At 63.7% G+C, this 230,686-nt stretch carries 185 protein-coding genes, 1 tRNA gene and 5 pseudogenes (2 of these 191 running past the window's edge); 98 read left to right on the forward strand and 93 right to left on the reverse strand.

What is annotated here, in order from left to right:
• Positions 1 to 879 carry the 3' portion of an alpha/beta fold hydrolase gene (locus AC6JAM_RS19485; RefSeq protein WP_497935983.1) on the forward strand. It extends 417 nt beyond the left edge of the window, so only the last 879 of its 1,296 coding nucleotides appear in the window; its start codon lies off the left edge, out of view; the stop codon is at positions 877 to 879.
• Here the strand turns inward: AC6JAM_RS19485 and AC6JAM_RS19490 are convergent.
• Both AC6JAM_RS19490 and AC6JAM_RS19495 read right to left on the reverse strand, forming a co-directional pair.
• Positions 865 to 2,271 (reverse strand): MFS transporter, encoded by a 1,407-nt coding sequence (locus AC6JAM_RS19490; RefSeq protein WP_018771994.1) that lies wholly within the window; start codon positions 2,269 to 2,271, stop codon positions 865 to 867. The two genes, AC6JAM_RS19485 and AC6JAM_RS19490, sit on opposite strands and share 15 nt — an antisense overlap.
• 128 nt (positions 2,272 to 2,399) lie before the next feature.
• Positions 2,400 to 3,428 (reverse strand): TerC family protein, encoded by a 1,029-nt coding sequence (locus AC6JAM_RS19495; protein WP_018771995.1) that lies wholly within the window; start codon positions 3,426 to 3,428, stop codon positions 2,400 to 2,402.
• A 337-nt stretch (positions 3,429 to 3,765) separates the two neighbouring features.
• Between AC6JAM_RS19495 and AC6JAM_RS19500 the strand changes: the two genes are divergently transcribed.
• On the forward strand, positions 3,766 to 5,091 hold the full coding sequence (locus AC6JAM_RS19500) for an ABC transporter substrate-binding protein (protein ID WP_026266194.1): 1,326 nt from the start codon (positions 3,766 to 3,768) through the stop codon (positions 5,089 to 5,091).
• A gap of 97 nt (positions 5,092 to 5,188) precedes the next feature.
• On the opposite strand, the gene uvrB is transcribed toward AC6JAM_RS19500, so the two are convergent.
• Together uvrB and coaE are read right to left on the reverse strand one after the other, a co-directional pair.
• A complete protein-coding gene (uvrB, locus tag AC6JAM_RS19505) occupies positions 5,189 to 7,288 on the reverse strand; it encodes an excinuclease ABC subunit UvrB (protein ID WP_142073049.1) in 2,100 nt (699 codons plus the stop codon).
• 80 nt (positions 7,289 to 7,368) lie between these two features.
• Positions 7,369 to 8,583, reverse strand: coding sequence for a dephospho-CoA kinase (gene coaE / locus AC6JAM_RS19510; protein ID WP_144599696.1), 1,215 nt, complete (start codon positions 8,581 to 8,583; stop codon positions 7,369 to 7,371).
• 88 nt (positions 8,584 to 8,671) lie between these two features.
• Here coaE and AC6JAM_RS19515 point away from each other — a divergent pair, with 88 nt between their 5' ends.
• Both AC6JAM_RS19515 and AC6JAM_RS19520 read left to right on the forward strand, forming a co-directional pair.
• A complete protein-coding gene (locus tag AC6JAM_RS19515) occupies positions 8,672 to 9,361 on the forward strand; it encodes an IMPACT family protein (RefSeq protein WP_497935592.1) in 690 nt (229 codons plus the stop codon).
• Positions 9,345 to 9,845, forward strand: a complete 501-nt coding sequence (locus tag AC6JAM_RS19520) for a GNAT family N-acetyltransferase (RefSeq protein ID WP_018772000.1) — start codon at positions 9,345 to 9,347, stop codon at positions 9,843 to 9,845. The genes AC6JAM_RS19515 and AC6JAM_RS19520 overlap by 17 nt, the downstream gene beginning before the upstream one ends.
• A 126-nt stretch (positions 9,846 to 9,971) precedes the next feature.
• Here the strand turns inward: AC6JAM_RS19520 and rpsA are convergent, their stop codons facing one another.
• From rpsA to polA, 3 genes are all read right to left on the reverse strand, one after another.
• On the reverse strand, positions 9,972 to 11,447 hold the full coding sequence (gene rpsA / locus AC6JAM_RS19525; protein ID WP_018770974.1) for a 30S ribosomal protein S1: 1,476 nt from the start codon (positions 11,445 to 11,447) through the stop codon (positions 9,972 to 9,974).
• Between the two features lie 277 nt (positions 11,448 to 11,724).
• Complete coding sequence (locus AC6JAM_RS19530; RefSeq protein WP_018770975.1) at positions 11,725 to 13,023, reverse strand: GNAT family N-acetyltransferase; 1,299 nt, start codon at positions 13,021 to 13,023, stop codon at positions 11,725 to 11,727.
• A gap of 50 nt (positions 13,024 to 13,073) precedes the next feature.
• On the reverse strand, positions 13,074 to 15,716 hold the full coding sequence (gene polA, locus AC6JAM_RS19535) for a DNA polymerase I (protein ID WP_043425302.1): 2,643 nt from the start codon (positions 15,714 to 15,716) through the stop codon (positions 13,074 to 13,076).
• Positions 15,717 to 15,933: 217 nt separating this feature from the next.
• Here polA and AC6JAM_RS19540 point away from each other — a divergent pair, with 217 nt between their 5' ends.
• Positions 15,934 to 16,398, forward strand: coding sequence for a hotdog fold thioesterase (locus AC6JAM_RS19540; RefSeq protein WP_026266023.1), 465 nt, complete (start codon positions 15,934 to 15,936; stop codon positions 16,396 to 16,398).
• A 10-nt stretch (positions 16,399 to 16,408) separates the two neighbouring features.
• On the opposite strand, the gene AC6JAM_RS19545 is transcribed toward AC6JAM_RS19540, so the two are convergent.
• From AC6JAM_RS19545 to AC6JAM_RS19570, 6 genes are all read right to left on the reverse strand, one after another.
• Entirely contained in the window at positions 16,409 to 16,969 is a 561-nt protein-coding gene (locus AC6JAM_RS19545) for a dihydrofolate reductase family protein (protein ID WP_268003110.1), read from the reverse strand.
• Between the two features lie 89 nt (positions 16,970 to 17,058).
• Positions 17,059 to 17,280, reverse strand: a complete 222-nt coding sequence (locus AC6JAM_RS19550) for a hypothetical protein (RefSeq protein WP_018770979.1) — start codon at positions 17,278 to 17,280, stop codon at positions 17,059 to 17,061.
• Positions 17,277 to 18,524, reverse strand: a complete 1,248-nt coding sequence (locus AC6JAM_RS19555; protein WP_018770980.1) for an inorganic phosphate transporter — start codon at positions 18,522 to 18,524, stop codon at positions 17,277 to 17,279. Before AC6JAM_RS19555 ends, AC6JAM_RS19550 begins: the two co-directional genes overlap by 4 nt.
• A gap of 153 nt (positions 18,525 to 18,677) precedes the next feature.
• Positions 18,678 to 19,184: an HAD domain-containing protein gene (locus AC6JAM_RS19560; RefSeq protein WP_056390203.1), complete on the reverse strand. Its 507-nt coding sequence runs from the start codon at positions 19,182 to 19,184 to the stop codon at positions 18,678 to 18,680.
• An 18-nt stretch (positions 19,185 to 19,202) separates the two neighbouring features.
• Positions 19,203 to 19,907 carry a hypothetical protein gene (locus AC6JAM_RS19565; RefSeq protein WP_268003109.1) on the reverse strand — a complete coding sequence of 235 codons (705 nt, stop codon included), beginning with the start codon at positions 19,905 to 19,907 and terminating at the stop codon, positions 19,203 to 19,205.
• A gap of 98 nt (positions 19,908 to 20,005) precedes the next feature.
• Positions 20,006 to 20,437 (reverse strand): VOC family protein, encoded by a 432-nt coding sequence (locus AC6JAM_RS19570; protein WP_134165377.1) that lies wholly within the window; start codon positions 20,435 to 20,437, stop codon positions 20,006 to 20,008.
• Positions 20,438 to 20,649: 212 nt separating this feature from the next.
• On the opposite strand from AC6JAM_RS19570, the gene AC6JAM_RS19575 reads away from it, so the two are divergent.
• Positions 20,650 to 21,270 (forward strand): L-threonylcarbamoyladenylate synthase, encoded by a 621-nt coding sequence (locus AC6JAM_RS19575; protein WP_134165378.1) that lies wholly within the window; start codon positions 20,650 to 20,652, stop codon positions 21,268 to 21,270.
• A 123-nt stretch (positions 21,271 to 21,393) separates the two neighbouring features.
• Here AC6JAM_RS19575 and ligD read toward each other — a convergent pair whose 3' ends face one another.
• Entirely contained in the window at positions 21,394 to 22,431 is a 1,038-nt protein-coding gene (ligD, locus tag AC6JAM_RS19580; RefSeq protein WP_497935593.1) for a non-homologous end-joining DNA ligase, read from the reverse strand.
• Positions 22,432 to 22,498: 67 nt separating this feature from the next.
• Between ligD and AC6JAM_RS19585 the strand changes: the two genes are divergently transcribed.
• On the forward strand, positions 22,499 to 23,176 hold the full coding sequence (locus AC6JAM_RS19585) for an alpha/beta hydrolase family protein (RefSeq protein WP_056390198.1): 678 nt from the start codon (positions 22,499 to 22,501) through the stop codon (positions 23,174 to 23,176).
• Positions 23,177 to 23,181: 5 nt separating this feature from the next.
• On the opposite strand, the gene AC6JAM_RS19590 is transcribed toward AC6JAM_RS19585, so the two are convergent.
• The 9 genes from AC6JAM_RS19590 to AC6JAM_RS19630 form a co-directional block, all read right to left on the reverse strand.
• Positions 23,182 to 23,328 carry a hypothetical protein gene (locus AC6JAM_RS19590; protein ID WP_186447710.1) on the reverse strand — a complete coding sequence of 49 codons (147 nt, stop codon included), beginning with the start codon at positions 23,326 to 23,328 and terminating at the stop codon, positions 23,182 to 23,184.
• Between the two features lie 150 nt (positions 23,329 to 23,478).
• The gene (hrpB, locus tag AC6JAM_RS19595) at positions 23,479 to 26,100 is read right to left on the reverse strand and encodes an ATP-dependent helicase HrpB (protein WP_497935595.1); all 2,622 of its coding nucleotides are present in this window, start codon (positions 26,098 to 26,100) and stop codon (positions 23,479 to 23,481) included.
• A gap of 42 nt (positions 26,101 to 26,142) precedes the next feature.
• Positions 26,143 to 26,751: a hypothetical protein gene (locus AC6JAM_RS19600; protein ID WP_497935597.1), complete on the reverse strand. Its 609-nt coding sequence runs from the start codon at positions 26,749 to 26,751 to the stop codon at positions 26,143 to 26,145.
• Entirely contained in the window at positions 26,741 to 27,043 is a 303-nt protein-coding gene (locus AC6JAM_RS19605; RefSeq protein WP_056390189.1) for a hypothetical protein, read from the reverse strand. Before AC6JAM_RS19605 ends, AC6JAM_RS19600 begins: the two co-directional genes overlap by 11 nt.
• 137 nt (positions 27,044 to 27,180) lie before the next feature.
• Positions 27,181 to 27,696: a flavin reductase family protein gene (locus AC6JAM_RS19610; protein ID WP_018770991.1), complete on the reverse strand. Its 516-nt coding sequence runs from the start codon at positions 27,694 to 27,696 to the stop codon at positions 27,181 to 27,183.
• A 210-nt stretch (positions 27,697 to 27,906) separates the two neighbouring features.
• Complete coding sequence (locus AC6JAM_RS19615) at positions 27,907 to 28,845, reverse strand: 5'-3' exonuclease (RefSeq protein WP_134165385.1); 939 nt, start codon at positions 28,843 to 28,845, stop codon at positions 27,907 to 27,909.
• Positions 28,846 to 28,906: 61 nt separating this feature from the next.
• A complete protein-coding gene (locus tag AC6JAM_RS19620) occupies positions 28,907 to 29,524 on the reverse strand; it encodes a dihydrofolate reductase family protein (protein WP_377204693.1) in 618 nt (205 codons plus the stop codon).
• Between the two features lie 74 nt (positions 29,525 to 29,598).
• Positions 29,599 to 31,599, reverse strand: coding sequence for a vWA domain-containing protein (locus AC6JAM_RS19625; protein WP_497935599.1), 2,001 nt, complete (start codon positions 31,597 to 31,599; stop codon positions 29,599 to 29,601).
• A 14-nt stretch (positions 31,600 to 31,613) separates the two neighbouring features.
• Entirely contained in the window at positions 31,614 to 33,002 is a 1,389-nt protein-coding gene (locus AC6JAM_RS19630) for a sigma 54-interacting transcriptional regulator (RefSeq protein ID WP_018770995.1), read from the reverse strand.
• 159 nt (positions 33,003 to 33,161) lie between these two features.
• On the opposite strand from AC6JAM_RS19630, the gene AC6JAM_RS19635 reads away from it, so the two are divergent.
• Positions 33,162 to 33,794, forward strand: coding sequence for an MSMEG_4193 family putative phosphomutase (locus AC6JAM_RS19635; protein ID WP_142073092.1), 633 nt, complete (start codon positions 33,162 to 33,164; stop codon positions 33,792 to 33,794).
• Between the two features lie 25 nt (positions 33,795 to 33,819).
• On the forward strand, positions 33,820 to 34,554 hold the full coding sequence (locus tag AC6JAM_RS19640; protein ID WP_268003105.1) for an SCO1664 family protein: 735 nt from the start codon (positions 33,820 to 33,822) through the stop codon (positions 34,552 to 34,554).
• Between the two features lie 36 nt (positions 34,555 to 34,590).
• Here the strand turns inward: AC6JAM_RS19640 and AC6JAM_RS19645 are convergent, their stop codons facing one another.
• Entirely contained in the window at positions 34,591 to 35,331 is a 741-nt protein-coding gene (locus AC6JAM_RS19645) for an SGNH/GDSL hydrolase family protein (RefSeq protein ID WP_018770998.1), read from the reverse strand.
• A 226-nt stretch (positions 35,332 to 35,557) separates the two neighbouring features.
• Between AC6JAM_RS19645 and AC6JAM_RS19650 the strand changes: the two genes are divergently transcribed.
• Positions 35,558 to 36,358 (forward strand): MBL fold metallo-hydrolase, encoded by an 801-nt coding sequence (locus tag AC6JAM_RS19650; RefSeq protein ID WP_497935603.1) that lies wholly within the window; start codon positions 35,558 to 35,560, stop codon positions 36,356 to 36,358.
• Positions 36,359 to 36,405: 47 nt separating this feature from the next.
• Here AC6JAM_RS19650 and AC6JAM_RS19655 read toward each other — a convergent pair whose 3' ends face one another.
• The gene (locus AC6JAM_RS19655; protein ID WP_497935604.1) at positions 36,406 to 37,230 is read right to left on the reverse strand and encodes a DUF1206 domain-containing protein; all 825 of its coding nucleotides are present in this window, start codon (positions 37,228 to 37,230) and stop codon (positions 36,406 to 36,408) included.
• A gap of 184 nt (positions 37,231 to 37,414) precedes the next feature.
• Here AC6JAM_RS19655 and AC6JAM_RS19660 point away from each other — a divergent pair, with 184 nt between their 5' ends.
• The 5 genes from AC6JAM_RS19660 (at position 37,415) to AC6JAM_RS19680 (ending at position 43,266) form a co-directional block, all read left to right on the forward strand.
• On the forward strand, positions 37,415 to 40,015 hold the full coding sequence (locus AC6JAM_RS19660) for an excinuclease ABC subunit UvrA (RefSeq protein WP_497935984.1): 2,601 nt from the start codon (positions 37,415 to 37,417) through the stop codon (positions 40,013 to 40,015).
• A gap of 27 nt (positions 40,016 to 40,042) precedes the next feature.
• On the forward strand, positions 40,043 to 40,888 hold the full coding sequence (locus AC6JAM_RS19665; protein WP_497935605.1) for an SDR family NAD(P)-dependent oxidoreductase: 846 nt from the start codon (positions 40,043 to 40,045) through the stop codon (positions 40,886 to 40,888).
• A gap of 127 nt (positions 40,889 to 41,015) precedes the next feature.
• Positions 41,016 to 41,315: a hypothetical protein gene (locus AC6JAM_RS19670; protein WP_043425306.1), complete on the forward strand. Its 300-nt coding sequence runs from the start codon at positions 41,016 to 41,018 to the stop codon at positions 41,313 to 41,315.
• Between the two features lie 266 nt (positions 41,316 to 41,581).
• Positions 41,582 to 43,015: a flotillin family protein gene (locus AC6JAM_RS19675; protein ID WP_497935606.1), complete on the forward strand. Its 1,434-nt coding sequence runs from the start codon at positions 41,582 to 41,584 to the stop codon at positions 43,013 to 43,015.
• An 8-nt stretch (positions 43,016 to 43,023) separates the two neighbouring features.
• On the forward strand, positions 43,024 to 43,266 hold the full coding sequence (locus AC6JAM_RS19680; protein ID WP_056390165.1) for an NfeD C-terminal domain-containing protein: 243 nt from the start codon (positions 43,024 to 43,026) through the stop codon (positions 43,264 to 43,266).
• A gap of 32 nt (positions 43,267 to 43,298) precedes the next feature.
• Here AC6JAM_RS19680 and AC6JAM_RS19685 read toward each other — a convergent pair whose 3' ends face one another.
• From AC6JAM_RS19685 to AC6JAM_RS19700, 4 genes are all read right to left on the reverse strand, one after another.
• Positions 43,299 to 44,330 carry an aldo/keto reductase gene (locus AC6JAM_RS19685; RefSeq protein ID WP_497935608.1) on the reverse strand — a complete coding sequence of 344 codons (1,032 nt, stop codon included), beginning with the start codon at positions 44,328 to 44,330 and terminating at the stop codon, positions 43,299 to 43,301.
• A 15-nt stretch (positions 44,331 to 44,345) separates the two neighbouring features.
• Entirely contained in the window at positions 44,346 to 45,239 is an 894-nt protein-coding gene (locus tag AC6JAM_RS19690; protein ID WP_134165392.1) for an SMP-30/gluconolactonase/LRE family protein, read from the reverse strand.
• 99 nt (positions 45,240 to 45,338) lie between these two features.
• On the reverse strand, positions 45,339 to 47,474 hold the full coding sequence (locus AC6JAM_RS19695; RefSeq protein WP_497935610.1) for a bifunctional polysaccharide deacetylase/glycosyltransferase family 2 protein: 2,136 nt from the start codon (positions 47,472 to 47,474) through the stop codon (positions 45,339 to 45,341).
• A gap of 43 nt (positions 47,475 to 47,517) precedes the next feature.
• Positions 47,518 to 48,093, reverse strand: a complete 576-nt coding sequence (locus AC6JAM_RS19700) for a ribosomal eL19 family protein (RefSeq protein WP_497935611.1) — start codon at positions 48,091 to 48,093, stop codon at positions 47,518 to 47,520.
• Between the two features lie 273 nt (positions 48,094 to 48,366).
• On the opposite strand from AC6JAM_RS19700, the gene AC6JAM_RS19705 reads away from it, so the two are divergent.
• Both AC6JAM_RS19705 and AC6JAM_RS19710 read left to right on the forward strand, forming a co-directional pair.
• Entirely contained in the window at positions 48,367 to 50,439 is a 2,073-nt protein-coding gene (locus AC6JAM_RS19705; RefSeq protein ID WP_497935612.1) for an acyltransferase family protein, read from the forward strand.
• Between the two features lie 201 nt (positions 50,440 to 50,640).
• Positions 50,641 to 51,807 carry a cytochrome P450 gene (locus AC6JAM_RS19710; protein ID WP_497935614.1) on the forward strand — a complete coding sequence of 389 codons (1,167 nt, stop codon included), beginning with the start codon at positions 50,641 to 50,643 and terminating at the stop codon, positions 51,805 to 51,807.
• Between the two features lie 75 nt (positions 51,808 to 51,882).
• Here the strand turns inward: AC6JAM_RS19710 and AC6JAM_RS19715 are convergent, their stop codons facing one another.
• Positions 51,883 to 52,635: a lytic transglycosylase domain-containing protein gene (locus tag AC6JAM_RS19715; RefSeq protein ID WP_018771012.1), complete on the reverse strand. Its 753-nt coding sequence runs from the start codon at positions 52,633 to 52,635 to the stop codon at positions 51,883 to 51,885.
• Between the two features lie 121 nt (positions 52,636 to 52,756).
• Here AC6JAM_RS19715 and AC6JAM_RS19720 point away from each other — a divergent pair, with 121 nt between their 5' ends.
• The 5 genes from AC6JAM_RS19720 (at position 52,757) to AC6JAM_RS19740 (ending at position 58,147) form a co-directional block, all read left to right on the forward strand.
• Positions 52,757 to 53,272, forward strand: coding sequence for a hypothetical protein (locus tag AC6JAM_RS19720; RefSeq protein WP_018771013.1), 516 nt, complete (start codon positions 52,757 to 52,759; stop codon positions 53,270 to 53,272).
• 1,108 nt (positions 53,273 to 54,380) lie between these two features.
• Positions 54,381 to 55,433, forward strand: coding sequence for a biotin synthase BioB (bioB, locus tag AC6JAM_RS19725; protein ID WP_497935616.1), 1,053 nt, complete (start codon positions 54,381 to 54,383; stop codon positions 55,431 to 55,433).
• Positions 55,430 to 55,663 carry a biotin synthase auxiliary protein BsaP gene (bsaP, locus tag AC6JAM_RS19730; protein WP_223995005.1) on the forward strand — a complete coding sequence of 78 codons (234 nt, stop codon included), beginning with the start codon at positions 55,430 to 55,432 and terminating at the stop codon, positions 55,661 to 55,663. Before bioB ends, bsaP begins: the two co-directional genes overlap by 4 nt.
• Before the next feature lie 619 nt (positions 55,664 to 56,282).
• Positions 56,283 to 57,353: a zinc-dependent alcohol dehydrogenase gene (locus AC6JAM_RS19735; protein WP_497935617.1), complete on the forward strand. Its 1,071-nt coding sequence runs from the start codon at positions 56,283 to 56,285 to the stop codon at positions 57,351 to 57,353.
• Positions 57,350 to 58,147 (forward strand): sugar phosphate isomerase/epimerase family protein, encoded by a 798-nt coding sequence (locus AC6JAM_RS19740; protein WP_497935619.1) that lies wholly within the window; start codon positions 57,350 to 57,352, stop codon positions 58,145 to 58,147. The genes AC6JAM_RS19735 and AC6JAM_RS19740 overlap by 4 nt, the downstream gene beginning before the upstream one ends.
• An 82-nt stretch (positions 58,148 to 58,229) precedes the next feature.
• On the opposite strand, the gene AC6JAM_RS19745 is transcribed toward AC6JAM_RS19740, so the two are convergent.
• Entirely contained in the window at positions 58,230 to 58,712 is a 483-nt protein-coding gene (locus AC6JAM_RS19745) for a hypothetical protein (protein ID WP_134165401.1), read from the reverse strand.
• A gap of 229 nt (positions 58,713 to 58,941) precedes the next feature.
• Here AC6JAM_RS19745 and AC6JAM_RS19750 point away from each other — a divergent pair, with 229 nt between their 5' ends.
• A complete protein-coding gene (locus AC6JAM_RS19750) occupies positions 58,942 to 59,820 on the forward strand; it encodes a CPBP family intramembrane glutamic endopeptidase (RefSeq protein WP_497935620.1) in 879 nt (292 codons plus the stop codon).
• On the opposite strand, the gene selB is transcribed toward AC6JAM_RS19750, so the two are convergent.
• The 3 genes from selB to AC6JAM_RS19765 form a co-directional block, all read right to left on the reverse strand.
• On the reverse strand, positions 59,817 to 61,613 hold the full coding sequence (selB, locus tag AC6JAM_RS19755; protein WP_497935622.1) for a selenocysteine-specific translation elongation factor: 1,797 nt from the start codon (positions 61,611 to 61,613) through the stop codon (positions 59,817 to 59,819). The genes AC6JAM_RS19750 and selB overlap by 4 nt on opposite strands.
• 3 nt (positions 61,614 to 61,616) lie before the next feature.
• Positions 61,617 to 62,948 carry an L-seryl-tRNA(Sec) selenium transferase gene (selA, locus tag AC6JAM_RS19760; protein ID WP_134165404.1) on the reverse strand — a complete coding sequence of 444 codons (1,332 nt, stop codon included), beginning with the start codon at positions 62,946 to 62,948 and terminating at the stop codon, positions 61,617 to 61,619.
• A gap of 36 nt (positions 62,949 to 62,984) precedes the next feature.
• A tRNA-Sec gene (locus AC6JAM_RS19765) sits at positions 62,985 to 63,079 on the reverse strand.
• An 89-nt stretch (positions 63,080 to 63,168) separates the two neighbouring features.
• Between AC6JAM_RS19765 and selD the strand changes: the two genes are divergently transcribed.
• The gene (selD, locus tag AC6JAM_RS19770) at positions 63,169 to 64,149 is read left to right on the forward strand and encodes a selenide, water dikinase SelD (RefSeq protein WP_134165433.1); all 981 of its coding nucleotides are present in this window, start codon (positions 63,169 to 63,171) and stop codon (positions 64,147 to 64,149) included.
• A 15-nt stretch (positions 64,150 to 64,164) separates the two neighbouring features.
• Here selD and nrfD read toward each other — a convergent pair whose 3' ends face one another.
• The 3 genes from nrfD to fdh are packed head-to-tail and all read right to left on the reverse strand — an operon-like array spanning position 64,165 to position 69,590.
• Positions 64,165 to 65,256 carry an NrfD/PsrC family molybdoenzyme membrane anchor subunit gene (gene nrfD, locus AC6JAM_RS19775; protein WP_056390125.1) on the reverse strand — a complete coding sequence of 364 codons (1,092 nt, stop codon included), beginning with the start codon at positions 65,254 to 65,256 and terminating at the stop codon, positions 64,165 to 64,167.
• A complete protein-coding gene (locus AC6JAM_RS19780; RefSeq protein ID WP_018771024.1) occupies positions 65,253 to 66,263 on the reverse strand; it encodes a 4Fe-4S dicluster domain-containing protein in 1,011 nt (336 codons plus the stop codon). Before AC6JAM_RS19780 ends, nrfD begins: the two co-directional genes overlap by 4 nt.
• Positions 66,264 to 69,590, reverse strand: coding sequence for a formate dehydrogenase (fdh, locus tag AC6JAM_RS19785; protein WP_081620233.1), 3,327 nt, complete (start codon positions 69,588 to 69,590; stop codon positions 66,264 to 66,266).
• A gap of 260 nt (positions 69,591 to 69,850) precedes the next feature.
• On the opposite strand from fdh, the gene AC6JAM_RS19790 reads away from it, so the two are divergent.
• From AC6JAM_RS19790 to fdhA, 4 genes are all read left to right on the forward strand, one after another.
• Positions 69,851 to 70,303, forward strand: coding sequence for a rhodanese-like domain-containing protein (locus tag AC6JAM_RS19790; protein WP_018771027.1), 453 nt, complete (start codon positions 69,851 to 69,853; stop codon positions 70,301 to 70,303).
• Positions 70,304 to 70,621: 318 nt separating this feature from the next.
• Positions 70,622 to 71,923 (forward strand): aromatic ring-hydroxylating oxygenase subunit alpha, encoded by a 1,302-nt coding sequence (locus AC6JAM_RS19795; RefSeq protein WP_018771028.1) that lies wholly within the window; start codon positions 70,622 to 70,624, stop codon positions 71,921 to 71,923.
• Positions 71,920 to 73,326: a ferredoxin reductase gene (locus AC6JAM_RS19800; RefSeq protein WP_497935624.1), complete on the forward strand. Its 1,407-nt coding sequence runs from the start codon at positions 71,920 to 71,922 to the stop codon at positions 73,324 to 73,326. Before AC6JAM_RS19795 ends, AC6JAM_RS19800 begins: the two co-directional genes overlap by 4 nt.
• Before the next feature lie 142 nt (positions 73,327 to 73,468).
• Positions 73,469 to 74,683, forward strand: a complete 1,215-nt coding sequence (fdhA, locus tag AC6JAM_RS19805; protein ID WP_018771030.1) for a formaldehyde dehydrogenase, glutathione-independent — start codon at positions 73,469 to 73,471, stop codon at positions 74,681 to 74,683.
• A gap of 120 nt (positions 74,684 to 74,803) precedes the next feature.
• On the opposite strand, the gene AC6JAM_RS19810 is transcribed toward fdhA, so the two are convergent.
• From AC6JAM_RS19810 to AC6JAM_RS19835, 6 genes are all read right to left on the reverse strand, one after another.
• Complete coding sequence (locus tag AC6JAM_RS19810) at positions 74,804 to 75,373, reverse strand: sulfocyanin-like copper-binding protein (RefSeq protein WP_497935625.1); 570 nt, start codon at positions 75,371 to 75,373, stop codon at positions 74,804 to 74,806.
• The gene (locus AC6JAM_RS19815; protein WP_018771032.1) at positions 75,370 to 75,621 is read right to left on the reverse strand and encodes an SHOCT domain-containing protein; all 252 of its coding nucleotides are present in this window, start codon (positions 75,619 to 75,621) and stop codon (positions 75,370 to 75,372) included. Before AC6JAM_RS19815 ends, AC6JAM_RS19810 begins: the two co-directional genes overlap by 4 nt.
• A gap of 202 nt (positions 75,622 to 75,823) precedes the next feature.
• Positions 75,824 to 76,111, reverse strand: coding sequence for a hypothetical protein (locus tag AC6JAM_RS19820; protein WP_497935627.1), 288 nt, complete (start codon positions 76,109 to 76,111; stop codon positions 75,824 to 75,826).
• A gap of 342 nt (positions 76,112 to 76,453) precedes the next feature.
• Positions 76,454 to 76,726, reverse strand: coding sequence for a hypothetical protein (locus AC6JAM_RS19825; RefSeq protein WP_497935628.1), 273 nt, complete (start codon positions 76,724 to 76,726; stop codon positions 76,454 to 76,456).
• Between the two features lie 339 nt (positions 76,727 to 77,065).
• Positions 77,066 to 79,207, reverse strand: a complete 2,142-nt coding sequence (locus AC6JAM_RS19830) for an amylo-alpha-1,6-glucosidase (RefSeq protein ID WP_018771051.1) — start codon at positions 79,205 to 79,207, stop codon at positions 77,066 to 77,068.
• A gap of 62 nt (positions 79,208 to 79,269) precedes the next feature.
• Positions 79,270 to 79,404 carry a hypothetical protein gene (locus tag AC6JAM_RS19835; RefSeq protein WP_261377330.1) on the reverse strand — a complete coding sequence of 45 codons (135 nt, stop codon included), beginning with the start codon at positions 79,402 to 79,404 and terminating at the stop codon, positions 79,270 to 79,272.
• Positions 79,405 to 79,564: 160 nt separating this feature from the next.
• Between AC6JAM_RS19835 and AC6JAM_RS19840 the strand changes: the two genes are divergently transcribed.
• Positions 79,565 to 79,780, forward strand: a complete 216-nt coding sequence (locus tag AC6JAM_RS19840; protein WP_018771053.1) for a death domain-containing protein — start codon at positions 79,565 to 79,567, stop codon at positions 79,778 to 79,780.
• Between the two features lie 226 nt (positions 79,781 to 80,006).
• Here the strand turns inward: AC6JAM_RS19840 and AC6JAM_RS19845 are convergent, their stop codons facing one another.
• On the reverse strand, positions 80,007 to 81,521 hold the full coding sequence (locus AC6JAM_RS19845; protein WP_018771054.1) for an MGDG synthase family glycosyltransferase: 1,515 nt from the start codon (positions 81,519 to 81,521) through the stop codon (positions 80,007 to 80,009).
• Positions 81,522 to 82,047: 526 nt separating this feature from the next.
• Here AC6JAM_RS19845 and AC6JAM_RS19850 point away from each other — a divergent pair.
• Positions 82,048 to 82,482, forward strand: a complete 435-nt coding sequence (locus AC6JAM_RS19850) for an SOS response-associated peptidase (RefSeq protein ID WP_223994984.1) — start codon at positions 82,048 to 82,050, stop codon at positions 82,480 to 82,482.
• A gap of 289 nt (positions 82,483 to 82,771) precedes the next feature.
• Here AC6JAM_RS19850 and AC6JAM_RS19855 read toward each other — a convergent pair whose 3' ends face one another.
• Entirely contained in the window at positions 82,772 to 84,112 is a 1,341-nt protein-coding gene (locus AC6JAM_RS19855) for a DUF2254 domain-containing protein (protein WP_478221808.1), read from the reverse strand.
• Between the two features lie 876 nt (positions 84,113 to 84,988).
• The gene (locus AC6JAM_RS19860) at positions 84,989 to 85,558 is read right to left on the reverse strand and encodes a TetR/AcrR family transcriptional regulator (protein ID WP_056390089.1); all 570 of its coding nucleotides are present in this window, start codon (positions 85,556 to 85,558) and stop codon (positions 84,989 to 84,991) included.
• 118 nt (positions 85,559 to 85,676) lie between these two features.
• Between AC6JAM_RS19860 and AC6JAM_RS19865 the strand changes: the two genes are divergently transcribed.
• From AC6JAM_RS19865 to AC6JAM_RS19960, 20 genes are all read left to right on the forward strand, one after another.
• Positions 85,677 to 86,885 carry an MFS transporter gene (locus AC6JAM_RS19865; protein ID WP_497935636.1) on the forward strand — a complete coding sequence of 403 codons (1,209 nt, stop codon included), beginning with the start codon at positions 85,677 to 85,679 and terminating at the stop codon, positions 86,883 to 86,885.
• Positions 86,886 to 87,812: 927 nt separating this feature from the next.
• Positions 87,813 to 88,856 (forward strand): LacI family DNA-binding transcriptional regulator, encoded by a 1,044-nt coding sequence (locus AC6JAM_RS19870; RefSeq protein ID WP_268003076.1) that lies wholly within the window; start codon positions 87,813 to 87,815, stop codon positions 88,854 to 88,856.
• Positions 88,853 to 89,833: an ABC transporter permease gene (locus AC6JAM_RS19875; protein WP_268003075.1), complete on the forward strand. Its 981-nt coding sequence runs from the start codon at positions 88,853 to 88,855 to the stop codon at positions 89,831 to 89,833. Before AC6JAM_RS19870 ends, AC6JAM_RS19875 begins: the two co-directional genes overlap by 4 nt.
• Before the next feature lie 7 nt (positions 89,834 to 89,840).
• Positions 89,841 to 90,821, forward strand: a complete 981-nt coding sequence (locus AC6JAM_RS19880) for a carbohydrate ABC transporter permease (protein WP_268003074.1) — start codon at positions 89,841 to 89,843, stop codon at positions 90,819 to 90,821.
• Positions 90,822 to 90,902: 81 nt separating this feature from the next.
• On the forward strand, positions 90,903 to 92,513 hold the full coding sequence (locus AC6JAM_RS19885) for an ABC transporter substrate-binding protein (protein WP_478221810.1): 1,611 nt from the start codon (positions 90,903 to 90,905) through the stop codon (positions 92,511 to 92,513).
• Between the two features lie 93 nt (positions 92,514 to 92,606).
• Entirely contained in the window at positions 92,607 to 94,100 is a 1,494-nt protein-coding gene (locus AC6JAM_RS19890; protein ID WP_268003071.1) for a glycoside hydrolase family 32 protein, read from the forward strand.
• Positions 94,101 to 94,103: 3 nt separating this feature from the next.
• Entirely contained in the window at positions 94,104 to 95,039 is a 936-nt protein-coding gene (locus tag AC6JAM_RS19895) for a carbohydrate kinase family protein (RefSeq protein ID WP_268003070.1), read from the forward strand.
• Positions 95,040 to 95,474: 435 nt separating this feature from the next.
• Complete coding sequence (locus tag AC6JAM_RS19900; protein ID WP_268003069.1) at positions 95,475 to 96,983, forward strand: glycoside hydrolase family 32 protein; 1,509 nt, start codon at positions 95,475 to 95,477, stop codon at positions 96,981 to 96,983.
• A complete protein-coding gene (locus AC6JAM_RS19905; protein WP_497935640.1) occupies positions 96,983 to 97,981 on the forward strand; it encodes an aldo/keto reductase family protein in 999 nt (332 codons plus the stop codon). The genes AC6JAM_RS19900 and AC6JAM_RS19905 overlap by 1 nt, the downstream gene beginning before the upstream one ends.
• A 156-nt stretch (positions 97,982 to 98,137) precedes the next feature.
• A complete protein-coding gene (locus tag AC6JAM_RS19910) occupies positions 98,138 to 99,208 on the forward strand; it encodes a LacI family DNA-binding transcriptional regulator (RefSeq protein ID WP_497935641.1) in 1,071 nt (356 codons plus the stop codon).
• A gap of 79 nt (positions 99,209 to 99,287) precedes the next feature.
• Positions 99,288 to 100,961: an ABC transporter substrate-binding protein gene (locus AC6JAM_RS19915; RefSeq protein WP_497935643.1), complete on the forward strand. Its 1,674-nt coding sequence runs from the start codon at positions 99,288 to 99,290 to the stop codon at positions 100,959 to 100,961.
• A 182-nt stretch (positions 100,962 to 101,143) separates the two neighbouring features.
• Positions 101,144 to 102,121 carry an ABC transporter permease gene (locus tag AC6JAM_RS19920; RefSeq protein WP_056390057.1) on the forward strand — a complete coding sequence of 326 codons (978 nt, stop codon included), beginning with the start codon at positions 101,144 to 101,146 and terminating at the stop codon, positions 102,119 to 102,121.
• Positions 102,122 to 102,153: 32 nt separating this feature from the next.
• Positions 102,154 to 103,080 (forward strand): ABC transporter permease, encoded by a 927-nt coding sequence (locus AC6JAM_RS19925; protein WP_018763807.1) that lies wholly within the window; start codon positions 102,154 to 102,156, stop codon positions 103,078 to 103,080.
• Entirely contained in the window at positions 103,077 to 104,030 is a 954-nt protein-coding gene (locus AC6JAM_RS19930; RefSeq protein ID WP_056390055.1) for an ABC transporter ATP-binding protein, read from the forward strand. Before AC6JAM_RS19925 ends, AC6JAM_RS19930 begins: the two co-directional genes overlap by 4 nt.
• Entirely contained in the window at positions 104,027 to 105,100 is a 1,074-nt protein-coding gene (locus AC6JAM_RS19935; RefSeq protein WP_497935645.1) for an ABC transporter ATP-binding protein, read from the forward strand. Before AC6JAM_RS19930 ends, AC6JAM_RS19935 begins: the two co-directional genes overlap by 4 nt.
• 75 nt (positions 105,101 to 105,175) lie before the next feature.
• The gene (locus AC6JAM_RS19940; protein WP_497935647.1) at positions 105,176 to 106,771 is read left to right on the forward strand and encodes a glycoside hydrolase family 32 protein; all 1,596 of its coding nucleotides are present in this window, start codon (positions 105,176 to 105,178) and stop codon (positions 106,769 to 106,771) included.
• 34 nt (positions 106,772 to 106,805) lie between these two features.
• On the forward strand, positions 106,806 to 107,777 hold the full coding sequence (locus AC6JAM_RS19945) for a PfkB family carbohydrate kinase (RefSeq protein WP_497935648.1): 972 nt from the start codon (positions 106,806 to 106,808) through the stop codon (positions 107,775 to 107,777).
• 64 nt (positions 107,778 to 107,841) lie between these two features.
• Positions 107,842 to 109,302 (forward strand): extracellular solute-binding protein, encoded by a 1,461-nt coding sequence (locus AC6JAM_RS19950; protein ID WP_497935650.1) that lies wholly within the window; start codon positions 107,842 to 107,844, stop codon positions 109,300 to 109,302.
• Positions 109,299 to 110,228 (forward strand): carbohydrate ABC transporter permease, encoded by a 930-nt coding sequence (locus AC6JAM_RS19955; RefSeq protein ID WP_497935652.1) that lies wholly within the window; start codon positions 109,299 to 109,301, stop codon positions 110,226 to 110,228. The genes AC6JAM_RS19950 and AC6JAM_RS19955 overlap by 4 nt, the downstream gene beginning before the upstream one ends.
• Before the next feature lie 8 nt (positions 110,229 to 110,236).
• The gene (locus AC6JAM_RS19960) at positions 110,237 to 111,139 is read left to right on the forward strand and encodes a carbohydrate ABC transporter permease (RefSeq protein ID WP_497935654.1); all 903 of its coding nucleotides are present in this window, start codon (positions 110,237 to 110,239) and stop codon (positions 111,137 to 111,139) included.
• A 948-nt stretch (positions 111,140 to 112,087) separates the two neighbouring features.
• Here AC6JAM_RS19960 and AC6JAM_RS19965 read toward each other — a convergent pair.
• Positions 112,088 to 112,213, reverse strand: a complete 126-nt coding sequence (locus AC6JAM_RS19965; RefSeq protein WP_497935656.1) for a hypothetical protein — start codon at positions 112,211 to 112,213, stop codon at positions 112,088 to 112,090.
• Positions 112,214 to 112,601: 388 nt separating this feature from the next.
• Between AC6JAM_RS19965 and AC6JAM_RS19970 the strand changes: the two genes are divergently transcribed.
• From AC6JAM_RS19970 to AC6JAM_RS19990, 5 genes are all read left to right on the forward strand, one after another.
• The gene (locus AC6JAM_RS19970; protein ID WP_497935658.1) at positions 112,602 to 113,801 is read left to right on the forward strand and encodes an MFS transporter; all 1,200 of its coding nucleotides are present in this window, start codon (positions 112,602 to 112,604) and stop codon (positions 113,799 to 113,801) included.
• 134 nt (positions 113,802 to 113,935) lie between these two features.
• Positions 113,936 to 116,302, forward strand: coding sequence for a glycoside hydrolase family 3 C-terminal domain-containing protein (locus AC6JAM_RS19975; RefSeq protein ID WP_497935986.1), 2,367 nt, complete (start codon positions 113,936 to 113,938; stop codon positions 116,300 to 116,302).
• 3 nt (positions 116,303 to 116,305) lie between these two features.
• Positions 116,306 to 116,935: a TetR/AcrR family transcriptional regulator gene (locus AC6JAM_RS19980; RefSeq protein ID WP_497935659.1), complete on the forward strand. Its 630-nt coding sequence runs from the start codon at positions 116,306 to 116,308 to the stop codon at positions 116,933 to 116,935.
• 84 nt (positions 116,936 to 117,019) lie between these two features.
• Positions 117,020 to 118,288 (forward strand): MFS transporter, encoded by a 1,269-nt coding sequence (locus AC6JAM_RS19985; protein WP_497935660.1) that lies wholly within the window; start codon positions 117,020 to 117,022, stop codon positions 118,286 to 118,288.
• Between the two features lies 1 nt (position 118,289).
• Positions 118,290 to 118,502 carry a TetR family transcriptional regulator C-terminal domain-containing protein gene (locus AC6JAM_RS19990; RefSeq protein WP_497935662.1) on the forward strand — a complete coding sequence of 71 codons (213 nt, stop codon included), beginning with the start codon at positions 118,290 to 118,292 and terminating at the stop codon, positions 118,500 to 118,502.
• Positions 118,503 to 118,789: 287 nt separating this feature from the next.
• Here the strand turns inward: AC6JAM_RS19990 and AC6JAM_RS19995 are convergent.
• Positions 118,790 to 118,996 (reverse strand): annotated as a pseudogene (locus tag AC6JAM_RS19995) (TetR/AcrR family transcriptional regulator); the annotation flags it as partial.
• A 133-nt stretch (positions 118,997 to 119,129) separates the two neighbouring features.
• Between AC6JAM_RS19995 and AC6JAM_RS20000 the strand changes: the two are divergent.
• The 5 genes from AC6JAM_RS20000 to AC6JAM_RS20020 all read left to right on the forward strand — a co-directional run bounded on the left by AC6JAM_RS20000 (position 119,130) and on the right by AC6JAM_RS20020 (position 126,181).
• Positions 119,130 to 119,759 (forward strand): TetR/AcrR family transcriptional regulator, encoded by a 630-nt coding sequence (locus AC6JAM_RS20000; protein WP_497935663.1) that lies wholly within the window; start codon positions 119,130 to 119,132, stop codon positions 119,757 to 119,759.
• Positions 119,760 to 120,032: 273 nt separating this feature from the next.
• Positions 120,033 to 121,514 (forward strand): APC family permease, encoded by a 1,482-nt coding sequence (locus AC6JAM_RS20005; RefSeq protein ID WP_497935664.1) that lies wholly within the window; start codon positions 120,033 to 120,035, stop codon positions 121,512 to 121,514.
• A 181-nt stretch (positions 121,515 to 121,695) separates the two neighbouring features.
• Positions 121,696 to 122,844, forward strand: a complete 1,149-nt coding sequence (locus AC6JAM_RS20010; RefSeq protein WP_497935665.1) for an aromatic ring-hydroxylating oxygenase subunit alpha — start codon at positions 121,696 to 121,698, stop codon at positions 122,842 to 122,844.
• Positions 122,845 to 123,054: 210 nt separating this feature from the next.
• The gene (locus tag AC6JAM_RS20015; RefSeq protein WP_497935667.1) at positions 123,055 to 124,461 is read left to right on the forward strand and encodes an aldehyde dehydrogenase family protein; all 1,407 of its coding nucleotides are present in this window, start codon (positions 123,055 to 123,057) and stop codon (positions 124,459 to 124,461) included.
• 40 nt (positions 124,462 to 124,501) lie between these two features.
• On the forward strand, positions 124,502 to 126,181 hold the full coding sequence (locus tag AC6JAM_RS20020) for an amidohydrolase (protein WP_497935668.1): 1,680 nt from the start codon (positions 124,502 to 124,504) through the stop codon (positions 126,179 to 126,181).
• Between the two features lie 1,168 nt (positions 126,182 to 127,349).
• Here AC6JAM_RS20020 and AC6JAM_RS20025 read toward each other — a convergent pair.
• A complete protein-coding gene (locus tag AC6JAM_RS20025) occupies positions 127,350 to 128,579 on the reverse strand; it encodes a cytochrome P450 (RefSeq protein WP_497935670.1) in 1,230 nt (409 codons plus the stop codon).
• Positions 128,580 to 128,604: 25 nt separating this feature from the next.
• Positions 128,605 to 129,570 (reverse strand): PDR/VanB family oxidoreductase, encoded by a 966-nt coding sequence (locus AC6JAM_RS20030; RefSeq protein ID WP_497935672.1) that lies wholly within the window; start codon positions 129,568 to 129,570, stop codon positions 128,605 to 128,607.
• A 317-nt stretch (positions 129,571 to 129,887) separates the two neighbouring features.
• Between AC6JAM_RS20030 and AC6JAM_RS20035 the strand changes: the two genes are divergently transcribed.
• From AC6JAM_RS20035 to AC6JAM_RS20090, 12 genes are all read left to right on the forward strand, one after another.
• Positions 129,888 to 130,193: a hypothetical protein gene (locus AC6JAM_RS20035; protein ID WP_497935673.1), complete on the forward strand. Its 306-nt coding sequence runs from the start codon at positions 129,888 to 129,890 to the stop codon at positions 130,191 to 130,193.
• On the forward strand, positions 130,190 to 131,473 hold the full coding sequence (locus AC6JAM_RS20040) for a pyridoxal phosphate-dependent aminotransferase (RefSeq protein ID WP_497935675.1): 1,284 nt from the start codon (positions 130,190 to 130,192) through the stop codon (positions 131,471 to 131,473). Before AC6JAM_RS20035 ends, AC6JAM_RS20040 begins: the two co-directional genes overlap by 4 nt.
• Before the next feature lie 83 nt (positions 131,474 to 131,556).
• Positions 131,557 to 132,558, forward strand: coding sequence for an agmatinase (gene speB, locus AC6JAM_RS20045; RefSeq protein WP_497935676.1), 1,002 nt, complete (start codon positions 131,557 to 131,559; stop codon positions 132,556 to 132,558).
• Positions 132,559 to 132,587: 29 nt separating this feature from the next.
• Positions 132,588 to 133,445, forward strand: a complete 858-nt coding sequence (locus AC6JAM_RS20050; protein WP_497935677.1) for an HpcH/HpaI aldolase/citrate lyase family protein — start codon at positions 132,588 to 132,590, stop codon at positions 133,443 to 133,445.
• Positions 133,442 to 134,440, forward strand: coding sequence for a hotdog family protein (locus AC6JAM_RS20055; RefSeq protein ID WP_497935679.1), 999 nt, complete (start codon positions 133,442 to 133,444; stop codon positions 134,438 to 134,440). Before AC6JAM_RS20050 ends, AC6JAM_RS20055 begins: the two co-directional genes overlap by 4 nt.
• A complete protein-coding gene (locus AC6JAM_RS20060; RefSeq protein WP_497935680.1) occupies positions 134,437 to 135,633 on the forward strand; it encodes a CaiB/BaiF CoA transferase family protein in 1,197 nt (398 codons plus the stop codon). The genes AC6JAM_RS20055 and AC6JAM_RS20060 overlap by 4 nt, the downstream gene beginning before the upstream one ends.
• Positions 135,630 to 136,436 carry a maleylpyruvate isomerase family mycothiol-dependent enzyme gene (locus AC6JAM_RS20065; protein ID WP_497935682.1) on the forward strand — a complete coding sequence of 269 codons (807 nt, stop codon included), beginning with the start codon at positions 135,630 to 135,632 and terminating at the stop codon, positions 136,434 to 136,436. The genes AC6JAM_RS20060 and AC6JAM_RS20065 overlap by 4 nt, the downstream gene beginning before the upstream one ends.
• A gap of 35 nt (positions 136,437 to 136,471) precedes the next feature.
• On the forward strand, positions 136,472 to 137,269 hold the full coding sequence (locus tag AC6JAM_RS20070) for an SDR family oxidoreductase (RefSeq protein WP_497935684.1): 798 nt from the start codon (positions 136,472 to 136,474) through the stop codon (positions 137,267 to 137,269).
• Positions 137,270 to 137,338: 69 nt separating this feature from the next.
• Positions 137,339 to 138,781, forward strand: a complete 1,443-nt coding sequence (locus AC6JAM_RS20075; protein ID WP_497935685.1) for an NAD-dependent succinate-semialdehyde dehydrogenase — start codon at positions 137,339 to 137,341, stop codon at positions 138,779 to 138,781.
• 26 nt (positions 138,782 to 138,807) lie between these two features.
• Entirely contained in the window at positions 138,808 to 140,175 is a 1,368-nt protein-coding gene (gabT, locus tag AC6JAM_RS20080) for a 4-aminobutyrate--2-oxoglutarate transaminase (protein WP_497935686.1), read from the forward strand.
• Positions 140,172 to 141,674, forward strand: coding sequence for an aldehyde dehydrogenase family protein (locus AC6JAM_RS20085; protein WP_497935687.1), 1,503 nt, complete (start codon positions 140,172 to 140,174; stop codon positions 141,672 to 141,674). Before gabT ends, AC6JAM_RS20085 begins: the two co-directional genes overlap by 4 nt.
• 174 nt (positions 141,675 to 141,848) lie before the next feature.
• Entirely contained in the window at positions 141,849 to 142,775 is a 927-nt protein-coding gene (locus AC6JAM_RS20090; RefSeq protein WP_497935688.1) for an Lrp/AsnC family transcriptional regulator, read from the forward strand.
• A gap of 485 nt (positions 142,776 to 143,260) precedes the next feature.
• Here the strand turns inward: AC6JAM_RS20090 and AC6JAM_RS20095 are convergent, their stop codons facing one another.
• Together AC6JAM_RS20095 and AC6JAM_RS20100 are read right to left on the reverse strand one after the other, a co-directional pair.
• On the reverse strand, positions 143,261 to 146,092 hold the full coding sequence (locus tag AC6JAM_RS20095) for an FAD-binding and (Fe-S)-binding domain-containing protein (protein WP_497935689.1): 2,832 nt from the start codon (positions 146,090 to 146,092) through the stop codon (positions 143,261 to 143,263).
• 66 nt (positions 146,093 to 146,158) lie between these two features.
• Entirely contained in the window at positions 146,159 to 147,520 is a 1,362-nt protein-coding gene (locus AC6JAM_RS20100) for an MFS transporter (protein ID WP_497935691.1), read from the reverse strand.
• 175 nt (positions 147,521 to 147,695) lie between these two features.
• Here AC6JAM_RS20100 and AC6JAM_RS20105 point away from each other — a divergent pair, with 175 nt between their 5' ends.
• On the forward strand, positions 147,696 to 148,430 hold the full coding sequence (locus AC6JAM_RS20105; RefSeq protein WP_497935693.1) for a GntR family transcriptional regulator: 735 nt from the start codon (positions 147,696 to 147,698) through the stop codon (positions 148,428 to 148,430).
• Positions 148,431 to 148,802: 372 nt separating this feature from the next.
• On the opposite strand, the gene AC6JAM_RS20110 is transcribed toward AC6JAM_RS20105, so the two are convergent.
• On the reverse strand, positions 148,803 to 149,714 hold the full coding sequence (locus tag AC6JAM_RS20110; RefSeq protein WP_497935694.1) for an IS110 family RNA-guided transposase: 912 nt from the start codon (positions 149,712 to 149,714) through the stop codon (positions 148,803 to 148,805).
• 333 nt (positions 149,715 to 150,047) lie between these two features.
• Between AC6JAM_RS20110 and AC6JAM_RS20115 the strand changes: the two genes are divergently transcribed.
• The gene (locus AC6JAM_RS20115; protein WP_497935696.1) at positions 150,048 to 150,482 is read left to right on the forward strand and encodes an IS110 family transposase; all 435 of its coding nucleotides are present in this window, start codon (positions 150,048 to 150,050) and stop codon (positions 150,480 to 150,482) included.
• 265 nt (positions 150,483 to 150,747) lie between these two features.
• Here AC6JAM_RS20115 and AC6JAM_RS20120 read toward each other — a convergent pair whose 3' ends face one another.
• Positions 150,748 to 151,695: a LysR family transcriptional regulator gene (locus AC6JAM_RS20120; RefSeq protein ID WP_497935697.1), complete on the reverse strand. Its 948-nt coding sequence runs from the start codon at positions 151,693 to 151,695 to the stop codon at positions 150,748 to 150,750.
• A 223-nt stretch (positions 151,696 to 151,918) separates the two neighbouring features.
• Between AC6JAM_RS20120 and AC6JAM_RS20125 the strand changes: the two genes are divergently transcribed.
• Both AC6JAM_RS20125 and AC6JAM_RS20130 read left to right on the forward strand, forming a co-directional pair.
• Positions 151,919 to 153,175: an aminotransferase family protein gene (locus AC6JAM_RS20125; protein WP_497935698.1), complete on the forward strand. Its 1,257-nt coding sequence runs from the start codon at positions 151,919 to 151,921 to the stop codon at positions 153,173 to 153,175.
• Between the two features lie 479 nt (positions 153,176 to 153,654).
• Positions 153,655 to 155,135: pseudogene (locus AC6JAM_RS20130) on the forward strand (aldehyde dehydrogenase family protein).
• A gap of 547 nt (positions 155,136 to 155,682) precedes the next feature.
• Here AC6JAM_RS20130 and AC6JAM_RS20135 read toward each other — a convergent pair.
• Positions 155,683 to 155,949, reverse strand: a complete 267-nt coding sequence (locus AC6JAM_RS20135; protein WP_497935699.1) for a metal-sensitive transcriptional regulator — start codon at positions 155,947 to 155,949, stop codon at positions 155,683 to 155,685.
• 364 nt (positions 155,950 to 156,313) lie between these two features.
• On the opposite strand from AC6JAM_RS20135, the gene AC6JAM_RS20140 reads away from it, so the two are divergent.
• On the forward strand, positions 156,314 to 157,087 hold the full coding sequence (locus AC6JAM_RS20140; protein ID WP_497935701.1) for an MBL fold metallo-hydrolase: 774 nt from the start codon (positions 156,314 to 156,316) through the stop codon (positions 157,085 to 157,087).
• Between the two features lie 181 nt (positions 157,088 to 157,268).
• A complete protein-coding gene (locus AC6JAM_RS20145) occupies positions 157,269 to 157,676 on the forward strand; it encodes an ester cyclase (protein ID WP_497935703.1) in 408 nt (135 codons plus the stop codon).
• Between the two features lie 580 nt (positions 157,677 to 158,256).
• Here the strand turns inward: AC6JAM_RS20145 and AC6JAM_RS20150 are convergent.
• Positions 158,257 to 159,030, reverse strand: coding sequence for an IclR family transcriptional regulator (locus AC6JAM_RS20150; protein ID WP_497935704.1), 774 nt, complete (start codon positions 159,028 to 159,030; stop codon positions 158,257 to 158,259).
• An 85-nt stretch (positions 159,031 to 159,115) separates the two neighbouring features.
• Here AC6JAM_RS20150 and AC6JAM_RS20155 point away from each other — a divergent pair, with 85 nt between their 5' ends.
• The 3 genes from AC6JAM_RS20155 to dmpG are packed head-to-tail and all read left to right on the forward strand — an operon-like array spanning position 159,116 to position 161,897.
• Positions 159,116 to 159,910 (forward strand): 2-keto-4-pentenoate hydratase, encoded by a 795-nt coding sequence (locus tag AC6JAM_RS20155; RefSeq protein WP_497935706.1) that lies wholly within the window; start codon positions 159,116 to 159,118, stop codon positions 159,908 to 159,910.
• A gap of 17 nt (positions 159,911 to 159,927) precedes the next feature.
• Entirely contained in the window at positions 159,928 to 160,878 is a 951-nt protein-coding gene (locus tag AC6JAM_RS20160) for an acetaldehyde dehydrogenase (acetylating) (RefSeq protein WP_497935707.1), read from the forward strand.
• Positions 160,875 to 161,897 carry a 4-hydroxy-2-oxovalerate aldolase gene (gene dmpG / locus AC6JAM_RS20165; protein WP_497935708.1) on the forward strand — a complete coding sequence of 341 codons (1,023 nt, stop codon included), beginning with the start codon at positions 160,875 to 160,877 and terminating at the stop codon, positions 161,895 to 161,897. Before AC6JAM_RS20160 ends, dmpG begins: the two co-directional genes overlap by 4 nt.
• Before the next feature lie 660 nt (positions 161,898 to 162,557).
• On the opposite strand, the pseudogene AC6JAM_RS20170 reads toward dmpG, so the two are convergent.
• Positions 162,558 to 162,881: pseudogene (locus AC6JAM_RS20170) on the reverse strand (IS1634 family transposase); the annotation flags it as partial.
• Between the two features lie 16 nt (positions 162,882 to 162,897).
• Between AC6JAM_RS20170 and AC6JAM_RS20175 the strand changes: the two are divergent.
• Positions 162,898 to 163,050: a hypothetical protein gene (locus AC6JAM_RS20175; protein ID WP_497935993.1), complete on the forward strand. Its 153-nt coding sequence runs from the start codon at positions 162,898 to 162,900 to the stop codon at positions 163,048 to 163,050.
• A gap of 1,532 nt (positions 163,051 to 164,582) precedes the next feature.
• On the opposite strand, the gene AC6JAM_RS20180 is transcribed toward AC6JAM_RS20175, so the two are convergent.
• On the reverse strand, positions 164,583 to 165,977 hold the full coding sequence (locus AC6JAM_RS20180; RefSeq protein ID WP_497935709.1) for a glutamine synthetase family protein: 1,395 nt from the start codon (positions 165,975 to 165,977) through the stop codon (positions 164,583 to 164,585).
• A gap of 269 nt (positions 165,978 to 166,246) precedes the next feature.
• On the opposite strand from AC6JAM_RS20180, the gene AC6JAM_RS20185 reads away from it, so the two are divergent.
• Together AC6JAM_RS20185 and AC6JAM_RS20190 are read left to right on the forward strand one after the other, a co-directional pair.
• Positions 166,247 to 167,062, forward strand: a complete 816-nt coding sequence (locus AC6JAM_RS20185) for an IclR family transcriptional regulator (protein WP_497935711.1) — start codon at positions 166,247 to 166,249, stop codon at positions 167,060 to 167,062.
• Positions 167,063 to 167,103: 41 nt separating this feature from the next.
• On the forward strand, positions 167,104 to 167,898 hold the full coding sequence (locus AC6JAM_RS20190) for a FadR/GntR family transcriptional regulator (protein ID WP_497935712.1): 795 nt from the start codon (positions 167,104 to 167,106) through the stop codon (positions 167,896 to 167,898).
• Between the two features lie 1,138 nt (positions 167,899 to 169,036).
• Here AC6JAM_RS20190 and AC6JAM_RS20195 read toward each other — a convergent pair.
• The 11 genes from AC6JAM_RS20195 to AC6JAM_RS20245 form a co-directional block, all read right to left on the reverse strand.
• Positions 169,037 to 170,512: an APC family permease gene (locus AC6JAM_RS20195; protein ID WP_497935713.1), complete on the reverse strand. Its 1,476-nt coding sequence runs from the start codon at positions 170,510 to 170,512 to the stop codon at positions 169,037 to 169,039.
• A 263-nt stretch (positions 170,513 to 170,775) separates the two neighbouring features.
• Positions 170,776 to 172,383 carry an amidohydrolase gene (locus tag AC6JAM_RS20200; RefSeq protein WP_497935715.1) on the reverse strand — a complete coding sequence of 536 codons (1,608 nt, stop codon included), beginning with the start codon at positions 172,381 to 172,383 and terminating at the stop codon, positions 170,776 to 170,778.
• A 198-nt stretch (positions 172,384 to 172,581) separates the two neighbouring features.
• Positions 172,582 to 173,484: an SDR family NAD(P)-dependent oxidoreductase gene (locus AC6JAM_RS20205; protein WP_497935717.1), complete on the reverse strand. Its 903-nt coding sequence runs from the start codon at positions 173,482 to 173,484 to the stop codon at positions 172,582 to 172,584.
• On the reverse strand, positions 173,477 to 173,806 hold the full coding sequence (locus AC6JAM_RS20210) for a bifunctional 3-phenylpropionate/cinnamic acid dioxygenase ferredoxin subunit (protein ID WP_497935718.1): 330 nt from the start codon (positions 173,804 to 173,806) through the stop codon (positions 173,477 to 173,479). The genes AC6JAM_RS20205 and AC6JAM_RS20210 overlap by 8 nt, the downstream gene beginning before the upstream one ends.
• Positions 173,803 to 174,633, reverse strand: a complete 831-nt coding sequence (locus AC6JAM_RS20215) for a VOC family protein (RefSeq protein WP_497935719.1) — start codon at positions 174,631 to 174,633, stop codon at positions 173,803 to 173,805. The genes AC6JAM_RS20210 and AC6JAM_RS20215 overlap by 4 nt, the downstream gene beginning before the upstream one ends.
• Positions 174,634 to 174,656: 23 nt before the next feature.
• Positions 174,657 to 175,868 (reverse strand): NAD(P)/FAD-dependent oxidoreductase, encoded by a 1,212-nt coding sequence (locus AC6JAM_RS20220; protein ID WP_497935720.1) that lies wholly within the window; start codon positions 175,866 to 175,868, stop codon positions 174,657 to 174,659.
• Entirely contained in the window at positions 175,868 to 176,407 is a 540-nt protein-coding gene (locus AC6JAM_RS20225; protein ID WP_497935721.1) for a 3-phenylpropionate/cinnamic acid dioxygenase subunit beta, read from the reverse strand. Before AC6JAM_RS20225 ends, AC6JAM_RS20220 begins: the two co-directional genes overlap by 1 nt.
• The gene (locus AC6JAM_RS20230) at positions 176,404 to 177,654 is read right to left on the reverse strand and encodes an aromatic ring-hydroxylating oxygenase subunit alpha (protein ID WP_497935723.1); all 1,251 of its coding nucleotides are present in this window, start codon (positions 177,652 to 177,654) and stop codon (positions 176,404 to 176,406) included. Before AC6JAM_RS20230 ends, AC6JAM_RS20225 begins: the two co-directional genes overlap by 4 nt.
• Before the next feature lie 131 nt (positions 177,655 to 177,785).
• A complete protein-coding gene (locus tag AC6JAM_RS20235) occupies positions 177,786 to 178,517 on the reverse strand; it encodes a type 1 glutamine amidotransferase (protein WP_497935724.1) in 732 nt (243 codons plus the stop codon).
• Complete coding sequence (locus AC6JAM_RS20240; RefSeq protein WP_497935726.1) at positions 178,514 to 179,278, reverse strand: gamma-glutamyl-gamma-aminobutyrate hydrolase family protein; 765 nt, start codon at positions 179,276 to 179,278, stop codon at positions 178,514 to 178,516. The genes AC6JAM_RS20235 and AC6JAM_RS20240 overlap by 4 nt, the downstream gene beginning before the upstream one ends.
• Positions 179,275 to 180,207, reverse strand: a complete 933-nt coding sequence (locus tag AC6JAM_RS20245) for an alpha/beta fold hydrolase (RefSeq protein ID WP_497935727.1) — start codon at positions 180,205 to 180,207, stop codon at positions 179,275 to 179,277. The genes AC6JAM_RS20240 and AC6JAM_RS20245 overlap by 4 nt, the downstream gene beginning before the upstream one ends.
• Positions 180,208 to 180,567: 360 nt before the next feature.
• Between AC6JAM_RS20245 and AC6JAM_RS20250 the strand changes: the two genes are divergently transcribed.
• From AC6JAM_RS20250 to AC6JAM_RS20260, 3 genes are all read left to right on the forward strand, one after another.
• Positions 180,568 to 181,047 carry a hypothetical protein gene (locus AC6JAM_RS20250; protein WP_497935728.1) on the forward strand — a complete coding sequence of 160 codons (480 nt, stop codon included), beginning with the start codon at positions 180,568 to 180,570 and terminating at the stop codon, positions 181,045 to 181,047.
• 237 nt (positions 181,048 to 181,284) lie between these two features.
• Entirely contained in the window at positions 181,285 to 182,226 is a 942-nt protein-coding gene (locus tag AC6JAM_RS20255) for an AraC-like ligand-binding domain-containing protein (RefSeq protein WP_497935730.1), read from the forward strand.
• A gap of 160 nt (positions 182,227 to 182,386) precedes the next feature.
• Positions 182,387 to 183,466, forward strand: a complete 1,080-nt coding sequence (locus AC6JAM_RS20260) for a carbon-nitrogen hydrolase family protein (RefSeq protein WP_497935731.1) — start codon at positions 182,387 to 182,389, stop codon at positions 183,464 to 183,466.
• An 875-nt stretch (positions 183,467 to 184,341) separates the two neighbouring features.
• On the opposite strand, the pseudogene AC6JAM_RS20265 reads toward AC6JAM_RS20260, so the two are convergent.
• Together AC6JAM_RS20265 and AC6JAM_RS20270 are read right to left on the reverse strand one after the other, a co-directional pair.
• Positions 184,342 to 184,867 (reverse strand): annotated as a pseudogene (locus AC6JAM_RS20265) (glycine dehydrogenase (aminomethyl-transferring)); the annotation flags it as partial.
• A gap of 502 nt (positions 184,868 to 185,369) precedes the next feature.
• Positions 185,370 to 185,963 carry a lytic transglycosylase domain-containing protein gene (locus AC6JAM_RS20270; RefSeq protein WP_497935732.1) on the reverse strand — a complete coding sequence of 198 codons (594 nt, stop codon included), beginning with the start codon at positions 185,961 to 185,963 and terminating at the stop codon, positions 185,370 to 185,372.
• Positions 185,964 to 186,434: 471 nt separating this feature from the next.
• Between AC6JAM_RS20270 and AC6JAM_RS20275 the strand changes: the two genes are divergently transcribed.
• A complete protein-coding gene (locus tag AC6JAM_RS20275) occupies positions 186,435 to 186,746 on the forward strand; it encodes a transposase (protein WP_497935733.1) in 312 nt (103 codons plus the stop codon).
• Between the two features lie 395 nt (positions 186,747 to 187,141).
• Here the strand turns inward: AC6JAM_RS20275 and AC6JAM_RS20280 are convergent, their stop codons facing one another.
• From AC6JAM_RS20280 to AC6JAM_RS20295, 4 genes are all read right to left on the reverse strand, one after another.
• Positions 187,142 to 187,276 carry a hypothetical protein gene (locus AC6JAM_RS20280; protein WP_497935734.1) on the reverse strand — a complete coding sequence of 45 codons (135 nt, stop codon included), beginning with the start codon at positions 187,274 to 187,276 and terminating at the stop codon, positions 187,142 to 187,144.
• A gap of 149 nt (positions 187,277 to 187,425) precedes the next feature.
• Entirely contained in the window at positions 187,426 to 188,952 is a 1,527-nt protein-coding gene (locus tag AC6JAM_RS20285; RefSeq protein ID WP_497935735.1) for a glycoside hydrolase family 32 protein, read from the reverse strand.
• Positions 188,953 to 189,149: 197 nt separating this feature from the next.
• On the reverse strand, positions 189,150 to 190,196 hold the full coding sequence (locus AC6JAM_RS20290; RefSeq protein WP_497935736.1) for a LacI family DNA-binding transcriptional regulator: 1,047 nt from the start codon (positions 190,194 to 190,196) through the stop codon (positions 189,150 to 189,152).
• A 21-nt stretch (positions 190,197 to 190,217) separates the two neighbouring features.
• The gene (locus AC6JAM_RS20295) at positions 190,218 to 191,450 is read right to left on the reverse strand and encodes a Gfo/Idh/MocA family protein (protein WP_497935737.1); all 1,233 of its coding nucleotides are present in this window, start codon (positions 191,448 to 191,450) and stop codon (positions 190,218 to 190,220) included.
• A 154-nt stretch (positions 191,451 to 191,604) separates the two neighbouring features.
• On the opposite strand from AC6JAM_RS20295, the gene AC6JAM_RS20300 reads away from it, so the two are divergent.
• The 6 genes from AC6JAM_RS20300 to AC6JAM_RS20325 all read left to right on the forward strand — a co-directional run bounded on the left by AC6JAM_RS20300 (position 191,605) and on the right by AC6JAM_RS20325 (position 200,815).
• On the forward strand, positions 191,605 to 192,549 hold the full coding sequence (locus tag AC6JAM_RS20300) for a carbohydrate ABC transporter permease (protein WP_497935738.1): 945 nt from the start codon (positions 191,605 to 191,607) through the stop codon (positions 192,547 to 192,549).
• An 11-nt stretch (positions 192,550 to 192,560) separates the two neighbouring features.
• Positions 192,561 to 193,463: a carbohydrate ABC transporter permease gene (locus AC6JAM_RS20305; RefSeq protein WP_497935739.1), complete on the forward strand. Its 903-nt coding sequence runs from the start codon at positions 192,561 to 192,563 to the stop codon at positions 193,461 to 193,463.
• Positions 193,464 to 193,507: 44 nt separating this feature from the next.
• Complete coding sequence (locus tag AC6JAM_RS20310; RefSeq protein WP_497935741.1) at positions 193,508 to 194,848, forward strand: ABC transporter substrate-binding protein; 1,341 nt, start codon at positions 193,508 to 193,510, stop codon at positions 194,846 to 194,848.
• 95 nt (positions 194,849 to 194,943) lie between these two features.
• Positions 194,944 to 197,136 (forward strand): alpha-galactosidase, encoded by a 2,193-nt coding sequence (locus AC6JAM_RS20315; RefSeq protein ID WP_497935743.1) that lies wholly within the window; start codon positions 194,944 to 194,946, stop codon positions 197,134 to 197,136.
• A 470-nt stretch (positions 197,137 to 197,606) separates the two neighbouring features.
• Complete coding sequence (locus AC6JAM_RS20320; RefSeq protein ID WP_497935745.1) at positions 197,607 to 197,882, forward strand: hypothetical protein; 276 nt, start codon at positions 197,607 to 197,609, stop codon at positions 197,880 to 197,882.
• Positions 197,883 to 199,780: 1,898 nt separating this feature from the next.
• Positions 199,781 to 200,815 (forward strand): DUF4192 domain-containing protein, encoded by a 1,035-nt coding sequence (locus AC6JAM_RS20325; protein ID WP_497935746.1) that lies wholly within the window; start codon positions 199,781 to 199,783, stop codon positions 200,813 to 200,815.
• 216 nt (positions 200,816 to 201,031) lie between these two features.
• Here AC6JAM_RS20325 and AC6JAM_RS20330 read toward each other — a convergent pair whose 3' ends face one another.
• From AC6JAM_RS20330 to AC6JAM_RS20365, 8 genes and pseudogenes are all read right to left on the reverse strand, one after another.
• Positions 201,032 to 201,919, reverse strand: coding sequence for a carboxylesterase family protein (locus AC6JAM_RS20330; protein WP_497935747.1), 888 nt, complete (start codon positions 201,917 to 201,919; stop codon positions 201,032 to 201,034).
• Positions 201,849 to 202,540 (reverse strand): annotated as a pseudogene (locus AC6JAM_RS20335) (carboxylesterase family protein). Before AC6JAM_RS20335 ends, AC6JAM_RS20330 begins: the two are co-directional and overlap by 71 nt.
• Before the next feature lie 93 nt (positions 202,541 to 202,633).
• Entirely contained in the window at positions 202,634 to 203,602 is a 969-nt protein-coding gene (locus AC6JAM_RS20340) for a fumarylacetoacetate hydrolase family protein (RefSeq protein ID WP_497935749.1), read from the reverse strand.
• 11 nt (positions 203,603 to 203,613) lie between these two features.
• On the reverse strand, positions 203,614 to 204,687 hold the full coding sequence (locus AC6JAM_RS20345; RefSeq protein ID WP_497935752.1) for an amidohydrolase family protein: 1,074 nt from the start codon (positions 204,685 to 204,687) through the stop codon (positions 203,614 to 203,616).
• The gene (locus AC6JAM_RS20350; RefSeq protein WP_497935754.1) at positions 204,684 to 205,808 is read right to left on the reverse strand and encodes an FAD-dependent oxidoreductase; all 1,125 of its coding nucleotides are present in this window, start codon (positions 205,806 to 205,808) and stop codon (positions 204,684 to 204,686) included. Before AC6JAM_RS20350 ends, AC6JAM_RS20345 begins: the two co-directional genes overlap by 4 nt.
• A gap of 74 nt (positions 205,809 to 205,882) precedes the next feature.
• Positions 205,883 to 206,926, reverse strand: coding sequence for a cyclase family protein (locus tag AC6JAM_RS20355; protein ID WP_497935756.1), 1,044 nt, complete (start codon positions 206,924 to 206,926; stop codon positions 205,883 to 205,885).
• Positions 206,923 to 207,867: a fumarylacetoacetate hydrolase family protein gene (locus AC6JAM_RS20360; RefSeq protein WP_497935757.1), complete on the reverse strand. Its 945-nt coding sequence runs from the start codon at positions 207,865 to 207,867 to the stop codon at positions 206,923 to 206,925. The genes AC6JAM_RS20355 and AC6JAM_RS20360 overlap by 4 nt, the downstream gene beginning before the upstream one ends.
• A 6-nt stretch (positions 207,868 to 207,873) precedes the next feature.
• Positions 207,874 to 208,893, reverse strand: a complete 1,020-nt coding sequence (locus AC6JAM_RS20365) for a VOC family protein (RefSeq protein ID WP_497935759.1) — start codon at positions 208,891 to 208,893, stop codon at positions 207,874 to 207,876.
• A 132-nt stretch (positions 208,894 to 209,025) separates the two neighbouring features.
• Here AC6JAM_RS20365 and AC6JAM_RS20370 point away from each other — a divergent pair, with 132 nt between their 5' ends.
• Positions 209,026 to 209,982 (forward strand): LysR family transcriptional regulator, encoded by a 957-nt coding sequence (locus AC6JAM_RS20370; RefSeq protein WP_497935761.1) that lies wholly within the window; start codon positions 209,026 to 209,028, stop codon positions 209,980 to 209,982.
• Positions 209,983 to 210,304: 322 nt separating this feature from the next.
• Positions 210,305 to 211,855 (forward strand): MDR family MFS transporter, encoded by a 1,551-nt coding sequence (locus AC6JAM_RS20375; RefSeq protein WP_497935763.1) that lies wholly within the window; start codon positions 210,305 to 210,307, stop codon positions 211,853 to 211,855.
• Positions 211,856 to 212,347: 492 nt separating this feature from the next.
• On the opposite strand, the gene AC6JAM_RS20380 is transcribed toward AC6JAM_RS20375, so the two are convergent.
• Complete coding sequence (locus tag AC6JAM_RS20380) at positions 212,348 to 213,610, reverse strand: ROK family protein (RefSeq protein WP_497935765.1); 1,263 nt, start codon at positions 213,608 to 213,610, stop codon at positions 212,348 to 212,350.
• 206 nt (positions 213,611 to 213,816) lie between these two features.
• Between AC6JAM_RS20380 and AC6JAM_RS20385 the strand changes: the two genes are divergently transcribed.
• Positions 213,817 to 215,055, forward strand: a complete 1,239-nt coding sequence (locus tag AC6JAM_RS20385) for an IS256 family transposase (RefSeq protein ID WP_497935988.1) — start codon at positions 213,817 to 213,819, stop codon at positions 215,053 to 215,055.
• Between the two features lie 370 nt (positions 215,056 to 215,425).
• Here AC6JAM_RS20385 and AC6JAM_RS20390 read toward each other — a convergent pair whose 3' ends face one another.
• From AC6JAM_RS20390 to AC6JAM_RS20430, 9 genes are all read right to left on the reverse strand, one after another.
• Positions 215,426 to 216,424 carry an alpha/beta hydrolase gene (locus AC6JAM_RS20390; RefSeq protein ID WP_497935766.1) on the reverse strand — a complete coding sequence of 333 codons (999 nt, stop codon included), beginning with the start codon at positions 216,422 to 216,424 and terminating at the stop codon, positions 215,426 to 215,428.
• A gap of 75 nt (positions 216,425 to 216,499) precedes the next feature.
• Entirely contained in the window at positions 216,500 to 219,670 is a 3,171-nt protein-coding gene (locus AC6JAM_RS20395) for a glycosyl hydrolase (protein WP_497935768.1), read from the reverse strand.
• 169 nt (positions 219,671 to 219,839) lie between these two features.
• Complete coding sequence (locus tag AC6JAM_RS20400; protein WP_497935769.1) at positions 219,840 to 220,703, reverse strand: ATP-binding cassette domain-containing protein; 864 nt, start codon at positions 220,701 to 220,703, stop codon at positions 219,840 to 219,842.
• Positions 220,700 to 222,544, reverse strand: coding sequence for a dipeptide/oligopeptide/nickel ABC transporter permease/ATP-binding protein (locus AC6JAM_RS20405; RefSeq protein ID WP_497935770.1), 1,845 nt, complete (start codon positions 222,542 to 222,544; stop codon positions 220,700 to 220,702). The genes AC6JAM_RS20400 and AC6JAM_RS20405 overlap by 4 nt, the downstream gene beginning before the upstream one ends.
• Positions 222,541 to 223,548: an ABC transporter permease gene (locus AC6JAM_RS20410; RefSeq protein WP_497935771.1), complete on the reverse strand. Its 1,008-nt coding sequence runs from the start codon at positions 223,546 to 223,548 to the stop codon at positions 222,541 to 222,543. The genes AC6JAM_RS20405 and AC6JAM_RS20410 overlap by 4 nt, the downstream gene beginning before the upstream one ends.
• A 7-nt stretch (positions 223,549 to 223,555) precedes the next feature.
• Positions 223,556 to 225,082, reverse strand: coding sequence for an ABC transporter substrate-binding protein (locus AC6JAM_RS20415; protein WP_497935772.1), 1,527 nt, complete (start codon positions 225,080 to 225,082; stop codon positions 223,556 to 223,558).
• Between the two features lie 92 nt (positions 225,083 to 225,174).
• Positions 225,175 to 226,497: a C-glycoside deglycosidase beta subunit domain-containing protein gene (locus AC6JAM_RS20420; protein ID WP_497935773.1), complete on the reverse strand. Its 1,323-nt coding sequence runs from the start codon at positions 226,495 to 226,497 to the stop codon at positions 225,175 to 225,177.
• 4 nt (positions 226,498 to 226,501) lie between these two features.
• A complete protein-coding gene (locus tag AC6JAM_RS20425) occupies positions 226,502 to 227,671 on the reverse strand; it encodes a GMC oxidoreductase (RefSeq protein WP_497935774.1) in 1,170 nt (389 codons plus the stop codon).
• Between the two features lie 557 nt (positions 227,672 to 228,228).
• Positions 228,229 to 229,482 (reverse strand): ROK family transcriptional regulator, encoded by a 1,254-nt coding sequence (locus AC6JAM_RS20430; protein ID WP_497935776.1) that lies wholly within the window; start codon positions 229,480 to 229,482, stop codon positions 228,229 to 228,231.
• An 84-nt stretch (positions 229,483 to 229,566) separates the two neighbouring features.
• On the opposite strand from AC6JAM_RS20430, the gene AC6JAM_RS20435 reads away from it, so the two are divergent.
• Positions 229,567 to 230,686 carry the 5' portion of a glycoside hydrolase family 3 protein gene (locus AC6JAM_RS20435; RefSeq protein ID WP_497935777.1) on the forward strand. The gene runs 749 nt beyond the window's last position, so the window shows 1,120 of its 1,869 coding nt (coding positions 1-1,120); its start codon is at positions 229,567 to 229,569; the stop codon falls past the right edge of the window.

Here is a 230,686-nt window from a genome sequence, read left to right on the forward strand (position 1 = left end):
CCCTGGACCATTTACGGCCAGAGCTATGGGGGATTCTGTGCGCTCACGTACCTGTCCTTCGCACCTGCGGGCCTGCGCGAGGTGCTGGTAACCGGCGGCCTTGCCCCGCTCACCGGTTCCGCGGACGACGTGTACCGGGCCACGTACCAGCGGGTTGCGGCCCGCAACGACGAGTACTTCCGCTGGTATCCCGAGGACAGGAACGTTGTGGAGCGGATTGCCCGCCACCTGCGCTCCACGCCGGAGTTCCTGCCCGACGGCGGCCCCCTCACCGTGGAGCGGTTCCAGATGGCGGGGGCGTTCCTGGGCGGCAACACGCGCGTGGACAGCCTCCACTACCTGCTCGAGGACGCCTTTGTGGACACGGCGGCCGGACCGCGCCTGTCCGACGCGTTCCTGGAGCAGCTCCAAGGCGTCATCTCCCGCCGGTCCAACCCGCTGTACGCGCTGATGCACGAATCCATCTATGGCCAGGGCCAGGCCACCGATTGGTCAGCGTGGCGGATGCTCGGCGAAAACCCCTGGTTCCGGCCGGATGCCGACCCGCTGCTGCTCACCGGGGAGATGGTGTATCCGTGGTACTTCGAGCAGGACCCTGCCCTCCGGCCACTGCGGGAAGTGGCGGAACTGCTGGCCGGCAAACAGGACTGGAAGCCGCTGTACGACGCGCGGGTACTGGCCCGCAATACTGTTCCCGTGGCTGCGGCAGTCTACTCGGACGACATCTACGTGGACCGGGAGCTTTCGCTGCGGACCGCCGCTGCGGTGCGCGGGCTGCAGGTCTGGGAGACGGCGGACTTCCATCACGACGGAATCGCCGACGACGGTGAGCGGATTTTTGCCCGCTTGCTGGGCATGGTGCGGTCAGGCGGCCGCTGACCGGCGGTGTGACAGGCGCGTGGCCACCGCTGCGGCCAGGACGGCCGCCCCGATGGTCCCGCCCAGAAGGTTCAGGCCCAGGTAGCCGGCAACACCCAGGACAAGTCCCGACACCGCGCCGCCCAGAGCCCCCGCGGCCCCCATCAGCATGTCGGAGACACCCTGGACCGCCACCCGGGCTTCCTGCCCCACGCTTTCCGCCAGGAGCGTGGAGCCGGAAATCGTGGCCGCAGACCAGCCCATGCCCAGCAGGACCAGCCCGGTGGCCACCGCGGCGGTTGAGGACTGGCCGAACCCGGCAACGGCCACCGCCGCGATCAGCAGCGTGAAGCCGATCATGATGGTCTCCATCCTGCCCGCCCTGTCGGTCAGCCAGCCCATGACCGGGGAGAGCGCAAACATCCCGGCGATGTGAAGTGAGATGGTGAAGCCTATGATGACCAGCACGTCCCCCTCGGCAACGTGCCCGGCGTGCGGACCGGGTCCCTCCACGAGGTGCTGGAGGTGCAGCGGCGTCATCGACATCACGCCGACCATCACCGCGTGGGCTGCCACGACGCCCGTCACCGCCAGCAGTGCTGTCCGCGATCCACGGATGGCACGAAGCCCCCGGCTGAGCGAACCCGGGGAGGCAGCTGCGGCGGCCGCGGAGACAGTGGGTGGGGCGTCCATGGGAGGGGCTTGCGAGGGGGCGGCGGCAGCGACCCCGGTTCGCGCTGCCGCTGACGGCGGAACGGCTCCACCAGGGCCGGCGGCCGCACGTTGGCGTGCCAGCAGCAAGGGGTCGGGGCGAAGGCCTGCGAACAGGATTACAGTGGCAATGAGGAGCCCGGCCCCGGAAATCACAAAAGGACCAGCAACCGGAGGCAGGCCCAATGCTGCCCCCACGGCTGTGCCCGGCTGGATCAGGTTGGGTCCGGCAACGGCGCCGACAGTCACGGCCCAGACCACGGTGGACAGCGCACGCCCGCGGTGTTCGGCAGGAGCGAGATCGACGGCGGCAAACCTTGCCTGCAGGCTCGCGGCCGTGCCCACCCCTATGCCTGCCGATCCAAGCAGCAGCAGGACGAAGAGTCCGGAGACAACGGCCAGCACCATCAGCACGGCGCCTGCCAAAGCGGCCGAGAGACCGGCCACCTGCCCGGCCCGGCGTCCGCGCCGTTCCGCCAGCGATGCCAGCGGCAGTGCCGCGGCCGCGGCCCCGAGGGTCATCACCGTGGCAACGGCACCCGCCCAGGCGCTGGAACCGGAGAGTTCCACGGCCAGGATTGAGCCTATGGAGACGGTTGATCCCGTCCCAAGTCCACTGAATACCTGGGCCACGCTCAAGAGCACAACAGTGCGCCGCTGCACGTGGCGCACGTCCTGCTCCATCACAAGTGTGCGGGCCATGTTCAGAGCATAGTCCCGGCGCGGCGCACGCCACAGGGGTTTTTGCCCGCTGCCTCAGGAAGGGTTAAATGCCGGATCCCGGCCGCGCGTGCGGCCGGGATCCGGCGGATTGGAGCGGGCGGGGGCGCCTAGTCGACGTCGCTGTGGCTCCTGCGGACGTCTTCCTCAAGCCGGGGATCCATCTTGGCAGCCTGCGCCTTGGAGCTGACCAGGCTGGCGACCACGGCGATGATGATGGTGCCCACAATGACGGCAAGGGAGACGAACGTGGGAATCTCCGGCGCCCATTCGATGTGGTGTCCACCGTTGATGAAGGGCAGCTCGTTCACGTGCATGGCGTGCAGGACCAGCTTGACGCCGATGAACGCGAGGATGAAGGACAGTGCGTGCTTCAGGTAGATGAGCCGGTTCATCAGGCCACCGAGCAGGAAGTACAGCTGCCGCAGTCCCATGAGGGCGAAAAGGTTGGCCGTGAAGACAATGAAAGGGCTCTGGGTCAGGCCGAAGATGGCGGGAATGGAGTCAACCGCGAACAGCAGGTCCGTGAGGCCGATGGTGATGAAGACGATCACCATGGGGGTGAACACCTTCTTGCCGTTCACCGTGGTCCGCAGCTTGCCGCCGTCGAACTTCTCGGACATGGGGATGACCTTGCGGATCCTGGCAATCAGCGGGTTTTCCCGGTCTTCTTCCTCTTCGCCCTCGTCCTGGGCCTGCTTCCAGGCCGTCCACAGCAGGAATGCGCCAAAGATGTAGAACACCCAGCTGAACTGTTCGATGACGATGGCGCCCAGCATGATGAAGATGCCTCGCAGGACCAGCGCGATGATGATGCCCACCATCAGCACTTCCTGCTGGTACTTCCGGGGCACGGAGAACCTGGCCATGATGATGATGAACACGAACAGGTTGTCGATGCTGAGGCTGTATTCGGTGACCCAGCCGGCCACGAACTGGCTGCCGAACTCGGCACCCGTGAAAGCGAACATGGCACCGGCAAAGGCCAGGGCGAGGCTGACATAGAAGGCTACCCACAGACCGGCTTCCTTCATGGACGGCTCGTGCGGCCGCCGGACCACCAGGAGGAGATCGATCAGGAGAATCAGGCCAAGGACGACAAATGAGCCGACCTCGAACCAAACAGGCAAATCAAGCACAGGGAAGCCTTTCGCAGGGTACACAAAAATGGTGTAAGTCTCTCCGGCCTGCCTGTGCACTTGGTGCTGATGCGGCGGCCCGCTACGCCCGGCAGGGCAACTGTGCCCTGCGTGTTGACGATCGTAGCGCTTGGGATACTCCCCTACGTGCCATTAACTGTACCCCAGGGGGCTGACCGGCGCGCCCCGGGACGCGGGCGCACGTCGCTGGATAACGTTTTCCCCCAAACCGTTGACGGCCGCCGGCACGCTTGCAATAATCACGTCCAGGCGGGAAAGCGGTTTCTCGCTTCGACCCGGCGTCCCGGCGTCATTCCCAGAAAATCAAGGTTGGTCAATGAAGACTCCTCATCGCACTGGCGTGGTGGCCAAGGCCCTTGCCACCGCCGCCGCGCTGGCCATGCTGGCCAGCGGCTGTTCGTCCTCCCCCTCTTCATCGTCGGGCGACGGCGGAAACGTCACCATCCGCTTCACCTGGTGGGGCAACGACCTGCGGAACAAGCAGACGCAGCAGGTGATCGATGCATTCCAGGCTTCGCATCCCAACATCACCGTCAAGGCTGAGCCCGGGGTGTGGAGCAGCTACTGGGACAAGCTGGCCACCACCACGGCCGCCAACGATTCACCGGACGTGATCCAGATGGACCAGGCATACATCGCCGAGTACGGCGGCCGGGGCGCGCTGCTGGACCTGTCCAAGCAGGGCAACGTCGACACGTCCAAGATTGACCAGGACGCCCTGAAGTCCGGCCAGGTGAGCGGCAAGCAGTACGGCCTGAGCACCGGGCAGAACGCCAAGGCCGTGATGATCAACACCAAGATGTTCCAGGACTACGGGGTTCCCATCCCGGATGACAAAACCTGGACCTGGGACGACTACGCCCGGACCGCCGCCCAGATCGCGGCGGCTGCGGGCAAGGCCGGCCAGACCAACTACGGCAGCTCCTACTCCCTGACCGACTCCGACCTGAACACCTGGGCCATGCAGCACGGCGAGTCGCTGTACTCGGCGGATGGCGGCCTCGGCTTTGACGAGGGCACGGCAGCGTCCTTCTTCCAGAACGTGTTGAACCTGCGTAACAAGGGCGCCGCCCCACCGGCCAACATTGCCACCGAGGACATCAGCGCCCCCGTGGAACAAACCCTGTTCGCCACCGGCAAGACGGCCATGTCGTGGTGGTGGACCAACCAGGTGAATGCGCTCCAGTCCGCACTGAAGACCGAGGTGAAGATCCTGCGGGCACCCAGCTCCACCGGCAGCGCCAAGGACAACGGCATGTCCTACAAGCCGTCCATGTTCTGGTCAGTTTCCTCGCGCAGCAAGCACCCCAAGGAAGCCGCAGAAGTGGTCAACTACATGCTCAACAACCTGGATGCGGCCAAGACCATCCTGACTGAACGCGGCTTCCCCACCAACTCCGAGGTCCAGACGGCGATCGACCCGCTGCTGACCCCTGCGGACAAGGCCGCTGCCGCGTTCCTGAAGGACATCAAGCCGGACCTGAAGAGCGGTCCGCCGGTACCTCCCACCGGTTCCTCCGGCGTGCAGGCGCTTATCCAGCGGTACAGCACTGATGTCCTGTTCGACCGGAAATCCCCTTCGGATGCAGCGAAGGGCCTGATGCAGGAAGCAAAGGGAATGATCGACTCCGCCAGGAAGTAAGGCAACAGCACCACAGCAGAGAAAGCGCGACGGCGGGCACCCGGGGTGGGTGCCCGCCGTTTCCGGTCATGGCTGCGGCTGCCTGGAAAAGCAGCGCCTAGGCGTGGCCGGCCGCCTGCATCTGCCGCAGCTCCTTCTTCAGGTCGCTGACTTCGTCGCGGATGCGGGCCGCCACCTCGAACTGCAGTTCAGCCGCAGCGCCGTGCATCTGTTCCGTCAGCTGCTCGATCAGGCCCACCAGGTCCTCGGCCGGTGCAGCGGCCAGCCCGTCCGCACGCACCTGCGCTGCGCCCTTGGCGCCCGACTTGCTGCGCTTGGCACCCTTGGCCAGCCGGTTGTTGTTCAACAGTTCCTGGGTGTCGGCGTCCTCGCGGGCCAGCTGGTCCGTGATGTCCGCGATCTTCTTGCGCAGCGGTTGCGGGTCAACGCCGTGTTCCTTGTTGTAGGCCACCTGGATGGCGCGCCGCCGGTTGGTTTCGTCGATGGCGTTGGCCATGGAGTCAGTGATCCGGTCCGCGTACATGTGCACCTGGCCCGACACGTTGCGGGCGGCACGGCCTATGGTCTGGATGAGCGACGTTGAGGAGCGCAGGAAGCCTTCCTTGTCTGCGTCCAGGATACTTACCAGGGAGACCTCCGGCAGGTCCAGTCCTTCACGGAGCAGGTTAATGCCCACCAGGACGTCGAAGCTGCCGAGGCGCAGCTCCCGCAGGAGTTCAACGCGCCGCAGCGTGTCAACGTCGGAGTGGAGGTACTCCACCCTGATGCCGTGCCCCAGGAGGTAGTCCGTCAGGTCTTCGGCCATGCGCTTGGTAAGCGTAGTGACCAGGACCCGCTCATCCTTCTCCACCCGGGTGCGGATCTCGCCCAGCAGGTCATCGATCTGGCCCTTGGTTGGTTTGACGATCACTTCGGGGTCGATCAGCCCGGTGGGGCGGATGATCTGCTGGACGAAGCCGTCGGCCTTGCCAAGTTCGTACTTGCCGGGAGTGGCGGAAAGGTAGACGGTCTGGCCGATCCGTTCCAGGAACTCATCCCACTTGAGGGGCCGGTTGTCCATGGCGGAGGGCAGCCGGAAGCCGTGGTCCACCAGGGTCCGCTTCCGGGACATGTCGCCTTCGTACATGGCACCGATCTGCGGGATGGTCACGTGGGATTCATCCACCACCAGCAGGAAGTCGTCCGGGAAGTAGTCCAGCAGGCAGTGCGGCGCAGATCCGCCGGGGCGGCCGTCGATGTGCCGCGAGTAATTCTCGATGCCGTTGCAGAAGCCCATCTGCTGCATCATTTCGAGGTCGTAGGTGGTCCGCATGCGGAGGCGCTGCGCCTCCACCAGCTTGTTCTGGCCCTCCAGGACCGCCAGCCGCTCCGCGAGCTCGGCCTCGATGGTCTTGATGGCGCGGCTCATCCGCTCCGGCCCGGCCACGTAGTGCGACGCGGGGAAGACGTACATCTCCGTCTCCTCCCGGATGACATCGCCCGTCACCGGATGGAGGGTGTAGATGTTTTCCACTTCATCCCCGAAGAACTCGATCCGCAGCGCCAGTTCCTCGTACATGGGGATGATCTCGACGGTGTCGCCCCGTACCCGGAACGTGCCGCGGTGGAAGTCCATGTCGTTCCGGGCATACTGCATGGACACGAACTTGCGCAGCAGTGCATCCCGGTTCATCTCCTGGCCCTTGCGCAGCGTGACCATCCCTGCGATGTATTCCTCCGGCGTTCCCAGGCCGTAGATGCAGGACACGGTGGCCACCACGATGACGTCACGGCGGGTCAGGAGGGCATTGGTGGCGGAGTGGCGCAGCCGTTCGACTTCCTCATTGATGGAGGAGTCCTTTTCGATGAACGTGTCCGTCTGCGGGACGTAGGCTTCGGGCTGGTAGTAGTCGTAATAGGAAACGAAGTATTCCACCGCGTTATTGGGCAGGAGTTCGCGGAACTCGTTGGCCAGCTGGGCGGCGAGGGTCTTGTTCTGCACCATTACCAGGGTGGGGCGCTGCACCTGTTCGATGAGCCAGGCAGTGGTGGCGCTCTTACCGGTACCCGTGGCACCGAGCAGCACCACGTCCTTCTCGCCGTTGTTGATCCGCTCCGTCAGCTCCGCGATGGCCGCCGGCTGGTCGCCCGCGGGCTTGAATTCGCTGATGACCTCAAAGGGCGCTACAACACGGTTGATCTCCTGCGCAAGGCTCATGGATCTAATCTACAACCGGGCACCGACACTGGGCGGTCCCGTCCGTTACAGGCGAACAGCCGCCCGTCCAAGGACCTGCCTCAGGACGCGTACGACGGCGGCACCCACCCTGTTGCCTCGGCCCAGGCGGACATGCGCGGCCAGGCAACGTCGGTGAACCAGGGCTCCTTGGCGTCCGCGTAGGCCCTGGTGGTGGCGGAGTCCGCGAAGCGTCCTGCCAGGTCCGCCTTGTGCGCTTCGTAAAGCCGGACCGCGGAGGGGTCAGTCCGCAGCCAGTCGCGGAACATCAGCGCGTAACGCCACCCGGCCGAGCCGGCGGCCCGGACATGGACGTTCACGGCCCGGCACGGGTCCGCGTTGGCGTGGAACCGCTTCTGCCATTCGGCATGATCAGGGGCGTTGGGCTTCGGGGTGTCCGATTCGGCTCCCCGTACTGCCGGGAAGCCGGCAGCCGCCAGGAGCGGCGCGATCCTGTCTGCGGTTTCCAGGTCCGGCACCGCCACTTGCAGGTCGATGACGTCCTTGGCGGCCAGGCCGGGAACGGAGGTGGAGCCGATGTGGTCCACGGTCAGGATGAGGCCGGGCGCAGCCGCTTCCAGCCGGGCCGCGATCCGGGCCGCCTGCCGTGCCCATTCCTTCCGGTGCGGCTCCAGCACCGGTCCCCCCTTCCGCGGTGCGCGGGTCCCGGCCGCCAGGTTGCGCGCAAACGGCACCAGCCGCCGGTCCCAGAGCCTGTCTACCTGCTCAAGCAGGTGCAGGATGGTGCCGGAGTTGTCCAGGACGACGTCGGCAGCGGCCAGCCGTGCCTCCCGGGTGGCCTGGGCGGCCATCCGCGCACGCGCCGCTTCGGCGGTCATGCCGCGCTGCTCCTGCATGCGTTGCATCCGCACCTCGTCCGGGGCGTCCACCACCAGCACCAGGTGGAAGGCGGCCCCCTGCCCCGTCTCCACCAGAAGGGGGATGTCCTGGACCACAATGGCGTCTTCCGGCGCCGCTGCCGTGATGGCGGCGGCGCGGGCGCGTACCAGGGGGTGGACGATGGCGTTCAGCGCAGCCAGGCGCTCCTGGTTGCCGAACACCGCCCCGCCGAGCCGTGCGCGGTCCAGCCGCCCGGCGCCGTCGAGCATGTCCGCGCCGAACTCCCCCACAATCCGCTCGAGGCCCTCGGTGCCGGGCTCAACCACCTCCCGTGCCAGCGCATCTGCGTCCACCAGCACGGCGCCACGTTCCTTCAGCCGCGCGGCCACCACCGATTTCCCTGAAGCGATCCCGCCCGTCAGCCCGATTTTCAGCACCCCGCCAGCCTACTAGTCCCCGGCCGCAGGTCCGCCGCCTGGAAGCAGGGAGGTGAGGCCGCCGGCGGGTGGGCCTAGACTGGGGCGGATGCAAGAGCAAGACAGCCGGTCAGGCACCTACACCACGCTGGCGGCCGGCCGGGACTTCCGGCACGAACTCGAGATCAAGCGCTCCCGATTCATCACGGTCCTGCGGAGGGCCGGCACGGAGGCTGCGGCCCGTGACCTGGTGGCGGACCTCCGCCGGGAATTCCACGACGCGCGCCACCATTGCTCGGTGTTTGTCCTTGGGCCGGACCGCACCATCCAGCGCTCCAGCGACGACGGCGAACCTGCCGGGACTGCAGGCATCCCCATGCTCGAAGCCCTGCTGAAGAGGGAGACCGCACCCGGGGTGACCGACCTCAGTGACACCAGTGCCGTCGTCGTGCGTTATTTCGGCGGCGTCCTGCTCGGCGCCGGTGGGCTGGTCCGGGCCTACTCCGAGTCGGTTTCGGCAGCCCTGGACCTGGCGCCCCTGGTCCGCCGCAGCAGGCTGCGGATCTGTTCCACGGCGGTACCGCACGCCGCCGCAGGGCGGCTGGAGAACGACCTGCGTGCCACCGGCGCCGTCATGGCGGAGACCAGCTACCAGGACCGGCACACGGTGCTGCGGATTGCCGTGCCGGACCACGCAGCCGCCATAGCTGCCGCAACTGACCGCGTCCTGCAGCTGACGGCAGGGTCTGCCACGCTCACGCCCGGTGGAACGGAATGGGTGGATGAAGCCATCACCTGAAGTGACCCTGGTGGACGTCGATGAAGCCGTAGCGGACCAGCTGCTCCAGCTGGCCAAGCGCGACGCCTCCCCGGATGAAGTGGCTCCCCCACTGGGCGGCCCCGGCTGGAACCTGGAGCGCACCGCCTGGTTCTACAGCTACCATCACGCTGCGGCCGCCGGGTTGGGAGGCCCCGCAGCGGAAAAGTCCTGGGCCGTCTTCAGCGGCAGCCGGATTGCCGGCTCCGTGCGCCTCAAACGGAACGCTGGTGCCGACGTGCCTTCCGCGGAAACCGGGATCTGGCTTGGCCGGAGCTTCCGTTCGCGCGGGATCGGCACCGCCGCCCTGGACCTGGTCCTGGCGGAGGCCCGCCGGGCCGGCCTGAGGCGCGTCACCGCGCGTACCCTGGCTGGGAACCACCGCGCCCAGCGGCTGCTCGCGGCAGCCGGGGCGGCACTGACCTCTGACGGCGAAGGGACGGTCCTCGCCGTCGTCGACCTGTAGGCCCGGCTGACCGCAACGCCCCATGCGTTGTCTGGCAGCTGCCAGCCAGCTGTCGCGTTAAAGCACAACGGGCCCCCGCTTTCGCGGGGGCCCCTTGCGTCAGCCCGGAATCCGGGCCGGCGGCAATTAGTTGCCGGTCAGCTTCTCGCGCAGGGCAGCAAGTGCCTCGTCCGAAGCCAGGGTGCCGGCACCGGTGTCGGTGGCAGCAGGCTCGGAGGAGTAGCTGGTGGCGCCGGAATCGCCGTCACCGGACGTTGCGGCAGCAGCGTCGTCAGCAGCGTGCTGGGCAACCTGCTTCTTGTGGGCTTCCCAACGGGCCTGGGCGTCAGCGTACTGCTGCTCCCAAGCGGCGCGCTGGGTCTCGTAGCCTTCGAGCCATTCGTTGGACTCGGGGTCGAAGCCCTCGGGGTACTTGTAGTTGCCCTCTTCGTCGTACTCTGCGGCCATGCCGTACAGAGCCGGATCGAATTCGGTGCTGTCGGCGTCGACGCCCTCGTTGGCCTGCTTGAGGGACAGCGAGATGCGGCGGCGTTCCAGGTCGATGTCGATGACCTTGACGAACAGTTCGTCGCCAACGGAGACAACCTGCTCGGCCAGCTCCACGTGGCGCACGGCCAGCTCGGAGATGTGGACCAGGCCTTCGATGCCGTCTTCGACGCGGACGAACGCACCGAACGGAACCAGCTTGGTGACCTTACCCGGGACAACCTGGCCCAGGGCGTGGGTGCGGGCGAAGGTCTGCCACGGGTCTTCCTGCGTAGCCTTGAGCGACAGGGAGACGCGCTCGCGGTCCAGGTCGACCTCGAGGACCTCGACGGTGACTTCCTGGCCTACCTCGACAACCTCGGACGGGTGGTCGATGTGCTTCCAGGACAGCTCGGAAACGTGGACCAGGCCGTCTACGCCGCCCAGGTCCACGAAGGCACCGAAGTTGACGATGGAGGAAACAACGCCGGGACGGACCTGGCCCTTTTCCAGCTTGTTGAGGAAGGTGGAGCGGACCTCGGACTGGGTCTGCTCCAGCCATGCACGGCGGGACAGGACCACGTTGTTGCGGTTCTTGTCCAGCTCGATGATCTTGGCTTCGATCTGCTGGCCGATGTACGGAGCCAGGTCGCGCACGCGGCGCATCTCGACGAGGGATGCGGGCAGGAAGCCGCGCAGGCCGATGTCGAGGATAAGACCACCCTTGACAACCTCGATGACGGTACCGGTGACGACACCGTCTTCTTCCTTGACCTTCTCGATGTCGCCCCAGGCACGCTCGTACTGAGCGCGCTTCTTGGAGAGGATCAGGCGGCCTTCTTTGTCTTCCTTGGTGAGCACCAGGGCTTCGACCTGATCGCCAACGGAGACGACGTCTCCGGGGTCAACGTCGTGCTTGATGGAAAGCTCGCGGGAGGGGATGACACCTTCGGTCTTGTAACCGATGTCGAGCAGAACTTCGTCGCGGTCGACCTTGACGACGGTACCTTCGACGAGGTCTCCGTCGTTGAAGTACTTGATGGTCGCGTCGACTGCTGCGAGGAAGTCCTCAGCGGTACCGATGTCGTTAATGGCGACTACGGGGGTACCGGGCTTCTCGGTGGAGGTGATGGTCATGTAGTAGGGGCTCCGTTGTGGATAGTTAGTCGGTCAGGCAAACCGGCGCGCCCGCGTTATGGAACGCAGGCGCGATTCGCGGTGAATCCGACGGATCCTCCGGGTCATCCTGATTTTGTGGATTGCTTTCAATGCGCCCCGCGAGGGGACGCAAGTGCGTACACGTGGTACACGCCCGTTTATTCTAGTCGCTGCCCGCAATTCGGGTCAAAGCGGGCAGGCGCAGTACGCCGGTGGCGCGTTCACCCAGGACCGGACCCCATGCAGTCAACCGACCTCAGAAGTGGGTGAGGCAGTGCGTCGCCCGTTCGACGGCGAACATCTGCATGGCCGTCAACGCCGAACCTGCCGTGTGCTCCCGGATTTTGCCGGCTGCCGCCAGCGTAACCGGACTGACCCCGCCGACGTAGATGGACGACAGGGCGGACACATCGAGGGTCAGGTCCGCCTCCGCGGATTCCGGCAGGCGCTCGACGGCGGCCTGGCCGCCGTCGGACGAAAGGGCGTAGGTTCCAGCCGTGAGGCCGAGCGGGTCCAGGACTTTCAGCGCCAGGCGGCCTGCTGTTGGGTACTGCCGCCCGGAGAGTGCCTTGGGGACATCGAGGATGCGCAGCCAGAGCATGTCCCGGCTGTCCGAGGAGTCGATGCAGCGGGGATCGTCCAGGGCCCAGGCCAGGGGGTCGTCCAACGGGGCTTCCATCCAGGACACGCGGTCCACCAAATCGATGGCACCAAGGAACTGCCAGAGTTCCAGGTAGGCATCGTTGCTGCCGGCCAGCAGGTCCACTACTTCCACGGTGTAGGGCTCGGTGTCCCAGCCGAGGAACTTGTAGGAAACGTAGCCGTCAATGTCGCCGCCCGGGCCGTAGTGGAGCGCCACCTTGATGGCGGGGTCCTCCTTGCCGTCGCGGCCGAGCTCGCCCGACGCAAGCAGCCGATACCAGTCCTGCCGGCCTACGGACCCCGGAGTCAGCCGGTGCACCTGGTCGAAGACTTCAGGAGCCAGCTGCAGCAGGGCCTTGGGGTCGGCGACCTCCACGGTGCCGGTGGCCTGGTGCCGCAGGCTGAACCGCGCAGTGGTGTCCACCTTGGCAGTGCGTTCAAAGCTGGCCACGCCGTAGCCGAACCGGCCATAGATGGTTCCCTCTGATGCGGTCAGCGCCGCGACCGCCACCCCGTCGTCCTTCGCGAGCTGCAGGTCCTCGCTCATCATCCGCCGCAACAGCCCCCGCCGCCGGTGCGAGGTGCGGACGGTAACGGCGGTGACCAGGTGGGCTTCCACCAGGCGCCCGAAGCCTACGTTGAGGGTATTGCGCATGGTGCCGAAGGTGGCCACCGGCACGTCCGCGGGCAGCGACGAGGGCGCTACCGGGCCCGTTTGGTAGGCGCCGGTGAGGACGCGCCGGTCTGCCTCATACGTTTCGAGCGTCTTCGCGACGTGTTCCGGGGTGCGGGTGGATTCGTGGAAGCCGAAGGATACGGCGCGGCTCCAGGTTTCCGCCTGGGCGTAACCGTCTTTGCCCCTGGATACAGCACCAAAGCGCCGGATTTCGTAGTTTCCACTCAGATCAGCCACGCACCTGAGCCTAGCCAAGACCTCCGGCGCCTGGCCAGCATCAACACACGTTAGTGCCCGGCGTCGTACCAGCTGGGTCCGACGCCGATCTGGACTTCCAGGGGCACGCTCAGGTCCGCGGCTGCCGCCATCTGCTCGGTCACCAGTTTCTCCACGGCGGTTCGCTCCCCGGCAGCGACTTCCAGGACCAGTTCGTCATGGACCTGGAGCAGCATCCGCGATTTCAGGCCCTGCGCCTGCAGTTCGGCATGGACACCCAGCATGGCGCGCTTGATGATGTCCGCCGCCGAACCCTGGATGGGGCTGTTGAGCGCGATGCGCTCGGCGTTCTCGCGCAGCTGGCGATCGGTGCTGGTCAGGTCCGGCAGGTACCGCCGGCGCCCCTCAATGGTGGCGGTGTAGCCGTCAACCCGGGCCTGGTCCACCACTCCCCGGAGGTAGTCGCGGACGGCGCCGAAGCGGTCGAAGTAATCCTTCATCAGGGTCCGTGCCTCATCAACGGAAATCTCCAGCTGCTTGGACAGGCCGAAGGACGTCAAACCATAGGCAAGCCCGTAGGACATGGCCTTCACCTTGGAGCGCATGGCGCTGGTGACCTGGTCCGTGGGGACGTGGAAGATGTTGGAGCCGACGAAGCGGTGCAGGTCCTCGCCGTCCCTGTACGCCTGGATCAGGCCCGCATCCCCCGAAAGATGCGCCATGATGCGCATCTCGATCTGGGAGTAGTCGGCGGACAACAGGCATTCGTAGCCATCGCTGACCACGAAGATGCCACGGACGCGCCGGCCTTCCTCGCTGCGGATGGGGATGTTCTGCAGGTTGGGGTTGTTGGACGAGATCCGGCCGGTGGCGGCCACGTTCTGGGCGTAGGTGGTGTGGATCCGGCCGTCCTCCGCCACGGACTTCTTCAACGATTCGAGCATCTGGCGCAGCTTGGCCGCCTCGCGGTGCGCCATGAGCTGCACCAGGAACTCGTGCCCTGTCTTTTCCAGGAGGTTCTTCAGGGAAGCGGCGTCCGTGGTGTAACCGGACTTGATCTTCTTGGTCTTGGGGAGCTGCAGTTCGTCGAACAGGACGGTCTGCAGCTGCTTGGGCGAGCCCAGGTTGACCTCGTGGCCGATGGCAGCGAAGGCCTGTTCCTGCGCCTGGTCGATCACCCGCGCGAGGTCGGCAAGCTGTTCATCCATCTTGTCCATGTCGATGGCGATGCCGGCGAGTTCCATGTCGGCGAGGACCCGGCTGACCGGCAGTTCCAGGGTGGACAGCAGTTCCTCCGCCTTGCGCTCCTTGAGCTCGTCCTCGAAGTAGCGGCTCAGGGCCAGCACGACGGCGCCGGCCTGGACCAGGGCGTCGGCGGCTGCGGTGTCGTCGCCGTCGAACGACAGTTCCAGCTGCCCGGCCTTGGCCGTGGCGGCGGGGATTCCCACGTTGAGGTGGTGCTGGGCGAGTTCGGCGAGTTCATAGGTGCGGCGGTCCGGCTGGATGAGGTAGCCCGAGATGGAGGTGTCGTCCACCACGCCCTCCAGCTCCAGGCCGCGGGCAGTGAGTGCCTTGAGCGCGGCCTTGAAGCCGTGCATCACCTTGGGTGCTTCGGGGTCGCGCAGCCATCCGGCCAGTACATTTTCGGTTTCGGCGTCCTGGCCGGCGAGGTCGACGTAGACGGCGGCGTCGCCGCGCACGATGGCCAGCGCGGCGGCGTCCTCGCCAATGCGGCCGGGCACGAGGTCCACAGCGAGGGCGGTCCGCTGGCCGGCGCCTGCGGCCAGGAAGGCGGCCAGTTCGGCGGCACCGGCAGGCGTGGTGTAGTGCGGTGTTTCGATGCTGTCGCGTTCGGCGGCGGGAGTGTCAGCGTCGCCGTAGAGGGCAAACAGCCGGCCGCGGATGGCCTTGAACTCCAGCTGGTCGAAGAGGTCCTCAATCGCGGCCTGGTCGGGGCGCGGCTGGTAGAGGTCGTCCAGGGTGACGGGGAGCTCAAGATCGGTGTGGAGCTGGTTCAGCCGGCGGTTGCGCTTCACGGCGTCGACGTTCTCCCGCAGGGCGTCGCCCACCTTGCCCCCGATGGAGTCAAGGTGCTCCAGGACGCCTTCCAGGCCGCCGTACAGGTTGATCCATTTCGCCGCGGTCTTGGGCCCGACGCCGGGCACGCCCGGCAGGTTGTCGGCCGTCTCCCCCACCAGGGCGGCAAGGTCCGAGTAGCGGGACGGGCTGACGAAGTATTTCGCTTCAATGGCCGCAGCGTCCATCCGCGGGATGTCGCTGACGCCCTTCCGCGGGTAGAGCACGAAGACGTTGTCCGTGATGAGCTGGAAGGCATCCCGGTCACCGGAGACCAGCAGGACTTCGAATCCGGCCTTTTCACCCATGGTGGCGAGCGTGGCCAGGATGTCGTCGGCCTCGTAGCCGGGCATTTTGATGGTCTTGATGCCCCACGCTTCCATGACCTGCGCGATGAGGTCGATCTGGCCGCTCATCTCGCGGGGGGTTTCGTTCCGGCCGCCCTTGTAGTCGCTGTACTCGGTCTTCCGGTGGGTGGATTCGTCCGAGACATCGAATGCCACCGCGATGTGGGTGGGCTGCTGCTCCTTGATGAGGTTGATCAGCATGGAGGTGAAGCCGTGGATGGCGTTGGTGTGCTGGCCGTTGGACGTGGAGAACTTGTCCGCGGGCAGGGCGAAGAAGGCGCGGAACGCCATGGAGTGGCCGTCAAGGACCAGCAGCCGGGGCTGGTCGGTGATGGGAATCACGGGCGCTTCCGTGGCTGAAACAGACCCACCGGCAGCGGGGGTGGCGGCCTTTGCAGAAGGCCTGGGCGTGGAGGACGAAAGCTGCGCGGCAGCCTCCTCAGCGATGGCCGAAGACGGGAAAGGGGCCGGTTTGGTTGTTTCACTCACAGGTGCCAGCCTAGTTGCCATGACAGACAATTTCACGCCGGGCGCTTTCGCCGAGGAGCTGGCGGCCGCCGGCATTCCCGACCACATGCACGGCTGGCTGGGCCGGTTTGGCGTTGGCGCCCTGGTGGTCAAAATGGGAATCCATTTCCTGGAGATGAGTCCGGAACGGACCGTTGCCACCATGCCGGTGGAGGGCAACACCCAGGTGGCAGGCATACTCCATGGCGGCGCGCACGTGGTGCTGGCCGAGACCCTGGGTTCGTTCTCCGCGGGGATGCACGCCGGTCCCGGCCGGCATGCCGTCGGCATCGAGGTCAGTGCCACGCATCACCGGTCCATTGCGAAGGGCATGGTGACGGGCACCTGCACGGCGATCCATTTGGGGCGCACGCTTGCCACCCATGAAATCGTCATGACCGATGCCCAGGGACGGCGCCTGTCAACGGCACGGATCACCAACATGCTCCGGGACGACGCCGGCTGAGGTACGTGCGTCAGGACCGCGGGCCCGTTCGGCCGGGCAGCAGATAGCGCAGTTCCACGATCCCCCTGCCCATGGTGCGGGACGCAGCCAGCTCAAGCGGCGGCGTCGGTCCTTTTACCGGAAGCAGCCGCTTCCCGCTGCCCAGGACCACCGGGATGACGGAAAGGATGATGTCGTCCAGCAGTCCGGCATCCGCGAACTGGGCCGCCAGGTTGCCGCCGCCCACTACCCAGATGTTCCTGTCCCCGGCCGCGCGCTCGAAGTCGGCCATGAACTCCAGGACATCCCCGCGGACGAACGTGATGTCTGCGCCCTCCGGGGCACGGTATTCGTGGTGCGTGAAGACGTAGCTGGGTGTGTCCGTGTACGGCCACCTGCCGGGCTCGTGCTCCATCAGCCAGGCGCAGGTTTCCCCGCCCATGACGATGCAGCCCACTCCGGACATGAACTCGCCGTAACTGTCGGCCCCGCCTTCGAAACCGTCGAACTGCAGGAGCCAGTCCAGATCGTCGGTTGACGTGGCGATGAAGCCATCAAGGGACGCGGCCACAAAATATTGGATGCGCGGCATGGCCCCAGCCTAGCCAAGCGGCCCAGTCCAGCCAATGGCCCGGGCCATGCCCGGGCTGCGGCTCTCCGGGCTGCAGCTTCCGGGAATGGCTACTTGGAGAAGTACGGAATGATCAGGTACAGCCCCACCAGGACAGCCAGGCCGCACAGGCCGAAGCAAGCATAAGCGAACGAGCGCTTCATGGCCGGGGACGTCTGTTCGGCGTCAGCGGCGATGGCCGTCAGCCGGACGCCGAGCGAGTAAAGGGTCACCACTGTTGCGGCAGCAACCAGCGTGGCGCCGGCAACGGTCAGGAGTTCCAACCACTTCATCGCCGATTCTCCTTGGGGTTGTTGGCTTTGGCGTCGGCCTTGGCTTTAGCCTTGGCTTCGGCCCGGGCGCGGGCCATGGCCTTCTTCTTGGCGAACCGGACAGCCTGGCCGGCTTCCTCCACCTCGACGGCGTTCTGGTGGCTCACGGAGGACTTGCGTGAGTAGAAGAACATGAAGAGCACCGCGGCGCTGCCGGCAATCGCGGCAATGAGCACGCCCACGACGCCGGTCTTCACCAGCAGGGCGGTCAGGGCACCGACGATGCCGGCGGCAGGCAGGGTGAAGAGCCATCCCAGCGCGATCTTGCCCACCATGTTCCAGCGGACGGTGGTCCCGCGGCGTCCCATTCCGGAGCCGATGACGGAACCCGAGGCTACCTGCGTGGTGGAAAGGGCGAAGCCAAGGTGGGACGAGGCGAGGATGGCGGACGCAGTGCTGGTCTCGGCCGCGAAGCCCTGGGCGGGCTTGACTTCGGTCAGGCCGGAACCCATGGTGCGGATGATCCGCCAGCCGCCGGCATAAGTACCGATGGCGATGGCGAGGGCGCAGGCGGCGATCACCCAAAGCTGGGGACCGGACCCGGGCGCCTGGCTTCCGGCGGCGATCAGGACCAGCGTGATGATGCCCATGGTCTTCTGGGCGTCATTGGTTCCGTGTGCCAGGGCCACCAGGCTGGACGTGAAGACCTGCCCCGTGCGGAAGCCGCCGCGCTTCTGGGTGAGCTTGGTGCCCGTCTCGGGATCGTGGCGTGACGTGAGGGCGTAGGCAAGGCGCGTGCAGACGTAGGCGGCAAGGCCTGCGATCAGCGGTGCGAAGACCGCCGGAAGAATGACCTTCTGAAGGAGCGTCTCAAGGTTGACGGAGTTGAACCCTGCGCCGACGATGGCCGCGCCGATCAGTCCGCCGAACAGTGCGTGGGATGAGCTGGAGGGCAAACCCTTCAGCCATGTGACCATGTTCCACAGGACGGCCCCCATCAATCCGGCGAAGATGATCTCCGGCGTGATCTGGACGCCGCCGGACCCTTCGCGGATGATGCCGCCGGACACTGTCTTGGCCACCTCGGTGGAAAGGAAGGCGCCCACCAGGTTCAGGACGGCTGCCAGGGCCACGGCTGTCCTGGGCTTGATGGCACCGGTTGCGATGGGCGTTGCCATGGCGTTCGCGGTGTCGTGGAAGCCGTTCGTGAAGTCGAAAAATAGTGCCAGTGCGATGACCAGCGCCACCATGAAGGTGATATCCACCTGTTGCCCAATCTGCAGAGTCGACGTTCAGCAGTTTCTCTTACCCGGCTGCCTTGGACAGCATAGTTCACCAGTTGTTTGCTTTGGAATGACTTGCGGCGATGGCACAACCGGCGGGAAACCTTATCGATCGTACGCGTACCGGGCAGGAGGTCAAAACACGGGCCCGGCCAGGAAAGAGCGGAGCACGTCCAGCTCCGCGGGCGTGATTCCCTGCCGCGGATGGGGCGACACCGTGAGGATGCGCCTGCCCAGGAAGCGTGCCCATGATTGTGCTTCAGCCTCGAACGCCAGCTGGTCATCCACCCACGCCACCGAGTCGGGTCCGGTCTTCTCGACGTCGCCCTGGATGGCCCGGAGCTTCCACCAGACGGCCCCGCCTGCTGCCCCGTCCGCGGCAAGGTATGGCCAGCCGCTGCCCGCAAGTCCGACGGCGGGACACAGGTATTGGGGCGCCAGCTCCTCCCAGCTGGTAAGCCAGACACAACGCAGCCCGGGCGTCATGGCCAGGGAGTTGAGCCCCGATACGAGTTCTGCGGCGAAGGTGACGGGCAACAGCCCAGCGTCGGCGCGCTGCCAGGCGGACCCCCAGCCGGTGGTTCCCTCCGGGCCGAACGGGCAGACCACGCCGTCGACATCCAAATAAAGCGTCCGCCGCACGCTGCACCTGCAGGGGCTTCAGCCCTGGTGGAACTGCGGCGGCCTGGGACCTGCATCCAGCGGCGGCGCGATTCTGCCCTCAAGGGCCGCCACTGTGACGTCCGGCAGGACGATGAGCCCGTCCAGCTCACGCCGGGCCCGCTTGTAGGCAGACTGCCGTTCGGCCGGGGTAGCCGCATGGTTCTCGGCAATCATGAGCAGTTTCCGTGCCACGGCAAGCCGTTCGCGTTCGGGGCCGCTGAACTTGCTGTCCCTGATCCGTATGGCTTCGCGCTCGGCCACATCCAGGGCCACCACGAAGTTGTTCACGGCCTGCCGGTAGGCGTCAAGGCCGGCCACTGATGTCAGGTCTTCGGCAGAGGGTGGCCGCAGGCCGTCGGCTTCGCGTTTGGCGCGCAGGAAGGCGACCGTGAGGGGTTCCCGGACGTCCGTCATGAGGGGAAAGTCAATGAGCTTGCCCACGTCGAGCTCATAGTCAAGCCATCGCCGGTTGGTGGCATCGTGGGTGGCCATGAGCGACTTCACGTCGGCCACCGACGCCCTGTCAGCTTCGCGTGCCTGGTTCTGGAGTTTGTCCTGGTTCTGGAGTTTGTACAGTTCGACCCGGCGCCGGTACCGGCGCTCGCCGGCACGCCGCCAGCCGCCTGCCCAGCGGCCGGCCACCGCCATCAGTGGAAACACCATCCACCACTTGTCGTACAGGAACTCCATGAGGGGCCTCACGCATCAATCCTCCCAGCCCGGGGGCCCGGCCTCAAGGCGCAGGGGCAGATCCATGCAGGCTGGCCGGCCGGCACTCCCCCTCCACGTCCTCAGGGTCCTCAGGGTGCCGGCGTGGCCTGCGATGCGTTGACGTTGACCAGCCAGGCGACTCCGTACCGGTCGGTGCACATGCCGAAGATGTCACCCCACGGCGACTTTTCCATGGGGACAGTCACCGCGCCGCCATCGCCGCTGAGCTGCTCGTAGTAGCCGCGAAGCTCCACTTCATCATCGCCGCTGAGCGAGATGGAGATGGCGGAACCCGGGTGGTACTCCATGCTGTTGGGGGTATCAGCGCCCATGAGGACCAGGCCCTGGGTGGTGGTCAGCATGCCGTGCATGATCTTTTCCGCTTCCGCAGGATCCTCGCTGGCCTGGAAGTCACCAAAAGTGCTGAGTGTCAGCTCGCCGCCGAACACCTGCTGGTAGAAGTTCAGTGCCTCACGGGCATTGTCCCGGAAACTTATGTAGGGATTGAGGATTGTTGGCATGGCAGGTTCTCCTTCACAGGGGCCGGAACTGCTTCGGCCGGAACGCGGGCAGACAACATCCTGCCCTATCCGGCCGCCACCCGGTAGGGGAAGTCTCCCCTGTTCATCCCGTGTTCCGGGGTTTGAATGTCAGGGGACGAAACTGTTTCCGTGTCGAGGCATATCCCGCAGGAAAGGGTGCGGCGCGGGCCGCGGGAACGTAGGCTCGGGGCATGGCCCGATTCTTTGATGTGCATCCCCAGGACCCCCAGCCGCGCGCCATCGCGCAGGCAGTGAACATAATCCGCGACGGCGGCCTGATCGCCTACCCCACGGATTCCTGCTACGCGCTGGGGGCGCAGATGGGCAACCGGGAGGCGCTGGACCGGATCAGGAGCATCCGGCACCTGGACGACAAGCACCACTTCACGCTGGTCTGCCGCGATTTCGCGCAGCTGGGCCAGTTTGTGAACATCGGCAACGACGTGTTCCGCAGCATCAAGTCCGTTACCCCGGGCAGCTACACCTTCATCCTGCCCGCCACCAAGGAGGTTCCCAAGCGCCTGCTCCACCCCAAGAAGAAGACGGTGGGCGTGCGGATTCCGGACAACCGCGTGGTCCAGGCGCTGCTCGCCGAACTGGGCGAGCCGCTGCTGTCCAGCACGCTGCTGCTGCCGGACGAGGAAGAGCCGCTGACCGTGGGCTGGGAAATCAAGGAGCGGCTGGACCACCAGGTGGATGCCGTGATCGACGCCGGGGACTGCGGGGCAGAGCCCACCACCGTTATTGATTTCTCCAGCGGGGTGGCCGAGGTGGTCCGGCGTGGCATGGGCGACCCGTCCCGCTTCGAATAAACCTGCTTCGAAGTAACCCGGGCCGCACCTGCGGTCCCGGGGCACTTTGGCGGCGCCGCCGTCGTAATTTCCGACGGCGGCCGGCGTGTCCGTGCCAAAGTGCCCCGTTTTGGAGGGCGCGGGTCAGTCGTTGTTGGCGTCAGTCTGCTTTTTCGCCCGGCTGGGCTGGACCCGGGGCGGTTCGCCCGGCATCTTGGGGTAGTCCGGCGGGAAGGGCATCTCCCCCAGGCCGGCTTTGCAGTCGCGGTCCCACCATTCCAGCAGCGTGTCGATGGTCCCGGGCTTGGCGTTGAAGCCATCCCAGGGGTCTCCCACCGTCTTCAACCGTTCCGGAACCGTGAGGATGGTGAAGTTCTTTGGATCCGCGTGTTCCAGTTCCTCCCAGGTGATGGGGCAGGACACGGGGGCGTGCGGCAGGGCCCGCGGGCTGTAGGCGCCGGCGATGGTGCGGTCGCGGTTGGCCTGGTTGAAGTCCAGGAACACCCGTTGGCCGCGTTCTTCCTTCCACCACGCCGTGGTTACTTTGTCCGGGATCCGGCGCTCCACTTCCCGGGCAGCGGCGATGACCGCGTGCCGGACGTCCAGGAATTCGCGTGTTGGTTCGACGGGTGCGTAAACGTGCAGGCCGCGGTTGCCGGACGTTTTGATGAAGCAGGTGAGGCCTGCCTCGGCGAGGACGTCCTTCAGCACCAAGGCGGCGGGAACGGCGTCGTCGAAGTCCGTGCCCGGCTGCGGGTCAAGGTCGATCCGCAGCTGGTCCGGGTTGTCCGTGTTCTCCGCCCGGGAGGGCCAGGGGTGGAAGACCACGGTGTTCATCTGTACGGCCCAGACGGCAGCTGCCGGTTCGTCAAGGACCAGCTGGGGGTGAGACCTGGCGCTCGGATACACCACCTTGACGGACCTGATGAAGTCCGGCGTGCCTTTTGGCGGGTTCTTTGAGAAGAACATCTCGCCTTCGATGTTGTCCGAGTACCGCTGGAGGGACACGGGCCGGTCCCCGTTGGCGGCGATGAATGCCTCCCCCACGTCGCAGATGTACCTGGCGAGGTCCAGCTTGGTCAGGCCCAGGTCCGGCCAGAGGACGCGGCTGGGGCTGGAGATGCGCATTTCGCGCCCGCCGTTGGGACCCGGGACAGTGATGGTGGTCTGTTCGCTCGCCATGGGGACAACGTACACCCGGCCGCCGGCAGACACCGGCATATCCGCCGGCCTCCGGCATGATGGAGCCATGCCCTCATCCGATCAGCAGCTCATGGTCGCCGTCGGTGACGCCTCGTTTTCCGCCGTCTACGCCCGTCCCGGGAAGCCCACCGCCACTGTGGTGGTGGCGCATGGTGCCGGTGCCGGCAAGGACCATCCGTTCCTCCGCGGCTTCAGCGACGCCCTGAACGGGCTGGGCCTGGCCACCCTGCGCTTCAATTTCCCGTACCTGGAGGCAGGGCGGAAGTTCCCAGACCGCCCTCCGGCTGCCATCGCCGCCTGGCGGGCCGCCATGGACACAGCCCGCGCCCAGGCGGAGGCCAACGGCGGCAGCGGCCCCGTCTGGGCGGCGGGCAAGTCGTTCGGCGGCAGGATGGCGTCCATGGCCGTTGCCGACGGCATGGAGGCCACAGGCCTGGTGTACCTCGGCTACCCGCTGCATGCCCCCGGCAAGCCGGAGAAACTCCGGGATGAGCACCTGTACGGGATCACGGCGCCGATGCTGTTCCTGCAGGGAACGCGCGACACGTTTGCCACGCCCGACATCCTGGCGGGCGTCGTGGCCCGGATCGGATCCAACGCGGTCCTGCAGTGGGTGGAGGGCGGTGACCACTCCTTTGCCGTGGCGGGAAACAAGCGCCCCGCCGATGAGGTGGGTGCGTCGCTGGCGCTTCCGGTGGCGGAGTTCATCGCCGGGCACGGCTGACGCTGCTAGGCAGCGTCCTCGTGCCACCAGCCTTCCCAGGCGGCGGAGGTGAGCCGGCCTTCCGGGAACGTGCCGGTGTCGGTGTTGCGGGACCCGCTGGCCTCACTGCGTCGGCCGTCCAGCAGGAGGTTGAGGCTGTTCAAGAGAAACATGGTGTGTCCTTCCGTAGGGGAATGCGGACCACGTTGTCCGCGTACTTAAGAGCGTAGGGAAGGCATGTTTCAGCACGTCGACGCGACGTTTCGGCTGTGTATCGGAGTTCTCACGCAGCCTTCTCCGGCCGGAAAGAATCGGACGTGGTTTCAGTTCCGCTTGTTGGTCCGTGCCGTGGCGGGAGCCGACCAGGGGTCCTCCGGCCAGGGATGCCTGGGGTAGCGGCCCCGCATTTCGGCGCGCACCTGGGTATACGGGCCGGACCAGAACGATGTGAGGTCGCCGGTGACCGCCAGCGGCCTGCGGGCCGGGGACAGCAGGTGGAACAGGACCGGGACACGGCCGCCCGCCAGGCGCGGGGATTCAACCAGCCCGAAACACTCCTGCAGTTTCACCGCCACCACGGGCGCGGCGGAGTCCCCACCTGGTTCCGGGTAGTCGATCCTGACGCGGGAGCCGCTGGGGACCTCCAGGTTTTCCGGCGCAAGCTCGTCCAGCCGGGCCGCTTCGGGCCAGGGCAGCAGCCGGCGCAGGGGGTGGGCCAGGTCGATTGAGGTGACCGGTTTCCCGGCCGCCAGGTCTTCCAGCTCGGGCCCCAGCCACTCTTCCAGCCGCCCAAGCAACGCCCCGTCCGACACATCAGGCCACGGCGCCCCCACCTCGCGGTGCAGGAAGGCGAGGCGGCGCCGCAAGGAGGCCGCCGCCGTCGACCACGACAGGGCGGCAAGGCCGCTTGACCGCAGCGCGGCTTGCACGGCCCTCCTGCCCTGTTCGGCGGTGGGGCGCACGGGGGTTGCGGAGAGTACGACCGCTCCCAGCCGCCTGGTCCTGCGCGCGCTCAGCCGGCCGCCGCTGAATTCCGCGTCCACACTGTCGGACAGCAGGTGGGACGCCGCCGCTTCGGCAATGCCAAGGGTGATGGGGGCTGCGGCGCGGATCACGGCGCCCGTACCGGCCGCGTCCCTTCCCTCGGCGCGGGACACGTCGGCCACGGCCAGCCACTCGTGGCCTGACAGCGTGCTGCCTGCCGGCAGCCCTGCCCTGGTCCCGGACGTCAGCAGGTACTGTCCGGCGCCGTCGCTGCCGGGCACGCGGCGGGCCACGCGGTCGGGAAAGGCGAGCGCGACGACGGCGCCCGCAGCTTCGTTTCCAGCGGCAGGGATGGCGGGAGGGGCCGTGGCGCCGTCCTGTTGCCGACCCGCCAGGGCGCCCAGCCGCCTGGACTCGTCCGCCCAGCGCCTTCCGGCCGGGCCTGTGTCGGCTTTGAGCTGGGCCAGCAGGCGGGTCAGGTCCGCTCCGGGTGCGCGGTGGTCCCCGGAGAGCGCGGCTACCACCCCGGCGGCGAACCGGTGTCCGGTGGAGGTGCCGCCGTCGAGCAATGCCCGGGCAAGCCGTGGATCGGCGGGGATGCCGGCAAGGGCGCGGCCCGTTGCAGTCACGTGGCCGTCACCGGACACTGCGCCCAACTCCCGGAGCACCTCAACGGCGTCATCCATTGCCTGGCCGGGCGGTGCGTCCGGCAAGGCAATCCCCTTCCCCCGGGGCGCGCCCCAGCAGGCAAGGGTCAGGGCGGCGCCGGTCAGGTCCGCCACCTTGATTTCCGGCGTCACGTGGGCGGGAGCGGCACCATATGCGTGCTGCGAGTAGCAGCGGACCACCGTCCCCGGGCCTTGCCGTGCGGCACGCCCGGCCCGCTGGTCGGCTGACGCCCTGGAACAGGACACGGTAACCAGCCCGCTCATGCCGCGGCCTGCGTCCCGCCGCGGTTCCCGGGCCAGTCCGGAGTCTATGACCAGCCGGACGCCGGGCACTGTCAGGGAGGACTCGGCAAGATCGGTCGAGACGATGATCCGCGGGAGGTCCCCGGGACCACGCCCCGCCACTGCCCTGTCCTGCTCGGCTGTCCCCACCTGGCCGTGAAGTTCCAGCACGTCAACACTGCTGCCCAGCCGGCTGCGCAGGACCGCTGCAACGTGCGAGACCTCCCTGGCCCCTGGCAGGAATACGAGCGCGTCCACGGACCCGTCGGCCGCAACGGCACGTTCATGGGCGTCCGCGGCTGCCGTGGCCACATAATCCAGGAAGGTGCGCGCCACTCCCCTCGCGTCCAGCCGGGCGGCGGGCGCCGGGAGCCACTGCACGTCCAGTGGATGGTTGACGGAGGGGCAGTCGACGACGGGTGCGGGCCCGGCGCCCTCGTCATCCCCCAGCAGGGCTGCGAACCGGGGCGCGTCCAGGGTTGCGGACATGGCGACGACGGCGAGGTCGCCGCGCAGCGCACGGACCTCAGCGAGCATGCCGACCAGGAGGTCTGTTTCCAGTCCCCGCTCGTGCACTTCATCCAGGACGACGGCGGCAGTGCCCTCCAGCCCGGGATCTGCCAGCAGGCGTCGCAACAGGATGCCCGGGGTGACGAACTCAATCAGGGTGTCCGGGCCCGCCTGGCGTTCCCCGCGGACGGTGTAGCCCACGCGGCCGGCCATCCGGCTGCGATCGAGCGCAGAAAGGCGCCGGGCGGCGGCACGGGCGGCAACCCGCCGCGGCTGGGTGACGACAACGCGGCCCCGCCGGCCGTGAAGGTTCGCCAGCAGGGGCGGTACGAGGGTGGTTTTTCCCGTTCCCGGCGGTGCCTGCACAACGGCGGCACCCGGGATACCATCACTTCCCAGTGCCTCCCGCAAAGCGGAAAGGGATCCTTCGAAGGCGAGTCCGGCACCGATCGCGCGGAGGTCGAAGGCGTCGGCGGCGGGGCGGCCCTCAGGAGGATTCATCCATCCATTCTCCCTTGGCCGGGGAGCTGTTTGCCGCTGCGGTCAGGGCTTGCCCTGGCCTTTGCCCTTGCCTTTGGCTTCCTTCGCGGTGTCCTGATGCTCCGGCCCGGGGGCCTGCGGAGCGGAGTCTGCCGGGACCGGCGCCGGAGCGACGGCCGGAACGGCGGGTTCCACGGGAGCGGCTTGGTTCTGCCCGGTGCCGGCAAGGGCAGGGTCTGGCGAAACGGCGCCCGGCGCTGTGTCAGGGGATGCTGCCGCGGACGCTGCTGCCACCTGCGTGGCGAGATCTGTCCGGACCACCGACAGTGCATTCTCGATGCTCCGGTACCGCGATGCCGAAAGCCGGCCATTTGCTGCCGCATCGCCCAGGTCCTTCTCGAGGGCCTGCAGGGCAGCCAGCGCCCCATCCATCCTGTTCTCGGCGGCGGCCTGGCTGATACTCAGCACCCGGATCTGGAAACCGCGCAGGACGTTTTCGTCTGCATCCCCGGAACGGATGCCGGAGGCGCCGGCAACCAGCGCCGCCGCAACGACGGCGCAGCACAGGAGCATCAGGGCACGGACTCCGCGGCGACGCCGGGGTGCGGGATGCGGGGCGCGTTGCTCAGGAGTCAGCACCGGGTCCGCCGGTGCCTGCGCCTCAAGCGGCATGCCTGCCCCGCAGCGGGACTGCGGAGGCGGTCCGGACGGGGAGTACAGTCACGGAGGCGAGCTCCGCTGCCGGGGGTGCCACGGGAGCGCTCCGCCGCTGGGATCCTGGCCGGGCCAGGAGATGCCGGATGCCGATGCGCAGTCCGGTGGCGAACAACAGGCCGATCCCCACTCCGAGGAGCACGTGCCCGGCCAGATAGTGCTGCGCGGCTCCCGGGCCGCGTTCTGCCGCCACCGCCGCACCGCCAACGGTCAGCACCAGTGACAGGGCCGTACCGAAAATTGCGCCCATAGCTCCTGCTCCCATCCCATTTAATCAGCAAGCTTACTAGTAATGCTCAGCAAGCTTACTACTGGATGGAGCTAAAGCAAGGGCACGGAGGCGGGGTCCCGGGGCATCGGCAATGCCCGGTGGATTGGGCGCGCCAGTCAGCCGGCCGCTTCGAGCAGGCGCTCCGCGGGGGCGAGTCCTGCATACCGGCCCTTGAAGAACAGCAGGGGTTCGGCGTCGTTCCGGGCACTGAGGTGCCGCACGGCAGCCACCGCAATGGTGTGGTCGCCGCCGTCGTATTCTGCATGGAGTTCGCAGTCCAGCCAGGCGAGCGCGTCATCCAGCACCGGGTTCCCCAGGGGCGAGGATGCGTGGCTGACGCCGGCGAACTTGTCCGTCCCTGATCGCGCGAACTGGCCCGCGAGGTGCTGGTGTTCGGCCGGAAGGATGTTGATGGTGAAGGACCCGGCCCTTCTCAGTGCAGGCCAGGTGGTCGATGTCCGCGCCGGGCTGAAGGTGACCAGCGCCGGCTCCAACGAAAGGGATGCGAAGGACTGGCAGGTGAACCCGGTGGGCCCATCGGGGGTGGAACCCGTAATGATGGTCAGGCCGCTGGCAAACGTGCCGAAAATGTCCCGGAGCCGGCGCGGAGCAAGATCTGAAGTGACTGTCATGGAAATGGCCTCTCATCTGGATCGTTACCTCACCAAACCATCAGCAAATCGGCTCATTCAAGCCGCCTGAAACGCACCGACCCGCGGCGAAACGAATTGTCATGCCCGTACTTCCGGCGTCATCGGCGCGTGGCTTCAGGGACGCTGACGTGTCGTTGTTTGACGCAACAGAAGGACGTAACCAGCACTGGCCGGTCGGGACGGCCCCGGTTAAGGCCGCAGGTCCAGCGCGGCCAGCAGCCGGCGGACCGAGCCGCCCAGGTTCCACTCGACGCCCAGCTGCTCCAGTTCCGCGCGCCGGTCGCCCGTGACGGGCTGCAGGCGGGCGCCCGCCTGGTCCAGGGTGGGAAGCTCCAGGTTCCGCACCAGGCGTACGACGGCGGGGGCTGCTTCCAGGTACGCGGAGGCAGCGGAGAGCTTGGCCCGGACAGGTGCCGACACGCCCGTGCCCGGCTCGTCAGCAGCCGCCAGCAACCCTTCGAGGGTTCCGTACTTCAGCAGCAGCGACGCTGCCGTCTTCTCGCCGATGCCCGCCACTCCGGGCAGGCCGTCGGAGGCGTCTCCGCGGAGTGTGGCGTAGTCGGCATACTGCTGGGGCAGCACCTTGTATTTGGCCACCACGGTTTCTTCCGTGATGACTTCGAGGTTCTTCATGCCGCGGGCGGTGTAAATCACCCGGACACCCCGTTCGTCGTCGCACACCTGGAACAGGTCGCGGTCACCCGTGACCACGTCCACCGGGAAGCCGGCATGGCTCGCATAGGTGCCAACGACGTCGTCGGCCTCGTGGTGTGCCGCGCCCACAATGGCGATGCCGGCCAGCTCCAGCACGCGGCGGATCATCGGCAGCTGCGCCTGGAGGCCCTCCGGAACCACCTCGATGTCGGCGCCGCCGGAAACTGCCTCGGCCACCCGGTGGGCTTTGTAGGTGGGGATCAGGTCCACCCGCCACTGCGGCCGCCAGTCGTCGTCCCAGCAGGCCACCAGGTGGGTGGCGTGATAGTCGGTGCTGAGCCTGGCGATCATGTCCAGCAACCCGCGGACCGCGTTGACCGGCGTTCCGTCCGGGCGGCGGATGCTGTCCGGCAGGCCGTAAAAGGCGCGGAAGTACAGGGAGGCAGTATCGAGCAGCATGAGTCGCCGGGGCATACCTTGATCCTGACACGGAATCGGCCGCCGGGGCAGCAGCGGCTGGCAGTTGCCGAGGGTTTTACGGTTCGCCGGTGAGCGGCGGGCGGTCGATGACGCGGGGGATGTACTCGAGCAGCTGCAGGCGTCCGTCGAAAATCCTGCTGTCCACCATTTCCAGGGCGACGTCCGGATAGCCGTCATAGATGCGTTCACGTCCGGTACGTCCGGTGATCAGGGGGAAGACGACCAGCCGGAACCGGTCCACTAGACCCGCTGCCACCAGGGAACGGCAGAGGCTGAGGCTGCCGAGGGTGCTTAAGAGTTCGTCGTGGGTCCGCTTCATCTGCCGGACGGCCTCGACCGCGTCCCCGGCCACCAGTTCGGAGTTCGGCCAGCGGAGGGGTGCGGCCAGGCTGGAGGAGAACACCACTTTGGGAACGGCGGCAAGACCCGTCAGGGAGGTGCTTTCGTCCTGCGAATATCCCGTGCCCCCGGCGGCAGCATCTTCCGACATCCCCGACATGAGGCGGTAGGTGTTGGCCCCCATCAGGTAGGTACGGTCCCCTCCGGCCTCCTGCTGCAGCCAGGCCAGATATTCAGGACCTTCCAGGCCCCACCAGCCAGGCCATCCCTCGCCCGAGGCGAAGCCGTCCAAAGTGATGATCATGTCCACCATCAACTGGCTCATGGCGGCCATGGTATTCCCGCCCGCGAAGCCCGGCAAGGGACCAGTGACCCGGACTCACGGACCAGCCCGGACCGCAGAACCGGTCAGAACCAGTCGCCGTCGGCGTAGGCGCTGCGGACGTGCGCCCGGAGGTACTCCCCCACCACCGCGGCACCCAGGTCCCCCACCTCCGGCGCCACGACCCTGCCGTCAACGCGCTGCGCCATCCGCCGGATGAAGCGCTCCAGGCCGGGGTCGTTGCCCAGGCGGAAGAACGTGGTCTGGACGCCCGAACGGCCAAGCCGGTCCAGTTCGGCAACGGTGGCGCGGATGGTCCCGGCGTCCGGCGGCCAGTTGAACCAGGAGTCCCCGTCCGGCAGCAGGTGCGCCGTCGGTTCGCCGTCGGTGACCACCAGCAGCACGGGCTGCATGGAGGGGTGCCGGCGGAAAAAGCGCCCCGCCAGCAGCAGGCCGTGGTGCAGGTTGGTGCCCTGTTCGCGGAGGGCCGGCAGGGCCGTGAGTTCCCCGATGTCCATGGACTGCGCGTAGCGGCCGAACGTGATCAGCTGCAGCCTGTCGCCGCGGAACCGGGTGGAGACCAGGTGGTGCAGTGCCAGCGCGGTCCGCTTCATGGGAACCCACCGACCCTCGGCAGCCATGGAGAAGGAAACGTCCACCAGCAGGACAACGGCGGCCTGGGTACGGGCCTCGGTCTCGCTCACTTCGATGTCGCCGACGGCGAGCCGCAGTCCGCGGGCCGGATCGCCGCCGTCGGCCATGGTGCGCCGGATGGCGTTGGTCATGGTGCGGGTAACGTCCCAGGGCTCGGCGTCCCCGAACTCCCATTGGCGGCTGGAACCCGTTTGTTCCCCGGCGGCCCCGGCCACCCTGGTGTCACGGTTCCCCTGGCGCCCGGAGAGCTGCCTGGCGGTGTCCCGCAGCAGTGATTTCCCCAGTCTGCGCATTGCCTGCGGTGACAGCCGCAGGTCGCCGTCGGCACCGCGCCGCAGGTAGCCGCCGTCCTGCATGGCGCGCTCGATCTCGGCAAGCGTGCGCGCACTCACGGCTGCGTTCTCGCCCAGCTGACGGGCAAGGGCATCAAGGTCAAGGTCATCAAGCCGGGAGCCGTTGTAGGACTGGGACAGTTGCTCAGACAGTTCGTCAAGCTCGGCGATGTCCTGCAGGACACCTGTCCCGTCACCCAGCCCCAGGCCTTCCTGTCCTTCGAAGCGTTCCGATCCCGTCCAGTCCTCCCCGGGACGCAGCGCCTGCAGGGTGGCGTCGAGCTCGCTGAGCTGGGCCATCAGCTCAGGAGAGCCGAAGGCCTGGGCCGACAACCGCATCAGCTCCTCACGCTGTTCCGGGGACATGGACTGCAGGAGCCGCTGGGCTGCGGCGGCCCGCTGCGCCAGGGCATCCACCAGTTCCTCGACCGATTGCGGATTCTCCGGAAAGAACTGGCCGTGCCTGGCCATGAACTCCTGGAAATCGGCTTCCGTGTCCTCGCCCCGCCGGTGTTTGCCCAGCAGCTCATTGAGGTCCCGGAGCATTTCGTTGACTGCCTCGCGGTCCTCATCAGTGGCGCTTTCCAGAGCCTGCTTCATGCCGGCGAACCGCTGTTCCAGGACCTCCCGGCCCAGCAGGTCCTTGATCCGGTCGTACGCTTCCCTGGCCGCGCTTGACTGCCAGTCGTAGGACGCAAGCTCGTTGACGGCCGCCGCTGTGGAGGGCGGCAGGTTCTGCAGCTGCATCTCGCGGAAGGCGCGTTCGGTGTTGTCCATCATGGCGCCCCGTGCCAGCTGCTTGCGCTCCTCCAGGATGGCGGTGTCCAGGAGTTTCTTCACTTCATCCAGGGTGCCGTCCAGCCGGTGGCGGCTGAGCAGATCACGGCGCCGCTGCTGGACGCGCCGGGCGAGATCGTCCAGTCCGTCGCGGTTCCGGCCGCCGCGCCGCAGGAACTCCTGCAGGGCATGGCGGGGCGAGTAGCCTTCCATCACGTCCTGGGCGACGGCTTCGAGCGCCTCCGCCAGGTCAACCGGCGGGGCCAGCGGGTCCGGACCGCCGGTGTACCGGCCGTACCTTGCGGACCGCTTGTGGATGGCCATGGTGCCTCCCGTGCCTAGCCGTAAATGGTTTCCTCGTCGTCGGATTCCTTGGAGATCCGCCGTCCGAGGTACAGGCCTTCGAGCGCCAGTTCGACGGCGGCTGCCCGCTGCCCGTCATTCGTCGCACCCAGGCGCCGGCCGATTTCGTCATACAGGCCTGATCCGTTCAGGGCCGGGAGGTTGCCGAGGAACTCCTTCGCCGTGACCTGCTCCCCGGTGGTGACGGTCCGGTGGCCGTCCAGGGCAGCCACGAGCGGACCCATGTCCAGGCCCTGGAAGTGCGCCCTGACAGCTTCGGCGGTGGCGGTGCGCAGGAGGTGGTCCAGGACGCCCTGTTCGCGTCCTTCCTCGCCCGATTCGAACTCAAGCTTCCCGGTCAGGACTTCCACGGCGGGCTCCAGGTCAATGATCCGGGCCACGGCCTGGTCCTCGCCCCGCAGGCTTGACCTCCGCAGCGCGGCCGCGGCCACCGTCTCTGCCCCCGCGATGGCGAACCGGGCGGAGACGCCGGATGTTTGGTTGATGGCCGGAGACTGCCGCAGCGCCCGGGTATAGCGGGCCAGGATCTCCAGGATGAAGGGAGGAACGTCCGCCACCAGCCGGCCCTCCTGCCGGATGACCGAGACCTCGTCCTCCAGTTCAATTGGGTAATGGGTCCGGATCTCGGCGCCGAAGCGGTCCTTCAAAGGGGTGATGATCCGGCCCCGGTTGGTGTAATCCTCCGGGTTGGCGGACGCGACCACCAGCACGTCCAGCGGCAGCCGCAGGACGTAGCCGCGGATCTGGATGTCGCGTTCCTCCATGACGTTGAGCATCGCCACCTGGATGCGCTCGGCCAGGTCCGGCAGTTCGTTGATGGCGATGATGCCGCGGTTCGAGCGGGGAATGAGCCCGTAGTGGATGGTCTCGGGGTCTCCCAGGCGGCGGCCTTCGGCGACGCGCATCGGGTCCACGTCGCCAACCAGGTCGGCCACCGAGGTATCCGGCGTCGCGAGCTTTTCCACGTAGCGCTCGGACCGGTGACGCCAGGCGATCCGGAGCCGGTCCCCTTCGGTCAGGGCCCGGGCGCGGGACTGTTCGGTAATCGGTTCAAAGGGGTGTTCGTTCAGCTCCGAATCCTCGATCACCGGCGACCACTCGTCCAGCAACCCGGCCAGGGTACGGAGCAGGCGGGTTTTGCCTTGCCCCCGTTCACCCAGCAGGACAATGTCATGCCCCGCAATCAGGGCCCGCTCCAGCTGCGGAATCACGGTCCGGCCGAAGCCGTACAAACCCGGCCAGGGGTCGCGCCCCGCAGCCAGGGATGCGAGGAGATTGTCGCGGATCTCGTGGCGCAGGTCCTTGTGGACATGGCCTGCCGCACGCAGTTCACCAACGGTAAAGATATCGGGGCGATCAGTCACCCCTCTACGGTAGTCCCCGCCCTGCGGCTAATCGAGAGTTTCCTCCAGATTCCTCGAAGCAGCGTGACGATGCGGCGTGGCCGGCCATGGGAGCCAGCCGGCGTCCCGGCCCGTGCCGGCGGGGCGCAGGCAGGCAGCGGGGCGTTAGGCTGGTTGCTGATGACTGCTGAGAGTACGTTGATCCTCCTGGTGCGGCACGGCGAAACACCCACCACGGGTACTGTCCTGCCCGGCAGGGCCCCGGGACTGCACCTTTCCGAGCGCGGCCGTGCCCAGGCGGACGCTGTTGCCGAACGCCTTTCCGGCCTGCCCGTCCAGGCCATCTACTCCTCTCCCCTGGAGCGTGCAAAGGAAACCGCGGAACCTGCGGCGGCACGGACAAGCATGGCGGTGACGGAAGAACCCGGACTTCTGGAGTGCGACTTCGGTGACTGGACCGGCGCCGCGCTCGCCGGCCTTGCGGGCCTGCCGGAGTGGCAGACCGTCCAGCACAATCCGTCGGCCTTCCGGTTCCCCAACGGAGAGGGCTTTTCCGGGATGCAGGCCCGGATGGTCGGCACCCTGGAGAACCTTCGCGCAGCCCACCGGGGCGGCGTGGTGGTGTGCTTCTCCCACGCGGACCCCATCAAGGCGGCCGTGGCCCACGCCCTGGGCACCCATCTGGACCTTTTCCAGCGGATCATGATCAGCCCGGCGTCGGTCTCCGCGATTTCCTACGTGGACGGCCGGGCGCCGGCCGTGCTCACGGTGAATTCGACGTCGGAACCCCTGAGCGGGCTGAGGTCGCCGTGATGCCGCGCGGAGTGTCATCGGATGGATGGCCGCGGGACGCGGCCGCACGGGGCATGTGGTGTCCGGCCGGGAACTGACCCTCCTTAACGAGGGCCGCGTGGAACTGCTGGGCCGCATCATGAGCGGCAGCAACGCCACCTTCCTGGTGGAGGTTTCCTGCGCGGATGAGTCCGCCTGGGCGGTCTACAAGCCCGAAGCCGGGGAACGGCCGCTCGCGGATTTCGACGCCGGCCTGTACCGCCGGGAACGCGCAGCCTATCTGCTCAGCGAAGCACTGGGGTGGGGCATCGTTCCGCCAACAGTTGTCCGATCGGACGCGCCGCTTGGGGTGGGCTCCCTGCAGTGGTTCGTCGAAGGGGACCTCGAGGAGCACTACTTCACCCTCTACGCCGACTCGCCCGGGACCCACGCCGCGTTGGCCCGGATCGCCCTGTTCGACTACGTGGCAAACAATACGGACCGGAAGAGTGGGCACGTACTGCGCAGCACTGACGGCCACATCTGGGGAATCGACCACGGCCTGTGTTTCTCTGCCGCGTTCAAGCTGCGCACCGTGATCTGGGACTTCGCCGGCGACCCCATTCCGGACGACTTGCTTGAGGACATCAGTCCCCTGGCCACCACGGTGCCTGCCGATGTGGCCGGGCTCCTCGACCACGCCGAAGTGGCAGCCCTCCGGCGGCGCGTCCAGCGCCTGCTTCAGGACAAGGTACTTCCCGTTGACCACACGGGCATGCGCTACCCGTGGCCCTTGATCTGAGTCAGCTGCGCCGGGAAATCCCGGTCCGGCCGGCGCTCACTGGGCCTCCGGACGGCCTTGCGCTGCGGCCGCGGCCGGGGCCGCCTGCTCCAGGTAGGCGCCGATGTGCTCCAGCAGGTAATGCTGTCCCAGCACCGTGGGGTGGTCGCCGTCCGGGCCGATGAGGTCGTCAAAATCGTCGCTGATCCAGCCCTCGGCGATGGGGTCCACGAACTCCCCGCCTGCCTGCCGGGCAGCGGCCCTTAGCTGGTCGCTGATGTCCACGAGGGCGGGGTCCGGGGTTGCAGAGTACGACGGCGGCCCCACCACGATGATCTTCGCTTCCGGGGCAAGGGCTTCCGCACGGTCCATCGCGGCCAGGGCGGCGCCGCCAACGTCTGCGGGCGCAAAGCCAAGGTCATTCTCTGAACCGAAAAAGACCACGATGCCGGTGTCCGGTGTCACGAAGTCTTCGACCTCGGTGCCGAAAGTTCCGTCAAGATCACCTGTGCTGAGGTAGCCGCTGCCATTCTCGGCGGCGTTGACAACCTCCAGGCCGGCGCCCAGCGGGTCCTTGCGCATCAATGCCGGCCACGCCTGCTGCGGCGAAGTGCCGTGACCGGTGCTCAGCGAGTCCCCCACTACCACTACGCGGACCGGCGCGGCGGCGGCCGGGGGCTGGGTGGGGGCCGTACTCCCTGAGGTTATGGCCAGGACCAGGCCAACTGCTCCCGCCGCTATCACGCGGCCGGGATGCCGGTACACAGGATGTCCCTGAAGCAGCACGCCGTGGTGCATCGGTCCACCTCCTGCCAGCAAATCGTCGCGGGCCGGAGGCGGCTGCGCGCCGCCAATCCGTCCCCTGTCCGTATCCCATCGTAGGCAATGGTGGGAATACTGTAGGGCCAAGGTGACCAGGATCAAAGGATGCACAGCGACTGCACAGGAACTTTAGGGGCATTAGGTATCCCTGGGCTTGGGCCGCATCCGCCATATGCGGCTGCCTGCGGCTACTCTTTTACCCGTGCAGCAGCAAACCGCGGGGTGGGACCCCGCAACCAGACTTTCCGAGCAGGCACCCGGCGTGTATTTCGCTGAAGGGCCGGCGTCCAACTGGATAGTGGTGCGGGACGGCACGGGATTCATCCTCATTGACAGCGGATATCCCGATGACCGCCGCCATGTCATCGCGTCGCTGCGCCATCTGGGCCTGGAACCTGCGGACGCCCTTGCCCTGCTGGTCACGCACGGCCACGTGGACCATACCGGCTCCGCGGCATTCTTTTCCGAGTCCTTCGGGACCCCTGTCCTGTGCGCTCCCGCGGAGTTGGCGCATGTGCAGGGGAAGGAGAAGCACCAAGTCACCCTGGGCCAGGTCCTCAGGCGAGCGTGGCGGCCGCGTGTGTTCCGCTGGATGGTGCACGCCATCAGGGCCGGCGCGCTGGCGGCCAGGCCCGCGACGCAGGCGGAGGCCTGGGACGACGCCACACTCAAAGCCCTGCCGGGCAGCCCTGTTGCCATCTCCGTGCCCGGGCATACGCCCGGCAATGCAGCAATCCTTCTTCCGGCTGCGGGTGCCATCGCCGTTGGAGATTCGTTTGTCAGCGGCCACCCGATCAGCCGGACGTCCGGTCCGCAGATGCTGCACGCGATGTATCACTCAGACCGGGCCGCGGCGCTGGCCTCCGTGCGGACCCTGGCCGGCGTTGATGCCCCGGTTGTCCTGCCCGGCCACGGGCCGGCCCTGCGCATCCAGCTGGACGAAGCGGTAGCCGGCCTGGTCAGCCAGGCCGGCTCGGCAAGTCCGGGCGGGCGCCGTAAGTAAGGCCGCATCCGGGCATCCCGGTCCCGGAAGGGGCCCAGGGGCACAAGCTAGAACTTTCCGTACCGTGCCCGGGCCATGGAGTACACCCCGTAACAGATGAGCCCTGCGGCGATGGCGCCCAGCAGGAACACCCCATAAGGCTGCGAGCCCAGGGTCTTCAGCCCGCCGTCCAGGCCGGAGGACTTGGAAGGGTCGGCAGTTGCGGCCGCCACGATGATCAGCACGCCAACGACGGCGAGCACCACGCCTTTGGCTGCGTAACCGACTGTTCCGAGCCACTTGACGGCGGTCCGGGCGTTGCCCGGGTCCTGCAGGTCCTTCATGAACTTCCGGGTGATGCCGCGGTAGGCGTAATAGACGCCGGCGCCGATGATTGCCAGCCCCACCGCTATCACAAGAACCACGCCTGCGGGCGCTCCCATGAGCTTTGCCGTGAAGTCACTGGCGGACTGGCTGGAGTTCTTGCTGCCCCCGGAGGCGAAGACGGCGAAGGTGAAGGCAAGGAAACCGAAGACCACGGCCTTTCCCCCGGCGCTGGCGGCAGCCTTCAGCTTCTTCTTGGAGTCTGTCTCGGAGCGCGCCCCAATAAACGCCTCACTGAGCATCCACAGGGCAAGCGCAGCGCAGGTCACCGCCCCGACCCACAGCAGGATGCCGCCGCCGGGCTTGGAAGCCAGGGATCCGATCGCCCCGGACTGGTCGGCTTCACCACCCTGGCCCCGGTCCACCTGCAAGGCGATGGCTCCGATCAGGATGTGGACCAAACCGATGAAGACAAATCCGGCACGGGCCAGAATACGGACCGCGGGGCTGCGGCTCGCCGACGCGGCCTCGGATACTGCCTTGTTCGCTCCCTGCGACGCGTTGCCCATGGCCGGCCCTTCCTCAATATGTAGTTGGTCTTCTGTCCCCGGTCGGCGTCCCCCGCCTGCCTGCGTCACGGAATGCTTTAGTGTAAATCCGTCCGCGCTGTCCTGACAGGTCCCCTCAAGTTCCGGCCAGGCACGGTTGGCCACTACAGTCGAAGCGGTGCATGCCAAACAGAACGCTGAGCAACTGACCTCGCTGGACCTCCCGGGTTTTACGGCCGACCAGGCCGAAGACGGCTTCGTCCGGGTGCGGGGCGCCCGGGAGAACAACCTGCGCAACGTCAGCGTGGATGTGCCGCGGGATGCCATTGTGGCGTTCACTGGAGTATCGGGCTCCGGCAAGTCGTCCCTGGCCTTTGGCACGATCTACGCCGAGGCACAGCGCCGGTTCTTCGAGTCCGTCGCGCCATATGCCCGCCGGCTCATCCAGCAGGGCCACAACCCCAAGGTGGAGCAGATCACCGGGCTGCCGCCCGCCGTCGCCCTCCAGCAGCGCCGGGGCACAGCCACTTCCCGGTCCACGGCAGGGACCGTCACCACGCTCTCCAATTCGCTGCGCATGCTGTTCTCCCGCGCCGGCAGCTATCCCGCCGGAGCTCCCCCGTTGGACTCGGACGCTTTCTCCCCCAACACCGCGGCAGGCGCCTGCCCGGAATGCCATGGCCTTGGCACCGCCCACACCGTCACTGAAGCATCACTGGTTCCGGATCCGTCACTGAGCATCCGCGACGGCGCGATCGCCGCCTGGCCCGGCGCCTGGCAGGGCAAGAACCTGCGGGACATCCTGGCCCACCTGGGCTACGACGTCGACACCCCCTGGCGGGAACTGCCGAAAAAGGACCGCGACTGGATCCTGTTCACCGAGGAACAGCCCGTGGTGGAAGTGACGCCGCAGCGGGACCGCGTGGCCAAGCCGTACAAGGGCCGGTTCTGGAGCGCCCGGAGCTACGTGATGCACACACTGCTCGATTCCAAGAGCCCCGCCATGCGGGAGAAGGTGCTGCGCTTCATGGAAACCGGACCGTGCCCGCGGTGCGGCGGAACGGGGCTTCGGCCCGAGGCCCTTGCGGTGACCTTCGCCGGGCACACCATCGCCGGGCTCAATGCCGTGCCCATGACCGAACTGGCGGAGATCATCCGCCCCACCACCCTGCTGGCCACGGCAGGGACGGCATCGCGGAAGCAGTCATCCGAATCCAACGAAGTGGCCGTGGCCATCACCCGGGACCTGCTGCAGCGCATCAGTGTGCTGTTGGATCTTGGCCTGGGCTACCTGGCGCTGGGCCGGGCCACGCCAACGCTCTCGCCGGGCGAGATGCAGCGGCTCCGGATTGCCACCCAGCTCCGGTCCGGGCTGTTCGGGGTGATCTATGTGCTGGACGAACCGTCGGCCGGCCTGCACCCCGCCGACGCCGAACCCCTCCTGGCTGTGCTGGACCGGTTGAAATCATCCGGAAACTCCGTGTTCGTGGTGGAACACAACATGGATGTGGTCCGGCGTGCCGACTGGCTGGTGGATGTTGGTCCCCGGGCCGGCGAAGACGGCGGGCAGGTGCTCTACAGCGGGCCCGTTGAGGGCCTCGACGCCGTGGCAGGGTCGGTGACCCGGCCGTTCCTGTTCCCAAACGGTTCAGCAGGGTCAGTGGACGACGGCGGCGCCGCCGGGGGTGCGCCGCGGAAACCCTCCGGGTGGCTGGACCTGCGCGGCATCAACCGGCACAACCTGCGGAACCTGGACGTGGCCTTTCCGCTTGGTGTCCTGACAGCCGTCACCGGCGTATCCGGCTCGGGAAAGTCCACCCTGGTCAGCAAGGTCCTGGCGGACGTCGCCGGCACGTCCGGGCCAGCCGGCGACGACAACCTTGAACCAGGTGACGAGCCCGGCGCGGACCGTGACGAAGAGGGTGTGGGCAGTGTGGGGCGGGTGTCCGGGCTGGAGCGGATCGACCGCACGGTAAAGGTGGACCAGAAGCCGATCGGCCGCACGCCCCGCTCCAACCTGGCAACATATACAGGCCTCTTCGATGCCGTCCGCAAGGAGTTCGCTGCCACCGGCGCCGCCAGGAGCCGGGGTTTCGGGCCAGGACGTTTTTCCTTCAACGTGGCCGGCGGACGGTGTGAAACATGCCAGGGCGAGGGCTTCGTCGCGGTGGAGCTGCTCTTCCTCCCCGGCAGCTACGGTCCGTGCCCCGAATGCAACGGCTCGCGCTACAACCCCGAAACCCTGGAGGTCACCTACCAGGGCAGGACCATTGCGGACGTGCTGGGAATGACGGTCAATGCCGCCGCCGGTTTCCTGGTGGGGGTTCCCGCCGCCGCGCGGTCCCTGCAGACACTCCAGGAAGTAGGCCTGGGCTACCTTCGCCTGGGCCAGCCCGCCACCGAGCTGTCCGGGGGTGAGGCGCAGCGCATCAAGCTGGCCACCGAGCTGCAGCGCGCCCGCCGCGGCCACACGCTGTACCTGCTGGACGAGCCCACCACGGGACTGCATCCGGCCGATGTCGAACTCCTGATGGCGCAGCTCAACCGCCTGGTGGACGCCGGCAACACCGTGATCGTGGTGGAACACGCCATGGATGTGGTTGCGGCCGCGGACTGGGTGATGGACCTGGGACCGTCCGGAGGCGACGCCGGCGGGAAGCTCGTCGCCGCCGGCCACCCCGCCGCCGTCGCACGTTCAGCCAACAGCCGCACAGCGCCCTACCTGGCAGCCGCCCTCCGGGACCGGAAGGCCGGGGACGGAACGGTAGCGGGCAACGCCCTTGCCCCGGACCGCGCAGAGGCGTAGGACGGAGGAATGCGTTCCCGGCCGGCCATGCCCCCTCACACTGTGCTCCAAGGCAGGGTGGCGGTGGTGACCGGCTCCAGCCGCGGGCTGGGGTTTGCCATGGCCCGGGTGCTGGGCCTGCATGGCGCGGTGGTGGTGCTGGCATCCAGATCGGACGACGACGTTGCTGCGGCCGTCGGGCGTCTGCGCCTGGAAGGCATCGCGGCGGACGGAAGACGCTGCGACACCGGCGACCCGGCGGACGTTGACGCACTCCGCGACATGGCCCTCAGCCGTGGGACGCTGGACATCTGGGTCAACAACGCCGGCACGCCAGGGGTCTACGGACCGACGGCATCGACGCCCGTGGCTGACTTCACACGGGTGGTGCGGACCAACATCCTGGGCACTTTCCACGGTGCCAGGGCTGCCCTGCCGGTGTTCCTGGAGCAGGGCCATGGTGACCTTGTGAACCTCTACGGCCAGGGTGACCGCGGTCCCGTGGCGCTGCAGAACGCCTATGCATCAAGCAAGCGGTGGGTCCGCCAGTTTACGGAGACGCTTCGGCTGGAAACCAAAGGTACGGGGGTCCGGGTGCACGGCATGAATCCCGGCCTGGTGAAGACGGCCCTCCTGGGAAAGGTCGCGTCCCAGGCCGGGTACGAACAGCGTCTCGGTGCACTGCAGGTGGTGGTGGGCCTGTGGGGGCAGAGTGCCGACCAGGCCGCTCAGCCAATCGTGAAGCTGGTGACGTCCGACAAAGCGGAATACCGGTTCCTGACCACGAGGCGGCTGGTGACCCACGGGCTGCACAACGTCCTCGCCGGCCGCCTGCGGCGGACAAACAGGATGCCCCTGGAGGTCACCGTGGTGGACACAGACCTGGAGCCGTGACAGGGCCGCTCCCCCTCCCCGTTGCGCGCCCGCGCGCCGTCAGGGAACCGAGACCTTGCCAATACAGGCTTGTGACGCGGAACACACTATGCTCGACAGCACCATCGGGATCGCGGGAAGAGGCACCATGAGCATCGACACTGAGGTTGGGTCCATCCACAGCACCGGGGATGCAGCGCTGGTCACCGCGGCAGCGAATGCCATCACCACAGCCGTTGCCACCGCCATGCAAAGCGTCCTGGAACGTCACGCAGCCTACAATTGGGTCTGGACCGACGAAATCCGCTGCCGGGGGTGCGGAGCCAGCCTGCCAATACCGTACCTTTCCAGCACACGGGCCAATGCCGACCTCGTCTTCGAGGCCCACCGGTCCGCGGAAGTCGGAACCCTCCTGGCCACGGGTTCGGAGTCCCCGAACCGCCGCTGACCGGTCGCAGCGGCACCCACGGACCGGCACTCTCCTGCCGGACGCCTGGCCGCACCCTTCCGGCATCTGCCAGGCGCCGCCGTCGTACGCCCTTCATCGTTGCTGCAGGCAAATATCGGCCCGGCTCTGGACTCTTGACCGGGGCCCAACGAGACTGGCTACAACAGCTGGCCAGGCGCAGATTCCGAAGGGTCGGACAAATGGCCGGCTGCATTCATTGGGGTTTTACCGTGAAGCGATTTTCGCGGCATTGAAAGGACCTGGCCATGCCGGACTTTGCACCGTTCTTCCCGTTAATTTCCACTGTTTTGGGCGTACTTGTTGCCATTGCCTTCATTTGGGTGGCGACGAAGCTCATGTGGAAGGTGGCTGAACCCAACGAGGCCCTGATCATCTCCGGACTGACCCGGGGAACCCTTGAGACCCGGGCCGGAATGGACTTCAAGATTGTGACCGGCAAAGGCGCCCTGGTCCTTCCCGGCCTCCAGACGGTGCGGACCCTGTCGCTGACACTGAACGAAACCGAGCTCAAGGTTTCCTGCGTGACGTCACAGGGTATCCAGGTCATTGTGGAGGGCGTCGTCATTTACAAAATAGGTGACGCACCGCCGTTCATTGCAAATGCGGCCCGCCGTTTCCTGGGCCAGCAACCCAAAATGGAAAGCCAGGTCTACAACGTCTTTGAGGGCCACCTCCGCTCCATTATCGGCAGCATGACCATGGAGGAGATCATCCGCGAGCGGGACAAGCTTGGGTCCCAGGTCCGCAGCGCCAGCGGAGTGGAGATGGAGAAGCTGGGCCTGGTGGTGGACTCGCTGCAGATCAAGGACCTGCAGGACCCAACCGGCTACATCCAGAACATCGCCAAGCCGCATATTGCGCAGGTAAAGATGGAGGCCCGGATTGCCGAGGCCACCCGCAACCGGGAAGCGGCGGAGAAGGAGGCGGAGGCTGCGGCCCTGATCGCGGACGCGCAGAGCGTTTCGGCAATCCGGCAGTCCGTGGCGCAGGCCAACGCGGAACGCGCCAGGGCGAACGCAGCCCAGGCCGGGCCACTCGCAGAGGCCACGGCCCGGCAGCAGGTGGTGGTCCAGGAAACCGAAGTTGCCAAGCTTGAGGCGGACCGTGAGGAGCAGAAGCTGCAGACCAGTGTCCGCAAACCCGCTGATGCGAAGGCCTACGCCAAACGCACCGATGCTGAAGGCCAGAAGGCGGCGGACATCAGCGCCGCCGAGGCGCTGGCACGCCGCACCGAGCTCGAGGCGCAGGCGAACGCGCGGCGCACGGAACTCCAGGCCCAGGCAAATGCCACCGCAGCTGCCGCCGCAGCCGGAGCAACCAAGGTCACCGGCGAGGCTGAAGCCGCCGCCACCAGGGCCAAAGGCGACGCCGCGGCGTCCGCAATCAAGGCCAAGGCGCTGGCCGAAGCGGACGGCATCAAGGCCCGGGCCGAAGCGCTGGGCACCAACCAGGACGCCGTCATCTCCCAGCAGCTTGCCGAGAACATGCCCGCCATCATCGCCGCTGCAGCCGAGCCCTTCTCCCACGTAGGCAACATGACCGTCCTCAACGGCGGCGAAGGCGTCAACAAGATGCTGGGCGGCATCCTGGCACAGGCGGGCGACTACCTCCCTGTCCTGGCGTCAGCGCTCCGGAAGGGCGAAGACACCAAGCGTCCGCATAAGTCTGCCGGTGCTTAGGGCCGCACATGCGCAAGGACGTTGACCGGAGCCTGACGGGGAAGATCGGCCGGGTGACCGGGCGCATCGGCCCGGGCACCATCGGGGAAGTCATGCTGCCCTACCTCGGCGGCATCATGGCGTTCCACGCCCACCCGTTCGACAAAACCAGCGACTTCCCGGTGGGCAGCGAGGTGCTGGTGATCTACTACGAGCCGCCGCAAACGGTGTATGTGGACGAGCTGCCGGACGTGCTGAAGCACGCGGAGTAGGTCCTTTCACCGTGCCCTCGTTCGCGGTGTAGCTACCGCCCGCCCTCCATTTTCCGGCTGCGCTGTTCCTCAGCCATGGGTCCGTAGGGATAAACGCCGGCCTCTGGCTGGCTGGCCTGGGAAAGCCGGTCCACTTCATCGGCACTGAGCTGCAGTTCGGCGGCGGCGAGGTTGTCAGCGAGCTGTTCCGTGGTCCGCGCCCCCAGAATCACCGAGTTAACAGCCGGGCGGTCCGCCAGCCAGGCCAGGGCCACCTGGGACGGGCTCACGCCGTGGGCGTCGGCGATGTCCTGGACGGTGTCGATGACAGCCCACGTGCGCGGGTTCTCGTTGCGCGCCTGCCACGCCTCCATGCCGCGTTTGGGGTTTTCCCCGAGGCGGGTTGCACCGGTAGGCTGCTGGTCGCGCTTGTACTTGCCCGAGAGCCAGCCTCCGCCCAGGGGCGACCACGGCAGCAGGCCGATTCCTGCGTCGAGGGCTGCCGGAACGATCTCGAATTCGATGTCGCGGACCAGCAGGCTGTACTGGGGTTGCAGGCTGACGGGCGGGTTCCATCCCTGGTTGCGTGCAACGTGCACAGCCTTGGTCAGTTGCCAGCCAAGGAAGTTCGAGAAACCGTAGTAGGCGATTTTGCCGCGGCTCACAGCGTCGTCCAGGAAGCGGAGGGTTTCCTCCAGCGGGGTGATCGGGTCCCAAGCATGCATCTGGTACAGGTCGATCTGCTCCACGCCCAACCGGCGGAGGGAATCATCAAGGGCGCGGGTCAGGCGACGCCGTGAGGTTCCGACGTCGTTTGGTGCCGTCCCCATGGGAAAGCGCCCCTTCGTGGCGATCACCGCCCTGTCCCTCACGTCGGGGCGCTTGGCCAGCCAGCGGCCGATGACTTCTTCCGACACTCCCGCACTGTAGACGTCCGCGGTGTCGATGAAGTTGCCGCCCGCGTCGAAATAGCTGTCAAGGATGGCATGGGATGTCTCCTCCGTCGCCTCCGCGCCGAAGGTCATGGTTCCCAGCGCGTAACTGGTGACCACGGCGCCGCTGTGGCCAAGGGTTCGATGCTGCATGGCTTCTCCTCGTATTCAGTGGTTATGGGGCGGAAAGTGGCGGGCAGCCGCGTCCCTGGTGGTGGTACGGATCCGGTACAGGCTTGTGGTTGCCGTGATGTAGAGGTCCTGGCCGTCGGAACCGCCAAAGCACAGGTTCGAGACCGTCTCGGGCACTGGGAGGGTGTCCAGGAGTTCGAAGGACGGTGAGTAGACCCTTATGGACGGGCCGGCGGAGGTCCAGATCCTGCCTTCGACGTCCACCCTGAGGCCGTCGGCCGGGTGGCCGTCCTCAAGCTCGAGCGTCCCCGTCCTGGCGCTGCAGCGTCCCTCATGGACGTTGTACGTTGCGATCCGCAGCGGAACGCCATAGCGGGAACCGGCCGTATCCGCGACGTAAAGAACGGACTCGTCGGGCGAGAAGGCAAGCCCGTTGGGGTGCACCAGGTCGGTGATTTCGGCCGTCATCGATCCGGAATCCGGCTCGAAGCGGAAGACATGGCAGCCACCATATTCCTGCTCACCCTCGTGGCCTTCCCTTGTCCCCGGCAGAATTCCATAGGGCGGGTCCGTGAACCAGATGCTTCCATCGCGGGCGATGACCACGTCATTGGGTGAGTTCAGCCGGTGACCCTCGAAGGAATCCACCAGGCCCGTCACTATGCCTTCGCGGTCGCGCTCCACCCGGCGCTGCCCGTGGCTGCACTGGACCACGCTGCCGTCGGCGTCGAGGGTGCGGCCGTTGGTGAACTCGACGCCCACCGCGTAGTCCCGGGTGGCCCCGGTGGCGGGATTGAACTCGAGGATGCGGTTGTTCGGGATGTCGCTCCACCGCACGGTTTTCGAGGACGGCACCCACACGGGGCCCTCTGCCCAGACCGAACCCGTGAAAAGGCACTCGAGCCGGCCTGTGGTTAGTTCGTCAGCCAATGGAGCTCCTTTGCGTTCCAGGTACCTGCCGCCGGCTTGCCGGCAAGGGGACGGCGTCCCGGCCCGGGGGACCAGGGATCCCACAGGCCCGAACTTACCCTAGCCCTGGCGTTGGGTCTGCGGGACGCGCAGGCTGCCGTACCTTTCCATCCGGTGCCACCGAAGGTGCACTCCGGCCACTGCTGTGACGACGGCCTGGATGACCACCAGGTACATGAGCTGCCGGTAGACGAACTGCTGCAGGGGAAGCGTCCAGAGCGGGCCGAGCCGTTCCCTGTCGAGCCGGAACGCGTAAGCGGCCATAAGGAATTGAACCGCCAGGAACAGGAGCCACAGCACCCCGATCCGCAGGGGGTTAAGGAAGATCAGGCCGTACAGGGCAAAGACATCAACGACGGGCGCGAAGAGGGGAAGCAGTACCTGGAGGACAAACAGGTAGCCGAGCCCGCGCCGGCCGAGCTTCCCGGCCGCGCCTTTTTGCAGCACAGCCCCCCGGTGCTTCCACATAGCCTGCAGGGTGCCGTAGCACCAGCGGTACCGCTGGCGCCACAGGGCGCCGAGGGTTGCGGGCGCCTCCGTCCAGGCCCTGGCATCCTCCTGGTACACCACGCGCCAGCCGTCCCGGCACAGTGCCATGGTCAGGTCGGTGTCCTCAGCGAGCGTGTCATCGCTGACACCGCCGACGTTGCGGAGGGCCTCGATCCGGAAGGCCCCAATTGCCCCGGGAACGGTGGGCATGCATTCGGCGACGTCGAACAGCCTGCGGTCGAGGTTGAACCCGACAACATACTCGATGTGCTGCCACGCACCCAGGATGCCTCCCCGGTTGGCCACCTTGGTGTTGCCGGAGATCGCGCCCACGCGGGGGTCCGCGAAGGGCTGGATGAGGGCGCGGACTGTATTCGGTTCGAAAACGGTGTCACCGTCCACCATGACAACAAGGTCGTGGCCCGCGGCCTGGATTCCGGCGTTCAGGGCGGACGGTTTGCCGCCGTTCTCCTTGCGGATGACGGTCACGCCGGGCAGGCCGAGAGCCTCCACGATGTCGGCGGTCCCGTCGGTGGAGCCGTCGTCCACCACAATGACTTCCACCGGATGCGTGGAGGCAAGGATGGACCGGACCGCGGCTTCAATTCCGGCGGACTCGTTGTAGGCGGGGACAATCACCGTCACCGGTTCGATGACCGCCGGCCCCACCATCACGTCGACGCGGCGCCTGCCCCGACCAGGCGTGGGGAGGCGCCGCGCTGCGCGGCTGTGGCGGGCAGCGAAGAACATCACCAGGACGGCGCGCACGAAAGTCACGGCGCCGGCGGCAACGAGTCCCCACGAGATGGCCGTGACGACGAAGTCGCTGAGGCGGATGCCCCACACGAACGCAGAGCCGCGAACCTGTTCCACGCTGGATGCGGGGCGCATGCTGTCAATGCCCACCGCATCCCCGACCGTGGTGACGCGGTACCCCTGCTCCGAGAATCGGGAGAGGGCGGAGTCCAGCGCGGCGACGGACTGTTCCCTGTCGCCGCCGCCGTCATGCATGAGAACCACCTGCCCCTGCGGCCCGGACGGCGTGAGATTGTCCTCGATCGCTCCGGCGCCCGGCGTTTGCCAGTCCTTGCTGTCCATGCTGCTCAGCACGGTGAGGTATCCCTCATCCGCCAGCCCCCGCAGCGCGGACCACATGCTGTCCGTAATGGCCCCATTGCCAGCGGTGTAGGGCGGCCGCAGCAGGGACGCGGCCTGGCCGGTGACGCCCACAATCGCGTCCTGTCCGCCCTGCACCTCAAGTTCCCGGCGCCAGTCGGGAGCTGGGCCGAGGTCCGTGTGCGTCAGCGTGTGGACCCCCACTTCATGGCCTTCGGCCACGATGCGGCGCAAAAGATCCGGGTTGTCCACCGATGCGGAGCCCACGACGAAGAAGGTCGCATGGACATGGTGTTCCCGGAGGACGTCGAGGATGCGGGGCGTCCACAGGGGGTCAGGGCCGTCGTCGAACGTCAGGGCGACCGTCCAGTCCGGCGGCCTGACGGACGTTACGGTCCCGCCACGGGAATCCAGCACCGGGCCACCGTGGGAAACGGCATCCGGGACATTCCCGGCGGCCTGGTTCACGGGCACCTGGTCCACGCCGGCACCGCCCAGGTGGTGCAGGTATCCCTGCACCGCCAAAGCCAGCCCCAGCGCCATCAAGGTGGCCAGGAGGACGAACCAATGGGCCCTGACATTCGCGGGCACATTGCTCTTTGCGTTTCTGGTGCCCTTGTTCCGGAGGGTCATGTTACTGGCGGGAAGGGGCCGACGGCCGCATTGCCTGGCCCGGCGCAACACCGCTGGACCCCGGCGCAACACCGCTGGTACCCGGGGCCGTCCCGCTGGAGCCGGGGGCGGTTCCAGCGGCACCGGGAGCCGTCCCGCTCAGTCCGGGTTGAGTGGACGCAGCAGGAACCGGAGCAGCAACAGGGGCGGAAGTCGCGACGGCGGTACCGCCCACCGGGGGTGCGGCCGGTGCGGCGGCCAGGGCCACCGGCACTGCCGCCGGGGACTGCTCAACGGGCGGAGCGGCGGGGCCGGACAAGGCTGCGGCAGTGTGGGAATCAGCCGCTGGTGAAGACGGCGGAATTGACGGCTGGTCGTGGGGGCCTGCCGCGGCGGGAAGGGGCAGGAAGGGCGCGGAGACCCCGGAGCCGCCAATGAACGCGGCAAGCACCAGGACGACGTATCCGGCCACCAGCCCGAGAACCCCCAGGCCAATCAGCTGGACCCGCCGGAGGCGCCGTCCTGAGGCATCAACAAAAACGGGTCCGCGCGGGGAACCTGCGGGCAGCTGATCGGAAGTCTTCTCAGGGGCTTTCATCGAGCATCAACCTTAGGGGACCCGGATTGGCTACCACAAAACGCGGGCCCCCGGCCCCTGGCCAACGGCGGGGTGGAAATCCAGGGGCGGGCCGTCACCATTCCACCCCGGCGCCGGCAAAGGCGGGCACCACTTTGGCCGGTCAAAACGAAAACGGCGTTCGAGTGCCACAACCATGGCATTGGTGTCGGATAGAATCCCCTCTCGGCGAGTCCCACTCGCCTCGATACCCGCTAAAGGGCGGAGGTTGACAGCAGAATACAAGGGGAAGCAATGAGGCATGCCGCGGCTAAGGTCCGGGCGCACGGCACCAACGGCTCCGGGGCCAGACGGGACATCCAGGGCCTCCGCGCACTGGCCGTTGGGATCGTCGTTATCTACCATCTTCGGCCTGAAGCCCTCCCGGGCGGGTTCGTAGGAGTCGACGTGTTCTTCGTCGTCTCGGGCTTCCTCATCATCGGCTCCCTTGCCAGGGAAGCGTCAAAGAACGCGTCAATCTCCGTTCCCGAGTTCTACGCACGGCGCATCCGCCGCCTCTTTCCGGCGTCGGCCGTTGTTTTGGTTGCAGTCCTGGCCGGGGCAATCCTGCTGCTTGCCCAAAGCCGCTGGCAGAACATCTCCTCCGATGTCCTGTTCTCGCTGCTCCAGGTACAAAACTGGCATCAGGCCCTGTCCGCAGTCTCATACGCCGGCGCAACGCAGGAAGTGTCTCCCCTTCAGCACTTCTGGTCCCTTGCCGTCGAGGAGCAGTTCTACCTCGTCATCCCGTTCTTCTTCCTTGGCCTGATCTCCGCGGCGCTCGCCACAGGCAAGCCGCCCGGCCGCTTCATCGTCCCGGCGTTGTCCGTGACTGCCCTGGCGTCGTTCGTCTACAGCATCTACCTGAGCGACCATGAACACACCATCGCGTACTTTGCCACGACGACGAGGATCTGGGAACTCGCCGTCGGCGGGCTCGCCGCTCTCCTGCCGGCACTGCCGAAACCGTCCGGCCGGCTTGCAGCGGTCGGCGGGTGGCTGGGCGTCTCTGCCATCGTCGTCCCCGCTTTTCTCTTCAGTACTGACATTGCCTTCCCCGGCAGCATCGCCGCCATTCCAGTACTCGGGACCGCCATCCTCTTGCGCACTGGCCCTCCAGCAGCAGCCGTTCCGTGGTCCGCCTCCAGGTTCCTTGCCATCCGGCCCATGACGCTCGTCGGAGACGTGTCGTATTCCCTGTATCTGTGGCACTGGCCCGTCATCGTTTTCGCTGTCGCGCTGTTGGGCCGCACGCCACGCATCAGGGAAGCGCTGCTTCTCGCCCTGCTCAGTCTTGTCCTCGCGGTAGCCTCCTACCACCTGGTGGAACAGCGCTTCCGGCACCGCTCAGGGAATGCTGGCTGGAGCGTGTACCGCCGGACTTACGCGATGGCGCTGTGCGGCGCGATGGTGGTGTCCGTTGCAGCGTGGGCGCCGTGGCAGGTAATTGAGATTAAGCGCGCACAACTGTCGACCGAACTGTCGGACCACGATTACCCCGGCGCCCAGGCGTGGTCCACCCGCCCCGCGCCGGTACCTGCCGGCCTCCCCATCCGCCCTGATCCCTCGGTCGCCATGCAGGATGTACCTGCCACCAGCGCCGGCGCCTGCGGCGTTTATGACCCCGCAGTGGTGCCTGACACTGATTGCTGGTTCGGTTCGGTGGCACAGCAGGACGCGCCTGTTGTTGTGGTTGTCGGGGATTCACACGCCGGCCAGTTTGTTGACCCCCTCATTGCCGTATCCCGGAAGATCCCGCTGAGAATCCGCGCCCTGGTGCGGAACGGCTGCCCGTTTGCCTTGACTCCGCCGCGGTCCGAGACCACCCTCTACGCCAACTGTTCGAACCAAAATTCCATAACTGCCGAAAGAATCGCGGCAGGAAAACCGGACCTCGTCCTGGTTGCCGGGATGCGCGAGTCCGGTTACAGAAAGGCTCTTGGGTGGTCCTGGGCGCCGGATGCCCCGCTTGTCGAGGGTTATGTTCAGACCCTTTCCCGGCTGCGTGCTGCGGGACTGCGGGTCGCGGTCGTCGCGGACCTGCCGTATCCACAGGGCAACCCGGTGGAATGCATTCAAAAGTATGCCGACCACGGCGCTTGCGCCACGCCTGCCTCGGAGGCCCTTGCGGGCGGGGATGACGCGCTTGTTGGGGCGGCCCGCCGGGTTGGAGGCATTGAAATTGTTGACTTCTCCAGGCTCTTTTGCCGGGACGGCCTTTGCCCGGCTGTCATCGGGAACGTCTTGGTCTATCGGGACAACCACATGACCAATACCTTCGCGAAGTCACTGGGACCGGACCTCGCCGTCGCCTTACGCCTGGGGTAGGTGTCTGTTGCGGTTCCGGCAATCCCACAGACGGCGGCGGGGCCCGCTGACAGCCAGACTTCAATAGCGGCCAGGGATTTCGACGGCGGGACTGATGACCCAGGCGCAGGCTTTGGTTAGGATCAAGGTTCCACGCTCAGTCGTTTGAGGCCTTGGCGCCCGCCGTGCCCCCGGGAGCGCCAAGGAGGCAGAGAGGCCACCATGGACGTCACACAGGCTGCTGAATATCCGCTCGATCCCTTTACCCACTACGAACAAATGCGTGAAGCCGCTCCTGTCTTCCAGGACGGCCAATCGGGGAGCTGGCACGTGTTCCGGTATGACGATGTTCAGCGGGTGCTGTCCGAGCACGCTACGTTCTCATCCCGCATGGGCGGTGAAAATCCGTCCGGCTCCGGCCAGCTCTTCGCCTCAAGCCTCATCACCGCCGATCCCCCGAGGCACCGGCAGCTGCGCTCCCTGGTGACACAGGCTTTCACGCCAAAGGCCGTTGACGCGCTGGCTCCACGTATCGCCGGCCTCACGGACGAACTCCTGGAGGGGATCGCGGCCCGCGGGAGCGGCGACCTGATCAAGGAATTGGCGTACCCGCTGCCGGTCATCGTGATTTCCGAGCTCATGGGCATCCCGGCGGAGGACCGCGAGCGTTTCAAGCAATGGTCCGACGTGATTGTCAGCCAAACCCGCACTGGCCCGGCCAGCGACGGGCAGGACGCAACCGCCTCAGAGATGATCGAATACTTCCTGGCCCTCATCGACCAACGCAGGAGCCGCCCCGGCAGGGACCTGATCAGCAGCCTGCTGTCTGCCGAGATTGACGGCCAAAAGCTCACGGTCCCTGAACTGCTCGGCTTCTGCAGCCTGCTGCTCGTCGCCGGCAATGAGACCACCACCAACCTGATCGGCAACGCCGTTCTATGTTTGTCTGAGTCGCCGGGCTCTCTCGAGCGTGTCCTTAAGGAGCCGGCCCTGCTTCCCCAAACCCTCGAAGAGGTACTGCGGTTCCGGTCGCCGGTCCAGTCCATGTACCGGGTGACGGTGGCGGAGACGATTTTGGGCGATCAGCGAATCCCGGCCGGGGCACCGGTTGTTGCCTGGATCGGGTCCGCCAACCGCGACGGGCAGCAATTCGAGCGGCCGGCCGAGTTCGACATTGACCGCAACCCCAACCGTCATCTGGCGTTCGGCCACGGCATCCACTTTTGCCTCGGCGCGCCCCTTGCCCGGCTGGAGGCCAGGATTGCGCTGGAGGCACTGCTGGCCCGCTTGCCTGGGCTCTCCTTGGCTCATGAAGCGCAACTGGAGCGGATGGAAAGCACCATCGTTTACGGACTGAAGGCACTTCCCGTCAGGTGGCAGCCTGCCTGACGCACGGACGGCCGAGTCCACGGGGAGACCCCGTATGCACCTGAAGCCGGCACTGCGACCGCCAGCCGCCCGGCATCATTCGGGGGTGCCCGTTTCTGCGGCGTAAGCGGTCGCCTGGGCCCGCACCTGACGGATGTAGGCATCGGACTGGTTGTAGGAGTGGATGGCGTCTGCCCACCCCTGCGGGGTTGTGAGGTCCCGGCCGTGGGCGCACAAATATGTGGCCGCGCTGAGGGCGGCGTCGTCGATGTTGGACGGGTCCGCTGTTCCGTCCCCGTTCCCGTCCCTTCCTGCAAGCCGCCACGTGGAGGGAATGAACTGCATCGGCCCCACCGCGTGGTCCCACCGGGCGTCGTCGTCAAGGGCGCCGCCATCCGTATCCGCGATGGCGGCGAATCCATCGCCGTTAAGGCTTGGTCCCACGATGGGCCCGCTCGCATGGCCATTGCTGTCCAGGCGGCCGCCGCCATAGGTTCCATGGGCTGATTCGACGAAGCCGACAGCAGCCAGAGTATTCCAGCCGATTCGACACATCGGGGTGGCGTCATTGGCCGTGGCGGCGGCACCAACGTAGGCCCGCAGGGCCCGGGCAGGGATACCGGTCTGGGTGGAAGCCTCCAGCAGCCACTGGGCGTCCGGGCTGCGTGTTACGTTGACGGCGGTGTCGATGCCGGCGGGGCCGAGTGCGAAAGTTGCCCCTGCCCGCGGCGGTGCGGAAAAGGCCACCCGGGCGTCCGCGCCTGGCTGCCGGATGAGCCAGAAGGAGACAGCAGTGCTGATGCAAACGACAAACAGGCTGAAAACAACAAAGCGTTTTACACGGAGCACTGACTAATCAAACCATCAACCGCGAGGGCTGAATGACGAGCCGGTTCCCAACCCACCATGCAGCGCCCGGGAACATCGTCGGATCCATCTTCTTCAGCACGCAGTATCGGTACCATCAGGCATGGGCAGGAAGAACTACCTCATCGAAGGCGGCTCAGGAACCGGCAAGACCGCTGTCTGCGACGAGTTGCGCCGACGCGGTTATCACGCAATCAACGGTGACCGCGAACTGGCCTATCAAGGCGATCCTGAGACCGGTGAACCACTCGCCGGCATCACCGGCGTCTCCGTGCACCATCACCATCTCTGGAGGGTGGACGACGTGAAGGCCCTCACCGAAGACCGGCGGGAGGCGGTGACGTTCTTCTGCGGCGGATCCAGGAATCTCTCAAAGTTCATTGAGCTTTTTGACGCGGTGTTCGTTCTTGAGGTGGACCTCGAAACGCTTCGCCGGCGGCTTGATGCGCGCCCAAAGGACGAGTGGGGAGGGCGCCAGGCTGAACGGAAGCTCATAGAACGCCTTCACGGAACACGGGAAGAAATCCCGTCCGGTGCCATTGCGATCGACGCTACTGCACCACTCCAGAGCGTGGTGGATGACATCCTCCACAGGACCGGAACAGGTTCCGGGAGCTAAGCAGGCGGTTTACGAAACCTGCGCGCGATGGTTGTCTGCAAGGACGGCAAGGTCGCGGATCAGGCGCTGTACCTCATGTTCCCGCCTGCTGGAACGCGAGGTCTGTTGAACCGTGCTGGGTCTTGCCAAGGGCCCCACAGGTGGAGCGGGCACCGGCCGCGTCACCGTATGTTCGTCCTTGGCGGCCGGCGGATTGCTTGTGCTCATGCGGCCCCCCTTGGCCTGGTCAATTGGGGGACTGTCCCCCAAGTCGTAGCTGTACGGCCACTTTAGGAAGCCCTGCGGCCACGGGGAAGATATTTTGTCCACTACAGGGATTTATTGTTTCAATCTTGAGCTTGGCTTCATTGTCGGCTGTCGACCAAGAACCCCCACGGCCTCCCGCCGCGAAGGTGCTGCCAGTGACCGGACCATTGCCTTGAACCGCGGCCATGGCGACCATGGAAAGGTGGGAATGAAGGACAGGCAGCGTGGTCTTGCTTTCACCCTTTGCTTGCCGATTGTGGCCTGGGGAACCGCCGGCTGCGCGTATGAGTACAAAGAGACTGTGCAGAGTCCCATGGCGAGCCCGTCCCCAGTCGCAGATTCCCCTGCCCCCTACGTTGACCCGCTCGTCCTGGAGCGCGAGGTGGGAAACTATGCTGAGCTGGACCGGCTTCTTAAGGCAGTACCTGGGCCTGCGCTCCTTTTCGAGGAGGGACCCCTGGATGGCCCCGTCAGGGGGTTTGGCACGATGGCGAAGGTGCCGGCGGCTGGGCTGTACACCGTCACCGTAGCCTGCGTGGGTGGTTCCGGCGCTGTGGTCTCCGTGGGGCAGGAGCATCCCGGCGCCCCCTTTCAGCCGGTGGAGCTGTGCCTGAAGTGCGCAGGGGCCACGTCCAGGGTCCTCCCACTTGAGCAGGGGTACGTTTTTGCGCATCTGGTGCTGCCCGTTCCGGGCGATACGCCGTGGACAGGGGCGGGGGGCGGAGTACGTGTCACCGGTCCCGGCGCGTCATCGTTGGGCCCGTCACCGGATTCTTTGTTGGACTCCTCCAAAATCGAGTCGCCCAGGGAGAACTAGCGTCTGCTGTGAGGCATATTCCATGTAGACGCAAAGGACCAAGTAATGACCATCCAGGCAAACCTTCCCAGCGCCGGCAGCACCGGGACCACCGCGGGCGGAGGCTACGCAATCCTGGAAACCGCCCGCCGGCAGGTTCTCGGGGACGGCATCGGCCTGAACCAGGCCCAGCTCGAAGAGGTCCTCCGGCTCCCGGATGAGGCGCTTCCAAGCGCCCTTGAATTGGCCCACCAGGTACGGCTCCGCCACTGCGGGGAGGAAGTGGAGGTAGAGGGCATTATCTCCATCAAGACCGGCGGCTGCCCGGAGGACTGCCATTTCTGCAGCCAGTCCGGTCTCTTTGACTCCCCCGTCCGTGGCGTGTGGCTGGATATCCCGGAACTGGTCAAGGCCGCCAAGGAGACAGCCGCCACCGGGGCCACGGAGTTCTGCATCGTCGCTGCCGTCCGGGGGCCCGACATCAAGTTGATGAACCAGATCAAGTTCGCCATCGACCGCATCACCCAGGACGTGGACATCAACATCGCCTGCTCGCTGGGCATGCTGACGCAGCGCCAAGTGGACCAGCTCAAGGAGTGGGGGGTGCACCGCTACAACCACAACCTGGAAACGGCACGCAGCTACTTCCCCGAAGTCGTCACCACCCACACCTATGAGGAACGGCTGCAGACCTGCGCCATGGTCAAGGACGCCGGCATGGAACTGTGCTGCGGCGCCCTTATCGGAATGGGTGAAAGCCTGGAGCAGAGGGCTGAACTGGCCGCCCAGCTCGCAGCCCTGGAACCCCATGAAGTGCCGCTCAACTTCCTCAATCCCCGGCCTGGAACTCCGCTGGAGAACCAAGGCATCATGGACGGCAAGGACGCCCTCCGCGCCATCGCCGCCTTCCGCCTGGCCATGCCCCGCACCGTTCTTCGGTACGCCGGCGGCCGCGAACTCACCCTCGGCGACCTCGGCACCCGCGATGGCCTGCTCGGGGGCATCAACGCCGTCATCGTGGGCAACTACCTCACCACCCTCGGCCGCCCTGCCACCGCAGACCTGAACCTGCTCGTGGACCTCAACATGCCCATCAAGGAACTTCAGAAAACGCTGTGAAGAGAGCTTTTCCCTCCATGCATTCAGCCGCCGGGAACTTTTGCGGGCACTGCGGCGAGGCGTTCGACGGCGGCAACCACCCGCCGTCGAACGCCCACCAACGCTGCGGCGAACGCATGGCAATGGAACCGCCGCGGTACTGCGCCGCCTGCGGGCGCCGGATGAAAGTACAGGTGACGCCGCTTGGCTGGACAGCGGAGTGTTCCCGGCACGGCGTGGTGGTGGCCTGAGCCGGGGGCTTCGCCCACGTCTATTGACTATGGTGTGGCACCGCGCTATACCTCAACTAAGTCCAGCAGCAGGCCCCGCTTCAGCTCAGCCGGAGGCCGCTGTGACATCACCCCTATCCCCCACCCGCTGCAGGATCCTGCGCGTCAGCAGCCACCCCGGACCCCACCATGGCATGGGACCGCCCGTGGTGCGTCCGGGTACAGAGGCACCACGCCAATGACCCCGTTCTTTACGTGAACCAGCAAACCCCTGCTTCCTGAGGAAGTGCCGCAGTGGACACGATTCCGACAGTGCTCCTTGTCATCGGCGTTGCGTTCGCCTGGATCGGCCTGACCGTCCTCGTGATCGTCCATCTTCGCCGCCGAAGGAACGGATCCACCCTGGTGGCATCAGCGCCGTCTACCACGGTCCACCTTCATGCAAGGCCATGGCACAGCCGCATGCGCCGAAACCGTGCCGCTCCACACCCCCGGAGGGTAAGCCTGCGGCGGGCACGGGGCCGAGGCAATACCCCCCACATCTGATCACTGTCTCGAAAGCAGCGCCGCGCTGGACCCATGCATACTGAAAGCACCGCCATGGTCCCAGGCACCAAATCGCCATCAAGGAAGATAAGCCGTGTACCGCCTTCTTCGCTTTGCAGGCCCCGGCAAAGTAGAGATCATCGAGAGCCAGAGCGTTGCCCTCCAGCCCGGAGAGGTTCGGGTCCGCACCCTGTTTTCGGGTATCTCGGCCGGGACCGAGATGACCGCGTACCGGGGCACTAATCCCTACCTGACCTCCGTATGGAATCCCGGGATCCGCCTGTTCCAGCAGGATCTACGTGAACCGCGGCTTGGCTACCCCCTGGACGGGTGGGGATACTCGGAGGTCGGAGAGGTCGTGGAGGTTGCTGCCGTGCCCGACCCGGTCGATGAGGGGAAGGACGCCGGCCGGCCTGTCAAAGTCGGAGACACCGTCTGGGGCATTTGGGGGCACCAGTCCGAGGCTATCCTGCTGGCAAAAACCGTGGCCGGTCACCAACTGCCCGAGGGCATGGACCCGCTCGCTGCCGTATTTGTGCGGGTGGGAGCGATAGCCCTGAACGCCGTCCTGGCAGCTGACCTGGGGGTGGGTTCGACGGTTGCCATTTTTGGCCAGGGCGTCATCGGCCTGCTGGCCACCCGCTTCGCCGTTTTGAACGGCGCGACGGTGATCGCAGTTGACGGAATCAGGGTGCGCCAAAACAAGGCACTCGCTTGGGGTGCGGAGGAAGCCTTGGCGCCGGACCCGGATCCCACAGCCCGGATTCGCGAACTTACCGGCGGCATGGGGTGCGATTGCGCCATTGAACTCAGCGGGAACTACCGCGCCCTCCACGAGGCCACACGGGCCGTGGGTGCCGATGGCACAGTGGTTGCTGCCGGCTTTTACCAGGGCGGCGCGGCACCTCTCCGCCTGGGAGAAGAGTTCCACCACAACCGGGTCCAGATACTCGCCTCGCAAATCGGTTCGGTCCCAAACCGGCTGCGCACCCGGTGGAGCGTTCCCCGCCTGGAACAGACAGTGATCGCTTCGATCGCGTCCGGCGCCCTGGATGCAGCCTCCCTGGTGACCCACCGGTTCGACATCGCAGATGCTGCCAAGGCCTACGAGCTGTTGGATAACAATCCCGAGTCTGCCCTTCAGACAGTTTTGGAGTTCCGATGATCCCGCTCACCGTACAAGAGCAGCACCTGCCCGGTAGCTGCCTGGAGGAGAAATTTGAGAGAGCCGTTGCCTGGGGCTTCGACGGAATTGAGCTCCGCGCCCAAGGCGACCTGGGTTTCCAGAACCGTCTGTCCGAGCTTCGGCGCGCACGGCAGAACGGAGTGGTCATGCCCACCGTATGCGTGGACATGCTTCACTTCATCGGAGACTTTGACGAGGCCCTCCGTCGGGACGCCGTGGTTCAACTTCGATCCCAGCTAAGTGTCATGGCCGAGCTGGGGGGCCGGGGCGCCGTAACCCCGGCCTCGTACGGCATGTTTTCAAAACGCCTTCCCCCGTTCATTCCGCCGCGAACCCAGGAGGAGGACACGGCCGTGCTTGTTGATGTTCTCGGTCAACTTGGCGGGCACGCCGAGCGCGAAGGCGTAGAACTCTATCTGGAACCCTTGAACCGGTACGAAGACCACATGGTCAACACACTCGCCCAGGGCGTGGAACTGCTGCGGAAAGTCGGACTCGGTTCGGTCAAGCTTGCCGCAGACACCTATCACATGAACATTGAAGAAGCAGATCCCGCAGCGGCACTGGAGGCAGCGGGCGCTTTCGTCGGCCACGTCCAGGCCAGCGACTCCAATCGACTGGAACCGGGCGCCGGCCACATCGACTGGGCTCCGATCGGCGCCGCCCTCAAGGCCATGGGGTACCAGGGAACAGTGGCCCTCGAGTCCCGGCTTTCAGGTACCCCCGAACTGGTCCTGCCCCGGGTCCCGGAACTGCTCAGACGCTTCCTCTGAGACGCTGGCCTTCCGGGGGATAATCCATCGGTGGCCGGCGCCTTTGTAGAACGATGCTTTCCTGCCGCCGCTGAACGCCCTCCTACATCCGTCCTGAGGCAAGATCTGCGTCGACATTCGCATCCGCACCGCTCATGTCCTGCGAACTGTCCGAACGCACCGTCTCTTCTTTGGACGCCTGCATTGAGCGCCAGACTGCTGCCCCGGCTGCCAACGCTACGAGCCCTGCGATCCACCACCACATCCGGAAGGCCGGCTGCCGGGATCTCACCGGGCCGCGTCTCTTGGCTCGTGCGGCCGGTTTCGGGCCAACGCGCTTAAGCTGTCCCTGGACCCGTGGCGTCAGTGTCTCCACACCCCCGGCAAGCTCATCGGCCAACCGGCGCAACAGCGCCTGGAGGCGGGGAGAAGCGGTCTCGATGCCTGCATCCAGCCCGGCCACCGCCCGCTGAAGCGCAGCCTGCACACCAGGCGTGGCCCATTCCCTGCCTCTGGCCAGCTGGCCCATGAGGTTCTCGGAGAGATGATGGACCCGCTCGGTTTCAGTCATTGCTGCTCTGCGCATGGATGCCTCCTTGATGTAATGGATGACGACAGACTAGGGCGCGGAGAAGTGCCCAAACAGGGTCTTTGGAACCAAGACAGGTCTCCGGGGCGTCCCGGCGCTCCAGAGGTACAGGGTGCCATGACCAAAGCCCCTACTCCGCCATTGCCTGCGCTATCACGCTGGGAGTTGGGAGTAGCAGCTCCCGGGTCACCGGCGGGCGCGCGTTTGGTCAGGCAGGAGGGTCCCCATGACAACGCAACCACAGCCCGGAGTGCCGCTCGTTTCGGGCGCCGCCGGCAAGGGGTTCTCCTCGTTCACGAGGCGCTATCCCTTGCCTGTTTTCTACCTCCTCGCATTTTCCATCTCCTGGGGCGGAATGGCTGCCATTCTCAGTGCAGGGCACCTAACCGTAACCTGGGCCGCGGCGGCGCTCCCGGCAGGGCCCGCCGCAGCCGGCGTTTCCCTTACCGCCCTTCTATACGGCCGAACAGGGCTTCGGGAACTCGGGACCCGGCTGCGCCAATGGCGGGTGGGCACCCGGTGGTACCTTTTCGCCCTTCTTACTGGCCCGATCGTCATGGCTACGACGGCGGCCATGGTCTCGATGATGTTTCCGGGTTACTACGCGGGCACGACCACACTGGAGGGGACAGCGGCCATTATCCTGGGCGGCCTCCTGGTCGGGCTCGCGGTCGGCATCCTGGAAGAGCTTGGCTGGACGGGCTTTGCCCTGCCCAGACTCCGTAGGCGTTACGGCATTCTTTTGACTGGCCTCATCATGGCCCTGCTGTGGGGAACCTGGCACTACCCGATGTTCGCGGACAGCACTGACCCTTCAGGAGCTATACCAAACGCGGTTATCGTGGCGGTGTTCCTGTTTGCCTGGCTGCCCCCATTCCGGGTGCTGATGGTGTGGGTCTACGACCGGACAGGGAGCCTCCCGCTGGCGATGCTCATGCACGCGCCGCTTTCGGCAGGGGCGTTCATCAACTCTTTCATGGCATCAGGTACGGCGACCGGAATGGCGGTCCTGATGCCGGCACTGCTTTGGGGTGCTGCATTCTGGACGATTGTTGCGGTTGTCTTCCTCGTCAAAGCCCGTCGACTTCGGGACGCAAACCCTTAGCGCACCACCTTGCGGTGGCCTGCGTCCAACCGCTGGGTCCACCCCCGCGAATCGAGGTGTTCCAGCAGTGGAACCGCTATCCGGCGCGTCGTTCCGAGGGCTTGGCGCGCCTGGCTGGTGGTAAAGGGCTGCTCCAGGCCGGCGAGGGTTCGCATCGCAAGGGCCGGCGCCGTTGGCAGCAGCACCACGCCGTCACGCAGCCTCAGCAGGCGGCCCGAGCGTTCTGCAGCAGCCAGCTCCCGCGTGCCCAAACCCAGCGCGGCCAACTCCTCGGATTCCGGGGCCTGGAACGTATCCGAGGTGAGCCTGCGCTCCAGCTCGGCAATTGCCGGTTCGATGGGGCCAAGGTGGCCCCGGCTGCCGGGCAGCCGGATGTGGCCTGCGTCCTGTTCCAGGGCGGCCCCACGGATGACATGGGAAAGCAGCTTCTCGTCGGGCAGGCGAAGCAGGTTGCGGGCTGCCCCCATGGAAAGGCCCGGCGCCAAGGGATCGGATTCCTGCAGCGCCTGGACTGCGTTGCGAAGCTGGTGCTGCCAGGCCTCAAGGACAGGAGCGTGCACCCACCAGTCGTCGATGACCTGCACGCCGGACGGCCCTTCCGGGTCCTGCCCGGACAACAGCCCGAGCCGGCGCAGATGCTCCACCTGCACGGCTTTGCGGGCTGCCACCTCCCCCAGCACGTCACCCGCCGGGTCCATGCCTGCAAGCCGCTGGGCCCAGTGGGCGCCGTCTCCGCGCCGCCGCAAGGCCGGTGGATCGGCGTCGAGGATGCGTGCCCCGCCCAGCACAGAGCGGCTTCCGGGGTCGCGCAGCACCAGCCGGTCGCCCAGGACGAGAGGCAGGTGCCTGTCGAGGACGAGCCTGGCGTGGTCGGCGCCGAAAGGACGCAGCCTGGCCGGCACGGACGCGGTGCCAACATGGACCATGAGCTGCTCCGGCACATCCGTATACGCCACACCGGTGGTCCGTTGGATGCCCACGACGCCGGTGGTGGGCCAGGCATCGGGGGTGAGCAGCGCATCACCGCGCCGGATGTCCATGGCGGAAACGTCGCGCAGGTTGAGGGCCACACGGCTGACTGGCGCCACCGAGGTGTACGAGGTGTCGCGGCTTTGCAGGCCACGGACGACGACGGACCGGGAACCAAGGTGACCGAAGAGGCCCAGCCGGTCCCCCTGGACGATCGTTCCTGCGGCCAGCGTTCCGGTCACCACGGTGCCGGAACCGGTGATCGTGAACGACCGGTCCACCCACAGCCGGACCCGCCCATCTGTGGCGGGTTGGGGCACACTGGCCAGGACGCCGTCGAGCGCTGAACGCAGCTCAGCCAGGCCGGTGCCGTCGATGGCGGACACGGCAACGGCCGGGGCATCCCTCAGACCAGTCCCGGCCAGCTCCACCCGGGTGCGTGCCAGGACGTCCGCCACCCGCTGGCTGGACGCCCGGTCCGCGCGGCTGAGGACCACCACGCCGTGCTCGATGCCCAGCGCCGCCACGGCGTCCCGGTGGTCACTCGACTGGGCCTGCCAGCCTTCGTCGGCGGCGACGACGAAACACACCACCGGCGCGGGTCCGATGCCGGCAAGCATGTTGCCCAGGAAACGCTCGTGGCCGGGGACGTCGACGAACGCAACGTCCTGCCCGGACGGCAACGTGGTCCAGGCGTAACCCAGGTCGATGGTCAGCCCGCGGCGCCGTTCTTCTTCCCAGCGGTCCGGCTCCATGCCGGTAAGGGCGCGGACAAGGGTGCTCTTGCCGGAATCGACGTGACCGGCCGTGGCAACGACGTGCACGGTTCAGCCCGCCCTGCCTGCATCCGCAGCCTCGAGGGCTGCCAGCGCCTGCCGAATGGCCTCGAGAATCCGGTCGTCGTCCGCGGCGGGCACGCACCGCAGATCGATCAGGCAGGAACCGTCGTGGACGCGCGGAAGCACGGCGGGATCGCCGGTACGCAGGCGCCGCGCCAGTCCTTCGGGGAGCCGGAGCGCCCACCCGGGCAAGGCAAAACCGGGGGCGCCCCCGCCGCCCACCCTGCCGTCATGCGGCACCACCGCTGCCCCGAGTTCCTGGGCCAGCCGTTCCGTGCGGCGCCGCAATTGCCCGACGTCGGCGTGCAGCGCCTGTACGACGGGCGGCATTCCGCCGGCCACGGTCGCCTCCAAGGCAGCGAGGGCAAGTTTGTCGGCCCGGACGGCCCGGGCAAGCGGGTGGCGGGCCAACCGGGTGATGACCTCCTTGCGGCCCAGCAGCAGGCCCGCCTGGGGTCCGCCGAGAAGTTTGTCGCCGCTGGCGATGACGACGTCGGCCCCGGCCGCCAAAGCGGAGGCAACATCAGGTTCATCAGGGAGGTGCGGGTCGGGTGCCAGCAGTCCACTGCCAAGGTCGGCCACGAGCGGTACTCCGTGTGCCTGCGTCAGCGGGGCCAGTTCATGCAGCGGAACAGCGGAAGTGAAACCGTCTACCCGGAAGTTGCTCGGATGGACCTTCAGCACGCAGCCCGTATCGGGGCCGAGGGCCGCTGCGTAGTCGTGCAGGTGGGTCCGGTTGGTGGTGCCCACCTCGCGAAGCCTTGCCCCTGTCGATTCCATCAGGTCGGTGAGCCTGAAGCCTGCACCGATCTCAACGAGTTCGCCGCGGCTCACCACCACGTCCCGGCCGGCGGCCAGGGCTGTAGTGGCCAGTACCAGCGCCGCTGCTCCGTTGTTGACCACCAGTGCGTCCTCAGCGGCGGGACAGGCGGCGAGCAGTACCGCCCGGGCCCCGGCGCCACGGCGGGAGCGGTTTCCGTCAGCCAGGTCGAGTTCCACGTCAACGTAGCCGCTGGCTGCGATAACAGCTTCGACCGCGGCCGCGGAAAGGGGTGCCCGCCCCAGGTTGGTGTGGACGATGACCCCGGTGGCGTTCAGCACCGGGCGGAGGGTTGTTGCCTTGCGGTCAGCGACGGCGGCCAGCAGGACTGGCTCCACCTGGCCGGGAGGAAGGTCACCGCGCCGGGCCTGGTCCTGGATGTCCCGGACGAGTTCGCGGATCACACGCTCACTCAGCCGTGACCGGGCTTCGCGGACGGGCGGCAGTGCCAGCAGGTCGTCCGTGCGGGGAATCAGGCGGCGGGGATCGACGTGGTCCACAGCCCTCCTCATATCGCGGCATTCACTGCCGAAAGTTGGCGGTGGCGGACGGGAATCGAACCCGCCAGGCCGAGATGCTCAGCCGCACCGGTTTTGAAGACCGGGGGGCCCACCAGGACCCGGACGCCACCGCGCCTCAATATAGCAGGTCGATTCACGGGGGTACGCTAGGCGGGTGAATGAGGCCCAGACGTCAGTTCAGCAACTTGATGAGGGCGCCGTGGGCGCCCTTCGGCTCACCGACTACGCCCACGGAGGAGGCTGTGCCTGCAAGATCCCGCCGGGTGAGCTCGAAGATGCCGTCCGTGGCCTCATCGGCCAGCCGGGCGCAGAGGTGCTGGTTGGCCTGGACAGTGGCGACGACGCGGCGGCCGTCCTGGTGCGGGACGACCTCGCGGTTCTTACCACGGCGGATTTCTTCACTCCCGTTGTCAACGATGCCTTTGACTGGGGCCGGATCGCCGCCGCCAATGCGCTCTCGGATATCTACGCAATGGGCGGCCGGCCGGTCACGGCCATCAACCTGGTGGGCTGGCCCCGCGGCGTCCTGCCAATGGAGCTGATGACGGAGGTCCTCCGCGGCGGGCTTAGTGTGGCGTCGGAGGCCGGTTGCCCGGTGCTTGGCGGACACTCCATTGACGATCCGGAACCCAAGTACGGCATGGCCGTCACCGGCGTCGCGCACCCGGACCGGCTGCTGCGCAACGACGCCGCCCGGCCGGGCCTGCCCATCACGCTGACCAAGCCGATCGGCGTCGGGCTTCTCAACAACCGGCACAAAGCGACCGGTGAAGTGTTTGCCGAGGCGATAGCGACCATGGTGGGCCTCAATCGCGACGCGTCCGAGGCAGCGGTGGCCGCCGGCGTCCGGGCAGCAACGGACGTCACGGGTTTTGGCCTGCTTGGCCATCTTCACAAGATGGTCCGGGCATCGGAGGTGGGCGCAGTGATCGACCTGAATGCGGTACCGCTGATTGATGGAGCCCGCGAGGCACTGCGCGACGGCTTTGTCTCCGGCGGGACCCGGCGCAACCTCGACTGGGTGCGGCCGCACCTGCAGACCGCACCGGGCATCACCGAAGACGACCTGCTGCTGCTTGCCGATGCCCAGACTTCCGGCGGGCTGCTGGTGGTCGGCGAGCTGCCAGGGCACCCCGTCATCGGCCACACCACTGCCGGCCGGGGCATCAGGATCCGCTGATGCCTGGCGGCCAGGTCAGCTGGCGGTCGTGATCGCGTCGCCGGTTACGCCGGCTGCGCGGCGGGCTGCGAGCCGGGCCTTCTGCGGTTCGATGGTGTACCGCGGGTCCTTGGCAGAGGCCAGCCCCGCTTCGAAGATGCCAAACCGGGTCAGTGCAGAAGCGGCCAGCAACGCCACCCCCGAAGCGGCAGCTGCGACGCGGTTGCGGCCACCCAGCACGGTTCCCAGGCCGCCGGCGACTGCCAACCGCTCGCTCCACTTCAGCATGGTGCCTGCCTTGCCCTGATGAAGGGGCTCGGCTGCCACCGGATCCATCCGGCGCTCCATGATCTTCATGGCAAGCACGTCGCCCACGACGCCAAGCACCGCGAGTTTGCGGGCGGGACCGGTCTCGCGGGCCGGCGTGGTGACCATGGCGAGCCCGGCAGAAGCGAGGCACGCCGAACTGACGAAGACGAACGGCAGTTCCTCGTGCGCAGCGTTCCAGGTGGGGGTGGCGGTGTCGCCAAGCAGCACAGCTGTGTATGCCGCCAATGGTCCGGCGAACACCGCAGCCTCGACGCCCGCCGGTCCTTCCACGGCCTGCAGCACCCTGCGCAAGGGTCCCAGCGGCAGCCGGTTTCCGCTCATCCGGTCGATTTCGGCCACTGCGGCAACGCCCGCACCTGCGCTGAAGGCGCTGAGGATCCAGGAGCCCACGCTCATCGGCGAGGTCACTTTGAAGGTCCGCAGCATATGCAGGAAACGCTCCGGCCTGCCCAGGTCCTTCACCAACGCGACGGCGCCGGCACTCACGGCGGCCAAGGCACCCAGCCGGGCATTCCGGCGAAGTATCGGCCGTCCGGTCAACTGGCCGCCGAGGCCAAGCAGCGCCGAGCCTGCTGCCACGCCGCCCAGGAACAGGTAGATGGCAACGTCATCGCCCCACGGCGCGGGCTTTACGACGGGGCGGCCGTAGTAAGAGGTGAATTCAGGCTCCGGGACCATGGGCACTTCGCGGGAACCGTCCCCGTTGTCCCTGCGGCGGCGCAGGCCGGGTTTGCCGTCCTGCCGGCGGCGCCGGGCACGCTCCGCCGGCCGGAAGCTGTCGAATTCCGAAAGGGTCACGCCCGTCCTCCCAGGAAAGCCAATGCTGCAGCCGCGGCCATGCCCGCTACAGCCATGCCTGCCCGCCGGTACATCTGCGGCAGGTCGGCTGTGGGGACGCGCGGGTCCGGCGGGAGCCCGTACACCTCGGGCTCATCCAGCAGCAGGAAGACCGATCCCGTTCCACCGACGCCGTCGTTCTCGTTCGCACCGTAGAGCCGCGCTTCGGTGAGGCCTTGCGCGTGCAGGTGGGCCACCCGCTCCCGGGCTGTTTCCACCATGTCGTCGTGGTCGCCGAACTTGATGGACGTCGTCGGGCATGCCTTGGCGCACGCGGGCGTCTCATCGGCCACCAGCCTGTCGTAGCACAACGTGCACTTCTGGGCCACGCCCACGTTGGGGTCGGCGGGATGCTTTTCGTGCTGCTCGTCCCGCTGGCCGGCCACCTTCACCGTGCCATTGCTGCGGCGTTCGATCACGCCGAAGGGGCACCCGGCCACGCAGGTTCCGCAGCCGTTGCAGACGTCGTCCTGGACCACCACGGTGCCGAATTCGGTACGGAAAAGGGCCCCCGTGGGACAGACGTCAAGGCATCCGGCGTGGGTGCAGTGTTTGCAGACGTCGGAGGACATCAGCCACCGGAAGTCTGCCGTGTCCGGGGGCGTCGTGTCGGCCTCTGCCAGGTCGGTCGCTGCGGACCCTGCCGTGGCGGGAGGACCAATGCGGGGCATGCCCAAATTGACCAGGGCCCGCCCGGATTCCCGGGCCTCGGTAATGCGTTCCTGGCCTTGCTCAATGAACGCCACATGCCGCCAGGTGCTGGCGCCCAGGGATCCGGTGTTGTCGTAGGAAGACCCCAGCAACTCGAGGTTTCCGTCCTGCGGGTTGTGGTTCCATTCCTTGCAGGCAACTTCGCAGGCCTTGCAGCCGATGCAGATCGAGGTGTCGGTGAAGAATCCCTTGCGCGGATGGTTGTGTTCCCAGTGGGCATCGGCGGTGGGGTCGGTCGGTCCGGACAGCTGGCCCATCTAGTCCTCCGTTGTGGGATCGGTATGCGGGGCGGGTTTGTTGCCTTCCGCCGTCGGATTGGTGACGGCGCTGTTCCCCGTCTCGATGGTCACTCCTGCCTGGGCCTGGTACTCCGCAACCAGGGCAAGCAGTTCCTTCCCCCGCGGACGGCGGCCCGGACGGATATCGCACGAAGCCACCTTGGACTCCTGGATCTGGACGTTGGGGTCCAGGGTCACACCCAGCAGGTCGTTGGCCGCGTCACCACTGACCACGGCATTGCTGCCGACGCCCCAGTGGTAGGGCAGCCCAATTTGATGCACAGTGTGGCCGCCAACAGCCAGGGGCCTCATCCGGTCCGTGACAAGAACCTTCGCCTCGATGGCGGAGCGCGGCGAAATGATCGTGGCCCACCCGTACGGCTCAAGTCCGCGCTCGGCGGCCAGTTCAGGCGAGACCTCGCAGAACATCTCCGGCTGGAGCTCCGACAGGTATGGGAGCCAGCGGCTCATCCCACCCGCCGTATGGTGCTCCGTGAGCCGATATGTGGTGAAGACGAACGGGTAGACGTCTGCCCCGCTGGTGCCGGCGCTCGGTGCGCTGAGGTTGTCCGCGCGGGGGAACACCAGCCGCGCAGGACTTTGCTGCTGCGGATAAAGCGCGTTCGCCACCGGTGATTCCTGCGCCTCGTAATGGGTGGGAAGGGGTCCATCCATGAGGCCCTTCGGCGCGAACAACCAGCCTTTGCCGTCTGCCTGCATGATAAAGGGATCATCACCGCTGAGTGCGGCTGGACCACCGACAGAGGGATCGGGTTTGCTGCCAGGTGCCCGGTCAACCGGGAAGTCCGGCACGTCGTCTCCGACCCACTTACCCTGTTCCTGGTCCCACCAGATGTATTTCTTCCGCTCGCTCCACGGGTTGCCGGCCGGATCAGCCGACGCGCGGTTGTAGAGTATCCGGCGGTTGGCCGGCCATGCCCAGCCCCATTCCGGGGCCGCAGGCCCCTGTTCCTTGCCCGGCTTCCGGTTGGCGGCATGGTTGACACCGTCAGCGTACACGCCGGTGTAGATCCAGCAGCCGGCCGCCGTGGATCCGTCGGCGCGCAGTTCGGTGTATGCCGAGAGGGGCTTGCCCGCATCCGGGCCGTCCAGGTGGCGGCCGTTGATTTCCGCCAGCACGGCTTCACCATCAGGTTCGCCATGCCCGTCCGTGGGGTAGTCCCAAGTGAGGTCCAGCAGCGGACGGTCCCGTTCGTCCTGCGACCCGGCCAGTTTCTCCCGGATCCGCTGGCCCAGTTCGAAGAAGAACTGCAGCTCGCTCTGGCACTCCCCCGGCGGCGACACCGCCTGGTGCCGCCACTGCAGCAGGCGCTGGGTCTGGGTGAAAGAGCCGGCTTTCTCAACGTGGGTTGCGGCAGGCAGGAAGAACACTTCGGTCTCGATGTCCTCGGTGCGCAGCTCCCCGGATTCAATTTCCGGACCGTCTTTCCACCACGTGGCCGACTCGATGAGGTTCAAGTCACGCACCACCAGCCACTTCAAGTGCGACATGGCCAGGCGTTGCATCCGGCCGTGGGCCGAACCCACTGCAGGATTCTGGCCGAGAAGGAAGTAGCCCTCAACTTCATCCTCGAGCATGCCCATTACTGTCTCGTACGTTCCGTGGGCCCCCGTCAGTCTCGGGAGATAGTCGTAAGCCCAGTCGTTGTCCGCGTTGGCAGCCTCACCCCACCAGGCCTTTAGGAGGCTGATGGTGTAGGCGTCGGCATCAGCCCAAAAACCCTTCTGTTGCTTCGAGCCAATGACTGACAGGTACTCCTCAAGGCTGTCATGGCGTCCGGCGCTGGGCATGGGCAGGTACCCGGGCAGAAGGTTGAAAAGGGTGGGGATGTCCGTTGAGCCCTGGATGCTGGCATGGCCACGCAGGGCCATGATCCCGCCACCGGGGCGTCCGACGTTCCCGAGCAGAAGCTGCAGGATGGCGGCGGCCCGGATGAACTGAGCCCCAAGGGAGTGCTGGGTCCAGCCGACGGCGTAGGCGAAACACGTCGTGCGGTCGCGCCCGGAGTTTTCCGTGATGGAGCGCGCCAGGTACTCGAAGTCCGCGGCGTCGATCCCGCACATGTCCTGGACCATCTCCGGGGTGTAGCGGGCGTAGTGCCGCTTGACGATCTGGAAAACAGTCCGCGGGTCCTGGAGGGTGTCGTCGCGCTGCACTTCGGCGTGCTCCAAAGGTGGTCCGCCGCTGCCAAAGGCGTGGCCGGCGGCGCGGGCCGTGGCATCGGCTCCGTGTTCCGAACCTGGCCCGGGCTCATCGATGGCACCGTCCCCTTTTTCCGCATAGGCCCACGATGACGTGTCGTAGGCGCGCTTCTCCGGATCAAAGCCGGAGAACAGCCCACCCAGGTCCTCGGCGTCGCGGTAATCCTCATGGACCAGCGTGGCGGCGTTGGTGTACGCGCTGACGTACTCCTTGAACCACAGGTCATTGGTGAGGACATAGTTGATGAGCGCACCAAGGAGAACCACGTCGGAGCCTGCACGAATGGGAATGTGCTTATCCGACACTGCCGACGTCCGCGTGAACCTGGGGTCAACGTGGATGACCTTGGCTCCGCGGGCTTTAGCCTCCGCTACCCACTGGTATCCCACGGGATGGCACTCGGCCATGTTGGAACCCTGGATAACGATGCAATCGGCGTTGGCCATGTCCTGCAGTGACTGCGTTGCACCACCGCGTCCAAACGAGGCTCCCAAACTGGGAACCGTGGCGGAGTGTCATATGCGGGCCTGGTTCTCGGTCTGCACCGCCCCTGCAGCCGTGAAGAGCTTCTTGATCAGGTAGTTTTCTTCGTTGTCCAGGGTTGCGCCGCCCAGCGAAGCAATGCCCATGGTGCGGCGAAGCAGCCGGCCCTGGTCGTCCTCCTGCTGCCACGTCCTGCGGCGCGTTTCGATGAACCGGTCCGCCACCATCTCGACGGCCGTGGCCAAATCCAGGTGTTCCCACTCCCTGGAGCGCGGCGCACGGTAAAGCACCTTGGTCTGCCGGCCTGGTGAATTGACCAGTTGCTCGCTGGCAGAACCCTTGGGGCACAGGCGGCCGCGCGAGATGGGTGAGTCCGGATCGCCTTCGATCTGGATGACCTTTTCGTCCTTGACGTAGACACGCTGTCCGCAACCCACGGCGCAGTAGGGGCAGACGCTCTGGACAACGCGGTCAGCAGTAGCTGTGCGGGGGGCAATGGCCTGGGTCTTGGCCGACGTGACAGCGGGCCCACGGCCCAGCAGATCCCCCGTCGACAATTGACGGATGACCGGCCATTGAAGGAAACTTCGCGGTGCCATTTGTGGAGCATATCCCGAAGCGCCGCGAAAGCAACAGGACAGCGTTCGCGTGTCTTCCGCAGAAACTACGGCGCCGAAATTCAAGTAGTCCCCACAAAAGTCAAGGAGCACGACGACGGGACGCACCGCCGTCGTGCACCTTCCGCCGGTGCACTCCTCCCCCAGGCGGACGCAAAAAGACATTTGCCCCGGTCCGACCGTCCCCGCGTTCAGCTTCATGGTGGAACGATGGACGCATCAGAAGGTAAAGGGAGAAAATTTTGAACCAGTTTGATAACTCCGACGACGGCGCTGAAGGCGGCGAACGCGGTTCGGATGCGGGCGGCACCCCCGCGGCCCTTACGGTCGACCAGTTACTGGAAGAGAGCCGCAGCGTGCTCGTGCGTGTCCACCCTTCGGATCTTGAGCGGGAAATGGCAGCGGGCGCCCTTGTTGTTGACATTCGGCCGGTGGATCAGCGGGACCGGGACGGCGAACTTCCGGGAGCCGTCGTGATCGACCGCAACGTTCTTGAGTGGCGGCTCGATCCTTCCAGCGCCCACCGGCTCCCGATCGCTGACGACCCCGCCCGCCGCATCGTGGTTGTGTGCAACGAGGGCTACAGTTCCAGCCTCGCTGCGCACACCCTGCAGAGGCTGGGGCTGATCCGTGCCACCGACCTGATCGGCGGTTTCCAGGCGTGGGCGGCGTTGCGCAACCAAAGCAGTGAGTAACCGGCCCCGGGCCAGCGTCCAACCGGATTTCACACGCCTTAGCTGATGCGCGCCCGGGTCCAGTCAGCACGTTTTTTCGTAGTTTTTGGCGGCGTCAATTAATAGATTGACACCCTGCGTGGCACGAGTCACACTGTTGCATATGGTGATCGATGTTGCGTACAGCGCGAACAGGGACGTCCCCGACGGACGCATTGGTGCAGGTCGATCCTCCCCAACCTTTATGACTGCAAAGTTGCGGCAACGCCGGTTGCCGCCTCCAACTCTGTGGTCGCCACGAATCGCACACCAGCCAGCCCTCCCGGGAGGAAACCCAACATGACTGCTTCAGTGAACGTCCCCCTCAAGCGCGGAAAACTCGCTGCATCCCTGCCTGCCGAGCAACTGGCGGAAATCACCGAACTGTTCGAGTTCCGGCGCACGGGATATTCCCTCGATGCCCCCTTCTACACGGACCCGACGATCTTCAACATCGACATGGAGGCCATTTTCGGGCAGCACTGGATCTTTGCCGCCAGCACGGCCGAACTGCCGGAACCGGGCGACTACGTCACTGTCGACTACGGGCCCTATTCCCTGATCGTGCTGCGCAACGACGACGGCGGCGTGAACGTACTGCACAACGTGTGCCGGCACCGCGGCGCCCGCGTCCTGACGGAATCCACGGGATCAACGGGAAACCTGGTTTGCGGCTACCACTCCTGGACCTACTCGCCCAGCGGTGATTTGATCCACGCCTCGGCCCCGGGGGAAACGAAGTTCGACAAGAGCTGCTTCGGCCTCAAGCGCGCCCACGGCCGGGAGGTGGCAGGACTGATTTTCGTCTGCATTGCGGACGTGCCGCCGACGGACTTCGATGAAACCGCAAAGATCTTTGAGCCCTACCTCGCGCCCCACGATCTGTCGAAGACCAAAATTGCCTACCAGCAGAACATCATCGAAGAGGGCAACTGGAAGCTGGTCATGGAGAACAACCGGGAGTGCTACCACTGTGACGGCCACCCCGAACTCGCCTGCTCCCTCTTCCCCACCTGGGGCCTCACGGAGGGGCTGATCCCGACGCACCTTGAGGAAGTGTGGGACCGCAACAAGAACGCACAGTCATCGCTCGAGGAGCGCTGCCGCCGCTACGGCCTTCCCTACGAGGTGGTCGAGGAGCTCGACACGCGCATCGCGGGAATCCGCATCTCACGGGAATCGCTCGACGGCGAGGGCGAATCGTTCTCGCCCGACGGACGCAGGCTTTCCAAGAAACTGCTTGGCGACCTTCCGGACTTCCGCCTTGGCCGCTGCTCGATGCACCTGCAGCCCAACAGCTGGTTCCATTTCCTTGGGGACCACGTCATCACCTTCGGTGTCTTCCCCATCAACGAACACCAGTCGCTGGTGCGAACCACCTGGCTCGTGGCGGACGACGCGGAAGAAGGCGTCGACTACGACCTGGACAAGCTCACCTACACCTGGAAGCAGACAAACCTGCAGGACAAGGCGTTCGTGGAGCTGTGCCAGAAGGGTGCCGGCAGCCCTGCCTACCAGCCCGGCCCCTACATGAAGAGCGAATACCAGGTGGAGGCCTTCATCAACTGGTACGTTCAGCGCGTTCAGGAGCACTTGGCATGACGGAACTCCTTACTGAAACGGTAGTCCAGGAACCCCAACGCATCCGTGGCCTTGAGATGCCGTGGAACAGGGTAATGGGCAGCGCCGAGGCACCCGCCCGCGCTGCACGTGCTTTGGGTCCCTGGCATCCGCAGGAGTTCATGGCGGAATGTGTGGAGACCGTACCCGAGGCCGGGGGCATGATGACCTTCGTGTTCCGCCGCTGCGACGGCGCACCCCTGGCATTCAGGGCCGGCCAGTACGTGAATATCGCCTTTCCCGTTAACGGCGAGGACCAGGAACCCGTGGACCGCAGCTACTCAATCTCCAGCTCACCCACGGAACCCTGGTCCTTCAGCGTCACCGTTAAGCGCGATCCCGGCGGACTGGTTTCACCATGGGTGCATGACAACGTCAAACCCGGCACCGTCCTGGACATGCTGGGACCCGTGGGGGCATTCCACCTGCCCGATGCCGACCGGCGCGCACGGTACCTCTTCCTGGCTGCCGGCGCGGGCATCACTCCGATCATGTCGATGCTGCGGACCATCCACTCGCTGCCCGGTACGGCCAATGTGGTAGTGCTCTACCACGGAGCGGAAGCCGGCGGCTTTGCCTTCCACCGGGAACTGGCCTACATCGCGTCGGTGGACTCGCGCGTCAAGGTCTTCTACGCCCTTGGCGACCGCGGCCGGCCCGAGGAGTGGGATGGCTTCAGCGGAAGGCTGTCCTCGGCCATGATCGACGAGGTCGCTCCTGATGCCAACGGCCGCCAGGTGTACGCCTGCGGCCCGGAAGGTTACCTGAACACCGCCACCGAGCTGCTTAAGCAGGTCGGCGTCGACGACACCTCCATTTACATGGAGTTCTTCTCGGGGGATCGCCAGACACTCCTTGAATACCAGGCAGAAATCGCGCTCGCTTCGGACATCGCGGAGGAGATCGCCGAGGAAATCGCCGATTCCGCCGAGGACTATTTCGAAAGCCAGCCCAGCGCGTTCGGGCTCTACGAGCCTGGCTACGACGACGAGGGAACCTTGAAGGCCACGGGGCTGCCGCTGGAAACGGTCGACCCGGGCCCGGCGGCCGCCGAAGGCGGATCAGATGCGGAACCGGAGGCCGCGTCCCCCGACGCCTCGAGCTTTGACACTGTGGGAACGGGCAGCCTCACGTTGTCCTTCATGCGGACGGGCATCAATGTGCGGATCGGCCCGGACGAACACATCCTCGGAGTGGCCCAGCGTGCAGGCGTCCGGATCGGCGCGAACTGCAAGGAGGGTATGTGCGGCTCCTGCAAAGTCGTCAAGCTTTCCGGCGAGGTGGAGATGAACCACCAGGGCGGGATCCGGGCACGTGAGATCACTGCAGGCAAGTTCCTTCCCTGCTGTTCAACCGCGCTGACCGACATGGTTATCGACGCCTAGCCGCTCGGTCCGGCCCTCCCGGCACCTCAATCCACCCCCCTTGCTTCACGAAAACTGACAACTCTTGCCCCACGGAAGGTCTGATGCAGCCGGCGTCAGGCCTTCCGTGCCAATTCGAACACCAATCATAGGAGCCATGCCCATGTCAGCCAACAAAGCCGTTGCGTACAAGGCACCCGGGATTGTCGAAATCATCGATACCCCCTACCCCACCTTTGAACTGAAGGCCGGCCCCGGAGTCAATCCCGTCAACGTCGGCCGGAAGGTCCCGCACGGCGTCATCCTGCGCACCGTGAGCACCAACATCTGCGGGTCGGACCAGCACATGGTTCGCGGCCGCACGACCGCCCCGGCCGGCCTGGTCCTGGGTCACGAGATCACCGGGGAAGTCATCGAGACCGGGCCCGACGTCGAGTTCATCAAGGTCGGGGACATCGTCTCGGTCCCGTTCAACATCTCCTGCGGGCGCTGCCGGAACTGTAAGGAGCGCAAGACCGGGATCTGCCTGAACGTGAACCCGGACCGCCCAGGATCCGCTTACGGCTACGTCGACATGGGCGGCTGGGTCGGAGGGCAGGCGGAGTACGTCCTGGTCCCTTATGCCGACTGGAATCTGTTGCGGTTCCCCGACCGCGACCAGGCCCTGGAGAAGATCCTGGACCTGACCATGCTCTCCGACATCCTCCCCACCGGATTTCACGGCGCCGTCACGGCAGGTGTCGGCGTCGGGTCAACCGTCTATGTTGCCGGGGCCGGACCCGTAGGACTTGCCGCGGCGGCAAGCGCCCAGCTGCTGGGGGCCGCCGTGGTCATCGTAGGGGACCTCAATGAGGATCGTCTCGCCCAGGCCCGATCCTTTGGCTGCGAAACCGTCAACGTGGCCAACGGCGACCCGGCCGACCAGGTCGAGCAGATCCTCGGCGTTCGGGAGGTCGATGCCGGTATTGACGCAGTCGGTTTCGAGGCCCGGGGGCACGGGCATGGCGCCAAGGAGGCGCCGGCCACCGTGCTCAATTCGTTGATGGACCTCACCGCCGCCGGCGGGTCCGTGGGCATTCCCGGCCTTTACGTCACAGGAGACCCGGGCGCCGCGGACGAGGCGGCCCAGAAGGGTTCACTGTCCCTGTCCCTGGGCACTGGCTGGGCAAAGTCCCTCTCCTTCGCGACCGGCCAGTGCCCGGTGATGAAGTACAACCGGCAACTGATGATGGCGATTCTGCATGACAAGATCCAGATCGCCAAGGCGGTCAACGCCACAGCCATAGCGCTCGATGATGCACCGCGGGGGTACGCGGAATTCGATGCCGGAGCGGCCACAAAGTACGTCCTGGACCCGAACGGCTACCTCAGCAACTAGATCCGGGCAGGAAGCGGGCTGCCTGGGCAGGCTACCTCGTGAGGTCCGCCGGTTCGTCACCGGCGGACCTGCTCCCCCTGTCCGGTATCGCTCCCCGCCGCCTGCGGTTCTCCGGCCGGTTCAGGTGACGGTGAGCTCCGTGTACATCCCTGCCCAGTAGTGGCCCGGGAGATTACAGAACAGTTCATACCGCCCGGGCGGCAGGTCAAGCGTGACCCAGCCGCTCGTGGACGGCAGGATCCCCTCTCCTTCACCTTCGGCGCAGGCAGCGGAGGCCTCGCCCAGGCTGCCGGCCTCGTCGGCTCTTCCGTCCCGGCCCACGGGGCGCGTTCCTGCGCTCTGGGTGCCCGCCACGGGGACGACCAGCATTTCATGGGGAATGGTGCCGGCGTTGACGACCAGGAAGGACACTTGGCCGTGGGCCACGGTGGCCCGGTCCGCGGTCAGGCGCATGCTGCCGCGCATCATTCTGGGACCGGCCATCATGGTCCCGCCCCTGTCGATGGTGGTGACGTTCACGACGGTGCCGGCGAAACTCGGCGCCGCGCAGCGGGTGGTGCCGGGATTCCCTGCTCCGCCCGGATTCGGGCCACAGCCCAGCAGCGCGATCCCCGTCATGGACAACGCGGTCAGCAGTACTGTCGCGATAGCCCCGATCAGGATCTGCGTGCTGCGGGAGAGTGTCTTCACGGCCTGCGTCGGAGAGCAGCCCGGCGTTCATTCAGCTCGGTGGCGTCGATTTCCCCCCGCGCGAAACGTTCATTCAGGATCCGCTCAGCCTCATCATGAGCAGACCCGTAGTATCCCCCGTGCCCCTGGCGTCCGCCGCGGACCAGAAGAATCACGACCGTCACCACACCACCCCAGAACAGCAGCATCATCAGGGCCATGACAATCCAACCGCCCACACCCCAGTCGCCATACCATCCGTACATCATCCCCGGACCCGCCCCTTCAATCCCTGCCGTTCATTCCAGCTTTGCGCGGTCACCGACGGGCGAACAGAGCCATTAGTCACCTGGTTTCGGGCCTTCCCGAAGCCACGGGATTCCCAGGCGTCCCGCCCGTCGCGATGGCTCATTCCGCCGGATCGTCCATCTGTGCTGTGTTCAAACCAAGCCTTGAACAGCAGGCACTTTCTCATCTGGCTGACATGCAGAGCCGGTCAAGGGTCTCGTTCAGGGAGGACTCGATCTGGCTGTCCAGGAGGTCACGCCTGTTCCCGGTGGACGGGTCTTCGAGTTCGGTGGGCAGTGATGGCGTTGTGACTGTCATCGCCGCCTGGTAGCTCCCGTCAGCGCTGCTGACTGCTATGGTCCGGTATCCCCAGAATGAGCCCCTTCCTTCGTGCCGCGACTCCTTCGAGCATCCGTCCGCATGCTCCCACAGGCCCAGCCCGGAGGGGCCAAACCCGGGCATGGTGCTCACCCTGGAAGGGCTCCTGCCCTTGGATACCCTCCACGCCGTTACGGTGGGCAGGCAGGGTCGTTTCGGACGCTCGAAGCAGTGACAAACGCAACGGGAAGGGCGCGCACACTGAACGGAGTGCGCCATACATGGCACGCCTCTTCACTGGCAAAGCGGTTTCGGTGGAGATGCTGCGGGAAATGGAGACCAGCCCGGTTTCGCCCCGACGGACTGTGCCTGTGGGAGCAGGCTCTGCAGCCCTGCACAACTGAACAAAGACCTATTCTGACTGTCTTGGCACCGTCGAATCAAGGGGACAACAAAGCCTCGGACCAGCAATGGTCCGAGGCTCCCCAGATGCGCCTAACGATCGATGCGGACGCTGAGATCCAGGTGGATGTTCTCGGCCATGAGGCGGTCCTGAAGGTACTGGGTGAGGCTCGCATCGGTCGCGGTGTGCGGGCCTTTCGGCGCAGCCCCGCGGAACAGGGCCTGGGTGTTCGTTGACTTGATAACGTCCAGCGGCGTCCACCGGAGATGTCCGTCGGTCATCCGCTCGATGTCGGTGCGGAAGGTGCGCCGGTGGTCGTCTCGGACCGAGGCGCGCATAGTGAAGGGAATGAAAGCAGTGGGCAAGAGGGTCCTTTCGAACGAGGCAGCCAACCGTCGGCGCCTCACTGGGAACAAGCCCAAAACCAGCACTGGTATTCCCTCTAAGCCAGAATGAGGTGGGCGTCACTGACGGACGTCAAGGTCCCGCTTGTTGGGGGCAGGACCTTGAATGGGGACAGGGCCGGCGGCCGTGGCAGCTTTGAGACAGGATGCTGCCCTCTAACCGCCGCCGGCCCAGCCTTTCCCGGGCATCTGCGTGGGAGGGCTCCTGCGCCGATGATACCTGCGTGCCAAGAATCATTTGGGGCCCGGGCCTCGGCTGGAGCTGACACCGGAGCTTGAAAGACGACGCCGGCTGGACGCTTAGCTTTTGGCGTCGAGTCCGGCCTGCGAAATGAGCTCGCTCAGCCACGGCCGGTGTTCGCGGTGGAAAGTGATGCCCTCCGGCAGGCCCTGCACCGATGGGCCCGAGGGGGTGATGTCAATGGTGATCCGGCCCCCGGCAAGGGGCGCATTGGTAATGTGCAGATCCCCGTAGGATGCCGGCAGAGCAGGGTCCATCCAGAAGCCGCCCCGCGACACGTGGGCGTCGTACCGCATCAGGCTGGTGATCAGCATGATGGGTGTGGTGGCCGCCCACGCCTGGGGTGAGCAGGCCGTGGGGTACGGCACCGGTTCGGCCACCTGTTCCCGGCTGAATCCGCAGAACAGTTCCGGGAGCCGCCCGTCGGAGTAGTCCGCCGCTTCAAGCAGGGCCGTGGCGATCCGTTGCGCCTCCTCCACGAAGCCGTAGCGCATGAGGCCCGCCGCGATAATGGCATTGTCGTGGGGCCAAACAGACCCGTTGTGGTAGCTTGCCGGATTGTAGGCGCCCATGTTTGTGGCAAGGGTCCGCACGCCCCATCCACTGAACATTTCAGGCGACATCAGCCGCTCGGCCACCATCGGCACCTTGTCATCATCAATGATGCCGTGCCACAGGCACTGGCCCATGTTTGAGGCGCAGGCATCCACCGGGCGTTTCCTGCCGTCCAGCGCTACCGCGAAGTAGCCGCGTTCCGGCAGCCAAAACGCCTCGTTGAACCTCTTCTTCAGCGCCGCCGCCTCATCGGTGAGCTGCGCGGCCAAACCCGCGTCGCCGGCGTCGTACGCCATCCACGCCCGTGCCTGCAGCGCGGAGTACACCAGCGCCTGCACCTCGCAAAGGGCTATCGGCGGCTCGGCAAGGGTGCCGTCAGCGAAGTTGATACCGTCCCACGAGTCCTTCCACCCCTGGTTTAGCAGGCCGTGGTCATTGAGGCGGCAGTACTCGACGAAGCCGTCGCCGTCCTTATCGCCGTAGTTCCGAACCCAGTCCAGAGCGCGGTCCGCGTTGGGCAGCAGTGCCGCAATGGTTTCCTTCGCGAAACCCCACCGGCTGACGGAGGCCAAAGTCATCACGAACTGCGGAGTGGCGTCCACGCTGCCGTAATAGACCGACTTTCCGCCCAGAGCCAGCCCGGAAGATACCCCAAGCCGTACCTCGTGGAGGATCTTCCCGGGTTCCTCCTCACTCACCGGGTCCACCACGTTGCCCTGGCGGTCAGCCAGGGTCTGCAGGGTGCCAAGAGCCAGTGACGGATCCACAGGCAGGGCCATTTCTGAAGCCCACAGCGAGTCACGCCCAAAAAGGGTCATGAACCATGGCGCTCCTGCGGCCACCACAATCCGCTCCGGATACGCAGGGTCCTCGATCCGAAGTGCGCCGAGGTCGTCGTAGCTGCGCCGCAGCGTCCGTTCGATGGACCGGTTGGTCATCTGCAGCCTGGGTATCTTCGCGACCCATTCCTGGTGCCGCCGATCACTCTGTGAGGTGCCGTGCCGGACAGGGCGTGAAACGTCCTTTTGCCCGGCCGGTGCAACGCTTAGCCGCGTTGTCCAGTGGCCGTAAGCGGGCACCACCGCCTGGTACGTTAGTGCGCCGGCGGTGGCCACGGCCCCGCGTCCCCGCACCAGGACAGCCTTCCGCAGGTCCTGCCATGCCGCGCTGATAATCAGGGAATCACCGTCGGCTCCACGGACGACCTCCCAGCGCCGCTGGACCCTCGCCTCCTTCACCTCGAACAGGTCCGCGAAATCCGAATCGACGCCAACGGAGACGCTGCACTCCACAGGGTTTCCGGAGTAGTTGCGAATGGTGATTTCCTCTATCACGCCGTCAGCGACTTCCCGCAGGCGCTCCACGATCAGAGGGCTGTCCGCGTATCCGTCCCCGCGCGGAACGCGGCCGATGAACAGTGCCCGGTAGGGTTCTTTCGTTTCCGCGGCCAGCGGCTCAAGCGACTGGCCGTTCACTGTCATGCTCCACTCGGACAGGATCCGGGTGTCCTCGTGGAATACACCGTGGGGAAGTTCCGAATGGATGTCGCCGTTGGCGGCGGAGATGCAGAAACATGAGCCTTCCACCAGCGTTACGGTTCCCGCCCCCACCGGCCCCGCCGCTGTGTCCGCATTCCATCCAGCCATGTCCGCTCCTCTGACGGCTACGACCGTTCCCGGCGGAATAGACGATACGCCGCCGCCAGGGCTCATGAAAGGGCCATCGGCAGGAGTGGCAGGGCGTCATCCCGCACATCCTCGACAACGGACTGGAGCGACGTCGACCGCATGAAGACCTGGATGGAACTCCCCCGGACGGCATCGCCGGCGGGACGCGAGTTCATGGGGACGAGCCCCAGCCGTTTCAGACTGGTCCGGGTGAGGCTGGGGCATGTGGCTGTCCCGTGAGTATTGGAGGACTGCTGACTTCACACCCGTCTGCAGGACCTTGTGAATTGTCAATAAATGTTGACGCTGGCGATTTCCGTCAACTAATGTTGACGCATGGAGGTGGACCGGATGAAGACATTGGTTGCATCAATGGACGGCAAGGGCCCCGCTGACGCGTTGCGCGCGGTCGCTGAGCTGCAGAAGGAGGTTGGGCGCACCGAAGCGTCCCTGGTCAGGAAGGCCCGGCAGGCCGGCCTTTCTTGGGAAGCCATTGCCCTGTGCCTGGGCGTAAGCAAACAAGCCGTCCACCGCAAGTACGGGAAGCGCTAAGCGCTGCTCCTCAGTCTTTCTACCGGCTCGTCCCCGCCGGATGGAAGCAAACTTTGGCAGGACAGACAGGTGCCCCATCTCCCGCGCCGAAGAAAGTAGCCGTCCGAGGAAGTTTCCCACCACAATCAGCAAAGTCTTGTTGTGCCCGCTCCCCCGGCCCTTGCACCGGTGCTGGCCATCCCGAACCAACCCGACACAGCCGGAAACGAAGCCGGCTGTTCGCTGTTCAGCTTTTTGATTCGGGGTCGACTGCCTGGCTCTTTGCCGCTGCTGGCGACCGGGAGGGGCGGATGCGAGGCGGTGGCGAGGGCCCTTCGACACGGACGTGCAGCTCGTTGTCCCCGCGCAGAATGGCGCGGAGCAGCCGCCGCTCCTCCCATCTGAGCGACCTGAGCGCGTGACCGCGCCGCAGTAGCAGACCCCCGTTCGGGGTGGCGTACCACTTCTGCAGATCTCCCAGCTCCTCGGCTCGCAGCAGCGCGACCGTGCTGCCCGCCGCCGAATCGATCATGCTGACAAGCGACGAAGGTCCCGTCAGATCGGTCGAAACGACTCGCCGCTCGCTCTCGGCGAGGATTGTCTTTTGCGCTGCGCGTGTCACGACGAGGGGACGGGACGGGCCGTCCAACAGCCCGGTCAGCACGTCCGCCGCAGCGTCAGGGCGGCCCGTTCTCCGCGCCGCCGCCTGCATCCGCTGCAGGCGGCCCGGCTCCCGCAGCAGCTCGTCGATCTTCCAACCGATCGTCGCGGGAGTGTTGCAACGGACCGCCGCCCCCTGCTCCATCAGGTAATCCCCGTTGCGAACCTCCTGCCCCGGAATGGGATTCACAAGCACCATGGGCAGCCCTGCAGCCATGCACTCCGCCGCCGCCAGACCGCCCGGCTTGCCCACAAACAGGTCGGCGCGGCGCAGCAACTCGGGCATCTCCGCCGTGAAGCCGAGAACGCGGTAGCGGTCGCCAGCGGGCGCCACTAGCTGTTCGATACGCTGCCGCAGGGCATCGTTGCGTCCGCACAGAACCGTGGCCGTGAAGGATGAGCGCATGTGCAGCGTCTGCCGCACGACCGAGACGGCATAGTCTCCGCCAGTCGCGCCCGCCGAGATCAGCAGCATCGGGGGCTCGTTTACATCGCGCACAGGCGCTACATCCAGCTGGCTGGCGATCGGGATGCCCGTGGCCGCGACGCGGTCGGGGGGCAAACCCAGCGCTATCAGCTCCACCCTGCCCTCTTCCCTGGCCAGGAAGAGCGCATGGAACGCCCCCGTAAGCCATAGGCCCTGGAAGTCGTAGTCGGTCATGACGACGGCGGTCCGCGCGTCAATCACGCCGCGAAGGAGCAGCGACGCCAGCAGTTGGGCTGGCAGGAAGTGCGTGCACAGGATTGCGGTCGGCCGGAATCGCTTGATCGCACCGATCACCGGAAGAGCGTTTACCCGTGTCCAGGGATCAACTGGGACCCGGCGCCGGAACGGACGGTCGTTGATGTCGTAGCCCCACTCGACCAGCCAGGGCAAGTCCTTGACCAGGACGAAGTAACCCTTGCCCAGCAGTGAGCGGTAGAGCACGCTGCTCACCTGCAGCACGTCGAGCACCTGCACCTCAGCAATGTCGGCGCGCGCGGCACACGCCTGCCGCAGCGCCGCCGCGGCGCTGTTGTGCCCCGCTCCTACCCCTGCTGACAGGATAAGTACGCGCTCGCTCCCAGCGGCGTCGGGGCCTCGTGCCGAGGTTGTGCGCATGAAACGAGTCTAACCGGCCCGGCCCTATCACCACCGCCTGACCCAAGTAGTACTCGATCGGCATGGGATTGGTTCTCCTGTTGACGGCCCTGCAATCCTGGGCACCCTCAGGCTTTCCGGCAGGAGTAGTGTTGGAAGCACCGTCCATGACCTAGCCCTCTCACGTCTGCCACAACTTGAGCGATTGCTTTCTGCTTTCTGAACGTGTCTGTGAATCTCAAAAAGTCGTTATTTCTGGTGCTGAACCTATAGGCGAAGTGAGGTGCCCTCCACTAAGCGAAACAGCTACCTGACCTGTTCAACGCGTGACATATCCGAATATCAGTTAGGCCCTGGACAGAACCGCTGGGGCCTAACTGCTCCAATCAGGACTCACTCGCACCGAACGGCAGGTACGCCCGCAGCAGGCGGAACGATTCGGTCATGAACGGCCAGGGAGAGCCCGTATGCACTTCTGAAAGGTGGCACAAATATTGTTGGTTCGCTTCGACGCCTACTGACCACAGCCTTCAGGCACAATGGCGTCATGTGCGGCAGATACGTGATATCCAAGGCCACCGGCGACCTTCTGAGCTACTTTGATGCCAAAGAGGTAGAAGGTGACCCGCCTCCTCCGAGCTGGAATGTGGCGCCGACACAGAGCGTGCATATCGTGGCTGAGCGCCTGGACGAGGGCTCCATCGAGCGGCATCTGCTCGTGGCCCACTGGGGTCTGGTCCCCTCTTGGGCGAAAGACATCAAGATCGGCAAAAAGCTGATCAATGCCCGCAGTGAACTGGAGAAGCCGTCTTTCCGCAAAGCGGCGGTCAAACGAAGGGCAATCCTGCCAGCTGACGGATACTTTGAGTGGCAGAGCACCTGCTGGGCTCTGCCGGAGCCAACCCTGACACCCCGAGTTGTCAGCACGAGGGTAAACAGCGTCCGTAACAACGGACCTGAGCATATCGAGCCGGCCGAGTGATCGAGGCGTAGAGCACCACGATGCCGTTCCCGCATGCCCCGATGTGGCTTATGGCTGGCAGGCTTCGCGTCCCATGTAATTGTTTTGCATGGCGAAATTGGCCGGCATTGAAAGGTCAAGGATGCCTTCAAGGAGTAACAGTTCTATACGGGAAGGGCGCGCGCTCAGCGAACGGGGCGCGCCTTCTTCGTGCCCTCTGACCTTCCTGCGTTGAACTTGAAATAGCGTGGCACCAGGCCACTGGCTGCCTCCGCTCTCCGGCCGTCCCTGCGGCGGGAGGAGGATGGAGTTAAGAGGTGCCCGGAGGGCCGTCCGCCATGTCGAAGAGGTCAAGGACCGCTGCGCCCTCCTCCAGCAGGGGGTCGCGATCGGCTGGCTGCGCCACGAGCCGGGTTACGTCGCTCATAAGGGTCTGCACATACTGCCGAACGACGGCGCGGTGCGCGGCGTCTCCGAACCAGGCGAGATCACGGCACACCCGCAGCAACGCCCTGACGACGCGGGGTTCGTTCGATCCGTAACGCCGAACCTGTCCGAGGGCCAGATCGACGAGATAGGCGAAGTCGCGGGCCGGGATGTGGAGCCTGACCGTACCTTGGGCGTCTGTCACTGCTCGCGGGCCGTGCTGCCTGAGTGTAAGCGCGGCGAGGATCGTGCCCAGATGGTCGACCGCCTGGTTCGCCGTGTATGGGTCATTAATAGCTGGCGAGAGCGCCTTCGACGCGACGTCCGCGAGCTGTCGGATCCCGAACGCGACGTCCTGCTCCAGGGTCCGTTCGTAGCCGATGCGTACACTCTGCGCTAGTGCACGCCGAAGCGGGGCGGAAGCCTCGGGCACATACGGTCTCCCGCTGCCGTCAGCGACGTCCCATACCCAGGCGATGGGTGCTCCGGCAACCACGTGCCGGCCCACCATGGGCACCATCAGTGCCTTCAGGCCCCGCTCCGCGAGTGCACCGACGAATGGCCCGACATGGAAAGCCTGGACGTATCCCGATGCCGGTGCCGGCAGGGCGGTGGCACCCTGCGGCACGTCCGGCATGGGGATCCCAGGGTCGCCGGGGACGTATGACTGCTCGATCACCTTCAGCGTCGCCGTCTCGACGCCCTTCATGACTTGGTCCACCTGGATCGAATGCGATAGATGGTGGACGAAGAACACGAGCATCACCATGCTCACGAACAGCAGCATCAGCGCGCCGCTAACGGCGAGTCGGGGGTACTCCTCGATGCGTTGGCCGCCTGCGATGCCCACCGTGTAGAGCCCCGCCGTGCTGTACGCGAAGGTCGCGACGAAGGCGCTCAGGGTCAGCTGGTTGGGGATGTCGCGGAGGAAATTCCGCAGGAGCCGAGGGCTGAACTGCGTCGACGCGAGCTGCAGGGCCACCACGGTAAGTCCCAGGACGAGGGCGATGACCGTGACCATCGTGCTGGCGATGCTCACGAGCAGGTTCCGGGCGTCATCGGATGTCCCCTGGAAGAGGAGGACTGCAAGAGGCGACGTCTTGTCGATCTGCACAGCGGAAAGGCTCGCCCCCGCGATGAGCGCGAGCACGACGGCGCATGTCGGCATCGCCCACAGTGCGCTCGCCAGATACTCCCGAAGAGCCACACGCTTCACATGTGCCACTCTCTGCCGACGGTCCTCGGTCGTCAAGGGGCGCTGTGCTGAGTCCGGTCCACCGGAGGTCACTGGTCTTCGCAGGACGGAAGCCCATGGCATCCATGCCCTTGCTGGTCTCCTCAATACCGCCGCCGCCGAACCACCCGAGTTGTTTCTGCCACCCGTGTGCGACGAGTACACCGCGTCCGCTCCGCCCAGCTGCGTGGTGGGGTTGCAAGGCCCTGCGGGCGAATCCGACAGCGCTGGGGCGACGGTGAGGGGCCGGGTCTGCTGCTGATGCTGCTAGGCGCCCTCGGCTGCGATCCACGCCTGAACCTTGTCTAGATGCTCCCGCTCCTCACCGGTAACTGTCGCCTCGTCGATGTGAAGCGGGGCAGCGACCGCCAAGAGATGGATACCTGTGACGGCGCCACGATACGCCTGCCCGAGCCGCGAGGTGATTCCGGCGCCGAGATCACCACCATGCGCCGCGTACTGCTGGAGGCCGAGATGACGGTCATCAGGTGGTGCCAGAGTTTATGCGTTTGCTCGTCCAAAGTCGGTCGCTGGGGGGAGAAGCAAAGCCCAGGAAGGGCCGGAACTACCACCGTAACGGCGCGGTCCGGGTCGCCACCGAAGCGCGACGGCGTGGCCAGGCGCTGTGCCACTTCAACGAGCTCGAGGACACTGATTGGCCACCCATTGGTAAGAATGCTTACTCAATTCGGACGGGAGGGAAAATAGATTGTCTTCAGTGAAACTAGCCTGGGCGACATCATCCCGGGTCCGGGTCGGCATCTCCCCCAGAGATGGACGAGAAACAAGTCCGTGCCACCCCGACGGTGTTGGTGTGCATGGGTTCGCGAAACAAAGCTGTCAGTGTCCGCTGCGCCGGCCCGACGGTTAACCCCGGGGTGAGGTGTCGAGGACCAGGCGGGCGAGTTCCTTGGCGATCCGGACGGCGTCCGGGTGCTTGTCGAGTTGCGAGTTCGCGACCGCTCCGTCGTAGAGCAGGCAGATGCGGGCGGCGACATCGGCGGGGTCCCTAAAGCCTGCTTCTTCCGCCAACGCCAGGAGGGTGCCGGCGAGCCAGTCGCGGAAGGCACGCAAGGCCTTGGCTTCGACGCTGTCCGGGAGTGCCTCGGCATTGGCGTTGGCGAATGCGCAGCCCCTGTAGCCCGGGGCGAGAACTGCCTCCTCCAAGGCATCAAAGACGGCCAGCAGCTTATCAATCGGGTCCTCAAGGCCCAACTGATGGCGAGCGATCCGGTCGCGCCGCCGGTGGTCCCGGCCGGCAAGATAAGCGGCAACAACGTCGTCCTTGCCCGTGAAGTTGTAGAACAGCGATCCCTTTGCAACCCCGGCCTCTTCAATGAGCCGGTCAATACCGACGGTATGGACTCCCTCGGAATAGAACAGCTTGTCAGCCGCATCCAAGAGGCGTTGTCGTGCCGAAACCCGTGCAGAGGCCATACATCCACCATATCAGACAGATCGGTCTAAACAGCGCTTGACAGCTTTGTACAGATCTGTCTAACTGGAAGTGTTAGACCAATCTGTCTAAGGAGTTTCCACCCTGTTCCCCAAGAAAATGTCCGCGCGTCTCGCCTTCCCCGGGCTCGCCGCAGTATTCGCAGCGTTCTTTTTCGCTGCCGGTGCACCGACCCCACTCCTCTCGCTGCGCCAGCAGGAGTGGCACTTTTCAACTGGCACCCTTGGCATCGCTTTTTCCGCGTACGCCATAGGCCTGTTGGCGGCGCTGCTCGGGGCTGGTTCGCTGTCCGATCACGTGGGCCGTCGTCCCGTCATGCTCGCTGCTCTTGCTGCTGAACTCGCTGCGATGATTGGATTCGTACTCGCTCCAAGCATCACGTGGGTCATCGGTGCCCGCATCCTTCAAGGCATCGCCACGGGCCTGGCGACCAGCGCCTTCAGTGCTGCCATTACGGAGCAGGCACCTGCCCGATTCAAGAAGTTCGCCGGGGGCCTGGCTGCGGGTTCCGTTGCCGGCGGCCTGGGTGTCGGGGCGCTCGTGACCGGCGCTGCCGTTCAATTCACTTCCGACGCCAACACCGTGATATTTAGTGCCCTTACGGCAATCATGGCGCTGGGCCTTGTGTTCGTGGGCTTCACGTCCGAAACAACTCCGAAGTGGCCCGGCGCACTACGCTCCCTCATCCCCCGCATTGGCGTGCCCGCAGCGCTCCGCAGCGAGTTCGCTGCCGGCGTCCCGGTGCACGTCGCGGGCTGGATGTTCCCGGCCTTCTTCCTTGGACTCTCACCTGCGATCCTCCGCCTCCATTTCGCCCTGGACGGCGGACTGGTCGCAGGGTTCACCGCATTTCTAGGTCCTTTCGCCGCTGCCGTCTCAAGTTTCACCTTCAACCGGCACCCCGCCAGGCAGGCCACCATCATCGGTACGTCCCTCACGCTGATCGGGGTCATCGTGGTCCTCATCGGCGTGAATCAAACCTGGCTCGCCGCCGTCTGGATCGGTGCCGTACTCGGCGGGACCGGCTTCGGTGCCTCATTCGGGGGGCAGGTCCGCCTGATCGCCCCGCACATCCAGCCGCACCAGCGTGCCGGCGTCTTCTCCGGCATCTACACGGTCGCGTACTTGGCCTTCGGTCTTCCTGTCATCATCGCCGGGCAGCTTGTACCCATCCTCGGACCGGTACCGACCTTCCAGTGGTACGCAGCGGCCATCGTGGCCTTCGCCGTCCCGGCGGTCGTCATCCAACTGGTCCGCCAACGGCGCGATACCGCAAGCGCCCTCACCCCGGCAGCCCCCGCCGCCTGAAAAAGCAACCCCCAAGAACAATCACCACACAACAGGAGCATCAGTGAACCCGACACATCCAAGCAGCACAACGGCCATCCAAGCCCCGCCCGTGGCGTGCCGGGTTGAAGCGGTGGTCATCCCCTCGCCGACTTCTCCCGGGCCAAGGGCTTCTACGCGGGGCTGGGCTGGAGAATCGATGCAGACCTCGACGACGGCAATGGGTACCGCCTGATGCAACTGACCCCCGGGTCAGACGCCCTGTCCTCTTCGGCACCCAGGTCACCTCCGCCCAACCCGGCAGTCTCGACGGACTGCTCCTGGTGGTCGATGACACCGACGCCCGCCCGCACTGCCCTGATGGAGTACGGCGATGGACCGGGCGAGGTCTTCCAAGTCGCCAAACGGTAGCCTCGGCGGTGGTTTCCACATCAGCCTCGGCGGTGGTTTCCACATCAGCCTCGGCGGTGGTTTCCACATCGCAGACGAAGGACGGGCCCCAGGACAGATCCCGGCGGCCGATCGCATGCCTCCTACGCATCATTCCATGATTCGGAAGGCAACCGCTGGATCCTGCAGGAGATCACCACAAGAATCCCGGACGCATCAGCGCCACCGGTACCACGGACACAGCGGATCCCGCCGAACTACTCAAGGAGACCGCGGAGTGGAACATCTCCCTCCGGAGCCGCACTGGCGGATCACGAGCCGACCCCATGGAGGCGGCTTTCCTCTTTAGCGTGCAGGAACCTACCTTGTCCTCGCCGAACACGGCATCACCCGCCAGGACGACTCTTCATCGGCAAACCAACGCAAGCAACAGCGAATTCGTCTACCAGGCATCCACCGCAATCCCTTGACGGCTCAATATGGCGCAGGTTACAGTTTTACAGCAATCCAGTTATACGAATAACTGATACGAATAACGACCGGCCCAAGGAGGTGCCCATGGCACGACCCCGCTCACACTCAGGCCCAACCATGCACGACGTGGCGGCGGAAGCGGGTGTCTCGCAGGCAACTGTCTCCCTGGTCCTGAATTCGGCTTCCGGCTCACGCTTTTCGGACGACACACGAAAACGGGTGCAGGATGCCGTCCAGAAGCTCGGCTACCGCACTAACGCCCATGCCAAAACCTTGCGTGACGGCGTGTCTGGAATCATCGGATTCCTCGGGGATGCCGTGGCCACCGCTCCGTTCGCCGGAAAGATCATCGAAGGCGCACAGGAACGGGCATGGGAAGACGGCCTGCTCCTGCTTACCATGAACACCGGCGGAAACAAGGCCCTCGAGGCAGCGTCGCTGGACTCCATGCTCAGCTACAAGGTGGCTGGGGTGGTGTATGCGGGCATGTACCACCGCCGCCTGGACGTGCCTGAGGCGCTGATGGACGTCCCTTCCGTGGTGCTGAACTCCCAGGACCGAAGGGGCCGCCTGCACAGCGTGGCTCCCGACGAGGAATTGGGGGGCCTCACGGCTACCCGGCATCTGCTGGACGCCGGCCACACCCGGGTGGCGATGATCAACATCGAAACCCTGGAAAGCGAACTCCCCGCCGCCGTCGGACGCTTTCGAGGCTACACCCAGGCCATGAACGAAGCGGGGCATGGCGTTCAGCCGGAGCTGGTGCGCTTCGGCAGGGGCAACGAAGAGGATGGCTTCACCCACGCCATCGAGCTGCTTACGGCTGCGGAGCCGCCCACCGCCATCTTCTGCGCCAACGACCGTACCGCCTGGGGCGCCTACCAGGCCGCCCAGGAACTGCACCTTTCGATTCCGCGTGACCTATCCATCATCGGCTTCGACAACCAGGAAACCCTCGCCCCGCACCTGCGGCCCGGCCTCACCACCCTTGAGCTGCCGTTCGTGGAGATGGGACGCCGCGCCGTGGACCTCATCCTGCAAGGCGCCGAACCCGACGGCCAGGTGGAATTCATCACCTGCCCCCTGATCGAAAGAAACTCAGTGACTCATCCCAAGGAGAAGCCATGAGCCGCATCCTGGCTCGATCCACACCGGCAGCGCCGCCGGCTCCACCGGCTGGACCAACGCGCCGCACTCCCCTGCCACTGCGGCTGAAGAAAATCGCCCGGTCTTGGCAGTTATACGTATTACTAACCCCGGCCCTCATCTATATCGCGGTCTTCAAGTACTGGCCGATGTACGGAGTGCAGATCGCCTTCCGCAACTACAACCCGGTTGACGGCTTCACAGGAAGTCCGTGGGTGGGGCTCCAGCACTTCATCAGGTTCGTCAACTCATACCAGTTCGGCCAGGTTGTGGGGAATACCCTCTGGATCGCGGTCCTCGGCCTGGTGGTGGCCTTCCCCATCCCGATTGTCCTGGCCCTGCTGGTCAACCAGCTGCAGAGCGAACGGTTCAAGAAGTTCACGCAGACCGTGCTGTACTCGCCGGCGTTCATCTCCACGGTGGTGGTGGTGGGAATGATGTTCGTGCTGCTGTCTCCACGGTCGGGCCTGGTCAACAACGCCATCCAGCTGGCCGGCGGCGAGCCCATCTTCTTCATGGGTTCGGCCGAGTGGTTCCGGCCGATCTATGTGATCTCGGATGTCTGGCAGAACGCCGGATTCTCCATGATCGTCTACCTTGCTGCGCTCTCCGGCATCGACCCTGCGCTGCATGACGCAGCCAAGGTTGACGGCGCCTCCAAACTGCAGCGTATCCGGCACATCGACCTCCCGGGCATCATGCCCGTGGTCACGGTCCTGTTCATCCTGGCCATCGGCAATTTGCTCAACGTCGGTTTTGAGAAGGCCCTGCTGATGCAGACCAACCTGAACCTCCCGGCGTCGGAAATCATCCAGACCTACGTCTACCACGCAGGCCTGCAGCAGGCGCAGTTCAGCTACTCGGCCGCCATCGGCCTGTTCAATTCCGTCCTCAACCTCGTGCTGCTGCTGACCTTCAACTGGGTAGCACGCCGGGCCAACCAAGCAACCCTCTGGTGATGCCGCTATGACCCTCCATACCGAACCCCTGTCCACTCCGGCCCCTGCCAAACGAACCAGGCCTGGAACGAATGGGCCAGCCTCCGGGCGGCCCGTCCCTTTCCGCGAAAAGTGGGCGGACAAAGCCTTCAACATCACGGCCATCACCATCCTGACCCTGTCCATCATCGCGGTGGTCTATCCGCTGTACTTCATCGTCATCGCCTCCGTCAGCGACCCGAATGCCGTCTATGAAGGCAAAGTGTGGCTGGTCCCCTCCGGCGTGACGCTGGAAGGCTACCAGCGCATACTCGCCGACAGCCGGATCTGGAACGGCCTCGGCAACACCCTGGTGTACACCGTGCTGGGGACTGCCATCAGCGTGAGCACCATCCTGTGCGGCGCCTACGCCCTGTCCCGGAAAGACATGCCGGGCCGGAAGATCCTGATGCTGCTCTTTGTGGTCACCATGTTCTTCGACGGCGGCCTCATCACCAAATACCTGGTGGTCCGCGACCTGGGCATGCTGGACACGGTCTGGGCCGTTGTCCTGCCGGGCGCAGTGGGCGTATGGAACCTCATCATCGCCCGCTCGTTCTTCGAACACACCATCCCCGGTGAACTGCGCGAAGCCGCCCAAATGGACGGCGCCAACGACTTCACCTTCTTTTTCAGGATGGTCCTGCCACTGTCCAAGCCGCTCATCATGCTGATGATCATGGTCCACGTGGTGGCCCACTGGAACTCGTTCTTCGACGCCCTGATCTTCCTCAACGATGACACCAAGTACCCCCTGCAACTGGTCCTGCGGAACATCCTGATCCAGTCGGACGTCTCCTCCACCGGCACCACCGGCGCGGACATCCAGTCCTACGCTGCCGCCCAGCGGATCGCCGAACTGACCAAATACGCCATGATCGTGGTCTCCAGCCTCCCGCTGATGATCGCCCTGCCGTTCATGCAGAAGCACTTCACCAAGGGCACCATGATCGGTGCCGTCAAAAGCTGACACCCCGCAAAACCAATTCTCGACGCCGTTGCCCCGCACCGCCGTCGTACTCCTCCCCTCCACCCAAGCAAAGGAAAACCCATGGCAACCAGCCGTAAACTCGCCGTCGCCGGCGCCCTGATGGCAGGAACGATGCTGTTCACCGCCTGCTCAGGCAACTCCAAGGGCACTGCGGAGATCAAGGATTCCTCCGCGGACTTCGGCTTCCAACAGTCAGGACTGCCGATCGTCAAGGACACCCTGACACTCAAGTTCTCCGGAACTAAAACAGCACTTGCCCCCGACTACAACACCATGTCCCTGGTGCAGCAATGGGAAAAGGACACCAACGTCCACATCGAATGGCAGAACCTTCCCGAAACCGTGTTCAAGGAAAAGAAGAACCTCATCCTTGCCAGCGGCGACCTTCCTGACGCCTTCTTCAACAGCGGCCTGACCGACGCCGAAATCGCCACCTACTCGGCCAGCGGCACCCTCATCCCGCTGGAAGGACTGATCGAGACGAATGCCCCCAACCTCTCAAAGCTGCTCGCGGACAGGCCCGACATCAAGGCAGCCATCACCTCCTCCGACGGGCACATCTACTCCCTCCCCTCCATCGAGGAGCTCGGCCTGGTCCAGTTCCCCAACGAAATGGCCATCAACACCGCCTGGCTGGACAAGCTGGGCATCCCGATGCCCAAAACCGTCAACGAACTCCACGACGCCCTGCTGGCCTTCAAGAACCGCGACGCATCCGGCACCGGCAAGACGATCCCACTGAGCTTCATGCCTGGCTCATGGTGCGGGGACATCGTGGACCTGATCGCCGCACTCGGCGGCGTTCCGGACAACATGGACCACAGGATCGTCCAGGACGGCAAGGTTAGCTACACCGCCACCCAGGACGGTTACAAGAAGGCCCTCCAGACCCTGCACCAGTGGTACCAGGAAGGACTGATCGATCCGGAGTCCTTCTCCCAGGACGACAAGGCCTACCTGGCCAAGGGCAAAGCCGGAACGGAAAACCTCGGGTCATTCGTCTGGTGGGAGATCAAGGAAATGGTCGGTGCCGATCGCGCCTCCGACTACAAGCTGCTGCCGGTCCTGGAAGGAGTGGACGGCAAGCGGCGGGCCAGCCAGTCCAACAACCAGGAGATCGCGCGCGGCGCCTTCGCCGTGACGCGGGCGGACAAGTATCCCGCCGCGACCATCCGCTGGGCGGACCACCTCTACGAACCCATCCAGTCCGCCCAGGCCAACTGGGGACCCATCGGCGAAACCCTGCAAAAGGACCCCGCCACCGGGCTGCTCACCCAGATCCCGGCACCGGCGGGCACCAGCGAAGGCGAACGCCGGCAAAAGGTCGCCCCGGGCGGTCCCAAAGCCAACACCGCTGAAAACTTCAAGAACGTCGTAGCGCCCGAACCCCGCGCCGCCGAGCGTCAGAAGACGGTCCAGGAGAACTACAAGCCCTTCGCCGCCAACGACGGGTACCCGCCGGTCCCGCTGTCCAATGAGGAAATCCAGCAGATCAGCACCATCGAGTCCGACGCCGCCACCATCGTCAAGCAGTCAACGGCCAAATGGATCGTGTCCGGCGGCATTGAGAACGAATGGGACGGCTACGTCTCACAGCTTAAGAACATCGGAGTGGACAAGATGGTCGAGGTCTACCAGCAGGCCTACGACCGGTACAAGAGCAACTCCTAAGCCCCCGGCTTTCCCTCCCGGTGCCGGGCGCGGACTCCGCGCCCGGCACCCCAGCCTGCGCCGCCCCGGCCGGCGGCATCACGAAAGAGACCCATGAACACTGTCACGTCCACCCTTGAGACCTTCCGCCCGGCCATGCACTATACGGCCAGGGACACCTGGCTCAACGACCCAAACGGCCTGGTCTTCCACGAAGGCACCTACCACCTCTACTACCAGAACAACCCGTTCGGGAACGTCCACAGCAACATGTCCTGGGGACACGCAACATCCACAGACCTGGTGAACTGGGAAGAGCAGTCGGTGGCCATCCCATGCGATGACACTGAAGAGATCTTCTCCGGGAGCATCGTGGTGGACCACGGGAACACCTCCGGTTTCGGCAACGACGGCACGGCCCCGCTGGTAGCCATCTACACCAGCGCCTACAAGCCGGCCTCAGCCCACCCCGGCATCCAGGCACAGTCCCTCGCCTGGAGTACAGACGGCGGCTACTCATGGACCAAATACGCCGGCAACCCCGTACTCACGCGTGACTCCCCCGAGTTCCGTGACCCCAAGGTCTTCCGCTATGAAGGCCCCGCAGGCAGCTACTGGGTGATGGCCGCCGTCGAAGCCCACGACTACGCTGTCCTCCTCTACCGTTCCGACAACCTGAAGACCTGGGAGTACCTCAGCACCTTCGGGCCCGCGAACGGCACAGGAGGCATCTGGGAATGCCCGGATCTCTTCGAACTTCCCCTGGACGGCGACGCCGGGAACACCCGATGGGTCCTGACCGTGAACATGAACCCCGGCGGCCCCAACTGCGGGTCCGCAGGGCAGTACTTTGTGGGAGAGTTCGACGGCGTCACGTTCAGCTCCGAGACAACCCTCACCGAGGGGATGCAGGACCCTGAGCGCGTACCCGACTACCAGTGGCTGGACTGGGGCCGGGACTACTACGCAGCAGTCTCCTTCAGCAACGTCCCGGACGGCCGGCGGCTGATGATCGGCTGGATGAACAACTGGCAGTACGCCAACCACATCCCCACCTCGCCCTGGCGCAGCCCCATGAGCCTCGTCCGCGACGTCACCCTCACCTTCGTCAACGGACAGCCGCGGCTGGTCCAGCAACCCGCCGCCGAATACACCGCCAATTCGGTTCCCGTTCCCGCTCAGCAGCTGCAACTGGACGGGACGGTTGCGGTCGACGGCGGCACGGCCGTCCAGCAGATACAGGTCACCTTCACTCCGGGAACAGCGGAAGAATACGGCGTTGCGGTCAGGGGCGGCGAGGATGGTGGCGCTACCAGGATTGGCATCCGTCCGGTATCCGGCGAACTCCTTGTGGACCGCACCAACTCCGGCGACACTGGATTCCACGACGCCTTCCCCTCCGTCAGCACCGCACCAATCCAGCCGGGTCCCAATGGGACCTACTCCCTGCAGATCTTCATCGACCACTGCTCCGTTGAGATCTTTGCGCAGGACGGGCTCGTGACGCTGACCGAACTGATCTTCCCTGACCCCTCCGCGACCTCGCTGGCGCTCTACTCGACCGGCGGAACAGCCGCCGCTTCCCTGCAGCTGACGCCGCTCGCCTGAAACATGAACACCTGCACCAAACAACCGCACGGCCCTGACGTCCTTGTGGTCGGCGAGGCCCTGATAGACGTCGTCAACTCACCGGAAGGAGTCTCCGAACACCCGGGCGGCTCACCGGCAAACGTGGCCTACGGGCTGGGTCGCCTGGGGATCCAAACCAGCTTCCACACGTCGATTGGCCAAGATCCCCGGGGGCGCGCGATCGCCGCCCACCTGAACAGCGCCGGCGTCGAACTCTTGCCCGGTGCACACCGCGACAGCCCGACGGCCACCGCAACCGCCACTTTGTCCACCGATGGGTCCGCGTCCTACCACTTCGACATCAGCTGGGACCCTTCAAGGATCGCTCGGCACTTCCTGCCGCAAATCCTGCACGCGGGATCCCTCGCTTCCTTCCTGGCGCCCGGAGCATCGGTGGTGAGGGAACTCATTGCACAGGCTCACCGGCGGTGTCTTATCACCTACGACCCAAACATCAGGCCGGCTCTGCTGGGCTCCGTATGGGAGGCACGGTCGACGTTCGAGGATCTGGCGGCGTTTGCACAGGTCATCAAACTCAGCAATGAGGACGCCGCCTGGCTTTACCCAGAATTGACGGCAGAGGAGGCTGGCAAGCGAATCCTCCGCCTCGGGCCCGGGATGGTGGTCACCACACTGGGTGCAGACGGATCACTCCTGATGACTCCTCACGGCAGTGTGCACGTACCGGCATTCCCCTCACCGGTCGTCGACACCATCGGAGCAGGGGACTCATACATGGCCGCCCTCATTTACGGGCTCCTCGCGCGCGGAACACACGGACTGACGCCCCAGGCCCAGGAAAGACTCGGCCGAACTGCTGCCGCCGCAGCTGCAATCACGGTCAGCCGAAAAGGCGCAGCTCCGCCTACCGCCGGCGAACTGTCGGCATGGCTGCAGCAGGCCAGCATCCCCAGCTAATCTGCGCGCGGCGTGTGGGCCGGGAAATCGTCCCCGCCAGCATCATCCTCGCCCTCAGCCCCGTCATTGAACGAAACCCTCCATGTAGTGGGCGACGGCGGACGAGTTAAAAAACCTTTGACACCAACCAACTAACGCGGGTAACTTAGATCACGCAACAAGGTAACGCGAGTTACTACCGATAAGCGCAAACCACTAGCAGCCAACGTCCAGTTCAACGAAGACTTCTGGAGTATCCAATGGCGGACACCGCCTCCCAAAGCCGGGCACGGAACTACTCAGGCATTGCTTCGCCAGGCGCTCACCCCACGCGATGAACCTGAGAGCACCCCGACTCCTGCAATTGCAGCCAGTTGATTTCGCAGTGGTCCCTTTACGCCAACACACGCCCGCTCCACAGGTCCGAGGACCTCAGCCGGCCATGAAAAGAGAAGAATGAACAGCGTTACCACCACCGTTGAGACCTACAGGCCGGCAATGCACTTCGCCGCCAAAGACACGTGGCTCAACGATCCGAACGGGCTTGTCTTCCACGAGGGCACCTACCACCTGTACTACCAGAACAACCCCTTCGGAAACGTCCACGCCAACATGTCCTGGGGCCATGCGACTTCTACTGACCTGGTCAGCTGGACGGAGCAACCGGTAGCGATTCCCTGCGATGACGTCGAGGAAATCTACTCCGGCAGCATTGTGGTGGACGCCGAAAACACCAGCGGATTCGGCGCGGACGGTAAGGCTCCCCTAGTGGCCATCTACACCAGCGCGTACAAGCCGGGCTCCCTCCACGAGGGCACGCAGGCGCAGTCCCTCGCGTGGAGCACGGACGGCGGATACTCATGGACCAAATACGCCGGCAACCCGGTCCTGACCCGAAACTCGCCGGAATTCCGGGACCCCAAAGTCTTCCGCTACGACGGCCCTTCGGGCAGCTATTGGGTCATGGTGGCGGTGGAAGCCCATGATTTCACCGTCCTGCTCTACCGCTCACAGGACCTCAAGATCTGGGAATATCTCAGCACCTTCGGCCCGGCCAACGCCACCGGCGGGATCTGGGAATGCCCGGACCTCTTTGAGCTGCCCCTGGACGGTGACTCCTCAGCCATGAAATGGGTCCTGACCGTGAACATGAACCCCGGCGGCCCCAACTGCGGGTCCGCAGGGCAGTACTTTGTGGGAGAGTTCGACGGCGTCACGTTCAGCTCCGAGACAACCCTCACCGAGGGGATGCAGGACCCTGAGCGCGTACCCGACTACCAGTGGCTGGACTGGGGCCGGGACTACTACGCCGCGGTCTCGTTCAGCAACGTCCCGGATGGCCGGCGGCTGATGATCGGCTGGATGAACAACTGGCAGTATGCCAACCACATCCCCACCTCGCCCTGGCGCAGCCCCATGAGCCTGGTCCGGGACGTGTCCCTCGTTTCCGTGAACGGGCAACCCCGGCTCCTGCAGCACCCCGTACCGGAAGTGAGGGCAACTTCGACACCCGGTCCCGAGCAGCGGCTGGCACTGAACGGCCCCGCAACTGTTGAGGGCGGCACAGCAGTACAGCTTATTGACATCACCTTTTCCCCTGGGGACGCCGAGGAATTCGGCGTCGTGGTCAGAGGGCCAGCGGACGGCACGGTCGGGACACGGATCGGGATCCACCGCGGCAGCGGCGACCTGATCGTGGACCGCACCCACTCCGGCGACACCGACTTCCACGAAGCCTTCCCCTCTACCAGCCGCGCCCCCATTGCCGCAGCCAAGGACGGCAACTACACCCTGCAGATCTTTGTCGACCACTGCTCCGTGGAGGTCTTCGCGAACGATGGGCTCGTCTCGGTGACCGAACTGATCTTCCCGGATCCAGCCCAAACTTCCCTCACTCTCTACTCCACCGGCGGCACAGCCGACGCAGTGCTCCAACTCACCAACTTCGAAAAGGCTGATGCCTAATGGAATACCGCAAACTGGGAACCTCCGGCCTGTACATCAGTGAAATCGCCTACGGAAACTGGGTCACCCACGGCGAGCAGATCGACCAGGCCGCTGCGACGGAATGCGTCAAACAGGCACTGGAGTTGGGCATCACCACCTTCGACACTGCCGATGCCTATGCTGGAACCCGGGCGGAGGAAGCTTTGGGTGTGGCGCTCAAGGGAACACGCCGTGAGAGCGTGGAGATCTTTACCAAGGCCTACTTCCCCACCGGGGACGGCCGGAACGACCGCGGCCTGTCCCGCAAACACGTCATGGAGTCCATTAACTCCTCGCTGCGCCGGCTCCAGACTGACTACGTCGACCTGTACCAGGCGCACAGGTACGACTACGAGACTCCGCTGGAAGAGACCATGCATGCTTTTGCCGATATTGTCCGGGCGGGGAAAGCACACTATATAGGGGTGTCAGAGTGGACGACGGACGAGATACGAGCCGGTGTTGCCCTTGCCAAGGACCTTGGGGTCCAGCTCATCTCCAACCAGCCGCAGTATTCCATGCTGTGGCGCGTCATCGAGCAGGAGATCGTTCCCCTGAGCGAAGAACTGGGCATTGGCCAGATCTGCTGGTCCCCGCTCGCCCAGGGAGTCCTCACCGGCAAGTACACCCCCGGCGCGGCGCCCCCACACGGCTCCCGCTTCCGAGGCGACAACGGCGAGCTGAAGAATGACCACCGCTTTCTCAACGAGGACATCCTCACCCGCGTCCAGAAACTGAAGCCCCTGGCCGAAGAGACCGGACTGTCCATGGCAGCCTTCGCGGTCGCATGGGTACTGCAAAACCCCAACGTCTCGGCAGCCATCGTGGGAGCATCCCGGCCCGAGCAGCTCGTTGACAATGTCCGGGCCGCAGGAGTCAAACTCAACCAGGAAATGCTCCTGAGGATCGATGACATCCTCGGCCCCGTCATTGAAAGAAACCCAGGGAAGGTCGAGTCCTTCAAGAACCGCCCCTGACAGCAACGGCTGAAGAAACGTCTTGACACCGTTTAGTAACGCGGGTAACTTAGATCACAGCCCGAAAGTAACGCGAGTTACTATACATCGAGTCACCCAATTACTTCCGTATTAGCACGGGCAACCCCAGCTCAATGAAGACCTCTGGAGCATTCAATGGCGAAGACCACCTCACCCAACAAACCCGGCACTGCCCGGCAGCGTGGCGTCACCATGAATGACGTAGCCAAGCATGCCGGAGTATCCCGGACAGCTGTTTCATTCGTGCTGAACAACCGTGAAGACGCCAGCATCTCGGAGGAGACCCGGGTCCGCATCGCTGACGCGGTTCAGGCTTTGGGCTACCGTCCAAATGCCGGGGCCAGGGCGCTGGCATCCCAGCGCAGCGATTGGTACGGGATCGTCACCGAGATCGTCACCGCCCCCTTCGCCGTGGACATCATCAAGGGTGCCCAGGACCAGGCCTGGAGTGACGGCCGGTTCCTCCTGATCGCCCCGTCGGAACAGGGTGATGCGGCCGGCCCCAACCAGGGGAGGGAGGATGCCGCTGTGGAGAAGCTGCTGGAGCAGCGGGTGGAAGGCCTGCTGTACGCCGCAACACACCACCGCGGCGTCCACGTGCCCCGCAGCGCACACGAAGTACCCACGGTGCTCGTCAACTGCTTCGACCTGGACGGGAAGCTGCCCTCAATCGTCCCTGACGAACGCGCGGGCGGACGGGTCGCCGTCGAACGCCTCCTCAGGGCCGGCCACACCAAAATCGGTGTGATCAACCTGGACCCGCGCATCCCGGCAGCTGTTGGGCGTTTGCAGGGCGTCCGGGAGGCCTTGGCCGACGCCGGCCTGGAGCTTGATCCGGAGCTGGTGACGGCCGGATATGCGACGGCAGACGGCGGCTACGACGCTGCGTGTCAGATCCTTGACCGATACCCGGCCAAGGAAAGGCCCACCGCACTGTTTTGCCTCAATGACCGTATGGCCATGGGGGCTTACGACGCCATCAAGGAACGTGGCCTGGCCATCCCCGGTGACATCGCCGTGATCGGCTTCGACAACCAGGAACTCATCGCGGCCTACCTCAGGCCCAAGCTGACTACTGTTGCGTTGCCGTTCGAAAAGATGGGCGCTCTGGGAGTCCAGACGCTCGCCACCCTTACAGCCGGACAGCCGATCACTGCCAATCAGCAGTTGGTCGACTGTCCGCTGTTAGAACGCTCTTCGGTCTGACCGCGAAATCAACGTCGAAGAGCAAAACCCCAACCCACCCTTCACCTTGCTGATGAAGACAGGAAGAGATAACCCCATCATGACACAAACCAAGTTCCTCAAGTCCGCCCGCATTGCCGCGGCCGGACTGGCGGTAGGCGCGATGCTGCTGACCGGCTGCGCCGCCACCGGCAACAAGTCCGGCGGCACCGACCCCGCGGCCAACGCCAGCGCATTCCTCACCATTCCCCGTGAAGACATGGGAACGTTCGTGCAGAACTTCAACCCGTTCGCGCCGACCGTCAACCCCATGGTCCAGCAGTCCATTTACGAGTCCCTCCTGGTCTTCAACGCGGCCAAGGGGAATACGGTGCCGTGGCTGGCCACCGACTGGAAGGCCGCGGACGACGGAAAGTCCATCACCTTCACCCTGCGTGACGGGGTGAAGTGGTCCGACGGCCAGCCCTTCGTTGCCGACGACGTCGCGTACACCTTCGAGCTTCAGAAGAAGCTTAAGGGCGGCTACGAGTACCTCGACGGCGTCACGGCCCAAGGCAACAAGGTCACCTTCAACTTCAACAAGCCCTGGTCCCCCGCCCTGTACGACGTCGGCCAGCTCAGCATTCTGCCCAAGCACATCTGGTCCGCACTGGCCGATCCGGAAAAGGATGCCAACGCCAAACCGGTCGGCACCGGACCGTACACCGAGGTGGACAACTTCCAGGCGCAGTCCTTCGTGCTGAAGAAGAACCCCAACTACTGGCAGCCGGATAAGCAGAAGATTGCCGGCATCAAAATGCTCGCGTTCGCGGGGAACGACGGCGCCAACCTCGCCGCCGCCAACGGCGACGTGGACTGGGCGCCCCAGTACATCCCGAATATCGAAAAGACCTTCGTCTCGAAGGACAAGGACCACCGGCACTACTGGTTCCCTCCGACCGGTGCCATGATCAACTGGCAGCTCAACACCACCAAGGCGCCCTTCAACGATGTTGATGTCCGCAAGGCGCTGAGCATGGCCGTGGACCGGGACCAGGTCACCAAGATCGGCATGAGCGGCTACGCCCAGCCGGCCGACTGCACCGGCCTCTCCGGCAACTACGAGACCTGGAAGAACACCCAGGTTAAGGACAACTGCACGTGGACCAAGCACGACGTCCAGCAGGCAAACGACCTGCTGGACAAGGCGGGCTACCCCAAGGGCCCCGACGGCAAGCGCACGCTCAAGGACGGCAAACCGTTCGAGTTCAAGATTTCCGTGGGTGCTACCTCGTCCGACTGGCTCTCCGTGGCCAACGTGATCTCCCAGAACCTGGCAGAGGTCGGCGTAACCGCGAAGGTAGACTCCCCGGACTGGGCTGCCGTGGTGGCAGGGTACGAAAAGGGTGATTTCGACTCCGGCATCGTCTGGAGTGCCAACGATCCCAGCCCGTACAAGTACTTCAACACCACCATGGGCTCCGCATCGGTGAAGCCGGTGGGCACCAAGGCCTCCGACAACTACCACCGTTTCGGCGACCCCAAAGCCGATGCCCTGCTGAGCGACTTCGCCGCAGCCACGGACCAGTCCAAGCAAAAAGATATTGCCAACAAGCTGCAGGAAGAATACAACGACGTCGCACCACTGGTGCCGCTGTTCTCCGGCCCGGAATGGGGTGCGTACAACGACACCCGCTTCACCGGCTGGCCCACCCAGGACAACCCGTACGCCACCCTCTCTGTCCGCGCACCCTCCACGGTTCTCGTGGTGACCAGCCTGGAACCGCGCAAGTAGTCCCCACCGCCCTAACCTCGCTGCGCTTCGGCCAGGGAACCCAGGGCGGCGTGGGCCCATCCACCGCCGAGCTTGAGGTCCACCTGATCTCACGCCACCTATGCCCGACGGCCTGGCTTATGCCATCAGCCGGCCGTCGGGCGTACCCACAATCTTGACCACTCCCGAATTGGAGGGAAACCGTGCGCTTCATCCTGCGCCGACTGGGTTTCTACCTGATCGCCTTCTGGGCATCCATTACCCTGAATTTCCTGCTCCCCCGCTTCATGCCCGGGGACCCCGTATCACGCATGTTTGCCCGCTCCCAGGACAGAATGCAGCCCGAACAGCTCGAAGCCCTGCGCAAGCTGCTTGGCGTGGACGACCGGCCCATCTGGGAGCAGTACGCCGGCTACCTCCAGAACATCCTGACCGGACAGATGGGGGTATCGATTACACGCTTCCCCACCCCCGTCACCGAAGTCATCTCATCCCAAATCGGCTGGACCCTCCTGCTTGGCGGGACCGCGCTGGTGATTGCCGCCGTCGTGGGCAACCTGCTGGGCATCCTGGCAGCCTGGCGCCGCGGCAGCGCCCTCGACTCGGCTCTGCCCCCCGTGCTGGTCTTTATCGGATCGTTCCCCTACTTCTGGCTGGCAATGGGCGCCCTGTACCTGTTCGGCGTCGTGCTCGGCTGGTTCCCCATCCGCCACGCGTTCACCGACGGCCTGGAGCCGGCGTTCACTGCCGAGTTCATCGGTGACGTCGCCGCCCACCTCGTGCTACCGGCGCTGACCATCGTGCTGGTCTCCATCGGTGGCTGGATGTTGGGCATGCGGAACACCATGATTGCCACGAACTCCGAGGACTACATCACAATGGCCGAAGCCAAAGGCCTGCGCCCCGGACGGATCATGCTCCGCTACGCAGCCCGGAACGCGATGCTGCCCTCGGTGACCAGCTTCGGCATGGGCCTGGGCTTCGTCGTCGGCGGCGCCCTCCTGACCGAGGTCGTCTTCGCCTACCCCGGCGTCGGCTACCAGCTCCTCAACGCCGTCCAAGGCCTCGACTACCCGCTTATGCAGGGCCTGTTCCTGACCATCACCGCCGCCGTGCTGCTGGCGAACTTCCTGGTGGACATCCTCTACGTCCGCCTCGACCCCCGCGTGCGCAGCAACTGAGCAGTGCGTACCCAGTAACCAAGGGACCGACCATGACCAGCGTTATCCTCCAGCAGCCAACTGAAGCAAAAGCTGCCCGCAAAACCAACCGCGGTTTCATCCACGGACTCATCACCAACAAGAAGGCCATGACCGGCATGGCCATTATGCTCGTCTTCATCGTCCTGGCCCTGGCCGCGCCGGTACTGTTCCCGGACGACCCCTCCCGGATCACCGGGATGGCCTCACTGGAACCAGACAGCGAACACTGGCTCGGAACCACCGCCAAGGGCCAGGACGTGCTCGCCTTGACCATCCACGGCGCCCGAAGCTCCCTGCTCGTAGGGCTTACCGTCGGGTTCGCATCCACTTTCATCGGAATCCTCGTCGGCCTGGCATCAGCCTATTTCGGCAAATTCATCGACGAAGCACTGTCGCTGCTGACTAACGTCTTCCTCCTCCTTCCCGGCCTGCCGCTGCTTGTGATCCTGGCCGCCTTCCTGCCCCCAGGCCTGGGCACGGTCATCCTGGTCCTCACCGTCACGGGATGGGCCGGATCAGCGCGCGTACTCCGGGCACAGGCCCTGTCCATCCGATCCAAGGACTTCGTCGCTGCCGCCGTCGTCTCCGGAGAGCGCGCCGGCCGCATCATGTTCCGCGAAATCCTGCCGAACATGGCATCGATCGTGATGGGAACGCTGCTCGCCTGCGTCATCTACGGTATCGGGGCCCAGGCGGGCCTCGAATTCCTTGGACTGGGCGACGTCAGCACCGTCTCCTGGGGCAACAACCTCTTCTGGGCCGGAAACGAAGGCGCCCTGCTCACTGGAAGCTGGTGGGTCTTCATCCCCTCCGGCCTCTGCATCGCACTGGTCGCGTTCGCCCTGGCCCTCATCAACTACGCCGTTGACGAAGTAACCAACCCCCGTCTGCGGAAGATCCGCAAACCCGCCACCACCGAAAGGGGCGCCGCACAGTGACCGTCTCCCAAACCTCCTTCGGCTCCCATGAACCGGTCCTCGACGTCAAGAACCTCACCGTCAAGTACATCGGCGACTCCCGCTCGACCACGGCTGTGAACGACGTCTCCTTCAGCATCGGCGCCGGCGAGGTGTTCGGGCTGGCCGGCGAATCCGGTTGCGGAAAATCAACCATCGCCAACTCCATCATGCGGCTGCTCAAGGACCCGGCGAAGATCGCCGCCGGCAGCATCTCCTTCGGCGGCAAGGACGTGCTCGCCATGAACCAGGACGAGCTGCGCCGTTTCCGCTGGCAGGACGTCGCCATGGTGTTCCAGTCCGCCATGAACTCGCTGAACCCCGTGCTCACCGTCGGGGAACAGATGGCAGACATCTTCACCACCCACGCCGGCTACTCGCGCAAAGAATCCCTTCGACGCGCCGCACAGCTGCTGGAACTGGTCAGAATGGACCCCGCCCGCCTCAAGTCGTACCCGCATCAACTCTCCGGCGGCATGCGGCAACGCGCCGTCATCGCCATGGCTGTGGCCCTGAAGCCGTCACTGCTGATCCTTGACGAGCCCACCACCGCACTGGACGTGGTGGTGCAACAGGAGATCATGGCCCAGATCAAGGATCTCCAGCGCGAACTTGGCTTCTCCGTCCTCTTCATCACGCACGACATGTCCTTGATGGTGGAACTCTCCCACCGGATGGCCGTCATGTACGGCGGCCGGATCGTAGAGACCGCCAAAGCGCACGACATCTACACCGCCCCCGGGCACCCCTACACCCAAGCCCTCATGGGCGCGTTCCCGCCGCTCACCGGCCCGCGGATCCCGCTTAAGGGCCTGCCCGAAGGCGTGAAGTTCCGGAACATCCCGGACCTCGCCGAAATTGCGCCCGGCCACTTCGTGGCACCGTTTGATGCCGACGCCGAAGCCGCCGTCCTTGAAGGAGCAGCACAATGAGCCACGCCGTCCACTCCCCGACACGGCCGGATGTTTCGACCCTGACGCCGGCCCTGGAGGTGCGCGGACTGGGTAAGTCCTTCCACATCGGCGGCCTGTTCTCCAGCCAGGCGGTCCGGGCGCTCCACCGCGTCGACCTGACCATCGGCCGTGGAGAAATCGTGGCACTGGTCGGCGAATCGGGCTCAGGCAAGAGCACCCTGGCCCGCTGTGTCGCCCGGCTCGAAAAACCCAGCGAAGGGGCCATCCTGGTCGACGGCGTCGACGTCCTCAAACGTGACCGTTTCCAGGCCTCACGGGAGTTCCGGTCCCAGCTGCAAATGGTCTTCCAGGACCCCTTTGGCTCACTGAACCCCGCCCACCGAATCGAGCACTTCCTCCGCCGGTCCCTCACCGTCCACGGCAAAGGCGGCACCCGCCAGCGCGGTTCCGAAGAGCAGACCAGGCGCCGTCTAGAGGAGCTCATGACCACCGTCGGGCTTCAAGCCGACATGCTCGACTCCTACCCCCATGAGCTCTCCGGCGGGCAACGTCAACGGGTCGCGATCGCGCGAGCCCTGGCCGTGGAGCCAAACGTCATCCTCGCCGACGAGCCGACTTCCATGCTGGACGTTTCGGTCCGCATCGGCGTGCTGAACCTGATGCGGAAACTGCGCGATGAGCAGGGCATTTCCATGCTCTACATCACCCACGACCTCGCCTCCGCCCGGTACCTGGCGGACCGGACGGCAGTCATGTTCGCCGGCGAAATCGTGGAAGAAGGTGAATCACTGGACCTGCTCGCCAACCCGGCCCACCCCTACACCCAATTGCTCGTCTCAGCCGTCCCCGACCCGGCGCGGGCGGGATCCTACGACCCCATCCACCGCGCCCAGCTCCGGCAAGCCGTCATGGCTTCCGCCAGCTGCGCCTTTGAGAACGACCCGGAGCAGCGCTGCTCATCCGAGGAACCCGTCCGGCACCAGGTGGGCGACCCCCTCAACCGCCACTGGGTCCGCTGCCACCTCTACCGCCCGCGCGCCGGTGCCGGCGGCCATGCATTGGCGACAGAACCGGAGCCTGGAGACTGACGTTCCCGTTCCCACGTCCAAAACATCAACATTCACGCACTGGCAGCACCGACGCTGCCCGCCGAAAGGTAACTGATGGAAGATTCACCCGCCGTATCCCGGCGTGCCCTCCTGACCGGAAGCGGGGCCGTTGCCCTCACCGGATCGCTCGCACTCTCAACACCATTCGCCCAGTCAGCGGCAGCGGCACCCCCGAACGCCCCCGACAACGCACCGGCCAAGCCGCCCTACAAAGGACCAACCCGTATGCGCCCGACTTATCACTTCAGCGTCCCCGACAACTGGAAGAACGACCCCCAGCGGCCCATCTACATTGACGGCGAATACCACTACTACTACCTCTACAACGCCGATTACCTCCAGGGCGGCGGCGGCACATCGTGGCGCCGTGCCACCACCACCGACCACGTCTCGTTCCGCGACCGTGGCGTTGCCATCCCCAAGTTCAGCAACGATAACGGCGACTGCTGGTCAGGCTGTCTTGTCATCGACGAACGGAACACTGCCGGCTACGGTGAAAACGCCGTCATAGCCCTCGTGACGCAGGCGCCCCAGGGCCGCCAGGCCCAATACCTCTGGTACTCAACTGACCGTGGGCGCTCGTTCCAACCTGGTGGGGCGGCGCCGGTACTTCCAAACCCAGGCGTGCAGGACTTCCGCGACCCGAAAGTCATCTGGGACGCCGACCGCGGGCAGTGGTTCATGGTCAACGCCGAAGGGCAGAAGCTCGGCTTCTACACATCTGCCAACCTGCGTTCCTGGCGGCGGGTCGGCGAATTCGTCCGGACGGACCTGGGGTTGCTGGAGTGCCCGGACCTTTTCCGCATGACCGCCGACGACGGTACTTCGCACTGGATCCTGGGCACCAGCGCCAACGGCAAGGGCCGTGGACTGCCGGCAACATACGCCTACTGGACAGGAGCCTTCAACGGAATCACGTTTACTCCCGACCATGCCGAGCCGGAATGGCTGGACTACGGCTATGACTTCTACGGTGCAGTGACCTACCCCCATCACGACTCCTCCGGCGCGGAGGATGCCACCCTGCGCAGGGCGCTTGGCTGGGCGAACTTCTGGGACTACCCCCACAACACTCCCACCCTGGCGACCGACGCGTACAACGGTGATGACATGATCGTGCGCGACATCCGGCTCAAGAAGGCAGGCGGAAGCTACCACCTCGCCTCAACCCCCACCACCGGCCTGGCCAACCACATCAAACGCACCCACCACCTCGGGGACGTCAAGGTCACGGGAACCCAAGACCTCGATATCAGTTCACTGGCCTATGACCTGACCTGTGAGCTCGTATGGGACCCGGCGGCCCCTCCGTCCAACATCGGCCTTGAGCTCTGCCGTGCATCCGGTGGGGGCCGGCACGTCGCGGCCGGTGCATTCCTCCGCGGCCCCTTCGCCTACGTCAACAGGCGACCCACCATCAACCCCACTGGCGGGGAAAGCCAGACACCTATCGATCCATCGGCAGGGCGCCTCACACTCCGCCTCCTGGTGGACCGGACCAGCGTCGAAATGTTCGTCGGAGACGGACGGGTGGTGCACTCACACCGCGTTTTTCCCCTGGAAGGTGACAACAACATCCGGCTCTACGCCAACGATGGAACGGCCACCTTCAGTGACCTGACGATCAACGAGATCAACGCGACGACCTAGCCGCTCCCCCATCAACACTGTCCGAGAGACAAACATGGATTACCTCAAAGCAGCCTGCCCAGACCCCCAAAAGCCTTTTGACGCCGTCGTTGTCGGTGAAGCGTTGATCGATGTGGTCACCACCCCGAACAGCCAGGTTGAGCATCCTGGCGGATCGCCTGCCAATGTCGCCTATGGCCTCGGTCTCCTGGGGGTCACCACGGGCTTGCTCACGGCCATTGCACCCGATGAGCGGGGAAGAACTATAGAGAACCACCTCCACCGGGCAGGGGTGACACTTCTGCCAGGATCAAAATCCCTCACCCGCACCGCAACAGCGACCGCAACCCTCGGACCCGACGGATCCGCCGCATACGACTTCGACATCCGCTGGCAGCTGCCAAGAGCAACGCCTGCCTGTTTCCCCCAAATCCTGCACACCGGTTCCATCGCCACCTTCCTCAACCCCGGCGCCGGTGCGGTCAAAACCCTGCTCGAACAAGCCCACAAGCATTGCACCATCACCTACGATCCGAACATCAGGCCATCGCTGCTTGGCAGCCACGCCGAAGCGAAGGCAACCTTCGAAGCAATCGGCGCACTGACCGACGTCGTTAAACTCAGCGACGAGGACGCCCAGTGGCTCTACCCCGCGAAAACACTGGAAGAAACCGCTGAGCACATCCTCCGCCTCGGCGCCGGGCTGGCGGTGATAACCAAAGGTGCTGCCGGCTCCCAATTCACCTCGCCGTCCGCGAGCATCACCATTCCCGCCGTCAAAGCGACGGTGGCGGACACCATCGGCGCCGGCGACTCCTACATGGCCGCACTGATCCTGGGCCTGCTCACCCGCGGCACCGAGGGCTTTGCCCCCGCCGTCATGGAGCAGCTGGGACGCACCGCAGCCGCAGCAGCGGCCATCACCGTGCAGCGCGCCGGGGCTAACCCACCCACCCTTGACGAACTCACAGCTGCTGTCGAAGCACACGCCTCCGTACCACGGGCTTTCGCATGCGACCAGGCATAAACAAAACGACCCTGCGGGCAACAAAAGTAAAGGACGCCGTCTACCCTGTTAGGAGGAGCCAACAATGACGTCTGAAAAGACACCGGGGCACCAAGCCCCTGCGCATTCGCTGCGGTCCAGCAGCAGGTTTGCGCAACTCACCCGGCGTTCCATGCTGGGCCTGGGCGGGCTCGCCGTGGCGGGGGCCACTGTGGGGGCCTGGCCCCGAATTACCGGCGCTGACATTCCGGGCCGCGGCAGCAAGGCCCTGAACATCGCCATCCTGGGGACGGCAGCGGATGCGGCGGGACGCCAGGGCCTGATCCAGGCTTTCACCGCCGCCCATCCCGACATCCCGGTGCGGCTGCAGGCGATTCAGGGTGCGGACTGGAAGGACTTCTTTTCCAAGATCCTGACCATGGTGGCCGCGGGCACGCCCCCGGATGTGGTCTATGTCGCCACCGAAGGCGCCCAGTTGTTCGCCGACAAGCTGGCCGAGCCCCTGGATGGTTATGTCCGCCGGGACGCCGCGGCGATGAGCGACTACTTTAACGACGTTCATCCGAGCCTGCTGGAAGCCTTCATGTACCAGGGAAGCCTGTACCAGCTTCCCCTGGACTGGAACGCGGCGAACATGTACCTGAATACCGCCACCTTCGCGCAGGCCGGCATTGACCGGCCGAGGGACGACTGGACCAAGGACGACTTCAGCTCCACCCTAAGGGCCCTGCGGAAAGCCCGCCCCTCCGATTTCACCCCGTACTACTGGACCAACCGGCTTTTCGGCGGGGTGGTCCCGTGGCTTTACGCCAATGACACCAGCTTCCTGTCCGAAACGAAGGCGCCCGGCGGGGACTGGCTTTGGGACCGCTTCTACCCCAGCGACCCTGCCCGCGGCACCCGTGGCGGCGGGTACCAGTGGCTGGCCCCCAACGCCGAGGACGGGCGGGTGGTCGAGACCTTCGACTATCTGCGTGAACTGGTAGCCGAAGGACTCGGCGTGCGGCCGGAATCCGGGGGCGGCAACGCCCTGGTGGGCCTGTTCGGCAACAACCGCATCGGCACGACGCCGGCCGGTGGCTATTGGGCGCAGGGCCTGCACGAGGCCGGGATGACCGCCGATCAATTCGACGTGCAGTTTTTCCCGCGCTGGCGGACCCAGCGCCACCAGTTCGGCGCTGCCGGCTACGCGATCATGCGCACCGCGAAAGACAAGGACGCGGCCTGGGAATGGGTGAAGTTCTGCTCCAGCCGCGAAGCGATGCAGCTGGCCATTCCCAAACCGAACACCACCCCCACACGCCGTTCGATGGTCAACGAGTCCTTCTACGCCGCCACCGGGCCGCGGCACTGGAAAGTCTTCTACGAGACCTTGGACAGGTTCCCCACCTCCGGTCCGATCCCCGCCCCGCCGCAGCAGGCGGCCGTCGAAACTGCCCTGATGAAGAACGTCTCCACCGCGGTCAGCGGCAGCTCCGCCGATGTACGGGCAGCGATGGGCAACCTTCAACGCGACCTCGAACTGGCCCTGAGGAGGAATTCATGACCACCACGTCCGCCGTCCCGCGGCCAACAGTGAAGCCACCGGCCGTGCGCCGGTCCTTTGTCGAGCGGTGGCTGGCAAGGATTTTCCTTGCTCCGACGGTGATCGGGATGGCCCTTTTCACCTTCCTGCCGATCATTGCTTCGCTGGTCCTGGCTTTCTTCCGCTGGGACATCATTTCAGCACCGCAGTTCGTCGGGTTCGCCAATTTCGCCTCACTGGCACAGGACCCCACCGTCCGCGTGTCCTTCCTGAACACCATCGGATTCGTCATTGTGGCGGTAGTCCTTCAACTGGGCATCGCCCTTGGCCTGGCCTCCATGCTTCAGGCCAGGATGCCGTCCTGGCTGAGGGTATTCCTCCGTTCCACCTTCTTCTTTCCCCTGGTCCTGTCCGCCGCGTCGGTGTCCATCTTCATGCGGTACATGTTTAACGAACAATTCGGCGTGGTGAATTGGCTCCTGTCACTCGTCGGGATCCCCGCTGTGCCGTGGCTGACAAGCCCCGCCGCGTCCGCCGCCGTCGTCGTCCTGGTCTACGTGTGGCAGAACTTCGGGTTCTCTTTCCTGCTCTTCCTCGGCGCCCTCACCAATATCCCGAAAGAACTGCATGAAGCAGCGAACCTGGATGGTGCCACGGGCTGGAAACAGTTCAGCAACGTGACCCTTCCGCTGATCAGCCCCACGGTGCTCGTGGCGTCCGTCATGGCCATCATCAGCGCCCTGCAGGTCTTCGACCAGCCCTATGTCCTGACCAACGGCGGCCCCGGCGACTCCACCCGGACCGCCGTCATGGTCATCTTCGAATCCGCCTTCCAGCAACTGGAGTTCGGCAAAGCCTCCGCCATCGGCCTGGTACTCACCGTGCTGATCCTTGCCGTCACCGCCCTGCAATTCCGCCTTAGCCGCCGCTTCGTCTTCTACCAGTGAGGTCCGCCATGTCCAGCCAGACCCTGCACACCGGGACCGGCTTGCCTTCCGGTTGCACCGCCGAACCGCCCGCGACCCGTACGCCCCGCCGCTTGCCCTCAGCCAGCACTGTCGGCAGATACGCCGCCTTGGCCGTGGCAGCGGCGCTGACCCTCGGCCCTGTCCTGTGGACCTTGTCCACGTCGCTGCGAACGCCGTCGGAATCGTTCAACCTGCCGCCCTCCATCCTGCCCATCAACCCTGACGTCACGGCTTACCAGGAAGTGTTCAAGCAGATCAACGTCGGCCTCCTGGTCCTGAACAGCGCCCTGGTGACCGGCCTGATCGCACTTGGCCAGATGGCGTCGGCCACCCTGGCCGGCTACGCCTTCGCCCGCCTGGACTTCCGCGGTAAGAACGCCATCTTCTCGCTGGTGCTGGCCACCATGATGGTCCCGGTGCAGGTCACCATCGTCCCGGTGTTCATGCTGATCCGTGGAATGGGCCTGTCCGACACCCTGCTGGCCCTGATCCTGCCGGCCATTCCCACAGCATTCGGCACCTTCCTGATGCGCCAGTACTTCCTTGGCCTGCCGAACGACTTCGCCGAAGCAGCCGCCTTGGACGGTGCCGGGCCGTGGCGGATCTTCCGTTCGGTCTACGTCCCCCTGGCGGTCCCCGGCATGGCGATCGTCGGGATCCTCGCCTTCAACTTCCATTGGAACGAGTTCTTCCGGCCGCTGATCCTCACCATCAGCGAAGAGAATTTCACCCTTCCCCTCGGCCTGGTCACGCTCCAGGGCAACCTCGGCACCGGCAGCATCTCGGTGGTCCTCGCCGGCGTGATCCTGTCCATGCTGCCGGCACTGGTCGTGTTCATCTTCGGCCAACGAACCCTGCGAGAAGGCCTCACCGCCGGCGCCAGCAAGTAGCGGTGCTGTAGGAAAGAAACGCGTCCACGCAGTGGCTGTACCGGCCACTCTCAAGCTGGAAGTGCGGACATTGTCCGCACTCCCACTGCCTGTGAAATGGGCCCTGCAGGCTAAGCCGGCGTGGCCGCCCCGTGAGCCTCGGCGGTTTAGGTGGCTGGTGACACGACGCCCTCCAGTACTGACCTGTCGGAGAGAAACGGATCTCGCCCGTTGCCTCGAAGGACACCGGAACTACTGATGTGCTCAAGTCTTTGGACGTTTCATGGATTTCGGCCGCAGTCCCGTGTTCTGCCGGAGAGTCGCGGCGCTGCCGAAGCCGCAGTCTGCGGAAACCTGGTGGATGGACAGGTCGCGGATTTTCCAGCAGGCGCCTGGCGGCCTCGAGCCATCGGCTTCGGGTCCAGGCCGACGGCGTGGTCCCGGTTGCCCGGAAGGCGCGGACGAAGGTCCGGCGGCTCATGTGCCCTTGCGGCCAGGCGGTCGACATCGAGGAGCGCGGCGGCAGAAGGTGTTCGATGGATTGGGCTTGGCCGCCCTCCCGGCGGGGCCCCTTGCGTTCGGTCAATGAAGGTCAGTGGGTTCTCGCCAGCCCTTCAGCCCCGATTCCGTTGAAGAATTCGGGCAGCGGCGCGCGCTCACTCAGCCCGGCAGGTCCTTCATGGATTTCCCGGTACATGCGCTCGAAGAAAGTGTGGCATCCCTCGCCTGACCAGTCGGACTTTCGAGTCAGCAGCTTCAAGGAGAACGTAGACAGGCAAAGGCATGCGGTTGCAGTGCGTCAAAGAGGCCCTGGCCGTTACCGGTCGGTAGCCCCTAGACCAGCCTCATGCTGTTGTTCGCTATAGGTCCTCGAGTAATTGAACGCTTACTCCTCCGGCAACGACAGCGGATGGCATCCTTGGCCAAGGGCAAAAGGCCACTCGCACTGGAAGAGGCGGCCGAGCTGGCTCAGCCTGCCGCCGGCGGGGCACCGAAAGCGTCATGGAAATGGTTCAGGATATTGATGACGGTTCCGTCGGCCGAGGCCCGGTGAGTGAAGCCCGGGCCGACAGTCTTCTTTGGGCTGGTCGGCATCGAAGGGATGCTGGGAGGATTTCCTGCGCTTTTTAGGTTCCGGCGTGCTCAGCCCTTTGCTGCGAAGAAGAAGTCGGCCATCGTCGGGGTCAACGGTATCGGCAGCCGTCCGCATTGGAGGTGCCATCAACGGTGACAGGGCCCGCATCTAACCCAGCGGTTTGCAGTTCCTAATGCAACTCTGAACATAAAAGTAACGATTTGGTAAACAGACCGAGTACTCGGTCTGCTAGTGCTATTGTGGTACTCATCACTCCAGGATGTTGATGCAGGATGTCCCTCCAATTCACAGAAAGCGATGAGACCCATGGTTGTGTCTGATCCGGCCGCAGGAGCGACGTTGCCGTCGCCTGCCGCCTTTGCTCCCAAAGAAAAAGCAAAAGCAAGCGTGATCGCCACGATGGTGCTGGCCCGGCTTGGACTTTTGACGGCCCTTTCCGTGCCGATAGTGGCCGGCATGACACTAAAGATCCAAACCTTGGTGCCCGAGGCTGAAGTTGCCCCTACACTCGGCTTTGTCATTTCTATGGGCGCTTTCGCAGCCCTCCTCTTCGACCCGATCTTCGGCAGGCTGAGCGACCGGACCATTGGCCGTTTCGGCCGCCGCCGCCCATGGCTGGTCGCGGGAGCCGTGGGACTCCTGATAAGCCTGACCGTGATCGCCATGGCACCTAATGTCGTGGTTCTGGCCATCGGCTGGTTCTTCGCACAGGCTCTTGGTAATGCTGCAGTCGCCGCCCATACTGCATCCCTCGCAGACCAAATACCTCAGTGGCAGCGCGGGAAAGTCAGCGGCATGATCGGCATCGCCTCCCAAGCCGCGGGTTTAGGGGCCGCGTACTCGGCGAGTCTTCTCGGGCAAAACATGCTTTTTCTCTTCCTTGTTCCCGGCGTCCTTGGGCTGATCATGGTCATGGTCTTTGCATTCGTGCTGCCGGACCAGCCCATGGAACGCCGACCTGCATCGGAAGGGGGCCTGCGCACCGCTTTGAAGACCTTCTGGGTCAATCCGGTCAAGCATCCGGACTTTGCCTTCGCCTGGGTCTCACGCTTTCTTGTCGTCCTGGCTTTGTTCATGTTCGTCACGTTCCGTCTCCTGTACCTGCAGCAGGACCTGGGTCTTTCCAAACAGGATGCAGCAGGTGCTTTGGCGACCGGTGTCCTCATCTACACCCTCGCGCTGGTTACGGCAGGCCAAATCGCAGGATGGATCTCGGACCGGCTCGGGCGTCGAAAGGTCTTCATCTGGATCTCAGCCATCATTTTCGGGATTGGCACATGGATGCTGAGCGTGGCTGACTCCACGACCGGGTTCTATTGGGCGGAACTGGTCATCGGCACGGGATTCGGCATTTACATCGCCGTTGACCTTGCCCTCGTGATCGATGTCCTGCCCAACCCGGATGACACAGCGAAGGACCTGGGCGTCTTCAATATCGCCATGGCCGGCCCGCAGACACTTGCACCGGCAGTATCGGCCGCATTGCTCACCATGAGTGGAGGGAGCTACGACCTTTTGCTGACCGTAGCAGCCGTGATCGCCATTCTTGGTGCGCTGACCATCCTTCCGGTAAAGAAGGTCCGATGAGTCAACATCCCGCCCTCACAAGCACCCCCAGCGAGGAGACCCCAGCAATGCGCCAGGACAATGTCGGCGCAATCGAACAGGCAATTGCAGGTCTGGACCTTCCTGCCAAGGTGAAGCTCCTCTCTGGCGCAAGGATGTTCAGCTTGTACGATGAACCCGCGATCGGCCTGCGGGAGATCGTCATGTCCGATGGGCCGTCAGGGGTACGCGGCCCGCTGGTGGTCGGAGGGCGTGTCGCTTGCTTGCTGCCCAACGCAACGCTCATCGCCCAAAGCTGGGACCTGGACGTGATGCGCGAGGTCGGGCAAATCCTTGCGGACGAAGCAGAGGACCAACAAACCCATGTGGTCCTCGGACCCACGGTAAACCTCCACCGCACTCCTCTGGGCGGACGTCTGTTTGAATGCTTCAGCGAAGACCCTCTCCTTACCGGCCACCTCGGGGCAGCCTACGTGCAGTCCCTGCAGGAGCGGGGAATCGCTGCGACACCGAAACACTTCCTGGCAAACGAAGCCGAAACCGAGCGCACCACCGTGGACTCGGTGGTTCCGGAAGATGCCCTGCGGGAGTTGTATCTGCTTCCCTTCCAGATCATGGTGGAAGACGCCCGGCCCTGGACGATCATGGCCTCCTACAACAAGATCAACGGAACAACGGCCACCGAGCACGACGAGCTCCTGAACAAGGTCCTCAAAGAAGAATGGGGCTTCGACGGGCTGGTGATGTCCGATTGGCTCGCCACCAAAACAGCGGTGGAAAGCGCCAACGGCGGACTGGACCTCGTCATGCCCGGACCGGACACTCCCTGGAGGCGGTCTCTGGCTGCCGCCGTCCAGAAAGGCGCCGTCTCCGAGGACACTATCGATGACCACCTCCGACGGCTTCTCCGACTCGCATCTCGGGTGGGAGCCTTCGACGGCGGCCGCACCTGGACAAGGGATCTGCCGCGCCCTGACAGCCCGGAACGACGGGAACAGCTGCGCCGGCTCGCCGCCCGCAGCATGGCCGTCCTGGTCAACCGCGACAACACGCTTCCACTCCGCAAGGACTCCACGGAACGCGTGGTGGTCATCGGCCGCCATGCCATCGATACCGTGGCGCAAGGCGGCGGCTCAGCCATCGTGCGCCCGCCCCACGTCGTCAGCGCCGCCAAGGGGATAGCGCAGGCCCTCGGCGAGGACCGCGTAACTGTCGTCGATGGGGTACAGACCCGCACGCAATGGCTCGCAGCGAACCCGGAACTCCTCCGCGACCCGGAAACCGGGACAAAGGGTGCTCGCGCACGCATCTTCGACAAAGAAGGCAATCTGCTGGGCACCCGCCATCTTGAAGTCCCTGAACTTGAAGTCAGTGGGGATAGCTGGGCCTCCGGAGCGTCATCCATCGAACTGTCAGCCGAGCTGGTAATCGACAAGCCTGCAAGGATGATGATCGGCGCCCGCGGGGCCGGCAATTGGGACATAACCGCCCCCGGCTACCGTGAATCGGTACGAACTCCCTTCCACCACGGTCCCGGCGGCGGATTCTTTCGCCCCAAGAGCCACGCCGCACCACTGGACGTCGAACCGGGCGCCCGGATCACAGCGGCAACCGACGCGGAGGACGAGAACCGCCTCATCGGCCTGGTCGCGGAACCCGCGCTGAAAAACAGCGCCGCCGCCATCCGCGACGCCGTCGCAGCAGCCGCGGGCGCCGATGTGGCCGTCGTCGTCGTCGGTTTCACGCAAGAACAGGAAACCGAAGGCCAGGACAAGACCACCCTCGCCCTCCCTGGAGACCAGGACGCCCTCGTGGCTGCCGTGGCAGCCGTGGCGAAGCGGACCGTCGTGGTCCTGAACGCCGCCACGCCGGTTCTTATGCCCTGGATCGGCGAGGTGGACGCCGTGCTGTTTGCCGGGCTGCCGGGACAGGAAGCCGGCGACGCCATCGCCGCGGCACTGACCGGCGACATCGAACCAGCGGGACGCCTGGTAACCACCTTCCCCTCCCGGGACGGCCAAGGCCCGGCATGGTCAGTAACGCCCCGCAGCGGCACGCTCCCCTACTCGGAGGGAACACATGTGGGATACCGCGGATGGAGCACCTCCACGGAGCAGCCCCTGTTCTGGTTCGGACACGGCCTCGGCTACACCGAATGGGACTACACCGCGGCCGAGATCACGTCCATGAAGCGGGACGCCGTGAAGTCCGTACGCGTGACAGTCCGCAACGTCGGGACCCGCGCAGGAACAGAAACCGTGCAGGTGTACCGCTTCCCCGCGGACCCCTCCATTCCTCCACGGCTCATCGGTTGGGCGCAGCTTCACTTGGATCCCGGCGGGCAGGCAAGCATCGACGTCAGCTGCGATCCCCGCGCGCAATGGCTGTGGAACAGCACCGCCCACCGCTGGGACGACATCGCCGGAGGCCGGGTCGTCGTCGCGCGTGGCCTTGGCGATGTCAGACTGGAGCTGGCCCTCACAGGGCGCGAGGCCATGGCGGCCGGAACAAACAAGGAGTAAACCATGTCGTATCCAGCCGGATACCGGATAGAGCGGGAGCACCCCCGACGCCGCCGCGACGGCGAAACCGCAAGGCTGAAGGCAATCCAGGCCGCAATTGAGCTCTTCGCAGTGGGCGGCTACGGTGGAACGTCCATCGCCGATGTCGCAGCGAAGACGGGTCTCTCACAATCCGGCCTGCTCCATCATTTTCCGTCCAAAACGGCCTTGCTATCAGCGGTGCTGGAGCACCGTTCCAAAGAAGACGCAGACTTCCTTTTCGGCGGAGAGCAGGCTCCACTGGGGTGGGCAGCCTTTGACGCCCTGGTATCGCTGGTTGCGAGGAACTCCACCCGGCCCGACTGGGTAGGCCTTTTCGTGAGGCTCTCCGCCGAAGCCACCGAACCCGGACACCCCGCGCATCAATGGCTCCTGGACCACTACGCCAGCCTGCGCCAGTGGCTCGGCGAAGCATTGGAAGACGGAAAGGCCCACGGGAAGGTCGCACAAGACGCCCCCGTGGAGGCGATCGTCAACAACACCATCGCAGTCCTCGACGGCATGCAGCTGCAATGGCTCTGCGCCCCCGGAAGCTTCTCGATGGTGGCGCAGTTCAGAACGTTCATCGAAAGCATCAAGACCACCTGGGGCTAAAGGGCCGGCAGCAGGGAAGTTCCGCCTGATCCGCGGCCCCTCCCTTCTGTCGCCGTGCCCGGTTCAGGGAGAAAGTAAGAAGACATGGAAACTCCTGCCACACATCAAGTAAGGGTTGAAACGGACGCCCCGGACCGGCGTGCAAATCAGCGGCGCACCATCGGCATTCTGATCGCAGGACAGATCCTCGGCGGCCTGGGAATGGGCGCCTCGCTCTCGCTCGGCTCCCTTCTTGCCGTCCAGGTTTCCGGTTCGACGGCCTGGTCCGGAATGGCCGCCACGATGAATACGCTCGGGGCCGCCGCCTTTGCCATCCCCCTGGCCCGCGCGGCCGTAAAACGGGGACGGGGAGCCTCGCTCGCGGCCGGATCGGTGACCTCCGGATTCGGTGCAGCCATCGCCATCGCTTCAGCTGCGCTCTCTTCCTTCCCGGCCTTGCTCATTGGGCTCATCCTTCTCGGGGCGGGAACCGCTGTGAGTTTCCAAGCGCGCTTCGCTGCCACGGATCTGTCAACGCCAAAGACCCGTGGCAGCGACCTTTCCATCGTCGTATGGTCAACCACCATTGGTGCAGTTTCGGGCCCCAACCTCTTCGAACCCGGAGAGGCCTTCGGTGCAATGCTCCACTTGCCGACGCTGACGGGCGCATTCGCGTTCACAGTGGCAGCCCAATTACTTGCCGCCCTGGTCTTTTACGCGGGCCTCCGGGTAGCACCCCCGGTCAAGGGCCCCACGCCGCTAGGAGACAGCGGCGTCACCACCAAACCTGATTCCGGCTTCAAGATCCTTCGCAGCATTCCCGCCGCCCGTTACGCCGTGACGGTGGTGGCGCTCAGCCACGGCACCATGGTGGCACTCATGTCTATGACCCCGGTGCATCTGCATGACAACGGGGCAAGCCTTGCCGTTGTCGGCATGACCATCAGCCTCCACATTGCGGGCATGTTCGGCCTTTCGCCGCTGTTCGGATGGCTCTCAGACCACCTCGGCCGGATTCCCGTGCTGCTGATCGGACAAGCAATGCTGCTCGCTTCGTTGGTGTTCGCCTGGCTCGCCCCGCACACCATGGTGACTCCAAGCCTGATCCTCCTGGGCCTGGGCTGGTCCGCATCCATCGTTTCCGGTTCGGCTCTGGTGGGCGACTCCGTGTCAGCAGCCGAACGCGCCCCCCTGCAAGGTGTTTCAGACCTCCTCATGAACCTCACCGGAGCAACCTGCGGAGCCTTGGCAGGACCCACCCTCACCGCCGTCGGCTATTCCGGGCTTGGAACAGTAGCCATGGCGCTGGTCGGCGCAGTCACCGTATGGACCCTCCTGCGGACACTCCCGGCCCGCAGGGCTCCAGCCAACTGACATGACCACCGGCTCACGGGGCCAACCACGAACTTTGCACCCCGCCCTTACCGTCCTTCAGGGTTCGGAAGCGGTGGATGAATTAGAAGTGAATCGGCTGCACGCTCTCATCGATGGCCTGGCGCTTCATCTTGTTCGCCAGCCTTCGGAGACGCGCGCATCCTGGGCCGTGGAAACCCTGGATGCACACCTGCCGCAGCTCGGTGCCGTCTGATTGGGCCAGGGGCGCATTCGGGACCACGCTCCTGCTCATCTATCCCCTGTCCGCTAGTGGACCAGGAGGATAGCCATGGGGCGGCCAGGCGGGGGCTTGAGGTCAAGGAATAGCAGGGAGCGTATCCACTTCTTCCACTGTTTGGGCCACGGATGCCCCTTGGGGGCTTTTTAGGCGGGCGACGACGGCCAGCAGCTCGTTCACATCCGCCTGCCGGATCTCGGCGTTGCCGGACGGCCCGCTCTCCCACATGGCGTTGAAATATGGCCATTGCCCATGCACCGGGCCAGGTCCTCGGCTGCCAGGTGGTCCAGGCGCTCCAAGCTGGCGGTGATCAGGGCCTCCTTGTTGGGAAAGTGATACAGGAGGCCCCCCTCGGAGACTCCCGCCCGCGTCGCAACTGCATCCAGTGTCGCCGCACGCTCTCCGATGTCGATCAACAGTCCTTCAAATGCGTCTAGGACTGCGTCCCGCGCGACAGATTTTCTAGCCATTGCTTCCATGATGCATCCTCCTGGCTAGGTGTGTAGCAGCTGTAAGACTTCCTGCCGCGATAGTCTCAAACTGACGCCGGTAGGCCTCGGATGAACGCAACCCGTGCACGGGGCGTCGCAGAAAGTAGGGACAGTGCCAAAAATTGTGGATCACGACGCTCGAAGAGTCGAGTTGGCTCGAGCGGTATGGACCGTGGTGGGCCGGGACGGGGTTGGGGCTGCGTCAATCCGTGCCGTTGCGGCCGAAGCAGGCTGGACACACGGCGCGATCGCACATTACTTCAAACGCCGGGATGATCTTCTGCTCTTCGCCTACAGACTGGCGGTGGAGCGCGAACTGGGGAGCGCACCCACCGAGGATGAACAACCCGATCCCTTCGAACGCCTCGTGGGTTTGCTCTTGCGCAGCCTGCCTGTCGATGAGCGCTCGGCGCTGGATGTTCGGATCTGGCTCGGCTTCATGGGGCGGGTGGCAGATGAACCGGAACTGGCCCGGGCAGTACTCGGCGAACATGAGAACTACCACGTCAGTATCCGTGAGTTGGTAGGTCAGTGCGTAGCCGAATCATGCGCCCCTTCTGATCTCGATGTTGAAGCGGCCACAGAGTCGGCCGTTGTCTATGCAGACGGCCTTGGCATCGCCGCCTCCCTGGATCCCAATCGCTATGCCCCGGCCAAGCTCGAGCAGATGCTACGGACTTTTCTGCGCAGTTTGGGCCTTCACCCGATGCTCAACCAAACAAAGAAGACGGCTTCAAAATAACTGGTTTCTCAGGCCTAGGCCTTGTCTAGCTGAACAAATTCCAAGAATGCTGGCGTATATGTGACTTATCTGCAGTAGACATGATGCGCATCACATGATTACATTGCCTTGTCAGAAAACGGGATTGTGAGCAGCGCCATCCTGCTGCACCAGCTGCATCGTTCAGTTGGCTGTGGCTGCCGCTGCAGTTTCTCTTTGTCATCAACAGCCAGCTTCTTGCGTGCTTCGGGCTTCTAGTCCGGACCGTTGCCGGCTCCTCCCTGAAAGACTTCCATGACTTTAAAAACATCAGAGGACCAGAGCAAACATGGGTCTCCTCAAGATACGCAGCTTAAAAAGGGCGCGCTGGGTGTAGGTGGCATTACCTTCCTGGTGATGTCGGCCGCCGCTCCCCTGTCGTTGCTTGCCGGCTACGGACCAATTGGACTCCTGGTAGGAGGGGCGGGAGCGCCTGCCGGTTATTTGATGGCGGGTGCGGTCCTGGCCATATTTGCCATTGGCTACACGGCCATGTCCCGCCGGATCAATGTCGTTGGGACGTTCTATGCCTACATCCAGAAAGGCTTCGGGATTCGTGCAGGGCGTGGTGCAGCCGCCGGCGCACTCTTCGCCTACCTCGCGGTGCAGGTCGGCGGCGTGGGCGTCTTCGCCGTGTCGGCCCAGTCCACTCTTCAGGCATTTTTCGGGATTGAGGTCCATTGGACCGTGCCTGCCGTGGCAGTGATCGCCATCGTCTGGGCCATCGGTCGCCGCGGTATCGATGTGGGCGCCAGGTTGCTTGGTGTTCTGCTGGTGATTGAAAGTGGAATTTTGTTGCTGCTGGCCTTTGCAGTCGTCATTCAGGGCGGCGGTCCGGAAGGCTTGAGCTTTGAGGCGTTTACGCCCGCCAACGTGTTCTCCCCTGGAATGGCTGCGGCCTGCGTGGTGTGGTTCGGCGCCTTCATGGGCATAGAGTCCACCGCCATCTACCGGTCGGAGGCACGAAACCCAGTGAAAACTGTGACGCGGGCAACGTATCTGTCCATAGCGCTGCTGGCCTTGTTTTATGGCTTTGTCAGCTGGGCTCTGATCCAGGCCTTCGGGGCTGTCGGGGCGATGGAAGCTGCAGCTGTACACCCCGAGGACATGATGTTCATCGCGGCCGGATCGTTCCTGGGCGGCTGGGCCGATACTTCACTGCGTATTCTCATGCTCGCAAGCACCCTGACCTCCGGGCTGGCGTTCTACAACTCAATCAACCGCTATGGTCATTCTTTGGCGCTGGATGGAGTCATTCCGGCCAGATTCGCCAAGGTGCACCCCGTCCACCGCTCCCCCAAGGTCGGGAATCTACAGTCGCTCGTCACCCTGGTTGCCGTACTCGGTTTTGCTGTTGCCCAGCTGGACCCGTACGCGCAGATGACCGTATGGCTTAGTACCCCGGGTGTCATTGGCATTGTGGTCCTGCTCGCGGGTACTTCTGCCGCCGCGGCGTCCTACTTCGCCTTCGGTGAAGGAAAGGAAGCGCAGGGCCGGCTGGTCATCGCCGCCACCTCCGCCGTTGCAAGCCTGTTGTTCGCTTTTGTCGCCGCTTCGATGATGGTCAACGCGGAACTGATGACGGGCGTAACCGACGCAACCAACGTCATCCTGGCAGCCGCGCCCTTCGTCGTCATCCTCATTGCTGCGGCGTTAACCGGCCGCTTCGGACGGCGAAGCAAGAAACCGATCACTTCTTCCACCAGTCCGGACCCAGTGGCGTCCAGGGCAGAGTAGCCCCTTCCGGCCTGGTGACCGGCCGTGACTTTCGGGCCGGTCGCCAGGCCGCACTCAACTCCTCCAAAACCTTGACATCCAACGTTCGCTCGGGTTTTATTACACTATCTTATTTACGGTTTCGCGCCTTTGCTGGGGCAGCGCCGCCCACGTTGAAACTCACCAAATGGAGCATCTTCCCATGACGATCACCACTACTCCCGTGACTACCCCCGTCCTGCCGCCCAAGACAGGCTTGGGATTGCCCCGACAGGCCTACGTGTCCCAGGAGATCTTCGACCTGGAGATTGAAAAGTACTTCTTCACGACCTGGCAGTACGCCTGCCATGAATCCCAGGTGGCGGCGCCGGGACAATTCGTCAAGTACCGCCTGGGCCCGGCTGAGATCGTGATTATCCGGGGCCGTGACGGGAAACTTCGGGCCCTGCACAACACTTGCCGGCACCGCGGCGCCCAGATTGTTGCTGAGGAGTCCGGGACGTGCAAGCGGTCTATGACCTGCTCATACCACGGCTGGGCCTACGATCTCGACGGAACCCTTAGAGGGGCACCTAAGATGGGGCCCGGCTTTGACCCTGCGCAGTACCCCATGAAGAAGGCCGAAGTAGAGGTCTGGAACGGCGTCGTCTTCGTTCATGTTGGCGGCGGGAACCCCGCCCCTGTAGCGGAAGCACTTGCCGGTGTCGAGTGGAAGTACGCCGACATCGCCAAGTCCAAGGTCGCCAAGGTCGTCCAGTACGAGCTGAACACCAACTGGAAGGGCAGCTGGGAGAACGCACTGGAGTGCTACCACTGCGCCATCAACCACCCCGATCTGGCCAGAATCTTCGATGTGTCGGCGGATGGCGTCGAAGGGGAAGGCTTCGAAGGCGGTCAGGAGTACATCTTTATTGAAAACACCCTGCTTCCTGGCAGCATTTCTGTGACGCCTTCCGGCCAGATCGAAAGCAAGGTTGTCTACCAGACGAAGGACACCGGCGTGGACCGTGGATTCCTTCAGTGGCACCGGGCAGCGTTCGAGATGATCGCCAACCCGGAACACGTAGCGCTGATGACCTACACTCCGATGGCGCCCAACCGCAGCATTGTCACGCAGACTTTCCTCGTCCCGGAAGCAGCCGAACCTGGCGTCGACTTTGACCCGGACACACTTTTCAACATGCACATCGTGACCCGGGAAGAAGACAACGCGCTCTGCGAAAAGATTTACGCCGGCGTCAAGAACCTCGCCTACGAGCCGGGTCCTTTCAACGCCTCCCTTGAGCAGGAAAACTTCCGCTTCCTGGCCACCTACCGTTCCGTCATGGGCGACGCAATCATCGATGCCTAGCAGGAGCATCTGCCTGAGGTAGCCGGCGGCAACCAAGCCCGACCGCCGCCTCGTCAATCCACACGACGGTGAAGGTGCCAGGCACAACTTGCGACAGCAACGGCCGAAGGAAGAACGGGCGCGACGGCGAATCCGTCACGCCCGTTCGCGTCCACGCTGACATTCCACTCGATGCCCTCGACCAGCAACCAAACCATCAGGAGAACCAAAGTGATACAGCTCAAAAACATCATCAACGGGAAGTACGTGGACGCAGCGGCAAGCCTGCCCTTCTTCAACCCCGCCACCGGAGAACAAATCGGCCTCGCCCCCGACAGCGACAACACAGCCGTTGACGCCGCCTTCCAAGCCGCCGCAGTAGCCCACAAGAGCTACAAACGGACAACTCCGCGGACCCGGCAGGCACTGCTGCTGCAGTTGGCCGATCTTATCGAAGCAAATATCGACCGACTCCTGGAAGCCGAGGTCGCCTGCACCGGCAAACCGGTGGCCCTGACCCGGGACCTCGAAATCCTCCGGGGCGCGGACCAACTGCGCTTCTTCGCAGGGGCCTGCCGTGTCGTTTCCGGTACCGCTCAAACGGAATATGTCGAAGGGTTCTCTTCCACCATTCGCCGCGAACCCCTTGGTGCGGTGGCGCAGATCACGCCCTGGAACTACCCATTCATGATGGCTATGTGGAAGCTCGGACCGGCCCTCGCTGCCGGCAACACCGTAGTGCTGAAACCTGCAGACACCACCCCCTGGTCCACCGTGATCGTCGGCGAACTCGCCCAGCAAGTATACCCGGCAGGTGTCGTAAATATAGTCTGCGGCGGCCGCGAAACAGGGGCCGCGATGGTTGATCACGACATTCCCGAGATGGTCTCCATCACCGGATCCACCCGGGCCGGAGCTCAGGTCATGTCCGCTGCCTCCAAGACCCTAAAAGATGTCCACCTGGAACTCGGGGGCAAAGCCCCTGCCATCGTGTTCGCTGATTGCGACATCGACTCCACCGCACGGGACATTGCCTTAGCTGCCTTCTTCAACGCCGGACAGGACTGCGCCGCCCTGACCCGGGTCCTGGTGCATGAGGACATCCATTCCGAGTTCGCAGCAGCCCTCGCCGGCGCCGCGGCCGCCCTCAGGGTGGGCGGGGACAACGCGGACCTCGGTCCCCTCAACAGCGCCGCACAGCTGGACCGGGTCGAAGGCTTCCTGTCCCGGCTGCCTGCGAACGCCCGCATCCTGACAGGAGGAAAGCGCACGGGAACCGGCTATCACTTCGAGCCGACGGTCATCGACGGTGTTCTCCAAACCGATGAGGTAGTCCGTGAAGAAATCTTCGGGCCGGTGCTGACCGTGCAGTCCTTCACCACCGAAGAAGAAGCACTTGAACTGGCAAACGATACCCGGTACGCGCTGGCGTCCAGCGTGTGGTCCTCAAACCACGGCCTGGTGACCCGCGTCACCAACGAGCTCGACTTTGGGACAGTGTGGATCAACTGCCACCAGGTGATTCCCGCAGAGAACCCGCACGGAGGTTTCAAGCACTCCGGGACGGGCAAGGACCTGTCAGTGTTCGGGCTTGAGGACTACACCCGTATCAAGTCGGTCACCACGTCGCACCGGTGACGTTTGCCCTGATCAACTGAGATCCAGCCACGGGAGCACCATGCTTATCGACGCAATATTTACTAACGGCCGCATCCGAACCATGGATTCTGACCGTCCTGCCGCAAGACAAATTGGTGTCCTGCATGGTCGGATCGTTGGCCTAGACTCTGATCTTGACGGGGTCCAGGCGCGCCGGGTCATCGATTTGAAGGGCGCTCCCGTGCTGCCGGGTTTCAATGACGCTCACAACCATCTGTCCCTCACGGGAGCCAGGCTGGCGTCTCTGGACCTCCGCCACACCCACATCCCCACGACCGAGGCCCTTTACGATGCGGTAGCGCGTCGGGCTGCGGAACTGCCGCCGGACGCCTGGATTCGTGGGGCAGGCTATGATCAGAACTTTCTGGACGGGCATCCGACCGCAGAACGTCTTGACGCCGCCTCCGGCGGGCGGACCGTGATTCTTGAGCACGTCAGCGCGCACATGCTTACTGCAAGTACCCGGGCGTTTGAACTTGCCGGGTATCCTGGCCGGCTGGGCGTCCCTGACGTCGATGGCAGCTTTGTGGCCCGTACACCGGATGGCCGGGCCGAGGGACTCCTTCAGGAAACGGCCATGGCACTCATCTATGAACTGGTCCGGCCCCTGAAACTCCATGACATCCAGCACCATCTGCATTTGGCCAGCCAGCAGGCAGTCCGTTACGGACTGACCTCCGTAACGGAACCGGGCGTCGGTGACCACAGGATGCTGGGGAACTCACCGGTCGACTTCCATGCTTTCCAGCAGGCCATGGAAGACGGAATTCTTTATCCGCGTGTCACCCTCATGCCCTTCTGCTCGACTTTGCATGAACTGGCCGACGTGAAGGAACGCCGGTGGCTGGGGTTGGACCTGGGAGTACGGACGGGACTGGGCGACGACCGTTTGCGGATGGGACCCGTAAAGATCATGTCCGACGGGTCATTGATCGGACGGTCAGCGGCCATGCACCGCTGTTATCACGGAGAACCGGAGAACCACGGCCTGCTCCAGTTCGATCCGTCGGAGCTGAAGGCACTGATCGTCGGCGCCCATGAATCCGGATGGACAATAGCAGCGCATGCCATTGGCGACGCCGCAATCGATGACGTCATGGACGCGTTTGAAGCGGCACAGCTCCGTTCTCCCCGGCCGGGAGTGCGGCACAGGATTGAACATTTTGCCCTGGCAGGAGATAGCCAGGTAGCGCGCGCCGCCCGCCTCGGTCTCACGGCGGTCCCCCAAGGGGTCTTCATTTCCGATTTTGGTGATGGCATGATGGCTGCCGTTGAACCCGAACTGGCGCCATTTCTCTATCGAATGAAGTCACTGCTGACCGCCGGCATGGTCCTGCCGGGATCCTCCGATTCGCCGGTCTCCGATGGCAATCCCCTCGTATCGCTGCACGACATGGTGAACCGCCGCACCCGCTCCGGCGCCCTGATGGGGCCGGACGAGCGCCTAACGGTCCAGGAAGCCGTGCGTGCCTACACCTTTGGATCCGCCTACGCGGTGGGACAGGAATACACCAAGGGCATGATCCGTACAGGCCAACTCGCCGATTTTGTCGCGCTGTCTGATGACCTGTTTGCGGTACCGCATGAGAAGCTCCGGGACGTGGCAGTGACAGCCACCGTCATCGGTGGTGACGTGGTGTTTGACGACGGACTCTTGAACGAAGAGATCCCTCTGCCCGGCGCTTTCGTCAACAACTGACAAGCGGCTGCAGGTAAGACGGACCTGCCACAGCGGGGCGGGCATCCCGATGCCGCCGCGGTTCAGAGCTGACACCGCCCGATGAGTGTGCGGCAGGAAAAGGCCTGACTGCGCAGTCAGGGTCCAGGGGATCTCCCGATTTCCCGGCACAGTTCGCCATCCCTCAGCCGCATTGGAAGTACGCCCTACGCTGCTTATTGCCCCAGCCGTACGGCACCTTTCCAAAGGTTCAGCCTTGTCGTTCTCCGGAGTGGATGTTGAGGATAAGGGCATGAAGGTCCCCGGCCACTTGCCTGCGTGCCTGCATGCCTGTTCCAGGACGCTGGCTTTGGAGGCCTTCCTAGGGCGCTGAGCGCGTTTTTGCGGCACGGCGTCCGAAGATGGCGTGTGCATTGGTGTGCGGACAGGAGATCCAGTGTTTGCGAAAGGATCGAGGAAGATGTCGCCGCTCACATTCCCAGTCATTCAGGGTCCACCGCTGTGTTGATCCAAAGTGCACCGGACGTGAGACCGGATGCGGTTCCAACGGAAAGGCGCTTCATTGCTGTCTCTTTCGTGTTACGGGCCGGATTCCCTCCGGCGGGACGTGTCGCCGCTGTCGTGCTTGAAGCCGGTTTTTGGGTCCTTGCCGTCCCCCAGTCAACGGCAAAGGAAACGTGCAGTGCTTGACCAGTGAGGGGAAACCGCCGGTGGGTGGACGAAAGAGCGGGATGAGGTGTCCAACTTCTCGGAAGGTGCCGCGGCCTGCCACCTGCCCGTTTAGTGGTCTGGCGGCAGGGCTGATGACGGGTTTGCCGCTGGGCTGACCCTGTCTGGACCGGCCCAGCGGTTAGCCGTTCTATCCGGACACGCCGGTGTTTAAAACAGCCTTACCGTATGGGCGCGATCGTCCATGTCGGAAAGGAGGCGAGCGCCGGGATCGGATTTTTCCAGCTGCCATTCCACGGGGTGTCCGGAATACCCTGGCATGACTTCGCCCTTCCAGAGGTAGGCAACTGGCGCGCCATCGACATGGGTTGAAGACCACCACCCGGTGAAAGGGCAGAGGGTTCCGGTTGCGGCCGTCATCGCGACGCGGGTTCGGACTACAAGGCCCTCGCTTGTGTGTGTGGTCTGCATTCTCTTCATGTCCGTCTCCTGGACTGTCCACACCGGGGTATTTCTAAGGTCAGGACTGCTGTGTGACGCAGGGAAGGTGGGCCAGTCCGTTGACGAAGTTGGAGTGCAGCCGGACGGGGTCTCCGCTCACGGCCACATTGGGGAGGGCCTGAAACAGTTCTTTGAAGAAGATGCTGATTTCCAGGCGTGCCAATTGGGCGCCAAGGCAAAAGTGGGGTCCTCCTCCGCCGAAGGCAACGTGGGGGGAGGCGGATTCGCGTGCGAAGTCCAGCCGCTCGGGGTCCTCGAAGACAGTGGCGTCGCGATTGGCGGAGGTGTACCAGAGGATGACCTTGTCGCCTTCACGGATGGTCTGGCCGTGGAGTTCGACGTCTTTGGTGGCCGTCCGGCGAAAGTGCATTACCGGGGTCACCCAGCGGACCAGTTCCTCCACGGCTTTAGGGGCCAGGGCGTCAAAGTCGCTGGCCCAGGCCTTGCGCTGCTCCGGGTACAAAGACATCGCCAGAAAGCCCTGGCCGATACTGGTCGCCGTTGTTTCTATTCCCGCCGTCAGCAGCAGTGCCAGGAAAATGCCAACTTCCTCATTGCTCAGGCGTTGTCCGTCGACCTCGGCCTCGATGAGCTTCTTCAGCAGGCCGGCCTCCTCGGAAATGCCATCTTCAGCGGCGGTCGCGAGGCCGCTGGCGTAGTCGACAATCTGCTTCATGGTTTCGTAAGATTCGGCGGTGCCGTTGCCGGCCAGGGCGATACCGGTTCGACGGATCAACTCCGGGCGGTCCTCTGCCGGAACCCCCATAAGGTCGCAGATGATTTGGGCGGGAAAATCGCCCACGAGGTCTTCCACGAAATCGAACTCTGCCCGATCCTTGATCCGGCTGATGCACCGCTGTGCGTGCGCTTGAATCCGGGGTGCGAGCTGGCCGAGGGTCCGAGGGGTGAATACCCGGCTGACGATGGCCCGGTGCCGGGCGTGCTCGTCCCCTGTCATGTTCAGCATTCCCCCGTAGACGCGGGTCATTTCCAGAGGCATGTCGATCATTTCAGTTCCCAGGCCTGAGGAAAAGGTTTCCTGGTCCTTGCTGGCCGCCTGCACATCCTCATGCCGCACGAGGGACCAGAAACCGCGTCCACCTTCGGGGAACCATTCGGTGGGAGGTTCCGGGTGCCAGGACAGTGGCTGGTTCTTCCGCAGGTACTCCAACTCCTTCACGGCGGGCCCGTCAGCCCAGAGAGCAGGGTCGGCCAGTGTGAAGTCCAGGGTTTCGGGGGCAGTCGTCATTGTCTGTTTCGCCTTTCAGGGGCTGCTAGATGTCCAGGGTCAGCTTCGGGGTCTTGGAGCGGCCGACGCAGATCATCATGGTGTCGTTGCAGGCGCGCTCTTCTTCCGTCAGGATCTGGTCCCGGTGCAAGGGGATGCCCATCAGGACTCCCGTTTCGCATGATCCACAGAACCCTTCCTCACAGGAGAACGGGACATTGGGGACAACGCTGCGTACCACGTCGATCAGCCGCTGGTTGGCGCCCACGGTCAGGGTCTTGCCCGTAGCGGCAAGTTCGACTTCAAAGCTGTCGTCCCCCGCAGTGTCGATGGTTGCGTTTGGATCGGCGCCAAACCGCTCAAGGTGCAGATGGTCCTTGCCCAGGATTGCGGTGGTGAGCTCCTCGACCGCCCTCAGCATGGGTTCGGGCCCGCAGGTGTAGACGTGGGCATTGCCGGCGGCTTCAAGCGCGCCCTTGATGTCCGGGATGCCCCTGGTGTCGGCCGGAACAATGTCGATGCTGCCGCCTTCGAGAGCCTCGATCTCCGAAAGGTACGCCATCGTGTCAAGGCTCCGGCCTCCGTATACAAGGCGCCAAGGCTTGCCCGCAGCGGAAACCTGGCGTGCCATCGCCAGGATGGGTGTGATGCCGATTCCGCCGGCCAGGAAAAGGTAGGAGTCATGGTCGCCCAGGGGGAAGTGATTCCGTGGGCCCCGGATGGTCAGGACCGACCCGATTTCCAGGTCGGCGTGGATTTCCTTTGATCCGCCCCTGCCCTTCTCGTCCAGAAGGACGGAGACCACATATGTGGTTGCCGTTCCGGGATTACCGCAAAGAGAGTACTGGCGGACCGTGCCGGACGGCAGCACCACATCGATGTGGGCGCCGGGGCCCCAATAAGGGAGGTCGCTGCCGTCTTCCGAGGTCAGCTCGAGTTCCACAACGCCTGACGCAACCACAGTCTTGGCAGCCAGCCGTACCTTATGTTCCTGGGTCTGGGGAAGATTCATCAGTGCTTCAATCCTGTCTAGGGGGAAACCCCCGTGAATACGTGATGGAGTTAACAATACCCGGGGTCAAGGTGACATGCAACGAACAAAAGCCAAGTTTTCTTCCATGACCATGAACATGCATTTGGCCAGCGGGTCACGCGCGTACTGACGGATGGGCCGAGGCGTCGGCCCGCCGTTGACATCTTGCCGTTACGGCCACCTGCCGCTTGCGCTGAGCAGATACCTTGCTTTTATCTTCCTAGATGTACAAAAATCATGTAAGGAGGCAAACTTATGATCTAAATCCACAAATTGGCAGTTGGAAGGTCTGGAAAATGAGAAGGTCCCCTTTTGGAGCCAAACCGAAGTTCTCTGTTTGGGTAAGCGGGCCGGAGGCGTTGTCTGCGCGGCTTGTCAGGGTCGAGGACTGGGGTTCGATCCTTGGAGGCGAGGCCTACGTTGTCCAGCATGGACTGGTTATCCAGCAGGGCGTGGTGGAAACGGCCACAGCCGACGAATCCATCGCCTGGGTGGTGTCGAGCGGGACAGCGACCCGTCAGCTTGTCGAAAAGGCTGAGGACCATGAGCTATGGATTGCTCCGAACCACCTGCAGGATACCCAGACGGGAAGCACACCGTGAGGCCGGTGCTCCAGTCATCGAAGCTGGCGGACGTCCGTTACGAACTGCGGGGCGATGTCCCAAGAGCTGCAAGAGAACTGGAAGCCCGGGGTCATCGCATTCTCAACATGAATTTGGGTGATCCCGCCCCGTTTGGGTTCGCAGCACCGGAAGCAATAGTCCTGGACGTCATCCATCACCTGCCCCAGGCACAGGGATACAGCGAGTCCCAAGGCCTCTTCTCCGCGAGGACGGCCGTAGCGCAGCACTACCAGAACCGGGGCCTGCGAAACGTCCAGGTTGAAGACGTCTTTATCGGCAACGGCGTCAGCGAACTGATTCCCCTGACGCTCCAGGCCCTGCTCGAAAACGGTGACGAAGTCCTCGTCCCCTCCCCGGATTTCCCGTTATGGACTGCCGCCGTCGGTTTGGCCGGCGGCGTCCCGCGCCACTACCTCTGTGATCCCCGGCAGGGCTGGCATCCGGACCTGGCAGACATCGAAAACAAGATCAATCCCAAGACGCGTGCCATTGTCATCATCAACCCCAACAACCCCACAGGGGCGGTCTATCCCGAGCACATTCTGGTCGGCCTCGCGGCACTGGCGCGCAAGCACGACCTCGTTCTTTTCTCCGACGAAATCTACGAGAAGGTGATCTTCGAAGGTGATCATTTCCATACCGCCGCCTTCGCCGAGGATCTCTGCTGCGTCACCTTCAGCGGTCTGTCGAAGGCCTACCGCATGCCCGGGTACCGCTCGGGATGGTTCGTCATCACCGGGCCGCGGTCCGCCACGGCCTCATACCGGGAAGGCCTTGAACTGCTGGCATCACTGCGTCTGTGCCCCAACGTCCCCGCACAGCACGCCATCCAGACCGCACTCGGCGGTCACCAAAGCATCGAGGACCTGGTGGCACCGGCAGGCAGGCTCCGCATCCAAAGGGACCTCGCACACAAACTCCTGAACGATATCCCCGGCCTTAGCTGTTCACCGGCGAACGGAGCCATGTACCTCTTCGTCCGGATAGACCCGGAATACTACGACTTTGTCAGCGATGAGGCCTTCTCCGTGGACCTGCTCCATGACCAAAAGTTGCTCATCGCGCACGGCAGTGCCTTCAACTGGTTCGGCGAGCAATACTTCCGATTTGTTTTTCTTCCACCCGCCGCCGAAATCGAGGACGCCGCGCGCCGCATCCGTGCCTTCCTCCAAAACAAGCTCCGGGTACCTCACGACGCCGCGCCGACCCCGCCAACACAGAATCAACACACTGGGTATGAACAATTTTCAAGTTCTTAACCAGTTTCTTGACAGATAACCCAAGCACTGCCCTAATAATTGATTAAAGCCCTTCTTTTGACCTAAGCGACGGAGCAAGTTGTATGAGCTCGACTTTTCCCCTGATTCCCCGTATCGAGACCGGGTCTGTCACCGGTCAGCCTGATTTCACCAAGGTCCCCCGATTCGCGGGCCCTGCGACTTTCGCTTCTCTTCCCACCCCCGGCGAGGTGTCTGACATCGAAGTAGCGGTTGTGGGCGTGCCCTACGATGCGGGCGTCAGCTTCCGCCCCGGTGCCCGGTTCGGCCCCGCACATATCCGAAGCGCCTCCAAGCTTCTGCGGCCGTTCAATCCGGAAGCGGACACCTGGCCGTTCCAGAGCCAGCAGGTGGCCGACTTCGGGGATCTCGGCGTCAACCCCTTCAACATCGACGACGCCATCAGGTCCATAGAGATGGGGATGCGCGACGTTCTCGAACGGTCCAAGCGCTTCCTGGTGCTCGGTGGGGACCATAGCATCGCTTTGCCTGCGTTGCGGGCACTGCACGCAGTGCACGGACCGATCGCAGTAATCCACTTCGATGCGCATCTGGACACCTGGGATACCTACTTCAACGCCCCCGTCCTGCACGGCACACCGTTCCGCAGGGCCTCCGAAGAAGGCCTGTTGGACCAGGAAGCCTGCCTGCACATCGGGACCCGCGGCGGGCTCTACAGCCTCGGTGACATGGATGATGACAGGGCACTGGGATTTGCCACCGTCCGCTGCGAGGAAATCGAACTCGCCGGGGTCCAGGGTGCCGTGGAAAAACTCAGGGCACGTGTCGGAACACGGCCGGTGTACGCCAGCGTCGATATCGACGTCCTCGACCCCGCGTTCGCCCCCGGCACGGGCACCCCCGAATCCGGCGGCCTGACCAGCAGGGAACTGCTGACAATGCTGCGGGCGCTGAAGACCCTGAACGTCGTTGGAGCAGACATTGTGGAGGTCTCCCCCGCCTACGACCACGCAGATATCACCGGCATCGCCGCAGCACATGTCGGCTACGAGATCCTCTCAGCCATCGCCCCCGACACCGACCTGTCGGCGTTCCGCACCCGCTAGTTCACATCATGGAAAAGGAGAAGACAACGATGTCTCACGGGCGCAGCGTCCTGGCGGTACCAGGGTCATCCCAGAGGTTCCTGGACAAGGCGGCAACCTCAGCCGCCGACGTAATCATGATCGACTGGGAAGACGGGGTATCCGCGGCATTCAAACACACCAGCCGCGAGCTTACGCTGGCCTTTTTCAGTGGCCGGAGCCTCACCGCGATCACCGGTCAACGGAACGGGCCCCGCGCCTGGCTGAGGGTCAACTCCCCGGGCACGGACGAATTTGCCTGCGACGCGGCGGCGCTGGACCAATGGACAACAGCGGACTACCAGATCCCTGCCATCATCCCCATGGCCAGCACCGAAACCGTCAACACCGCCGCTGACCGGCTTCCACACATGCCCCTGATCGCCATGATCGAGACCGCCAAAGGCGTAGAACAGGCCTCCGAAATGGCAGCTGACCCGCGCGTCATCGGACTCATGTTCGGCGAGTATGACTACCTTGCGACGATGGCCACCAGCGGCTCGCTGCGCATCACCGACACAACGTGGGCTAAAGCGCGGCTGATCAACGCAGCCGCGGCCTCAGGCAAATGGGCTATCGCCGGCCCCAACGCGGACTTCAGCGACAACGACGCGCTTCAGCATCAGGCCGGCCGGGAAGCCGAGCTGGGCTTCGCCGGAAAGCTCTGCATCCACCCCTCGCAGATCGACACGGTAAATAAGGCCTTCGCACCCGCCCCGGCCTTCCTGCGCTGGGCCGAGGAACTGCTCGCCGAACTCGGCCACAGCCACCCCCTGGACGGGGCCTTCAACTTCCGGGGCCAGATGGTCGACGCCCCGGTCATCGACCGCGCACGGACGGCCGTCCGCATGGCAGGAGGCAGCCGATGAGCGTCCGGGAACCTTTCGCCGACGAACTGAGCATAGGCGTCCCCCTGCCCACGGCACCGGCTATCACCATTGATGCCGGAATTGCCGGCCAGTACCAGGCGATCACCGGCGACGCGATGCGCCTGCCCATGAGCGCGCCGCTGTCCCGGCAGGTGACCGGTATGGACCGGCTCGCCAACCCGGCACTGGTCCTGCAGGTCGCCATCGGACAGTCCACCGTAGCGACCCGCCGGGTCATCGCGAACCTCTTCTACCGCAATGTCCGGATTCTCCGCCAGGTCCCGGTGGGAACAACGCTTGAGACAACTGTTACCCCGAAAGCGGCGAAACTGGCCCGTCCGGGCGCCGGCGGGGAGCGGGCCAAAGTCCTCCTCGGCATGACAACCAGGGATGAAAACGGGAACGTCGTCGCCGACTTCGAACGCCTCGCCCTCATCCCGGTCCATGACCGGGTTTCCATGGCCGAAGCAGGCGAAACAGGCACCGCGGAGGACACCCTGGACCTTGCCCCGTACTCCGCGCTTCTGCCCCGGGGCTGGAACCTTGACGGACTGCCCCAAGGCGTCCTCCCCGAACCGGGAACGCCTGTTGTGGACCCTCTCACGGAGCCGGTCACCGAAGCCCAGACGCTCGTCCGGCTGACCCAAAACCTTGCTGCCGCCCACCGGGATTCCCGTCGCGGCCAGCAAGGCCAGCGGCTGGTGTACGGCGGACATACCGTCGGCCTGGCCCAGGCGTCGCTGACCCGCGTCGACCCCTCAATAGGGACCGTTCTGGGCTGGCATTCCTGCGACCACCTGGCCCCGGTCTACGAAAACGACCTCCTCAGCTTCACCGCCACCCTCGTGGACAGCATCGACCAACACCAGGGAAGCGTCGCCGCCTACCGGGTCGAGGCCTGCGCGATGCGACCCGGCACTGAACCCGTCACAGTACTTTCCTGGATGCCCGTCGTCTGGACCGCATCCAGGGCCAACACAGAAGGACAGTCATGACCGAAACACCAGGCCTTCTCGAAGGCATCCGCGTACTGTCGCTTGAACAGTACATCGCCGGCCCCTACTGCACCTCGATCCTTGCTGACGCAGGAGCTGAAGTCATCAAGATCGAACGCCCCGGCACGGGGGATCCCCGCCGCAGCTACGAACCGCGCAAAGGTACCGACAAGGACTACATCAGCGGCGGTTTCGCCTCCTATAACCGGGGCAAGAAGTCCATCACTCTTGACCTCGGTTCCCCCGATGACAAGGAACAGTTCTCCCAGCTCCTGGCCACAGCAGATGTGCTGGTCTCCAACGTCCGCCCCGGGGCCCTGGCCCGGCAGGGCTGGGACACGGCAGCGCTGCGTGATCAGTTCCCCCGATTGGTGATCTGTGAAATTACCGGCTTCGGAGTCTCCGGCGGACCGTACGCCACGTGGCCGGCCTTTGACTCAGTCATTCAGGCAATGAGCGGGCTGAGCAGCCTCATCGGCCCCTCCGCGGACGCCCCGCCAGGCCTGGCCCCGATGTCCACCATGGACCTCCTCGCCGGGATCTGGGGTGCCCTGGGCATCATGACCGGCCTCGCCGGGCGTGCCATCAGCGGGCAGGGCTGCCACGTCGATACTGCAATGTATGACGTCGGAGCAGCACTGCTGGAACGTCCATTGACGCTGCACGAATTCACCGGAGCGTTAGCAACCCGCGGAGCTGACGACTTCAGTCCTGTCGGAGCCTTCCGGGCCGCCGACGGAGGATGGATCTCCATCGTGATCCCCACCGACGAAATGTGGCTGCGCTGCTGCAACGCCATGGAACAGCCAGACCTTGCCGCCCATCCCGAACTGGACACGGTCCTCAAACGCGCCCGGAACATGAAGACCCACATCATCCCGGCGCTCGAGGAATGGGCAGCGGAACGCAACCTCTCCAGGGACGATGCGACGGCCAGCCTGCGGGAGGCAGGGCAACCAGCCGGGGCAGTGCAAACCATCCAGGACGTCCGCAACTGCCCCCAGCTGGCGCACCGGAACCTCTTCACTCCCCTTGAGGACCCCCGCGCCGCACACCAGGACGGCGGCCCGCTGCTCCTCCCCCGCACCCCCCTCGTCTTCAACGGCAAGGCAGCGCGCCCCGGCCCCGTACCGGACCTGGGCCAGCACAACACCGAACTCCTCCAGCCACTGCCCGAAGGAAGCCTGACATGACCGAGACCGCTGTTGCCGCCCTTGAACGGCTCAGCGACTACGTCCTGGCACTGGCCGAAAGAATCAGCCCGGAAGACTGGAACAAGCCCAGCGCCTGCCCCGGCTGGTCAGTGCACGACGTCATCATTCACCTCACCGCAACACTGCGTGAAGTCACCGAACCGGACACGCTTCCACAAGGTGTCAGCGGCGACATCGAAGCGACCAACGACCACCACGTAGAACACTTCCGGAACCAGACCCCCGCCCAAACCATGGAGAACTACCGCCGGGTGCTGCCCGCGGCCCTGTCAGAACTGCGGCAGATGCAAGCAACGGCAAGCCGTGACATCCTCATCGACTTCGACAACGCCGGCAAATACCCGGCACACCTGGTCGCCGACTCCCTGGTCTTCGACCACTACTGCCACCTGCGCCACGACCTGTCCGAACCGCGAGGACCACTGGAAAACGCAGTCATTCCCGCCATGCGGGAATTCCTGGAACCCTCCATCACATGGCTGATGGCCGGATTGCCCCAAATGTCGCCCAAAGCGCTGGCCGCCGTCCTGAACGAACCGGTCCGGATCTTCCTCAGCGGCCTCGGAGGAAGCTCCTGGGTCCTGAGCCGCACCCATGACGGACACGTCAAAGCCGAGCAAGGCGACGACAGGAAAGTCGCCGCCACCATCATCACCGACGCCGATGCTTTCATCCTCTGGGGAACCCGCCGCGTCACTCCCGCCGAAGCGGCCCCACTGCTGGCGGTCCGCGGAAACCGTGCCCTGGGCCGGAGGGTCCAGCAACACATCCACGTCTACTAGCCAGGCCCCAGGCCACCTCACGTTTGGAGAAATAAATGACACCCCGCACCGTAGTTATCACCGGCGGCTCATCAGGCATCGGCTTGGCGACCGTACAGAAATTCCTGGACAACGGCGACAACGTCATCGTCCTGGACCGGAATCCCTCAACCCAGGACGTTCAAACCATAACCGTGGACCTCGCGGACTCTGCTTCCATCACCGCCGCCGTGAACACTCTTCCGGAGGGCATCGACGTGCTGTGCAACGTTGCCGGCGTCGCCGGTACTGCCGGAGCACATACAGTACTGGCCGTGAACTTCCTGGGGATCCGGGAGCTCACTGAAAAGATCTCAGGAAAAATTGTCACCGGCGGCTCTGTGGTCAACGTAGCCTCCACCTCCGGCTGGTACTGGCGGGACCACCTCGGCGAGGTCGCTGCGCTCATCAAGGCCCCCGACGTGGAGACTGCCTTGAAGCAGCTGAATCTGGCAGAAACTGACGGTTACCTCGCCTACAACCGGGCCAAGGAGGCAGTGGTGGTCTGGACCATCCTGGCCTCCCAAAAGTACTTCGGACACCTTCGGGTCAACTCCGTCAGCCCCGGACCGGTCCAAACACCGCTGCTGGACTCCTTCTACGAATCCATGGGTGCCGAAGAGCTCGACCCCATCGTCAAGCGGTCCGGCCGGGCCGGCACCCCCGCTGAAATCGCCAATATCGCCTGGTTCCTCACCACCGCCGATTCCCACTGGATTAACGGCACAGACATCGTCGCTGACTTCGGCGCCGAAGCCTTCCTGTCCCTTGAGGACAAGATCCCCGGCATCGTCGCCGAACACCAGCCCGCCTGACCACATCTTCCAGCGAAGCCCTGGCTCCCCGTTTCGCGGGCCGGCGTCTTCACAATCAAAAGGAAAAGCATGCTCTCGTACTCTGGCCCGTCCGGGCTCTACATCAACGGCACCTTCCGCCCGGCCTCCGACGCCGCAGTCTTCCCGGTCGAAGACCCCGCAACCGGAAAAACCATCATCGACGTCGCCAACGCATCGGTCGCCGACGGCCTCGCCGCCGCCGCGGCAGCAGAGGCAGCACTCGGGCCGTGGGGAGAGAAATCCCCCCGTGAACGGGCAGAAATCCTCCGCTCAAGCTTCGAAATCCTGACCGCCCACCGCGATGAGCTCGCCGATCTCATCGTTGCCGAAAACGGGAAAACCCGCGCTGACGCACTAGCGGAAGCAGACTACGCCGCCGAATTCTTCCGCTGGTTCAGTGAAGAAGCCGTGCGCCTGCCCGGATCACTGCGCGAATCCCCCACGGGTGCCCGGCGCATCATGGAAATCTCCCAGCCAGTCGGCGTCGTCCTAGCCATCACGCCCTGGAACCTCCCCGCGGCCATGATCACCCGCAAGGTCGCACCCGCCCTCGCCGCAGGATGCACCGTCGTCGTCAAACCCTCCAACCAGACGCCGCTGACTGCGCTGCGGGTCGCTGAACTGCTGGGCCAGGCAGGCGTCCCGGCCGGGGTTGTGAACGTCATCCCCACCCGCCGGGACAAGGCAGTCATCGCCGAACTCATCGACAACAGCCCGGCGCGGATGCTTTCCTTCACTGGATCCACAGCCGTTGGCCGGCAGCTCCTGGCCCAGGCAAGCCACCGCGTCATGAACACAGGAATGGAACTGGGCGGCAACGCCCCGTTCATCGTGTTCGAGGATGCAGACGTCGACAAGGCCGTCGCCTCCGCGATGACGGCCAAGATGCGGCACAACGCGGAAGCGTGCACCGCCGCGAACCGCTTCTACGTCCACGACGCCGTCCGCGAAGAATTCACCGCAAAGTTCGCCGATGCCATGGGAGCGCTCCGCCTCGGACCCGGACAAGAACCGACCTCGGAAGTCGGCCCCATGGCCAGCAAAGCAGCCTTGGAAGGACTGGAGGAAGCCGTGGCGCAGGCACTAGACGCCGGAGCCCGCCGCATCACCGCCACCGATGTTCCCGACGGCACCGGCTACTACTTCCCGCCCACGGTACTCACCGACGTCGCACCCGACGCCGCAATCCTGGACCACGAACTCTTCGGGCCGGTCGCCCCAATCGTCGGATTCAGTGACGAAGAGCACGTCGTCGCGATGGCCAACGCCACCGAAATGGGCCTCGGGGCATACATCTTCAGTGCAGACCTTGCCCGCGCCCTGCGCGTCGCCGAACGCGTCCACGCAGGCATGATCGGTGTAAACACCGGAATCTTCTCCGACCCCGCAGCGCCGTTCGGCGGCGTACGCCAAAGCGGTATCGGCCGCGAAGGCGGCCACCACGGCATCCACGAATTCCTCGAAACCAAATACCTCGCGGTCCAGTGGTAACCACGGCCCAAGACAGGACAACAGAAGTGACTACACACCTCGGAGGCCCCGGCATCGAACAGGCCCGCCTCCTCCGGACAGAAATTCCGGGCCCCAAATCCAGGGAACTCCACGCCCGCCGAAGCGAAGCCGTCACCACCGCGATCCCGTCCGTCCTCCCGGTCTATGTCACAGCAGCGGGCGGCGGAATCCTCGTCGACGCCGACGGCAACCAGCTCATCGACCTGATCTCCGGCGTCGGTGTCTCCACCGTGGGCAACTCCAACCCCAAAGTGGTCGACGCAGTAGCCCGGCAAATCAACGCATTTACCCACACCGCCTTCTTCGTCACCCCCTACGAGGGCTACGTGGAAGTCTGCGAAAAGCTCAACAGCATCACTCCAGGAACCCACCCGAAACGCAGTGCCCTTTTCAACTCCGGTTCCGAAGCTGTCGAAAACGCTGTGAAGGTCGCCCGAAAAGCCACAGGACGCCAGGCGATCGTCGTGCTGGAGCACGCCTATCACGGCCGCACCAACCTCACGCTGGCCATGACCGCTAAAGCTGCGCCGTTTAAACTCGGGTTCGGGCCCCTGGCCAGCGAAATCCACCGTGTCCCGGCATCGTATCCCTACCGGGATGGCCTCAGCGGTGAAGAAGCAGCAGCCCAGGTGATCAGCGCCATCGAATCCCGTATCGGCGCCTCAGAGGTCGCTGGCATCGTTGTCGAACCTCTCCAAGGCGAGGGCGGGTTCATCGTTCCCGCCCCTGGATACCTCACTGCCCTGCAATCCTTCGCCCGCGCCAACGGCATCCTCCTCATCGCAGATGAAGTACAGAGCGGGTCCGGCCGCACAGGCCACTGGTTCGCCTCCGAACACGAACAGATCGTTCCGGACCTGGTCGCGATCGGAAAAGGTGTCGGCGGAGGCCTTCCGCTGTCCGCCGTGACCGGCCGCGCCGAACTCATGGACGCCGTGCAGCCAGGAGGGCTGGGCGGCACCTACGGCGGCAACCCGGCAGCCTGCGCCGCAGCTTTGGCCGCAATCAGGGAAATCGAAGAAGGCAACCTGTTGGAAGCGGCCAGGAAAATCGGGGAAACGGCAATAAGCCGCTTCCAGGCCGCCCAGAAGCAACAAGGGTCCCCAATCGGGGACATCCGTGGCCGTGGCGCCATGATCGCGATTGAACTGGTTGAACCGGGGACGAAGACACCCGCGGTCGAACTGGCGCGGACTGCCGCTCGCCTCTGCCATGAACAAGGCGTGCTCGTCCTGGTCACGGGCACCTTCGGCAACGTGATCCGGCTGCTCCCGCCGCTGGTCATTGAACAGGACCTCCTGCAGGAAGGCGTGGACGTGCTGATCGAAGCCCTCTCCGCCGCAAAAAAGGAACTGGAAGGAACACGAGCATGAACACTGGTCTCACTGCCCAACCCCAGACAGCAGCCCCCACCGCCGCCCAGGCCATCTTCGACTACCCCGTCGAAAACTTCATCGACGGGGCAGTACGGCCACCGAGCACCGGCCAGTACCTGAACATCATCGATCCGGGCACCGGTGAACCCATGGGGCTACTGGCAGAATCCGGCCGGGAAGACGCTGCAGCGGCCGTGCAGGCAGCCCAGGCAGCCTTCGCGGACGGACGCTGGTCCGAGCTGGACCCCGAAGACAGGGAACGCATCCTGTTCCGGCTCGCGGACCTCATCGATCGTGACGCGGAAATACTCACCGAGATCGAAGCGCGGGACACCGGTAAACCCCTGGCAGAAGCCCGGCTCGACATCGCAGAAGCAGCCGCAGTGGTGCGCTACTTCGCCGGCTGGTGCACCAAAGCCGCCGGCACCGTCGTCCCAGCCCCTCGGGAGTACTTTGCCACCACAACCCGGGAACCGCTGGGCGTCTGCGTAGCAATCACGCCCTGGAACTACCCGTTGCCCATCCTGACCTACAAAGTCGCGCCGGCGCTTGCCTTCGGCAACACCGTAGTAGCCAAGCCCTCCGAACTTGCCTCAGTCTCCAGCGTTTACCTCGCCGGCCTCGCACACGACGCAGGCCTACCCGCAGGAGTCTTCAATGTCGTCACCGGCGGACGCGCGGCAGGCGAAGCGCTCACCGCATCGGCCGACATCAATAAGATCGCCTTCACCGGATCCACGGCCACAGGGAAGGCCGTTCTGCGTGCAGCCGCAGAAACTCTTACCCCGGCAACTGTGGAGTTGGGCGGCAAAAGCGCCCAACTCGTCTTCGACGACGCCGACCTGGATGCAGCAGTAGAAGGGGTCATGGCCGGCATATGGACCAACGCAGGACAGGTCTGCATAGCAGGAAGCAGGGTCCTCGTACAGGAAAATATCAAGGACGACTTCATCGCAGCCCTGCAGGAGCGAACCGCGAAGCTGACTGTGGGACACTCGCTCACCGGCGGAACCGACATCGGCCCGGTCATCTCCGACGCGCAGCTCCACAAAGTCAACGCCTTCATTCACTCCGCCAAGAAAGCAGGCGCAACCGTAATCACCAGCGACCTGGAACTCCCCCGCCGCGGGTATTTCATCGCACCAACGATCATCGCCGACATCCCCGACGGGCATCCGGTCACCAGCGAAGAAGTATTCGGCCCCGTCCTCGCCGTGGACACCTTCACTAATGAACAAGACGCCATCACAAAAGCCAACGCCACCCAATACGGTCTCGCCGCCGGAATCTGGAGCCGGGACGTATCCCGCATCCACCGCCTCACCCGAAAGATCGAAGCGGGAACAGTCTGGGTCAACACCTATGGCGTCTTCCACCCCACGCTCCCCTTTGGCGGCATGAAAGCATCAGGTTTTGGTCGCGAACTCGGCCCCCAAGCCGTGGAGCACTACACCCAGTCAAAAACCTCCGTCATCCGGATTGGCACGTCAGCCTAAGGACAGCGGTGTGATCTGCGGGTGCAGGAGACTTAGGAATCTTCTGCACCCGCACTTCATTACTTGATATATTTTCACTGGAGCCTAATTTTATTGGACTATTCCAGGGAGACGACAGTGACAACAGCGCCAGCGCGAATACGGCCCGAACGCCCTACTATCACGCTCGACCCCGTGGATTCTGCCCTCATCGATCTCCTGCGGGAGGACGGCCGAGCGACGTTCTCCGACATGGGGAACGAAGTGAACCTCTCCGGGGAGGCGATACGGCACCGCATCGACCGCCTAGAAAGGGCCGGCGTCATCAAGGTCGTCGGAAGTGTCTCCCCCGAGGTGCTGGGCTTTGAAACCTTCGCCCTCGTCGCAATCAACGTCTCCACATCGGCTAGGGCTGTCGCAGAAAAACTCGCAGAATTCCCAGCCGCCGACTTCGTCGTCTCAACAGCCGGGGAGTTCGACATCCTGGTCGAAGTCGTCTGCAGGGACGACGACGAGCTGCTCGAAGTACTGGACTCCATCCGCGCCGTTCCCGGCGTCCAGCAATGCCGTACATTCCTGTACCTGTCGTTCGACAAATATGTCTACGACGAATCCTCCCCGACAGGGCTGGGCGGAGCCCGCCGCCTCAGCCCCGGAACTATGCAGACACCTGCCACACTGGACGAAGCCGACCTGGCTATCATCCGCGCTCTCAGAGAAGACGGACGAGCTTCCTACACCGATCTGGCCTCCATCGCAGGAATGACCTACCCCAGCGCCCGGCGCCGGGTACTGCGACTTCGGGAATCAGGCGTTCTGCACATCAACACCATCGTGAACCCCCTCGTATCACACCGCCAGGTCCAGGCCGGCATCGGCGTAAAGGTGGCCGGGAACATCCGCGCAGTAGCCGAAAAGCTACATGAACTCCCGGAAGTCGGTATGGTCCTCACAACCAGCGGCCCCCACGATTTGATGCTCGAAGTGACATGCCGCGATAAAGCCGACCTTGCCGACTTTGTAGGATCACGACTCCGCTCCATCGAAAACGTGGCCGCGACACACACCTACACCTACCTGCACATTCACAAGCTCGCCTACACCTGGTCCGGCCTCACATAAGGGTCCAAAAAAGTAGAGCCGCCCTACTTGCGTGGCCTGATCCCAGCGACCCTTCGATTCCCTATATTGGCCGTTCGGCTTGTCAGGCGTACCTCACCCGAACCTGACCAGACGATCGTTTCGATCCAGGCGCCGTGCAATTCGTCTAGGACATCGAGGAAACTCTCCCCCGGGACGACGTGCACCCCCTTGATCCCGTGAGCCACGAGCGTGTCCCCGATGACATGCCCAGCACTTTTTTGAGGATCGCCTTGTACGGTTCCACTTGCCCTGCTGGAAATGGTGCTCGTTTCAGTGATTTGTCCGTCTGCTCCCTCGAATGTGGAAAGCATCGCAGTGCTGCCGCAGGGTCGTTGGATCCCGATGTATGTATCGTTGTTTCTTTCCTCTTCTTCAGGTCGGGTCGCCCGTGCCAGGAATGGTCTGTCGATACCGCCTCAGGGCAGGAGCTGTCCTTCTACGGAGTCTTTCCCTGGTGCGGCGGTTTATTCGTGGTGGGCGGCCTTCTGGTCCAGGGCAAGTTTCAAAACTTCGGCAAGGTGACTGGCTTCCGCTCCGGTGCCCTGTATCACTTGGGTCCGGCAGGAGAATCCGTCGGCCAGAACGATTGTGTCCCCGTCTTTGCCCCGCACCTTGGGAAAGAGCTCGCGTTCACCTAGTGCCTGCGAGACGTCCCAGTGTCCAGGCTCGAAACCAAAGTTTCCTGCGAGTCCGCAGCAGCCGGAACCAATGATGTCTGTGTCCACGCCGAGCTTTTGCAGCACCGCTTTGTCAGGGTCGTAGGACCCTTTGGCTTCCTGATGGCAATGCACTTGAGAGATGGCCTTGATGTTGATTTCGCCGAACGGCCATGGCCCCTCATGGGTCGCCACGATGTCCGCCAGCGTCACTACCTGACTGGCCAGCTTCGCGGCCCGGGGATCGTCCGGGAGCAGTTCGGTGATCTCGTCCGCGAGCATGACGGTGCAGGAGGGCTCGAGCCCGATGACCGGCATGTTTGCGTCCAAGGCAGGCCCCAGCGCATTCAGTGTCTGGGTAATGACCCGCTTGGCCATGTCCAGTTGCCCGGTCGAGTGCCACGTCAAACCGCAGCACACCTGTCCGTCAGGGAGAACCACGCGGTATCCCAGTGCCTCCAGTACCTCGACGGCGGCCTGGCCGACGCCGGGTGAGTTGAAGTTGTTGAAGGTGTCGGGCCAGAGCATCACGGTGGGTTGGTCCGGATCCACCGAGGGCGTCACCGAGGCTTCCCGCTTTTTGAACCACTTTCGCAGGGTTTGGGGTGCGAAGTGGATCATGCGGCGATTGGGTTCGATGCCGGCGAGACGCTTTACCAGTTCTTCCACCGGGCGGAACCCGAGGATCCAGTTGGCGAACCGGGCGGCCCCAGGGGCAGCCTCCAACAGACGCGATGTCAGGGGCAGCCATCCCATCGCATAGTGGGCCATGGGGCGGATACGGCCCTTGTAGTGGTGATGCAGGAATTCGGCCTTGTAGGTGGACATGTCCACGTTGACGGGACATTCCGTGGAGCAGGCCTTGCAGGACAGGCACAAATCCAGTGCCTCCAAGGTTTCCTTGGATCGCCAGCCGTCAGTTACCGATTCCCCGCGCAGCATCTCTCCCAGCGCGCGCGCCCGACCACGGGTGGAATGCACCTCGTCCCGGGTCACCTGGTAGGAGGGGCACATGGAACCGACGTCGGATCGGCAGAGGCCCACTCCGACGCAGCGGTTTGTGGCGCCTGCGAATGATCCGCCGTCATGGCTGAAGGCGTGCACGGGAGTGAGCTCGAAGGTGCGGTTTCCCGGGCCGGGGCGGATGCCCTGATCCAGCGGTTCCGGGTCGACGAGAACGCCGGGGTTGAAGAAGTTCTCTTTGTCAAAAATGTTCTTGAACTGTGCGAAAGCTGCCAGTGCTTCGGCTGAGTACATCAACGGCAGCAATTCTGAACGTGCGCGCCCATCACCGTGTTCGCCGGAGACGGACCCCCCATATCGGGCTACGAGGGTGGCCGCTTCCTCAATGAACTTCCGGTAGCCCAGGACGCCTTCATCTGACCCGAGACTGAAGTCAATGCGAATGTGCACGCAGCCTTCGCCGAAGTGGCCGAACGGTATTCCGCGCAGCCCGTGGGAGTCCAGGATTTTGTACAGGTCGCGAAGGTAGTCCGCCAAATGCTCCGGCGGCACAGCGGAATCCTCCCATCCCGGCCAGGCCTCACCGCCGTCGGGAAGACGAGTCACGATTCCGGCGCTGGCTTCGCGAATCCGCCACAAAGCACGTGCCTGCTTGTGCTCCGTCACGACGACGGAGTCGACGATTCGCCCGTCCCGGGCCAGTTCGCCGACCAGGGCCCCGGCGGCGTCACCGGCGTCCCCGGGGGTGTCCCCGCCGACCTCCACGTAAAGCCAGCCCCCGCCGTCGGGCAGTTCAGCTCCTGCCGTGGCCTGGCCGGCCCGTGACCGCAGGGCGGCCAGGAGGTCAGCTCCCATTCCCTCGACTGTGTACACGCCGGGCTGCCGCAGAAGTGGCGCTGCGGCCGCGGCGGCGAAGACATCGGAGAATCCCAGCACGGCCAACGCGGTGGCCCGTGGGCGCTCGACGAGCCGGACCGTCAACTCCGTGATGACCCCGCAGGTCCCTTCGGTCCCGGCCATGGCGCGGGCGACGTTGAATCCGTTCTCGGGAAGCAAATGGTGAAGCCCGTACCCGGATACCTGGCGGGCGAATTGGCCCAGTTCAGTCCGCAGGATGCCCAAGTGTTTGTCGCGGAGCCGTTTGAGCTGGTTCTCGATAACCGGGTCGCTGCAGTAGTCAGCGCCGATTTCGATCTCGCGCCCGTCTGCAAGCATGAGTTTGAGGGAGACGATGTTGTCCGCCGCTGTTCCCCAGGCAACGGAGTGGGAACCGCAGGCGTTATTGGCGAAGATCCCGCCGACCGTGCAGCGCGAGTGCGTTGAGGGGTCGGGCCCGTAGGTAAGGCCGAACGCTTCGGCCGCGTCGCGCAGCGTATCGCACACGACGCCAGGCCGGATCCGGGCTGTGCGGGCTTCGGGGTCGATGGACAGGATCTGATTGAAATACCGGCTCGTGTCGATGATGAGGCCATCACCGATGGCGTTTCCTGCCACCGAGGTGCCGCCCCCGCGGCATGTGACGGGCCAGCCTCGTTCTGTTGCGATGCGCAAAGCATCGCGGATCTCCTCCACAGAGGAGGGTTCAACCACGGCGGCGGGCACGCGCCGGTAGATCGAGGCGTCCGAAACGTAGGCCACGCGTGTGGTGAGATCTTCACGTAGGGCGACGAGAGTCATATCTTCTCCTAGGGTGCGGCGACGGCCTGGTCCTCCAGGCCGTCACCAAACGCGTTGCAGGGGTGGCTATTTTTCCGCCGGTGTCCCGGCCGCCTTCCGGCGGCCGAACAGCATGAGCGCGACCACGACAAGCGCAGCCAGGCCATTGGTGGCGACCATTACCGTGATCGAAACGGCAGAACTTCCGGTCGCATCCTGAATCCAGCCGAAGGCTAAGGGGCTGAAGAAGCCGGCAGCATTACCCAGCGAGTTGATCAGTGCGATGCCGCTGGCGGCGCCGACGCCGGCCAAGAATGAAGTGGGCAGGTTCCAGAAGAGAGGTTTCGATGTCTGGATCGCCATGGTGGCGACTATGACAGCAAGGAAAGCGAGCATTGGTGCTGAGCCCAGCAGGAGGGCAGTTGCAGCGAACGCGATCGTAGAAATCGCCAAGGCGATGATGAGCGGCGGCGACGGGCGGCGCGTTGAGAGCGTCTTTCCCACGACGTACATGCAGATCGCCGCTGCGAGGAACGGAATCGCGCTCAGCCAGCCAATGGTCGTTGCATCGAAGCCCGTTCCCACACCCTTAATCACCGACGGCAGCCAGTAAATCAGTGGGTAAGAGCCGCACTGCAGCAGGAAGTAAACGGCGGCGAGGACCAGGACCCTCTTGTTTTTGAGTGCAGCCCAATGGCCCTTAGGGGCAGTGTGGCTGCGAGTGGCGTCCTCCGCCGCAATCGTTGATGCTATCCAGGTCCGCTGCCGATCAGTCAACCATTTGGCCTTCGCCGGGGAATCCGAGAGCGTGAAGAGGAAGACGATGCCAAGAACGACGGCGGGCACGCCTCCCACGAGGAAGATCCACCGCCACGCATCCAGTCCAAGGAGACCCCCGAAGGTATCGAGGATCCAGCCGTTCAGCGGTCCACCGACCAAGCCGGCGATCGGGATGGCCATCATAACCGTCGCAACGACCTTGGCGCGCTCACGGTTGGGGTACCAATAGGTCAGATACAGGATGATGCCGGGGAAGAAGCCTGCCTCCGCGATGCCCAGGAGGAAGCGCAAAACGATTACCGACTCCGAATTCCAAGCGGCCGCCGTCAAAGCACCCACAATGCCCCAGGAGATCATGATGCGGGCCAGCCATTTACGGGCACCGAAGCGGACCATGAAGATGTTGCTGGGTACCTCGGCGAGGATATAGCCAAGAAAGAAGATGCCAGCAGCGAAGCCATAGGTGGCGGCATCCATGTTGAAATCGTCTTCGAAGCCAAACTTCGCGAACGAGATATTTACCCGGTCGATGTAACTGATGAAATAGCCGATGATGAGCAGCGGGACGAGTCTCCACGTCACCTTCCGCATGGTGTGTTTCTTTTCGACCTCAGTCAGTTCGCTTGTTTCCAACGGAACCGGCTGGGCGGGGTTGCCAGCTTTCTGCATGTTCCCTCTGTTTCGTCTGGCCGCCGAAGGCGGTCACTCCATTGTGATCAGGCTAACTGTAACATGCTACATGCGACATGCGAAGAAATCCGTTTGGACATGAGCGCGAAAAAGTCGCCCAGGCCTCTCCTGCCCGACACCCAGGCGAGCTCATCCACTGGGATAGGGTGAATTCATGGCACGGCACGATCTTTCGTTCGAACCCTTGGGAGAACCCGAGACCTCACTCACTGGCAAAGTCATGAATAGAGTGCGAGCCGCGGTCATGTCCGGGGAGATGAAGCCTGGCGAGCTGTATTCGGTGTACCAACTTGCGGAGACCTTCGACATCTCCCGATCCCCAGTCCGTGACGCCATGCTGCGTCTGGAGGAGGCCGGCCTGGTTCGGTTTGAACGCAATAAAGGGTTCCGGATCGTTCAGCCCCGCCCGGAAGACGTGGCAGAAATATTCGCCGTCCGACTGGCGCTGGAGGTCCCCTCCGCACGCCGGGCAGCGCTGAACGCCTCAGAACCACTCGTCCTGGCGCTCCGTCAAGAAATGGCGCAGATGCTCGACGCCATGCCCACGGACGACGAGACGCGGTTCTTCCAGCACGATCAGCGCTTCCACGACCTCATCATCCAAGCCTCCGGGAACCACCGAATACGGGAAATAATCAACCGGCTGCGAGCGTCAACGCGGATACTTGGCGCGTCAACAGCGGGCGTGGACCGCACCCTCGTGGACATTGCACATGAGCACGATCCGATCATTGATGCCATCACCCGGGGCGATGGAGAAGCGGCAGCGGCCGCTATGCACGCCCACCTCTCCCATACCGGGCGTCTCCTAGTGCAGCAGAACGTCAAAAAACTGGGCCTTGATCTCGACGCTGACGAAGTGTGGGAACGCATAACGGCGTCATACTGACGCTACTACCCCGCGACTACCCCGCGCGGCGATGTAGTGCACGCCGGTGGCCGTCTTCCAGGATCCTGGTGGTTTTCCCAGCTCGTGTAAGATGCGCGGTCCGACCCGCGCTGAGATCTGTGTTGCGGTGTGGCTCGAAGTGTAGCTGGCGCCCTTGTGAGGGTTTGTCGTGACAATGATCTGTCCACCGAAACACAACTGCAGTCAACGCGGCGGTCAGGTGGACATGACCTTATAGCGCCTCTGTGTGTCAAGCCGCCAGTTTTTGGGCTTGGTGGTGATCGTGCAGGATCCGCCTGTAGAGGACATTGGAGAGGCGTCGTTTAAGTGCCCTGCGGGCTTCGCGGGGTGTTTTTCCTTCGGCCGTTTTCTTCAGGTAGTACTCCCGGCCTGGTCGGGGTCACGGCTTTGGCAGACGGCCATGGTGTGCAGCACGGAATTGAGCTGCCGGTTGCCTCCGGTGTTGAGTCTGTGGCGGTTTTGTTGGCCGCTGGAGGCGTCCAGAGGTGCTGTTCCGGTGTAGCTGGCGAAGTGAGAGGCGCTGGGGAATCTGGTGATGTCCCCGACTTGGCCGAGGAGTTTCGCCGCGAGGACGACCCCGACTCCTGGGATTTCCTGCAGTGTCGTGGCGGACTCGGCCAGGGCGTCGCGGGTTTGTACTTCGTTGTTTTTGATGCCGGCGTCGATGCGCCGCAGATCCGCCAGCAATTCCCTGGCGAGTTCGCGTCTGACCGCGTCGGTGGCTGTTGCCGGCCGGATGGTACGCATCGCGGCGGCAGCCTTTTCGGCGCTAAGGCCGGGCTCAACTCCTCCGGGTATCAGCTCGCGCAGCAGCCGGTGCAGGCGGTTGAGCAGCCGGACGCGTTCGTGGCCGAGGTCTTCGCGACGCTCGGCCAGCAGGCGCAGAATTGTGCTCTGGTTTTCGGCAGCGACTGGGCGCAGACGCTCCTGACGGAGTGCAGTGACAGCGACGGCGAACGCATCTGCCGGGTCGCTCTTACGGCCACCGCCGGTCGAAAGAACCCTGACCTTCATGGCCAGTGTCGAGGGGACATCGACCACGGATTCCCCGCCGGCCACCAGGATCTGGGCAATTCGGCGGCCGAGACCGTTGGCGCCCTCGATAACGAATCTGCGTTCGGACCATTGCGCGGCCCATCCCAGCAGTTGCTTGGCCGTGCCTGCGTTGACCACGAAACGCCGCACCGCGAGCTGACAACCCGTGGGATCGATGGCTGAGGCGGTAGTGGAGGATTTATGAGGGTCGATGCCGATAACGATCATGTCCGGGTTCCTTTCGCCGATGTCGGTGATGGATCACCCGTGGCGGGCACCTGACTTGAAGTGTTTGCATGCCTCTGTCGAGCCACGCCCCGGGCGGGTCTCAGCGGCGCGGCACGCTATCAGTGAGCCAACCCGTTCGATACGGGCGGCAAGGAGCTTGCGGACCTGTGCCGGCTGACACCCTGGACGCTACAAGACTGCAGATCCCGCAGCATCCCACCACCAATGGAACAAGTCAGGAGCCTGTTCCGAAGAGTCCCATTACTGTCTTGTCTGCCCACCCGGCCGGCGTGCCCTTTTCTCATCACACGCAAAGGTCAGGGCAGTTTCATCATGGCAAAGGAACATCTGAAAGTCATCGCCGGGATCGACACTCACGCCGATACCCACCACGTCGGTGTCATCACCGACACCGGGCAGCATCTGGCCGCCAGGGAATTCCCGGCCGCGGGAGCCGGCTACCAAGGGATCATCGACTTCATCACCGGTTTCGGTCCTGTCGTTGCCTCAGGCGTGGAGGGAACGGGCAGCTATGGCGCCGAACTTTCCCGCGTGCTTACCCGTAAGGGCATTCACGTTGTCGAAGTCATGCGCCCCAACCGGCAGGCACGCCGGATGCAGGGAAGATCCGACCCGCTCGATGCCTACCAGGCCTCCGAATCCGTACTCGCCGGCCGCGCCGCCACCATCCCCAAATCCCGCGACAGTGCCGTGGAATCCCTGCGCGTACTGCGCGCACAGCATACCACCGCCATGCGGCCCGGGTAGCCGTAATGGCCCAGGTCAAGACCCTCCTAATAACCGCACCGGAATCCATCCGCGTCAAATACCGGGAAATGACGAGCCCGGCCCTGATGGCCGCCCTGGAGAAAACACGGCCCGCCGGGGCACCGTCCGGGCCCCTGACCAGCACCGCGACGGTGCTCAAGCGGCTCGCGATCCGCTACCGGCACCTGCCAAGAACTGGCACTGATCGACGCCGAACTCGACGCCATCGCCAAAGATTTCACTAAGGGATTTCCATGCGGCGATTCTAGGCAATCCTGGGGGTACTGTTCGGCGCTTCGTCCATTGGAACGGCGTCCGGGACAATGTGCAGCGATGTTGCCGCCAGCTGCTGCGCGATGTGGCGGAAGGCTTCGACATGTGCTCGCCGCTCCCCGGCCCGGGTTGCCACAGCTATTGGGGAGTAGCTACCGTCAACGATCCGTCGGAAGTCGACCCCGGGGAATTTGAGGAAGCGTGTGGCGGATTCGGGGAAGGTGTCGATGGCGCCCTGATACGCGATAGCGTTGAGGCTCTCCGGGACGTTGGTGACGGATGCGGCCACACGACCAGTTTCGCCCCTCACGTCATCAAAAGCCCAGTAGCCCTTCCAGTCTGCTGGCGCTTCTGGGGCAGCAACGGCAAAAGCCTGCTCCACCAGGTCGCTGATCTTCACCTGATCGAGTGTCGTCAGCTCATGGTGTCTGGGGAGGCCCACATAACGGGGCTCTGCGAAAAGTTCGTGGAGCTGCACTCTGCTGTCGCTCACGGGGGACCGGATGAAGGCCACATCTACTATTTCGGCGGCGACGGCTTCGATTTGGTCCACCATGGACAGTTCCCGAAAGGACAGCTCGACGTCGGGCATAGCGGTGCGAAATGCGTCCACGATCAGTGGCGTCAGCTCCCCGGCCGATTCGCAGAAGAGCCCAATGCGCAGTTGCTTCTGGCCGGCTGTCTGAAGGATCCTGGCTTCGTTGCTGGCGTCCGTTACCTCGCAGAGGATCTGGCGCGCACGGGGCAGGAATACTTCACCAGCAGGTGTGAGCCGCACGCGGTTTCCCGACCGGTCAAAGAGCTGGGCGCCGACTTGCCGCTCCAGCCGTGCGACTTGCGTGCTGAACGCTGACTGTGCGATGTGCATGCGTTGCGCTGCACGGCCGAAGTGAAGGGTTTCGGCGAGCACCACGACATATTCGAGTTGCCGAAAATCCACCCGAATCCTCCTGATCGCGATTCGCGATCACTCGATCGCGAACTGTCCATTGTTCAGGCCTTGGTGTGGCCTAGATCCTAGTTTCTAGGCTTCTTAAGAATAAACCCCAGAAAGGCACCCCATCATGACCATCCAGACTACGAAGGCTACGGATCTCCTGCGGACTGATATTAAGCATCTGATTCACCCTCATCTTCCCTCCTCGTCCAGCGAACGTGTGATCATGGTCGAGGGGCAGGGCTGCCGGCTTACTGACGTTTCGGGCCGGGAGTATCTTGACGCCACCGGGGGGCTCTGGCTTGCCCAGATCGGCCACGGACGCGCGGAAATGGCCGACGCCGCTGCAGCCCAGATGCGCAAGCTGGAGTACTTCACTGCGTTCTGGGATTTCAGCAATGACAAAGCCATCGAACTGTCCGAACGGCTCATTTCACTGGCACCCGAGAACATGTCCAAGGTGTTCTTCACCTCGGGCGGGTCTGAGGGTGATGACGCGGCCATCAAAACCGCCCGCTATTACCACCACATGAAGGGCCGTCCGGAGAAGAACTGGATCCTCTCCCGCCACAATGCCTACCACGGACTAGCTTACGGGGGTGGAACCGCTACAGGCTTCGCCGACATGGCTGAAGGTCAGGGGCCGCATCTTCCCAATGTGACCCACCTGACCCCGCCGCATTCGTTCCGCGCCCACCTCTTCAACGGGGAAGACGTCACCGATTACTGTGTCCGTGAACTTGAGCAGCGCATTGCGGAGATTGGCCCCGACAACATCGCTGCCATGATCGGTGAACCGATCATGGGCGTGGGCGGGTTCGTGATCCCGCCGGCTGATTACTGGCCCAGGATCCAGAAAGTCCTGCGCCTTCACGACATCCTGCTCATCTCCGATGAGGTCGTGACGGCGTTTGGACGCACCGGCTCCTGGTTTGCTTCACCTGATCTGGGCATGCGGCCGGACATCATCGTCACAGCCAAGGGCATCAGCAGCGGCTACATCCCGCTCGGTGCCGTGCTCATGTCCGAAGAGATCGGTGCGACGGTCACAGCCGGGCACGGCTACCCGGTCGGGTACACCTATTCCGGCCACCCAGTCGCCTGCGCGGTCGCCCTGAAAAACCTGGACATCCTCGAGTCTGAGAACCTGCTCTCAGCCTCCCGGCGGATCGGAAAGCTGCTCTATGACCTGGCTGCCCCGCTCGCCACCGAACTTGACATCGTCGGCGAGGTCCGCCACGCAGGCATGGGCATGGCCCTTGAACTGGTCACGGACAAGGAAAGCCGCACTCCCCTGCCGCAGCCCGGCCGTTCGGTCGCCGACGTCATCCGCGACGAATCGGGCGTTATCGTCCGTATCAGCAGCCCCACCAATTTGGTGCTCTCTCCCCCGCTCATCATGACGGAGGCAGAAGCAGCGACCGCAGTCGATGCAGTCGCCTCCGTCCTCCGCCGCGTCCGCCCCGATGGCACCGTCGCCTGATCTTTTCCTGAAAGGCAAATTTCTATGTCTAGTCCTCCACGTCCCCGGCTTCAGGCGGCCTGAGGCGCAACATGTCGGCGTGCCCGGCATCGTCTTCTTCGTCGTCGCCACACTCCGGTGAGCATGATCCTCCCGCAGCGCTGGCGCTCATTTCCGGCGCCATAGCCCCTGACGTCCGCAGCTGACCAACGGCTCCGCTCTTCCCAACGACTACATACCTTTTAAAGGTCAGTCATGATCATCTCCGTCTCCAGAGAAGTCAAGAACAACGAGTTCCGCGTGGCCATCACGGCCGCCGGAGTGCACGACTGGCACGCCCTCGCCGCAGTGTGAAAAGGGGATCCCGGGTCCGCGATCAGCCCGAGAGCGCAAATTGCAGTCCTTCCCCACACCGTCCACCATCAGCAACTTTCCGTCGAATCCCCGAAGGACAGCCATCGATGACCGTCCTTCACGGATCACAACACAGGAGTATTGTCATGACCACCACTGCCCTTAAGACCGGCGCTACCTTTGCCGAACAGCCCACGACCCTGCAGTACATTGGCGGCCATTGGCGCGAAGGCCGCGCAGCCAAGACCCTGACCGTCACCAATCCCTATGACGACACCGTACTGACCACCATCCGTCAGGCTTCGGTCGAAGACCTGGATGAGGCATACCGTGCCGCAGAACAAGCGCAGAAGGAATGGGCTCGGCAGACCCCGACTGCACGCCGCCAAGTCATCATGCGGGCAGCGCATCTGCTGGAGGAACGCCGCGAAGAGATCGTGGACTGGATCGTCAAAGAGTCCGGCTCAACCGTGGGCAAAGCCAACGTTGAAGTGTCTCTCGCAGCTGCCATCACCTTGGAGGCATCTTCCTTCCCGACACGGTTCATGGGCGGATCCAGGAGTCCAATACCCCGGGCAAGGAAATCCGCGTCTACCGCCGCCCCCTGGGTGTCGTGGGTGTTATCAGCCCCTGGAATTTCCCACTGCACCTCTCCCAGCGCTCCGTGGCTCCCGCGTTGGCCCTAGGAAACGCCGTCGTCATCAAGCCTGCCAGCGATACCCCAGTAACAGGCGGGCTTATTCTCGGCCGGATCTTCGAGGAAGCCGGTTTGCCGGCGGGTGTCCTCAATGTCGTCGTCGGCGCCGGTTCTGAAATCGGCGACGACTTTGTCACCCACCCTGTTCCGGGCCTGATCTCTTTCACGGGCTCCACTCCCGTGGGGCAGAATGTGGGCCGACTGGCGACCGGCGGAAAGTACCTTAAGCCCGTGGCACTGGAACTCGGCGGCAACTGCCCCCTCGTTGTCCTTGCCGACGCCGACCTCGATGCTGCTGTTCAGGCCGCGGTGGTCGGAAAATTCCTGCATCAGGGACAAATCTGCATGGCCGTGAACCGCATCATTGTAGAGGCACCCATATACGACGAGTTCCTCTCCCGCTTCACGGCCGCAGCAGCGAACGTTCCGGTCGGTGATCCTTCAGACCCGAACACTCTAGTTGGCCCCGTTGTCAATGACAGCCAGCTTGAATCCCTGAAGCAAAAGATCGAGACAGCCCGGAGCGAAGGCGCCCGCACGGTCCTGGACGGGACGATTCACGGGCGCCTTGTGCCCGCCCACGTTTTCGCAGACGTCACGGCTGAGATGGAGATCGCCAGGGAAGAAATCTTCGGCCCGCTGGTTGGTGTCCTCAAAGCCGACGATGAATCCCACGCTCTAGAGTTGGCTAATCACGGCGATTTCGGACTGGCCAGTTCCGTTTTTACCCAGAACCTGGACCGTGGCGTCCGGTTTAGCTTGGGCATCAAGGCCGGCATGACACACATCAACGAAATGCCGATCCAGGATGAGGCTCACGTGGCATTCGGCGGCGAACGCAACTCTGGTCTCGGCAGGTTCAACGGCGACTGGGCAATCGACGAATTCACCACCGATCACACCATCGGAATCGTCCGCCTCGACAGCTGAGCCGCTGCCCCGGGGCGTCCCTTCAGCAGAGTGGCAGGAACGCCCCGGGCAGTCACAGCACCCCCTCATCAAAGACCAAGCTTCTCAAGAAAGTTCTTCAGCATTGCAAAGGGTTTGTGATGTTGAGATTAGGAGTCTTTTCCTTGGCCAGCGGCTGTCGTTCCAGCGGATCCCGGCACGCCTACTCAATCGGCTCGTCCAACGTCCAGTATCTGAATATTTTGATGGCTGCGGGATTCCTATATGCAGCGATTTCGATACCTTCGACTTGGGTAAGCGTGTGGGTGGAGAAGCGGATGAACAAGCATGTTTGAGACTACATTCCGGGGAAACCGTTCGACACAAGGAGTCCGTCAATGTTGCGGAGGCCATATCGTGGTGGAAGTGTTCGTGCGCGACTTATGGGGCGATTTTTTGCTTTGGCTTGGGAGGGCCAACTGTCGTATGTCAGAGAATAGAGCTTGCTCGCCTCAGTCCAGTGCTCGGTGATGGCCGTGAGCCACATCCGGTGCCGTAGCGGTACGCACGTCACGGGGTTACGGCCTGCTCAGGCTAGCGAAAGAAATAGCTTCTCAAGTTCTTTGAGATCCTCCTCCGTCGCCGGGTTCTCTGTGTCCTGCAAGTGGTACTGAAGCGTTTGGGAAATGATGGCGAATCCTGCCCGATCGAGTGCCCTTGAGACGGTTGCCAAATTGTGCACAGCAACGCGACACTCTTCTCCGCTTTCGATGGAGCGGATGACCGCGTCCAGCTGACCTCGGGCGCGTTTGAGCCGGTTCAAAGTCGGAGTCATGTCGACCTGGTCCAACTGCATGGTTCTCCTTGCAAAAATTCCGTGGGATTTTTAGTACAGTATACCCCCTGGGTATCTTGCATACCGGTGGGGTATATGCCATGATCGTGTAAATGGCATTGGTCCGCTTCCCACGAAGGTCATTGCCCGGACTCGGCCGGCTGTCACATCAGAGGCCGATCGTCATTTGTCGGCGTTACGAATCGCTGGGACCAACCAGCACTAAAGTAACTCGGCTACAACACAGCTTTGAGCTTGCGAGCTCATGGACGACTGCGCCAGCTGTCCCGTGCGATCGCACTGGACATCCCAACCAACAGATCCAGCCTTCCACCGTTACGGGCCTTGAGTCATCACAGGAACCCGCCACTCTAAGGAGAAGTCATTGTCACTTGAAATTACGCTTGTCGGCGGCCCCACTGCTGTCCTGGATATCGACGGTTTCCGTATTCTCATTGATCCAACGTTTGATCAGCCGCAGGCTTATCCACAGAAGGATACGCCCATCACATTGGTCAAGACTGCAGGACCTGCATTTGCTCCTGAGGAACTGGAGCCCTTCCATCTAGTCCTCGCATCGCATGAGCATGAGGACAACCTCGACCATTCAGGACGTGCACTCTTGGCCGCAGCGGAAAAAGGCCTGACAACACCTGAAGCAGCGGTCAAATTCGGGGAGAATGTATCGGGTCTCAAACCCTACGAATCAGTCTTGGTTCCAATGCCGGACGGTAGGAACCTCACAGTAACCGGTGTGCCTGCCCTCCACGGGCCCGATGGCGTTTGGCAGATTGCCGGCCCGGTTACCGGATTCGTTCTGTCTGGAGAAGGTGTTCCGACGACCTACATCAGCGGCGACAATTCCTGGCTCGAATTGGTAGGCGAGATAGGTCGTAAGTGCGGGCCGATTGACGTTGCCGTTCTCTTTGTCGGCGGAGCCCGCTTTGAGGAACTGGGGGACGCCTACCTCACCCTCAGTAATGAAGACGCTGTTCAAGTGGCCGAACTCCTCGGAGAGGCAACGATCGTCCCGGTCCACGCAGACTCTTGGGCGCATTTCTCGCAGACATCTGCCGAGTTGAAGAAGATGTTTGAGGAAAAGGACCTCGGCCACCGGATAGTCGTCCTTGAGCCGGGAGAAAAAGCGAAGGTCAAATAGTAGCGGTTGAAATTTGGCAAGACGGACTTCGGTCCGAAAAGCTGCCAACTCGGGGAGCAAGTCGGCGCGCTCATTTTGAACGGCGGCGATAAACCCGGCCAATTGATCGTGAGTCGATCAAAAAAATCATCACTTGAAAGAACGTTTCGGTAACCAGTCGGAACCGAAGATAGGCAGTCTCATGACACTAGAAGACAATAGAAATCTAGTCCTCGATTTCTATAGTGCACTGAAACGAGAAGACTACGAGGCGGCAGCGCGTTTGTGCCATGAGGACTTCGTTTTCTATAACCAGGTAGACACCCCGCACTTGGGCATCGAGGGCTTCCTGGCAGCAGAGAAAAGGAATCTTGACGCCTTCGAAGGCTACAGTACGACGATCGAAACCACGGCGGAGGAGGACCGCGTCGTGGCATACGTAGTATTCGAAGGAAACCAAAGCAAGGACATATATGGCATCCCCCCTGAAGGAGCCCACCTCCGCATGTCAATGTGCAACCTATTTAGAATCAGGGAAGGAACGATAGCCGAGAAACGGGCACATTTTGACCGTCTAGACCATATCGAGCAACTAAGCAAAAAAGTATAGCCGCCTTTCCTAAACTCGAGCAGCGCTAGCGGGGTAATCATGAATAGTTGGTTACCCCGCTGCCGATGTAGATTGCTGCGCCAGTGACGATGAGGACTTCGATCTATCCACCATCGCCAGCCCCGCGCCGGAGCCCGCTCGTTTCCGGATCCGCTGCGTGTTCGACAGGGGCCTGCAGACGGTAGTTCGCGACGTCCAGGCGGCGCGGGCCCTGTCGTCAGGGACGCCCGGAGTCGTTCTTTGACCGGCAACGCGGCATGCCGCTTACCGGGCGCATCGTAGATCGCCATGACGGTGACAGTGCTAAGCCCCGTGCCTAGTCGAGAACGCGTCTCCGGCCTGCAGCAGCGGTCTCCGATTTGTCCGGGCGGGTCGTTGGAGTTGGTCCTTTGAGTGAGCGACTAAGACACTTTCGAAATTAGCCTGGGCAGCCGTTACGTTGGCGTTTATATCTATAGGTCTGATCATGCCCCGGCCCTAGGACATGCTGTCATAGTGGCTGAGAATCCCTGCCCCACAAAGCAGTCGCCGGGTAACTCGTGTCGACCTCCCTGGCGGCCTTGCTCCTGCCCGTCCTTGGTCAGCCGTCGGCCAACGCGGAGTACCGGGGCAACTGGCGCCCTAAGGCCAGTGCCGCTGTACGTACGGCAGGCGCCACACGATCGACGTCCAAATGGCCCACCTTGCCCGAGACCGACAAAGCCGCCACCAGTCCTCCGCCGGCGTCCAGCACCGGACTAGCCGTACAAAAGCTGTCTGGTGCAGATTCGTTACGCTCATAAGCGACGCCGGTGAGAGCGATGTCGGCCAGTGCCTTGCGTAAGGACTTCTCATCAGTGATGGTGCCGGGTCCGACCGGCGGCAGGCCGGCGGAAATCACTTCGTCAACGACCTGTGGTGGAGAGAACGCGAGCATAGCCTTGCCGACGGCGGTAGCGTGTGCCGGAAGCCGTCCGCCCACCCGGGACGGCAACTGCGGAGTACCCCTGCCGCGCAGAATCTCGATGTACACCACCTCTGTACCGTCCAGCACGGCAAGGTGGATTGTATGCCCCGTGGCGTTGCGCAGGTCTGCCATGATCCCGATGGCACGCCTGCGCAGTTCCTTCGGGGTCGCCGCCAGCTGGCCCAGTTCGAACAGGGCAAGACCGAGCCGAAGGGACGCACCCTGTCGTTCCAGATACTGCAGCCGGACCAGCTCGGCTGCCAGCCGGGCCACTGTGGACTTTGCCAGCCCAGTCCTCCTGGCCAACTCCGACACCCCCAGGGTCCGGTCCTCGATGCGGAACGCCCCCAGTATCGATGAGGCGCGCTCCAATACGGACGACGACGTGTTCCAATCAGCGGTACGCACCATTGCAGTCTGCAGCACGGGTCGCGCACAATCAAGGCCAGAACAAGAGCCTGCCAACAGCTAAGGCAAAGTCATAGGAGTAAGTGTGAACCCGGTACCCGCAAAAATCCCCTTGCAGCCGTTCGTCGATGAGCTGCTAGAGGCTACTCATACGCGGGTGCCGGTGGTTCCGCTGCGCACCCGGCTGGAGGGGATGAGCATCCAGGACGCCTACGAGATCCAAGACGCGCAGCTGCAGCACCATCTGGCGCAGGGGCGGGTGCTTGCCGGACGCAAAGTCGGGCTGACCTCGTCGGCCATGCAAGCGCAGCTGGGCGTGGACTCTCCGGACTTCGGGTTTTTCTTCGAAGATATGGTGTACCACGATGGCGCCCGCATCCCGGCGTCAGGTTTTATCGCCCCGAAAGTGGAGCCGGAGTTCGGTTTCGTGCTCAAGACAAAGTTGCAGGGACCGGGCGTGACTGTGGAACAAGCCCGCCAGGCGATAGGGGCGGTTTACCCTGCTATCGAAATCATCGACTCGCGTATCACCGACTGGGACATCAGTCTCGTGGACACTGTCGCGGACAATGCCTCATGTGGGGCGATCGCCGTCGGGCTCACGCCGCTGAATGTCGATCTTGAGGATCTGCCATCAGTACGATGCACGCTAGTCATCGATGGACATCCGGCGGAATCCGGCACCGGCGCCGCTGTGATGGGCGACCCGGTGGCCCCACTTGCCTGGCTGGCCAACGTCCTCGGCGAGCAAGGGGTAGCCCTGGACAAGGGGCAGTTGATCCTGCCGGGTTCCTTCACCAAAGCGCTGCCTGCGGTTGCCCACAGCACCGCATCGGCCGACTTCGGGGCCTTGGGCTCCCTGACCATCCACTTCACTTAGCACGCAAGGACTCTTCCATGACAGCGAAAAAAATGACGGCCGCAATCGTCGGTTCAGGCAATATCGGCACCGACCTGATGTTCAAATTGATGCGGCGCAGCGCCCACATTGAGCCTAAATATATGATCGGCGTCGACCCCGCCTCTGACGGGCTCGCCCGCGCCGCCCGGCTAGGTTTGATTTCTTCTCATGAGGGTGTCGAGTGGCTACTTGCCCAAGACGACAGGCCCGACTTCGTGTTCGAGGCCACCTCCGCCAAAGCCCACGCCGCCAATGCGCCGCGTTACGCTGCCGCCGGGATCACGGCCATCGACCTAACCCCAGCCGCCGTCGGCCCATACGTGTGCCCAGTGGTGAACCTGGACGCCGTGCCGGAAGCGGAGAACGTGAATATGATTACCTGTGGCGGGCAGGCCACCACGCCAATTGTTGCTGCGGTTTCCTCCGTGATTTCGGTGCCCTACGCTGAGATTGTCGCCTCGATCGCTTCCAAGTCGGCAGGGCCGGGCACCCGGGCGAACGTGGACGAGTTCACCGAAACCACCGCCAAGGCGCTTGAGGTCGTCGGCGGCGCTGCGCGGGGCAAAGCTATTATCATCATCAATCCGGTCGAACCTCCCATGATTATGCGCAACACGGTCTACGCCGCGATCCCGGCCGAGGCCGCCGAGCCCGGCGCGGTGCAGGATGCCATCCGCGAGGCCATCGTCCGCACCGTCGAGCAGGTTCAGGCCTACGTTCCCGGCTACTCGCTACGCGTGGACCCTCAATTCGACCACGCCCGTCCCGACTGGAACAACCACGGCCGGGTTGGCGTATGGATCCAAGTCAAGGGAGCGGCCGATTACCTCCCCGAATATGCCGGCAACCTCGACATCATCACCGCCGCAGCCACCCGCACTGCCGACCTGCTTGCCGAGCGCAAACTGTCGGTATCCGCCGCCACTACCGCAGGAGCACACTCATGAGCACCTCACCCGAATACAACATCCGGCTGACAGACACCACACTGCGCGACGGCTCCCACGCGATGAGTCACCAATTCACGGTGGACCAAGTTCGCTCCACCGTCCGGGCACTGGATGACGCCGGAGTGCAGGTCATCGAAGTTACCCACGGCGACGGCTTGGGCGGGTCCTCCTTCAACTACGGCTTCTCTCTCACGCCCGAGCTTGAGTTGGTCAAGGCTGCCGTCGACGAGGCCAAAAAGGCGAAGATTGCAGTGCTCATGCTGCCCGGCTTGGGTACAATTGACGACCTGAATGAGGCCTATGACACCGGCGCTTCCGTAGTCCGCGTTGCCACCCACTGCACTGAAGCTGACGTATCCATCCAGCATTTCAGCCACGCCAGGAGCCTGGGTATGGAGACTGTTGGCTTTTTGATGCTTTCCCACCGCGTCTCCCCTGACGAACTGGCCAAACAGGCCCGGATCATGGCAGACGCCGGGTGCCAGTGTGTCTATGTTGTGGACTCGGCTGGCGCGCTGATTCTGGAGGACGTCTCGGACCGCGTTGCAGCGCTCGTCGCCGAGCTCGGAGCCGACGCGCAGGTCGGATTCCACGGACACCAGAATATGTCCTTCGGGGTTGCCAACTCTGTCTTCGCCGTCCGCGCCGGTGCGAAGCAGATCGACGGCACCCTGGCAGCCTTGGGCGCCGGGGCAGGCAACTCCCCCACGGAGGTTCTCGCGGCCGCCTTCGACAGGCTGAACATCGGCACAGGCGTTGACGTTCAGGCCCTCATGGCCGCGGCCGAAGATACCGTAAAGCCATACATACGGCGCATGCCGGTCATGGATCGCGCGTCCATCATGCAGGGCTATGCCGGTGTCTACTCTTCTTTTCTTATCCACGCTGAACGCGCCGCTGCTCGGTACGGCGTGCCGGCCTGGAAAATCCTCGAAGAAGTCGGCAAGGCCGGTTATGTGGGTGGCCAAGAAGACATGATTGTCGACGTCGCTGTGCACCTCTCCTCCACTCGCTAAAGCACTGGAAATGCACACAACACCACAGCGGTTCTGGACGCTTTTTGCTTGAACTGCTATGTGGATGAAGCCATGCGAGGAACTCCCGGGAGTCACAGATCCACATGGGGGACAGAACATTACGATGACATATCGAAAAGTCTCTTGAATCCTCGGAAACTGCCGAAAATCCAGCCGGCCTCAACAGCTGTTACACGGATCTGGACTCTCACCAGAATGATTTCATTAACAACATTGAAGTCGCCATAAGTTCCTATATGCCTTGACGCCTCACGGGGAGATTGGTTTGTGTAAGTGGAGTCCGGCGGACTTTCATCCAAGGGTGCGGGAAACCCACTCATCCCTACTGTCCTAAACCCGAAAGACCTAATGTGACAGATCAACAAATACGCCCAAACCAGGTGGAAGAACAGCAGATCAAGGAGAGGTATCACCCCTTGTTGATTTGGACAAGCGTCGTCCCGGGAGACGTAGTGCTTCTTCGAGTGCAAGACAAGGGTGCCTGCGTCGGAACCGTGGAGGCCAAGACTAGCGACGGACTCATGTTTTGGGTAAGGGACGACCTAAATGAACGGCGGCTTTTCCATTTTCATGACTGTAGCTCCTTCCAGCTCCTGTAATGTCCTGCAGCAAATCCTTCACCTCCCGTCCTGACTTAGCTTATTGACTTAGTGCCTGCATTTTCGGTCGCGAATGGCGTTGAGGATGGTTTGCTACTTGGCTGTGATGGCGGGCGAATGTCCGGATGGTGCCGTTGACGGCGATGGTGGCCCAGCGCAGGGTCCGGAGGTGTCGAGTGACGCTACGAACTATGAGCCCCTTCCTGGGCTGGACTATTTGAAAGAGAGCCATCGCAGGGAAGACGATCGTTAGGTCTGCCGCGATCCCGTCGCGGGTGCGTTGAAACATTGGCCTGGCACACAGGTCTGTCTTGCTCATCGGGGAGGACTGCTCAACGTGCCGCAGGTGGTGGTAGGAGCAGATAAATTTCCGTTGCGCGGTGCTTTCAGCATGCCGGATCAGCGGGGACGTCTCCCCAGTGCTCTACGACGTCACCACCTTGTACGTCGAAGCCGAGAAGGAAGACGGCCAGCGCAAGCTCGGCTACTCCGAGGAACGACCCGAGTTCGTCGTCGGTCTATTCGTGGACTGAGGCGGGTTCCCGCTGGAGATCGCCACGCCGGCATGATGCCGGCTGGTCGCCGCGGTCAAGGACACTCTGAGCGGGATCTTTGAGCAATTCGCAGGCGTCTTTCAGGAAGACTCCGAGCTCGGTTTCGGTACGCGCCGAGCCGACATGTTCCACGATGCGCTGACCTCCGCGCACATACCCCGCAATCTCGACCACCGTAGCGCCGGACGCCGTCCACACCCGCCTGTAAGACATCAACCCGGCGACAAAAGGCCACCCGATTAGTGCGTGAAGCCACCCTTCAGAAGACATCACCGCAAGTCACAGCCCTTGGCCGACCACGAATCAACGACGCGTGAGCCCAGTGTCAGGCCCGTTGCTTCCTTCGTGAATCGGGTTCATCCTCAGCAGCCCGAGAAACGTAGTGCTGTGCCGCGAATCTGCGCCAATTGATTCGTGTCTGTAGTACTCATGCGTAGAGAGACCAGCAGCTGTTCCCGGGCGGATTGTCCTGATATTGCGTGGGTGAACAGTCGCCTTCATCGCCGAGCTGTCCCCCCGAGCATCGACCCTGTGAGTCCTTGGTGTCAGAGTGCTTCGACAAACCGCCGCGACCTGAACTGGGATCCGCGGATGCTCCGCGCCTGGTGCGGCCGCTGGTTGCGGGCATTTTCCTCCGGCCCGCCGTGCAAGGGCACCGCCCCGCGCATCGACCGACCGGCGGACCAGGACTAGATGAGCCACCTTGCCGCAGGCCCTCCCTAGGCCACTTCGGCGGAGAGGCATCACGCCTCACCGGGTCCGGATGACGCAGAATTTCCTTCTCCTGCCCAACAGAGGGGTAAGCTTTCTTCAGCTCGCGCCTCCCGGCCGACTCCGCAGCTGCCGGGCCAGCCTAGGCTCTTTTACATTACGCGATGGGAATTTGCCGCCGCAGCGTTGTGATCGATAGCCCGAAATTCTTCAGAATCTGCGCTAGCGGCGCCGCGCCCTTGCGGGGTATATCAAGAACATCCTCGCGGAACTCCGCCCCCCGAGCCGAGGCATGGCCAATTCCTTCCACCAGCAACAGCTCGCTAGGTTTAAGGAGGCAACAAAATCAGGGGCAGTCCCGATCACCTAAACCGATACCGGAGGCTTCACTCTCTATATACCGTCCGGCTGTTCACAGCGTGAGTGAGAACTACAACTAGTCCTTTTACGCTGTCCCATCCCAACACCGTGATGTGCAAAGCGAACTAAGAGAAGCGGGAGGCCAAGGTTCCTGGCAGGACCCGAATGCCCGGGTCACAAGGCAGCTGTAAACGCATATTTGGACGGCTGTCCCCTTTAGTGGCAAGGCATGGATCAGGAAGCTCAACAGCTCGGGGAGGCGTCAATGGTGCTCGGTTACATGTAGATGAGACCTGTCAGGAGCGCCTGCACCATTTTCATGCTGACGCTGCAGAGTCTGCGATGACGCGACCAGGCTGGAAAACCCTGCGTCGCGTCATCGCGACCGGCTCCGAGACCCGCCCCACGGCGCTCTGCCGGGGAAGCGAATCGCGGCAGGGTCAGACTTTGCCAAAGTATCGCGAGAGCTCCCAGTCGGTTACTGCGCTGTTGAACTGCTCGACCTCCAAGCGCCGGGTCGCCCCGAAATACTGCACAAACTCCTCACCCAGATACTTGTTTGCAACCTCGCTCTGCTCGAAGAGGTCAACAGCTTCCGAAAGGGTCCTTGGAACAGTGGGCAGTGAGCTGTCGGCATAGGCATTCCCGGTGTACGAGGGCCCCGGATCAAGATCGCTCTCGATTCCCCACAGTCCGCCAGCCAGCATCGCAGCGAGTACGAGGTACGGGTTCCCGTCCGCCCCGGGAGTGCGATTCTCGATCCGGGTGAGGTGCTCAGCACCGTGAATCGCCCGGATTGCAGTGGTTCTGTTTCCAAGGGACCAGGCGACATGTGTGCCGGCGGCTGCTTCTGGCTCAAAGCGCTTGTACGACGTGATAAAAGGGGCAAACACCGCTGTAAACTCCCGCAGTGTGCTCGTAAGCCCCGCAACGTACTGCCGCCCAGTCTTCGATAGGCCGTCATTAGAGGTGCCGTCGTAAAAGACATTCCGGTCGCCGGCCCACAGTGACTGATGCACATGCATGCTGTTACCAAAACTGCCCGGGGCCAGTTTGGCTATAAAGGATGGGGTGTAGCCGAGTGATTCTGTGATGCGCTTTACGGCGAACTTGAATAAGAAGCCTTCGTCGGCGGCGCGCAGAGCCTTCTGCGGTGTCAGATTGAGCTCGAACTGAGACGACCCTCCCTCTGGGACAATGGCTTCGATTTTAACCCCGATGCTTTTGCATGCCGCCTCAATCGCCGCTGTCAGTCCCAACTCGTTGTGTGCCCGCTCGCCGCCGTACATCGTGACACCGTTGGTCATCGGCTCCAGATTACGGAAGCCCTTGGCACGAGCAGTCTGCGCTGTCTCGCGGAAGACAAAGAACTCGTACTCGGTGGCCATCCGGGCCGTGAAGCCCATATCCGCCGCACGATCGACCATTTGGCGCAGCAGGTTACGCGGCATGGCGGAGATCGGCTGGCCCTCCTCGTCTTGGAAGTCACACAGAACGACAGCACTGCCGTCGATCCAAGGGACGGACGAGAAAGTGTCCAGGTCCGGGACGGCCTCCATGTCGGTAAAGCCCGATTCCCACGACGGCCACCAGCCGGTATAACCAGCTGGCCTGGCCATCATCTCGTCCTCAATGTCCAGGATGGCGATAACGTCGGCAATGTGCTGCGCCTCCGTCGGGTCTTTCTCGAAGCGCCATCGCGGAATGAACTTGCCGCGGGACTGGCCATGGATGTCTGTGCCCATTACCAGCACCCGCTCGATGTCCTCCTGCTCGAGAATGGCTCGTACCTTTGCGGTGGCTTGCGCGTTCGCGGCGTCGTGGGGGTGTTTCATCAATTCCTCCGGCTTTCTATTGGCTGTCTACGCTCAATGTTTGGCTCACCGCTCCAAACTGACAATGCCCCGGTTTCAGACAGTGGAACTTTCAAAAGCACGTTCCGCTCTGTCTGCGGACCCAACACCCCTATTTCACCTCGGGGTGAGTCCCTAAGCCAGCCCAGTAGAACCAGCCCCAGAAACGGACAGCAGCGCAGGACACAAACAGCCGAGCGTCCGCAGGACGGTTAGTTGAGAAAGTGAGATGCCCCACGTAGACTAATGGCATGTTGGTCAGTCCAATGGCCCCTTCAGTGGGAGCCTCTCTTCCCGAGCCCGATGTTCTCTCCTCTGTGCACAAAGCGGCTGCCCTTCTGATGGCCTTCAACACCACCGGGGGGTGTGCCACCCTGACAGAACTCGCACGGCAGGCTGGTCTTCCCAAATCCACTGCGCACCGGCTGCTCGGCATCTTGCGCGACGTTGGCCTGGTCGACCGCAACGAGATGGAATGGTACCTTCGTCGACCTGTTCTGCAATTGGGTGCGCTGGCACTGCGCGGCGGGGCGGGAATGCTCCGGGAGGTCGCACTTCCCTACATGACCCAGCTCTATGAAGAAACCCATGAAAACGTCCATCTCGCCATGTTGGAAGGGCTCGAAGTTGTCTATTTGGAGAAGGTTTTCGGCCACCGGTCGGCGCCGTCGCCGTCTCGTGTAGGGCACCGAGTTCCCGCACATGTCTCGGCGGTTGGCAAGGCAATGCTCGCGTTTGCCAATCAAGCTACCGTCAGGAACGTGATCGCCGGCGGTCTACGCCCTGCCACGCCCTACTCCGTTGTTTCGCCGCAGGTTTTTCTGCGACAACTCGAAGCAGTCCGCGCCAACGGGGTCGCCTTTGACCTTGAGGAGTGTCGACAAGGCCTCACTTGCGTGGCGGCGCCTGTCCTGACCCCCGACGGCCGTCCCGTCGCAGCTATCTCGGTGGCTGGGTCGACGCACACGATGAGACCGGATTTAGTGGCGCAGAAAGTCAAAGAGGCCGCCCGTCAGATCGGCCTCCACGCCGGTCCGGACGTAAGCCTGCTTGCAACCGCAGTATGAGGAACGAAGCCCGACCGCCAGGAGTTCCGTACCATTATGGAATGCCCCCGGCAGCGAGACGTGTGGTCGGACCCCGATGCGAAAGCGGTGCTCTAGTGTTGTCTGTTGATCACGTCGGCGACGTGACATGGCCTAACTCAGCCACTTCGGCGCGAACCAGTGTGGACCAGGTTCATGCGACGTTAAAGAACATGATTCACCGAGGTGAACTTGCCCCTGGAGATCGGCTTCCAGCGGAACGGCGCCTCTGCGCTATGTTGCAGGTATCGCGGTCTACCCTTCGCGAGGCCCTTAATGCCTTGCGGGCTGATGGATATGTCGAGGTACGCCGTGGTGGTGCTAGCGGGGGTACCTTCGTTACACGTCTCGACGAGGCCTACGCGCGCTGGCTGTCTTGGATGCAGGCGGATCGAGCCCGACTTCGTGAGATCATGCACGTTAGGACAGCAGTGGAGTGTCAGATTGCATGGCTAGCTGCGGAGCGAGATATTCCCGACGCCCGCCAATTGAACGCGACGATGCCGGCGAAGACATCGGACATGAGCCCGAAGGATTTCCGCGAGGCAGATGCGCGATTTCACGCCGCTCTAGCTGACGCCGCTGACAGCCCGCGGTTAAAGTCGCTCATGGTAGAGGCTCGCGGAGAGCTGTTCGTGCCCGCTAGTTCCAATTTGCTCGATGCAGCAACTATGGCGCGAAGCCACCAACAGCATAAAGTAATCCTTCGCGCAGTTCTGGCCGGTAAACCAGGGCAAGCGGTGGACGCCATGCGGGCCCACCTAGCCTCAACCTTCCATGACGTATCCTCGGCCTTGGAACGACCCACACTCCTGTGAAAATAAGGCCAAGCCATGGACCTTGCGGTGGCACGTCCGCCAGGCATGGTTGAGCATTTGTAACGTTGTCCTTTAGTACAAGGCATCGGCTGATAGCACTGGATGTGCAGGCACATACAACGCTCCCTAGGCTTAGGCACTACCAAAGCCTTGCAGATGAAGCCCCTGCAGTACTGGTGACGGATTGGCGTCTAGTGGTCATAGCAACACCTGAGCGAAAATTAGGAGTTGCAACTGGGAGAGTTCAAAAACCCAAAAAGTCTCGGGGCGATCATTGGCTGAGGATCTCACGGAACGTCGGAAACCTGTCAGCGCTGACGGTATGCCAAGCTACGTCCGGTCGCGCCTGGCCTGTCATAGTCACTGTTGAGGTCTCTTCGCGTTCAGGGTTCATCATTTCCCGGTTTATCCCGTCCTGGATGGTCCTTAGGAGCCTTCCCGTGATGGCCGATTTCGAAGAGCGAAACTGGCATGGTCCGGTGGAAGAGCTACCCCGATTTGCCTCGTTGGCCGGCTATTGGCTACCGGGATCGTGCCGGTCAAGCCCTACCATGCGGATTGCTACCACTCCCGGGGGATGAACGCATTCCTGATCCGTGAAGCAGTCGCCTGCACCACGAGGTACACCTCGCGTTTCTCGGACAGTCGGATGTTTTAAGAAAGGGCTCCGATTGGGATTCCACAGCCAAACCGGTCATATAGCGGCGCCGAAAGACAACAGGTGCTATGCAGGGCAACATCGCAGGACATGATGCAGATTGGGACTACGTTATCGGATATCGGCTGCCAATTCAGAAGGGACGGGCGCGTTCTGCGGAGCTGGCATGTGAAGGTTTTTGTTGCTGCAGATGGGGCCAACCGCGTGCAGTGTACGAGCACGTCCCACGGACAGACAGGCCTCCTCTTGTCCCGGCCGGCAGTATGAACGTCCTGGCCAGTAAACCCATGGGATTCACGGTGCAGGCCAGGACGCTCAACAAGCTGCTGCATCAATGGGCGGCGATCGATTAGTCCGTGTGAAGCCGCGCGTTGCATCTAGCCTCTGATCGAAGGAGATTTCTTGCTGGGCGCCAACGCGAGAGGGGGCTTGTGTTCCGGCCGCCGCTGCTGGTCGGCCCCTTTGGCCGCCACAGCCGGCTTATCGCGGTGACACCGCACCTGAGACCGGGGGAACCTCGGCCTTAGCTTCTTCGAACGAGTTGCCGAGCGAAGTGCCGGCATGCCTTGTGATCAGTGCCCAACCAATGCCGACAAGGGCTGCCAGTATGATGAGCCAGGGCAGGAGCGTCGGGATTCCGGAGGTGGCTCCAGCAAGAACTTCCCAGTTGGTCAGGGCCAGGTAAGTGGCTGCGGCAAGGCCCAATGCTGCCAGTATTGGAGCAATCGCGCTGCTCCAGAGGCGGAACTCTTCGCGTTTCTTGCGGAGGAAGAAGATCACCACGGCGATGGAGGTCGTGGTTTGCATCACTAGGACGCCAACGGTTCCGACTCCTACGAGCCACGCGTAAAGTTCCGCGAAGGGGTCTGCACCGGCGAGCATGAAGGTCCCAACTACGGTCAGGGTCAGAACTGTCACTGTGATGCTGGCGATGTGAGGTGACTGCCACCGTGGGTGGGCTGCACCAAGCGCCCGCGGCAGAATACCGGATCGACCGAGGGAAAAGTTGTATCGGGACAGCGTGTTGTGGAACGCGACGAGCACTGCAAACGTGCTGGTGACGAGCAGGACGTTCATAATCACGGTTGACCACTGCCCTACGTACTGGGTGTTTACGGCAAAGACGAATCCTGCGGGGTCATCCGTTGCGGCCTGCCGGATATTGTCGGTTCCGTGCGCCAGTGATATCGCCCAGGTCGAAAGAGAGTAGAAGACCGCAATCAGGACGACGGCGACGTAGGTGGCGCGAGGAACAGTGCGTGCCGGGTCCTTGGCCTCCTCGCCGTAGACGGCCGTAGCTTCGAAACCAACGAAGGATGCAGCGGCAAACAGTAGCGCCACTCCGAGTCCGTCGGAGAGCACCGTGCTGGGCTGGAATGAGTCAATGTTGATACCGGCGGCTCCGCCCTGAGCGAGTACAGCGGCGTCGAATAAAACAAGGATGAGGACCTCGCCGATCATCAGCACCCCGAGCACTTTGGCGCTGAGGTTGATTTCTAGATAGCCGAGGATCGCGACTCCTGCCCAGGCGACAGCAGTCCAGAGCTTCCAGTCGGTCTCCAGTCCCGTGAGGTCGCCAATGACGGCGCTGCAGAAGAATCCAAAAAGTCCGTAAAGCCCCATCAGCATGCAGTTGTACGAAAGCAACGCGACCGCGGCTCCGGCAAAGCCGGTCACGCGTCCCAAGCCTCGCTCGAGGTAGGCTGCGAAGCCTGCAGAGCTAGTTACGAATCGGCTCATGGATCCGTACCCGACCGCGAACAGAATGAGAATGACACCGGCAATGAGGTAGGCGCCGGGCGCGCCTGCGCCTAGGGCTGCGAAGGCTATTGGGGATCCGCCGAGGGCTGCGGCCAGCGGGGCGGCGGCTGCGACGACGAAGAAAACAATTCCCGGCACGCCGATGGCGTTCCGCTTTAGGGCGGATGGGGCAGTCTTGGAGATGGAATCAGACATGAGATCTCGGTCCTTTGAATTCGTCATGGACCAAGGGGTCCGTGGCGCCTGATGGAGACAGGTGTTGGGGAATGTTTTTGGCGAACAGTATGACTACGGTGCCGCAGCGGCCGGGTAGGTATCGGTCCGCTTTCGGCCATTGCGAAGGTGTTCTCTATATGAAGGTGTTCTCTATATATGGAAGTTGCGGGACCGCCATTCCTCTAGCTGGACCTCCATCGCCCCAGTCGGGAGGTCCAGTTGGAGGAATGGTTTCTGGCCAGCTACGATCCGGTGCGTTCGTAGCGGAGAACACCATCGACGTAGGTCCTCAGTACTTTCAGCTCACGCAGCTCGCCCGTGGCGCAATCGACAGGGTCGCGGTCCAGAACTAGAAGGTTAGCTCGCTTTCCAGCCTCGATGCTTCCCTCTTCTGAGCCTCGGCCCGAGGCATGCGCGGGGTTGATTGTGTACATTCTGAGTGCTTCGTCCGCGGTGACTGCTTCGTCAGGTTCCAAAGGCGCACCGGCCATGGTCTCGCGGGCTACAGCGGTCCACATGATCTCGGCTGGTGAGTAGGTACCACAGGGGTGGTCAGAGGCGAGGCTGACGCGGACGCCGGCGTCGAGCATACTGCGAACTGGGAAGAGCTTGAGGTGCTCCTGATTTTCTCCTCGCCACATATTGAAAACTTCTCCCCAGCCGAAAGCCAAGCCAGGGTTTGCGACGAGATCGATTCCTAGATCGGCCATACGCAGTCCTTGGCCGGTCTCGGCGATGAATGCGTGCTCAAGCCGTAACACTGTGTCAGCGTTGCTCTGTCGCCGGACGGCCTCGTAGGCATCTAGTACGATATCGATGGCGCAATTGCCCATACCGTGGATAGCGAGATTGATGCCTAGCTTGCTGGCCCGGACGGCAAGGTCATGCACTTCTGACTTGCTGTAGAAGTTCGCCCCGACATGGGTTTTGCAACCGTCATGGATCAGATCGATGGCGGGACTTGGATAAGCGCGATCCACGAAGATTTTCATGGCGCCGCCTCTGAGCAGGTAGCTTTCAGGCTCCATGATTCGATCGACTGTGTCTGACCGGCCAAGGTCCTGCATCGAGAAGAAGTGGTCCCCTCCGTGCAGTTGCTGGAGGGTGAAGGGCATTTTGCCGGCAGCATCGGCGCGTCTATAAAGTTCCGCAGATTTAGCCGTCACCATGGCGTCACCTACCCCGGTAAGCCCCACGGCAAGATAGTCGTTCATCTTGGAGTGAAGCAACTCCACTGCTCTGTCCCAGTCACGTTCTGCATAGTCATTCCAGGACGCCGAATGGAGCAGATTAGCAGCAGCCTCCAAGAGTGTCCCGGTCGGTTTACCAGAGAGGTCCCGTTCAATCTCCCCACCCCAAGGTTCGGGAGTATGAGCACCAATTCCCACCAAGTCCAGAGCGGCACTGTTTGCGAATCCAGCATGGCAACTCGCATCGATCAGAAAGAAGGGATTATTCGGAGCAACCTCGTCCAGCTCATAGCGCGTTGGGTTTCGCTGTTCACGGATATGGGAAGCATGAAAATTGATGCCACGGACCCACTGTCCAGGCGGGGTATCCCGGCAATGCCTTTCGATAACGTCCAGAACCTCGTCCAAAGTCGCCAACGGTGGTGTGGAACAGTCGACTGAGTCCGGGGCAAATGCTGCCACGCTCAGGTGGTTATGGGCGTCGATAAACCCTGGGACAACCGTTTTCCCGGAAACGTCGAGAACTTCCGCGTCGGGCGCGGCTGCGCCCCGCACTTCGGTTTCGGTTCCTACGATGGCGATCGTACCTCCGCTGACAAGTACCGCTTGCGCACAGGAGTTGCGAGCGTCCACGGTTCGCACATTTGCATTAATGATCATTAGGTCACGCGTTTGTGTCATTGCATCTCCAATGGATCGAGTTGGTTGTTAGTGTCTACATCAGCTTTAAAGCAGGCCCTCTACTTCGCGGCTGCCAGAATGACGAACAGTGAGTAGCGCAGGATCGCCTCCGGAGCACCCCGATGACGTCAACCTTCTGCCTAGTCACAGCACAGACCTGCAGCACGCCATATCGCGTTAGCTGGCGCTAGAGTGTGCTGAGCGCGGGTCGCCGGCCATTTGACGTGCGTATTCGGAGAAGGCCCTGCCGCGGACGGCCTCGCCGCCGTCACACTCGATGATGCTCCCGGTGATGGTTAAGGCATCCTCCGCGGACGCGAGTGCCACATACCAGCCCACGTAGTCCCGAGGCTCGGGCAGGAAACCGAGCGGCGAGACGATGGAGATGAGCTGGTCCATAGGGAGTTCCGCGATGCTGGACGCCGCTTGTGACAAGGCAGGAGGAGGAGAGAGAGCAGTGAGCATTCCTCCTGGCGCAACTGCATTGACACGGACTTCTGGTGCGAGCTCGTAGGCGAGCTGGCGGACCAAACCAACGACGGCGTGTTTTGCGGCTGTGTACAGCGGTCCACCACCTCCTGGATGAAGGCTCGCATTCGAAGCGGTCATCACAAGAGAGCCACGGTTTCGACGGAGCTCCGGAGTGGCAGCTTTCGCCCCGGCCAGGAGTGCCTTTACGTTGAGGGAGAATATTTGGTCGAAGGCCTCGTCGAACCGTTCGTCCTGGGGAAGGTCCTCTGCCGAGACGCCGAAGTCCCAGTAACCCGTGTTGGCGACAAAGCAGTCCAGGTGACCGAAGGCTGCCGTTGCAGCTTCCACGACTGCCTGATTGTCGTGCATCCGGGTGGCATCCCCACACACGACGACCACTTTTCCCTCGTGGTCTCTCTCGATCGCTCTTGCCCGATCGGCAGAAATTTCCAGGACGGCGACGGAGCATTCTTCGGCGACAAATCGGTCGACAATGGCCCGCCCAATTCCTGCCCCGCCGCCTGTAACCACGGCGACGCGGCCTCTGAGTCGTCCTGCAGAAACGGTGACGGGTTCGGGCGATGTGTCGAAGGCTGGCAAGTCAGCCATTTATCTGCACCATAACCTTATTGGCCTCGACCAACGTGGGATAAACCGTCAATGGAGTCGTGGCTGGTGGAGCAAGAACTTGACCCGTTCTGAGGGAGAATCGGGCCATGTGCGCGATGCACTCGACCACACAGCCTGACTCGACATACCCTTCGGACAGGGATGACTGACCATGCGTGCACACGTCGTCGCTTGCGAAGAACTCTCCGTCAACGTTGAAAATTGCCAGCGCATGCCCGTCTACGTCAAATCGGCGTCCCTCCTCGTCCGGCACGTCATCAACTGAGCACACAACTGTCCAGGTCATGGTGTCTGCACTCATCGGCTTGGCTTAAGATCGCGGTGACCCCACCAGCTCGTAGTCGTGTAGCTTGCGCCACGGTGGGTTGCGTCGTCGATGAGACGCCCGCCGCAACCGTACTCAATAGTGAATCCGCCGGGAGCCAGAGCGTAGAACGAGTACATCTCATCGTTTGAGTGGCGGCCGAGTGTGGTTTGGGCAAGCTCCTTGTCACTGCACCGTTCGTAGGCGGCGCCCACTTCATCGACGTCCGTCACCTCGAACATGATGTGTTGCAAGGTGTACTGGTCCTTCCCTGCCACGAGTGCAAGGCTGTGATGCCGCTCATTGCATCGAAGGAAGTAGATCACCTCGGAGCTCAAATGGATACTGTCAGTCACACGCAGTCCAAGCCCCTTGCAGTAGAACTCCAGCATCGCTGGCAGGTCGCTGCAGTAGAGGACCATGTGCCCGACCCCAAGGTCTGTCTCGAAATTTACCTGGTGCAAGGAGACGAATGGTTCGCCGGCTACGGCTGCCGAGTGGAAGAGCTCTACCCGGTTTCCGTCGGGATCTTCCCCCGTGAACATCTGCTGGACTTGTCGGTGCGAAGCGTCTGATGGAGATGCCTCGCCGAACTTGTAGCCCTGCTCACCGAGACGGGCGGCAAGCGCTTCCAGCTCGGAGCCGTCTGCCACCTCCCAGCCCGCGAAAGCGAGATCATTCTGTTCACCGGACATGATTTGAACCCTAGACGCGCGCCGATCGAGGCGAATGTCGAGGCCATGACCCTGCTCGGTCACCTGGGCGCCAAGCAGGGGCCCAGCGAGCTCGCGCCAATCGTCGAGTCGGTCAGAAGTGATGCCCAAGTATCCAAGGGTACGTACGCCGTTCATGTTGATACTGCTACCTTTCGTAGGTCGATAGAGGAGTCTTCAATCAGTGATGGGTCTACGGAGTCTCCAGTGCGAATCCAATTGGTCATAGTCCTGATCTCTCGCGGGGCATCCAATCCGATCGCTCCGACGACTTGGTTGCCGCGCAGATGAACAGTCATCTTGGTGTGCCCGTCCTGGTCAATCCGTTCGATTACCTGACTCCCTTGATCAGGTCGGCCGGCGACTTCGACTCTGCGGTCGTACTGGTCCGTCCAGAACCATGGGACGAGGACGGCGGGTGTCTCATCTCCCATAATTGCTCGCGCAACGACCTGTGCCTCGTCTATGGCTGTGCGAAAGTGCTCCACTCTCAGCCTCCCGAGGGTTCCAAAAGGCCACGAGGCCACGTCGCCGGCAGCCCAAACGCCGTCCATAGAGGTGCGGCCAACCCGATCACAGACAACGCCGTCTGAACAGTCGATGCCGCTGGCTATGGCTACCTCAAGGTTGGGTTGGCTGCCGGCTGCGACGAGGAGGAGGTCGCATGGGATATTCTCACCGCCGGCTGTGACAACGCTTTCAACTCTGGTGTTCCCCACTGCTTTGGCGATGACATCCTGCACAAAGCGGACGCCCCTGCCCTCGTGGAGTTCTCGTATGACGCCGGCGGCCCAGGAACCGAGCTTGTTCGCGAGCGGTTCGGCGAAGGGCTCGACGAGGGTAACTTCGCACCCCCTGGATCGCAGCGATGCAGCCACCTCGGTTCCGATGAAGCCTGCCCCCGCGATGACCACGTGTTTTAGTCCAGGAAACTGAGCTTGGATGTGCCGTGCGTCGGTCAGGCTGCCAAGCGTCAGCACGTTGTCGAGGTCAGCGCCTGGGAAGTCGATTCGCCTCGGGCTGGAACCAGTAGTCAGCACGACCGTATCGGCCGTCACCTCGTCACCACTTTCCAGCTGGATAGCAACGCGAGACTGTCGCCGTTCCACTCGTGTTGCTCGAGCCCCCAACCGGACATCGATGCCGTTCTCGGAGTAGAAGTCGGCCGGCAGCACTGGGACTGCTTCCTCACCGAGCAGAATCCCTTTAGACAGCGGTGGTCGCTCGTATGGGAGCTCCGTATCCGCGCAAACGAGCGAGATTTGACCTGTAAAGCCTTGGTTGCGGAGCGCTTGGGTTAGGATTCCCCCCGCTTGCCCGCCGCCGATAATCGCAATTGTGGTCATTATAGAAACACCGCCAGGTTGTTGCCGAGCAGAACCGTCTGGTCCAGGAGGATTTGGCGCTTCGCAATCAGGAAATCTCCGAATAGTGGAGATTGCCGGCGCAAAACGTCTCTTCGAGCCCCTGCGAACATGTCCTGGTAAGTTGTACCGCGGGTGCGGTACAACAGGAAGCTGGACCGTACGAGGTACTGGTCCGGTTCCTCAGCTCGGTCGACCTCGATGTTGGTAATAAGGTGCCGGGTCCGTGAAGCAGGGACCTCGGACCAGGCGCGTCCCGTGGCGACCTTGCGCACCCGCTGAGCGAGGTCCTCTTTGGACTCGTCGAAGTGGGCAGCACCGGTTGGGGGCTCGAATTCCTTGCTCTCCTCGCGGGGCATCCTGGCCAACCGGACTGGCGCCGTGTAGCGGATCTCGTCGCCGAGCAGCGTCAACCACTCCTCGAACTGGCGTTCATCGAGGAGTCGCGCCTCCCGGGCCATGAACTGGCTGACCTCGAAATGCTCCAACAGCACGTTTGCCCGCAGCTCCGTCTCACTCATCGCTGGCCCTCCTTCTCCATCAGCTCAAGCCAGCGGCGGTAGAACGACCGACCTGCTTCCTCGCTGTAAATATTGCCGATGACGCCAGGGAAGTCGGCGTGTTTACCGGCGGCCCCGCGACCCATCGTGAAGTTGAACGACGAGCGTCCGGCGCGACTACCCTTCAGGACACCTTGGATCTCGGACCAGTTCTCACCGTCCTCAGCCTCAAAGATTCCGCCGGCGCTGAAAGTCCGCAGAGCGTTGCGGCGCATTGCGTCTTTGACTTCGGCGGGAGCATCGGCGTCGGCAAGTGTCCAAGTCATGACTTCGATGGAGTGGGGACCCCGGGGCTGCCAGATCCTGAAGGTGTTGGTTCCCACAAGAAAGGAGAAGTTAGGAAAGATTGTGTTATGCCCACGGACATGCACTGCCCGGGTTTCGCCCAGTCGTTCAATTTCCGCTTGCCGGCTTGCGGCTCGGTATTCGTTGGCCACGGGGCCGTAGTCGGTCATGTCAGGTGCGTCATCAAGGTAGAAGCCCGTTCCATGACCCCCCGGTGAGCTGAATTGGAGGCCTCGGGTATCGGCGTTTACCCAGTCACCGCCCTGCGCAATAAGTGCTGAAACATGGCTTGTCTCCGCGTGGTAGACGTCGGTGGCGAACTGCTCGGCCGGGAACTTCCAGTTGCAGTCGATAATCCAGCGGTTAGGTGCACCAAGGACCTCGTTGCGTGGCCAGCGATCGGCGAAGGAATCGAAGTACCAGGCCATATCACCCAAGTACTCCTCGAAGCTGGGTCCCTCTTCGGCCCAGGTTCCGAAGATGAAACCCTTGTAATTGGTTACCCGCGGCACCCGTTGGGCACCAAGCTTCTCTTTGTTGAGGGCGCCGAGGTATCCATCCTCCTCATGGGGGACCTGAACCAGCTTGCCGCTGAGGTCGTAGACCCATCCGTGGTAAGAACAGGTGAACGCTTTCGCGTTGCCCTCGTCCGCCCGGCACAGCCGCATACCGCGATGGCGGCACTGATTCATGAACGCAACGAATTCCCCGGTACTTTGGCGCACGACGACCACAGGGTCGTCGCCCATTGTTGTGGTGAGGTAGTCGCCCTTCTTTGGGATCATTGACTCGTGGGCGAGGAACAGCCAGCTCGTGCCAAAGATGCTGCGCATCTCTTGGTCGTAGATGTCATCATCGGCGTAGATCAGTGCGCTGATCTGGCCCTCGTCGGGGTCGACCAGATCGCTGTACTTCTTGGTCATGTGGGTGCTCCTTGCAAACTTTCACGGTTACAGCCATGCGGCTGTTGCGTTTGTCCTGATTGATCATCGGTCGAATGAACCGACGCTGCCAACGGTCGAGTTCCGGTGGCTAGAACCAGAGGGCGCCTTGCTTACGCTGGGGTCTGCCCAACAGCCGCGACTTGTCGTACCACGTTCGCGAACGCGTACGCCACAGCCTGTCCGTGGCTCTTCAGCACCTCTTCGAGCTCTGCCACCTTGCTTCGGGTCAGTGCGCGCTCATCGGTCGGCAGCCCGTCGACATCACGGTCCATCCAGGACAGGAACTGGTCTGGCACTGCTTCGGGGTGGCTTTGGATGCCCCAAGCGTAGGTGCCAACGCGGAACAACTGGTTCGGAAACTCGGTCGTGCCACCCAATCGAATAGCGTCTGGGGGCAGTTTCGTGACCTCGTCGTAGTGATAGCTGAAGCCCCTGTAGGGCCCCGGCAGCTGCCCGGCGAGTGCATCCTTTGAGGCCATGTCCGTCAGCTCCACTTCCACAACCCCAATCTCCGGGCCACGTTTGCTGCGTTGAACTTCGCCTCCCACGGCCACAGCAAGGAGTTGCGCACCGAGACAGATTCCCAAAAGCGGGGTTTCCGTGTCGACGACGTCACGAATGAGCTGACGCAGCGATGGAAGCCACGGGGCCCGTTCGTCATCACAGGCACCGGGCTGGCCTCCCAAAACGATGAGCGCATCCAGCGAGTCCCCAAGGGGCAGCTGATCACCGGCGTATGGCCGGTGAATCACCACCTCCGTCTCTTGTTCCCGAAGCCAGTCGCCCATCCTTCCCAATGGCGCACCTGGCTCATGTTCCACGACGTCAATCCGGGGACTCATAGGCGGACACTCCTCATCTTGGAGTTGGCCACAGTGGTGCGAGCTGACGACACCTCGCGGGACTGCTCGACGAAAGCGCTGAACAACGGCGATACGTCTTCTTCCTCAGGGTGCCACTGAACACCCAGCACCAGGCTCTGTCCTTCCAGCTCAACGGCTTCGATGATTCCGTCTTCTGCCCAGGCAACCTCGCGCAGGCCGGATCCCAAATGCCGGAGGGCTTGATGGTGGTGGCAGTTCACACGCGTGGATTTCCCCACAACAGACGACAGCCAACTGCCTTCCAATACCCGAACCTGCTTTTGGGCGAAGGTCCCCCCGCCACCGTGGTCCAGTTTCTCGGAGGCGTCGTGGATGTGCTGCTCAAGGGTCCCACCACGCCAGACGTTGAGAAGCTGGGCACCACGGCAGACGGCGAGTACTGGTTTTCCGGCCATGACTGCCGCCTCCAGTACGGCGAGTTCAGCAGCGTCGCGGGCACGACGTGGCTCCCCCGTGGCTGGGTGTGAGGCCTCATAGTAGAGCTTGGGGTCCACGTCGGGTCCGCCGCTGAGAAGGAGCGCGTCCAGCCGAGGGAGCACATCAAGCACCGCGTCAGGGCGTGCGGGTATTAGGAGCGGTGAGCCGCCTGCGTCCGCGACCGCGTCCGCGTAGGCCGCTGGAAGCACGTCAGCATCCCTGTGCCAGTATGACCATCGAGTTCGCTCTCGGTAAGCAGTGATCCCGATGACGGGCCTGCTTCCGACTGGTACGTCGCTCATGCGCGAAGGAACTCGATGATGACCTGATCGTGCTCCTCGGGCTTCTCCCACTGGGGCCAGTGCCCACTGTCGCGCATTAGGTAAAACGAAGCGTTGGGGATCTTTGAGGCAACGTACTCACCGAAATCCGGGCCTTCCCACGGGTTGCCGTCGGTCCAGAATACGAGAGTTTCCGGCTTGAAATTCGCCAGGTCGGCCTCTGTGTAAAGGTCCGTCCACTTCCACTCCCTCCCGATCCGATAGACGTTGCGCATGGCGGCGTTCACCTCGGGATCGGCGTACAAGCGGAGACGGAGTCGGACCATCTCATCGGTCATCCGGCTGGGCTCAGCAACCAGCCATTCCAAGCGTTGCTGCATGGTTTGGTAGTCAGGGTCGATGAGGGTCTTGACTGACAGCTGCTTGAGCTCGTCGAGGCTTCGCGGAGGCGGCGTGAAATCGGTCTTCTCCAGCTGGACGTTCCCGAAACCCGTGTTCAGGATTAGTTTTCCGGCCCTCTCCGGATACATGAAGCCGAAGTGACAGGCGATGGAGGCCCCCATCGACTCACCTTCCACATGAGCCCAGTCGTGACCCAACGCGTCGAGGAGGTCCACCAAAGCCTCGACTTGCAGGCGGTAGCGCTCGTCATCGTCGTACGGTTCCTTGTCCGTGTAGCCGTGATAAAGCGCGTCCACGGCATAAACGTGGAAGCCGTTCGCGGCCAAGTTCCGAAGGTTTCGAGCGTAAGTCTCCGCGTGTCCCCCGATCCCATGTATCAGGATCAGCGGCTCTCCGTCATGACCGGCCTCGATGACTCGGTGGCGCCACCGTTCTCCCTGGACGAGTCGAGTCTGTGTGCCCAGAAGCTCCACCGAGATGGGGTCCCACTCGGACAACGGCTTGCAAGTCACAGGCTCACGGAGCTCGAAGCGTTTCACCTTCAGCATCAGGCCATTCCCTCTTGTAGTTCGTATCGGGCCGGCTGCTCAAATGCATCCGGCTGGTCGTTTACCGCACTCGACTGACATCGAGGCGGTGCCTCGGCTGCTGCACGAGGCGGGTTCAGACCCACCATCGGCGCAGGGTGGCACAACACGCAACAGCGGCGTTCTAGTCCGTGGAACATCACTCCGCTTGGGGCTCATCGAAGTCCACCCGGCCTCACGTTCCTGCCGCCGCGAGTATTAGTCGAGCGAGCGCCTGGCCAAGGCCGCGAAGGACAACAACATCATGGTCGGTATGGGCCCGAGCGAACGCAGCGGCAGGAGCCTCCACATGCCATCGTGTCCCAGGAGATGCAAGACGAAATGTGCGAAACCGACCTGCAAAAAGCCCTCCTGAAGACCGGGGGCGGATACAGCCGCATCTTCGGGCCCGACGGCAAACAGCTCCACGAATCCCTCCCGACAGACCAGGAAGGGATCATCTACGCCGACATCGACCTCGGAACGATCTCACTGTCCAAGGCCATCGCAGACCCGGCCGGCCACTACTCACGCGCCGACGCCACGCAGCTTGTCCTGAACAAAACTGTCCGCCGCCCGGTAATCGAAACCGCGACGGCAGAGCAAGCAACCCGCCATCCTGCTGTCAATCCGCAGCCCGACGCTGCCGCCGAAACCTCCACTTGGGATATTCTCCTAAGTAAGCTACCCCCCGCCGCCGAAGGCAGCTTGTGCTGGCCCTTGCCCTCGGCGTTCTTTTTTGACCCGCTGCAAGGACGGCCTGCTCACGCGGGGACGGGACTCGCACGTGGTGGCCGGCAACTGCGCGATGATCCTCGGTGACTCGGCCATCGTGAGGAATGGCGCCCAGGTCAATGCGAGCTGCTGCAGTGTGAAGCACTACCAACGCCACAAAACCGGCTAGTGGCACGACTGGCTTGGCAGGTTCAAGGGTTCTTCTCCTGAACTGGCTGGACTTGAGGGAAAGTACAATTTCCTTGGGACGGCATTCAGATTCACACTCGTTCAGCCCCCCCCGCCGGTCCCGTTATAAGGGTTGAGTCGTGAAGGAAACGGATCATGGCAACGGTTGTTCGCACGTCTTCTGTTCCGGTCCGGGGCAGGGTTGCATTCTGGACGGAGAGGGTCTCCGAGGCTTTCGTTAGTCTCGACTGCAGGGCCGGCGGCGGCCATGAGGACATTCAGGGCGAGTTGTCCTTGCAGTCGCTGGGATCTCTTGATCTTGCCCGGGTTCGTGCCACAGCGCAGTCAGTTCACCGGACTCCGGGAAGCATCGATTCCTCCGAGGAGGATTTCTTCTTGGTGGGGGTTCAGACGGCTGGCTCGTGCGTAGTGAACCAGGCAGGACGGTCCGCCGTCATTGAAAATGGAGCCTTCGCCCTGTACGACACGACGCGGCCGTACTCCCTTCAGCTGACAGATCACTTTGAACAGCTGGTACTCCGGATGCCCCGGCGTGGGCTTGAGGCCCACCTGCCCGCAGCTGAAGGGCTGACTGCTCTGGCGGTTGGCGCCGATCCAGGGGCTGCCCAAATTCTGGTCAAGACCGTAAAAATGCTTGCGGACGAAATCGAGTTCCTCACCCCGTCCGAGGCCTTGGCTGTCTCCCACGGACTGGAACATTTGATCGTCGCCGGACTGGGCGGTCTCACCAGCATGCTGCCTGAGAGCGACAGTCAATCTAGGAGAAAGCTCATCCAGCGTTACATTTTGGACAACCTGAGAGACGACTCACTGAATATCGCCACGATCGCGCAGCAGCTCCATCTCTCACCGAGCAGCATCCACCGGGCCTTCGCGCTCCAAGGGCAAACCGTCATGGGCTGGGTCTGGCAGCAACGGCTGGAGGGAATCCGGCAAGAGATCCTGGCCGGCCGGCATGAAGGAACCCTCTCCGAGCTGTCCCAGTCCTGGGGATTCTCGGACTCGGCGCACTTCAGCAGGGCCTTCCGGCGCCAATACGGCCATCCCCCGTCGTCGCTGCACCGGTCCCCAACATAGCCGCCGCCATCCAGCATCTTGGCAGTCGGGGGTTGCATGAAAAGCTGACACATACAGTCAATGTCTCTGCGACGGGCAGGCAAGACATGCCTGCACCACACGCCTAACGTTGAGAATATCCAATACGCGGTGACTGAGGTCACAAACTTAGGAGTTTTCAATGGACCACCCCAAGTTCAAGGCGGCGGCCATCCAGGCCGCACCTGTCTTCCTCAATTTGGACGCGACCATCGACAAGGCTGTCGCCCTCATCGAGGAAGCATCCAGCCATGGCGCTGAAGTGATCGCGTTCCCGGAGACCTGGCTTCCGGGCTACCCCTGGTACGCCTGGCTGGACGCGCCCGCACTTTGGCTGGCGAAGTTCGGACAGCGCTACTTTGACAACTCCCTGGAATACGGCACTCCCCAGGCCGAGCGCCTGGCCAAGGCCGCGAAGGACAACAACATCATGGTCGGCATGGGCCTGAGCGAACGCAGCGGCAGCAGCCTCTACATTGCCCAATGGATCATCGGCAACGATGGGAAAACGATCGCCCAGCGCCGCAAGCTCAAGCCCACTCACGTGGAACGCACCATCTACGGTGAAGGGGACGGCAGCGACCTTTCCGTCTGGGACACGAAACTGGGTCGGGTGGGTGGTTTGTGCTGCTGGGAGCACCTGCAGCCACTGTCCAAGTACGCCATGTACGCACAGAACGAACAGGTGCACTTTGCAGCCTGGCCCAGCTTTTCCATTTATGAGGGTGGAGCCTATGCACTCAGTGGCGAAGCCAATGTTGCAGCCTCACGCGTTTACGCCCTGGAAGGATCCTGCTACGTGTTGGCGCCGACCGCCATCGTGTCCCAGGAGATGCAAGACGAAATGTGCGAAACCGACCTGCAAAAAGCCCTCCTGAAGACCGGGGGCGGATACAGCCGCATCTTCGGGCCCGACGGCAAACAGCTCCACGAATCCCTCCCGACAGACCAGGAAGGGATCATCTACGCCGACATCGACCTCGGAACGATCTCACTGTCCAAGGCCATCGCAGACCCGGCCGGCCACTACTCACGCGCCGACGCCACGCAGCTTGTCCTGAACAAAACTGTCCGCCGCCCGGTAATCGAAACCGCGACGGCAGAGCAAGCAACCCGCCATCCTGCTGTCAATCCGCAGCCCGACGCTGCCGCCGAAACCTCCACTTGGCACACGGCATCCGCGGAAATGGAAGGAATCGGGCAAGTACCGCAGACCCTCTGAAGTTCTCGCACCCGAAGTGTGCTTGGTCCCGGATACCGGGACCACGTACACCGGATCGGGCTCTGACTCATTGGCTCCGCGATAATGCTTCTAGCAGTATTCGTAACCACGCAAGCCCGCAGTCTCGCACTGCGCGTTCCCCACAGCCCGTTCCGTGACCGTAGCCGCGCCGGCGCCTAAGGCCACGAGCTATTGGCTGCACCTGACGTCCGCCGCAGGGTCCCTTGGCTCGTGCGTGAGGAACAAGTCAGCATCTGTTCAAAATTTGGAGATGGCGCTCATTCGGGAGCGTCGGAACGTTTTGGGAGCGGGCCTCTGGTGTCATCTTCGGCTCTAGGTTTTCGGACCACGATGTCCCTGCACACATGAAATTCGCTCAGACAATTTTTGGCGTCTCAACGCGTAGACACTCCTCACAGCCGATGGGCGCAGACGCATACGTCCAAATTCATTCTCGGCTTTCAGTCTTCGAAAGGTCACTAATGCCCCAGCCCTTAATCCAATCCGAAAACCACTTGGAAATTTTTGTCGATGATCCACAGAATCTGGGTCGGCTCTTGGATCAAGCAGTACAGCGACTGATTCCAGCAGCTCTAGAACGCCGGTGAGGCATTCTTCGTTACCCAGGTCTTCCCAGACAAGTACACCGTTGAAGTCCACGAAGACGTCGTGTGCGGGGTGGTCCGGGAAAGACGAATCGACCCAACGCCCTGCAGCCATGGCTAGACCGTCTTGACGGAAACAAGGCGTCGTCATGGTGCGACTGGTCATCAGCAGGGTGCTGATAGGGGGCTGTGGAAGTCGGCCTATGAGGCCTGCCCGTCTGGACCCTCAGCAAGGTTGTTGAAGCTGCAGAGATGGATGCCCGAGATGTTGCCGGGATGGCTTTCCTTGTTCTTGTTGCCGCGGCGCATCAGCAGCACGGCTTCGGCCACGGCGGTTGCTTCATCCAGTAGCGATGCGTTGGCGATGGGCTGGCCCACCAGGTCCTGCACCATGGTCTCGAAGTTAAGCAGAGCCTCAAGCCGCCCCTGCGAAATCTCCGGCTGGTAGGGCGTGTACGCCGTGTACCAGGCCGGGGCTTCAAGGATATTGCGGCGGATCACCGGCGGCGTCACGGTGTCGTAATAACCCTGCCCGATCATCTGCACGGCAGTCTTGTTCTTGGCCGCCAGCTTGCGGAGCTCGGCGAGGACCTGGACTTCGCTCAGGACGCTGTCCAGGGTAGGGGGCTTGTCCTGGCGGATGAAATCCGGGACCGCGCTGTCGACGGGGCCCTCCACACTGTCGTAGCCGACGGCCTTCAGCATGGTGTCAATGTCGGACCGGCGGCGCACCGATATGGCTGTCTGCGTAGGTGGACGGGGACGACTGGACGTCATGAGGAACTCCACAATTCAGGTGGCGCCAAGGCTCCACAAAGATTTGGGGTTCCTCCCGGCTCTGTATTGGACCTGGGAGTTTCCGCTTTGCCTAAGAGCTATCTCAGCTGTCGTTTGCGAAGCATGCTGCGAGACCCGCGCAAATGGTGACACAAGGGCGCATCGCCACCCGCACCATTTCCGAAAAGTCAAGCTTTGTCAACACGAAGGAATCAAAAAGCCGCTGACCTGCGAAAACACTGTGCCCGAGGTTGGACTCGAACTACATTCCAGCCCAAGCAAACACTGGGAATTCGCGGAAACATGCGGATTCCGGGGCAGTCCGGCGACTGTGAAGTCTGATCCGGGTCCAAGAGTGTAAACAATGTACACACTCTTTTTCAGGGCCGTTTGGGCGACGAAGTTGCTGCCTTGGGCACTCGGGTGGACATGTCTCACTTTCCGGACAGGTCGCTCGCAGCCGCGAATAGATCCGACGCCTCTACGTACGGAGGAGAGTATGGGCTCTCAAAATCGTGGGCTCAACCCCCGGCGCCAGTCTTGGCGGCATATGCAACGGCCTGGTCACGTACTTGACCGATGTAAGCGTCGGACTGATTGTAAGCGTAGATCGCGTCTGTCCACCCTTGTGCTGTTGTGAGGTCACGGCCGCCGGAACACAAATAGCTCGCCGCGCTGAGGGCGGCATCGTCAATATTGAACGGATCCGCCGTGCCATCCCCGTTACCGTCCCGCCCCACGAGCTGCCACGTGGAAGGGATAAACTGCATTGGTCCCACAGCACGGTCCCAGCGGGTATCGCCGTCCAGGACACTCTCGTCCGTGTCGGCAATGGCAGCGAATCCGGCACCGTCGAGAACCGGGCCCACAACCGGGCGGCTCCCCTGCCCCGCGGCGGTCAGGCTACCGCCGCCGTACGTCCCGTGCGCTGTTTCGACAGAACCAACGGCTGCCACGGTGTTCCAACCGACCCCGCATGCCGAGACAGTAGCATTCACGGTCACTGCCGCGGCAACATACGCCCGCAGCGCCCGTTCAGGGATCCCAGTCTGTTCCGCAGCCCGGATAGCCCAGTCGGCATCGGGGCTTCTCGTTACGTTCAGGGCAGTGGCCATGCCGGAGGACAGAATTTCGAGCTCAGCCTCCGCCCGCGGCGGCGGAGAAAAAGCACTACGGGTCTCCGCGGCAAGCTGCCCACGCACCCGGAACAAGGAACCAGTAGTTACACAAAGCACAAACAGGATAAAAACTACAAGACGTCTGAGACGGAGCACCGACTAATCAAACCATCTAAAGCCCTCCACCGTTGATAACGGGCTTCGACGGCACTTCGATTACTCCGACACGGCGCCTCGCGGCACGGAATCCTGGTGGCCTGGTAACTCACTCCCCGCAGAAGTCATGCTGCATGAGCCCAGTTCCGGGATGAACAAGTAGAAGCTAAATCACTGCTTGTCATTCTGATATGTCCCATGATCGCTGGGCGGGGCCTCCACGCAACCAGGACGCTACCGCGCCGGCCCCGGACCGAAAACTGAACCGTCCCGGGTTTGATGCCGCTATCTTCTGTGAGAAAGATAGTGATTGTGCCCAAGCAGTTCCCGCCCGAAGTCCGTGACCGTGCAGTGCGCATGACCATGGATCGGTTGTCCGAATACCCGTCTGTCTATGCTGCTTACAAGGCACTGGCGCCGAAGCTCGGGGTCGGCGCTGAATCGTTGCGCCGGTGGGTTGTCCAGGCCCAGGTGGACGCCGGTGAGAAGACCGGCCCGAGCAGTGATGAGCTGGAGGAGATCAAGCGGCTCCGGGCTGAGGTGAGGGACTTGAAAGAGTCCAATGAGATCCTGAAACAGGCTTCGATTTTCTTCGCGAGGGAGCTCGCCCCTCGCCGCCGCTGATTTGTCGATTCATCGACGAAAAGCGCGCTGTTGGTTATGCGGTCGAGATCACCGCCGCCGGGGCCAATCCCTCGCCTGCCAGGGCGTGACAGCGTCGTCCTTACACGGTGCGGAGTTTTACCGAAGTTGCCGGCCGGCCATCACCCTGGGAGACCTGGTGCCTTGTAGGGGTAGCCTACCGCGACACTCCGGACCCATGATGGCACTATGACTGATCCCCAGCGGAAACTATCCGCCGCCGAGCTCGCCGAAGCCAGGCTCACCGACTGGCGCATGACCGGCGAGACCCGGCTAGTTGACGGAATCGTCACTATCGGTTTTCGAATGATCAGGCAGTGTCCCATAAACAGGCTGTTTCGGCATCGATCGTGGTGCTCTTCCCCGGACACGAAACATCAGAAGTTCTCAGTCAGCGCCCGGTTCGCGGTGCGGATGTCCAAGAATGCAGGGTCAGAAGGCTCAGCGGAGCCGGTCAGGGCTGCCACCCATGCCGCGTGTTCTGCGTTTTCGGGTTGTGATCGGTCGACCAAGGCATCCAGGATTTCCTCGTAGCCGGGAAATCCCCCGGAGTCTTCCGGCGAGTCAAGTGTTCAGTCGGGTCGGCGGAGCATCGTCGTCCGCGGGTCGGCGCCGAAACCATACGTGGCCCGGGGAAGCCCTCTTCGTGCGTGATTAGACGCTACCGGCTCAGAACCAGTGGCTCCGCGGGTCGCGTCACTTTCAGGCAGGGGGCGGCGGCGGTCCCTCCTTTGGAGTATAGCGACAGACGGGTGCTGTCCGGCCCGGGAAATATCAAACCTGTCATGGTGACCTGGCCCTTTTGGGCGAAGACTTCCACTGAGCAGTGGTCGATGAATAGGGTGAGGGTGTATGACCCGTCAGAAGCAGCTTTCAGTGGTGCCGTATCGGTGGAAGCAAAGGCGTCATGGAATTTCGTGTTGCCGGAGCCTGTCCGGTCCATGATGAGCCGGTTCTCGGAGGGGCGGATGGCGATGCGTGTGCCGTCGGTGCCCTTGCCTCGAATGATGAGTCCGAATTCCTCTGCGGATTCCGGGATGAGGGTCACGTCGATGATCTCTACCGGTGCTCCGGTGTGCAGGTGGTGCGTTCCTTCATCCAGTGCAAGGTCAGACCAGGTGTTCACCGATAGTGGGCTGCCGTTTCGGTATTCGTCGGCGACCCGTTGGGACAGTCGGGGCTGGCCTTGGTCTGTGACCAAAGCCATTTCGCGCACGAGTGACATGGAACTGCGCCACGGCCAGGTCGGGATGGCGGCGCCGTATTGCCAGTTGTTCATCCAGCCGACCATGAGACGGCGCCCGTCGGGGGCGTTGTTGAAAGAGACGGCCGCGTAGTAGTCACGTCCCCAATCGAGCCAGTGGTAGGTGTCGAGCTCGGCAATTTGGCTTCTGCCGTCGGTGACGGTTGTTTCGGATGTGAAGGCGACGCCGTCGAAGTGGCCGACAAAGTATTGACCGCCTGATCCGCCGTTGGGTCCTCCGGGGTTGAGGTTCACGGTGAGAATCCATTTGGTCTGCTCTTCGTCGCCGTCCAGTGGCAAGGGGAAAAGGTCCGGGCACTCCCAGACGCCGCCGGTGGCGTTGGCGGGTCCGAAGCTGCTGAGGTAGTGCCAGTCCCGAAGGTTATCGGAGCTGTAGATGACCACTTTGTGCTCGTTGGCTTCGACGGCCACCATGACCCAGTAGCTGCCCGGGGGCCCGTCATAGCGGAACACCTTCGGATCGCGGAAGTCTGCGGAGTTCCTGTCGAGGACGGGGTTGCCCTGGTGCTTCGTCCAGGTGTAGCCGCCGTCTGAACTCCAGGCCAGGGACTGGGCCTGTGTGCCCCGACGGGCTGAGCTGTCCTTATAGGCGCTGGTGTAAATTGCCACCAGCGGGGCGGTCTGCCCGTTGCCGAGGCCGCTGGTGTTGTAATGGTCGATGACGATGCTGCCGGAGAAGATGTCCTCTTCGGCGTCGCAAAGGATGGCCACGGGCTGCTCGTCCCAGTTGACCAGGTCCACCGAGGTGGCGTGGCCCCAGGACATGTTGCCCCAAACGTTCCCGAAGGGGTTGTTCTGGTAATAGAGGTGATAAATGCCCTCGTGGTAGACGAGCCCGTTCGGGTCGTTCAGCCAGCTGTTTTTGGCCGTGTAGTGGATGGCGGGCCTGAAGATGTCATCCTCGTGGGCGGAAATAGCAGTCATGACGTTGGGTGCCTTTGTGGTTTATCGGTGGGTACGCCGCTGGCAGATGGGCAGCCGCGGCTGCTGCCAGGTGCCCTCCGGGCAGCAAGGAAACTCCTGTGGGCGGTTGGGGACCGGAAGGACGGGTTCTCGTTGTGGTGGGACGCCGGCCCCTACGGCCGGTGATTACTTTGACGCAGCCGGAGAGGCTGTGATTGTCAGCGGCAGCCGCAGGATGCCCGCAGTACCAGCTCGGCAGGGAAGATTTGGGTTTTCGTTTGGGTCTCCTGTCCGGGCTCCGGGGTTAGGAGAGCGTTCAGGGCTGCCTGGGCCAAGGCCTCTAAGGGTTGGGCGACTGTACTGAGCCGGGGCCAGGTGTATTCAGATTCGGGTGCGCCGTCGAAGGAGAATACGGCCAGGTCCTCCGGTAGCCCGAGACCGCCCTCGTGGAGGGCGCAGAGGAAACCGGCCGCTTGTTGGTCGGAGCTAACGAAGACGGCGGTGGGCCGCTCGGTACGGGCCAGCAGTTCCTGTCCGGCATGGAAGCCGCCTTCGCGGGTGAAGGGCACCCGAATGATTGGGCCGGCCGTGAGGCCGGCATTCTGGATGCCCTGATGCCAGCCGACCTCGCGTGCGTCAAGCTCACTGTCGGCATTGCCGCCGATGACCAGTCCGATCCGTTCGTGGCCGTGGCTGATGAGGTGCTCAACAGCCGCCCGCGCTCCCGCCTGGAAGTCCACTCCAACAGCATTTGCACCGTGCCCCCTCGCGCCGCCTTTCGCGACAACGTCGGCAGGATGGTTCAGGAGCACAACAGGAATGTCTGCCTGTTCAAGGTCGATTAGATCAGGCTCGAACAGCACACTGGAAAGGAACAGGCCGTCCACCCTCCTCGCGGCGAAGTTCTTGATGAGGCGGCGCTCTGTGCGTAGCGAGTCCTGGGAGTCTGCCAGCAGAAGGGTGTAGCCCTGCTCGGCCGCGGCGTTTTCGACGGCGCGGGCGAGCGAGGCGTAGAATGGATTGATGGCGTCGGGGACGATCAGGGCGAGCATTTCGCTGGAACCTAAGGCAAGTGCCCTGGCTGCCGAGTTGGGCCGGTAACCCAGCGCTCTGATTGCCTGCCGCACCTTGGCCTCGTTCGCAGCGGATACCGGCCTCGGCCCACCGTTGACCACGTAACTGACGACGGCGCTGCTGACCCCTGCCAGCCGGGCGACATCGTCGCGCGTAACAGCGGATTTGGCGTGTGAGGTCGGGTGCGGCATGGCATCTATGCTAGCGGCGTTTCACTTGGCGGACTCGCGAAGTACCGGGCGGGGCATCTCGGCCGGGGCGTCGCCGAAGTCGGGCACTGGCAGGCGTTCGCCGCCGCGCAGGGCCGACTGGTGGGCAATGATGCCGGGAAGCGTGTAGCGGGCCGCTTCCCAGGCGTTGACCGGAGGCAGTGTGCCGGTGTTGATGGCGGTGACGAAGTCATCGACGAGGAAGTGGTGGCTGCCCTCGTGGCCGTTGGGCAGACCGCGGAACTCCGCCGGCAGTCGTCCGGCGTCGTGCACGGAGGCCATGCCGGAAATAAAGGCATCGCGCAGTGCAGGAGCCACGTCGGCCAACATTGGGTCATCCGTATCCATGGTGGCCTGGGTCTCGAGCTGGTCACTGATGTCGGTCACGGCGTGCTTGTCCTGCCAGACGCTGACCAGGGCGAGCTGTTCGAAGCTGGCCTCCGTACCGAAGTAGCGGAAGCGACTCTCGCGCAGATGGGAAGGGTAGCCCACCCTGCGGAACTCATTGATGCGCATGGACCCGCCGCCGGCGAGTTCGAACAGGGCACTGGCGTTGGAGAAGTCATTGGCGAACATGCTCACGTCGCGGTCGAAGACGCCGTCGCCGCGCTCATCCCGGTAGCCGACGCAGCTGACGCTGACGGCGTGGGAGCCGGTTGCTCCGAGCACCCCGCCCACGGAGTGGGTGGGGTAGAGCATGGGCGGGTAGCTGGCGGTGCGCTTCCAGTTTTCTCCGCCGCTGTACTGGTAGGCGTCGTAGAAGCCGAGGTCCATGTCGTGGACGTAGTCGCCCTCGGCGTAGAAGATCCGGCCGAAGGCGCCCTCGGCATTCTTCTTGCGGGCAAAGACGGTTGCGGGGTTGTAGTAACTGGTCTCACCCATCATGTAGGTCAGCCCGGTTTCGCGGACCGCTTCGATGATTTCGGCGATCTCCTCTTCGGAGATCGCCATCGGCACGGCGGAGTAGACGTGCTTGCCGGCGCGCAGGGCCTGCAGCACGAGGGGTCCGTGGGTCCAGCGCTGGGTGAAGATCGCCACGGCGTCGACATCGCTTTCAAGCATTGCCTCGAAGCTGTCGAACGTCCCTGCTGCGCCGGCGCTGCTGCTTTGGGCCTCTGCACGCTCAGTGATGAGGTCGGTGAGATAGATGTCTGAGATACCGGGGTGGGCGGCGAAGAGCTTGGCGAATACGCCTGCGAACTGTCCCGCACCAACGATTCCAATTGAAGAAGTCATGGAAGAAGTATGGGCACGGAATCTACGCGCGTCAACAAGATCGTTTGAAAAGGCATCATTTCGCCTGAAATCCAAGGAAGTTCTTGCATTTTTCGTAGCTACGCGCGTAGAGTGGCCGTCAATTGTTACTTGCCTCACAGAAGAGGGATCAAAGATGACCACCATTACCGAGCAGCCCCCAGCCGCAGCGCACAAGGCGCCGCAGCGTTCCAACCGGCGCCGTGGCATGGGCAAACTGCGCGACCTGAAGGTCGGGCTGCTGTTTATCCTCCCGGCGATGATCGGCCTCGTTGCTTTTTCTCTAGTCCCGACCATCCGTGGCATCTACTTGAGCTTCACCGAGTACAGCATCCTCGGAGAGCCCAAATGGGTCGGCCTCGACAACTACGCGGCGATCTTCAAGGATGAGCTCTTCTGGAACGCGATGGTTGTGACCATCCAGTACGTCGCAATCAACATCGTATTCCAGACAGTCATCGCTCTTGGCTTGGCGCTGCTGATGCACCGTGTCGCCAAGTCCACGTTCGTCCGTGGTGCGTTGCTGCTTCCGTTCCTGGTGGCCAACGTGATCGTCGCACTGCTGTGGTTCTGGATGCTCGACTACCAGATCGGCATCGTCAACGAGATCATCAACTGGTTCGGACTGCCCCGCATTGCCTTCTTCGGCAGCGATCAATGGGCCATCCCCACCATCGCCGGCGTCAACGTCTGGCGGCACATGGGCTATACCGCCTTGCTCATCTTCGCCGGCCTCCAGGCCATCCCCCAACACGTCTACGAAGTGGCTTCCCTGGACGGGGCTTCCCCTACCCGGACGTTCTGGAGCATCACCATGCCGCTCCTGCGTCCGGTCCTGGCACTGGTCCTGGTGGTCACCGTCATCGGATCGTTCCAGGTCTTCGACACCGTCGCGGTCACCACCGGCGGCGGTCCGGTCAACGCCACCCGCGTCATCCAGATGTACATCTACCAAAAAGCCTTCGGCGAATCGGACTTCGGCTACGCCTCCGCCCTGTCCGTCATTCTCTTCCTCATTCTTGCCCTGGTGGCTTTCGTGCAAATGAAGTTCCTCAAGGGCAACGAATCGGATCTGGATTAAGGAACCCCGACATGACAACATCAACGCTCTCCCGCACGAAGCCAGTCAACTGGCATCGCATCGGGGCGTGGGCCGTCATCGCCCTCGCGCTGGCCGTCACTATCTTCCCGTTCCTCTGGATGCTCCGCACGGCCCTCTCCAGCAACCACTCGCTGGCCTCCAACTCCGCGAACCTTTTGCCGGCGGACTTCTCCTGGGGCGCCTTCAAGCGTGTCTTTGGAATGCAGACTACAGAGGAGGCCATCGCCGAAGGAGGTTCCGGGGCAGCCATCGACTTCTGGCTGTACCTGCGCAACTCGATACTCTTTTCCACCGTCACTACCGCAGCCCAGGTCTTTTTCAGCGCACTGGCCGCCTACGCCTTCGCCCGGCTCCGCTGGCCCGGGCGAGACAAGGTCTTCTCCGTGTTCCTGGCCACCATGATGATTCCGGGGATCTTCACCGCGCTGCCCAACTTCCTCATGATCAAGAACCTGGGTCTGCTGAACACGTTCGCAGGACTGACACTGCCCTTCCTGTTCATGTCCGCGTTCGCCATCTTCTTCCTGCGGCAGTTCTTCCTGAGCATGTCCCGCGAAGTCGAGGAGGCAGCCATGCTCGACGGGGCCAAGAGCCTGCGTATCTTCTTCCAGATCGTGCTGCCCAACGCCGCCGCACCCCTGGCCACCCTCGCGCTGCTGACGTTCATCGGCCAATGGAACGAATACTTCTGGCCACTGCTGGTGGGCAACGACGAGAGCATCCGCGTCCTCACCGTGGGCCTAAGCGTCTTCAAGTCCCAGTCCCCCCAGGGCGCCCCGGACTGGTCCGGACTCATGGCCGCCACCATCGTTGCGGCAGTGCCCATCCTCATCCTGTTCCTCGCCTTCGGCAAAAAGGTGGTCAACTCCATCGGCTTCTCCGGAATCAAGTAACACCTCACTTCCCTCCTCCCAAGAAACACCTCGAAAGGACCACCATGAAGAAAACTATCGGTGTCGCAGCTGCCGCCGCGGCAATCGCCCTTTCACTGTCCGCCTGCGGCGGAGGCAGCACCGCCTCCACCGAGGCCAAGGGTGAAATCAACTATTGGCTGTGGGACGCCAACCAGCTCCCCGCGTACCAGCAGTGCGCGGAGGATTTCACCAAGGCCAACCCGGACATCAAAGTCAAGATCACCCAGCGTGGCTGGAGTGACTACTGGACCACCCTGACCAACGGCTTCGTCGCCGGAAACGCCCCGGACGTCTTCACCGACCACGTGTCCAAGTACCCAGAATTCGCCGCCAAAAAGCAACTCCTGCCCCTCGACGACGCCGTCAACAAGGACCACGTCGATCTCTCGATCTACAACAAGGGCCTGGCCGATCTCTGGGTGGGCCAGGACGGCAAGCGCTACGGCCTTCCCAAGGACTGGGACACCGTGGGCCTCTTCTACAACAAGGCCATGACCGACGCCGCCGGCATCACGGCCGAGCAGATGGCCAAGCTGGATTGGAACCCCAAGGATGGTGGCAGCTACGAGAAGACCATCGCCCACCTGACCGTTGACAAGAACGGTAAGCGCGGAGACGAAGCCGGCTTCGATAAGAACAACGTGGCCGTCTACGGCCTGGGTTTGGAGTCCTCTGGCTCGGGCCAGGGCCAGACCCAGTGGAGCTTCCTGACGGCCACCACCGGCTGGACCCACACGGATAAGAACCCCTGGGGCACCAAGTTCAACTACGACGACCCCAGGTTCCAGGAAACCATCGCCTGGTGGGCAGGGCTGGCGGACAAGGGCTACATGCCGAAACTTGAAACAACGGTAGGCGCCAGCATGCAGGACACCTTTGGCGCCGGCAAGGCCGCCATCAACACCTCCGGCGACTGGACGATCGGCCAGTACACCGGCTACAAGGGCATCCAGACCGGCATCGCACCCACCCCGACGGGACCGGACGGCAAGCGCGCGTCCATGTTCAACGGCCTGGCCGACTCCATCTACGCCGGCACCAAGAACCCTGCCGCATCCGTCAAATGGGTCGAATACCTCGGTTCCTCAGCCTGCCAGGACGTCGTCGCATCCAAGGGAGTCGTCTTTCCCGCCGTCAAGTCCTCCGCCGCCAAGACTGTCGCGGCCTTCAAAACCCAGGGCATCGACGTCACCCCCTTCACCCAACACGTGGAGGATGGAACGACGTTCCTCTACCCGATCGCGGACAATGCTGCCAAAGTCGACGGCATCATGAATCCCGCCATGGACGCAGTGGTCTCCGGCAAGGCCGCGGCCAGTTCCCTCACCCAGGCCAACGAAAAGGTCGACGCCCTCTTCAAGTAGGGCCATCCGCTTTACCGACTGCGCGCCGCAGGCAACGACTTCCCCGCGGCGCGCAGCCCACCCCTTACTTCCACACCCGCAGAAAGACATCATTTATGGACCCGCTACACCTCCGTTCCGCCGGCACCAGCCTGGTGATCAGCTTCGACAGCCGGGAGGCCGAGGTCATCCACTGGGGCGCGGATCTTGGCAGCACGCTGCCGGACCTCGCCCTCCTCACAGCCGCTATCCCACCGTCGTCCATCGACGCCGCCGTACCCACCGGCCTCCTGCCCCAGGCCGCATCCGGTTGGCGAGGCCGGGCTGGCCTGCGCGGACACCGGATGGCCGACGGCGTCTCCGGCCTGGACTTCTCAGCCCGCCTCCGCGTCGTCACTGCCAGCACCGAGGGCAACTCCGCCGTCATCGCCCAGTCCGATCCCGACGCCGGCCTCACCGTTACGTCCGCCCTGACCTTGCACGACGGCGGCCTGCTGGAGCTGCGCCACACTGTCACCAATGATGGCACCACCCCGTTCCAGGTGGACGAACTGGCGACCGTCCTCCCGGTGGCCCCTGACGCCGTCGAACTTCTGGACCTCACTGGGCGCTGGTGCCGGGAACGCCACCCACAGCGCCGCCCCATCCAACAGGGCACCTGGGTCCGCACCGGCCGGCACGGCCGCACCGGACACGACTCCTCCCTGCTTTTCGCCGCGGGCACCGCCGGATTTGGCAACCGCCACGGCAAGGTATGGGCCACGCACCTGGCCTGGAGCGGCAACCACGAACAGTTCGCGGACACCATCGGCGACGGCCGCACCATGATCGGCGGCTCCGAACTCCTCGGTCCCGCCGAAGTCATCCTCGAACCAGGCACCAGCTACACCACTCCTGTGCTCTTTGCTGCCTACTCGGACCGCGGCCTGGACGGCATCAGCGAGGCGTTCTACCGCTGGTTCCGGTCCCGCCCCCACCACGTTTTGCCAGCAACCACCACCGGGCTGCCAGCCGGCAAGCCTCGTCCGGTGGTGCTCAATGTCTGGGAAGCCGTCTACTTCGACCACAACTTGGCCACCCTCATCGAGCTGGCTGAGTCCGCCGCGGAGCTTGGTGTTGAGCGCTTCGTGCTCGACGACGGCTGGTTCCGCGGACGCCGCGACGACCGCGCCGGACTGGGCGACTGGTACGTCGACGAGTCACTCTGGCCCGACGGCCTCACGCCGCTGATCGACGCCGTCACCTCCCGCGGCATGGAGTTCGGCCTCTGGGTGGAACCGGAAATGGTCAACCTGGACTCCGACATCGTCCGTGCGCACCCGGAATGGATTGTTGGCCCGTCCGTCCAGAGCTACAAGGACGGCGGCCGCCTGCCACTCGAATGGCGGCAGCAGCACGTCATCGACCTCGTAAACCCGGCGGCGTGGCAGTACATCTATGACAGCATTGACGCCCTTCTGCGTGAAAACAACATCAGCTACCTCAAGTGGGACCAGAACCGCGACCTGCTCGAACACGGTCATGCCGGCCGCTCCTCCGTCCACGAACAGACCCTCGCCGCCTACCGCCTCTTTGACGAGCTCCGCACGGCGCATCCCGGCGTCGACATCGAGAGCTGCTCCTCGGGCGGCGGCCGCGTAGACCTGGCCATCCTGGAACGCACCGATCGCATCTGGGCCTCGGACTGCAACGACGCCCTGGAACGCCAGACCATCCAGCGCTGGACCGGCGTTGTGGTCCCGCCCGAGCTGGTGGGCAGCCACATCGGACCCACCACCTCGCACACCACCTCACGCACCCACGACCTGTCGTTCCGCGCCATCACCGCACTGTTCGGCCACTTCGGCATGGAGTGGGACGTCCGGCAGGTTTCCGGCGCCGAGCGCGAGGAACTCAAGCGGTTCATCGGCCTGTACAAAGAACACCGGAACCTGATCCACTCCAGCAGCATGGTCCGCGTCGACGTGCCCGACGATTCCCTCATGCTGCACGGCGTAGTGGCCCCCAACGGTGCCCCGCAAGGCACAACCGCGGCACTGTTCGCCGTCGTGAGTATGCGCGCGGCGGTCGCTGAACAGCCGGGACGGATATCCATCCCGGGTCTGGAGCCGGGCCGAGAGTACCGTGTGGAGGCTGTCTTCCCGGCTCCGGGTGACGCCGACTACCCGCATACGTTCATCCAGGTGCGGCCTCCGGCCTGGCTGGCGGACGGCGCGGCAGCCACCGGCCGGTTCCTGGCTGAGGTTGGGTTGCCCATGCCCGCCCTCAATCCGGAACACGCACTGCTCCTCGAACTCACAGCGTTGTAACAACTGATGGGCCTGCCCCGACGTTCCCCGCTCTCCAGAACCGCCGGAACGTCGGGGTGGCCTTCGCTCAGTAAGGATGCACAACGGAATTCTGGTCACAGGTGGCACCGGTATATCGGTTCGCACACAGTCTTGTACCTACAGGAAGCCGGCCGCGAGATGGTGGCGATCCAACACCACAATCACATGGAACGCTGAACTTCATTCTGATTAAGACCGCCCACCACGTATGGCGAGCACAAATCCCATTACGTGGAGAACATTGAGCTCGGCTCCAACCCAGGGGTGCCGCAACCCGTGGCCCAACTCCCGACGATGGCCGCCCCTTCGGGATGTGTCCTCACCATCAATCCCTGTTCCAGACGGTGCCCCGGGCTTGGGACCCTGCCACTGACAGAGATTTCGTGTAAGACCGGCATCTTCCGCAATCTCTTGGAGGCATACAAAGCAGCTTGAGTTAGGAGCACATCATGGAAATTGAGACTTCAGTTTTGGAAGCCCCGGGCATGCTGGAAATACACGTCAATCACGCGGTTGAGGTCAACGATGCCCTCACGAAGGCCATTGACGTCGTGCATAAGGCCGCCGTGGAACACCGGACAGGGATCCTCGTAACACGGATAGACGCAGGCAGATACATTGTCCGCGCCCATCCAGCCGTCCCCTTCGGACTGATACGCCAACAGCATGAAAAAGAGTCAGCACCTAACCACCCCCAGGGCATTCCGAAGAATACCTGTCAGTGATCGCCGGTGGGACACGTTTGAACACCCCTACGAACTTGCCACTGAAGGCCCCTTAGGCCGCCCCTCGGTCCGGATACTCCGGATCGAACCAGACGCGAAAAACGCCTGATGTTACGAGAACGACACGAGCGGCACCGTGGACCACGGTAATTCCCGATAAATCCCCAACCCGGTCGCAGAGCGCGGGCACCTGGTTTGGGGCACAGCCCAACATGACCTGAGGGAGGCCATTAGGGTTGGTCAGACTTAGGATCGCTTTCCCTGCACAAACGACGGCTTGAAACACTTCTGAGACCGAAATTTGGACAGTTCTTATGCTGCTCAAACGGCCAGTGCCATTCGACGTTGGCGGCAGGGGCCAATCGCCGGTTCGGCCCAAGCACCCTGAGTTTTCAGAGTCGGGTCAGGCTCCGTACGCTTTGAACAACCAGCACCAGATTTGCTTTGCCGCACTGAGCTTCGTAGTCGCTCGTCCTGCTCCCCTCCGCCATCAAGCCCCTACGCCTCGTCTGCAATTCGGAAGTTACTCGGTGCCCCTCCCTTGGCCGGCCAGCCATTTAAATCAGATATAAGTGTGGACGATGTCCACACCTCCTTTGGCAGGACAAACCACGCGCCAACTCCCCAATTGGCAGGCAGGCGAGGTTCGGGTACGGGGCCAGCACCCAGAACCGGGAAGTCATGTTGCAAGGCCTGCCCGGAACCATGAATAGGTGTAGGCCAGCCCGGGTCTACACGACAGAACCGGAACGAGGAACCGCAGAAACCCCAACTCAGCAGGCGGAGGGCCCACCAGCCAGGGTCTTGAACCCGCCACCCACACACCTGAATAGGCTCAGCGGCAGCCAGGCCACAGCCCGCAAACCTAGCGTCAGAGGGACGCCCCCACAAGCCATGTCAACACGTTAAAGCAAAACCCCTCTAACGAGGGGGTATGTTGTGCCCGAGGTGGGACTCGAACCGGCTTCAAGCCCTTGAAAACACTGGAAACCCGCGGAAACATCCGGAAACCGGAGCAGTTTGACGGCTGTACAGGCCGATCCGGCGCGGAAAGTGTGGACATTGTCCACACCCCATTCGGGGCTGCTGAAGCACTACCGGGGGCATCAGATGCCTGTAAACCTGGGCGGGCAAGTCAGTTGTGCCAGCAGCGAGCCCACAACCAGCCTGAAACCAGACTACGCCGTCACGCGTCCTCTTGACGCTTAAGCAAATCAGCGTCATGACTCATAACAAAGCCAAGGCCCTCACTGATTTCACGCCGGCGCGCGCGGCGCTGCAGAACCAACTCTGCGCCCTGCAACAGAAGCGCGGGCTGGGACGCATATTCCCCGGCAGCCAACTTCTCCAGCCGCCGCTCGGGCTCCTCAGGGACACGGAGATTCATAACCACCGCTTCACGGTACCAAAACGGTACCCTTCCTGACACTGGCTGCCCGCACGCAAAGCTGTAACCGCCACTTCCATTCTTTCCCGGTCTTGTTTGTTCTACCGTCCTGGCCCTGCTCCTTTAAGCAGCCAGTGGTCCGCCATGCCTGTACTCCAATCCACTACACGACCACGCCTCATTCCAAGGGGCCTTCCCCCGTAAGTCATGCCGCATTGTCGCGCGGAGTCGATGGACAAGCAGAAGGACGAACTGCTTGTCATTCTGGTACTCCCCATGATCGCTGGGCGGGTCCTCCGCGCAACCAGGGCGCTACCGCGCCGACCCCGAAACCGAAAACTTTGCGCAACAAGGCGCATGCGCTCCGCATGGAAGTTTCCAGTCCCGGGGCCGGTCCCCCAAGTTGCACTCCGGCCCCTCGACCCAGCGGATGGTCCCCTACCAGAACGACGCCCATAACCAACAACCGCAGAAGAAACAGCAATCGCAGGGTGAAGGGAAACACGGGATCATGGAAAAGCTCACGCTCAAAACACCATCAGATGTCCTCAGCTTCATTGGGCACACCCTCGGCTTCTGGCCCCAGGAAAGCCTGGTGTGCATCACAATGAAAGACAACAGCATCGGAGCCACTCTCCGCATCGACCTCCCCCACCAACCGGGCCAGGAACTCTCCTACGCACAAACCGTCGCTCACTACCTCACCAGCGACACCACCGCCACGTCCATCCTCTTCGCCGTCTACACCAGCGAAACCAGCCAACCCGGGCAGGCCAGGCCGCAGGCCGGCACCATCGCGGCGCTCACCGGAGTCCTCGCAGAACAAGGCATCACCATCCGAGACGGTCTCTTCGTTGGCGGCGAAACCTTCTCCCCCTACGACGGCGAACCAGGCACCAACCTCGCCCTGCCCGTCAGCTCCACCGAAACCAGCGCGATCAACGCCGAATTCATCTACCGCGGCAGCTTCATCGAATCCACAGACCACATCACTCTTCCACCTGCCGGCCACGAAGCAGCGAAAGTGGCCGCCGTCAAAGACCACATGCATTCCATCGGGTCTCAAACCACCGAGACTGCCATCCTGCACGGGCGGGAACTCTGGGCCAACATGCTCGGCTCCGCGGACTTCCCCAGCGACGACGACTGCCACGCCCTCGTCGCGAACCTGCAATTCCCCGCCATCCGAGACAGACTCATAGCCGATATTCCAGGGATTGACGAACCCATGCAGCACATCCTGTTCGCCCAGACCACAGAGGCCCCGAAGTGGTCGCGCATTGAATGGGCACAACAACTCCTCCTCCACGCCTACACCCGCACCTCCCCCGAACACGCAGCACCAGTCCTCACCGCCATCGGCTACATCAACTGGTGGGAGGGCAAAGGCAGCAAAGCCCACCAATTCCTCCAACTCGCCCTCGACACCGACCCCGCCTACCGTCTCGCCCGCCTCAGCGACCAGATGGTCGGTTCCGGCATCGTCGCCGGCTGGAACATGAACAAAGACACCGCATACAAATCCCTGCCCTACGACCTTCCGTGAGGCACTTCAGGACTAGCCGAGTTGGCGCAGCTTAACAGAAGATCAATTATCGGCGTTCGAAAATGGGCGGGGGAGTGGCCGAAATGGGGCTGGTTCTGGCCTCGGACCGGGTGGTTTCTTCGCCCCAAATGCGGGATCAGAACTGGTCAGCCCGGGCCCGGTCGCTGTGGCGCGGGCGGGTGTGTCGGCTACATCGCGGGTGTGCTCGGCGACCACTTAACTCGCTGACAGCAGCCTGACGGCTTCGAAGAACTCCCGGATCTCCCGGCGGGGGTCGGCTTCCAGCCGGGACTCGCTGTCGAGCACCATCGTGTTGCGCCGCCCGCCATACTCTGGCCAGGCAAGGTGCTTCGTGTCAGGTGTTCCTACCTTCGCGAAGGCCGCCCATGCCCGGGTCATGGCATCGCTGAGGGACTGGGGCGCCTTGCCCTGGGTGAGGAAGGCGGATTCCGGCGCGTCCAGGTGCCGGAAGACGAACGGGATACCGAGGGCGTGGCAGGCTCCCAGCCTCCCGCCCATCGCCGGGCTGCGCCACGTGAACAGGTAAGCGAGGTTCTTTCCTGCGGCCTCCTGGCGGGCGGCCAGCAGGCGGTTGCTGGGCTGGCGGTAGAGGGAGTCGGCGATAGCCGCTTCCAGGAGTTCCTTGCCTCCCGGTTCCCTGCCCAACAGCCGGGTGAGCGCCTCCGCGTAGCCGGGGGCAGCCTCAGGCGGGACCCCGGCGCCGGACAGCACGGCGGCGGAACGGTCCGGGTAGTCCGGGTCAGCATCAGAGTCCGGGCGCATTTCGACGGCGAACGGGCCCTCGTTCAGGTTGGTGCCAATCAGCAGGTCAACCCCGCTGTTGACCCCGTTCCGGACCGCTTCCAGCGGTGGCACCGGCAGCGACGGCGTGCCCACCGTGGGCTGGAACGGCAGCGGAACCGCGAAGGACTCCGCGGCGGCACCCTGTTCCAGAGCGGTCTGGGCTTCCAGGAGCCGCTCCAACGGGAGGGTCGGCAGTTCCTTTGCTGAGGAGCCGTCCAGACCGCAAAGTTCAAGGAATGCGGCGCTGACCCGCGCGGAATCCTCCGGCAGGCGGTAGCGTTCGGCCGTGCCGCTTTGCATGATGGCCTCGGAAGAGCCCTTCCGAGGCCGGCATCCCCAGCAGGGTGCCGATGGCTGCGGCGCCTGCGGACTCGCCGAAAATGGTCACGTTGTGGGGGGTCGCCGCCGAAGGCGCCGATGTTGCGGCTGACCCCGCGCAGGGCTTCCAGCTGGTCCCGCAGGGCAAGGTTGGAGAGTCCTCGTAACCGGGCTCCAACAGATCCGCCAGGTGCAGGAAACCCAGCACACCCAGGCGGCAATTGATGGACACCAGCACTGCGCCCGCCGCAGCGGCGAGCCGGGCGCCGTCGTACATTGCATCGCTGTTGGCGCCCATGAGGTAGGCGCCGCCGTGGATCCATACCATCACCGGCCTGGCCGGCCCATCTGTTCCCGGGGTCCACATGTTCAGGTTGAGGCAGGCCTCTTCGCTCCAGGAGCGCGGTGTGGAGCCGGGAGGTGCGTGGGATTCGGGGTTCTGGGGCGCGGCCGGGCCGGGGCGGTGCAATCGAGCACTCCGGTCCAGGGCAAAGCCGGTACCGGCGGCCGGAAGCGGTTGGCTCCCGACGGCGGCTCCGCGTAGGGGATGCCCAAGAACCGGTGGACGGTGGTCCCGTCGATCTCAAGGGAGGTGCCGCGGATGGATCCTGCCGGGGTGGAGCGGCGTCATGTTCTTCGCTGTGGTTTGGCCGGCCAGGACCGGTGGGATCGTAGGCTGAGTGGCTTCAGTGGCGGTCATGTTGCCCTCCTCGAACGTGCAGGAACGCGAGTCACACCTTTGCGTTGGTCGCCGATGGTGTTCTCGATGGTCCCGATGCCTTCCACCGTCATGCGGACCGCGTCACCGGTTTTCAGCGGCGGCGGAGTCTTCGCGCCGTTCCGGCCCCAGAGCTCGGCCAGGCAGCCGCTGCCGCACGTGCCGGAGCCCAGCACATCGCCGGGCCGCACGACCGAGTCCTGCGAGGCATAGGCCACGAGTTCGGCGAACGGCCAGCCCATGTTGGAGAGCAGGTCCTGCCCGATGGCTTCGCCGTTGACTTGGACGGACATGGCGATGGGCAGGAAGCCCTCGGCATCGTGCCGGTCCTCGAACTCGTCCGCCGTGACAATCCAGGGGCCGAGCGTGTTGGCGAAGTCCTTGCCCTTGCAGGGGCCGAGGCTGACCTTCATTTCCCGGCGCTGCAGGTCTCGGGCCGACCAGTCGTTGAGCACTGTGTAGCCGAAGATGTGCCGGTGGGCCTCCTCCGCGGTCAGGTTCCTGCCGTCGCTGCCTGGAACGCGTCCGACGATGGCGGCGACTTCCGTCTCAAAGTCCAGATCCGTACAGCCCGCCGGAATCCCGATCACCTCGCCGGTGCCCGTCACGGTGTGCGGGTTCGTGAAGTAGAAGGTGGGTGCCTCGTACCATTCGGGCACCACGCCGGCCACGCCGTCGATGCTCTTCCGCACGCCTTCCACGTGTTCCTCAAACGCCACGAAGTCCCGGATGGTGGCGGGCTCCAGCGGGGCGAGCAGACGCACCTCCGCCAGAGGAACGGAAGGGGCGGAACTTACGGTTTCCCGGGCAACGCGCAGGGTTTCGTCGAGTCCGGCGTCGAGCAGTGTCTGGACGCCCTGGCCTGCTGGGAGGGAGTAGCAGTTTCCGCCGTCCACGAAGCCGGACTGTGTCCCGCCGTCGTGATTCCAACGGGCAATTTTGACCATGGGCGTGTTCCTTAGGCGTTGCGTCGGGCGGTCAGGGCGGCTGCCGCGGTGATGCCCAGGGTGCGTGCGTTGCCGCCCAAGACCTGGGTTTCGTCGTCGGCCGGGAGTCCGGCAGCCTGCACCTCGTCCACCGGGAGGTCCGATCCCATGTCGAACGGGTAGTCCGAGCCGAGCAGCACCTGCTCCGGGCCCGCGGAGGCCACGAGGGCCCGCAGTTCAGCGGGGCTGTGGACCAGCGAATCGAAGTACAGCTTCTTCAGGTAGGACGACGGCGGCTGGGCGCAGCCGTGGGCCTCCGGCCGGACCTTCCACGCGTGGTCCGAGCGGCCCAGCGTGGTGGGAAGGTAGCCGCCGCCGTGTGCTGCCACAACCTTGAGCTCCGGATGCCGGTCCAGGACCCCGCTGAAGATCAGGTGGGACAGGGCGACAGCGTTTTCGGCGGGCTGGGAGACGGTGTTGGCGAGGTAGAAGCGGTCCAGCCGCTCATCCAGCGAGCAGCCGAACGGGTGCAGGAACACCAGGGCGCCCAGTTCCTCGGCCCGGCTCCAGAACTGTTCCAACCTGGGGTCGGACAGCTCAACGGTGCTGCGCTCCGGGTCCTCGGGGGTGGCGGCGAACGAGCCGATCTCCACGCCCAGCAGGCCGCAGTCCACCACAGCGTGCTCCAGGGCTTCCACCATCAGAGCGGGGTGCTGGAGCGGGACCAGGCCCAGGCCGTTGAGCCGGTCCGGGGCGCGGTCCACGAACTCCCGCACCGCCTGGTTGGCGGACTTGGCCAGTTTGAGGGCCAGCTCCTCACCCGCAAAGTAGTAGAAGTGCGACGGCGACGGCGAGACCAGCTGCACATCCACGCCCTGGGCATCCATGTCCGCGAGCCGGCGGTCCAGGGCCGTCAGCTGCGGCCAGCGCTCCTTGATCATCTGGCCCGACGCGGCCATGGACTCCGGGCCGTTGCGCCGTACCTCCAGGGCCTGCTGGGCGCCGAAGCCCTCGGGATCCGCCTCGGCCACAAGCTGCTGCAAAGCTGGAAGCAGGATGTGGGCGTGGACATCCACGGTGGGCGCGTGAACAGAATCGGTGCTCATGCGGGTTCCTTCAGCATGGTGGACAGCGAGTTCATGAGGCCGGGCACGTTGGCGTCGCGGACGCCGTCGAGCATCCACTGGCCCAGCTGGACGGAGGCGGTGACTACTGCCTTGGCCCGGTCCAGCCGGCGGTCGGTGAATTCCTTCCACAGGGTTTCCGTGAGGTCGTCAGCCTGGATCAGCAGCTCAGCCAGCACAGCGGCATCCTCCAGCGCCATGGCTGCGCCCTGGGCGACCGTGGGCGGGCAGCTGTGCGCGGCGTCGCCGATGATCACGGTGCGGCCGCGGTTCCACGGGCCGTCGACGAGGTGGGTGGTGAACCAAGTGTAGTTGATGCGGGCGCTGTGGTCCAGGTTGGCGCCGATTTCCTTCCAAGGGCCGCCGTAGGCCGCGGCGAGTTCGGCCATGATGCGGGGCCCGTCCTCGTGCTTGCGCTCCTGTGCCTTCTCCACCAGGTAGGCGTAGATGGTGTCCGGGCCGGTGGGGCAGTAGCCGGCGATGAAGCAGGGACCGCCATAGGTGAGGTCGGTGCGGACTACCTCTTCGGGCCGCTCCACGAAGGCACGCCAGATGCCCATGCCGGTGGGCCGGGGTTCCACGTCGATGCCGATGGCCTTGCGCACGGCTGAGTGCAGGCCGTCGGCGCCGATCAGGAGGTCGTACGCTGCGCTGCCGCCGTCGGCGGTGCTCGCGGTGACGGATCCGCCGTCGTCCGTTATTGCGGTGACGGTCTTGCCGTAGCTGATCCGGGCGCCTGCCTGTTCGGCGCGTTCGCGGAGGATGGCGGTGAGGTCGGGGCGGTACATGCCCATGGTGGCGGGAAGGTCCCCGCCGCCGGTGCGGATGTCCTCGAGAACCGCGATGACGGTGCCGGCGGGGTCCGGGGCGCGGAGGCCGAGGGTGCTGAACCCGTAGCCCTTAGTCTCCACCTGGTCCCAGACGCCGAGCTGGCGGAGGACCCGCAGGGCGTTGCCTTGCAGGGTAATTCCGGATCCAAGGATCTGCGGGGCGTCCGCCTTTTCGAGGATTTCGACCTGGATTCCGGCGTCGGCCAGGAGGATGGCTGCGGTCAGTCCCGCGGCTCCGGCCCCGACGATTCCGACGTTCTGTACTGCTGCCATCGCTGACTCCTTTGTATTGACGGCGTTACTGCTGATTATGGTGCCCTGAGGCTCTGTTGTTTTCGTTGCGGAGGCTACCGCACGGCAATCGGGTTGACGGGCGAGCCCACCGCGCCGGTAATGGGAAGTGGAGCAGCCGTAAGCAGGAAGTCGTACCTGCCATCCGCTGTGCACGCTTCCGCCAGGCCGTCCGGATCCCACATCTCGCCAAGGAACAGGCCGAGGTTGGGGATGGCGATCTGGTGGAGCGGCTGGAAAGCGCCGTCGAACTCGTTGGGACGGACTTCGAAGCCCCACGTGTCCGTGGCGATCCCGGCAATTTCGGAGCTGTGGAGCCAGGGCGCGGTGCTGAAGGACAACCCGGGGGCTGAGCCGCCGGCGTAGTCGCCCCAGCCGTCGCGGCGGACCCTGGTGTGCTGCCCGGTGCGGATCACCACGATGTCGCCCCGGCCCACCCTGGAGCTGGGCCCCTGCAGGTCAATGGTCCGCTGGAGGTGCTCCGGGGTGATGGCGAAACCATCCGGCAGCTCGCCGTCGTCCCTGCCGAGCTCCGGTCCCAACGCGCGGCCGACATCGAGCAGGACGCCGCGGGTAACGATCTTTGCCGCAGCGGTTTCGATGCCGGTCACCAGGTCGCCTTCGGAGGTGACCACTTCCCCGGCGGCGCGGCCGTTCCAGGCCTTGCCCTGGTCGAAGATGTGTCCCAGCCCGTCCCACTGCGTGGAGCACTGAAGCGGCATGGCGATAACGTCGTCCGCGCCGCCGAAGCCGTGCGGGAATCCCTGGTTGCCCCGTTCGGCATCCACGCCGGTGTCGGTCATGGTGTGGACAGGGTTGGTGCGCCGGCGCCAGCCCTTCTGCGGTCCGTTGGTGTCGAACGGCTGGGACAGCGAGAACGCCTCGCCCGTCTTGACCAGGGCCGCGGCTTCGATCCGCTTGGCGGCGTCGATGAAGTTCAGGGTGCCCAGGACGTCGTCCTGGCCCCAACGGCCCCAGTTGTTGTGCGCTGCGGCCATGGCCCGGATGCTGCCGAGCGGATCCTCACGCCGGATCACCGGAGAATCGGTTGATTCCCCGGTGCCGGTGGTGCCCGCCGGAACGGTGTCCTGCGTGGTCACTGGATCTCGCCCTTGCAGTGGATGAGCTGGGTGCCCAGTCCCGTGATGGTGCCTTCCATGACGTCGCCGTCCTGGAGCAGCCGGCCCCAGTGAGCACCGTTGCCGGCCGGGCTGCCGGTGAGGACCAGGTCGCCCGGGCGCAGCGGCATGATCTGGGAGGCTTCGCTGACGAGCTTGGCGACGCCGAAGATCATGTCGGAGGTGGACTCGTCCTGCATGGCCTTGCCGTTGAGCTTCAGGGTCACCTGGACGTCCTGGGGGTCGCCGAAGAACTTGGCGGGCACCAGCAGCGGGCCGGTGGGCAGGAACCCGGGGGCGTTCTTGGCCCGGTACCAGTCCGAGCCGATGGCAGGCATGTCCTTGCGGAAGACGTATTCACGGGTGGTGATGTCGTTGACCATGGTGTAGCCGAACACGTAGTCCAAGGCCTCCTCCGGGGTGACCCGGAACGCCGTCCTGCCGATGACTGCCGCCAGCTCCAGCTCCCAGTCGTGGGATTGGGAATAGGCAGGCAGGGTGAGGTTGTCCGTGGCGGAGGCGATCGCCGTCGGGAGTCCGATGAAGAAGTACGGCGTGCCCTGGCCTGCTCGCTTATCCATCATGGCCGCCGTCTTCGCGCGCACTTCCTCCTCGTCCTGGCCCGGTTCGCGGTGTGCTGCGGCGAGGTCGATCACGTGCTTGCGGTAGTTCGCACCGGTCTGCAGGACCTGGGCAGGCTCCACCGGAGCGAGGACCTCGACGTCGGCCAACGCCAGGCCGGTGTCCCCGCCAGCGGAGGCGGCGAGGCTGTCCAGCTGGGCTTCGGTGGTGTCCCAGTGCTCGATGAGGGAGTTGATGTCCCCGTCCAGCGGCAGGACCCGGCCGTCCACCAGCAGGCCCGCCCGGGCCTTGCTGTCGCCGGCCTCCTGGAAGCGGATGAGAGAATAGGTTGCGTCAGTCATGGTGTCTTAACCCCGGCCCTGCTTGGCGTACGGGTTCAGGAGCGCTTCCTTCATCTCGGGGGAAGCACCTTCTTCGGTGGCAGTGAAGCCCTCGGCCGGCGGGAAGGATTCGGTCATGGAGTGCGGCATCGCGCCGTTCTTGTAGAAGTTGTTCGAACCGAGCGAGGGTTTCCAGGTGTTGGCGTCCCAGTCCGGGACGTAGTTGCGGTAGCCGCCGGAGTTGAGCTCCACCCGGAGGCCTGAGGGGTCACGGAAGTAGAGGAAGTTCTGCTCGCCCACGCCGTGGATGGAGGGGCCGTATTCCATCGGGGTGCCATTTTCCATCATGACGTCCGCGGTGCGGAGCAGGTCCTCGGTGGCGTCCACCCAGAAGGCGATGTGGTTGACGCGGCCGGCGCGGCTGGAGGTGTCCAGGACCACGCCGAGGTCGTGGGACTTTTCGTTGGTGGTCAGCACGGAGAACACGGTGATGGGTGCTTCGTCCAGGTCAACAAAGGCCATGACGCGGAAGCCGAGGGCCTCGTTGTACCACTTGGCGAAGCCGCGGACATCGGAAGCCGCCACGGTCACGTGGTCCAGGAAGCGGGGCGCGGCGGCGTGGCTGCTGCGGCGCTCCGGACGGTCAGGATAGGTGGACTCGAAGCCGGGCTCGGCCACGAACTTTTCCACGTCATAGAAGAGACGCATGTGGTGGCCGTAGGGGCCGGTGAATTCGTAGGCCTTGCCGTAACCGTGGCCACCGGCGGTCCAGGTGCCCTGCACGCCGGTCGCTTCGATACGCTTGGCTGCTGCTTCGAGGGCGGCCTGGGAGTTGGTGCGCCAAGCCATCCGGCCCAGGGACGCTTCGGGGCCTTCGGTGACCACCAGGCTGTAGCGGTAGTAGTCGCCCCAGCAGCGCAGGTAGACGTTGCCGTCCACGCGATCGATGATGCGCATGCCGAACTTTTCCTCGTAGAACCGTGCCGACGCTTCCACGTCCGGGGTGGTGATCTCGAGGTGGGCAAGATGGGAGAGGGGAGTTTCCACGCTGATTTCCTTCGCTGAGTTTCAAGGTGCAGTGCAATGCTTCCCTCAACTATCGGGATCTCGAATGATTTGAGGAAGAGCAACTTTGTTATGGGATGTATAAGCATCGCGAATACTTGCTACGGTGTGCTGGTGAAGAAACTGGACCTCAACCTGCTCCCCCTGCTTCAGGCTCTCCTCGAGTTCCGCAACGTTTCCAAGGCCGCCGACAGGCTGGGAATGAGTCAGCCCGCCATGAGTGCTGCTTTGGCCAAACTCCGTCGGCATTTCGACGACGAGCTTCTGGTCCGCACCGGTCGTAGCTATGCCCTGAGCGCCTTTGGGAACTCCTTGGTACCCATGGTGCATGAGGCGATGATTCAGATAGAGCGGGCAACGCGGTCTGAATCGGCCTTTAATCCATCGACCAGTGAGCGCTCCTTCGTCATCGCTGCTTCCGACTACGCAGCATCCCTCCTGGTCGGACCGTTGCGGAAAATCCTTCGCGACGAGGCTCCCAACGCGTCCGTGGACATCATCCCCACTTCAGAGTTGCGCCGGGACGTCACGGACTATGCCAAAATCGATCTGCTCGTCGGCCCGACGGGTTACAGCATGGCAGGGCAATCGAAGCAGCTCTTCAGGGATGACTTCGTAGCCCTGATCGACGGCCGCAGCCCGGTCCTGCAACGACCCAAACTGTTGTTGAGCGATCTGGCGGACCTGCCTCACGCCGTCGCCTATTTTGGGGACGGCATTCTCACACCGGCAGACAAGCTGTTTCGTACTCAGGGCATCGAACGGCAGATAGCCGCCATGGTGACCGGATTCCTCCCACTGCCTTCCTTGGTGGAGGACACCGACTTGGTTGCACTGGTACCGAGTATGCTGGCTGGCCGCGCCTGTCGAGGGACGAACCTGCAGATCCTGGTGTTCGACTCGCCGGCCTACCTCGTCGAGGCCATGTTCTGGCACCCGTCGAGAACTGACGAAGCATCCTCTTCCTGGCTAAGGTCCGTCCTGCAACGGGCCGGGGGTGAACTCCCGGGCTTGTTCCCCGCGGCGCCACACCCGGTGGAGATCCACGTTCCGCCACCCGCAGGTGACTAGGTGGGCAGTAATACTTGCCTATGCAGGGACTTTTACCCTGTAGTTCGTATGCAGGTCTGAGCATTGACGCGCCCACCCGCCGGTATAGCGGTGCGAAGCCCCGCTCGTCGTCACTATAGACGCGGGGGTACCAGTCAAGGTGGGGGCGGCGGGACTTCCCCTGCCCCCCGCTGACTTGCCCGCCCGCGTTCTCTTGGCATAGTATTCCTGACATTCGTCTTAGTCGGCCTTCTGTCGGCGTGGTTGTGCCGCCTTCCGGGTTTGGTGGCACGATCCGGGCTGGAAACCCAAGGACCTTTCTGAACTTTCGAAAGGACCCGTCATGTCCCCTCCCCCTCCCCCCCTTGTTCGTTGGCTCGCGCTGGGCCCGGGCACACCACCTCTTTCGTCCGCCCGACTGCGGTTGCTGATCTTGGCGTTGTTAGCTGTGTCGTTCCTCGGTGCACTCGACCACACCATCGTTTCGACCTCGCTGGCTACAGTCGCCGGCGAGCTCGGAGGCCTTGAGCACATGAGCTGGATCGTCGTGGGCTACACGCTCGCCAGCACCGTCCTTCTCCCCGTTCTGGGAGGACTTGGTGACCGAGTCGGACCGCGACTTTTGTTCCTGGTTGCCCTCGGTGCCTTTGTCGTATCGTCCTTTGCTTGTGGCCTGGCGCATGACATGACGCAACTTCTCATCGCTCGAGTACTGCAAGGTATGGGCGCAGCCGGCCTGCAACTGATGTCGCAGACAATCGTGGCCGAGGTTACAACACCGAGGCAGCGGCCCCGCTATCTTTCACTCATCGGCGCCGCTTTCCCCGTAGCGATTCTCATCGGGCCGCTCCTGGGGGGTCTGATCACCGACCACTGGGGCTGGCAGTGGGTGTTCTGGATCAACGTTCCAGTGGGGCTCGCCGCGCTCCTCCTGGCGGTCATCGCCGTCCCCCATATTGAACCGGCGGGGGGACGACGATTCGACCTGTTCGGCGCTCTCCTGCTCACTGCCGTCCTTGTGTCGGCTGTTCTCGCCGTGGGTTCGTTCAGCGCAGCAGAGCCTTCAGGGTGGATTGCCGTTGGAGTGGGTGCCGTCGCGCTGGGCGCGCTCGTCACCGTCGAGCGGGGCCAGAGCGCCCCCATCATCCCTGTGCGCATGTTCCGCGACCGCACCTTCGCTGCAGGCGTGGGACTGTCTGCGGTTATGGGTGCCGGTCTCATCTCCGCGACGGCCTACCTGCCCACCTATTTCCAGATGGCATACGGCGTCAGCGCGACACTCTCGGGCCTGGTACCCATCGCTACCGTATTTGGAATGCTGGTGAGCAACCTCCTGACAGGATGGCTCGTGTCCCGGACAGGCCGGTACCGCGCCTTCCCCATCGCCGGTACAGCCATGGGAGCTCTCGGACTTGGAACCATGTCCCTTCTCCCGCAGGGCGCACCCCTATGGCTGCCGGCGGCCATCATGGCGTTCGTCGGACTCGGCACGGGCGCATTCATGAGCCTCGCGGTCGCAATCGTGCAAAACGCCGCGCCTCGCAGCGAGCTCGGCGCCGCGACCGCAACCGCGGGCCTCAGTGGGCAGATAGGTTCAACCATCGGATCAGCCGTTGTGGGCGGCGTCATCGGATTCGGCGTCGCGGCACTCCTTCCGGCCGGACTAGACGCTCGTACCCTCACACCAGCGTCAGTTCACGCTGCCGATCCCGCTGTGCAATCCGCGGTCGCGGCCGTCTATCACAACGTTTTCTCGCCCGTCTTCCTCGCGTTGGCTGCAGTATACGTCCTGGGCTTGGTTGCAGCGTTGATGCTGCCCCATGGCAGCCTTTCGGACAAACCCGTGGCTACTTCCATCGAACCTGCCGATGAGGCACGGCAAGCAAAGGTGTGATGCCTAGTGGGTTGCGGCTGTCTTCCGCACCCACTGCGACCCATCAAGCACGTTTTGTATGGCGAGGAGCCCGAGGACGGGGAACCGAGAACTTCCAACCGTCGCCCCGGGTCCGCTCGGTTCAGGTTACCTGCGTATTCGTGCCTGATGAGCGATCTTCCAACTGCACCCATATCATCGCGAGTCGCCTGCTGCGCCGTCCAAGACGGGCTTACGGAATGCAGTTGCGATGAACGGATGCTCCCGCTCTTTTCGCAGTCGTTCTGGTTTTCAAGGGCTATGTCACCAGCCAGCATCCGTTCGGAAGACCAATGCAAAACTGTCTAGGCCCCCGCCCACCTTCCTCGGACATACACCAATCAGGCTTCGATTTCGCGTCACAGCGCTGCAGCCAAGAAATTCTCGTCCTGAGAGTTGATGTGGCGCCGGCGAAGAAAGCCTGCTTCACAGCCCGCTAAATTTAAGACAGGAGATGCGCTGATCTGTACAGGGCTATGCCGTAACTTTCACTCTTCCTGGGGACGGCCGGCCGTGGGCGAACCAGCGTGGGAAGGTTACGTCGAACAGTTGCTCGCGGGCCAGTTCGACCCCGCCGCGCAAGGGTTCTCGTTCGTCATTGGCGGACTGGAGAACAAGGAGGTCGCGCGTGGCCAGCGGCAGAGATAGTTCGTAGATTCTCTTGCGGACTTCAGAAAGGAAAACGTCCCCAGCAGACGCGATCACGCCGCCTATGACTATCACTCCGGGGTTGAACATATTCACCAGGGCCGATATGGCTACTCCGGCCACCTGTGCCGATCTCCGGATGAGGGTGATTGCCAGCGGGTCCCCTTCTGCCGCCGCCAAGGTAATGTCCTCAGGTATCAAGGGCGCTTTTCCGGCCCTACTGGCCAATGGCCCTTTTGCGCCGCGCCCGATCGCCGACTCTGCGTCGCGAACCAACGCCCATCCGCTGGCAACTGCTTCTAGACAGCCGATTTTCCCGCAGCGGCATTGGGCATCGGAGCCTGCGACGTGGACATGCCCGATGTCGCCGGCAGCACCGTTTGCCCCGCGATGTATACGTCCCTCAGACAACAGTCCGGCGCCGATACCCAACCCGATTTTGCAGTAGATCAAGTCCGTGGGTACCTCCCGTCGTCGGGCCCGTTCACCAAGCGCCAGAAGATTCACGTCATTGTCCACCCAAACAGGCGCATCGTATCGCTCCTCGAAGGGAGTGCGGACGTCGAAATCGTTCCATCTTGGCATAATGGCCGGCGCCACAGGCCGGCCGGTGGAGAAGTCCACGGGCCCGGGAAGGCCCAGTACGACGCTCCACACGGGTTGTTTGTTCCCCTTCTCCAGCAGGTCGTCCACCATCGCCATCACCAACTGAATCGTTTGCTCAGGCCCACGGGAAATGTCCCAGTTACGGTGCCTGTGCTCCACGATGTCGCCGTCCAGCCTGGCAATACCCACCCTGACGTGTAGTGCCCCCAGAGCACAAACGACAATGAGTCCCTGTTCAGGGCGAAATCGAAGGTTCCGAGGTTGACGGCCACCGGAAGAGATCCCAAATTCACCCTCGGCCAAGAGGCCCATCTTGATTGCCTGATCCACGCGCTGCGAAACCACCCCGCGGCCAAGGCCAGTCACTTTGCCGATTTCCGGACGGGTGATCGCCTCACCAGTGCGCACCATGTTGACGATCCGCAGCAGGCTCGTCACTTCATCCGTTTGCGCTCCGAAGCGGAGCGTGGACTTTGTCGTCATGCTCGAACACTCTTCCACGGAAGCGAGGACTTAACAGGGGAACGTGTCACGAGGGGACCCGCCCCATTGATGAGTGGTCGAAAAAATAATGCCATGTTGAAAACATTCCTTCCGCCGGACTGGGAGTGTCTGAATAACGGTGGATCCGGGGTTGGCCTGACACGCCGGGCGGTGCCTGGCGGGGAGGACCGATCATGAGCGGAACCATGGATCCCATGGCGACTGAAGTGGATCAGCAAGAGTTAGCGCAGCAGCTCCTGGCCCAGGCCAAAGAGCAGGGCATCGAGCTCGTCGGCCCGGACGGGCTGTTGAACCGGCTCACGAAAAACGTCCTGGAGACCGCCCTGGAAGCGGAAATGGACGAACACCTGGGCTACGAAAAACACGAGGTGTCCGGGCGCGGCAGCGGGAACTCCCGCAACGGCACCCGCACCAAGACGGTGCTGACCGAAATCGGGCCGGTGGAGATCGACGTGCCGCGGGACACCGGCTCGACGTTCGACCCGCAGATCGTGAAGAAACGCCAGCGCCGGCTGACCGGAGTCGACGAGATCGTGTTGTCGCTGAGCGCGAAAGGGCTCACGACCGGGGAAATCGCGGCCCACTTCGCCGAGGTGTTCGGCGCCACAGTCTCGAAAGACACCATCTCGCGCATCACGGAGAAGGTCATCGGGGAGATGACCGAGTGGCAGAACCGGCCCCTGGACCGGGTCTACCCGGTGGTGTTCATCGACGCGATCCACGTAAAGGTCCGCGATGGGCAGGTCACCAACCGGCCGGTCTACGTCGCGATCGGCGTCAGCGTCGACGGCGAACGCGACATCCTCGGGCTCTGGGCCGGGGACGGCGGAGAAGGGGCGAAGTTCTGGCTCTCGGTGCTGACCGAGATCAAGAACCGGGGCGTGGAGGACGTCTGCATCACGGTCTGCGACGGGCTCAAGGGCCTGCCCGAGGCCATCACCACGGTGTGGGAGCTGGCCGTGGTCCAGACCTGCATCGTGCACCTGATCCGCAACACCTTCCGCTACGCCGCCCGGCAGTACTGGGACGCCATGTCCCGGGATCTGCGCCCGGTCTACACGGCACCGTCAGAGGCCGCGGCGAAGGAACGCTTCGTGGAGTTCTCGGGCAAGTGGGGCCGGCAGTACCCGGCGATCACCCGGTTGTGGGAGAACGCGTGGAGCGAGTTCGTGCCGTTCCTGGACTACGACGTCGAAATCCGGCGGGTCATCTGCAGCACCAACGCGATCGAATCCGTCAACGCCCGCTACCGGCGCGCGGTGAGGGCCAGGGGCCATTTCCCTACCGAGCAGGCCGCTCTGAAGTGCCTGTACCTGGCCACCCGGGCACTGGACCCGACCGGCAAAGGCAGGGCACGATGGGCCTCACGGTGGAAGCCGGCGTTGAACGCATTCGCCATCAGCTTCGACGGAAGAATCAACTAAATGCCAACCGTGGATCCACCGTTAAACGGACACTCCCGCCGGACTCGCCAAAAAGAGATCAAAGCTTGAGTGAGGCGAGCAAAGAGATCTCCGGTGGTACTAGAAACCCCAAAAGCTTCCGCGGTAGCAAACGTAATCACCGCGCGTTAGCCGTGCAGAGATCCCTAGCCGCTGCCGTAGAAGCCTAGAGGAAACGAAAGGGGGAGGCCCTATGACGCAGCCACAGGCATGGGCCGCAGATGGGTCGCTTGCGGATGAGTTAGCAGCGGATGAGGTGAAAATGCGAACTGTTCTATCTGATTTTTTGGAGCGCACCTTGAATGGACGCTATCGGGGGCTCTTGATAGGAGACTCATTGCTGCTGTTCGCCTTATGTGATGCAGCCGCGGCGGATCCGTGCCGCCATCAGGTCAAGGGATTTGTGGGCGGCTTTCAGGCCCACGTTGTTGAGGTGCCCATGAGGCACTCCTTCGGAGGTAGTGTATTCGACGTCAACTCCTGCGCCCCTGAGCCGTCGGACGAACTCCTCGCTGCCGGAGCGCAGATCATCGAATTCGGCATCATTTATAAACGTAGGGGGGAACCCTGCGAGGTCCGCAGCAACTCCGGGAAACGCATAAGCGGGTACCCCTTCAGTAGGACCGCCAATGTAGTTGGCTGTCATACCTTCGAACTCATCCTCGGGAAACCGAAGGGTCTGGGGAAGACGAGCCACCGCATCGGCGAGCTCAGGGCCTGGCGGCGGCAGTTTTGGATGCAGAACCGGGTAGGCGAGCAACACCTGCCAGGGAGATTCACCTTGCTCTCTCAGATATAGTGCTGCTCCCGCAGCGAGGTTCCCTCCCGCGCTGGCGCCGCCGATGCATATTCTTGCGGGATCTATCCCCAGCGCCGGGCTGTTATCGACCGCCCACCGGTACACGGCCACGACTTCGTCGTGGGGTATCGGAAAGTGGACGTTCGTCTGACTCCTGGGTGTCCCCGGTGGGGGACCCAAACTGTAGTCGACGGAGATTACAACTGCATCAGCTCTGCCGGCGATACCGCGGGAGACCTCGTGGGCTTCGGGCATGTCCAAGTCGCCGAAGACGAAGGCGCCACCGTGACACCAGATCAAGCTGGCCCTGCTGGGGGACGATAGTGGCGGGCGATATATCCGTAGGCGGATGGATCCGTGAGGGCCTTCTACGTTGGTTTCCTCGATCTGTACATCACGTTGTTCCGGAGGACCATAGGGGGCGTCCCATTGAGCGCTGATTTCCGGGGTCATGTCACGCCAACTGCGGACGGTGTCTAGGAGATGCCGGCGTGCTTCAATTTCCGGCAGCAAGGTGCGGGCGTTGCTGGCACCGCTCTTTGGCTGGGTCATATGGATTCTCCTGTTGTAGCAGCGGTAGCCCGTGGTATGTGAGTTTGACAAGCCATTAGCTCGCTTAAGAGGTGTTCAGTGGGCTGGGCTGTGAGCTATGTGCTGGGGTGGGTACGCGTAGATCGAAACGGGGCCGCTCAGACCTGACACGGCCAGCGGTGCGTCTGGTTCGTAGACCTCTGCTACGGGAGCGAATATGTCGCCGCTGGGTGCCTTTGCTTCGCCAATTAGCCGGTTCATCCATGCATTGGCGACATCGATCTCGATCGTGTTGTGTCCCTCGCGCACAGCCAGCGTGATGTCGAGTCGCCATGGGTAGGTCCAGATAATCCCGCAGTCAGCACCGTTTATCCGGACCCGGGCGACATCGCCGACGTCCTGGACGGCAAGGATTAGTGTGCGTCCTTCAACAGCCCCCGGACGTGTAGTGAATGTCGATGAATAGGTCCCCACACCAGCGAAGGCTTGGGAGGCAGGGCTGAGATCGGTCCATGGCCTGGGACCGTCCGGCAAGTCGGCTTCCAGAGTTTCAGGGAGTGAGAGGTGCCATGTGTCAGCGAGCGACATGACGTCCGCGGCTTCGTCGAGGGGCTCTCCCGCCCGGCCGCCGGGAACGAGGAAGACTGACCCGAGTGGCGGCAGCTGCAGCTGGTAGCTTTTTCTGCCGGACGAATCAGTTCCGGTGTGCCGCACTGCATCCCGGCGCAGGTTGACAGGATCCCAGGCAACGAGACGGGCTTCGCCTGTCCAGTAAACGGTGACTGTCCTTGGGGCGGGATGGGGATTGGCCAGAAAATAGATCTCCTCTTCTGCGATTCGGCGACCGATACGCAGGACATCAGCCTCCTGCACGACAAAATCAGGTTGTATTCCCAGTTGCACCAAAGCAACGGCAAGGTCATCCGTATTGACGACGTTGGAAAAGTCCCAAAGCCGCTTCCGTAGGTGTTCGAATTCGGTCTGGTCATCTGACAGAGAGGGCGAACCCTGGGGGCGTACCCCGACGATGGGAATCCCGGACTCGGCCAGGTTGATCAACCGATGCAATGCCCGGACTGTCATCCGGCGGCTTGAGCCGCCCAGATAGAGAACCTTGTACTTTGCGCCGCCAGCTGCAGTAAGTACACCATTGTGGGCGGTGAGCTGGTCTTCCAACCCCTCGAGGTCGACGTAGTCGTAATCGAATCCCGGTGGCACCGATTGATCGAGGTGCTCGCCAAAAAGGGCTGTGACCGGTGCCTCTTCGCCGATGAATACTGCCACATCAACCGCTGGCGTGCCTTGGTTAAGCAGCCATGAGCAGCGGGCGAGGTAGTCGATCCAAGGCCCAGCGAACTCTGCCCAAGGCTCGGTGCGGATGAAGGCTTGACCAATGACCGGCGCGAGACCTATGCCGGGGGGCGGAACCTGAGTGGGCTGATGTGGCGAGGTGTGGATGCAGAACCGGGTAACCCCCAGAGCGAGCTCAAGATCGGCAACATGTTTGAGCCTGCGCGGAGTGTAGCTCCATGGCCGATGCATCGCCGTCATCGATTCAGCGCCGGTAAAGGCCTTGCCGTAGACGTGGGCGACCGAAGAAGCCCCTTTGAGGTCAGCAACGAACGTAGGTTTTGGTTCGCCGGTTCCCGCGTCAAAAAGCCACATCGCACCCATGGGTATGTCGGCGTGGCTTCGCATGGAGAGGTCACTGCCAAGCTGGGGGCGGTGGTCCTCCAGCGCCTCGGCGTAGTAGGACATTCCGCGTTTTGTGGCCTCATCCTTGAGCGTGCCGTAGTACGCGCTGGATAGAAGCTCTGCCAGTGTGCTGCGATAGTCCCAGAGGAACCGGTCGCTGTGCGCTGCGTCGCCCACGATGTAACCAGCCAGAGCCGGCAGCCAGGGCAACAGGTCATAGCCTCTCCGGTCGGTGAAGCGTTCCCTTAGGTGGTCGGTGAAGTTTTGCGGTCCGGACTCGATGCTGTCGCTAAGCAGCGCATTGAGCCGTTCCTCCCCTAAAGCGGCATCAAAGATCCCGAGGTAAGTGTTCAGATAGCGGCGGACCTTGGCCGCGTCCATCTTGTCTACCTCCAGCCCGGTGGCCTCACGCTGTGCTGGGCCATTGGTCTGGCCGGTCAACGAGGCTCCGAACCGCAGGATGTGCCAGTTTCCGGCCGGAGCATGCCAGCGAAGCACACCTTGGGGATCGACAAAGCCGGTCACGTCGACGACAGCGGTCGGATCGATGGCCGGCCGTACTCCCGCCGCGTCGTCAGGTTCCAGTGAATAGTAGTCCGGTGCCGCTGCGAAGCCAGCCTTGAGCTCGGCCTGATGCACGCGGCCGCCGGCGAAAAGGGCAAACTTCGAGACGAGAAACTCATGAACCGGACGCATCACTGGAGGAATGCGCACGCCCTGAGCAAGGCGTGGTGCCGCGGTCTCGATGCTCTCACCTGTCAGCTCGAGTCGGAACCGGCGGCCCGACACCGGGGGGAAAGAAACAGTACGTACGGGCAGGGCACCGGCTGCAGGGTTTTCGGGAACATCAATCGCGGTAACTGTGTGATAGGTGATGCCGTCCTCGCTGACGTGGAGGACGGCGGCAGGCCGCGGCGGTGAACCGAACCCTTTTGGTCCTGGCAAGCCCACTGTCACGGCGGCTACAGTTATCGGCTCGTCAAATACCTGCTCGATCCAGGCTGAGGAACGCTGATGGGGGTCCCGCGGCAGCGAAACGGAATGCGAAAAGGCCCCGTCCACGAGGCAATCCCAGCCGGCAATGGGGGTCGAGGCTTCAACGTTCGAAGGAAAGTAGGCGGTAGGAACGTCCGTGGCCGGAACTGCGGCTACGGCCCAGTCCTGGGCGAACCGGGTGTGTTCGTCCGGATCCGCACCCCATCGGGGACAGTCCTGAAAGGGTCCCGGAACATCGGGCAGCGGAGCGAGTTGTTGTATTATCGTGTCGCCGCCCTGCACTCTGGTTTCAGACCAGACGACTTTCTTCATGGCATCTGCCGCGGTGACCCACGGCCCACCCGCTGCGCTCCAGCCAGCCGAGGTGGCAACAGTGAATTCCAGTTCGAGTTCGCGTGCGCGTCCGGCAGCAAGTTTGACCGCGTCGCCCCACTGCTGCGACCCGTGTTGCACCTTTGCCGGCACGACGAGCGGAGTTCCCATGCCGCCGTCGAACATCTGCACTCCCCGGACCCCCACGCGGTGCAGCCAGGCCAGGTCCAGTCGGATGCCCTCGTGGTCTACGTTGCCGTCCATCTAATGCCACCAGGCACGCGGGCGGGCTTCGTCAGGAGGCGAACAGAAGCCTTGCCACAAGGCATCAAGAGCCGTCACCGTGTGTGGCTTTCTGTCGATTGGGCTGGCATCAGTGCGGGCATGGGTGGTCCTTTAATCTTCGGTCATTGTGGGGCTATTGATTGCAGAGTCAAGCGGGGTTGGCTTGGGCGACAAGCAGTTGACGCCGTTGCGCGCGCCGCTGCGCCTGGCGTTGCGGGTCCGGGACTGGCGCGGCAAGCAGCAGTCGCTGAGTGTAGGGGTTCTCTGGCGTTGAAGTGATGGTTTCAGCGTCGCCCGTTTCGACGATTTCGCCCGACTTCATGACGGCCACACGGTGACCGATGTGCCGGACGACTGCCAGGTCGTGAGTGACGAACAGGTATGCGACGCCAGTCCTCTCCTGAATCTCTATAAATAGATCCAGGACCCTCGCCTGGGTCGACAGGTCAAGTGCGCTGACAGGTTCGTCGCAGACAACCAGTTTCGGATCTCTGCAGAGTGCACGGGCGATGGCTACGCGCTGGCGCTGACCGCCGGAGAATTCGCGGGGCAGGCGCTGGCCGGCATTGGAAGGGAGGTGTACGTATTCGAGCAGTTCCCGGACACGACGGTCGGCGTCGGCACGGGAGACGCCGGTTACTACTAGCGGTTCGGTGAGGATATCGTTGACCGTCAAGGTCGGATTCAGGGAGGTGTAAGGGTCCTGGAAGACGGCCTGTATATCCCGGCTCAGTTCACGGCGTTGCGCCCCTTTGACGTGGGCGATCGAATTTCCCTCGAAGCGGATATCGCCACCGCTGACCGGCGCCAGCCCCAGGACAGCCCTGCCCAAGGTGCTCTTTCCTGAGCCGGATTCTCCCACCAAGCCTAGGGTCTCGCCTCTGCCGATGGTCAGGGAAATACCATGCAAGGCGCGGAATGGTGCCCGGTTCCAACCCTTGCGGCCGTATTCGACCACAAGGTTCTCGACATCAAGCAAAGTGTGTCCGTCGGCAATTCGGTTACTGGTCATGACGTGATCTCCTCATCAATATCAATCTCTCGGTGATGCGGGAAAGACGTACTCATTTGCCGACGGGACGGTGCGTTTTCCAAGGTGGATCCGAGCAACATGCGAGTGTATTCGTGTTGAGGGTGGGCGAAAAGTTCCGGTGCGGAAGCCGCTTCGACGATCTGGCCGGCGCGCATGACTGCGACGGTGTCGCAAAGGTCGGCGACCACACCGAAGTTATGCGTCACAAGAACCACAGCCATGCCGCGCTCGGCCTGCAGGTCCCGGATCAAGTCAAGTACCTCCGCCTGCACTGTGACGTCGAGGGCTGTGGTGGGTTCATCAGCGATGAGCAAGTCCGGGTTGCAGGAGACGGCCCCTGCAATCAGGACACGCTGAGCCATGCCTCCGGAAATCTCATGAGGGTAGGAATCGAAAACCCGTTGTGGGTCGGCGATGCCTACGCGGGCCAGGAGCCGAAGAGCCTCGCGCTCGGCCTCCTTGGCGGAGATACGAAGGTGATACCGCATAGGTTCGGTGAGTTGGAACCCAATTCTGTAGGACGGGTCCAGGTTGCTCATCGGCTCCTGTGGAATGTAGCCGATGCGGCTGCCACGCAGCCGGTTCCGCTCTTCGGCAGAAAGCGCGTTGAGATTCTGGCCGTCAAACACTAGATTGCGGGCCTGTGCTGATGCGCTGGCCGGGAGCAGACCCAGGATGGCGAAAGCCGTTTGGGACTTTCCGGACCCCGACTCCCCGACCAGTCCGAGCACTTCCCCCTTACGCACAGCCAGGGAGACATCCTTTACGACGACGGCTTCGCTGCCATCTGGTTTGCCATAAGCGACCCGAAGACCGTCCACGACCAGGAGGGCATCTGGAATTTGCTTTACCTCGGCTTCCGCCTTGATATTCGCAGTCGCAGCGCCGCCCGGTGTCTGTTGTTTCCGGGTACGTCGCCGACTGGGACGAGTGCCGGCACCGGTGCCCAGGGCATCCCGCAACGAGTTGCCCAGCAGCGCGAAGACCATAATGGTCACGACGATGGTCACGGTAGGCGGAATGAGTAGCCAGGGAGCGTTGAAAATGTTCTGCGAAGCATCGTTGAGCATAAGTCCCCAGCTGGCTTTGTCTGACGTGCCCAAACCCAGGAAAGCGATCCCGGCTTCAATGCCGATGCCAGCTGCCGCAACTTGGGAAGCCTGGATGATACTGGGTGCTATGACAACAGGCAGCACATGCCGGCGCATGATTCTGGGGTTGCCCAAGCCGGAAACGCGGGCGGCATCGATGTAGAGCTCCTCCCGCACTGCCCGGACCGAGCCGCGGACAAGTTGGAATGCCGAAGGGGCAATGAGTACACCGAACACGGCCAGAGCCAACGGAGTGCTCCGTCCGACGCGGGCCAGGACCACGAGCAGGATCACAATCGCGGGCAGGGACATGAGCGCGTTGCTCACCCAGTTGCTGGTCGCGTCCAACCACCCGCGGTAATAACCGGCGAGGATGCCAATGGGTACACCGATGCCGGTGCATACTGCCATGACGATTACGGCACTGATCAGGCTCGTTCGGGTCCCGTGAATGAGCTGCGCGAGCACGTCCCGTCCCACTCCGTCGGCACCGAGCGGATGGCCGGGTGTGGATGGCGGCGCCAAAGTATCAGCAAGCTTGCTGGTCATCGGATCGCCTGGGGACAGCTGCGGGGCAAAAACGGCAACGAGTGTGAGCAATCCCAGGACAGCAATGCAGACGACAGCCACTTTATCCTGCAGCAGCCGACGGAACATTCCGTGCCTGGCGACGTTGGCTTCGTCGGTCAATACCGGCTGAGGTCCGCCGGCCAGGATGTTCTCGCTCATGCAACACGCACCTTGGGGTTAAGCCAGCCCTGCACGAGGTCCAGCACGAGATTGACAATGACGACCATGGCCACAGTCAGAAGGACGACACCGAGGACAACCGGCAGGTCGCCCTGTCCGGCCGCCAGGTTGGCCTGCGTTCCAACTCCCGGAATATTGAAAACCTTTTCCACGACAACAGCGCCGGAGATCATGACGATGAACATGAGAGACAGGGTGGTCACTGCCGGCGGTGACGCATTACGGAGGGCGTGCCGGTACAGGACGCTGCGGGTCGGCAGTCCACGGGCGCGCAAGGTACGCACATAGTCGTACTGGAGGACGTCCGCCATGGAGCCGCGGATCTGCATGGCCACGGACGCAATTGCCCCAAGGGCAAGAGAAAGCACAGGCAACACAATCGACGACAACCATGCCGTGGGTGAACTGGCGAACGGAACGTAACCTGTCGCCGGCAAAACTCCCAGCTGAACGGCAAGGACCAGTACGAGGATAAGGGACAGCAGGAAGCTTGGAATGGCCTGAACGAGGGTCGAGACCACCTGCAGGACCCGGTCAATGACCCCGCCGTGAACCGCCGCGAGGACACCGATGAGCGCACCGAAGACGCTGGTGAGGAGTATGGCACCGAGGACGAGTGACAAGGTCATGGGAAGGGCCTGGGCGAGCAGGGCGGTGACCGGCTGATTGTTGAACCATGAATTGCCGAGATTTCCTGTGGCGGCGCTGGTTATCCACTCTCCATAGCGGATGAAGACCGGCCGGTCGAGCCCCAGCTCCTGGCGCTTCGCTTCGGCTTGGGCTGCGCTGGCAGCCTGACCGAGAATCTGCCGCACGGGGTCCTGCCCTGTGAGGTTCAGGAGGAAGAACGTGGCCGTAGCGATTACGAACAGCAGGGCAATGCCAGCGGCCAGCCTGCGCAGGATAAATAACAGCATGTTGTTGACTCCGATGTCATCATGACGAGCTGACGGTGTTGCCGGGCCTGCTGACAGGCCCGGCAACGTTTGATCAGCTCGCCGGAGCGAAGTTCCAGATCGGCGGGATCGTGGAGAACTTCTGCGGTTTTACGCTTACTTTTTTGCTGACGGCATACTCATTGTTGGGCTGGACCCAAGGGGCGAACCATGCCTGATCCACAACGTACTCGTTCAACTTCTTGAACGTCTGTGCCTGCTGGTCACCCGTTTCTTTCTGTGCCTGGCCGATCAGAGAAACAATTGTGGGATCAGCGACATGGAGAGTGTTCCAGAGCGACTCCGGGGTGAGTGCAAGCTGTGCCGAATCCCAGGATCGGTTGTTGTTCAAACCGAAAATTGCGGCCGGGTATTTTCCTGCCAGCAGGTCAGAGATGAAGGTCTGTCCGTTGACCGGCTCGTAGACAGGGGTAATGCCGATAGCTTTGAGCGCCTCGGTCGTGGCTGCCTGCTGTGCCGGGAAGATCGGAGACACGTCGGGCATTTTCAGTTCAAAGCCGTTCGCATATCCGGCCTCGGCGAGCAGCTGCTTGGCCTTCGCGACGTCATATTTATACTTGCCGTCGAGGGCTTCTTCGTACGCCGAGCTGTCCTTGCTGAACAGCTGCGTGGTCATTGTCCCGGAGCCTCCGTAAGCCTGCGTCAGGATTGCCTGCCGGTCGAAGGCGTAGTTGATGGCTTGGCGGACGCGGACATCGGCCAGGGCCGGCGCCAGCTTCCCTTCCCGGTCGAAGAGGTACAACCCGGACGTGGTGTAAGCCGGAAACGACACCACGTTCAGGCCGGACGATTTGAGGCTGGCGACGTCCTTGGACTGGGCATTCGCTGCGTCGATCTGCCCCGAACGCAGAGCATTCAACATGGCATTGTTGTCATTGAAGACGGTGATGTTGATCGTGTCGTACGGGTAGGATTTTTTGTCACCCCAGTACGAGTTGTTGCGGGTGTAGACGTACTTGTTGCCGGGCTGGGTCTGGGTTTTGTCCAGCACGTAGGGGCCGGACCCGACAGGTTCGGTTTTGAGGGACTCCTTGCCGGCGGCCGCAGGGCTGGCCAACATGCCGGCGTTTCCGCCCAGGTTGGGAAGCAGGGAAGGATCGGGCGCGGTCAGAACCAGCTTGACGTGGGTGGGGTCAACAACTTCAACCCGATCAAGGTACCTGAGCTGCCCACCGGTCTCGCCCGTGCCCTTCTTGGCGGCCTCCAAGTCGACTTTTACAGCTTCGGCATCAAGTTTCGATCCATCGGTGAACGTGATTCCCTCGCGGAGGGTTACGTTGAGCGTGGTTTGGCCTGGGTCGTAGCTCCAGTCGGTGGCGACGTTCGCTGTGGGTTCGCCGTTTTCATCGTTGCGCAGCAGCGAGTCGTACACGGGCTGCACGTACTGCGTGTTGGGGCCCGTGCCGAAGTATCCGGGCGAGAAGCTGTCCGGCGCCGCGATCTGCGACAGCGAGAGGGTAGTTGGCTGGGTGTTGCCTGGGGATGAGCCTCCGCCGGAACATCCGGTGGCGGTGGTGAGCAATGCCGCAGTGGCTGCCACCGCGACGAGGTACTTACGCATGTGTTTCTCCTGTCAGGAAGGGGGGGAAGCGCCACCTGATTTGGGCGACGCCATGCCGCCTCGTAGGCGGCATTTTTGCGACGGTGGTTTGTTTAGCGTGTCAAACCGCTGGTCAGGCCGTCTTTGGCCTCCGCAGCATGGAGCTGTCGCATCAAAGCGTGCTGTCGTCGGACCTGGTCGCGGCCCCTGTTGGGTTCGCGCCTGCCCTCGTATTCGCTGGAGAGCCAACCGCTCCAGCCTGTTTCCACGAGCGTGGAAATGATTTCTGCCCAGGGAACGTGGAGGTCCCGGAGGGTGTCGTCGATCTCGAAGAATTTGGTTTGGATGAAGTGCACGTGGGGAAGCACCTCGATCAGGTCCGTCATGGGAACGGCGAGGGGCTCCAGGTGAGCGGGCCGCTTCTTTCCGTCCTCAAAACCCTCGTGCCCGTCATCCACGCCGGCGGTCTGGAAGATACCGGTGTCGATCAGCAGTTTGAAATGCTGTGTGCCGGACTTTTCTATGAAGTCCAAATAGCTTTGGGTGACGGGGTGTTTGATCGGTGTGGGAGCGTGGATTTCCGGGCAGATGACGATGTCGAGGTCTTTGGCCAGGTCCAGGGATCGTTCAACAGCCTCAGTCCAGATTGGGTGTGGGTCCAATTGGAGGGACGTAACACCGAACTTGGGACGTATGGAAGTGAAGCCCAGTTGTTTGGCCATCCGCAAGTCCAGTTGGATTTGGGCTGCGCCTTCCTCCGCCGTCAGACTGCGGTTGCGCCACATGTCCGTGTCGACCCACGCGCCGTAGTTGGTCGGTGTGAGCTCATATTTTTCGAGGAGGTCGTGCCAGGTATCTATGAACTTCGAGGTCGGCGACGGATATTCGGGAATGTTGGCTTCGCCGAGTATTTCGATACCGGTGGCTCCCATGTCGGCGATGTCGGCGAAGACGTCCTCCAAGCTCATGGACGTGTAAATGTCAGCTGAGTAGCTGTACGTCGAGACGCCGTAGCGCAGCGTCCCGTGCGGGACCGGCGGCACGATGACCGCCTTGGCACTTGAGTGGAAAGGAGACCGGGAAACGTGCGGCGGGAAGTAAGGACGCCTCAAGTAGACGGTAACCTCCAAGTCGTGGACTCCCGGGTGCAGTCCGCCCGGTTTGGGGACCGTGATCGTTGCTGTCTCATCCAGTTGCCACCGCACGCCCTGGGAGTCACGCAGTTCGTCGAGGGTGAAGTTTCGGCCTTGGAGCGTCCAGGTGGGGATGTGATCCGGGATTCTCTCCCCGTCAATTATTACTTCAACTCCGTCCAGCAGGCTGGCGGCGGTTCCCCTGTAGTTTGGGTTGCGGAGCTGGAACTGAAAGCCGACAATGCGGCCGTCTTCAGACACATTCCGGAACCCCCGCCCCTGGATGGTTTCCCGTTCGAGCATGTTCTCAGTTCCTGTCTGCGTTAAGATGGTTGGCGATGGAGGTGGCACCGGCCACGGCGAGTGCCACGGAGAGAAGCGTCGGGTTGCACGCTATTGCGGTCGGGATGACGCCATTGCCCGCCACGTAAAGTCCGCGCACGCCCCAGACTTCGCTGGTGGTTCCGCACACTGACTCGCCGTCATCGGTGGGGCCCATTCGCGTGGTGCCTTGGTAGTGCAAAGATGCGCCAGGCGGAAATGTGAGGGGTTCCTCGTTCAAGGGCTCTCCCAGTGCTTCGGCAGCGCGCCGAATGGCCTTGCGGGATGCCTCGATGGAGGCATGGTCCCGTTCGGTGAGCCGGTAGTGGATTCGCATTGCCGGCATCCCGTAGGCGTCTTGCTTGTGGGCATCGAATTCCACCCGGTCGGACTCCTGCAGGTCCTTTGCGCAGAACCAGCCCAAGCCGACAATGCTTCCCGGCGCAGGAACATCGGCCTCTGCCAGTGGTACGGGAGAGGCGTCCAGTTGCATGACCTGGCCATGGAAGGGCTCCCGATCGGTGAACGGCACCCAGCTCACGCCGCTTTGCTGCAGAATATCCGGTTTGCCGCCCGGGCGGTTCTGTTGTTCCGGCAGGACGGGAATCTGCGTAAGGCGCACGGCAAAGACCGTCTGGGGCTGGTCGTTTAGGTAGCGTCCCAACGCCTTGGGCCGCACATCCGAGGCCCACAACAATTGCGGCGTCCGCAGAGCATCAGCGGCTATTACCACCTTGCCGGCACGGACCTCATGCTCCGCCCCGGATTGGAGGTCGCGAACCTTCACGCCCGCGACTTGACCGTCTTCCACGAGAATCCGCGCCGCGAGGGCTTCCGGGAACAGGGTGAAGTTTGGGTTCTGCCGTGTTACCTCACCGAATACGACGTCCGACCCTGACCAGGTAACCCGGCCATCCTCGTGCCGGACCACTGCCAGGGGCATAGGACGAACGCGCCGGTCCTCGGCCCTGCCGGCATCCAGGACGTTGCCCAGCCGCTGCCGGACGTCCTTGGAGTAGGGTGCCTCCTCAAATGCGTGGTCGGTGACGTGCAGCAAGCGCTCCGCTTCTTCCAGGAGTACGTCCAGGTCTTCAAGAAACGAGATCCGTTCGCGGCCGCCGGGCCTGGGGCAAGCCCCGGTCCAATGGGCGCCCATCCCCCCGACGTTTGACGACATCGCAGCTCCGGGCAATCCGTCCTCCCCTGGCTGCTTGTAGCCATCAGGAAGCAAGAAAGTGCCGGGACGGACCATCCGCGGTGCCTGTCCCTCAACATCTACTGCATCGGATTCGGTCCGCAGTGCGGGCATCCCCTCCGACCGTCGCTGAGCTGCTGTTCGCTGGTCAATGTCCACGATGTTTTTCACATGCATTCCAGGAGGATCAGCCAACAGCGGGCCTGCTTCAAAACACGAAACCGTGGCGTGAGGGGCCTTCTCGCTAAGGATTCTCGCATACGCGGCCCCGCAGGGTCCGCTTCCAATTATGGCCACATCCACCGATGCGGGAAACGTTCGGGTCATTGCCGGGATTGTCCGTTCAACTGGCACGTCCGGCCGGATCTGAAGGCCGGGACGGTGGTTCCTGATGTGGCCTAAGCCACGTTGCTCCCACAATCTTCTACCGGTAACCGGAAGAAGTCAAGCAGTTTTCACACGAGTGCCATCAGGGCAAAAAAACCCTGGCCAGGCCAGGGTTGTCGAAGCGGGGTTGGTCAGGCCGTGTTCGTAATCAGCGGGCCGACTGCATTTTTACGTTCCAGCAGCGCCGGCAGGTGCTCACGCGAAAAAATCTGCCCCAGGGCGAGTTGCACGCCTCCGGCTACGCCGCCAGCTTCCTCATTCACGGCGGAAAGCTCGATTTGCAGGTCAGACGCCGACACAGGAAGGAGCCTCTCCTGCACAGCTTGCCGGATGGGGTCAAGGACAAAAGAGCCGGCTCGAGCGAGGCCGCCACCAATAATGAGCAGCTCCGGAGCAAAGAAGCTCACCAGGGTAGCAACGCTTCCCCCCAATGAAGAGGCGGTGCGTTGCAGCAACTCGCGCGCGGCGCCGTCCCCTGCTTCCGCCGCAAGAGTAATATCCAGCGCGCGGACCTTCCCGGTTCGGGTCAGCACCTCTGCCAGCGCGGAGCTCTGGCCACTCTCGGCCAAGATCTGACCATGCCGGGCGATGGCGGTTGCACTGGCCAACGCTTCGAGACAGCCGATCCTGCCGCAGCGGCATAGCGCAATACCCGCCTCAGGAACCGCAACATGTCCTATGGCTCCAGCGAGGCCGTGCGCCCCCCGATACAGTCTTCCGTCGACTACCAGCGCGGCCGCGATGCTGGCACCCGCCCCGATATAGAGCATCTGTTGCGCCTTTGCTGCGGCGGGATTAGACCAAATCTCGCCCAGGGCCAGTAGATTTACCCGGTTATCCACCCATGCGGGTGCGCCCCAACGGGACATCAGGGTCTCCCGCACCGGGTATCCCTCCCATCCCGCTAGTACGGGCACCGCCGCCGGCACTCCGGTGTCAAAAGCCACGGGACCTGGTAGCCCCGCACCTATCGCCAGCAGACCACCTGGCACCCCAGCCTCACTACTGACCTCGTCCACCAGTTCCGCCGCTTGGCCAAGCACCACTGCAGGGCCGTCCGTCACGTCAGCCTGGATCTGGCGGGTAGCCCGGATTGTTCCGGACAGGTCTGCGGCGGCTACGACAAGCTCGTTGCCGGCAATGTCCATCCCGATCACGTACCCGGCCGCGACGTTCAGCCTGAGCCGTCGGGGTGCCCTCCCGCCGGTCGACGGACCCAGCCCCGCTAGTGTCACCAGGCCGGCGGCTTCGAGTTCAGCCACGCGCTCGGCGACGACACTCCGTCCCAGCCCCGCCCGGTCAGCCAAAGCGGGCTGGGTAATGCCTTCATCACTACGGATGGCATCAAGAACCGCGGCCAAGCCGGAGTAGCGGTCAGTCGGCATGTCTTATTCCTTCCATAGCGGAGGGCGGCCTCCTGAACGTAGTATATCCTTTCGACGGTTACCGGAAGAAGTCAAAGGAGACACATGGCGTACGAGACTGCAACCAGCCCGGAAGGTGTCGTGTACAGAGACCTTAACCGCAACGGACTGATGGATCCGTTCGAAGACCCCCGCTTGTCGCCGGAGGAGCGGGTCGCTGATCTGTTGCCCCGACTGTCAGCGGAGGAGAAAGCCGGGTTGCTATTCCACACGGTGCTCCCTGCCGGAATGCCCGGTGATGTCGACGCGCCCGGTCCCTTTGGGCCGGAAACTCCCCGAGAAGTCATCTCAGGGAGAATGATCAACCACTTCAACATCCATACTCTGGCCGCGCCACGCGAAGCGGCGCGATGGCACAATCAGCTACAGGAACTGGCCGCCACCACACCACACAGCATCCCCATCACATTCTCAAGCGACCCTCGACACGGATTCGCTGACAATGCCTTGATGGCCCTCGCCCCCGGATCAATGTCGCAATGGCCAGAACCACTCGGTATGGCAGCCATCGGTGACTCACAGCTCATTCAGGAATTTGCTGATGTTGTCCGCCGTGAGTACCTGGCCATCGGAATCAGGGCTGCCCTCCATCCTCAGGTTGACCTAGCCACCGAACCAAGATGGGCCCGTCAAGCCCAAACCTTTGGGCAGGACGCTGGTGCCGTTTGCGACATGGTGACCGCTTACCTTCGTGGACTTCAAGGTCAGCGATTGGGCACTGGCAGCGTTGCCTGCACCACCAAGCACTTTCCCGGAGGTGGCCCCCAGAAGGACGGCGAGGACCCGCACTTCCCCTATGGCAGAGAACAGGTCTATCCGGGAGGACGGTTCCAGGAACACCTTGCCCCATTCCGGGCAGCCATCGACGCCGGAACAAGCGGCATTATGCCCTACTACAGCCTCCCGTCCGGGCTGGAACTGGACGACCAACCCGTCGAGGAAGTCGCCTTCGGCTTCAACCACCGAATCATCACCGGCCTGCTCCGTGAGGAACTTGGATATGACGGAGTGGTCCTCACCGACTGGGGACTCGTCAGCGACCTGGACGTCTTCGGGCTCCCGTTCCCGGCGAAAGCGTGGGGCGTGGAGCATCTGTCCCCTGCGGAACGGCTCGAAGCAGTGTTCCATGCCGGCGCCGATCAACTGGGAGGTGAAATGCGAACCG

Source organism: Arthrobacter sp. GmRoot5-12, from assembly GCF_059739365.1.

Bases quoted from the DNA above. Each gene is read 5' to 3' on its own strand.
- AC6JAM_RS19490 (WP_018771994.1), bottom strand. From the start codon at position 2,271: ATGGCCCGCACACTTGTGATGGAGCAGGACGTGCGCCACGTGCAGCGG.
- AC6JAM_RS19500 (WP_026266194.1), top strand. From the start codon at position 3,766: ATGAAGACTCCTCATCGCACTGGCGTGGTGGCCAAGGCCCTTGCCACC.
- uvrB (WP_142073049.1), bottom strand. From the start codon at position 7,288: ATGAGCCTTGCGCAGGAGATCAACCGTGTTGTAGCGCCCTTTGAGGTC.
- AC6JAM_RS19515 (WP_497935592.1), top strand. From the start codon at position 8,672: ATGCAAGAGCAAGACAGCCGGTCAGGCACCTACACCACGCTGGCGGCC.
- AC6JAM_RS19520 (WP_018772000.1), top strand. From the start codon at position 9,345: ATGAAGCCATCACCTGAAGTGACCCTGGTGGACGTCGATGAAGCCGTA.
- rpsA (WP_018770974.1), bottom strand. From the start codon at position 11,447: ATGACCATCACCTCCACCGAGAAGCCCGGTACCCCCGTAGTCGCCATT.
- polA (WP_043425302.1), bottom strand. From the start codon at position 15,716: ATGGCGTTCCGCGCCTTCTTCGCCCTGCCCGCGGACAAGTTCTCCACG.
- AC6JAM_RS19540 (WP_026266023.1), top strand. From the start codon at position 15,934: ATGACAGACAATTTCACGCCGGGCGCTTTCGCCGAGGAGCTGGCGGCC.
- AC6JAM_RS19545 (WP_268003110.1), bottom strand. From the start codon at position 16,969: ATGCCGCGCATCCAATATTTTGTGGCCGCGTCCCTTGATGGCTTCATC.
- AC6JAM_RS19550 (WP_018770979.1), bottom strand. From the start codon at position 17,280: ATGAAGTGGTTGGAACTCCTGACCGTTGCCGGCGCCACGCTGGTTGCT.
- AC6JAM_RS19570 (WP_134165377.1), bottom strand. From the start codon at position 20,437: ATGCCAACAATCCTCAATCCCTACATAAGTTTCCGGGACAATGCCCGT.
- AC6JAM_RS19575 (WP_134165378.1), top strand. From the start codon at position 20,650: ATGGCCCGATTCTTTGATGTGCATCCCCAGGACCCCCAGCCGCGCGCC.
- ligD (WP_497935593.1), bottom strand. From the start codon at position 22,431: ATGGCGAGCGAACAGACCACCATCACTGTCCCGGGTCCCAACGGCGGG.
- AC6JAM_RS19585 (WP_056390198.1), top strand. From the start codon at position 22,499: ATGCCCTCATCCGATCAGCAGCTCATGGTCGCCGTCGGTGACGCCTCG.
- AC6JAM_RS19590 (WP_186447710.1), bottom strand. From the start codon at position 23,328: ATGTTTCTCTTGAACAGCCTCAACCTCCTGCTGGACGGCCGACGCAGT.
- hrpB (WP_497935595.1), bottom strand. From the start codon at position 26,100: ATGAATCCTCCTGAGGGCCGCCCCGCCGCCGACGCCTTCGACCTCCGC.
- AC6JAM_RS19600 (WP_497935597.1), bottom strand. From the start codon at position 26,751: ATGCCGCTTGAGGCGCAGGCACCGGCGGACCCGGTGCTGACTCCTGAG.
- AC6JAM_RS19605 (WP_056390189.1), bottom strand. From the start codon at position 27,043: ATGGGCGCAATTTTCGGTACGGCCCTGTCACTGGTGCTGACCGTTGGC.
- AC6JAM_RS19610 (WP_018770991.1), bottom strand. From the start codon at position 27,696: ATGACAGTCACTTCAGATCTTGCTCCGCGCCGGCTCCGGGACATTTTC.
- AC6JAM_RS19615 (WP_134165385.1), bottom strand. From the start codon at position 28,845: ATGCCCCGGCGACTCATGCTGCTCGATACTGCCTCCCTGTACTTCCGC.
- AC6JAM_RS19620 (WP_377204693.1), bottom strand. From the start codon at position 29,524: ATGGCCGCCATGAGCCAGTTGATGGTGGACATGATCATCACTTTGGAC.
- AC6JAM_RS19625 (WP_497935599.1), bottom strand. From the start codon at position 31,599: ATGGCCATCCACAAGCGGTCCGCAAGGTACGGCCGGTACACCGGCGGT.
- AC6JAM_RS19635 (WP_142073092.1), top strand. From the start codon at position 33,162: ATGACTGCTGAGAGTACGTTGATCCTCCTGGTGCGGCACGGCGAAACA.
- AC6JAM_RS19640 (WP_268003105.1), top strand. From the start codon at position 33,820: ATGGCCGCGGGACGCGGCCGCACGGGGCATGTGGTGTCCGGCCGGGAA.
- AC6JAM_RS19645 (WP_018770998.1), bottom strand. From the start codon at position 35,331: ATGCACCACGGCGTGCTGCTTCAGGGACATCCTGTGTACCGGCATCCC.
- AC6JAM_RS19655 (WP_497935604.1), bottom strand. From the start codon at position 37,230: ATGGGCAACGCGTCGCAGGGAGCGAACAAGGCAGTATCCGAGGCCGCG.
- AC6JAM_RS19665 (WP_497935605.1), top strand. From the start codon at position 40,043: ATGCCCCCTCACACTGTGCTCCAAGGCAGGGTGGCGGTGGTGACCGGC.
- AC6JAM_RS19670 (WP_043425306.1), top strand. From the start codon at position 41,016: ATGAGCATCGACACTGAGGTTGGGTCCATCCACAGCACCGGGGATGCA.
- AC6JAM_RS19675 (WP_497935606.1), top strand. From the start codon at position 41,582: ATGCCGGACTTTGCACCGTTCTTCCCGTTAATTTCCACTGTTTTGGGC.
- AC6JAM_RS19680 (WP_056390165.1), top strand. From the start codon at position 43,024: ATGCGCAAGGACGTTGACCGGAGCCTGACGGGGAAGATCGGCCGGGTG.
- AC6JAM_RS19685 (WP_497935608.1), bottom strand. From the start codon at position 44,330: ATGCAGCATCGAACCCTTGGCCACAGCGGCGCCGTGGTCACCAGTTAC.
- AC6JAM_RS19700 (WP_497935611.1), bottom strand. From the start codon at position 48,093: ATGAAAGCCCCTGAGAAGACTTCCGATCAGCTGCCCGCAGGTTCCCCG.
- AC6JAM_RS19705 (WP_497935612.1), top strand. From the start codon at position 48,367: ATGAGGCATGCCGCGGCTAAGGTCCGGGCGCACGGCACCAACGGCTCC.
- AC6JAM_RS19710 (WP_497935614.1), top strand. From the start codon at position 50,641: ATGGACGTCACACAGGCTGCTGAATATCCGCTCGATCCCTTTACCCAC.
- AC6JAM_RS19720 (WP_018771013.1), top strand. From the start codon at position 52,757: ATGGGCAGGAAGAACTACCTCATCGAAGGCGGCTCAGGAACCGGCAAG.
- bioB (WP_497935616.1), top strand. From the start codon at position 54,381: ATGACCATCCAGGCAAACCTTCCCAGCGCCGGCAGCACCGGGACCACC.
- AC6JAM_RS19740 (WP_497935619.1), top strand. From the start codon at position 57,350: ATGATCCCGCTCACCGTACAAGAGCAGCACCTGCCCGGTAGCTGCCTG.
- AC6JAM_RS19745 (WP_134165401.1), bottom strand. From the start codon at position 58,712: ATGCGCAGAGCAGCAATGACTGAAACCGAGCGGGTCCATCATCTCTCC.
- AC6JAM_RS19750 (WP_497935620.1), top strand. From the start codon at position 58,942: ATGACAACGCAACCACAGCCCGGAGTGCCGCTCGTTTCGGGCGCCGCC.
- AC6JAM_RS19780 (WP_018771024.1), bottom strand. From the start codon at position 66,263: ATGGGCCAGCTGTCCGGACCGACCGACCCCACCGCCGATGCCCACTGG.
- AC6JAM_RS19795 (WP_018771028.1), top strand. From the start codon at position 70,622: ATGACTGCTTCAGTGAACGTCCCCCTCAAGCGCGGAAAACTCGCTGCA.
- AC6JAM_RS19800 (WP_497935624.1), top strand. From the start codon at position 71,920: ATGACGGAACTCCTTACTGAAACGGTAGTCCAGGAACCCCAACGCATC.
- fdhA (WP_018771030.1), top strand. From the start codon at position 73,469: ATGTCAGCCAACAAAGCCGTTGCGTACAAGGCACCCGGGATTGTCGAA.
- AC6JAM_RS19815 (WP_018771032.1), bottom strand. From the start codon at position 75,621: ATGATGTACGGATGGTATGGCGACTGGGGTGTGGGCGGTTGGATTGTC.
- AC6JAM_RS19830 (WP_018771051.1), bottom strand. From the start codon at position 79,207: ATGGCTGGATGGAATGCGGACACAGCGGCGGGGCCGGTGGGGGCGGGA.
- AC6JAM_RS19835 (WP_261377330.1), bottom strand. From the start codon at position 79,404: ATGAACTCGCGTCCCGCCGGCGATGCCGTCCGGGGGAGTTCCATCCAG.
- AC6JAM_RS19840 (WP_018771053.1), top strand. From the start codon at position 79,565: ATGGAGGTGGACCGGATGAAGACATTGGTTGCATCAATGGACGGCAAG.
- AC6JAM_RS19845 (WP_018771054.1), bottom strand. From the start codon at position 81,521: ATGCGCACAACCTCGGCACGAGGCCCCGACGCCGCTGGGAGCGAGCGC.
- AC6JAM_RS19850 (WP_223994984.1), top strand. From the start codon at position 82,048: ATGTGCGGCAGATACGTGATATCCAAGGCCACCGGCGACCTTCTGAGC.
- AC6JAM_RS19860 (WP_056390089.1), bottom strand. From the start codon at position 85,558: ATGGCCTCTGCACGGGTTTCGGCACGACAACGCCTCTTGGATGCGGCT.
- AC6JAM_RS19865 (WP_497935636.1), top strand. From the start codon at position 85,677: ATGTCCGCGCGTCTCGCCTTCCCCGGGCTCGCCGCAGTATTCGCAGCG.
- AC6JAM_RS19870 (WP_268003076.1), top strand. From the start codon at position 87,813: ATGGCACGACCCCGCTCACACTCAGGCCCAACCATGCACGACGTGGCG.
- AC6JAM_RS19875 (WP_268003075.1), top strand. From the start codon at position 88,853: ATGAGCCGCATCCTGGCTCGATCCACACCGGCAGCGCCGCCGGCTCCA.
- AC6JAM_RS19880 (WP_268003074.1), top strand. From the start codon at position 89,841: ATGACCCTCCATACCGAACCCCTGTCCACTCCGGCCCCTGCCAAACGA.
- AC6JAM_RS19885 (WP_478221810.1), top strand. From the start codon at position 90,903: ATGGCAACCAGCCGTAAACTCGCCGTCGCCGGCGCCCTGATGGCAGGA.
- AC6JAM_RS19890 (WP_268003071.1), top strand. From the start codon at position 92,607: ATGAACACTGTCACGTCCACCCTTGAGACCTTCCGCCCGGCCATGCAC.
- AC6JAM_RS19895 (WP_268003070.1), top strand. From the start codon at position 94,104: ATGAACACCTGCACCAAACAACCGCACGGCCCTGACGTCCTTGTGGTC.
- AC6JAM_RS19900 (WP_268003069.1), top strand. From the start codon at position 95,475: ATGAACAGCGTTACCACCACCGTTGAGACCTACAGGCCGGCAATGCAC.
- AC6JAM_RS19905 (WP_497935640.1), top strand. From the start codon at position 96,983: ATGGAATACCGCAAACTGGGAACCTCCGGCCTGTACATCAGTGAAATC.
- AC6JAM_RS19910 (WP_497935641.1), top strand. From the start codon at position 98,138: ATGGCGAAGACCACCTCACCCAACAAACCCGGCACTGCCCGGCAGCGT.
- AC6JAM_RS19915 (WP_497935643.1), top strand. From the start codon at position 99,288: ATGACACAAACCAAGTTCCTCAAGTCCGCCCGCATTGCCGCGGCCGGA.
- AC6JAM_RS19925 (WP_018763807.1), top strand. From the start codon at position 102,154: ATGACCAGCGTTATCCTCCAGCAGCCAACTGAAGCAAAAGCTGCCCGC.
- AC6JAM_RS19935 (WP_497935645.1), top strand. From the start codon at position 104,027: ATGAGCCACGCCGTCCACTCCCCGACACGGCCGGATGTTTCGACCCTG.
- AC6JAM_RS19940 (WP_497935647.1), top strand. From the start codon at position 105,176: ATGGAAGATTCACCCGCCGTATCCCGGCGTGCCCTCCTGACCGGAAGC.
- AC6JAM_RS19945 (WP_497935648.1), top strand. From the start codon at position 106,806: ATGGATTACCTCAAAGCAGCCTGCCCAGACCCCCAAAAGCCTTTTGAC.
- AC6JAM_RS19950 (WP_497935650.1), top strand. From the start codon at position 107,842: ATGACGTCTGAAAAGACACCGGGGCACCAAGCCCCTGCGCATTCGCTG.
- AC6JAM_RS19955 (WP_497935652.1), top strand. From the start codon at position 109,299: ATGACCACCACGTCCGCCGTCCCGCGGCCAACAGTGAAGCCACCGGCC.
- AC6JAM_RS19960 (WP_497935654.1), top strand. From the start codon at position 110,237: ATGTCCAGCCAGACCCTGCACACCGGGACCGGCTTGCCTTCCGGTTGC.
- AC6JAM_RS19965 (WP_497935656.1), bottom strand. From the start codon at position 112,213: ATGCCGACCAGCCCAAAGAAGACTGTCGGCCCGGGCTTCACTCACCGG.
- AC6JAM_RS19975 (WP_497935986.1), top strand. From the start codon at position 113,936: ATGTTCAGCTTGTACGATGAACCCGCGATCGGCCTGCGGGAGATCGTC.
- AC6JAM_RS19980 (WP_497935659.1), top strand. From the start codon at position 116,306: ATGTCGTATCCAGCCGGATACCGGATAGAGCGGGAGCACCCCCGACGC.
- AC6JAM_RS19985 (WP_497935660.1), top strand. From the start codon at position 117,020: ATGGAAACTCCTGCCACACATCAAGTAAGGGTTGAAACGGACGCCCCG.
- AC6JAM_RS19990 (WP_497935662.1), top strand. From the start codon at position 118,290: ATGACCACCGGCTCACGGGGCCAACCACGAACTTTGCACCCCGCCCTT.
- AC6JAM_RS20005 (WP_497935664.1), top strand. From the start codon at position 120,033: ATGACTTTAAAAACATCAGAGGACCAGAGCAAACATGGGTCTCCTCAA.
- AC6JAM_RS20010 (WP_497935665.1), top strand. From the start codon at position 121,696: ATGACGATCACCACTACTCCCGTGACTACCCCCGTCCTGCCGCCCAAG.
- AC6JAM_RS20020 (WP_497935668.1), top strand. From the start codon at position 124,502: ATGCTTATCGACGCAATATTTACTAACGGCCGCATCCGAACCATGGAT.
- AC6JAM_RS20025 (WP_497935670.1), bottom strand. From the start codon at position 128,579: ATGACGACTGCCCCCGAAACCCTGGACTTCACACTGGCCGACCCTGCT.
- AC6JAM_RS20030 (WP_497935672.1), bottom strand. From the start codon at position 129,570: ATGAATCTTCCCCAGACCCAGGAACATAAGGTACGGCTGGCTGCCAAG.
- AC6JAM_RS20035 (WP_497935673.1), top strand. From the start codon at position 129,888: ATGAGAAGGTCCCCTTTTGGAGCCAAACCGAAGTTCTCTGTTTGGGTA.
- speB (WP_497935676.1), top strand. From the start codon at position 131,557: ATGAGCTCGACTTTTCCCCTGATTCCCCGTATCGAGACCGGGTCTGTC.
- AC6JAM_RS20050 (WP_497935677.1), top strand. From the start codon at position 132,588: ATGTCTCACGGGCGCAGCGTCCTGGCGGTACCAGGGTCATCCCAGAGG.
- AC6JAM_RS20055 (WP_497935679.1), top strand. From the start codon at position 133,442: ATGAGCGTCCGGGAACCTTTCGCCGACGAACTGAGCATAGGCGTCCCC.
- AC6JAM_RS20060 (WP_497935680.1), top strand. From the start codon at position 134,437: ATGACCGAAACACCAGGCCTTCTCGAAGGCATCCGCGTACTGTCGCTT.
- AC6JAM_RS20065 (WP_497935682.1), top strand. From the start codon at position 135,630: ATGACCGAGACCGCTGTTGCCGCCCTTGAACGGCTCAGCGACTACGTC.
- AC6JAM_RS20070 (WP_497935684.1), top strand. From the start codon at position 136,472: ATGACACCCCGCACCGTAGTTATCACCGGCGGCTCATCAGGCATCGGC.
- AC6JAM_RS20075 (WP_497935685.1), top strand. From the start codon at position 137,339: ATGCTCTCGTACTCTGGCCCGTCCGGGCTCTACATCAACGGCACCTTC.
- AC6JAM_RS20085 (WP_497935687.1), top strand. From the start codon at position 140,172: ATGAACACTGGTCTCACTGCCCAACCCCAGACAGCAGCCCCCACCGCC.
- AC6JAM_RS20095 (WP_497935689.1), bottom strand. From the start codon at position 146,092: ATGACTCTCGTCGCCCTACGTGAAGATCTCACCACACGCGTGGCCTAC.
- AC6JAM_RS20100 (WP_497935691.1), bottom strand. From the start codon at position 147,520: ATGCAGAAAGCTGGCAACCCCGCCCAGCCGGTTCCGTTGGAAACAAGC.
- AC6JAM_RS20105 (WP_497935693.1), top strand. From the start codon at position 147,696: ATGGCACGGCACGATCTTTCGTTCGAACCCTTGGGAGAACCCGAGACC.
- AC6JAM_RS20110 (WP_497935694.1), bottom strand. From the start codon at position 149,714: ATGATCGTTATCGGCATCGACCCTCATAAATCCTCCACTACCGCCTCA.
- AC6JAM_RS20115 (WP_497935696.1), top strand. From the start codon at position 150,048: ATGGCAAAGGAACATCTGAAAGTCATCGCCGGGATCGACACTCACGCC.
- AC6JAM_RS20125 (WP_497935698.1), top strand. From the start codon at position 151,919: ATGGTCGAGGGGCAGGGCTGCCGGCTTACTGACGTTTCGGGCCGGGAG.
- AC6JAM_RS20135 (WP_497935699.1), bottom strand. From the start codon at position 155,949: ATGCAGTTGGACCAGGTCGACATGACTCCGACTTTGAACCGGCTCAAA.
- AC6JAM_RS20145 (WP_497935703.1), top strand. From the start codon at position 157,269: ATGACACTAGAAGACAATAGAAATCTAGTCCTCGATTTCTATAGTGCA.
- AC6JAM_RS20160 (WP_497935707.1), top strand. From the start codon at position 159,928: ATGACAGCGAAAAAAATGACGGCCGCAATCGTCGGTTCAGGCAATATC.
- dmpG (WP_497935708.1), top strand. From the start codon at position 160,875: ATGAGCACCTCACCCGAATACAACATCCGGCTGACAGACACCACACTG.
- AC6JAM_RS20180 (WP_497935709.1), bottom strand. From the start codon at position 165,977: ATGAAACACCCCCACGACGCCGCGAACGCGCAAGCCACCGCAAAGGTA.
- AC6JAM_RS20185 (WP_497935711.1), top strand. From the start codon at position 166,247: ATGTTGGTCAGTCCAATGGCCCCTTCAGTGGGAGCCTCTCTTCCCGAG.
- AC6JAM_RS20190 (WP_497935712.1), top strand. From the start codon at position 167,104: ATGCCCCCGGCAGCGAGACGTGTGGTCGGACCCCGATGCGAAAGCGGT.
- AC6JAM_RS20195 (WP_497935713.1), bottom strand. From the start codon at position 170,512: ATGTCTGATTCCATCTCCAAGACTGCCCCATCCGCCCTAAAGCGGAAC.
- AC6JAM_RS20200 (WP_497935715.1), bottom strand. From the start codon at position 172,383: ATGATCATTAATGCAAATGTGCGAACCGTGGACGCTCGCAACTCCTGT.
- AC6JAM_RS20205 (WP_497935717.1), bottom strand. From the start codon at position 173,484: ATGGCTGACTTGCCAGCCTTCGACACATCGCCCGAACCCGTCACCGTT.
- AC6JAM_RS20210 (WP_497935718.1), bottom strand. From the start codon at position 173,806: ATGAGTGCAGACACCATGACCTGGACAGTTGTGTGCTCAGTTGATGAC.
- AC6JAM_RS20220 (WP_497935720.1), bottom strand. From the start codon at position 175,868: ATGACCACAATTGCGATTATCGGCGGCGGGCAAGCGGGGGGAATCCTA.
- AC6JAM_RS20225 (WP_497935721.1), bottom strand. From the start codon at position 176,407: ATGAGTGAGACGGAGCTGCGGGCAAACGTGCTGTTGGAGCATTTCGAG.
- AC6JAM_RS20230 (WP_497935723.1), bottom strand. From the start codon at position 177,654: ATGACCAAGAAGTACAGCGATCTGGTCGACCCCGACGAGGGCCAGATC.
- AC6JAM_RS20235 (WP_497935724.1), bottom strand. From the start codon at position 178,517: ATGAGTCCCCGGATTGACGTCGTGGAACATGAGCCAGGTGCGCCATTG.
- AC6JAM_RS20240 (WP_497935726.1), bottom strand. From the start codon at position 179,278: ATGAGCGACGTACCAGTCGGAAGCAGGCCCGTCATCGGGATCACTGCT.
- AC6JAM_RS20245 (WP_497935727.1), bottom strand. From the start codon at position 180,207: ATGCTGAAGGTGAAACGCTTCGAGCTCCGTGAGCCTGTGACTTGCAAG.
- AC6JAM_RS20250 (WP_497935728.1), top strand. From the start codon at position 180,568: ATGTGCGAAACCGACCTGCAAAAAGCCCTCCTGAAGACCGGGGGCGGA.
- AC6JAM_RS20255 (WP_497935730.1), top strand. From the start codon at position 181,285: ATGGCAACGGTTGTTCGCACGTCTTCTGTTCCGGTCCGGGGCAGGGTT.
- AC6JAM_RS20260 (WP_497935731.1), top strand. From the start codon at position 182,387: ATGGACCACCCCAAGTTCAAGGCGGCGGCCATCCAGGCCGCACCTGTC.
- AC6JAM_RS20270 (WP_497935732.1), bottom strand. From the start codon at position 185,963: ATGGCCACTGCCCTGAACGTAACGAGAAGCCCCGATGCCGACTGGGCT.
- AC6JAM_RS20285 (WP_497935735.1), bottom strand. From the start codon at position 188,952: ATGACTGCTATTTCCGCCCACGAGGATGACATCTTCAGGCCCGCCATC.
- AC6JAM_RS20290 (WP_497935736.1), bottom strand. From the start codon at position 190,196: ATGCCGCACCCGACCTCACACGCCAAATCCGCTGTTACGCGCGACGAT.
- AC6JAM_RS20295 (WP_497935737.1), bottom strand. From the start codon at position 191,450: ATGACTTCTTCAATTGGAATCGTTGGTGCGGGACAGTTCGCAGGCGTA.
- AC6JAM_RS20300 (WP_497935738.1), top strand. From the start codon at position 191,605: ATGACCACCATTACCGAGCAGCCCCCAGCCGCAGCGCACAAGGCGCCG.
- AC6JAM_RS20305 (WP_497935739.1), top strand. From the start codon at position 192,561: ATGACAACATCAACGCTCTCCCGCACGAAGCCAGTCAACTGGCATCGC.
- AC6JAM_RS20310 (WP_497935741.1), top strand. From the start codon at position 193,508: ATGAAGAAAACTATCGGTGTCGCAGCTGCCGCCGCGGCAATCGCCCTT.
- AC6JAM_RS20315 (WP_497935743.1), top strand. From the start codon at position 194,944: ATGGACCCGCTACACCTCCGTTCCGCCGGCACCAGCCTGGTGATCAGC.
- AC6JAM_RS20320 (WP_497935745.1), top strand. From the start codon at position 197,607: ATGGAAATTGAGACTTCAGTTTTGGAAGCCCCGGGCATGCTGGAAATA.
- AC6JAM_RS20325 (WP_497935746.1), top strand. From the start codon at position 199,781: ATGGAAAAGCTCACGCTCAAAACACCATCAGATGTCCTCAGCTTCATT.
- AC6JAM_RS20330 (WP_497935747.1), bottom strand. From the start codon at position 201,919: ATGCAAAGCGGCACGGCCGAACGCTACCGCCTGCCGGAGGATTCCGCG.
- AC6JAM_RS20340 (WP_497935749.1), bottom strand. From the start codon at position 203,602: ATGGTCAAAATTGCCCGTTGGAATCACGACGGCGGGACACAGTCCGGC.
- AC6JAM_RS20345 (WP_497935752.1), bottom strand. From the start codon at position 204,687: ATGAGCACCGATTCTGTTCACGCGCCCACCGTGGATGTCCACGCCCAC.
- AC6JAM_RS20350 (WP_497935754.1), bottom strand. From the start codon at position 205,808: ATGGCAGCAGTACAGAACGTCGGAATCGTCGGGGCCGGAGCCGCGGGA.
- AC6JAM_RS20360 (WP_497935757.1), bottom strand. From the start codon at position 207,867: ATGACTGACGCAACCTATTCTCTCATCCGCTTCCAGGAGGCCGGCGAC.
- AC6JAM_RS20375 (WP_497935763.1), top strand. From the start codon at position 210,305: ATGTCCCCTCCCCCTCCCCCCCTTGTTCGTTGGCTCGCGCTGGGCCCG.
- AC6JAM_RS20380 (WP_497935765.1), bottom strand. From the start codon at position 213,610: ATGACGACAAAGTCCACGCTCCGCTTCGGAGCGCAAACGGATGAAGTG.
- AC6JAM_RS20385 (WP_497935988.1), top strand. From the start codon at position 213,817: ATGGATCCCATGGCGACTGAAGTGGATCAGCAAGAGTTAGCGCAGCAG.
- AC6JAM_RS20390 (WP_497935766.1), bottom strand. From the start codon at position 216,424: ATGACCCAGCCAAAGAGCGGTGCCAGCAACGCCCGCACCTTGCTGCCG.
- AC6JAM_RS20395 (WP_497935768.1), bottom strand. From the start codon at position 219,670: ATGGACGGCAACGTAGACCACGAGGGCATCCGACTGGACCTGGCCTGG.
- AC6JAM_RS20400 (WP_497935769.1), bottom strand. From the start codon at position 220,703: ATGACCAGTAACCGAATTGCCGACGGACACACTTTGCTTGATGTCGAG.
- AC6JAM_RS20405 (WP_497935770.1), bottom strand. From the start codon at position 222,544: ATGAGCGAGAACATCCTGGCCGGCGGACCTCAGCCGGTATTGACCGAC.
- AC6JAM_RS20415 (WP_497935772.1), bottom strand. From the start codon at position 225,082: ATGCGTAAGTACCTCGTCGCGGTGGCAGCCACTGCGGCATTGCTCACC.
- AC6JAM_RS20420 (WP_497935773.1), bottom strand. From the start codon at position 226,497: ATGCTCGAACGGGAAACCATCCAGGGGCGGGGGTTCCGGAATGTGTCT.
- AC6JAM_RS20425 (WP_497935774.1), bottom strand. From the start codon at position 227,671: ATGGGCGCCCATTGGACCGGGGCTTGCCCCAGGCCCGGCGGCCGCGAA.
- AC6JAM_RS20430 (WP_497935776.1), bottom strand. From the start codon at position 229,482: ATGCCGACTGACCGCTACTCCGGCTTGGCCGCGGTTCTTGATGCCATC.